Raw genomic sequence first — 230686 nt, forward strand, 5'->3', positions numbered from 1 at the left:
AAGCAGTTCCAAATCTTTATAGACCATTGTAATGGCTTCACGAAGGTATTGATACCCTTTAATGTGGGCCGGCACCCCGACTTCATGAATGATATGGGTGATGCTTGTATCGAGATCCGGTTTTTTCGATCTTGCTGAGGAATAACTGCTGCCGAGGGCACGATTGATGGGATCGCCGGCATGTTTGATCTGGCGGACCTGCTCTCCAAGGTGATCAAGGTCGAATGGCTTCATCATAAAATAAGCCGCTCCAAGTTCGACAGCTTTTTTCGTCACTTCTTCCTGGCCGAACGCGGTTAACATAATGACCTCAGGATGCTTGTCCATATCCCTCAGCTTGTTCAACACAGCAAGGCCGTCGAGGTGCGGCATAATGATATCCAAAATCAGCACGTCCGGTTTCTTCTCTTCGACCATTTGCAGACAGTCTTTTCCATTGTAGGAAGTACCGACCACTTCTATATCGTGAGTGTCTTCAAAATACTCTTCAAGAAGCTTTACCAGCTCTCTATTATCATCAGCCAAACACACTTGAATCTTTTCCATTCCTTTTTCCTCCTTAAGAGAATAATCCTCTTTATTTCCGTAATACACGTATTCGACAGGCATATAAGACTTTCCTTTTTTATTATAACAAAAAATATAAAGAATTAGAGAATATCTGGCAAATGCTTAAAAATACTCGGTTTTTCGTATGTATTCGACATATGCCCGGCCATCGGTGTCGAAATTTGTCGACGAAAAAGAAAAGGAGCCCTTTATGAGCTCCTAGCCTGCTTTCTTTTCCCCTTCTTCTTCATGAAGGTTAATACCTGCTTCCTGAAGCATCCATTCAATATGGACGCCATATCCGCTTGTCGGATCGTTGACAAACACATGAGTCACGGCACCGATGATTTTTCCATTCTGGATGATCGGGCTGCCACTCATCCCCTGAACAATCCCTCCCGTTTTATCCAGAAGCTCAGGGTCTGTGATTTTGACAATCATTCCTTTTGTTACCGCAGATTTCTTCGGCATATTGCTGACAATTTCCACATCAAAGGTCTGCATTTTCTCCCCGTCAAGGACCGTCATAATTTGAGCCGGGCCTTCTTCCACCTGTTCTGCGAAACCGATAGGAAGTCCCTCCGGATATTCCTCATTCGTCATATCATCATCTAATGTTCCAAAGATACCGAACGGCGTGTTTTTTGTAATGATTCCGAGGCGGTCGTTCCTCAAGGAAAACCTGGCTTTTTTCTCTCCCGGAACGCCCTGTGCTCCTTTTTCAATGGAGGTGACCTGCGATTTGACAATGGTGCCTTCATGAATTTCAATCGGCTTCTTCGTATCCATATCCGAGATGACATGACCGAGAGCGCCATACTTTTTCGTTTCAGGATCATAAAAAGTCATTGTCCCTATCCCAGCTGCCGAATCACGAATATACAGACCAATCTGATATTCCTTTTCCCGCGGGTTGTAGGCCGGTGTCAGGCTTGTCGTCGTTATTTCCTTTCCCCGTTTAATTTTCAGTTTCAGGGGTTCTTCCTTTTCCCCGGTTTTCTTTACGATGGAGGATAATTTCTCCATACTGTTAATTTCCTCTCCATTGCCTTCAAGCAGGATGTCGCCGATGAGAATTTCCGCCTTTTCTCCTGGCGAAGTCCGTTGTTCGCCTTTGCCGTTTACAAGGTGGTGCCCTACGACAAGCACACCTTTCGTATGAAGCTCTACACCTACCGACTGACCGCCGGGGATCAACCGGATATCCTTGAACGGCTCCAGGCTGGTTTTTTTAACCGGTACACCTGCAAATTCATAAAACACTTCGTGATCATTTGTGGACGAAAACGCCGTCCACGCTTCCTGGTCAACAGAAGGTTGATCAGGGCTGGCGCCGACTTTTACTTCTGTCGGGATGGATAGATAGTGCTGGACAGGGGCATAAAAGGGCAAAATAAGCATAAACAGCAGGAGAACAGAACCACATATATAGTTAAAGGCTTGATTTTTCACGGGTTCACTCTCCTTGTACTCCAGTACCAACTAAATGGCTTACTTATAATGTGGTCTTCCTTAATCCTTTTTAAACGAGCATAATCTGAGTAATTATAGTACCGTTTGCCTTGCTTTGAAACATTCTCCAACGTATAGGTAAACGTTGTATAAAGAGGTGTGTCGGTGGAAAAGATAAAACAAACAAAAGCGCATGGACTCGTCCATGCGCTTAGGTTCATCATAATGATTTACTTTTATGTTTATCTGCCATCGTAAGCAGTTCCCGCGCATGCTCAACGGTTGTAGCGGTTAATTCTGCTCCGGTAATCATGCGGGAGATTTCGTCAGCTTTTTCGTCCATTGAAAGTTCCTTGGCTGCTGTCGACGTCCGCTCATCCTCCACACGCTTTTCAATGCGGACATGTGTATCCGCCATAGCCGCTACCTGTGGCAGGTGGGAAATACAGAGCACCTGCGATCCCTCTGAGATCCCGTAAATCTTCTCAGCAATCGCCTGGGCCACCCTTCCGCTGACACCTGTATCCACTTCATCAAAAATCACGCTCGTAATGCCCTGATGCCGCGAGAAAATCCGCTTCAACGCAAGCATAATCCGGGACATCTCCCCTCCGGATGCTACTTTATGTAGTTCTTTCAGCGGCTCTCCGGGATTGGTCGTGATCAGGAATTTCACTAAATCAATACCGTTTGGCAGCAGCTGGACAGGAGTACCATCCAGTTCCGGATCTCCTTGTTTCCCCGGTTTCGTCTGCAGGTCCACAGCAAAGGCTGCTTTCTCCAGATAAAGGTCTCTCAATTCTACATGAATGAATTCAGCCAGCTGATCTGCAGCTTTCACGCGGATTTCACGCATCCCCTGCGCCTCAAGAAGAGCATCCTCGGACAAATCGGCGATTTCACTCTCCATCTTACTCAAATGGGAATCTTTATTGCGGATTTCATCAATTTCCTCTTCAATCCGTGAAGCATACTGAAGCATATCATCCACCGTAGCTCCGTACTTCTTCTTCAGACGGTTGAGTTCGTTAAGCCGGGATTCGATCTGGTTGAGTCTCTCAGGGTCGAATTCAAGCTCTGCCATATGGTTACTCAGCTTAAACGTCATTTCTTCCATCAGGTAATACGTGTTCGTCATTTCTTCCGACAGTTGTGCAAGGTTTTCATCTACATCGGATGTACTTTCCAAAGAAGTCATTGCATGACTAAGCCAGTCCATTCCGCGCTGTTCCCCGTACAAAGAATAATAGGCATCATGAATGCCTTGGTACACCTTCTCAAAATTCATGAGTTTCTTCCGCTCTTCGGAAAGCTCTTCATCTTCAAGCGGCTGCATTTCAGCTCCTTGAAGCTCGCGCAGCTGAAATTCAAGCAGATCCAGACGCTGAGCCATTTCCTGCTCATTCTCACTCAATTCTTTATAGCGCTTCTTCATCGTTCTGTACTTGTCATAAACGCTCTCATACTCGTCCAGGACCGAACGAAGCTCTTCACCGGCAAATACATCCAGAAGCTCGACGTGCCGGTCAGGATCCATAAGCGACTGCGTCTCATGCTGGCTGTGAATGTCGATCAAGGAATGTCCGAACTCCCTCATGATCCCGAGTGTCACCAGTTTTCCATTCACCCGGCAGATGCTTTTCCCCTGATGGGTAATGGTCCGTTCAAGAACAACCATGCCGTCCTCATCAATATCGACACCATAGTCCTGTCCGACCTTATGGATCGGATGCTCAGGCTGCACGGTAAACAACCCTTCAATTTCAGCTTTTTTTGTTCCATGACGAACAAATTCAACGGATCCCCGACCACCGGAAAGAAGCTGGATCGCATCAATAATGATGGATTTACCAGCACCTGTTTCACCGGTCAGTACAGTCAACCCTTCTTTGAACGTGATTGAGATCTCATCAATGATTGCAAAATCACGAATAGACAACTCTGTTAGCATGAAACCATCCACCTCAGTTATAGCATATTTAGCAACTGCTCACTAATTGACTCCGTATGATCTTCACTGCGGCAGATAATTAAGCAGGTATCATCTCCGCAGATGGTCCCCATAATTTCATCCCATTCCAGATTATCCACGAGAGCACCTACAGCATTGGCGTTTCCCGGCAGAGTTTTCAAAATAATAAAATGTCCGGCCCGATCTATACTGACAAAGGCATCCATCATGAGCCGTTTCAGCTTTTCAAACGGATTGAAGCGCTGATCTGCAGGGAGACTGTATTTGTACCGGCCATCCATCATCGGCACCTTTACAAGATGTAGTTCTTTGATATCGCGGGATACGGTTGCCTGGGTGACATTGTATCCCATACCCTTCAATCGATCGACCAGCTCATCCTGGGTTTCAATATCGTCGTTTGTAATCAGTTCCCTGATTTTGATGTGACGTTGTCCTTTGTTCATGACCATCCTCCGTTTCAAGTCCTTCCATAAGAAAAGGGCCTGTGCTAAGCCCTTTTACATTCATTATGCGTTTCTGCTGTGCGCCTCATGCGCTTCTTTGACTACAGCATCGATATCCACCTGTTCTCCACTGCTGCTGCCTTCATCAAGCCGCAGATGGACGAGGAATTCTATATTCCCATCCCCGCCGGTAATCGGAGAAAAAGTGAGTCCATAAACAGAATATCCGTGATCAGAAGCAAAATCAAGAATTGTTTTTACGACCTCTTTGTGAATCGAAGGGTCTCTCACAATTCCTTTTTTCCCTACCTGTTCTCTACCTGCTTCGAACTGTGGTTTTATTAGTGCTGCCACATCTCCCTGCTGCTCCAGAATCTCAGCAAGAACCGGCAGAATGATACGAAGGGATATGAAGGAGACATCGATGGAAGCAAACTGCGGCTGACCGTGTGTAAGGTCCTCTTTCGTCACATATCGGAAATTGGTCCGTTCCATAACAACCACCTGGTCATGATTGCGGAGACGCCAGTCAAGCTGATTATATCCAACATCCACGGCATAGCTGAGTCTGGCTCCGTTCTGAAGCGCACAGTCCGTAAAACCGCCTGTGGATGAACCGATATCAATCATAATCTTGTCCTTAACGGAAAGATCAAAGTGCTTCAATGCTTTTTCAAGCTTCAATCCGCCGCGGCTGACATACGGAATGGGACGGCCTTTAACAATCAACTCCAGATCCTCGTCCACCTTCAAGCCGGGTTTATCAAGGCGGACCTGTTCATGAAAAACAAGTCCGGCCATGATGGTTCGTTTCGCTTTTTCACGCGTTTCTATATAGCCTTTTTCTACAAGTAATACATCTAAACGTACTTTTCTGCCCATATCTTTTATGCCCTCTGTTGTTTTGTAGGTATCAATTCTTTTAGGTTTTTCACCATGTTTTCCGGGGTCAATCCGATTTCTTCCCAGAGCTTTGGTACACTGCCGTGTTCAATGAACCGGTCTGGAACGCCCATCCGGCGCACCCATTGGGAGGTGTAATTGTTTTCCTCAGCGAATTCAAGCACTGCTGAACCGAATCCTCCCTGAAGAACCGCTTCCTCTACTGTCAGAATCGGCAGCCCCTGCTTCATCATATCATGCAGCATGGACTCGTCCATCGGTTTGATGTAACGGGCATTCACCACCCGCACAGACCGTCCTTCTTTTTCCAGACGGCCCGCCGCATCAAGAGCTGCATCAATGGTCGTCCCAAACGTAAGGATGACAGCCTCTGTTCCCTCTTTCAGGATTTCCCAGCTGCCGACGGGGATGGACCTCATATGTTTATCCGTGTCGATTCCTTTAGCGTTCCCCCGCGGATAACGGATTGCAAAAGGCCCCTCTTCATATTCTGCAGCTGTATGAACGAGATGCTGGGCTTCATCCTCATCTTTCGGCATGCTGATAATCATATTCGGAACAGACCTCAGGAATGCAATATCAAACACACCCTGGTGGGTCTCTCCGTCAGCTCCGACGAGTCCTGCGCGGTCAATACCGAAAATCACATTCAATTTCTGACGGGCCACATCATGGACCACCTGATCATAACCGCGCTGCAGGAACGTGGAATAAATGGCCAGGAACGGCTTCATCCCCTGAGTCGCAAGACCGGCGGACATCGTGGTAGCATGCTGTTCGGCAATGCCTACATCAAATAAACGGTCCGGGAATTCCTCGCCGAATTTTTCCAGTTTGGACCCGAGAATCATGGCAGGAGTCACAGCCACTATGCGGTCATCTTCCCGTGCTTTTTTAATCAGCGCATCACTGATAACCGAGCTCCACGCAGGAGGAGCATCGACCGGTTTGATTTTCTCTCCTGATTCGATTTTATAAGGACCTACACCGTGCCACTTGTCCTTCACATCGGTTTCGGCGGGATGATACCCTTTCCCTTTCTTGGTCATTACATGAACGATGACCGGTCCGTCTGTTTTTCTCGCATAGTTCAGGTTTTCCATCAAGTCTTCAAAGTCATGACCATCCACCGGTCCGTAATACGTAAACCCGAGCTCTTCAAAGAACATGCCCGGAACAACAAAGTACTTCATGCTGTCCTTCAAGCGCTCTGCTGCCTGCGCGAGTTTTCCTCCAACGGCGGGAATCTTCTTCAGCAGCCATTCGAGATCATCCTTGGCACGATTGTACTTCCCTGCACTTCTCATCCGGCCGAGCGCCCCGTGCAGGGCTCCTACGTTTTTAGCGATCGACATTTCATTATCATTCAAGATAACGGTTACATTCTTTTTCTCATGCCCGATATGGTTCAGCGCCTCCAGCGCCATACCGCCTGTCAGGGCTCCATCACCAATGATGGGAAGGATGGAATGGTCCTGTTTTTTCAAGTCGCGTGCAATAGCCATCCCCATGGCCGCGGACAGCGAAGTTGAACTGTGGCCGGTTTCCCATACATCATGCTCACTTTCATCACGTTTCGGGAAGCCGCACAAGCCCTTATACTGCCGCAATGTGTCGAACTGCCCTCCACGGCCGGTCAGAATCTTATGGATATATGACTGGTGCCCGACATCCCATATAAGACGGTCGACGGGACTGTTATATACTTTATGAAGAGCCAGAGTCAGCTCCACTACTCCCAGGTTCGCCCCGAGGTGGCCGCCTGTTGTGGCCAGGTTTTCAATTAAAAACTGTCTCACTTCTGCTGCAAATTCTTCCAATTGCTTCGTATTCATATCCTTCAATAACGAAGGGTCGTTGATTCTGCTCAGATCCATTGAAGGACCCCCTTGTAATTATCTTGATTTTTTAGTGGACGACATGACATTTGATAATATTCTTACATTTAATTTGTTTTCTAACCATGCAATCACCCTGGCAGCAAAAAAGATAATCTGCGTGGATTTATTGATGGCGAAGAATTTACCAATGGCTTTTCCTCCCACCGTCAGTGCTGCCACGATACTGGTAAGGGCCACGTTAATACCGATTTGGACGGCAGACCCTTCTGTATACCCGAAACTCGAAGCAAGCTGAAGTACGACGACAGTGGAGGCCGTACCACTAACTATACCAGATATATCCCCTATAACGTCGTTACAGAAACTTGCGAATCGATCCGCATTTCTGACAATCGCAATAGCTTCCTTGGAGCCCGGGACTTTCTCGGAAGCCATCGCATGGAAGGGTTTCTCTTCAGCAGCTGTTGCTGCTATACCAAGCATATCAAAGACTACACCGGTAAACACGATGATAAATACAATGATCAGTCCAATGACCCACATGACTCCACTTAAAACGGAAGAAGAGATAACTGAAAAAATAGCCGCTAACACAAATGTGATAACGGCAATACTCAAACTGAAATTTACGGCTTTTTTTAATTTATTATCCATTCTTACCCTCTATATCTATATATAATCATAATTTAATTATGTAACAGAAAGGAATGGTCACAAAACGGGTAAAAATTGCGGCTTAGGTCTAGTAGGTTTTCCCAATCAAGTACCGAGTGTCACCACTCTGGCGGTTCCCCTTTAAACTCGACTCAGCCTCGTTTCCGATAACTGGACTAGATTGCCACTCAGTCCGCACTATAATTCCCGTTTTATGTCCATAGAACAGTCTAGGGGATTTCCCCGACAGCCTTTGACCGTTCCTTAGCCTCTTTTGCAGTTGTGATTTCATACAGCTTACGTCCCAGGACCACAGTGGCCATCTGTAGTCACCAGGGGCTCATGGACTGTAATCCCCTCAAAAACCACTCAAGGCAGGCTACGCTGCGCATATAGATGTTACTCCATATGCTGCAGGTTCATACCCCATTTCATAACGGTATCTGGCTCAGAGCCCGTTACAAGAATGGGCCTCCGCGGAAGCAGGGTCAACGCCCACATGCCTTTGTGGATCGCCCTGCGACCTTAACTCCCAGCATCGACCCAAGGCTGGGCGCCTCAAGCCAACACAAGGAACTTCATCGATGTGCCCTTTGGCGGATTTTTAGGCCCGCCTTCAGGAACGGAGGACCGACTAGAATACTGCACCATTCCTTTTGTAAAAATAATATATCATATTTCAGCACACACCTCAATCGAAATCCTTCCGATTAATGATCACGCGTACTTAAATAGTGAATAAGTTGTGACAGAACCGTACCTTCCACACCTGCTTCCGTCAAAGCGGACTCAGCTGTTTTGACGTAATGATCCTTCTGCTCTTTTGCACCGTCCAGACCGAGAAGACCCGGATAGGTACTTTTATCATTCACCACATCACTGCCTACAGGTTTACCGATCACCTCTGCATCGCCGGTCACATCCAGAATGTCGTCCTGGATCTGGAAAATAAGGCCGAGCGCTTCCGCCATTCCGCTCATCTGCTGCATGGATTGCTCTGAGGCCTTTCCAAGCTTTGCACCTGCACGGATCGCATATTTCAACAGCTCGCCGGTTTTGTTTTTATGAATGGCTTCCAGAGACTCGAGAGATATCTCTTTTCCTTCACTCAGCATATCCTGCATCTGACCTTCGACCATACCTCTTGGACCGGCAGCTTTAGTCAGCTCCTGAATAAGAAATAATTTTTCTTCCTGTGCAAGAGACGGGTCTTCTGCAATCAGCTGGGTACTCATGGTGAGCAGGGCATCTCCGGCAAGAATAGCTGTCGCTTCATCGAATTTTTTATGATTGGTAGGCAGCCCGCGCCTGGTATCATCATCATCCATAGCTGGAAGGTCGTCATGTATCAAGGAGTACGTATGCACCATTTCAAGAGCGGCGGCAGCGGTCAACCCTTTGCCCGCTGGAGCTCCAAAGGCTTCCGCCGTGGCCAGAAGAAGAATAGGACGCAGCCTTTTCCCACCAGCCTCAATAGAATAAAGAATCGAATCCTGAAGTCTGCCAGGGACGGTATAATCTCTTACATACATGGTCAACTGGTCGTTAATGAACGTTTGTTTATCTGTTAAATAAGCTTTCAAGTCCACAGGCTATTCTTCCTCCTGTACGGTGAAAGGTTCAAAATTCCCATGTTCATTCATTATCTGCTGCATCTGCTCTTCCACTGTTCCGAGCTTTTCACTGCATACCTTTGAAAGCTTCATCCCCTCTTGATAGTATTGAATAGCTTTCTCAAGGGGGACTTCGCCGGTTTCCAGCTTTTCGACAATTTCCTCAAGCTGATTCATGGCTTCTTCAAAACTGATTTCCTGTTTATTTTCCTCCATGTTCATCCTCCTTCACCGATGTAACCTGACATTGAATGAGACCGTCCTGGACTTGAAGGGAAAGACTGCTTCCCTCCGACACCTGACCAGCCTTTTTAATGACCTGATTTTCCTCATCAAAAGGAATGGCATAGCCGCGTTTCATAATTTCAAGCGGATTCAGCAGGGTCAGCTTATCCAGCGTGGAATGGAAACGGTCTTTTTTCCGGGAGACGATGGTATCCAAAGCTTTTTGGAGCTGTTTCGTATCCCTTTGAAGAGCCTCTGTTCCTTCTTTGATTTTTTTATCGGGCCCCTGCTGCTCCAGACGTTTGGTTAGATAACCCAGCTGTTCACGGCGGCTCGTCTGCTGCCGGTTCATCTGTTTGGTCAGACGTTCCAGCACCCGGTCCAGGTCCTGTTCTTTCTGACGCATCAGCTGTTCCGGATACTTAAACGCATAGGATTTTTTCAATCGGTTCAGCTTCTGCCTGGATTCAGTCCGCTGTCCGTCCATGGATCTTATGAGCCTCTGTCTGAACTGCTGCACCTGTTCCCTCAGTTCCGTAATGGAAGGGACGGCTACTTCTGCGGCCCCAGTAGGCGTCGGTGCTCTCCAATCAGCAGCAAAATCACTGATGGTTGTATCCGTTTCGTGACCGACGGCAGAAATAATGGGAATCGACGATGCTGCAATCGCCCGGGCGACTATTTCTTCATTGAATCCCCAAAGATCTTCAATAGATCCACCGCCGCGGCCGACGATTAAAACGTCGCAATCGAGATGCTCATTGGCGTACCGGATGGCGTTGGATACCGATTCTGCTGCGCGCTCCCCCTGGACAAGAACCGGAAGGATGGATACCGGTACAATCGGATAGCGTCGCTTAATCGTTGTCAAAATGTCCCTGACAGCCGCACCGGTAGGAGAAGTGATCACCCCGATATGCTTTGGATATGTAGGAAGCTTTTTCTTACGTTCTTCAGCAAACAGACCTTCCTTCTCCAATTTCTCCTTCAGCTGTTCAAAAGCAAAATACAAGGCACCGATTCCATCCGGCTGCATTTCCTTAATATAGAGCTGATACTGCCCCATCGGTTCGTATACGTTGATCTCACCTTTTACGAGGACATTCATCCCATTTTCAGGCATGAATTTCAGCGAGCGGTTGCTTCCGGCAAACATAACCGCCTGAATTCTTGCCTGATCATCTTTTAAGGACATATACATGTGTCCTCTGGAATGATGTTTGAAGTTGGAAATTTCTCCTCTGAGCCATACGGTCTTCAAATGAGGATCACCGGATAGTTTCCGTTTGATATATTTGGTTAAAGCCGTTACCGTCAAATACTGGTCCTGCACGACAACGCCTCCTTACACGCGGTGAATCTGCTTCGCCGCCTTAATGGTATTGTGGAGCAGCATGGTAATGGTCATCGGCCCCACCCCTTTGGGAACAGGAGTGATATGGGAGGCCAATTCCTTAGCTGATTCAAAGTCAACATCGCCGGTCAGTTTACCATCCACACGGTTGACTCCGACATCAATGACGACAGCACCTTCCTTCACATGCTCCCCGGTTACGAGTCCCGGTCTGCCTGCAGCTACAATCAGAATATCTGCCTGTTTCGTATGAGACTTTAAATCCTTTGTCCGGGAGTGGCAGTGGGTGACCGTTGCATTTTTATTGAGAAGAAGCTGCCCTACAGGCTTACCGACGAGGTTGCTGCGCCCTACAATGACAGCATGCTTCCCTTCCACATCAATAGCTGCACGTTCAAGCATCACCATAATCCCATATGGTGTGCAGGGGAAAAAGGTATCCTGACCTGTCAGCATTCTGCCAACGTTTTCAGGATGGAAACCATCCACATCCTTGCCAGGGTCGATCGCTTCAATTATTTTCTGATCAGAAATATGCTCCGGAACTGGAAGCTGTACCAGAATTCCATGAACCGTATCATCCTGGTTCAACCGATGGATCAAATCAAGAAGCTCCTGCTCAGAGGTTTCCTCAGAAAGTTCAATAAGATCAGAATCCATACCTACTTTTTCAGAAGCCCGCTGCTTCCCTTTTACATAAGATTTTGAAGCAGGATCTTCTCCGATAATGACGACAACCAGTTTAGGGTGTACACCTTTTTCATGGAGCACCGCCACCTCCTGCTTCATCTCTTCCCGTAAATCTTCCGCTAACTGCTTTCCATAAATAACTTCCGCTGCCATCTCCGATTCCCCCAGTTCAAAGTTAGATCATCTTGGATAAAACGCCATTGACGAACTTCCCGGAATCTTCTTCGCCGAAGATTTTAGCAAGTTCTACTGCTTCGTTGATTGCTACTTGTGTCGGGACATCTTCGTTATGTTTCATTTCATACGCGGCCATTCGAAGAACGGTCTTCTCTACTTTAGGAAGACGTGGGAACGTCCAGTTGTCCAAATGGTCGGCAATCCACTGATCCAGGTCATCCCTGTAGTCCATGACTCCGTGGACAAGATCGTGCAGGAATGGATCCACCTCTGGATCTTCTACCACGTGCTGGATGGCCTCATCCGTATCAATATCCTCTGTAATCGTTTGAAAAAGCGCCTGAAATGCTTTTTCTCGTGCTGTGCGTCGTTTCATGTTCATTCTCCTTTAAGGTAATATCCGTTAGAATCATAACATTTTAGTTGGATAAAAGCCATGATAACAGGGATATACAGCCTGGTGTTTCCTTAGTGCAAAAAGAAAAATCAGAAAGGGTCTCCCCTTTCTGATTCCTATGAATAGGCTTCCGTTTCGTTTTCTTCTTCTTTTGCTCCCTCCATTTGGATACCAACGATGTGCACATTGATTTCACTAATTTCAAGAGCTGTCATATTTTTCAATGCCTGGCGGGTATTGTCCTGGATTTTCTGGGCGGTATCAGGAATACTGATGCCATAATCCATAACGACGTAGGCGTCAATCAAAATGCCGCTTTCTGTCAACTCCACTTTGACACCCTTGCCGTGATTTTTCTTGCCCAGTCGTTCTGCAACACCGGAGGCAAAGTTCCCCCGCATTGAAGCAACTCCTGCCACTTCGGATACGGCGATGCCCGCGATGACTTCAATTACTTCAGGAGCAATCTCAATATTGCCTAATGTCGATCCATCTGTCACATTCAACAATTGCTTATCAGTCATTAATGACCACTCCTTTTAAGCTTCATCTTTCATAATCGGATATTTCTCAAGGAACTTGGTATTAAAGTCGCCATTCACAAAGACTTCATGCTCCATCATACGCTGGTGGAACGGAATCGTTGTATGGACACCCTCTACGACAAATTCATCGAGCGCACGTCTCATACGACGGACGGCTTCATCTCTGTCACGGCCGTACGTAATGAGCTTGGCCACCATAGAATCGTAATAGGGAGGGATGGTATACCCCGGGTATGCTGCAGAATCCACACGCACACCGAGACCTCCCGGCGGCAGGTACATATCAATTTTCCCTGCCGAAGGCATGAAGTTTTTATAAGGATTCTCCGCATTGATCCGGCATTCAATGGACCAGCCTTCAAACTCAATGTCTTCTTGTTTAAAGGAAAGCTTTTCATCGTTGGCAATCAGCAGCATCTCTTTAATAAGATCTACACCTGTTACCATCTCGGTCACCGGATGCTCTACTTGAATACGCGTATTCATTTCCATAAAGTAGAAGGATTCCGCCTCTTTATCGAAAATGAATTCTACGGTACCGGCCCCTGAGTAATTAACAGCAAGAGCCGCTTTGACGGCAGCATCGCCCATCTTCTTCCTCATCTTTTCGGAAATTGCCGGAGATGGTGTTTCTTCGATAAGCTTCTGAAGACGGCGCTGGATCGTACAGTCCCGCTCTCCCAGGTGCACAGCGTTCCCGTGGTTATCGGCAAGTACCTGGATTTCCACGTGGCGGAAGTCCTCAATGAACTTCTCAATATAGACGCCCGGGTTGCCGAACGCCGTTTCCGCTTCCTGCTGGGTCATGCGGATTCCTGTTTTCAGATCATCTTCATTACGGGCTACACGGATTCCTTTTCCTCCACCGCCGGCTGTCGCTTTGATGATGACCGGATATCCGATGTCGTCCGCTACCTTCAAGCCTTCTTCCTCGCTGCTGATGATTCCAGCGGAACCGGGTACAACCGGAACTCCCGCTTCTCTCATCGTTTCTCTGGCCACATCTTTCGTCCCCATTTTTTGAATGGCATAGGCGGATGGGCCAATGAAGGTGATGTTGCATTCTTCACACATCTCGGCGAACTCTGCGTTTTCAGAAAGGAAACCGTATCCTGGATGGATCGCATCCGTCTGTGTCAGGATTGCCAGACTTAAAATATTGGTATAGCTCAAATAGCTGTCTTTACTTAATGTAGGTCCAACACAATAGGCTTCATCCGCCAGCTGGACGTGCAAGGCTTCTTTATCTGCTTCAGAATAAATGGCGACCGTCTCAATGTCCATTTCTTTGCAGGCACGGATGATCCGGACAGCAATTTCACCTCTGTTGGCTATTAAAACTTTTTTAATCAACGTCTCATCCCCCGCTTACTTAGACTTCACTCGGAACAACGGCTGTCCATATTCGACCAGTTCGCCGTCTTTAGCCAGAATTTCTACAACCTCACCAGAAACTTCCGCTTCAATTTCATTGAAAAGCTTCATAGCTTCAACGATACATACGACAGAGTCTTCTTTGACATCGTCGCCGACTTTCACGTAGGCATCCTGGTCCGGGGACGGAGACACATAGAAGGTTCCGACCATCGGAGACTTGACTTCAGCATCGTAATCGCTGGAGGAAGCTTCTGCTTGAGGTGCTTCCTCTGCAGCCGGCTCTTGATTTACTTCCTTGCTCTGCGCAGGCTCCTGCGGCTGTGGTTTCGGCTGTGCCTGAACCGTCTGCTGCGGCTGTACAGCTTCTGTAACAACCTGCTCCTGTTGTTTTTTCATCGAAACTTTCGTCCCATTTGCTTCATAGCTGAATTCATCGATGGAAGATTGATCGATCAGCTTAATAATTTCTCTGATTTCCTGTACCTTTAACATAGCTGGCACCCCTTTTATGTATAGTTGCTTTATAACTGGTACTAATAACTCCTCTTAACATTCTATTATAAATTCCTGCTTTCCTGCAACTGAACCTCCTGAAAGAAGGTAGAAAGACAGACGTTATCCGTTAACAATTGGCAGTTCTATAGGTCTGTGGATTTCTTTCTCCACCACTATTTCCATACACACGGCTTTTTAACCATGCACAAAAAGGAGCTGCCGTTTTTAACGGCAGCTTCAGCTTGTAGAGAAACCCCGTGTTTTTCTGCAAGCTTTTTTTGTGCAGTTCGTGCAGGCGAATACCACTCGCTTTCCACGGACGAACGCCCGAGCCTCCTCGTGAAAACCCACACTGCGGGGTCTCGGTTCGCCCGTTTTTCCGCAGGAGTCTCCTGGTATTCGCCCGCCCTTCAACGAAAAAGACTCTCCTTCACCTATCTCACCCTGGATAGGTGAAGGGCAATCTTTTTCATGTTTTGGCAGGCCGCCGTCAGTAACGCTTGTTCGCGCACATTCTCTTTTCCGCGCAAGCGACAATAACGCAGACCATGCCGTTCTTTTGAATCTGCAAATCTGCATAGGGCACAGTCTCTCTCCTCTATATTCTAACGTCGGCACGAGGAGCGTTCGGTGGTGACGCCTGCGGGAACAGCACGGGCCGAAGACCCACTTGGGCAGGCGACCTTCCTGTCCAAGTCAGCGGAGGGCGTGCCCGCGGCATTCATCCACCGATAAGCGGAAAATGACCCTTCGCACGACAAATGGACAACTCTAACTGGTTAACACAGGCTTTTCTACAGCCAAAGAAGCTGCCGTTTTCAACGGCAGCTTCTTTTGTTCAGCCTGCAGGCTGGAATTGAACCTGTACCTGCTTATGTCCGAATTCATCGGAGACCATCTGGATTATCTGGTTCGTTTCTTCCTTGGATAACTCCTGGGCTTTTACGGTTACGTGGACGACGTCATCTTCGGCACGTACGAGGACATCATCATACTGGGCGCTTGCAAGGATGGTATTTTCGATGATGGATTCTTTTGATTGATTGGTTTTAATCGTTTCCATTTTTTCCAGTGCTTCATTTTTCTCGTCAGTCGTAAAATCACTGGACGCTACAATTTCGGAAAGCTGCTCCTGGACCTGATCCCGCTGGTTTTTCATATCGAGACGGATAGCTGAAAATAACTCATCAGTGGAAATTTGCGAAATCACTGTCCCGTCTCCTGCCGTTTCAACGTTTTCCCCTTCTGCTTCTTCACTGGTCATTTCAGCCCAGTCCTCTTCCTGAATAAAAGCCATCTCGCCGTTTTCCGGGGATGTCATGTAGTAAACACTCAACACAATCAAAAGACTCAACATTGTCAACAGCCACACCGTTTGTTTTTTTACCAAGGTAATCCCTCCTTATTGTTTAGGCAGAACTGATATTCTATGTGTCGGTACATCAAGCACCCGGGAAACAGCTTCAACCACCCATTCCTTCACCTGAATTTGATCGACTCCCTTGGCCGTTACGAAAACCCCGCTGACTTCAGGCTTGGATGTCTGGGTGAGCAGCGGAACTTCGCGGTCACCCTGTCGGACTAGAACCAGCTGCTGTTCTCTCGTATAATCTTCAATTTCTCTTTCTCCTCCATTCTTATCGGATTCTTTTGTGTTCTGTTTGCCTATGATCAAGTTTTTGTCATACTCCTTTTTGTGTGTGGATGATAGATTTATCATAATATCCACAGCACTGACACCCTGGATATTCTCAAGAAGCGGCTTGAGCTGTTTTTCATATTCCCCTTCCAGCTGTGTGATGGAATCGGTCTGTTCCGGAGATGGAGAAGTTTCCGATGCAGCCTGCTCCTGTGTACTCCCTGCCGCGGGAGGGGTACGCGGCTCTGCATCCGGCTGGAACCAGCTGCTGACAAGAATGATAAGAACCCCGATCATTCCAAGACCAATCAAATACTTGGTCTTGTTCACCTTCTTCCCTTCCTTATCGGACGATAGAGTGATCTTATTCCACCATTTATTCATCCTGATCCTCCCAGTGGATTTCTATTTGTTCAGGCTTCAAGTCCAGTTTCCCAGCCACCCAGTTCACCAGTTCTGCATCCTCTTCCGAAGAGACTGACGGGGAGGGCTCATCCATAAAGGAGATATCGACATTCTCCACGTCCCCCATCTCCTGGCTCCGTGATAACGTCAGTGTCACCTTTTCAAGAGTTTCCACGCTGTATGGCTGTCCGGTAAAAGTCATCGCCGTATCCTGAAGCGTGACATCCTTCTCTTCTTCCAACGAAGGCTGCAGTTCAGCAGATAGAGCTTGGGTAACCTGTTCTAATCTATATGCATCTTGTCCCTGCAGTATTTCATTTTTCTTCGATTCAATAGTGTCATCCAAACCGTCGGTATCCCACTGCTCTTCCATTTTCTGATCAGCCGACTGCAACAGACGCTCAGGATCGATCTGCAGAAGCTGAAGCAGGGGGCCGAGGAAAACAAGAAGCAGTAAAATGGACATCACAAGTCTTGCATAGTTCTTCATGACCCCCGACGGCAGAAGCGCATCCGCAACCATTGCCAAAAGAAGGAATAATACGATTCTTGTAATCCACTCAATAAATAAGTCCATTACCCGCCCCCCTATCTGATCATCATTGTAATATTGCTTGCTGCGACCATAATGACTATGACAAGGAAAAACATCATGGAGACCATAAGCAGTGCGGCAAAGATATAGAAAATGTGCCGGCTGATTACATCCATCGCCTGGATGACCGGTCCATCGCCGAGGGGCTGCAGCAGGGCAGCGGCCAATTTATAGATAATCGCGATAGCAAGGACTTTGATTGACGGAAAAACAGCGATGCCGAGGAGAATGACCACTCCTGCAATCCCGAGGGTGTTTTTTAATACAAGAGAAGCCCCAAGTATGGTGTCGGTGGCATCTGTAAACAAACGTCCGACAACAGGAACAAAATTTCCGGTCACAAACCGGGCTGTTTTCATCGTGATGCCGTCCTGAACAGCCGTGACGGTTCCCTGCACGGAAATAACACCAAGAAAAACGGTAAGGAAAATCCCCATGACAGCCATTCCCGTCTTCCGTAACAGTTCTGCTAAATGGTCGACCTTGAAGTCTTCATTCAAACTCCCGACAATCAATAAAAGAGCTGATGATGTAAATAACGGGATAAGCAGATATTTAACCAGCAGACCACTGGACTGAACGAGAGCGATGATGATGGGATGGAAAAAAGAAATGGACATGAGATGACTGAAGGAAGCCATGATACCAAGAAGAAGAGGGATCAGACCGATCATGAAACTGCTCATCCGCTCCACCGCATCCAATGTATAGACAATCACCTGCCGGAAACTTTCCAATGCAAGAGTCAGCAGGACGAGATAGACGACCATGTACGCTGCTTTACTTACGACTGAATTTTGAAAGGCGGACTGCACAGACTGCAGGAGCGTGCTGAATAAGGTTAGAAATAAAAGAGAAGAGAGCAGCCGGCCGTTTAAAAGAAGTTCGTGAAAGAAAAATTCCACCATTCCGGAGTACCAGTCGGAAGACTCGAGCGCCCCTTCCTTTTGAATAAACTCCATAAAGTTGTCATGCTGGAAATTCGGCATATAATCTCCATACTGCTGCTGCAGATCCTCCCAGTTCGCTTCCATATCTTCTGTTGAAATGTATTCCGACATGGAAGGTCCTGTCGTTTCCGGAGCTTCAGGGGATGCCGCAGAAGCCGAAGGAAAAAGAAAAACCCCGATGATTCCTGCACACAGCCACATCCATAGACGTTTCATCTGCTCCCCGCCTCCCTAACCTCCGGGTATGAATTGAAGAATGGTTTCAATGACAGCTGTAACAATTGGAATGGCAAGCATCAAAATGAATAATTTCCCAGCCAGTTCCACTTTCGATGCCAAAGCATTGAGGCCGGCATCCCGGATCAGCTGGGCACCGAATTCAGCGATATATGCAATACCGATGATTTTCAAAATCGTTTTGAAGTACATCGGTTCCACCTGGGCCTGATCAGCCATATAGGAAAGCAATGTAAATACATAAGTCAGTTGATCGAGGACGGTCAGGAAAATAACGATGACGGTGAAAAGGAGAAGCAGAAAAGCGACTGATGATTTCTGTTCCTGCAGCAGAATGATCAGTATAGTCGCAACAAGACCCAGCGAAACAACCTGGATAATATCCATAAAGCTATCCTTGGTAGAGAAAGACGGATTTGATCTGTTGGAACAAGTCAGCCAGACGGTGCAGGACGATAAACAGTACAATGATAAATCCCGTCAATGTGACAGCCTGGGCGATCTCTTCCTTTCCCATTTGTTTTAGAATACTGTGAATCATGGCGACGATAATTCCTACTCCCGCTATTTGAAAAAGGATTGTGGCATCTTGGAGCACAATGGTCCTTCCCCCTTCTATATAATTAAGATGATGACGAGAAGACCGCTTAAAACCCCCATCCCTCTGGCCATCTTCTGGTACTGATCGCCTACTTCCAATGCTTCCTGAAGCACTCTGTCTAAATGGTGGATGGTCAATTGGATCTGTTTCTGCTGCTGTTCCAGATCATGTTGTCCGAGGGTCCGGCCGAACTGAAGCAGAATTTCCATTTCTGTTTTGCCCATGGCATTCCAGGGCCAATGTTTTTTCAAAAGGGTTTCCCAGAGAACGGAAAAATCCCGGCAGCTGTCCTGCTCCTTTTGAAGCTGCTCAAAAAATCCGGCTATCGGCATAGGCAGATGTCTCGATAAGGTTTCACATACCTCCCAGAGAGAAGACTGACCATAAACCATCTCCGCTTCAATCAGTTGAAGAGCATTTTTCCACTGTCTGATATGGCCGGGCCTTTTTTTGAACCGGGATGCAATTTCAAACCCGCCCAGTGTTGTAACGGTTAAAATGATGACGGCGCCGATCCACTCCATCCATCCGACCTCCTTCCCCTTCACCAAGAACTTGTCCAAGGTGGTTATACACCTTCCATGTAAGGACCGATCCTGCACGCAGACGTTCCAGTGTAATATAACGTTCGAATACCTGGTCGTGCATCAGTTGGGAAACCGACGGTCGCCGGCTTACGGACTCCACCCCGTTACCATGCAGACTGCATATGACCTTCACACCGGTATAAACCGCTTCCTGAACAGCACGGGCATCCCTTTCCCCGCCGATTTCATCGACGATTAAAACATCCGGGGACATGGAACGGATCATCATCATCATCCCGTCCGCTTTTGGACAGGCATCCATCACATCTGTACGGGTGCCGACGTCCAGCTGCGGAACCCCCCGTAAACTGGCTGCTATTTCCGACCGCTCGTCCACAATGGCGACTTTAGACGGTGAATAGGGACCGGCTGCTGCCCCAATAACACAGGCCAGTTCACGGAGCAGTGTCGTTTTTCCGGAATGAGGGGGGCCTATGATCAGAACACTTCTCCATCCCATGTCGTCATAAAGATAAGGAAGCAGAGAGGATACCTGCCCCCTCGTGGATCGAGCGACGCGGATGTTCATAAAAGAGATATGCTTCAACGTCTCTACTTTATCTTCCTGTGTGTTTGCTTTGCCCGCCATCCCTACGCGGTGGCCGCCTTCAATAGTAATAAAACCCTCTTTCAGTTCATCCTTGAATCGATAGAGAGAAAACTGGCTGATTTGATTCAAGACGTAGGAGAGATGATCCGCGGTCATCGAGAGAGACTCTAAAACGGAATAGCCTGAACTGCTGATCATCTCTATGGGACGTTCCACCCTTAAACGGATCTCCTGGACTCTCCTCCAATCCACCTGCTCTAGTAAAACCTTCTGAAATGAAGGCGGAAACAGACGTAAAATCTCTTTCATCCTTCTCCTACTCCTTTATTTGGTTTACTTCATATGTATGTCCCACGTTTATACTTATGACAGGTCAAATCATATAAAAGTAGAAGAAATCAGCACGTACTAGAGTTCTGCTAGAGCAGGCCTCTAGTGCAATTTGGGAGGGCGGACATAAAAAAAGCGTGCTCCCGGATGGGAACACGCTTGATGATCGATTTCATTACGCACGGGAGACATATTTGCCGTCTGTTGTGCTGATGAGCAGTACTTCTCCTTCATTAATGAAGAAAGGTACCTGAACCGTTAATCCTGTTTCAAGCGTCGCAGGCTTCGTACCTCCGCTCGCCGTATCACCTTTGATTCCCGGTTCTGTTTCTGTCACTTTCAATTCCACGTTTTTCGGAAGCTCGACACCAATGGTCTCACCTTGATACGACTGAATCTGAACTTCCATGTTTTCTTTCAAATAATTCAGCTGTTCCTGAATAGTCGCAGAAGGAATTTCCACCTGCTCATACGTTTCCATATCCATGAATGCATGCATGTCACCATTAGCGTAAAGGTACTGCATTTTACGGTTTTCGATATGAGCACGTTCTACTTTCTCTCCACCGCGGAACGTTTTTTCCTGGATGTTTCCATTACGAAGGTTACGAAGCTTTGAACGAACAAATGCGGCTCCCTTTCCCGGCTTTACGTGTTGGAAATCCATAACCTGCCAGATTCCACCATCTACTTCAATTGTTAAACCTGTACGAAAATCGTTTACTGAAATCATACGTTGTTCCTCCTTCTTTCCTTACAAAGTAATTAGCTCTTTCGTTGATTGGCTCAGACGCTCGTTGCCGGTTTTCGTTACGATCGTGTCGTCTTCAATACGGCAGCCGCCGACATCCGGTACATAAATCCCCGGTTCCACAGTAACGACCATGCCTTCTTCTAGGATCGTCTGTTCAGAACGGAAGGAAAGTCCCGGACCTTCATGAACATCAAGACCGATGCCGTGGCCTGTGGAGTGTCCAAAATAGTCCCCATATCCTTTTTCTTTAATATAGTCACGGGTGAGAGCATCCGCTTCCTTACCGGTAATACCTGCTTTAATACCTTTCATACCTCTTAACTGCGCCTGTAAAACCGTATCATAGATATCTTTCAGCTGATCACTGATTTCCCCAACAGCGACGGTTCTCGTAATATCAGAACAATACCCCTTATAGAGAGCACCGAAATCCATCGTGACAAGCTCACCGGACTGAATTTCCTTTTCCGAGGCTGTGCCGTGCGGAAGGGCAGACCGATAACCGGACGCTACAATAATATCAAAGCTGGAGGAAACCGCTCCCTGCTTCCTCATGAAAAACTCCAGTTCATTGGAGATATCGATTTCCTTAACACCTGGTTTTATGTAGCTTAGAATGTGGTCAAAAGCGTCATCAGCAATCTTAACAGCATCCTTTAATATACTAATCTCCTCATCGGTCTTAATCAAGCGTAATTTTTCAACGAGCCCAGAGGTTGGGACAAGTTCAGCATCCATCACCTGTTTGTACTGCTCGTAGGACGAATATGTAACGTGATCTTTTTCAAAGCCGACCCGTTTCAAACCAAGTTCCCTGGCTTTGGCAGCTGCCTCTTCGTGCAGGGGACGTTTATGCTCGATAATGTCGAACCCTTCCGTCTGATCGGCGGCCTGCTTGGTATATCGGAAGTCTGTAATCAGAAAAGCATCACGGCCTGTAATGAGCAGAACTCCTGAAGAACCTGTAAAACCGGAAAGATACCGTCTGTTTTTCGAACTCGTGATCAATAGTCCATCCAGTTCTTTTGTCGCAGCTGCTGTACGCAGTCCTGTCAATTTCATCATATTAGTGATCTCCTCTCTCATTCAGCTTATGAACCAACCCTTCTACCGCCAGTCGATATCCATCGATTCCGAATCCTACGATCTGTCCTGCCGTGACAGGAGCAAGCATCGACGTATGCCGGAAAGCTTCTCTCGCGTGGATGTTGGAAATGTGGATTTCAATGACTGGTAAGGAAACGGAACTCACTGCATCCCGCAGAGCTACACTCGTATGAGTATAGGCAGCAGGGTTCATGACGATCCCGTCCGCAGATGCTTCAGCCTGGTGGATCCAGTCCACGAGATCCCCCTCATGATTGGATTGGTAAGCCTCCACCTCGAAGCCGGCTTTCTGCGCGGTCTCAGTAACGAGCCGGACCACATCCTCAAGTGTACCGGTGCCATATGTTCCGGGCTCGCGGACACCCAGACGGTTCAGGTTCGGCCCATTCAGTAAATAAATCTTCTTTTTCTCCATTCCATATCCCCACCGTTCCCCAAAGGATCATACAGTTAAATCTTATCATACTCCCTCCTTATTTGAATAAGAATCTGCCGTTTGATTAAATTCATGATACTCATAAGATATGGAATACCCTACAAACACACCGTATAAGATAAATAAACAGGCCGTTGTCACCCACGTATCACTGCTCAGTTCCATGAAACCAGGAATTGCTGGAAACACAGGGGTTAACACAAAATAGACCACACCCCACAGAAGCAGTCCAAAAATGGCGCCCGGCCAAATGCCTTTTCTTGATCTTAAAGTAAAGTAATAAACGAAAGCCGTTCCGATTGAGAGAAGCGCAACTATCAGCACCGAAAGAACTTCTGCGAGCCATGTTCCAGTCCAATCCGTCTGCCAGAAGGACCGGAATATAAAGGATGCTGCGGACACTTCCGTAAAATGAAAATAATAGGCGCCGGCACCCAGAGCACTCCATAAAAGCCCCCCGGCAAAACCTGTTGCTGCCGCTTTTGAGGCAACACTCTGCCGGGGCTCCTGCTTCCGTTGATCTTTTGTTTGTTCTGCCATCTCCATCACCTCTTTCCTCATTTTAACCAACCCGCATTTTTTCATGCCCGCTTTCATAATAGACCTAGTGATTCTTCTCCATTTGTTGTAAAATAAAGGTCCAGACATACTTACCATGTTTCTAGTTTAGAGGTGACAGTCTAAAGGAAAGAAAAGAATAACCCCGAATCTTTCACCTGAACTTTGAGTATAAATACTGCATAAATTCATCTACTACGGAAACAATTGAAAATAGCACATACCCGCCACAGGAAATGTTGAAAAGTGTACAATCCAGGGTATATATAACTAAAAGATGTCGTACAGGTGACCTAATACTAGAAGGGAGGACATTGACATGCGTAACTGGATGACACCAGTCATGTACATTTTAATCGGGCTTGCCATTTTCTTTGTAGGCGTTCAGCTGTTTACCAATACATCAGGTTTCTTAACAAACATAGTGGTTATGATCGGGATGGCGGCTATCCTCTATGGAGCCATCTACTTCTTCTTCCTCCGCGGACGCGGATTTGGCGGGGGTTCCGGCAACCGCACAGAAATGAAAAAATACAAACAGGCCGTTAAACAATCCAAACAGAAATACAAACAGCCTGCACCGGTCGTCAAGAAAAGTCCGGCTGCGAAAACAGCGGTTAAATCCGCTCCGTTCACACGCAAAAAAAGCCGAAGAACAAACGGGCCGCAGCTCCGGGTCATTGAGGGAAATAAAAACAAAGACAAAAATCGAGCCTCTTTTTAAAAGGCTCGATTTTATTTTGTCCATCTTTTTAAAAATTCCAATGCATGCTGGCGTCCGTAATTCATCAAATGTTCTTTTTCCTCATTCGTCATATGAAAATCAGTGGTTTCTATGCCGCTTACCGGTATGAAAAGAATATCCTTACTGATGGATTTTGAAATGTAGCGGGAGTCGTGAGCCCGCTGCATCGTTTTAAACAAGGCATGAAACATCTGGATGGCGTTTCTGATTTTCTGTTCAGGAAGCTTATCCGGCTCATCACTTAATTTTAAGCCGATTACCGGTCTCGTCCGGCATCCATCCTGCTTTTCCCATATCCACAATGGGAAATTACTAAGGACCCCTCCATCGACGATCACCGATTTCCCACGCTTTCCATGAATCTTCACAGGAATAAAGAAGTATGGAAGACTCGAGCTCATTCTTACAGCTTTTGCCACGGAAAATGTAGCGGGATCAATGCCATAAGTACTCTTCAAGTCATCGGGGAGGACGACGATTCTCCCTAAAGTAAGATCCGAACAGATGATCTTCAACGATCCGGGCCGGAGATCTGCGAACGTACGCACCCCTTTTTCCTCCAGCCACTGAGCCAGTACGGTTTCCATCTGCGCCCCGTTGTAAAGGCCGAGACGATAATAGAGGAACAGCCATTTCATAAAAGGGAAGACCCGGTCTGTCAGTGGAACATGGATCATCTCTCCAAAGGATATGGACATCAGACGGGATTTGATTTCCCCGGCTGTATACCCCGCTGCCGTTAATGCCGCCAGAATTGCTCCTGCAGAGGTACCGGCAACACGTCTGAACTCATAGCCCTGGCTCTGTAGTTCCTCGACGGCTCCTATAAAAGCGAGTGCCTTCACCCCGCCTCCGGAAAACACCCCATCTACTTTCACCACGCTTCACCCCGCTTTAATTCATTATAAACAGCGGGTCCACTAAATAGAACGCAGGTGGCAGAATTCCCCCTTCCTCATAACTTCCCGCCACGAGCCGGTTGGACATAAAAAAAAGACACGGACATCCGTGTCTCAGGCACTCTATTCGTTATTCTGGTCTTCGTTTTTCTTCTGCACTTCTCTCAAAGCTTCCACATACCCTTTATTCTCATCAAAGAACTGGACAAGGTCGCCGATACGGTCGATGGAATTCCAGCTCATATGGTGCTCAATACCTTCGACATCCTCATAGATGTTTTCCTTATCTACACCGATCAGTTCCAGGAACTGTTCCAGCAGCTCATGACGATACACCAGCCGCTTCCCGATTTTTTTCCCTTTCGGAGTCAAAATCAATCCCCTGTACTTTTCATAATTCAAATACTGGTCGCGATCGAGTTTCTGGACCATCTTCGTCACGGAAGACGGGTGAACATCCAGGTTCTCAGCAATATCCGAGACGCGGGCATAACCCTTTTCTTCAATGAGTATATAAATTTGCTCAATATAATCTTCCATGCTTGGTGTTGGCATGATGAACCTCCAATACCCTGTCTTTATGTAGATATAACGCTTGTGATCTGCTGATGACTACATAGAAAAATGATACACTAGTTTCTTATGTGATACAAGCAGCCGCTGTTTAACATAAAAAAACAGTCCTTCAGATTTGAAGGACTGTTTTTCTAGTTATTACAAACCGCACTTCAACTGAGCATTACAGTTGGTACATGTGTTACAGCCGCCGATGTCTTCCACGGTTCCTTGACGGCAGACCGGGCATGTGTCGCCGACTTCCGATCCAATCGTCACGTTCGTCTTATCCAGCTCATGAACGGTATCGACCAGGACAACACGTGGACGCTTGTCATCTTCAAACAGTTCCGTCTGCTCTCCATCAAAAGCGTTCTCCTCAGCTTTCAAAGTAAGCACCTGGCTGTCACGGCTCCCATCCACGTACACGGTACCACCTTTCGCACCGCCCCGGTACAGGCGCTGATAGACGCTTTCCACTTGTTCGACCGTATATCCTTTGGGTGCATTGACCGTCTTGGAAATACTGCTGTCGACCCAGCGCTGAATGACGCACTGTGTATCCGCATGAGCTTCCGGAGACATCGTCATCGCCGTCACAAACCATTCAGGAAGCTGCTCCGGATCCTGCTCTGGATGTGCATCCAGATACTCCTGAAGGATATCCGCCTTCACTTCAATAAACTTGCCTAAACGACCACTGCGGTAGTAGGAGAAGGAGAAGTATGGCTCAAGACCTGTACTTACTCCTACCATTGTTCCTGTACTTCCGGTTGGAGCTACAGTAAGCAGGTGGGAGTTACGGATTCCATAAGTCAGAACATCCTGCCGAATGTCTTCCGGCATCTGCTTCATATACCCTGTCTGAATGAAGTTCTCACGAAGTTGTTGTGTTTCTTCATCCGTGGCTCCGACAAGGAACGGGAAGCTGCCTTTCTCCTTCGCGAGTTCAATGGATGCGCGGTAGGCTGTGACAGCGATCGTTTCGAAAATTTCATCCACCAGTTTGTTGCCTTCTTCTGAACCATAGGTTGTTTCACAATAGATCAGGAGATCATGGAGACCCATGACACCAAGGCCTACACGACGCTCACCAAGGGCCTGTACTTTATTTTCCTCCAGGAAGTAAGGAGTAGCATCAATCACGTTATCCTGCATACGGACACCACGTGTAACAGTTTGTGTAAGTTTTTCAAAATCGACCGTTTTATTTTCCTTATCCGCTACAGACGCCAGGTTTACGGCCGCCAGGTTACAGACGGAATATGGCGCAAGTGGCTGTTCCCCGCATGGATTGGTCGCAACGACCTTCTGTCCATAAGCTGTCGCATTTGTCTTTTCGTTGGCATTATCAATAAAGAAGATTCCCGGTTCTGCTGAATACGTCGCGCAGACATTAATCAGATTCCACAGCTCTTTCGCTTTAATGGATTTGTAGGCCCGCACACCGAAGCCGCGTTTTTCCCACTCGCGTACATCGCCGCTCTCATGCCATTCTTCATTATAGGCGTTCATTTCCTCTCCCGTGTAATTCTCTACATCAGGGAAACGAAGCTGGTATTCGTCATCATTTTCCACAGCTTCCATGAACTCATTCGTGATACAGACGGAAATATTGGCTCCTGTCAGGAATTCTGAATTATGAACGGAATACGTCCCGCCGAGGGCCAGTTTTTCCTGTGCTTCCTGCACGCTTTGATCTGTAAAACCACCCTGACCCTGAATGTGCTTGTAATTGACGACACTTTGATAAAGGTCTTTTTCCACTTCGGTCAACGGCGTGAATTTCAGCTTGTCCTTCGCCAGTTGTTTAATGTTTTCATCTTCCGTATTTTCAATAAGAAAACGGAGGATACGCGGGTTCTGCATCTTGGAAATAATGAATTCAAGAATGTCTGGATGCCAGTCTGCCAGCATGATCATCTGGGCACCACGTCTGGATCCCCCCTGCTCCACCAGGTGGGTCAGCTTAGCAATATCATCCAGCCATGAAACGGAACCGGATGATTTCCCATTCACCCCGCGGGCGAGCGTGTTCCTCGGGCGCAGGGTCGATCCGTTCGTCCCGACACCACCGCCACGGGACATGATTTCCATGACTTGTTTACGGTGATCCGAAATGCCTTCCCGTGAATCCTGGATATAAGGCATCACGTAGCAGTTGAAGTAGGTCACATCCGTATTGGAACCTGCTCCGTACAGCACACGGCCGGCAGGTATGAAATTCAGGCTGGATAACTCCTCGTAAAATTCCTCAAAGCTCTGCGCCTGTCTTTCCGGATCTGTTTCCACCTCTGAGAGTCCTGTCGCATTTCGTAAAGCAATTTGTTCATAATAAACTTCCAGCGGTTTATCGATGGTATCAAGATTTCTTTTAATGACGCCGGTCTCTCTTTCTTCCTCACGGTCGAGAACGTTCACGAACTCGTCTTCCACTTTTACAAACGCTTCGTGGGTCTGCCAGTCAACGGACTGAATGAAACCGAATCCGCGAGCCGGAAACTTCGGATCGTCTTTTACTGTAAGTACGACAAAATCCCCTTCGGACAACGTCAGCTTTTCTGTATCTTTAAACGCATAACGGTCGAGCATGACAAGCCTGGATACCCCTTTGTGGGTAATGGACATGTTGTCCGTTACCGGGTGGACCTGTGGGAACTGTTTGATATCGGCATTCAGCCGGTCTATGTTGATTTTTGTATGCACATCTTTAGAAGTTGTCGTCTGCATGTTCGCATCTCTCCCTTATCTTGAAAAAGCCAATTCCATAATTGATATATGTAACATACCACATATACAGATTTTTAATCAATATATTGTGTTTGTTTATTATTCGATCACCATATATTGTGTTATTGAACGAATGTGTTGAATTTTGTCAATCAGAAAATCGTAAGATACAGTTAGAAAAAAGCAGGGAATAAGAGGAAAGCACCTCTCATGTCTTTTTTTTTCGATTTTTCCTGTCTTGCATCTGTTAAATCGATATAATCCCCTCCAAAACGGCATTTTTTTTCAGGCAGGAAGAAAAATTTTTTTGAAATACCCGCCCTTCCCTTCTATAATAGATAAAAGAATAGAGAAAACAGGGGGGAAATGAAAATGGAATTATGGATCTTACTCGGAGCACTTGTTCTACTTATTGCTTTCGGTTTGTATAGATTCTTCAAAACAAGAAAAATCTTGAACACGATATCTGAAGAAGAATTCCGTCAAGGTTACCGCAAAGCTCAGCTGATTGACGTCCGTGAACCGAAGGAATTTGACGGGGGTCACATCCTCGGAGCGAGAAATATTCCGCTCTCACAGCTGAACAACAGACTCGTGGAAATCCGCAAGGACAAACCCGTCTACTTGTACTGCCAGAGCGGCGCACGGTCTGCACGTGCGGCAATGACCCTTCATAAGAAGGGGTACAACGACCTGAACATGCTTGAAGGTGGCTTCAAGAAATGGACCGGCAAAATTAAGACGAAGAAATAACGAAAAATATCACAACACAGGAAAACCGGCTCCCCACGAAGGGGGCCGGTTTTTCTCTACTCCATCGGGTGGCGGAGAACAGGCTTCCTTGCTGCCTGGGTTTCATCCATCCGGCTGACAATCGTCGTATGAGGAGCTTCCTGAACCGTCTCCGGCTCATCTTCTGCTTCCTTGGCTATTTGAAGCATACGATCGATAAAGTCATCAAGAGTTTCCTTGGATTCCGTTTCCGTCGGCTCAATCATCAACGCTTCCTCCACATTGATCGGGAAATAGATCGTCGGCGGATGATAGCCGAAGTCAAGCAGGCGTTTAGCCATATCCAGTGTTCGTACGCCGAGTTTTTTCTGACGGCGGCCCGACAGAATGAATTCATGTTTACAGTGCCTGTCAAAAGGAAGATCGAATGCTTCCTGCAGTCTGCGCATCATATAGTTGGCATTCAAAACGGCGTATTCACTTACTTTTTTCAATCCCTCCGGTCCCATTGTGCGGATGTACGTATAGGCCCGCACATTGATTCCGAAATTCCCATAATAGGGCTTCACCCGGCCGATGGAACGTGGACGATCATCATCGAATCTGTACCAGCCGTCTTTTTTCGTAAGGATCGGCTTGGGAAGAAACGGCTCAAGCTCTGCCGTTACACCTACAGGACCTGATCCCGGACCACCGCCACCGTGAGGGCCTGTGAAAGTCTTATGCAGGTTCAAGTGGACAACATCAAAGCCCATGTCTCCCGGCCTTGCATACCCTAATACAGCATTCAGATTGGCGCCGTCGTAATACAGTCTGCCACCCGCTTCATGAACGATGGCCGCCATTTCCTCAATATCCTCTTCAAACAGACCGAGCGTGTTCGGGTTTGTCAGCATCAGTGCAGCTGTCTGATCGTCTACGACACGCTTCAGGTCTTCAAGGTCCACTAATCCCCGCTCGTCTGATTTTACCGTCACGGCTTCGAACCCAGCTACCGTAGCAGAGGCAGGGTTCGTACCGTGGGCCGAATCAGGCACAATGACTTTTGTCCGCTGATGATCACCATTCGCCTCATGGAAGGCACGAATCATCATAAGTCCTGTCCATTCGCCATGAGCACCTGCCGCAGGCTGAAGCGTGACGGTATCCATACCTGTAATTTCCGCGAGCGTTTCCTGAAGATCATACATGAGGTGGAGCGCCCCCTGAACCGTTTCCTCCGGCTGGTACGGATGGATATGGCTGAAGCCGGCCAGTCTGGCTACATCTTCATTCATTTTCGGATTGTATTTCATCGTACACGATCCAAGAGGATAAAACCCGGAGTCCACCCCGTGGTTACGTTTGGACAGACCTGTGTAATGCCGCATAATCTGCAGCTCGCTGACTTCCGGCAGATGAGGTGCGTCCTGTCTCACATACTTATCTTCAAACATCTCATCAATATCGGTATCCGGCACATCCAGTTCAGGAAGACTGAACCCAGTGCGGCTCTCCTGACTCAATTCAAAAATCAATGGAAAGTCTTGGTTAGCCATTCAAATCCCCCATTTCCCCTGCGAAGGTGTCGATTTCTTCTTTTGTACGGATTTCTGTAACCGCAATCAGCATACAGCCTGCCAGACGTTCATCTGTACGTCCAAGGTCATACCCACCAATAAATCCTTTCTCCAGAAGCTGCTGATTGATCTCTTTCACAGGCTTCTTCATGCGGATGACCAGTTCATTGAAAAAGGCTCCCTTATACAAAACTTCGATGCCCCGGGATTGAAGCTGTTGTTTCATGTATAACGTCTTCTTAATGTTCATCGCCGCCATCTTTTTCAATCCCTGCTTCCCTATGGACGACAAAGCGACCGAAGCAGCCAGTGCATTCAATGCCTGGTTGGAACATATGTTGGAAGTCGCCTTATCCCGGCGGATATGCTGTTCACGCGCTTGAAGGGTAAGGACGAAACCTCTGCGTCCACCCTCATCCACCGTCTGGCCCACTAGACGGCCGGGCACTTTTCTCATCAGTTTTTTCGTTGTTGCAAAATAACCGCAGTGCGGACCGCCATACTGGGCAGGGATTCCGAACACTTGAGCATCGCCGACGACAATATCAGAGCCAAACGCACCAGGCGGAGTTAAATACCCGAGCGCAAGCGGATTGCTTGAAGTAATCATCATCGCCTTTTTCTGCTTGTCTACGAGGTGGCGGATGGAATCAAGCGGCTCCGCCTGACCGAAGAAATTAGGATATTGAACGACCACTCCAGCTGTATCTTCATCGAGGTGATGTTCCAGCTGTTCAAGGTCTGTCAAACCTTCCTTGTGGTCGATTTCGATGATTTCAACCCCCGGTCCCTTGGCGTAGGAATGAATCACAGCGAGAGATTCTGGATGGACTGCTTTGGATACAAGCACTTTTTTCTTTTTCGTCTGTCCAGCAGCAAGGTTAACGGCTTCGGCCAATGCTGTCCCGCCATCATACATAGAAGAGTTGGCGACATCCATGCCTGTCAATTCACAAATCATCGTTTGAAATTCAAAGATCGCCTGCAGCTCCCCCTGGGATATTTCCGGCTGATAAGGGGTGTAAGCCGTATAAAATTCAGACCTTGATATGACGTGGTCAACAATGGAAGGAATGTAATGATCATAAACCCCTGCTCCAAGAAATGACGTATGGGATTTGAGGTTGACGTTCCGATCGGCTGTATCCGCCAGTTCTTTCATCAACTGGTATTCATTTTTCGGCGGCTTAATATTTAAATCACCTTGAAACCTTACGCGTTCAGGAATATCAGCGAACAATTCTTCAGATGACTGGACACCGATGGTCTCAAGCATTTCTTTTTTATCTTTTTCCGTCATAGGCAAATATCGAAATTCCATTGTTCCATCCCCCTCAGGTATTTATCTTTTGTAGAAAGGTGTCGGGACGACCCTGGCCTTCAGGCGTCTCTTCCGAACCTGAACCGTTACTTCTGTCCCTTCCTCTGTATACGCACGGTTAAGTAGAGCGAGTCCGACATTTTTACCCAATGTCGGCGACTGGGTCCCTGTTGTTACAAAACCAATCTTCTCATCGCTGTCATAGACCTCATAATGAGTACGCGGAATACCTTTATCGAGCATTTCAATACCGACCAGCTTCCGCTCGGGCCCCTCTTTTTTCTGTTTAACGAGAGTTTCCTTCCCAATGAAATCCTCTTCCTTTTTTATTTTGACGGCAAAATTCAGACCGGCTTCAATCGGCGTAATATCACTGCTCAACTCCTGTCCGTAAAGAGCGAGGTTCGCTTCAAACCTGAGCGTATCTCTTGCACCGAGACCGATCGGACGCAGCCCTTCCGGCTCACCTGCTTTTAATAGAACCTGCCAGAGATCCGGCCCTGAAGCTGAAGGAAGGTAGATTTCAAATCCATCTTCCCCTGTGTAACCTGTGCGGGAAACAATGGCGCTGTCCTGCACTCCATCAAGGGAAACGCCCTGTTCAAATCGGAAAAACTTAATGGCGGACACATCGGTATCCGTGAGCTTTTGAAGAATCTTTTCTGCTTTTGGCCCTTGAACAGCCAGTTGAACATACGTATCAGAAACATCCCTCACAGACACATCGCCCTCGGCGTGACGTTGAAGCCATTCCAAATCCTTTTCCCTGTTCGCCGCATTGACGACTAACAGATACGTGTTTTCAGAAAGGTGGTAAACGATCAAATCATCAACCGTCCCTCCATTTTCATAGCACATAATCGTGTACTGTGCTTTTCCAGGGACGAGCTTTGAAGCATCGTTCGTCAGCATTTTCTGTAGAAAAGCCAGGCTGTCGGATCCTTCGATCATGATTTCCCCCATGTGAGACACATCAAAAAGACCAGCCGCATTTCTTGTCGCTGCATGCTCCTCTTTAATGCCGGAAAAATGCACCGGCAGATCCCAGCCTCCAAAATCAATGGTTTTCGCTCCAAGCTTTTCATACTCGGGATATAAAGGTGTTCGTTTCAATTCTGTCAATTCAACCACTCCTTTACGTCGTTCCGCCCATAAAAAAAGAGACTCCTCCGCTATAAGCGGGAGTCTCTGTCCGTGAACCAGAAAGTTTCACACCTGTGGAGGGTGTTTGCTTCTTGGGTGGTCCGCCCGTAGAAGGCAGACGCTCTCCAGAGCTGCGTCCTGCAGAGGTCTTTTTGCCTGAGAGATTCACAATTCTGCTTGCTCCTTCGGCGCCCTTACAAGGGTCTCTCCCTCTGCAGTCATTCGCGTTTGTATTTTCCTAGATTTTACCGGGCATACTATCGTGTAATGTATGGATGACACTTCATTTCCCGTTCATTATATCATGCGTGTCCGGCAAAGAACACGAAAATTCTACAACAATTCACAATCTTAAAATATCGGAATCCGGAGGGTTGTTTCCATGTTTACCATTCATCCAGATCAAACGTTCATCCACTCTCTGTCCAGCCATCTTGACCAATCGGAACATCTGGCCTCCTGGGAAGGATTTAAACTGGCCTACCAGGCTGCCCAATTCAAAACCGTGCCGGAATTCGGAGGTCTGCTGGCACTTGATCACCTTCCTCATGTAGACTTTATGGATCATCAGATAGAAGCCGCGGAAACCGTCGTTCATCACATGAACGGCCGTGCGATTCTGGCTGATGAGGTCGGACTCGGAAAGACATTGGAAGCCGGGCTGATTTTAAAAGAATACATGATTCGAGGCCGAGCTGAAAAAGTGCTCATTCTTACTCCTGCATCCCTCGTTAATCAGTGGATTCAGGAATTGAATGAAAAATTCTACATCCAGGCTGCATCCCCGAGAAAAAAGCAGGCGTCCTGGAAAGAGTGGGATGTTGCGGTTACATCCATTGATATGGCTAAAAGGGACCATCACAGAGAAGAGATTCTTTCCCAGGAATACGATTTTATCATCATTGATGAAGCCCATAAGCTGAAGAACCATCAAACGAAGAATTATCAGTTTGTCCAGTCTTTAAAAAAGACCTACTGCCTTCTTCTCACAGCCACCCCCATCCAGAATAAGCTGAGTGATTTATTTAACCTTGTATCCATCCTGAAGCCCGGATATTTAGGAAACCTGACGGACTTTAAAAAGAAATATCAAAAGCATGCCCGGGAAGAAGAGCATATCCAGCATATTCACTCCCTTGTCGGTCAGCTGATGATCCGCAACCGCAGAAAAGATACAGGGCTTGATTCCTCTAAACGCAGGGTGAGGAATGAAAGACTGACATTTACAAATGAAGAAGCCGAACTATATCAATCCCTTGAACAGTTAAAAGCTGATCATCCTTCGTTCACATGGCTGACCCTGGCCAAAGAACTGTGTTCTTCAAGGGAAGCCTGTTACATGTCTCTAACCCAATTGAAGAAGAAAGCCCCACCTGAAAGACAAGCGGTTTATGATGATTTCATCGAGGCGCTCGGCCGGCTTCCCCACCATATTAAAGCTGAACGTATGGTGGATCTGATAAAGGAAAAAGATGAGAAATTCATCGTTTTCACCGAATACAGAGCCACCCAGTTTTACCTGCAGTGGTATTTACAGCAGCATGGAATCACATCTGTTCCATTCAGCGGGAAATTTAATAAGAGCAAGCGTGACTGGATGAAACAGCTTTTTCAAAACAAAGCACAGGTGATGGTCGCTACAGAAGCAGGCGGAGAGGGCATCAACCTCCAGTTCTGCCACCATATGATCAACTATGATCTCCCCTGGAATCCGATGCGTCTTGAACAGCGCATTGGAAGAATTCATCGTTTCGGACAAAAATATGATGTGAATATTTATAATTTTGCTGTAGAAAACACGATTGAGGACCACATTATGAAGATGTTGTATGAAAAAATTGAGGTCTTTAAGAATGCGGTCGGGGATCTGGATCACATTCTCGAGCAGATTCCCGGCGGGACGTTTGAGCAGCAGATACAGTCGATTGTCAAACAGTCCGAAAGTCAGGGGGAAATGGACATTAAGTTAAAAAATCTTGTCAGTTACGTTGAACATACGGTTAATGAAAGGAGAGAATCGAGTTGAGTGTTCCCCACCCCTACGCTGCATTTGTTGAACATTTTTTCGCTGCCTATAATTGTCCGGTTCTTGAAAAAGGCCCCACTCATTTCACCGTCCAGTTGACGAGTGAAATGGATGAAGAAATCATGAACCGCCCCTTTTACTGGCACTATATGAAAAAGATGAACCGCGAAGGCGAACCGATGCGCCTCACGTTCACCCAGACCGATGGCAGTCAGAAACAAGGCATCTACCTTCATGCCGGAACACCTAAACTGCATGCCCTCTATCAAACAGCCATCAATAAAGGAAAGACTGCCCGGCTGTATGAGCGCATCCCGCCGGAGAATGCAGGCCATACAGCTGTAAGTCCGTGGCTTGTCGTCAACTTCCTGCTGCATTACCGCGGGAAACAGGCACGGGATGAACCACTTTCCATCGGATTGAATCTCATTCATGGAACGATGATGTTAAAGATGATGGAAAAACTGGAAACGGTCCCGTTCGGAAACACTGTATCAGACTATACGTTCCCCATGACGCCTGTCATTTCTCTTTCCAACGCATACAGACGGATGGAAAAGCACGTGGAGACGTATATTTCATCACAAAATAATCAATGGGCGGTGGAATCACATCAGCATTTACAAAGAGAAACAGCGCTGCTTGAATCCTTTTATGCGTCGGAAGACATCGATCTCGAGTCGTTTACGAAAGAACGTGACCAGATGGATACCCGCTATAAGCCCTGCATTAAGCTTGAAGTGGTCAATGGTGGTTTGTTTTATATTTCTCAGGAAACAAGTGCTCCGTGGATCCATCAAAAAAGCCGCTGATGAACAGCGGCTTTTTTAATGATGGGAGATGTTCCGTTTCCTTTTGAACATGCGTATAGCAAGAGGAATTAATCCAAACCAGTAAACAGACGATTTCTTTGAAGGTTTTTCCCGCTTTCTCTGTTTCTTTTCTTCTTTGGACAGCTGCATGTATTTGACCATTTCCTCCGTCAAAAACTTCACATAGTCATTTTGGTTCATAAAATCCCCTCTTTTAAGCATCAATTACAAATAGTATGCCCGGGAATTCATCATTTTAGACGTGCGGCAATCTCCTCAGCAATGACTTCTGGAGCTTTATCGTCCACGACAACCACGTAATGAGCGGCTTCCTTATAAAGGGTAAGCCTGTCTTCAAAACGCTGCTTTTTCTCCGATTCATCCCCTGACCATAACGGCCGGGATGTATCATTTTTCAATCGATTCACAATGGTGTCCCATCCGGCATGAAGGTAGATCACGGTGCCCTCCCGCATCATCTCACGGTTCTCCTTGGACAATATGACACCGCCTCCGGTGGAAACAACGGCTTCATCCTCTAAGCCTCGCAGAAAATCCCGTTCTTTTTCCCTGAAATAGCCTTCGCCATGCTGAGCAAACATTTCCGGGATAGTCATTCCCTCCTGCTTTTCGATACTTTCATCCATTTCTATGCAGGAGCACTGTAGTTTCTCTGCAAGCCTTGAAGCGATGGTTGATTTTCCACTTCCCATAAAACCAATTAAATAAATCATTTTGTTCCCCTTTCCTATTTTCATGCAGGATATTTTCACTTTATGTCGAATACTTCTATTTAACCACGATATAAATGAGGTGATAACCCTTTGAAATCCATTGCGACTTATGCTTATGACCTGATCGTCTCCGCAGTTCAGCAGTCCGCCTCGGACATCCACTTTTCCCCCTACCGCGAATCATGCTCCATTTATTTCAGGATCCATGGCGAAAGAATTTTCCACTCCAGTCTTCCTATGCCTTTGTACCAAAAAACACTCTCCTACTTTAAGTTCACTTCCGGGATGGATATCGGTGAGCAGAAACGTCCGCAGAACGGGACCTTTCAACACCGCTCCGGCAGCAGCCTCTTTGACCTCCGTCTCTCTACGCTTCCTATCCAGGACTCCGAAAGCCTCGCTGTCCGAATCCTCAATCCTATGGATCATACCCCGCTGGAACAGTTATTTCTTTTCCCTCATCAAGGAAAACGATTGAAACGATGGCTTCATCACCGCAGCGGCATGATTTTATTCACAGGACCGACCGGCAGTGGAAAGACCACCACTTTATATGCCCTTCTTCAAGCCTTGATGACGCAGAGTTCGTATCAGGCCATCACACTCGAGGATCCTATTGAGAAAAATATTAACAACCTTATTCAGGTACAGGTGAATGAGCGTGCGGGCATCACCTATGATACCGGGTTGAAAGCAGCCCTCCGACATGATCCTGATCTTCTTATGGTTGGTGAAATACGCGATCAGGCAACCGCTCAATTCGCCTTCCGAGCGGCCTTAAGCGGGCATCTCGTCATTAGTACAATCCACGCTAAAAATGCCGAGGGAACCCTGCACAGGCTGAGGGAAATGAACATTCAACAAGTGGAAATGGAACAGACACTCCTGGCCATCGCCGCTCAGCAGCTGGTTTCCCTTACTGGAAAAGACCGCCTTCCTAAACGTGCGGCCATCCTTGAAACACTGGAGGGCAGTCAGCTGCTCCGGGCTCTGAACGGGAGTCCCTCCTCTATTTATACTTTCGAACAACTAAGGAGGAAAGCTTATGCGCTCGGCTTCATTTCTAGGGAAGAAATGGCCGATTAAACGAACACCGGGCCCTTCCATTCAACTGCAGATCGATTTTTTTCACAGGTTGAGTCATATCCTCGAAAAAGGATACCCCCTGCTCGAGTCCCTCTCTATGACAGGATGGGACGCGCGCCTCCAGCCAGTCAGTCATCAATTGATTGAAGTGCTGAAAGGAGGTGACACGTTAAGCCTTGCGCTGGAGAAAGCCCATTTTTCCAATACCGTCACCCAGTACCTCTCCTTCAGTCAGTACCAGGATGACCTGCCAAAAACGTTTAAACAGTGCCGTGAACTTCTGCTTATGAAGAAAGAATACAAGGAGAAATTTCTCGCGGCTGTCCGCTACCCCGTTTTCCTTCTTCTGTTCCTTTTCCTTACTTTTATCATTATGAAAAGGACGATCATCCCTAATTTCACTACCTTGTTTGCTGATCAGCAAAGTTCTTCTCTGACGCTTATGCACCTTATGAACCATGGCTTAAACACCGCTGCTATATTGTTTGCCGCTATCTTTATTCTAGGAGCAGGGCTCGCTGTTTTCATTCCAATGCTGCCGTTTGAGAAAAAAATGCAGGTAATCGAAAGATTTGCTCCACTGCGTATGTATCATTCCTACAGGCTTTCTTTTCTCTTTTCCTCCCATCTGGCCTCCCTTTTCCAAGCCGGACTCCCTCTGAAGGATGCCCTCATGCTCGTCAAGGAGCACAAGCAGCATGACATCCTGTCCTACTATTGTACGAATATTCTCGAAAACCTGTCTGAAGGGAGCACCATATCCGCTTCCCTTCACCAATGCCGTTTGTTACGAAAAGAACTGACGGATGTGTTCCATCATACCAATGATATGCAAGCTCTCATGCACGAACTGGATCTGTTCTCGGAGTTTCTCATGACCCTCATGCAGGAAAAAATCCAGAAATCCATCCAATGGATCCAGCCTGTCTTTTTTGTCGGCATTGCTTTTGTCATTGTAATGGTCTACGCCGCTATTATGCTGCCCCTCTACCAATGGATGAATCAATTATAAATAAAGGAGATCGACCTATGTGGAAAAATGAAAAAGGGTTTACGCTGATAGAAATGCTGATCGTTCTGCTCGTGATTTCTGTTCTGCTGATCATCACCATCCCCAACTTGTCGCAGAACACAGAAAATATCAGAACTAAAGGGTGTGACGCCTTAAAAGTGACGGTGGAAGCTCAGATGGAAGCTTATCAAGTCGAAAACAATGCTGTTCCGACCATCGAAGAGTTGAAAACAGCTGAATACATCAAGACAACCGAATGTCCAGATGGTACAGCCCTGACCATTACAAACGGTGAGGTAGTGGACGCTGCGGGGGAATAAAGGATTTACCCTGACAGAAACGCTTCTCGTCCTGCTCACATGGTCTGTGCTGATTCTCTGCCTGACTCCGATCCACCACTCCACTTATGAGCAAGTGAAGACTACGCAGGTCCTGGAACAATTCAAGGAAGATGTATACCTCATTCAACACTTATCCATGAACGATCATGGGTACCATTCACTCCGTTTTAATACAAGCCGGGGATACTATTACATTTACGACTCCCTTCACAGGGAAACCATCACAAAAACTACACTGCCTGAAGGGTGGACGATTGAAATGCTGACACTTCCCTATAACGTTTACTTCAACCAGCAGGGGACCATCCGGAAAGCCGGGACGATGAGGATTTCATCACTTGATGCTACGTATAAAATCACGTTCCCTTTTGGGACGAGCAGGATGAGAATTGAGGAACTCTAACGGGTTCACTCTTCTGGAAACCGTTACAGCGTTCAGTGTCCTGCTGGTGCTGCTTCTCACCCTCTTCCCGGCTCTTATCTCACTCGAAAACGGCCGGGCTGCTCTTTCATGGGAACGGGAAGCTGTTTCCCTTTTATACAATGAATATCACCTTCACCTCCAAGAGAACCGGCCCTATCCTTATACAAAAGTGTATCAAATTCAAATTCCAGTCACACTGATATTCACAGAGGAAGGCGGTGGCACGGGCTGTGCCTATTGGAAGGATATCAATGATCGCGAAAATGAATTCTGCCTGTATGATGTTCCGCCGGAATAAGGGCTATACCTTCACGGAAGTTGTTCTAAGTCTGACACTCCTGACAATCGTAACAGCCTTCATCAGTCCCGTCTTTCTTCTCATTAAAGGTATGAGCAGCTATACAGAGAAATTTGCTGCGGAACAATTCACCCATGTTCTTTATGAGGAGGTAAGTCAGTCCAAGACGTATACCTTCACCCGGGACGTCCTTGTCGTTACAGACAAGGATGACCGGACTATCGAAATCTCCCAAAATGGCTCCACGATTAAACGTACGGTAAATGGAAAGGGATACGAAATCCTTCTGGAAAACGTTAAAAACCTGTCGTATACCGAAAAGGACTTTACAGTATCTGTAGAGGTGGGTTTAACAAATGAGGAAACCTTTGAAGAGGTGGTTCACCTGCCTCACAAAAAGTGAATCCGGTATGATTTTCCCCTGGGTCCTGATGGTTACCCTTGTCTTTGTCCTTCTTGTATCATACACAGCTGCTTCCTTTGAAAACCACTACAGGCTTACACAAAGCCACCAATATGGCATTACAAAAAAGCATCTGCTGGAGAGAGCACGGCACTACATCAACACTGAGCTGGCACAGGTACCGGATAGCGAGGCGGTTTTTCCCTATTCCTACCGCACCGCGAACGGAACAGCCGCTGCGGAATGCAGGAAAGAAACCGAAGCCTTATGGAAGTGCAGCTGGGAATTATCCGTGAACCAATCGGGAAGTAAATATGTTGTCACTTACCAATATCCAGACAAATAAAAATGCACCTCCATTCAGGTGCACCATTAAGTAAGTTCATGAAATTTTTTCTGTGTATTCCACGCGTTTATCTGTAATTCCACGCAGTCCCTCAGGATCATAGCCAATGACAAGCTTTTCGCCATTTGTCAAAATCGGACGGCGCAGCAATTTCGGTTTTTCAATCACAAGGTTCAAAAATTCATTGAGGGAAAGGTCGTCTACATCAATATCCAAAGCTTTGAATTCCTTGCTTCTTTTAGCTAGTATTTCATCAATTCCATTTGTTGTAAGGGCGAGAATCTGTCTCAGTTCATCGGCTGTAGGAGTTTCACGGAACAAGTGCTGTTCGTTAAAAACGACCCCCTGACTGTTTAACCATGACTTCGTGCGTCGGCAGGACGTGCAACTCGGGTAGGTATAAAATTTCAACTCTTCCATGCTCAGCTCTCCTCGCTGTGTATTATTTATTGTTGTACAGTGATTGTATAACCTTTGTACAATATTTTAAACACATTTCTTCACTTGACATAAAATGTTCACAATTATAAGGCATTTTTCTGCATAATTACGCAGCACTCATCGAAAAATACAAGCAAGATCCATGAAAAGATCAGATGAGGTAAAGAGTTCACACTGAATCAGGACGATTACGAGTAAGTGTAAATGGATATACACATACTACACAAAGGAACATGTATCCGTTTTATTTACAATTATTTCAGGGTCGTATATAATATGGGTGATGGTTTAACGACAGAAAAGGAGGGGGAAAAAAGCATGGATCGTATGTTTCGAGTTCTGGCCTTTTGGACAGGTATTTTCGCTGTCATGTTTTATACCGGTGATATGGTGGAAGCATCTCTACTTTCACTAGTTCAAACGGCTTTTTTCCTTACTATTGGGTATCTTAAGCTGTCAGAGCGTATGTATGTGTACATATTTTTCTCATACCTGACAGTCTTTATGATTGGTTTTACTTACTACTGTTCGTTTATTCTGGTACCGGGGTTTGGTGGACACTAGAAAAAAAGCTGTTATCCAGTTCCATGGATAACAGCTTTTTTTTAGTTAAGGAAAGGATTTTCCTCTATCTCTTCGCCCACTGTAGTCGGTTGGCCATGTCCGGGGAAAATCCGCATATCCGCCCGCAGCGAAAACAACTGCGTCCGGATGCTGTCCTCCAGCACCTCCCGGCTTCCACCAGGAAGGTCCGTTCTCCCAATGCCGCGCTGGAAGAGTGTATCACCCGCGATGGTAAACCTTTGATTCCTAAACACAAAGGACACGCTGCCCGGTGAATGACCGGGAGTAAAACGCACTTCAAACGGAAAGCCTTCCAGTTCCATTGGCCCTTCCTTAAGGAACTCATCCGCGGGAGCCGCTGTTATCCGGCCAAGCCCAAACAGCTGGGAACCATTTTTCTCAGGATCTCCAAGCCACCCGGCTTCGTTTTCGTGTATGTACACAGGAGCATCATAGGCCTTCCTCACCTCATCGACGGCACCGATATGGTCGAAATGGGCATGTGTCAGAAGGACTGCTTTCACGTCCAGTTCTCTTTCCTGGAGATAACTTTCCAGCTTTTTGTAATCACCGCCGGGGTCGATAACCAGCGCTTTTTTATTCTCATGAATAATGTAAGCGTTTGTGGATACCGGTCCTAAGGGAAGACGGGAAATTTTCATCATAGGATCCACCTCTTTTTGATTTTCAGAAAATACGGAGAGATAACTCGACATTTTCCTTATAATACTATAAAATATGAGTATCAACGTTCGTTACATATAGTATAACATCCATGGTTTTGGGATGATAATAAAGAAAAGTGAGCCGGGAGGTGCTGAATTTGGTAACAGCTATTCTTCTATTACTTGTTACAATTCTTTGTGTCTTTGCAATTTTCCGCGAACTGAAAACAAAAAACTTTTTCGCTGTCCTTTTTGCAGGGGCCTCAGCTTTAGTTTTTGGCTGGTTCTCTGTCATGACAATCTGGTACAATCTCTTTGCTTAAATGAAAAAGCAGGCTCTTCTGATGAAGAGCCTGCTTTTTTTAGGATCTGGAACTGCGGATTTCCTCTTCCGACTGGAGCAGCTGCTTCTCCCTGTTAAAGAAATACCTATACATAGCGAGCGTAATAAACATAGAGCTTAAGGATACAGAAGAAAAGATACTCAGGGAAATCACAAGCTGATATTTAATCGCCATAACCGGCGATACACCTCCGAGTATCAAACCCGTCATCATTCCGGGAAGCTGTACAAGACCAATGGTCTTCAGCCGGTCTACGTTTGGGATCAATGAAGCATGCAGTGTTTTTTGTACAATTAAATGTGAGGCCTGCTTCGGCTCCGCTCCGAGTGATAAAGCCGCCAGCAGCCGACCATTATTTTCCTTGAACTCACTCTTCATCCTTTCGAGAGCCAGTCCCATGGCTGTCATACTGTTCCCAATGACCATCCCGCTCATCGGGATGACTTCTGAGGGCTTAAACTGGATCATGTCAAAGATCAGCCAGAGACCGAGCACTCCTGCCTCAATCGCAACCAGACCGGCGAATAAGACATAGCCGACATAAGGCAGCTCTTTTCCCCGTTGCCTGGCATGAAAAGTGGCGATGATGATCATAACCGAGAGCATAAGAGGAATACCATAAGAGGCCGGGAGTTCAAATAGAAAGGTTAATATGTAGCCGATGGCAAACAACTGCACCGTCCCTCTGAATGTTGACCACAACACACTTTTACTGACTCCAAGCTGATAAAAATAAGACAAAGCAAGCGGGACGATGACAAAGATCACTAAAAATAATAATGACTGATTTGATATTTCAGGAGCCAACCTTCACCACATCCTTACTGTTCCAAAAATTCACGGAGTCGTTCCGTTTTCGGGTTTTCCAACATTTCCGGGATGGTTCCATCCTCTTGAAGCTTTCCGTCAGCAACAAAAAGGCCGCGCGTTCCAAGCCGCCGGGCCTGATTCAAATTATGGGTAACCATCACCATCGTCAGTTCGTGTTCTTGTATGAGCTCTTCCAACACTTCCTCGATTTCTTCAGCCGTCCGGTAATCCAGTGCACTTGTCGGTTCATCCAGGAGCAGGACATCCGGTGAATTCGCAAGTGTCCTTGCCAGGGAAACCCGCTGCTTTTCTCCTCCGGACAGTTGATCGACATCCCTTTCCAAATAGCTGGATGGCAGCTGGACATAATCCAGGAGCCTCCTGCCGTCCTCTTCCTGCCATTCACCAAAAAGGCTGGGACCATATTTCAAATTGTCCAGAACGGTCCCCGGAAACAAATTCGGAGCCTGCAGGACCAGCCCCACCTTTTTTCTTAATTCCGTTACAGGGTGTTCAGAGATAGGCGCATCTTTAAAATAGATGGTCCCCTTCCCGGGATCATTCAGTCGGTTCAATAAAAATAACAGCGTGCTTTTTCCAGCTCCTGATGGACCGAATAAAATGACTTGATCTTTTTTTTCTATTGTAAAATTCAAATCCTCCAGCGGCTGCTGGCTGACATGTTCAAAACGAAACACAGCCCTTCCCCCTTTTTCATCTATCTGCCTATCTTTACCCTCCTGATAGGACATTTATGCAGCAGAAAAAAAGCCTGCACAGTTCAACTGTACAAGCTTTTCTCATTATTTAAAATCATAGAACCGGAATAAATCTCCGTAAATAATATTATCAGAGTAGTTCAACTCCTGGTCCACTTCCTGCTTCACAGGTTCACAAGCTTCCGCCTGCCCTTCTTCCAACGGTTCCCCTGTTTCCCTGTCATAGCATGTCTCACTGGTATAGACATACTCTTCCGTCACAAAACTGCCATCACGGAGGGCGATGAAATCTTTTTTCTTCTCAGAGAACATGTTGTCACCAAAGGTCATATCTCCTCCGGAATCAACCCCCAGCAAATGCAGCAGGGTCGGTTTCACATCAATCTGCCCGACGACCTTATTCTCCACGCCCCCATTTTCATACCCTGGGATATGAATCATGAACGGGACACGCTGCAGCTGTGTTTGAACGAATGGATCCACTTCTTCTCCAAGGAACTGACTCATCGCTTTATTATGAAAATCGCTGATGCCGTAGTGGTCACCCATCATAACAATAATGGAATCCTCATAAAGATCCGCATCCTTCAGCTGTTGGAAAAACTGTTCCAGCGCTTCATCTGTATACCTGGCTGTCTGGAAGTATGCATTCAACGTATTGGAATTGGAATCGTATTTGTCAATATGCGCTTTTTCTTCCGGCAGTTCGAATGGGAAATGGTGGGTCAGCGTAATAAACTTGCTGTAAAACGGCTGCTCCTGCTCTTTCAAATAATCAATCGACTGCTCGAAAAACGCCTTATCCTCAAGTCCCCATCCAAAGGAATTTTCCGGTGTCACGTCAAAGGACTGTTCATCGTGGAACTCATCGTATCCGATATTGTCATACATCACATCCCTGTTCCAGAAGCTTCCATTGTTAGCATGGAAAACAGATGTTTCATATCCTTCATTGTTGAGAATTTCAGGAAGCGCATGGTACTCATTCCCGGCATGGGTGAAGTACACCGCTCCCCTGCCAAGAGGGTACAACGAATTTTCCACGATAAATTCTGAGTCAGACGTTTTCCCCTGAGCAGTCTGATGATAGAAGTTTTCAAACGTAACCGTATCACTGCTTTCCTTCAATTCGTTCAGGAAAGGTGTGGTCTCTACTCCATTGATTTCTGAATCATATAAAAAGTGCTGGAAAGATTCCACACTCACGAAAATCACATTTTTATCTTCAGCGATTCCGTACAAATCAGCATCCTTATCAGCTTCATCCGGTGATTTCTCTTGAAGATAAGACTCGATTTCACTGATTTCACTACCATCAGCGAATACTCTCTGCGCTCTCGTTTTTGTCTGCATGGTCGCATCATACACGTGGTAGTTAAAGATGCCTATGTTTTTGACGAGATACTCGCGGTCAAAGGCACGCACAAACAGCATCGGACGCTCAATTTCAGCAAGGACGACATTGCCGGCCAGCAGCAGAAAAGTGACGGCTGTTGCAGCGATCTTCCCACGCTTAGGAAGCTTTACAGTCAAATCAAACCTCTGTCTGCTCAAGTACCAGACGATGGCTGCATCGGCAAAAATGAAAATATCCTCGATATGCAGAAGCGTAAGGAAACTCCCTGTTAAGTCCGCTGCATTATTCCCCTGGAACAATACAGGAATGGTAATGAAATCAGTGAAATTCCGATAGAAGATCAAGTTCACGAACAAAATAAAAGAACCGAGAAGCACGGTCCACCGTAAGTATTTCCTTTGATTCTTAGGTTTCATCCATACACTGATGGCGAAAATCAAATAGGCACTCGCAATCGGATTAAACAGCAGGATCAATTCCTGCATGGGGTTTTCAATCGATAAATCAAACATAAATCGGTAAACGATGTATGTCTTAATACCAAATAAAACCGTAGCAATCATAAATAAAGGCATGCGAATATTTCTCAATTGCATGGTGGTTCCTCCTCTAGTACATCTATGGCCATATCTTTACACTTTTTAACCATAGCCATTATTTAACTTTACATTTTCCACTTATTATCAATATTAAACCGTCACTTTATATATGACGTCTATTGTACCATAAAAGTTTCAAATTTTATTACCCTGATTTTACCAGTTTTGATAAGGTCTATCTACCTATTTCATTATAATGGCCTCCTTCAACATGAAGAATGTTTTCTATGAGCCGAATCCCCACAAAAAAACTGGAGCCGACAAGGCTCCAGTTTTTTATTTGTTCTTTTTCACTAAATACGCTCCACCGATAACCCCGGCATCATTTCCAAGTTCTGCAAATTCAAAAGTGGACGCTTCCGCTGTTCGGGAAAGGGCATATTTACGGTACGCCGTCTTCAAGGGGTTCAGCAGTTGATTACCAGCCTGTGAAACCCCACCACCGATGACAATTTTCTCAGGGTTGATAACGATTGCCATGTTGGCAATTGCCATTCCAAGCACGTCGGTTACCTGATGAAGAACAACCGATGCCGCTTCGTCTCCCTCCGCAGCAGCTTGGAAGACATCTTTGGCTGTAAGCTCATCGGATTGAATAAAGGAATGAAGAGCAGAGTCATCATAGTTTTCCGCTTCCACTTTCGCCTTTCTAACAATCCCTGTAGCTGACGCCTCTGTTTCCAGACATCCGGTCTTCCCACAATTACAAGGGGCCCCGCCTTCAGGGATGACCGTTACGTGGCCGAGTTCTGCTGCTGTTCCATTCGCCCCATTCAATACACTGCCGTTGGCGATCACACCTCCGCCTACTCCAGTTCCAAGCGTAACCGCGATGAGTTCTTTACATCCGCGCCCTGCCCCGAGCCAGTTCTCTCCGAGCGCTGCAAGGTTGGCATCATTATCGACCCAAACGTCATAGCCCGTCAGTCCACTTAAAATTCGACCGAAGTCAAAATCTTTCCAGCCTATGTTTACAGCTTCGTGGATATAACCAGTTGAAGTTTCCACAAATCCAGGAGCTCCTGCCCCGATCCCCATAATTTGTGACGGATTGATGCCCAGCTCCGCCCGGACCTGCTCTACGGCTTCGGAAATGTCTTCAGGAATGGCCGCCCCTTTGTCATCCGTATTCGTCGGAACTTCCCACTTTTTCATAATTTGTCCATCTTCGTTAATAAAAGCAAGCTTAATCGTTGTACCGCCAATATCAGCACCTATGTACACCTGTCCGCTCATCGTCGATTGTCCCCCTCCTGCCGGTCTCTCTCCCGGGCAATTTCACTGCGGAGCAGCAATAAAGCCATCTGAAAGTCTTCTGTTGTCATACACTGGGATTGATAGAGCTCCCGGATCTCATCTTCCATCATTTCTAAGTCTGCTGTCCGATCACCAATATATATGATCGTTCCAAATTTTTTTAAAAACTGCTGAACATCATAAATCGTTTTCATATTTTATCACCAGTTCCTATTATAGCAAGAGTCGGTCCAATTGAAAATGCAGAAAAACCCCGGCCGTCAGCGGTCAGGGTCTTTCGGGTGAAGAAAGGCGGGTCGTCTGTTTTTCAAAGGAATGGGCGAACGCAGCAGCACATCTCTTAAGGGCTTCCAGGAAAACGGCATAAACGGCCAGAGATACGGGGTTTTGAACGTCTGCATCCGCGTCAGGTAAATCAGCCAGAACGTAATCCCGATCACATACCCTTTAAGTCCGAAAAGTCCCACAGCCAAGAGAAGCGCGAGCCTGGAAAGGCGGTCCGCCAGACCGACCTCGTAACTTGGTGTAGCAAACGTCCCAACCGCAGCAAGGGCGAGGTACAGCACGACCTCACTTGAAAAGAGCCCGACTTCCACGGCGACCTGTCCGATTAATATGGCAGCCACGAGCCCCAGAGCTGTCCCCAGAGAAGACGGGGTGTGGATGGCGGCCATCCGCAGCATATCTATTCCAATTTCAGCAAAAAGGAACTGCACAAGTAATGGGATGGTTCCCGCTTCTGTTGGACCGATATAGGAAAGGGACTCCGGAAGCAGGTCTGGATTTTTTGAAAATAAGAAGTACAGGGGCAGAACAAAAATAGATGCAAAAAACGCAAAATAGCGGACCCACCGTAAATAAGCCCCCACCAATGGTTTCTGCCTGTATTCCTCCGCATGCTGCATATGATGCCAGAACGTTGCCGGAGTAATCATGACACTTGGAGATCCATCAATAATGACGAGTATATGTCCTTCATACAAGTGGGCGGCCGCTGTATCCGGCCGCTCTGTGTAACGAATGACCGGGTAGGGGTTCCAATGCTGCCCACTGATATATTCTTCGATCGTCTTTTCCGCCATAGGTAGAGCGTCCGTATCGATCTCCTGCAGCACCCTTTTCAGATGATCCACTCGATCTGTATCGGCAATATCCTTGATGTAACAGATACAGACATCTGTCAGCGATCTTCTTCCGACCTGCAGATACTCCATTCGTAAGGACCGGTCCCTCACACGCCTTCTTGTCAGGGCGGTGTTAAAAATAATCGTTTCTACAAAGCCGTCCCTGGAGCCACGGACAACCCTTTCCAGATCTGGTTCCTGCGGCCCGCGTACGGGGTAGGTCCGGGCATCAATGATAATGATCTCGTCGACCCCTTCTACAAGAAGGGCTGTCGGTCCTCCCAGAACGAGATTGGCCGCCTGATTCATATCTTTTTCCTGCCCCAGTTCTACATAGGGAAGATGGGTTTTCAATAATTTATCTAAAGGATCGGGATCGAGCTGCTCTGGCTCCAGACGAGACAACAGCTTCATTAAATAGTGAAGAATATCATCCTTCACAAAGCCATCGATGAAGAACAAGGACATCCCCCGGCCGGCATATACCAGGTCCAGATGAACCATATCAAAGCTTTCGTCCACGCCGAGTCGTTTTCTCATATACGCTACATTTTCTTCATAACTGTCAAACAATCGCTGATCTTTCTTTTCTTCCACGCGCCTGCCTCCTTACACTCTCCTGTGCTATCTTTTATTTTTCCTACAAACCCCCGATTTCATGCGCAGAGGTTCATGTAGAAGTTCCAGTCAGAGGCATGTCCTGCTTTTTCAATACATATCCTTTACTAATTCAAGATTGTGACAGGCCAAGGAGAGAGTCGAATGAAAAAAGTGTGGATCTACTGGGTGCTGGGCCCGCTGACTCTGGCAGTCGCCCTGGCATTATTCACCCAGACTGGAGAGCAGCCCGTCATCAAATATTTCCCAATCGATCAATCGGAAATATTCGAATCATTTGGAACCGCTCTTGATTATGACGCTGAGGAAGACGAGGATGAATACAAAGTATCCTGGAAGGTAGCTTCCAAAAGTGAAAGTCCTGTGTATTTGAGGCAGGACGTTTCCCTGCTTTACGTGAATGGAAGATTGAAAGGGGTTGTATCGAAGTGGAAGGAGAATGCAGACGTCATTGAAAAAGAAACGTCGCTCCATGGCGAAGACAGTCAAAAATATCAGGCGGTTTCCTTTCACCACGGAGAGGTTCATGAAGGGGAAAATGAAATAAAGAGCATGCAGGCCACCTCCAAGGATGAACTGTACGTCATCGATTCCCCCCACTCGCTCCGAACCGCTTTTAAGCAACCGGAGACTGAGGAGGAAAAGGAATGGAAACAAAGGCTCGATCATTCTATTGACCAACAGATTGAAGCCCAGTGGCAGGACCTTATCACCCATTATCAAATTCCACGGGACAAATATACAGCAGTCGCTCTTACAGAACTTGCGGATTATCATAACAAGCCCTTCCCCGGGACAAATGAAGCTGATTCTGAACGCATCAAAGGCCAACTATGGGAAGGGCTGTATAAAAATTATGTGCTGGGTATCAGCGATACGAAATCATCGCATCCGATTCAAAGTTACATTCCTCTGATTCTGTTCGACAAGGATGGGAAGCATTTAATTGTATTGTACGAAGATGATACAGGAAAAAAACATCAGCTCATTCAATATTATTGAGCCAATTCTTCATTCAACTGTTGAAAGTTTGTATTGTCCGGATTTAATTCAGCGGCTGTGGACGCCCGTTCAGCCGCTTTTTCCAATTCACCATCCTGCTGAAGCAGAAGGGCCAGGTTGTAGTGGGCTTCTGCCAGATCCGGCGCGATGGATATGACCTGCTCGAGATCGTCCTTGGCTTCTGACGACTCTCCGGACTGCAGGTAGGCATAGGACCTGTGGAAAAGAAGGTCTGCCTCATAGCCCTGCGGGTCTTCAAGAGCCTGGGTGGTGCGTTGGATTACTTCCCCGTAGGACTGCTGTTCGTTCAACTCGCTTACTTCCTCAACAACCACCCTGGACTGCTCCCCATTAAATACGCCTGTGATGCCAAGATATACCATAGCTGCCATGGCTCCAATATAAAGCAGAGCAGCAGCGGGCTGCCATTTTTTCATGGAATGCGCCGGCATATGAACCATTGCAGACGCAGTAAATCCTCCGATTAATCCGCCAATATGGGCGCCGTTATCCACTTGAGGAACCATCACACCAAAAGCAATATTGATCCCGATAATCACGATGAGGTTATACCCCATCGTCCGGAGGAACAGCTGCTTGTACTGAACACCGAAAAACAACAGGGCGCCAAACAACCCAAAGATAGCTCCCGAAGCTCCGGCAGCGACCGAAGGATTCATCATGAAACTTGCCATCCCTCCGAACAGGCCGGCAGCAAAATAGATGACCGCAAAACGCACCGTGCCATAAATCCTCTCTACTGCAGAACCTAAATAATACAAGGCCAGCATGTTCATAAAGAGGTGGATGAAGCCAATATGAAGGAAGGTCGACGTAAAGATCCGCCACCATTCTCCTTCCATAATTGCCGGGTTATATTTGGCACCATAGGAAATCAACGTTTCAATGGAGGTTGTGCTTCCGATGATCTCCAGATAAAGGAAGACCAAAATGTTGACGGCTAACAGAACATAGGTCAATCGGGGACGACCGTAATCAAAAATGGAAGCTGCAGCCTCTCTTTGATCTTTCTGTTTTTTCACGAGCTGATGCTTCATATAAGGAAGGGAAGCTTCCATTTCCTCTTCCCTTATACTCCGGTTGATTTCAGGCTTATCGATGTCTAGTGATTGAAAAAGGTCAGCCAGTGCCTGCTCCTTGTTTTCATCATTCATATAATACAAATGCAATGGGATTTTTTGATCCTTATACCCCTTTACAGTATCTTCCCACTCGTCAACAGGAGGATGTTCAGATACGAATACCATATGAAACTCAAGCTTCCCTCCGCGAAATAGAGACCGGTTTTGATTGAGCTGTCGATACCCGGTTTCCAGTTCCCTCGCCAGTTCATTTCTCCAATTCAGCTGTTTATGGGAAAGCCTGAACACATGGTTTTTTTTATTCACTTTTTTCTCCAGCCATATCTCCCCATGATTCGTATTCACATGGAGAACCTGGAAATGTTGAACCTGGACCATATAGTCAGCCATTTTCCAGAGGTAATATTCCTGTTCAATAAACAATGGCGGTCCCTCCCTGCACCTTTCATATTACCACGCTTCCCACCTGCACAGCCATTCACACTACCTGACTGTACAAATAAAAAACGGCCAGGATAACCTGACCGCTTCAAGAGTGCCCCCGAAACATCTGGGATAGAAATTTCTGCCGCACCCACGGGATATTCATAGAAAAACGTACAAGCATCCGGCGCAGGGCAGGAAATCTCGTGACTACATCCAGGGCTTGGTAACGATACTTGTATAACGCTGTAATCAAAGACCCGATAATGAAGATCCACCGAAAGAATAGACGCATGTAAGACACCTCATTTGTGATTGGATACGCCTAGTTTCTGTTCAGCTCTCTTCCCTTATACAAGCTTCTTTTGATTTTTAAACCAGTATTGTATTACAGAGTATAGGTGGAATGAATCCCTTTTTCTGTGAGAACATATTCCACCCGCTGATCATAGTCCTCAAACGGAAGGGTATCCTCGCGCTGTTTTTCTGAAGCCATCATCATCGTCTTCCCTCTAAAGCCTTCAATATAACGGTCATAGTATCCCCCACCATAACCAATTCTGTACCCTTTGGAATCGAACAGCAGTCCGGGAACGAGCAGCAGATCAATAGCATTCTTTTCAACGAACCAATCTTTATCCCGCACCGGCTCCCTTAATCCAAAATAAACGCGCTCCAACTGATTGTAGCTGTCCAGCTGATAAAATTCCAGCTGCTTTTCCTTAGGCAGACACCGGGGCGCCGCAATGGTCTTCCCTGCTTTCCAGCCTTCTTCTATGATCGGCTCTGTAGACCATTCATGGTCCTGCGAAAGAGTGACTCCTATAATCTTGGCCTTTCTCCATTCTTCACTGGAGAATAAGCTCTGATACATGGATGATTCAATGGACTGTTTCTCTCTTAATGATATGTTATGAAGGATGCTTTTTCCTTTAAAGCGGTACGCTGTTTTATCCATCCCGTCACCTCCGATATGTATAAAAAAAACAGTAGGAATAAATCCTACTGCTTACTTCGTTTCGCGGTGAAGTGTGTGCTTACCAACGCGCGGGCTGTATTTCATAAGCTCGATGCGCTCAGGGTTTTTACGTTTGTTTTTAGTACTAATATAGTTGCGGTCACCTGTTTCAGTGCAGGCAAGTGTAATGTTTACACGCATGTTCATTCCTCCTAGTATCTAATCACTGACTTAATCACATTATCAGACTTACTCATAATAACAAAAACCTGCCTGTCTTTCAAGTGAATATTCCAGTAAAAACGGCTGAATATCCCATAGCCATGCCGTGATTTGTATGATATAAATAAACAGGGATTCGTTTAGGAGTGATATTATGTTTTATGCAGTTGCAGCGCTGGCGGGCGCAGCTATTGTTTTTTTCATTCTTTCCTTCTTTGCTAAAGACCGCATCAAACAGTTGGAGAATCAAATGGAACAGATGAACTTGACAATGATGCAGAACGATTATCAAATGAAGAAAAAAATGAAAGTCCTTGAAGAGGAATTGCTTGCTGGAGATTTGACACAGGAAATTGTCGATCAGCACAATCAAAAACAAACAAGCAGGCCTTCCACACCACTGAATGCAGCAGATACGGTGCTTACCATGTATCAAAAGGGTTATAAAACCCATTACATAGCGAAGCAGACGAATTTGAGTGAAGATGAGGTTCTTGCCATGGTCCACCGACCGAAGCAGGGAGTTCAATCATGAAGCAGTGGATACAGGCCTTTTCCATAGGATTACTGACATCAACCGCTGTTCTAGGAATAACATACTGGAATACGGAATCCCCTGAAGCGGAAGTGATTACAGAATCTATGAGTGAACAAGATATGCTGGACGATCTGGAGCAGTCTGGATACCGGGTACTCTCCAATGAGGAATGGGCAGCGGTAAAAGCTGAAAATCCGTCAACCCGAAAAGCAGAACCATCCAGTTCCGGGGAGACAACGTATACCATTGATATTGCCGAAGGTACGACAACTCCCGAAATCGGTGAAAAATTAGTGGATGCCGGCATCATTGAGGATGCGGATGATTTTACTGCATTTATGGAAGACGGCGGTTACAGCCGGTATATCCAAATCGGCCAGGCCACAGTCAAGTCAACCATGTCGTTCGAAGAAATGGCCGGGGCCATGACTTCAAAATAAACGTATGTAAAAAGACCGCAAGAGCGTGTAGAGTGCTCTTACGGTCTTTTTATTTTCTTCTTACAGGTGGTATGACAAAAAGCGTCTGAATATCCATATCCAGACGCTTTTTATTAATTAATTTAAATCATACGTTCTTCCTTTAACTTGATAGAAGATACTTTCACCGATGTTCGTGATGTGATCGGCATATCGTTCTATATATCGGGCTATATAAGCCATCTGCATGACATGCTGCACCTGTTCAGGATTGATGGCCGTGAATTCAAGCATCTGCTTCACTACATCCCCGCACTTCCGGTCAACGACATCATCCATTTCTGCAAGCTTATTCGCCAGGGAAATGTCTTCGTGTTCAAAGGCTTTCACAGCCAAATCCACCATATCCATCGCTAAAATGGCCATCTCCCGAAGCTCAGGGTCAATCTGAATCCCATGATTTTTTCCGAGGTGAATCGTCGCCTTGGCAATGTTTGTAGAGTGATCCGCCATCCGCTCCAAATCAGAAGAAATCTTAATGGCTGTTACAATTCTTCGTAAATCCCGGGCAACGGGCTGCTGCTTGGCAAGCATTAAAATGGCGTCCTCGTTGATTTTTTCTTCCTTTGCATCGATCACCGCATCATCTTCAATTAATTTTTCAGCTGCCTCCACATCTCCCTGATACAACAGATGGATGGCTGTATCAAGGGAGTACTTGACATCGATAGCTAAATCCTTAATTTGTTCTTTTATACTTTCAAGTTCTTCCTCAAAGTGAACACGAATGGACATAGAATACCCCTTCCCGAATTAGCCGAACCGTCCTGTAATATAATCCTCTGTACGCTTATCCTGAGGGTTTTGGAACAGGTTATCTGTATCGGCATATTCAATAAGCTCCCCATTTAGGAAGAAGGCCGTTTTATCAGAAATACGCGCTGCCTGCTGCATATTGTGTGTGACAATGACAATGCTGTACTTCTCCTTCAGTTCCTGAACCAATTCCTCTACTTTTGCTGTAGAAATAGGGTCTAAGGCTGAAGTCGGCTCATCCATAAGGATAACGTCAGGTTCTACAGCGAGGGCACGGGCAATACACACACGCTGCTGCTGACCGCCGGACAATCCATACGCGTTCTCATGAAGACGGTCTTTCAACTCATCCCAGATGGCTGCCCCTTTCAGACTCTTTTCAACAATCTGATCGAGAATTTCTTTCTTTTTCACACCATGAATACGTGGACCGTAAGCAACGTTATCATAGATGGACTTAGGGAATGGGTTCGGCTTTTGGAAAACCATCCCCACTTTTGTACGAAGGTATTCTTCCTTGAATTTACTGCTGAAGATATCCTGTTCGCGATATTTAATAGAACCAGACGTTTTAACAATCGGCACCATTTCAACCATACGGTTCAATGTCTTTAGGAACGTAGATTTACCACAGCCTGAAGGCCCGATAATAGCCGTTACCCGTTCCTGTGGAATACCCATGCTTACTTCATAAAGAGCCTGATCGGATCCGTACCATAGGTTCAAATCATTCACTTCGATGATGCTGTTGGTTTTCTCTTTTTTTACCTCTGATTTCACTTCAGGTTTTTTTGTTTGTTCGTTTCTCACGTTTGTTTTCTCTTCCATTACTTTACTCATAATGAAACCCTCCTCATCCTAATTAAAAGCGTCTCTGATATTTGTTCCGGATCAAGACAGCGATTGAGTTCATCAAAAGCAGGACAGCCAGTAGAATAATGATCCCCGCACCGGCTACATACTGCCACTCTTCCTGTGGTCTGCCCGTCCAGTTATAAATTTGAATCGGCATCACTGTATACTTCGCAAGCAGTGAATCCGGCAGTGTATAAATAGCTGTAGCTGCTCCGACAATAATCAACGGAGCTGTTTCCCCAATGGCCCGTGACAACGCAATGATGGCACCTGTCAATATTCCTGGTATTGCCGCTGGAAGTATCACGCGGGCAATCGTCTGCCACTTGGAGGCTCCCATTCCATAGGAAGCTTCCTTGATTTCAGACGGTACAGACCGGACAGCTTCCTGCGCTGCCACAACGATAACAGGAAGAATAAGAAGTGCCATGGTTAAACCACCCGCAAGAAGGGTGTACCCAAAGCTGAACATATAGACAAAGAAAGTTAATCCCAGAAGTCCAAACACAATCGACGGAACGCCGGCAAGGTTTTGGATATTCACACGAATAAAGTCTGTAAAGCGATTTTGGGGTGCGTATTCTTCAAGATAAATGGCTGTTGCTACACCAATAATGATGGCAAACACGGCAACGATGACCATTAAGAAAATCGACCCGATCAAGCCGGCATATATCCCTGCCTCTTCCGGGTACGGAGCAGGAAAGTTTAAAAGATAATCCAAGCTGAGGTATCCAACCCCTTGAGTCAACACACGGTAAAATAGTAAAACTAGAACGATCAGGCCGACAGCTGTAGCAAGTCCAAATAAAACCATGGAGATTTTATTTGCGGTTACTCTGCCTTCCATGCGCTTCTTCATATTTTGTTCATTCTGTCCAAGCATTAATATTCCTCCCTGAACTTACGCGAAATGTACTGGGCAATCAGGTTCATGACCAAGGTGAATACAAACAAGGTCATACCTACTGCATAAAGGCTGTAATAAATCGTGGATCCGAATGTCGTATCCCCTGTTGCAGCCTGTACAATAAAGGCAGTCATCGTCTGGATGGACTCTGTCGGGTTGAAAGTAAGATTCGGTGTAGCGCCGGCCGCAATCGTTACAATCATCGTTTCCCCAATTGCACGGGAAATAGCAAGTACAATAGAGGCAACGATTCCGGAAAGAGCGGCTGGAAGAACAACCTTTACTACAACTTCCAATTTCGTAGCTCCCAGACCATACGCACCTTCACGTAGAGCATTCGGTACAGAGTTCATGGCATCTTCAGAAAGGGATGCAACCATAGGAATAATCATAATTCCTACGACAACCCCTGCGCTTAAGGCGTTGAAAATTCCAAGATCAGGAATAATAGATTGAAACATTGGAGTGATGAACGTCAAAGCAAAATATCCGTAGACGACTGTAGGAATACCAGCCAGTACTTCCAGGATAGGCTTGATGACCCTTCTAACTTTATCATTCGCATACTCACTCAAGAAAATGGCTGCCATTAGTCCAAGTGGAACTGCAACAAGTGTTGCAATCAGCGTAACAAGCAGTGTACCACCGATTAACGGAGCAACCCCATATTCGCCGGACCACGGAGACCAGTTTGATCCTGTATAGAAATTAACAATTGAAACATCGGAGAAAAATCCGATCGATTCTCTTAATAAAGTAAATAAAATACCCAGTGTCGTGAGAACACTTACTGCTGCACAAAGTAACAGGAAAAACGGGATGATTTTCTCTATTCTTTCACCGACCGTTTTCTTTTTCTTATTGTTCTCAATCATCTGCTGGACGTCAATCATATTCCCCTCTGATTGCAAACCTTTGTCCATCATTAAACTCCTCTCATCCATAAGGCAGGGTGAGACTGGAATCAGCCTCACCCTCCTTGTTAGGTTTTAAAGTAACTTACTCTGCCCAGCCTTGAACTGTATCAAGCTGTTCTTGATATTTCTCGTCTGGAAGAGCTACATAACCAACTTCTTCAGCTGCTTTACCAGCATTGTTCAACGTGTACTCTACAAAGTCACGAACCTGCGCTTTTTCTTTATAAGCATTCACGTTTACATATGTGAATAGCGGGCGGGAAAGTGGCGTGTATGAACCATCCTGGATCGTTTCCGGATTCGGTTCAACAGCTTCGCCTTCACCTTCAGAAATGGCAAGAGCTTTCAGGCTGTCCTGGTTTTCAGCGTAGTAGGCATATCCAAAGAATCCGATCGCGTTTGGATTGTCTTTAATTCCACGTACAAGAACGTTGTCATCCTCAGAAAGAGTTGTGTTTTCGCCTTCTTTCATCGGCTCTTCTTCAAGAACAACTTCGTTGAAGTAGTCGAATGTACCGGAATCATGACCAGGGCTGAAGATTTTAATTTGTTCCTCAGGCCAGTCAGGGTTAATGTCAGACCACATTTGAGCGTCAGAAGAGTCGAGGAAAATCTGCTTAAGCTGATCGATTGTAAGCTCTTCAGCGAAATCATTTTCAGCACTCACTACTACAGAAAGACCATCGTAAGCCAGCTCTAGAGGCTCAAGAGTAATATCATTTTCTTCAGCGATTGATTTTTCTTCTTCCTTGATCTCACGGGAAGCGTTACTTAGATCAATTTCACCAACTGTAGATTTTTTGAATCCACCGCCGGAACCAGAAGAGTTCAATGTTGCGTCAACTTCCGGTTGTTCCTGCTGATAGGAATAAGTTAAGTTTTCCATGATCGGGAACACAGTAGAAGAACCATCAATGTCGATTGGGCCGGATACTTCTTCGGAGCTTTCTTCTCCAGAACCTTCACCGCTTGTGCTGTCCTGTTCTTCTGTGTTGCCTTCCTCGGAACCACCACATGCTGCAAGCACTCCTACTACAAGGATGAATGCAAGCATTAATGCTAAACTCTTGAAGTTTTTCATTTCTTTCTCCCCCTATTATTTATAAATATTTAATGCTGCCGGCCGCTTGGCCAACTCACATTTTATATACTAACGACGGAGTTTTAATAACATATGAATGAAACGTAAAGGTTTTGTAAATTGAGGTTTTTTAGCGAAAAAGATTGGGAAATGACTTATTTTTACGCTATATTTCTCCGTCTTCGTATAAAAAAGGAGTGATACGTTGTGTATCACTCCTCAGTTTCTGCATCTTCTCCGTTGTTATTCTCTTGTTCATCCGGTCCTTCGTCAGCGGTACCATTTTCCCGTGCTTCTTTCAGCTCGAAGTACGCCTCACCAATCCGGGCACCAATGTTATTGCTGATGTTGAACGTACTTGTTGCCCCTTCTCCCAGGTAAGGAGAAATGATGGAAAAGGCAATTTCCGGATTATCCGATGGGGCATAGCCGACCAAAGTTTTGTTCAGAAGCTCATCGTAGGTGGTTCTCTCTCCGTCTTCACTGAAAACTGTTTTAGACGCCTGTGCCGTACCTGTCTTCACAGCCATATCATACTGGGCATAGGGCTGCTTCGAGAATATGGAACTCGCCGTTCCTTCGCTCGTCTGGGCCACCTGCCTGAAGCCTTCCTGTACACGCTCAATATAGGACGAATCCATATCAAGCTGGTTCAGCACCTCCGGCGTATAATCTTTATAAACCGGACCGAGTCCCTCGCTGCTGGATGGTTCGTGGACACTGTTGACGAGACTCGGACGTATACGGTCGCCGCCATTTGCAATTGTCGAGACGTATTGATTCAACTGCATCGCTGTATACGTATTGAACTGCCCGATGGAAAAGTCGAGGATTTCCCCAGGGTTTTGAAGTGTACCATTGACTCCAGTTGCCTCATACGGAAAGTCAATTCCAGTGGTGACGCCCAGCCCGAACTGGTTGAAATTGTAAACGAACTTGTCTAACGTTTCATCTTCCAGTTTCAAAGCATTCATATTATATTGATTGCTTGTTTCTCCACCAAGATACATAGCTAGGAAAAACATGTAGACGTTGGAGGATTGCTGCAGGGCAGCTATATCGTTAACAGATCCGATCCCCGACGTGTATGATGCTTTTTGGCTGCCGGCTATTGTAATAGGTTTGTCATTGATCCATGTATTCGGTGTAACGACACCTTCATGAAGACCTGTCAGAACTGTTGCCCCCTTAACCGTTGATCCCGGCATATAGGCATTGTATAACGCCTGATGGGAAGTGTCTGTGAAACGGTCCTCTCCTTCTTCCGGACTGCGGTTGTAGGTCTGTCCGCTGATCGCCAGAATTTCTCCTGTCTGCGGATTGGAAACGACAGCAATGGCATTCTCCAGATGACGGTTTAGAGAAGGCGCATTGACGATGGCTGATTGAAGCTCTTCCTGGACAATTTTATTCACTTCTTCCTGAAGCTCCATATCAATGGTCAATTGCAGGTCTTTTCCCGCCTGACCTTCACGGATGACTTTGGAATTGATGACGGTGTTGTTGCTGTCCGTTTCATACTGGACCTTTTCCTTCGTCCCCCGTAGAACATCCTCATATTCCTGTTCAAGTCCGCTTGTACCAACACGGTCATTGCGGCTGTAATCCAGAGACATGTAATAATCAAGATCATCCTTAGGGAGACCCTGCTCACTTGATGTGATACTTCCGAGGTAACTGCGAAACGTGGACTCATACGGATATGTACGTTCCCAGTCTGAAGTTACATTCACGCCTGGAAGCTTCGCCAGGTTTTCTGCCACCGCGGAATATTCCGCTTCTGTAATATCTGAATTCTTAATTACATGCGGCGCCAGGGAATACGCCTGATCAAGCTCCTTTTTCACAGCGATGACTTCTTTCGTCTGATTATCGTAGCCGGAGATCTCTTCTTCTGTAATGCTGTCCAGCTGCAGCTGATATACATCGCCGTTATCCTTATCTTCTGTCACTTGATCCTCTACACGATCACGGACCTCCTGCTCATTCTGCAGGTAGAAATATTCCTTCAGGTCACGATCTGTCAGACTTTCATAGTCCATGTCAATATAAGAGGACAATGTCTGAGCAAGTTCCAGCTTGTCTCCGGCCTGCACCCCTTTGGGTGGTGTATACGTAATCGAGTATAACGGTTCATTATCAACAATCACCTGACCATTACGATCATACATTTCACCCCGCGGCACAGAAATGGTTGTTGTTGTATTTTCAGTGCGGTCAATTTCATCCTGTGCTTCTTCGCCATTCAATATTTGAACAACTCCAAGCTGCAGAATGATTCCGGCAAATAAGACGAACACAATAAAAAACACCACGTTCAACCGAAAGGGAAGGTGTGTATTATCTTTATGTCGTTTGTTTTTCCCCATGAACTCCTCTCCTTCTTTCAAAATCCTTCTGCTATTATACCATTTCTTCAGGTCCTGAGAATAGAAGAAGCTCATGGGTGTTTGGTTTCAATTATGTGTCACTCGGGGAGGTTTCGAATCAATACCTCGAATGAAAAAGTAAATCAGGAAGTGTCCTCCGCCGACAAGAAGCAGAATGTAAGGAATCCCCGTTTCCGGAGGAATAAATGTAATGGCCCCTAAAAAAACGAGGATGGATAGAACTCTCCCCATATTCAAAAAAATTTCCCGAACTACGATATATTCGATCCGCATCTCAGCCGCATTCCACGATCTCCCGATGACATCATAGGTGAGAGACACGTAGGGCACGTACAACAAAGGAAAAAAGACTCCGGCAACAGCGGCGTACAATAAAAGCAGCGGCATCGTGCTGCTGAATAGAAGGATGATGACACTGACATATAAGCAGAGGCCTGAAATAAAGATCGATGTTTTCCTCCGCTTCGGTTTCACCCATCTGCTCACAAGAAAATAAAACATAAATGAAAAACCGGAGTAAACCAAATTAAAAACTCCGAGAGACAGTTCATTTTTTGTCAGCAGGAAAATCCAAATGGATACAGCAAACAAAAAAGTTCCCTCTCTGAATCCCTGGGCTACATGAGCATTTAAAATACGTTTCCAGTCCACATTATGCTTCCGCTCGGTTACAATCCGCCGGAAAGAAAAATTCCCCCGTGCTCTTCTTCTAGATAATCCAAAACTCACCAGCACGGCTACAATAAATAAGGCAAACGAAGCACTGAAAATCACTGTGTACCCGGTAAAGTTATTGAGGCGCGAAATAATAAAGCCGGCCAAAAGGGGTCCTGTCATACCGCCAAGCGACTGCAGGACACCGAGAAAGCCGTTAAAAAAATCTCGTGTATCCGGCTCTGTAATTTCAAAAGTCAGAACGTTATAAGCAAGCCAGTAAAAACCGTAACCGATTCCGAGCAGGGCACCGAGCATCAAGTTGAAGGAAGCCGCCCGTTCCCCCACCACCAGCACAGTCAGGAAAAATAACGAAAGGACTGTTACTCCTGTTCGCAGCACAATGACACGGTCCATCTTTTTCGCCCACCGTCCCGCAACGATAAAGGTAAGCGGCTGAAAAATGTATATGCTGAGGTTATAAAGAGCGATATCCGTGTAGCTGTTGGACTGCTTCCATAAGTATATGTTCACAAAGGTACTGGATAAGAATATTCCGAGGGAGTACAAGCCTCCAATGAGAAGTAACAATAATAAATCTCTAGAAACGTTTTCGCGGCTCAGCCATGTGCGCAGCTTACTCATCATATGCATGTCTCCTTTATGTTCTCCTTTAGTGTTTTCAGAACATATGGAGATATACAAAAAGAGAGGGACGGAAATATCCGTCCCTCTCTTACCTATTCTTCATACGATTATTTAGCTGCATCGAAGCGCTTCGCTACTTCATCCCAGTTTACAACATTCCAGAATGCAGAAACATAATCCGGACGGCGGTTCTGGTAGTTCAAGTAGTACGCATGCTCCCATACGTCCAGGCCAAGGATAGGTGTTTTACCTTCCATGATCGGAGAATCCTGGTTTAGTGTATCAATCACTTCCAGGCTGCCATTATTGACTACAAGCCATGCCCAGCCTGAACCGAAACGGCCGGTTGCTGTCGTTTCGAATTTTTCTTTGAATTGATCAAAGCTTCCGAATGTGTCGTTGATCTGAGTAGCTAGATCTCCCGCCGGCTCACCGCCGCCGTTTGGAGACATGATCGTCCAGAAAAGACTGTGGTTGGCATGACCACCGCCATTACGGCGCACAGCAGTGCGGATATCTTCCGGTACAGCTGAAAGGTTGTTGGAAAGAAGCTCTTCCAATGATTTGTCCTGAAGATCAGCATGTCCTTCAAGAGCGTTGTTCAGCTTGGTAACATATCCGTTGTGGTGCTTCGTATGGTGAATGTTCATTGTTTCCTTATCGATCGTTGGTTCCAATGCATCGTATGCGTAAGGTAGTTCTGGTAGTTCAAATTTAGCCATAATGTAACTCCTCCTTTAAAATAGTATGTAAAATAAGAAGCCTCTGCCTCTCGTTTTACATTATCAAACAGACCTGCCGGTTGCAACTGATTTGCAAGGCAGTGAAATGGAATATCTTCCGGTATTATAAATTCCCTTATGTATCGGTCTTAAACATAAAAAAAACAAGCATACCGCTTGTTCATTCAATCAATGGTGGCTCGGGACGGAATCGAACCGCCGACACACGGATTTTCAGTCCGTTGCTCTACCGACTGAGCTACCGAGCCATAAAACTATGCTGTTTTAGATATCCCTTTATAAAAAAAGAAAAGATGGCGGAGGAGGAGGGATTCGAACCCCCGCGGGGCGTAAACCCCCTGGCGGTTTTCAAGACCGCTCCCTTCAGCCAAACTTGGGTACTCCTCCGGAATCTATATGGTGGACCCTGCAGGACTCGAACCTGCGACCGATCGGTTATGAGCCGATAGCTCTAACCAGCTGAGCTAAGGGTCCACATGGGGCGGCTGATGGGAATCGAACCCACGAATGCCGGAACCACAATCCGGTGCGTTAACCACTTCGCCACAACCGCCATGTTTATAGATAAGATCATATGTATGGTGGCGGTGGAGGGAATCGAACCCACGACCTCACGGGTATGAACCGTACGCTCTAGCCAGCTGAGCTACACCGCCATATTCGCTCTGTAAGCGACTTAATTAATATACCATTTATGTATCACTGTGTCAACATATTTTTCCGTTCCGTTTTCAGCGACAAAAATAATATACCATGCAATGAACGGCTCGGCAAGGATTTTTATAAAAAAAGGTGAAAGCTTTGGTAAGCTTTCACCTCGTTCATTACAGACTCTCTTTTTCTCCCAGTACTTCTTCTGCGATATTCACAGCGTGATCTCCGATCCGTTCGAGATTACTGATCATATCTACAAAGACGATACCGGCCTGTCCTGTACATACTCCTTCATTCAGACGGATGATGTGTTTCTTGCGATAGCTTCGTTCCATCCGGTCCAGTTCATTTTCCTTCTGGACAACAGCGAGTGCTTCCTCACGGCTCATGTTTTCAAGGGATTTTGTTGCCTGTTTCACTGTCATCAATGTCAGATCGAACATTGTATTCAAGTCGTCGACAGCTTGAGCAGTAAGATTTACTTTGTTGGAATTCTTATAATCGATGAGCTCGATAATATTCTCAAAGTGATCCCCGATCCGTTCTAGATCACGGACAGAATCCATAAGAGCTGAGTGTTTCCGGCTTTCTTCGTCCGTAAGCGATGCTTGAGAAAGATCAACCAGGTAATCGGTGATTTTCCGATCGAGGTTGTTCAATGCATCTTCAATCTGCATCGCAATTTCTGAATGCTTCTGCTGTTTATTGTTTAAATACAGACTCGTTTCTTCCAATCCTTTATAGGCATATTCGCCCATGCGGATCACTTCTTCCTTCGCCTGATCAAGCGCAAGAGAAGGAGACTGCTCGATAAAGATCGGGTCCAGATGCTGAGGCTTGAATTCAATCAGGGAATCATTCCCTGGTACGAGTTTAACAACGATCCACGCCAGAACAGCGATGAACGGGAACTGGACCACCGTGTTGGCAATGTTGAACGACCCATGCGCGAAAGCGATGGTCATCTCCGGTCCAAGGTCCATATAGTTCTGGAGCCACTCGACGTATAAGGTAAAAGGCTTCAATAGAATGAGGAAAACGGTAGCACCGAGCACGTTGAAAATCACGTGTACAAAAGCCGCACGCTTCGCCCCTACACTTGCTCCAACCGCTGCAATGACAGCTGTGATGGTTGTTCCAATGTTATCTCCGAAAAGTACCGGCAGAGATGCCTGTATATCTACAAGGCCTTCTCCAAACAGTCCTTGCAGAATACCGATCGTGGCACTGGAACTCTGTACGATTACTGTGAACAGTGTACCGATCACGACACCAAGTACCGGGTTCTCACTCATACTGAGTGTCAGTTCCCTGAATGCTTCAAGGGAACGCAGCGGCTTCATTCCTCCGCTCATTAATTCAAGACCAAAGAATAAAGCACCGAGTCCAAAAACGGTCTGGCCGATATTGGATACTTTCTTATTCTTAAAGAAGAAAATCAACAGGGCACCTAGAGCCAGGATCGGCAGTCCATACTCTTTAATATCAATTCCAATAATGAATGCAGTAAATGTCGTCCCAATATTGGCACCCATTATAACACCGATGGCTTGTCTAAAGGTCATAAATCCAGCGTTAACCAATCCAACAGTCAAAACGGTTGTTGTAGAACTACTTTGAACGAGAATCGTCACTACGGCACCGGCAATGACACCCATTAACGGATTGCTGGTAAAACGGTCTAAAAGTTCCCTCAAACGGTCTCCGGCCACTTTTTGGAGGCCGTCCCCCATAAATTTAATTCCAAACAGGAAAATACCTAGCCCGCCGATGAATTCGAATATCATCTGCTGCACATCGATTTCCATGTTTTCCACCCTTTCCTCATCCAAAATTTCTGTATGTCTCTCTTTAAAACACCTCATCCATTATTAACGAACTATGATTCTTTTGTAAAGATGTAATAGAAAACTTAACATTAAATTTACATTGCCGTTTTTTCTCACACAAACTAACCTGGGATGGTGATTTCCTTAGCTCTCATGCATCTCTGTCTGTTCCATAACAAAAAGACCCCCTTTTACAAGGAAGCCTTCTTTATGTACAGGTATTTTCAAACGCTCGATATTTAAGAAGCATGAGGCTCAGAAACATTCTCCCCACCTTCATAAACCAACTGTTTAGTTGTAATCATGTCGGACAGTTCCTTGGTCAGTACGACCAATTCTCTTATGAATTCCTCCGTCATTCTCACATTTTCCTCCTGCCAGTCTGATGCCTGGGTTAAATGGTCAATGGACAAGGACTGGTCCCTTGTCAGGCGGTCCATCCCTTTTATGACCTTCTGCATCCGGGGCATCACTTCTTCTCCATCCACCAAATGAAGGTATGCGGATTCTAATTGTACGTTGAACGTTTCCATTCCAGAGGAAAGATCTCGAAAAGCTGCTTTTGAAATATCCATTTGCTTCTGCTGATCATTCATTTCAACAGAAAGACGTTGAAACTGTCTGGAAAAGTCAGATCCAAGCTCGATCAGATCCGCCATTCGCTGATCGATGTTCAAGGCCGTGTTCCGGGAAAGATCGGCCAGCTTACCCACTTCCCTGGCTACAACAGCAAATCCCCGGCCATGATCTCCGGCTCTCGCTGCCTCAATGGAAGCATTTAAAGCAAGCATCCTCGTCTGCTCAGCCAGCTCCTGGATTTTAGCTCCTGAATCCTGTACCGAATGCATATAGCTCTGAAAGGATTCTACTCTTGATGTTATTTCTTTCAATTCTCTTCTTATAGTCATATAGGAGCTTTCCACGCGCTCCGCCCCGTCATTACCGGAAGCAGCCGACTGGTTCATCTGCCCTTGTCTTTCCATCATGTTATCCATGGCTGATTTCAAATGGGAGAAAACTTGAGAAAGTTCACGAAAGACTTCCTGCTGATCCTCCATAAATCCTTCTGTTTCAGCAGCAGTTCTATCTACTTTAAGCAGCTCTTCCTTTAACGCCCGCTGGGATTGATCAAGGACCCGCGCCGATTCATCCATGCGGCTTCCCCCTTGATCAAGGTTTTGGACGGCTGCGTTTACCGTAGACAGAATATCCACAATATTGGTAATGGACTTTTCATAACTCCTTTTTAATGCTTTTACCGAAGAGGAAGTAGAGGAGGTTTTAAGTAAGGAAAATGGCACAGAACAGTGGACGACAAATGGAGAATCGTTTGTGTATTCGTTTGCTCCTGTCCAGGAGCTGCAGGGGATCTATCTTGTTCAGTGAACAGGAATGCATCCGCTGTCAGACCATCCTGCTGCATCTGAGCTTTCTGTGCATCTGCATAGCCTTGAAAACGCTGATCGAATTCCTTCTGATCCCCTACGAAGGCATACATCAATTGCTGCGCTACATCCTGAACCACGAGCAGCTCTCGTTCCAACCGGTCCTGCACAAGAGCCAGCTGGTTTTCCTCTGCTTTCGTATAGGAAAAAAAACCTGTTGCAAATACAGAGAGAAGGACAAGTAAAATAATCAGGAGCGTCAGCCTTACCTGAAGAGGCCATCCGCCCCGTGTAAATCTTAATAAGCCGGTCTTTCTTTTAACGTTCATTAGAAAACACTCCATTGTCATTTGAATAATCATCCAAATAAATTATGACAATGAAGTGTTAAGAAACGATGAAGAATATGTGAATAATTGTTAATTCTGAACCTTTTTGACCATGATTTTAGTCCCGTCGACAGAAGCGACCGTTACCGGCTCTCCTTTGTAAATCCACTGGCCGTTCGAGACAGCGCTGTAATCCTCTCCATCTACCTCTATCGTACCGGAAGGACGCATATCTGTCTGCGCAGACCCCGTTTTCCCTAAAAGCTTCTGATAGGATTCATTCATGGAATTATAGCCCATCTCCGAGGTCATCTGATCATTCAACGCCATTTTATTCCACATGTTTCTGCGCTTAAAAACCTTGAGGAAAATGAGGGCAGAAAAGCCTCCGGCAATAACACCAATGACACTGTATAATCCCGCCGTCCAGTTAGGCGCACTGAAACCAACAGCTGTAATCATCGCTGCTGCACCTATAGTGGCAAGTGTTCCATCATTAATCAGCTTTCCATCAATAATCATAAGTGTAAGACCTAGAAAGTACACAAACATCATAATAATGAACATATCGACAGCCAGGTAACTGGAAAAAAACACGGTAATAAATCCAAGCCCCAGCACAGCGAAAACCCCACGCATGTTAACAAGCAGCTCACCAATCAGGAACATTGTTCCTAAAAATGTAATCAGGAGTGCTATCCAGTCTGTTTGAAGCATAACCGCTCACCCTCTCTTCTATTACTATACATACGAACAACTGTGGTGCTATGTTTCAAATGATAACAATTTTCTTCCGTTTCCTCTCGTGATATACTTTTCACGTCGAGGAAATCCAATCTGTTTACACAAACTTTACGTGAAATCCAGGGCTTTTAAGAGTCCTTACTTCTCATTTCCGGCCATTAGCCTTATAATGAAGATTGGAAAAACATCCTGCAACCCTTTTTTTAATTTAAAGGAGCGATATTCATGCCAATTACGCACAGAAAAGATACACGTCCCGTGAAAGTCGGGGACCTTACTATAGGTGGTTCTGATGAAGTTGTCATTCAGTCCATGACCACGACGAAGACCCATGATGTGGAGGCTACTGTAGCTGAGATCAAACGTCTGGAGGAAGCCGGATGCCAGGTCGTCCGTGTGGCCTGCCCTGACGATCGTGCTGCTGACGCCATCCCTGAAATCAAAAAACGCATCAATATCCCGCTTGTTGTCGATATTCACTTCGATTATAAGAAAGCATTGAAAGCGATCGAAGGCGGGGCGGATAAAATCCGGATCAACCCGGGGAACATTGGGAAGCGCGAAAAAGTTGAAGCTGTCGTAAAAGCAGCAAAAGCAAAAGGCATCCCTATCCGTATTGGAGTCAACGCCGGTTCCCTTGAGCGTCACATCCTTGAAAAATACGGTTATCCAACGGCTGATGGAATGGTTGAGAGTGCCCTTCACCACATTAAAATTCTTGAAGATCTCGACTTCCACGACATCATCGTTTCCTTGAAAGCTTCTGATGTCAAACTGGCGATTGAAGCCTATGAAAAAGCAGCGGCCGCTTTCAATTACCCGATTCACCTTGGTATTACAGAATCCGGGACGCTTTTCGCAGGTACAGTAAAAAGTGCGGCCGGTCTTGGTGCCATTCTGAGTAAAGGAATCGGAAGCACCGTCCGAATCAGTTTAAGTGCTGATCCTGTAGAGGAAGTAAAAGTAGCGAAGGAACTTCTGAAGACTTTCGGACTTGCGTCCAACGCTGCTACGCTGATTTCCTGCCCGACATGCGGTCGTATTGAAATCGACTTGATTTCCATCGCCAACGAGGTCGAGGAATACATCCAGAGCATCAAGGCTCCTATTAAAGTAGCTGTTCTTGGGTGCGCAGTCAATGGACCAGGCGAGGCCCGTGAAGCTGATATCGGTATCGCCGGTGCCCGCGGGGAAGGCCTTCTCTTCCGTCACGGAGAAATCATCCGGAAAGTGCCTGAGGACATCATGGTCGAAGAGCTTAAAAAAGAAGTAGATAAACTTGCTGAAGAGCATTATGAGAAAGAGCGCCAGAAAAAGCTTGAACAGCAGCAATCCTAAGATAAAAAGGGTGGACCATAATGGTCCACCCTTTTTTTTACAGGAAATTGATAAACGGAGCGAAGAAAAGAGAAAAGGCGATGGAAACGACACTGATAATGATCGCCGTGTTTCCAAGAGTATCGGCTCCCCTTCTCTTCCCGACAATCCCAAGAATAATCCCGGCGGCACCGAGAATCAGTGGAGCAAAAAAGAAGGAAAGAATAGCGGCCGATAATCCTAGCCAGCCCATTCCTACTTTCACATCATCCTCCATCGTCGTTTCCTGCTCACCATTATTCATTGGTTCATCAATGGGACCGACAGCAGCCTCCTGAGCAAATTCCTCTTCATAACTGTCGCCATAAACAGGCTGATAAGGACCGCGGCCATGGTCATCCACGGATTCCACCTTGTCATACCCGGATTCTTTTCTTAAATCGCTGTCCTGGATTTCATCAAACGCTTCATCCAGCACCTGCTCCGTTGTCGGCTCATCTTCATGAACCTGTTCCCGTGCGTCCCCGTGATGGGGAGCATTTTCTGTTTGATTCTCAACAGTTTCTTTTGGATCGTACATGCGAATTCCCTCACTTTCTGTATGGAGAATCACCTATATTATGTGACGTTTCTCTTGTATTTAACGAAGGGATTTGATGGCAGAAAAAAAAACCGGATGAGTTCATCCGGTTTTACCATTATTCAGCTGAAGCCAGTGTCGTATGAGCTTCAGCGTTTTCCTGAATCTCTACGGCATACCAGCTCTCCGCATGTCCATGTTCACTTTTATACTGTTCAAGACCGGACATTCCCCTGTGATAAGCGGTTAATGCCTCGTCCCAGTTTTGATAACGGCTGTTTAAATAATCCAGATAAACCAGAGATAACTGCATGGAATAGTAAGGATCAAACAGCAGCTCCTCTTCATAGGGAAGACCAGCCATATCCGCAATCCACGGCGCTGTATTCTTCATGAACTGGGACATGCCGTAGGCGCGTCCATACTTTGTTTCAGGTCCTACAAGCTCAGGGTCAAATGTCCCGCCCGTTTCCACCTTCAACAACTCATAAACGAGGTATGGATCCAAATCATACCGTTTGGACTCCTTCACTAAATACATGGCCCAGGCCTTCTTGAAGGCTCCCTCACTTTCCTGTACCAGAATATCAGCCTGGTCTTCGATCCCGGGCCATGTCAGATATCCATTTTTTTGTTTATTCTCTGAAGACTGCTCCTTCAAATAGTCGTTGACAGAAGACAGCTTTTCCTTATCTCCCTCAAGCTTTTCCTTGTTCTGCTCCAACGTTTTATTTTCATCTGCCAATGCCTGCTGTTCGTTTTGATGCCATTGATGATAAGTTATAAAGACAAGACTCATTAACAGCATAGCAAAGACCGTTCGAATGATTGGTTTTTGATCCCTCATTCTGTTCACTCCTTCCCGTGACTCTTCCTTTACCATAAGAGCCCATGAAACCCATTGCGCCATCTTAACCGAATGGGTGTTTGATTTCAATTTATCTACTCACACGTGAATGATTTGTAAAACACACATCATTCCCACAATTCATAAGGTGTATGAAACAGTGGAAAAAGGTGATGACATGATGAAGAAGATGGCCCAACAGTTCATTACCCAGAAATTGAAGCAGTTAACCGTCAAAGAACTGCTTCAATACAGCACAAAGTATCGGATACCGATTACCGAGGGAGAGGCACAGGCTATTGTTCAAGCGTTGAAAAAAAATAAGGAAAACCCTTTTGAAAAGAATGGCCGGAAGAAAATGTTGAAGAAACTGGCCGGGCTGACCTCCGCAGACACAGCCCGCTCTGTAAATAAACTGCTTCATAAACTGGCAGAGGACTACGGGGTCGAGGACTGGCTGAAATAAAAAAAGGCGGAAGGTTCAGGACCCCCGCCTTTTTCTTATGACTGTTTTAGAATCTTTTCTTTAAGGTCCGGATCAAACGTCCCTTGCTTAACCATATCGATTTCAAATCGATACGGAGGCTTTTTGTTCTTCTTATCTTCCCCCACGTACGGGGTTTCCAAAATTTTTGGAAGATCCTTCAACTGCGGGTGATGAATCACCTGATGAAGGGCATCGAAGCCGATATGACCGAAGCCGATATTTTCATGGCGGTCCTTGGCTGCTCCCTGAATGTTCTTACTATCATTGACGTGAATGACTTTCAGGCGGTCCAGTCCGACAATTTTATCAAACTCGTTCAGCACACCATCAAAATCCTCCACTACATTGTAGCCTGCGTCATGAATGTGGCACGTATCCATACAGACGGAAAGCTTTTCGTTCAATGTGACACCATCAATAATCTGCGCAAGCTCATCAAAACTTCTTCCAATTTCGGAACCTTTGCCGGCCATCGTTTCCAGGGCAATCTGGACATTTTGATCTTTATGAAGGACTTCATTCAGCCCTTCAATAATTTTCGGAAGACCCTTTTCCACTCCCTGCCCCACGTGGGACCCCGGGTGAAGAACGATTTGTCCTGCTCCCAGCGCTTCTGTGCGCTCTATTTCGCTGCGCAGGAAATCAACACCCAGTTGAAAGGTTTCCGGCTTGGTCGTGTTACCTACATTTATGATATAGGGGGCATGCACGACAATATCCTGAATACCGTTGGCCTTCATATGCTCCTGACCTGCCTCGATATTCAATTCTTCAATTGGACGGCGGCGCGTATTTTGAGGGGCGCCTGTATATATCATAAATGTGCCGGATCCGTAGGAAGCTGCCTCTTCACTTGCGCCAAGAAGCATTTTCTTCCCTTTCATTGATACGTGTGAACCAATTTTAACCATGACGATCTCGACCCTTTCTTATTTCTTTTTAAAGCGGTTCTGCTTCAATCTGCGTTTATTTTGTTCCGCCTGCTTTTTCATCTTTTTCTTATAGCCCGGCTTCACCTTTTTCGGACGGCGGACGAGCTGTTTCGCCTGTTTATCCAGATCCGTTTCTTTCTTTTCACGGATCTGCCGCTCATTATAGGCATTCACTTCTTTCCATTCCCCTTGTTTCACTTCATAGAATTGGAAAGACAACCCCTTCTTCTCAAGCTTCTGGATCAATGGAAGATCGGTTTCCTGATAGAGGTTGATTGCTGTACCTTCCAGCCCGGCCCTTGCTGTACGTCCGACACGGTGTATATAGAATTCCTCTTCCTTCGGCATCTGGGCGTTGATGACGTGGCTCACACCCTGGATATCAATCCCACGCGCAGCAAGGTCGGTCGCTACGATGTATTGATAACGGAGGTTTTGGATTTCTTTCAGGACTCTTTTACGCTCTCGCGGGGACAAGCCTCCGTGAAGGATACCTGTTTCCAAACCACGACTCATCAAATCCTCCGCCAATTCGTCTGCAAGACCTTTGCCATTCGTGAAAATAATGGCCAGATAAGGTTGAATCGCCTTCGTGATATCCATGATCACTTCTCCAGGCTGTTTATGCCGGAGAGGAATCAGCCGGTGCTCCATCGTTTCCGGAGATGGCTTATCGTCCTCAATTTGAATATGGACCGGATTGGTCAAGTACTTCTTCAGGAATGGCTGCAGCCGTTCAGGAATGGTTGCAGAGAAAACAAGCATTTGTACGTCTTCGGCCATGCGAACAAGAATCTGATCCACTTCTTCGATAAATCCGAGGTCCAGCATTAAATCCGCTTCGTCCAGAACGAACGATTTGGCTTGATAAAGGTCTACCGCTTCCTCTTTGACCATATCGAGTATACGGCCCGGTGTTCCTACGACAATGTGCGGCGGATTGGAAGCCAGTTTCTCCACCATCTTCTGTTTATCCGTTCCACCGATCAACAGCTTGGACCGCCAAATCTCTTGTTTACCTGCGTGCTTCACGGCTTTTTTCACTTCTTCATGAATCTGGATGGCCAGTTCACGTGTTGGTGCTGTAATGACAAACTGTACGGCATCGGCATTCTCATCCATCCGGCTGAATAAAGCCAGCAGATAGGCATGTGTCTTACCGGATCCAGTGTGGGATTGTCCGATCAAACTTTCCCCTCTTAATGCCGGCGGCAGCACCTGCTGCTGGATCGGCGTCGGCTGTTTAAAGCCCAAACCTTCTACAATTCTGCTTACTGTAGAGGAAATTGCGTATTGTTCAAAAGTATGCTTACTCATGTCCGTTCTCCTTTAATGTAAAATGTTCCTTCCCTATTATAATAGAGTGCGCCCTAAATTGCACGATAACGTTGTCTGACCACCGCTTTCTTTGTCAACTTACGCTTTACCCTTTATAATGAAGATGGTATCTTAAAAGTTGTTCGATTGGATAAAGAGGAGGACGTTAATCAATGGAAGTTATTAAAATCGCCCCTCGCGGTTATTGTTACGGAGTCGTAGATGCCATGGTCATTGCGAGAAATGCCTCAAAAGACCAGAATCTGCCGCGCCCGATTTATATATTAGGTATGATTGTCCATAACTCCCATGTGACCGAAGCCTTCAAAGAAGAAGGCATCATCACTGTCGATGGTAAAAACCGCAGCGATATGCTGGAAGGTATTCATGAAGGTACGGTTATTTTCACGGCCCACGGCGTTTCCCCGCAGGTGAAGGAAAGGGCCCGCGATAAAGGACTGACTGTTCTTGATGCTACATGTCCGGATGTTACCAACACCCATAACCTGATCCGCAAAAAAGTTGCGGAAGGATTTGAAGTCATCTACGTCGGTAAAAAAGGACACCCTGAGCCGGAAGGGGCGATGGGCGTCGCTCCCGGGAAGGTCCACCTTGTACAGACAGAGGAGGATGTCGAGAATCTGGAGCTGGATCATGATAAGCTTATGATTACCAACCAGACGACGATGAGTCAATGGGACGTCTATGATGTCATGGAAAAAGCCAAGGAAAAGTTCCCTCAGCTTGAAAAACAGCAGGAAATCTGCATGGCTACACAGGTACGCCAGGAAGCTGTGTCAGAACAGGCGGGTGAAGCCGATTTGACGCTCGTTGTTGGTGACCCGATGAGTAATAACTCCAACAGGCTTGCCCAGGTATCCAAAGAAAAGGCCGGAACCACCGCCTACCGGATTGCTGATGTAACCGAAATACAGCTGGAATGGCTGGAAGGTGTTCATAAAGTAGCCGTTACCGCCGGTGCTTCCACGCCAACACCGATCACAAAAGAAGTGATCAAGTTCATTGAGCAGTTTGACCATGAGGACGATGCTACCTGGATTCGTGAATCCAAGGTCGAGCAGAAGAAAATCCTCCCTCCTGTAAGAGCACGCAAAAAAGTGAAACGATAATAAAAAGGATGAAAGCTTCCCGCTTTCATCCTTTTTTTACTGGATTATAAAGGGCTCTGTATCCACTTCGGACACCAGGATGTTCAAGGCTCCATCTTTATTGCAGCGTTCCTCCAGATACTGCTGTACTTTTACGCAGACCACTTTCTCCACATGGTGACCGGGATCAATCACATGTAAGCCCATCTCTACAGCGTCCTGGGTCATATGGAAGGTCATATCTCCGGTCACATATACGTCAGCTCCGCTTCTCTTAGCCTTTTGAATATATTTTTCTCCACTTCCACCCAGAACGGCGACCGTTTGAACGGTTTTTCCCATTTTCCCTGCCACACGCACATGAGGGACGTCGAAACGCTCCTTCACTTTGTCAGCAAAATCCTGGAGGGAAATGGGCTCGTCCAGCCGGCCCACTCTTCCAATTCCGAGGGTCCTGCCTTCATTGAGAAGAGGATAAAGATCATAAGCCACTTCCTCATACGGGTGGGCTTTTTCCATCGCTTCAAGAACTTTAGACAGCTTATCCTGTGGAACGATGGTTTCCAAACGTTTCTCCTGGACCTGCTCCAAGCGGCCCTGCTCCCCAAGATAAGGGTTTGTACCCTCTTGAGGTTTGAACGTCCCTTCACCGGAAACCTGATAGGTACAGTGGCTGTAATCACCAATAAAACCTGCCCCTGCTTCGCTCACCGCATCCCTTACAGCTTCCAGGTGGGAATCAGGGACAAAAACAGCCAGTTTCACAAGCTTTTCCGTTTCTGTCGGAATCAAAGGCCGGCGGTTTTTAACATCGAGGAGGTCTGCCATCACATCATTCACTCCGCCTTCTGCAACATCCAGGTTCGTGTGCGCCGCATACACCGTAATGTCGTGTTTAAGAAGCTTCTGGACTATCCGTCCTTTTGGCGTATCCACATTGATTTGATGAAGTTTCACAAATAACAAAGGATGATGGGCAATGATAAGATCTACCTTTTTTTCAACCGCCTCATCCACTACACTTTCAACAACATCAAGCGTTACCATGACATTCTGCACCGGCTTGTTCAGGCTGCCCACCTGCAGCCCTACGTTGTCCCAGTCATAAGCAAAGCTTTTCGGTGCCCATGTTTCCAATGTTTTTATAATTTCCCCGGCCGTTACTTTATTCATTTTGATAAAACCTCCTGCAGCCATTTCATTTCCTTTTGAAGCGTGTCCACTTTCACTTTATCCACAGTGGAAGCCTTCTGCATTTGATCCAGGATATATTCCTTCTTGATCATTTCCTCGTGCCATTTCTTCCTAAACGCTTCTGACCTTTCCTTCATAAGGTAAGGGCCGAGCCAAAGCTCTTTGTCCAAGTCGGCGGGGTCATAAGCACGGGCAGGGTCCCCTTTTTCTGCTGAAAGGATTTCATAGATGTGTCCGCCTTCTTCCATGATCTGTTCGTCGATCAGGCTGTATCCATGCGTGTAAAACCATTGACGGATCGAGCGTGCATCAATGTTCGGCTGGGCGATGATGCGGTTAACGGCGGTTAACTTATCCCTGCCTCTGTCCAGAATATCCCGGATTAACGGCCCTCCCATACCGGCGATGGTGACCTGCTTAACTTCTCCAGGCTGGATCACTTCGAGACCATCTCCCAATCTGACATCGATCCTGGATTGAAGATCATGGGCTTTCACTTCATTCAGGGCGCTGTCATAAGGGCCTTGATTAACCTCTCCGGCTATCGCTTGTGCCTGTGGATCCTTTAAACAGACATAACAAGGCAGATAGGCATGATCAGACCCTATATCAGCAAATACTGCTCCAGCAGGCAGGTATTCCGCTACCTTTGCCAGCCGTTCGGATAGTTGATGTACATTCATAAAAAATCGTTCCTCTCATAAAGAAAAGCTTTCTGACAGCAGCAGAAAGCTTCTCACGTACTTCTTATTTTTTCTCAGCGAGCCATTCTGCCAGCTGAGTGGCCTGCTCACCGGTATAAAGACCAGGTGGCATCTGTGATCCTTTACCATTGATGATAATGTCCTGGATCTCTTCTGCTGAATAACGGGAGCCGACTTCCTGAAGATTCGGACCTGCGCCTCCACTCAAGTCACCGCCATGGCAGCTTGAACACTTGTTCTGGTACATTTCTTCCGGATCAGCGGATGCAGTTTCTTCCGTCTGTTCTCCTCCGCCTTCTTCCTCGCTTTGAATCGCTTCACGTTGGTTGATACCGGCAGAAGAAACAATGATCATGGCTACGATCCCCAGTACAGCGATAATTGCAAATGGGATCACAGGGTTCTTTCTCATGAATGGCAACCTCCTTATGTATTCCCTATATGAATTTTTCGCGTCTATTCGACTATTTTTATTTTATATGAAAACCGTTACTTATTAAAGGCTTAACCACCGAAAACTTATAAAACAATGAAAATGATCCATAAAATGACAGCGGTTACGCCACTCCATAATAAAAACCTGATTTTCATAAACACTCCGACGCTGATCCAGATAAGAAAATGAAACAGCATCGTTATGTAGACAGCCTGGACGGATGTTGTCCAGTGATCCACTACGAAGATGGACATCATTAGAAGAATCAACAGACCGTTCACAAAAGGTATCAAATACCAGTCGGTCCGTTTATAGTGTAACCATCCACTTATAAACCATACCGATCCCACAAAAAACGACAAAAGCCCTGTTTGCATTATGAACCCCATTTGAGTAAAATAAATGACAAGTAATGTAAGGGGTATCATAAACAGGCTGAGCAGAACAAAGGCCGGGACCAGCAGCTGTACGGTCTGTACAGGAGCATGGCCGGGTTTTTCTTCCTCGCCTTTGGTGTACAACGCCAATAGAAAGTCACAGTATTCCGCGGGTAGAAGCCTGCTCTCTTTCCAGTACTGAATCTCATGAATGATGGTTTTCGTACGCTCATCCTGCATACTTTCCTCCAAAACACAGGTAAACTCAAGATCCTCCTACATAGGCGTTGTAAAAGAACCTTGAGTCTACGGCTGTTCTTATTCCATAAAGTCTTTCAGGCGTTTGCTGCGGCTCGGGTGTCTCAGCTTACGAAGAGCTTTCGCTTCGATCTGCCGGATTCTTTCCCGGGTTACTCCGAACACTTTTCCGACCTCTTCGAGTGTTCGCGTACGTCCGTCATCAAGTCCAAAACGGAGGCGCAGGACATTTTCTTCTCTATCTGTCAGTGTGTCCAGGACGTCTTCAAGCTGTTCCTTCAATAGTTCATAGGCGGCATGGTCAGATGGGGAGGTTGCTTCCTGGTCCTCAATGAAATCACCAAGATGGGAGTCGTCTTCTTCCCCGATCGGTGTTTCCAGTGATACGGGCTCCTGGGCAATCTTAAGGATTTCACGGACTTTATCCGGTGTAAGATCCATATCCTGTGCAATTTCCTCTGGTGTCGGTTCGCGGCCGAGATCCTGAAGAAGCTGCCGCTGCACACGGATCAGTTTGTTGATCGTTTCCACCATGTGAACCGGAATACGGATGGTACGTGCCTGGTCGGCAATCGCACGGGTAATCGCCTGTCTGATCCACCATGTAGCATAGGTACTGAATTTGTAACCTTTGCGGTAATCGAATTTTTCTACCGCTTTGATCAGACCCATGTTCCCTTCCTGGATTAGATCAAGGAAAAGCATGCCGCGGCCGACGTAACGCTTGGCAATACTTACAACGAGACGAAGGTTGGCTTCTGCCAGATCCCTTTTCGCTTCTTCATCCCCATTTTCTATACGCTGGGCAAGACTGATTTCATCTTTGGCTGATAATAGATTGACGCGGCCGATTTCTTTCAGATACATACGGACCGGGTCATTGATTTTCACACCTGGAGGTACACTCAGGTCATTGAGGTCGAATTCCTCTTCCTTATCGAGCTGCTTGATACTAGGGTCCGATTCAGAATCACCGATGACCTCTACGCCCTGTTCATTCAGGTGCTCGTAAAATTCATCCATTTGATCGGAGTCGAGTTCGAAGCTGGATAATTTCTCAGCCACCTCTTCATACGCGAGGATTCCGCGTTTTTTCCCTAACTCTACGACCTGCTCTTTGGCCTGCTCCAGTGTCAATTCCGTCTGATTTTCAGTTTCTTTAGAACGTGATGGCTGTTGTTTCTTCTCTGCCATAAGTCCCCCTCCTTCCAACAATCTATCCAAACTCTACCTGATTACGCTTTTAATTCTTTTTTCCGTTTTATAATCTCCATCGCAATTTCCGCGGCCTTGATCGGCTCGTTCTGCTGTTCAGCCCGCTTCAACTCGGATTCCAGGCTCTTAATATCCGTTCGATCCCAGTTTTCCAATCGAATCCGCTCTATATAATCATGGATTTCCTGATCGGATACTTCCTCACTGACGGGTGCCATTGCGAGCTCGATCACGAGGTTTTTGATGGACATATCCTCAATCATTTCAACGAACTGACTGATATCTGATTCATTGCCGTCTTCATAATATGCGTAAAGATGTGTGACAATGACCTGATGATCTTCTATATTGAAAGCCCCTCCTATTTCCTCCTGAACTTTATCAGCAATGTAGGGATCTTTCAACATATATGCAATCAGCTTTCTTTCCGCATTATGAAACGCAGGAAGAAGCTTGTTCTGAACCGATGTTTCCCTCTTAGGATTAGTATATCGGTTCTTTGGCTCATTATCCTTCACACCCTGCTGACTTCTTATCTGACTGATTTCCTCTTTCAAGGTTTCCAGAGATAACTGAAATTCAGAGGACATCTCATTCAGGTAATGCTCTCTTTCGACCGCACGATCCAGAGTGGCAATCTCCTGTAGTACTTTTTCGATATAGGCGATACGATCTCCTTCCACCTGCAGGTTATAATCCCTGCGGAGATAACTCATCATAAAGGAGATGTACGTGTCGCTGGTATCAAGCACTTCCTTCTTGAAACGGTCCCCGCCATGCCGCTGGATGAAATCATCCGGATCCAGACCGTCGGGCACGCGGGCCACAAACGTCTGACAACCGATGCTTTTTGTCAGTCTGGCAGCCTTGACAGCCGCCTCAATCCCGGCGCGGTCACCGTCATAACAGACGATGATCTGATCCGTATACTTTTTCAACAAGTTGGCCTGTGTACTGGAAAGCGATGTCCCCATCGTCCCTACTGCATAAGGGATACCCGACTGGGCAGCGGATATAACATCCCCGAACCCTTCGAATAGGACAACGGTTTTTTCCTTACGTATGGAGGACCGGGCAAGATCGAAGTTATAAAGCAGCCGGCCCTTATGAAAGAGTTCCGTTTCCGGACTATTCAAGTATTTGGGCTGCTGCTCTCCAAGAGCTCTTCCTGCAAAAGCCACGGTCTTTCCCAGGTGGTTGCGCAGCGGAAACATGACCCTTCCGCGAAAGCGGTCGGCATAATTCCCCTGATCATTCACACTCAGCAGGCCGGCTTTGACCATCGTCTGGGGGTGAAAGCCTTTTTTCTCAAGAAAAGTGACGACGAAATCCTTATCATCCGGTGAATACCCGAGCTGATACTTCTGGATGGTTTCTTCTGTAAAACCTCTGTCCAAAAGATATTCATAGGCTTTCCGGCCGTCCTTGGAATTCTTTAACAAATGATGGTATAATTTTGTCAGCCACTGGTGTGCTTCAAGCATCGCCTGTGATTCCTGATTATCCGCACCGGTGTAGTTCTCCTCAGCAAACTGCTCTGGAATTTCCACACCTGTGCGTTCAGAAAGCTGCTTGAGGGCCTGTATAAAACTGTATCCTTCCATTTCCATAAGGAAGGTGTAGACATTCCCTCCCTTTCCACAACCGAAGCAATGGAAAATCTGCTTATCCTGCGAAACGGAAAAAGAAGGCGTGTTTTCCCCATGGAATGGACAAAGGCCGAAATGGTTTCTCCCCTGCTTTTTGAGGTCAACATAATCGCCGATCACTTCCACAATGTCGGCTGATTTCCGAATCTCATCTACTTTTTCTTCTGGAATGTGTCCAGCCATATGATCACCATACTAATCAATTATTCTCTTCCAAAGGCTAAATTCCTTCATGATCAGACAACAAATATTGGAAAGTTTCCCGGAACTCTTCTCTGTGCTTGTCCGTAAAGGCGGAAGGCCCCTTCCATTTACGCTTCTGCTTCATCGTCTGCTGCCGGATAAACTTCTGGTTCATAATGTGATCCGCATCGGTTTCCTTTATCAGTTTTCCTCGCGGCGTCATCACATAAACCCCTTTAGAGGTCAGGAGAACAGCCAGCGACAAGTCCTGCGTAATGACCACATCTCCCTTGGCAGCTGCATTCAAAATGTAAAGGTCTACAGACTGGGAACCATCATCAACAAAGGTCCACGATGTCTGTGACTTTTCTGTACTGAAATGATTAACCGTAGCAATGAACCTGGCCGTCACGCCGCAGTCCGCACTCATTTCCTCGATTTCCTTCTGAACGGGACAGCTGTCTGCGTCCACCCAGACCGTTCGATGTATTTTTGGCATAGTATCAATATTTCTACAGCAAGCGGTAGAATCCTCCTAAAAAGCAAATGTTTTATTTTTCTGAAAAATAGACAATGTGCGTAAGGAGTAAAGATCCTGCAGATATGAAAACCGGACCTGTCAGGATTTTTCCACAAAAAAATATTATAATACATTTCTCCTGTGAATGCTATGTCTAATTTTACCTAATTTCATTCTTCCCAACAAAAGCCGCGCTTAATCAAAGCGCGACTTTTTGAGATACTGCATTATTCCTGAGCATCTTTCCTCAGCTTATTCATAATGATATTCGCCGTTTCCTCTACAGCTTTATTAGAGACATCAATAACCGGGCAGCCGATTTTATCGACGATTCTGTTGAAATGCTCCAGCTCCTGGCTGATCCGTTCAAGGTTGGCATATGTAGCCTGATCACCGAGTCCCAGGGATTTCAAACGTTCCTTCCGGATATCATTCAGCTTTTCTGCACTGATTTTCAAGCCGATGCATTTCTCCGGGTCCACCCGGAACAATTCAGACGGTGGCTGGACTTCCGGAACAATCGGGACGTTTGCCACTTTCAGCCTTTTATGAGCAAGATACTGGGACAATGGAGTTTTGGACGTTCGGGATACGCCGATCAAAACGATATCTGCCTTGGAAATGCCCCGCGGGTCACGGCCATCATCATACCGGACAGCGAATTCAATGGCTTCCACCCGCTTGAAATAATCCTCATCAAGCTTGTGGACGAGGCCGGGTTCCAGTCTCGGCTGTATTTGGAGGTGACTTTCCATCGCTTCCATCATCGGCCCCATGATATCAACACAGCGGACTCCGTGTTTTTCGGCTTCCTGTTTCAGGTGAATCCTGTACTCAGGAACGACAAGGGTAAAGCCGATCATGGCATCGTGCTCTTTCGCTTGAAGAACAGCTTCGTTAATTGTCCCTTTATCTTCTACATAAGGGATGCGCTGAAGATCAAAAGGTCCGTCATCAAACTGACTCAAACAAGCCTTGGTAACAAGCTCAGCGGTCTCCCCTACGGAATCGGATAGTACATAAATTAATGGTTTCTCCATACTGCCCCTCCTAATCCTGAATCAAATATGCTGATCGCGTGCAAGTTCTACAAGGGCTTTGGTTATATTCGTTTTCGTTAACCTTCCAACGACCTCAAGCCCATCCTCTGCAGGATTCACGACCGGCAGTCCGTCGATCTGTTTTTCTATTAACTGCTGGGCGGCGTCCAAAAGGAGATCCTCAGGTTCACATATCGTAATATTCGGCATCCGCGTCATAATGATATGGACCGGGATGGACGTTAAGTCCTTCGATCCTATGCTTGCCCTCAGCAGGTCCTTTCTGGAAAGGACGCCGACAAGATGGGATTTATGGTTCGTGACAAACAATGTTCCGACATCTTCAAGAAACATCGCACAGATCGCATCATACGCCGATACGTCTTCCTCTACAACAATCGGGAGGGACTGGTATTCCCTCACTTTGAACTTTTTCAGTTTTTCCGTGAAAAGTTCAGAACCTGTTTTCCCCGTGAAAAAATACCCCACCCGCGGCCGCGCATCCAGATAGCCTGCCATGGTTAATATAGCAAGATCCGGACGCAGAGTCGCCCGTGTTAATTCCAGTCTTTCTGCGATGTTCTCTCCGGTAATCGGTCCATTATCCTTCACAATTTGAATAATCTGCTCCTGCCGGTTTGATAATTCCAAGTTCTCACCACCCTGAACGCTGAATGTGACATACTATTCTTCATTATACCTCATTTTCCTGAATGGGTAAAAGAAGGGTGCTTAGAACTGTTGTTTCCACTCGATTCGTGTCAGATCGGCATACTGATAAATGTCTTCAGAAATCTGCTTCAACAGGCCGAGTCGGTTGGCTTTGACTCTTTCATCCTCTGCCATGACCATGACCGCATCAAAGAAGGCGTGAATGGAGTCTGCCAGTTCGGACAAGGTCTCCAGTGCCTCTTCGACAAGGCCTTCAGACATCTGACGGCTGTACGATTCATGGACCGTTTGGAAAACATCGTAAAGCTGCTGCTCTTCTTTGTTCTCAAATAGATCCGGATTCACCGCGTCTGCATCGGCTTTTTTCGCTAAATTTAATACGCGGCCGAGGGCCTCCTGGACAGGTTTGAAAGAAGGTTCATTCCGCTTTTCAACCAGGAGTTCTGCTTTTCTTCCTGCAACAGGGAAATGACCGATCCCCTGGGCGAGAACAGCTTCCACCACATCGGGATCCACTTGTTTTTCACGAAGCAGGTAGGCCGCACGGACACGGAAAAATTCATGAAGATCGTTGTGAACTTCTTCTTCCGATCTCGTAGGGAGTTCAAGCTCGATATAGAACTGATGAACAAGATCGATCAGTTTCTCGACGGACACGGACCAGCCACGGCTGTTCAGGGTTTGAAGAATACCGAGGGCCTGTCTTCTCAACCCGTATGGATCCTGGGATCCTGTTGGTACACGACCAATAGATACACTGCCGACGATCGTATCGAGCTTATCTGCGATGCTTACAATGGATCCGATTGTAGATGCCGGAACTTCACCATTGGCCTGCCGAGGCATATAGTGTTCATTGACAGCTACAGCCACTTCCTCATCTTCGCCAAACAGACGGGCATACTTCTCCCCCATCACTCCTTGAAGTTCAGTGAATTCATCGACCATCTGGGTGACAAGGTCAAATTTGCAGATTTCCGCAGCACGGGTAGCTTTTTGTTTTTCTTCTTTACTCAGGTGGAGCCATTCACTCAGTTTGCCAGTAATGGCTGTTATCCGCTGAACCTTATCCGCAAGCGTCCCAAGTTCCTCCTGATAAACCATACGGGAAAGCTTCTCCATCTTCTCATCGATGCTTCCCTTCTGATCTTCCTCATAAAAGAACTGCGCATCTTTCAAGCGTGCTTTCAACACCTTTTCGTTTCCTCGGGCTACGATATCAATGTTCTGGTCGTCGCCATTACGCACACCGACGAAATATGGCAGCAGCTTGTTATCATGGGAGCGGACAGGGAAATAACGCTGGTGCTCTTTCATGGATGTAATCAATGCTTCTTCAGGCACCTCCAGGAATTCCTCTGAGAATGCGCCGCTGAAAACAGCTGGATATTCCACCAGATGGGTCACTTCTTCGAGAAGCTCCTCATCTATCATAAGCTTCCAGCTCTGTTTCTCTTCCAGCTGTTTAAGCTGGGTTACAATTTGGTCCTGACGCTTTTCCACGGAGGCCATCACGTATTGATCAGAAAGCGTCTGTTCGTAGTGATCCGCACTCGTGATGGTTGTTTCTGATCCAAGGAAACGATGACCGAATGTCCGGCGGTCTGTATGAACGTTCTCAATCTGGAAAGGAATCACCTGCTCCCCGAATAAAGCCACCATCCAGCGGATCGGGCGGGCAAAACGGAGGTCACGGGCTCCCCAGCGCATATTCTTTGGAAAATTCAGAGAAAGAAAAACCTCTCCAAACTGCTCAAGCAGAGCGGCTGTTTCCTTTCCTTCAATGAACTTACGCACGTGCACATATTCTGTACCCTTGATTTCCTTGAAGTAAATATCATCAACGTCTCTGCCCTGCCCTTTCGTAAATCCAATGGCAGCCTTCGACCAGTTCCCTTCTTCATCCAAGGCAATCTTTTTAGCAGGGCCTTTCGCCTCTTCCTCGACGTCCGGCTGCTTATCAGCAACTTCTGTGATTTGGACAGCCAGTCTTCTCGGTGTGGCAAAGCCGTGAATATCACCAAAAGGAATCCGGTTATCTGTCAGCCACTTCTCTGTCTTATCTTTCAACTGGGCAAGAGCATCATTAATAAAACGGGCAGGAAGCTCCTCCAGGCCGAGCTCAAATAATACAGTCTTACTCATCTGCTCCACCTTCTTTCTTCAACATTGGGAATCCGAGGCGTTCCCTTTCTTCTACATAGGTTTTCGCAATTTTACGGGCAAGGTTCCGGACCCGTGAAATGTACCCCGTCCTCTCTGTGACACTGATGACGCCCTTAGCGTCCAGGAGATTGAACGTATGCGAACACTTCAGCACGTAATCATACGCCGGGAACACGAGTCCCTCTTCCATGATGCGTTCCGCTTCTTTCTCATAGGTCCCAAACAAATCAAAGAGCATCTTTTCATCAGACGCTTCGAACGTATAAACGGAATGTTCGTATTCCGGCTGTGTGAAGATATCTCCAACTGTCACGCCATTGGTCCACTCCAGTTCAAATACGTTTTCCTTATCCTGGATATAGGACGCCAGACGCTCAAGTCCGTACGTGATTTCCGCTGAAACCGGCTTCGCTTCCAATCCACCGATCTGCTGGAAGTACGTGAATTGAGTGATTTCCATACCGTCCAACCATACTTCCCATCCAAGGCCGGCGGCTCCAAGTGTCGGGTTTTCCCAGTTATCTTCAACGAAGCGGATATCATGCTTCAACGGATCGATGCCAAGGGCACGCAGGGATTCTAAATACAGCTCCTGGATGTTATCCGGGGATGGTTTCATGATGACCTGGAACTGATGGTGCTGGTACAAACGGTTTGGGTTCTGGCCATAGCGTCCATCAGCCGGACGACGGGACGGTTCTACATAAGCTACGTTCCAAGGTTCCGGACCAAGGCTTCGAAGCAGGGTCATCGGAGACATCGTTCCTGCCCCTTTTTCCGTATCATAAGCCTGCATGAGCAGACACCCCTGGCTGGACCAGTGATTCTGCAGGGTTAAAATCATATCTTGAATATTCAAGTCTTTTCCTCCTCCTAATAGTGAGCGGATAAAGAAAATCCCGCCCCTATGCCTGAATCAGACATAGGGACGGGATTTCCGCGGTTCCACCCTAATTGCTCTTCTATGTAGAAAAGCCACTTTAAAAAACTGCTCCAGAGCGCCTTCACTGAATGGTTCCCGCCTGACTTTCACCGGCTCAGGCTCGCTTGTGGAGAACGGGGTTCAGCTACTCCTCTCTTTCACTGCAGTACGTATATTTGATATTAGAATCATACTCTAGTTGCAAGGATGCTGTCAAACCTCACTCAGAAAATAAATCAAGCTGCTTCAAAAACTTTTTGGATTTGATAAAATATCCGCCGTAACGGTCATAGTATTCATCCATCAGCTGACGGAGCAGCTTTTTATTTTCTTCCTTCATGGTAATCTGTCCGAGTCGTTTTACATCAATATGTAAAAATACACGCAGCAGCTTTGGAAGCGGATCCGGCAGGCCGTAGGCTCCGGGATCGATATGCTTGCAGCGGTAGCAGAGAAGACCGCCTTCGGACATGGAAAAGGAATACGGACCTTCTGTACTGCCGCAGTTCAGGCAGTGATCAACCACCGGCGCAAATCCGGCCTTTTTAAAAAGCTTCAATTCATACATCATAGTGAGGATGTTCGGATCTTTATCTTCATTCATCCACACCATCGTCTGCAGAAGCTGTTCAAAAAGAAAAGGATCCGGTTGTTTTTCTTCTATGAGCTTGTCGGTCAGCTCTGCAATGTAGGAAGCATAGGCTGTTTTGACAATATCCTCGCGGATGGAACGGAGGGAGGATAACATTTCCCCCTGGCTCATAGATCCAAGTCCGGATCCTGACTGTATGAGATACATTCCGTGAATAAACGGCTGGGATACAGATGCCATCCGGCTCTTCGGCTTCTTAGCGCCTCTGGCCATGACACCTATTTTCCCTTTCTCCCTTGTCATCATCGTGACTATCTTATGTGTTTCCCCATAATTATTAGTACGGATCACAAGGCCTTCCACTTTGTCCATCAAGTGTATCACCTGCTCCGTTTACGAATTTTGGTCATTCGTTGTCAGGGGATCAGGGGAGGAAGCAAATGGTTCCTGAGACTGTTGTTGATCCTGCGACTCAAATTCTTTCATCATCAAGTAAGTTTCCACACTTCCCGTCTGCCTGAAAACGTTCCATGAAAGGTTGTCGAGCACAAGAAACACCGCCTTTCTTTTATTCGCTGATACCATTTACATTCTTATCTTGCTTTCCCCGGCCTGATCTATAAGGCTTAATTTTTTCCAACCTTTAGTATTCGTCGTCCCTGTAACCGAAATCGCTGAGTTGAATCTGCTTGTTCCGCCAGTCTTTCTGTACTTTCACCCACAGTTCAAGATACACTTTACTGCCGAGCAGGGATTCAATATCCTTACGGGCTCTCTTGCCGACTTCCTTCAGCATGCTGCCCTGCTTCCCAATAATGATCCCTTTTTGAGATTTACGTTCCACGATGATCGCCGCCTGGATATAAACGCCGGGAGCATCTTCCCTGGGCTTTATCCCTTCGATGACTACAGCAATCGAGTGCGGAATTTCCTCCCGCGTCAGGTGAAGCACCTTTTCACGGATAAATTCACTGATGACAAACCGCTCCGGGTGATCGGTAATCTGGTCTTCCGGATAAAACTGCGGACCTTCCGGCAGATGGCTTTTTAAAACCCCGAGCAGATGGTTGACGTTGTTACCTTCGAGAGCGGAGATCGGTATGATTTCTTCAAAATCATACATGTCCTTGTACTGCTCAATCAACGGCAGCAGCTTGTCCGGGTGCACCCGGTCGATTTTGTTAATGATCAGGAAGACAGGCTGGTTCACGCGTTGGAGACGATCGATAATGAACTGATCCCCGCGCCCGTATCCTTCTTCTGCATTGATCATAAACAGGACGGCATCCACTTCATTGAGCGTATTTTCAGCTGTGTTCACCATAAAATCGCCGAGTTTGTGCTTTGGTTTATGAATACCAGGGGTGTCGATAAAGACCATCTGGGATTCTTCATCGGTGTAGACACCCTGGATTTTGTTTCTCGTTGTCTGGGGCTTATCACTCATGATGGCAATTTTCTCACCAATTACGCGGTTCATGAACGTGGATTTACCAACGTTCGGACGGCCCACAATCGTAATGAAGCCTGATTTGAAATTCTCTGTCATACATGTTCCTCCAATAAAATCTAACCTTTAGGTTCTTCTATATTCTATTATAACATCCCGTAAGGTCTACCGTTACATGAATAAAGCAAGGAGCTTCGGCCCGAACAGGAAAACACCTACGACCACAGATCCACCGGCAGCCGTAAGTACCGCACCTGCCGCCACGTCCTTGACAGCTCCCACGGCCGGGTGACGGTCCGGATGCAGGTGGTCCAGCAGTTTTTCAATAGCGGAATTAACCATCTCTAATGTCAGGACCAGAGCGATTGTCACCGTAAGAACAGCCCATTCCACCAAGGATAACCGCAGGATTCCGCCTGCTGTTAAGGCCAGAATGGCAGCCGCGGTATGAATGCGGAAATTCCGCTCCGATGTCCAGACCAGTTTGATGCCTCTCCATGCATAGGCAAATCCTATTCCTTTTTTCTTAGGATCGCTGGAGCCCGAATTCACGGAGAATGTCCTCCTGGCGGGTGAACATCTTCTTTTCATCCTCTTCATTCAGATGATCATATCCCAGCAGATGGAGGAACCCGTGAAGAGCAAGGAAACCGAATTCCCTTTCCAGAGAGTGATGATAATCCTCCGCCTGCTCCTTGGCCTTGTCCACAGAGATGACGATATCACCGAGCATCATTGGAAGGTTCTCATCCAGGATGTCCACTTCGCCTTCCCCTGTCTCCTGCATGGCAAAGGAAATGACGTCTGTCGGCTCATCCTTCTGGCGGTAGTTGCGGTTGAGTTCCTGAATTTCTTTATTGTCAACAAAGCTTACCGATACTTCAGCATCTCCAGTAATGCCTTCCCGTCCACCTGCAAATTCAAGAATGCGCTGGATCATATCAACAAAAGCTTCGTCTACAGAGTTCGTTTCATCATGAAAATCAATCGTGATCACTTGTCTTCCTCCTTATTTAAGGGCTTATTCAGCCTCATCCATAGTAACTGCGTCTGCTGCAGGGTGTTGTTATTATGGGCCTTTTCTTTCCGGCCATAAGACCGCTTTTCCAAGTGAAAAGCTCCCCTCTCCCCCTATCATATAGGGTGTCATGCTCCAAGGCAAATGGTTCATGGTAAGCGGACACAAAAAGAAATAAGACCCGGGGAGGGTCTTATTGTTTGTCGCCTTCATATGCGTCAATGATTCTCTGTACAAGCGGGTGACGTACAACGTCCGACTGATCAAGCTTAATGAACGATGCACCTTTGACATACCCAAGCGTCTCTTCAGCTACACGCAGCCCTGACTTTACGCCTTTTGGCAGGTCGACCTGGGTAATATCCCCGGTGATGATCATCTTCGATCCAAAGCCAAGCCGGGTCAGGAACATTTTCATTTGTTCAGGGGTGGTGTTCTGCGCTTCATCCAGAATGGCAAACGCATCATCCAGGGTCCGGCCCCTCATATAGGCAAGCGGGGCGATCTCGATCGTCCCCCGGTCAATCAGTCTTGCTGTGTGTTCTGCTCCGAAAACGTCATGAAGAGAATCATACAGCGGCCGTAGATAAGGATCCACTTTTTCCTTCAAATCCCCGGGCAGGAAACCAAGGCTTTCCCCGGCTTCAACGGCAGGCCGTGTCAAAATGATCTTTTTTACGTCTCCATTTTTCAGGGCATTGACGGCCATAATGACAGCTAAGTATGTTTTTCCGGTTCCGGCCGGGCCGATTCCGAATACAAGATCATGATTTTTAATAGCAGCAATATAATTCCGCTGACCGAGAGTTTTTACCCGGATGGACTTACCTTTAGAGTTTTTCGTGATTTCGTCTTCAAACAACGCTTCAAACTGATTGATTTTCCCTTTTTTTGCCAGTTCCACGGCGTAGACAATGTCACGCTCTGTCACGGACAGTCCTTTACGGATCAGAGCAAGGACACTCAGAAGAATATCCTCAACTAATTGAACATGTTCCGCCTGTCCGGACACCCGGACCTGACCGCCGCGGGAGATGATCGTCACCTGCAGCTGTTCTTCAATTTGCTTTAAATTACGGTCCTCTGTCCCGAACAGGGCCAGAGTTTCTGTTGTATTATCCAATTGGATGTCCATTGTTTTCAACTCTTCCGGCATACTCAATCTCCTTGACTAATATACTTGGTCTCTGCAATGTTTTCATAAACTTTGTACAATAGGATTAATTTTACTTTACCATGCTCCTCACTAAGGTGCAAAACTTTTTCATCTTTGATTTCCGCTCCCGGTTCAAGCTCCTGCAGCAGGCTCTGTCCCGCAGCCTTCCGTCCTATTTTCTCGATTTCCTTGCGGGATAATTCCATCGCATCTGTATCAATGGAAAAATGGTCTACGCGCTTCATGTTCAAAGGGAGGGAATAAGAAAAAATTCTCCAGTCTGTGGTTACGTTTTCGTCTCTGTAGCTTCCATCCGTTCCGCGCCACCACCCCCATACCGGAACAGACCAGCCTCCAATTTTCAAGTGATACTCGGTTTCTACAGTGCCGTCAGTGAGTGTAACGATCTGCTGAAGGGGAAGCTCCTGCTCCACCCGATACCATGTCTCTGCTGTGACATCCCCCTCTGTGTGGACAAACGTATCCCCTTCTTCGACAAGTTCACCTGTGGCGAGGACCTGTCCTTTCTTTACGACATCATAGACAGACACAAGCGGCCGGCCTTTTTTTATAAAGGTCTGAACGATCATCCCTTTCTTGGATGCGACGAGATTGGAAGGCTGGTTATCCTGATTCGTATCATGCCTGGTCTTTTTCACACCGTACAACTGGTAGCTTGTCCCTTGTTTTTTCACCCCGATCCATAACAGATCCGGAATATCCTCCAACAGCATCTGCTGGATATCGTTTGGATCCTTCATGCCGATGGTCAACCGTCCCGGGGATACTCCATAACTGTTCAGCTTCTTTTCAACCGCTGCCTCTAATTCAGGCGTCAACCCCTCCACCTTGATCGACCACAATGTATTCGCCGCCAGAAAGATGAGAACGAGCGCAGCCAGAAAAGCGGCCGCCACGGAGAGCCGCCTCCGCATGAGCTTGTATAAAAAAGGAACGCCCTTCCCTTCCTTGATGGTCAGGCGGCACTTGTATTTTCTCCGGAGCGATCGGAGGATTTTCCAGTCCTTGAGCCGGATGGAGAAGCGGACCGTCGTTTCATCCAGGCGCCTCAGACTGGTCACCCTGCACCCGCGCCGCGTGCACGCCTGTAAAAAAGGTTCCAGCAGTGGACCGGAAGCCTCGATGGTTAACACACCCTCAACAAATCCCCGCTGGTTTCCCATAAGACTCATCCTCCTTTGGAATCAGGAAAAAACTCGACAGATTTCAACTCCCCTTCCAGGAGGAGTTCTTCTTTCAGCATCATTTTCACTCCGAGGTCTCTGCCAACAATCCGGACCTGGCCCTTTTTGTATTGAATCCTTACTTCTTCCTCTGAAAAATGCAGGAGGCCTGTATGATTTTCTATGTAGACATGTATGGAGCCGATCGTAGTAATTCGTGGTAAATCCAGCATCACATCAGCCGGAAGGTCAAAGTAACGGCCGATCCATGTTCTAATCTGCTGCTGCCATTTTGGCATACAACGCCCCCCCTTCTTTTCATTTATACGAAAAACGCCCGAATTGTATCACTACAATTCGGGCGTTCGTCTATCTTTTTCGGGGATGCGAGCGATGCGGCTTGTGCGCACGCGGGGGTCCAAGAATTTCAGCCATTACAATTCCTTCGGCCAGTTTTTTCTTATCCCACTTCCGCGCCTGCTCTACCAGAGGGCCGTCCGTCGTTAACGGAGGAGCCTTCGTCGAGGCTTTCCGGCCTGCCGGAGGGTTTTCCTCCATCGGGCTGGATTTCTCTGCGTTATAGACCGGAGAATCCGTTATGCTCCGGCCATTGTTGTATCCAGAAGCGTCAGACCTTGATTTTTCCGCTATTTCTTCCAGACGCTTCTGTTTTTCTTCATAATACTCGCGGAGACGGCCTCCTTTATCTTGCTGACCCTCTTTTTCCTGCTGCGGTTCCCCCTGGGACTTATTCGGATAAGGACGGGGCGCCGTTTGTTTCTTCGGAGCTCCCGGCTTTTGATCCTTTTCTTTTGACATCCCGCTGAACCAGCTGATAATACCACCGATAATCGCAGCGACGATGACAAAATTACTGAATATCAATTCAATAAGATCTGCCATATGCATGCTCCTTTAAGTCAGCGAGGATTTACTTATCTTCTTCGGCTTCTTCATCTGATGTGCGGCCGAGCGTATTTCTCATATCCGTATCAGCATTGATGTTCTGATAGTTCATGTAATCCATGACGCCCATTTTTCCGGTACGAAGAGCTTCTGCAAGGGCTTGAGGAACCTGTGCTTCTGCTTCCACAACCTTCGCCTGCATTTCCTGTACGCGGGCGCGCATTTCCTGCTCCTGGGCAATAGCCATCGCACGTCGTTCTTCTGCTTTCGCCTGGGCGATGTTTTTATCCGCTTCTGCCTGGTCGGTCTGAAGAATCGCACCGATGTTTTTGCCGATATCAATATCAGCAATATCGATGGAGAGAATTTCAAATGCCGTTCCTGCATCCAGCCCTTTGCTCAATACATTTTGAGAAATACGATCTGGATTTTCCAATACTTTATTATGATTTTCACTGGAACCGATGGTCGATACAATTCCTTCACCAACACGGGCAATGACGGTATCTTCACCAGCACCACCGACAAGACGGTCGATATTGGCACGAACGGTGATACGCGCTTTGGCTTTCACTTCAATCCCGTCCATCGCCACACCAGCGATAAATGGTGTTTCAATCACCTTCGGATTGACACTCATCTGTACGGCTTCCAGAACGTCACGGCCGGCCAGATCGATCGCAGCGCAGCGTTCAAAGCTCAATTCGATATTCGCTCGCTGAGCGGCAATCAGCGCATTGACCACACGGTCGACGTTACCACCGGCAAGGTAGTGGCTTTCCAGCTGGTTGGTATTGACGTTGACGCCGGCTTTATGGGCTTTAATCAACGGGTTGATGACCCGGGAGGGAATAACCCTTCTCAATCTCATTCCAACAAGCGTAAAGATATTGATCTTAACTCCGGCTGCCAGGGCACTGATCCAGAGCATGACCGGGATAAATGTGAAGAGCACAGCCAGTACGATAATAATGATACCAATAATGATAATCGGCATGAGTTCCTGCAATGTCACGTTGTTTCCTCCTCTTTTTTCAGTTCACGGACCACGATTCGTGATCCTTCGGTTTTCATGATTTTCACTTTCTGATTCACTCCGATAAAGACACCTTCGGTAACGACGTCCAGCCGTTCGCCGTCAAATTCAGCCGTTCCCGACGGCCGCAGCGGTGTCACGGCTGTCCCTTCAAGACCAATCAGATCCAGACGGTTGACCGATGAAACATATCCCTGCTCGGATGAGGTAGAATCATTCAGAATGATGTGCCGGAAAAAGCCACGTTCAAGCCCCATCGTCTTAAACAGGATGACAGATACTATTACAGTTACCAGAAGTGCAATACCAATGCTCATCGCCATATGTCCCATATCCGCTGAAGAAAGCATCAAGGAAAAGACGACGGCCGCAACCCCGGCAATACCGGCTATCCCACCCGGCAGAAAGAATTCGGCAACAATAAGACCGATCCCCAGCACGAGTAAGATGATGGCCTCATAGCCGGCAAGACCAGCAACAATATGACCATAGAAAAACAGCACAAGAGCTGTAACGCCCATCGTTCCCGGGATGCCGAACCCTGGTGAGTAAAGCTCCACCACAAGGCCGAGACTGGCCACTGATAATAATATCGGTATGACAACGGGATCTGTTAGAAAACGGGCTGCGTTTTCTGACAATGTCGGGTTCTGCTCCACCACTTCCGCTCCGGATAAAGAAAGCTCATTTAATAATTCGTTCCGGTCTTCGACAATTCCTTCTGCATAGCCGACTTCTTCCGCTTCCCCCGGCCCAAGGGTAAGGAACTCGCCCTCAGGAGCCCCGTAATCCGGAAGGTCGATGGCTGCATCGGCCATGGCACGGGCGTAAAGTGGATCTCTTCCATTCGTCTCTGCTGCAGCAGCCATGGAGGAAATCCAGGCGGACTGGGCCTTTTTATCAGCCGCTGTCCCATCTGAGTTGATCACTCCGGAAGCCCCCATAGTCGCCTGCGGCTTCATGTATATGTTATCGGCGTTCAAGGCGATGTAGGAACCCGCCGAGTAGGCACGGCTCGTTACAAACGCTGTGTTAGGTATATCAAGATCCTGAAAAATTTCTCCAATTTCTCCTGCCGCATCGACACGGCCTCCGGGTGTATCCACTTCAAAAATAATGTGATCGACACCATTTTCCTCAGCTTCACCTGTCGTCCTCTTCAAAAAAGCGGCCATTCCACGTTCGACGGTATCTTCAACCGGAATGACGTAAACCGTTTCCCCTTCTCCTTCTGCTGCAGCAAAATCAAAACTGAGCACCAAAGAAGCGGCGGTTCCAAGCATAAACAATGTCAGCCAGAGTCGTAAACGCCAAGTACGTGTCATCGAACAATCACCCCCTCTTTTATCTTCCCCTCCGTATACTTCCTATACGAATGACAAAACAAAAAGTTTCGTTTAAAAATAAAAAGGCCTCTCTTTCTACAGAGAGGCCTTTTATATTTACGATAATTGCTGAAGAACGAACTTATTGACCTGTGAACCATCGGCTCTGCCTTTTACTTTAGGCATGATGGCACTCATCACCTTGCCCATGTCGCTCTTGGAAGCAGCTCCTACTTCCTCGATTGTTTCATTGACAATCTGTTCAAGTTCTTCATCAGTGAGCTGTTTCGGCATATATACTTGTAAAATCTCAATTTCACGCTCGAGTCCTTCTACAAGATCGTCACGTCCAGCTTCTTTGAATTCATGGAGGGAATCATTTCTCTGTTTTACCTCACGAGATAAAACAGTCAATGCTTCTTCTTCAGATAATGAATCTTTACCCAATTTAATTGCTTCATTTTGCATAGAAGCCCGAACCATGCGGATTGTAGATAATTTTTCCTTATCCCGCGCCTTCATGGCTGTTTTCATGTCCTGGGTCAGACGGTCAGTGATCGTCATCTATTCAACACCCTCTTTGATTACTTACGCTTTCTAGCCGCCTCAGACTTTTTCTTACGGCGTACGCTAGGCTTATCGTAATATTCACGCTTACGATATTCCGCTAATGTACCACTCTTTGATACAGAACGCTTAAAGCGACGAAGAGCATCTTCAAGAGACTCGTTTTTACGAACGCGAGTTGTATTTGACATGCTAATTTCCCTCCCTCCGAAGCAAACAAAACTGTTTCTCTTGTATGGGACCTCCCATACCTTTGACAATTATAGTATATGGATTAAGGATGGTCAACTTTTTTTATAAGAAAAAGGGTCGATAAAGGATTGTTTTTTTATCTTTTCATCAAGCTTTATGTACTCGGAACGACCTAAATATAAAGGAATGTGAAGGTTTTTAAAATTGGGAAGACCTCTGTTATTAAAAATTTCAGGAATGTAGGAACAGGAGGTAATGGTCCCGGTCACCCAGTCATGATCTCCGGTTGGAATCATCTGATCAAGGCTGCATTCATAACTAAGGTAGGCCCTCTCCAGGACAGGACCTCCGTCCTTCCCTCTTTTCCATGCCTGACCGAAACTGGAAGCTTTATCCGTATCCACCCCGGATGTACTTCCGGCATATTGAATAAAAGCCGCCTCCTCATAAGGCAGAAAATTAATCGTGAATGCACCGGCCTCCTGGATCAGCTGGTAGGAATAACGTTCTCTTCCCACCGCCACTCCATACATCGGCGGTTCCATAGATAAAAAGGAATGCCACCCGGCTGACATGAAATTCACTTCTCCATTACACTCACTGCCTACAACGGCCACCATTCCTGGATAGCTGTGCATTTTCAATGATTGTTTTTCCATTCCATTCTTCCTTTTTTAAATAGTGTATCAAAAAAAGGAAATTAAAAAAAGCGGCCGTAAGAGGCCGCTTTCGACATTTTAATAATCAGATGTTCCTTGTCCACCACTGATAATTGCTTTACCAGAGCTTGCACCAATACGTGTAGCGCCGGCTTCAATCATCGCTTTAGCTCCTTCATAATCACGGACGCCTCCAGAGGCTTTAACCCCCATGTCCGGTCCTACGGTTTTGCGCATCAAGCTGATATCCTCCACCGTTGCTCCACCACCAGAGAATCCAGTGGATGTTTTCACGTAATCAGCTCCAGCTGCTTTCGCCAATTCAGAAGCTTTCACTTTTTCTTCTTCCGTTAGAAGAGAGGTTTCAATGATGACTTTCACAAGAGCTTTTCCTTCAGCTTCACGAACGACAGCTTCGATATCCTGCTGCACGTTGTCGTAATTTCCTGATTTCAACTCTCCAACGTTGATCACCATGTCCACTTCTGTGGCTCCTTTTTCAATCGCCTGCTTCGTTTCGAAAGCTTTTGTTTCTTTCGTAACGGCTCCAAGCGGGAAGCCGATGACTGTGCAGACTTTTACATCTGTATCCGCCAGCAGTTCTGCGCAATATTCCACCCAGTATGGGTTGACACAGACAGACATGAAGCTGCTCTCTTTAGCTTCCTCACAAATCTGTGTAATTTTTTCTTTCGGTGTATCTGGTTTCAACTGTGTATGATCAATCATTTTTGCAAGATTTTGTTCCATTTCCAAACGCTCCTTTATCATAGGTTGTACGTACCTCTCTACTATCTTAGCATGAAAGCGGTTTGATTGCGAGAGTTAACGAAGTGGTTCAGGCTTCCTCCAACACGTAGGACAAAGCGGATAAAAAGTAAAGCGGAGCTGTTTCCATCCGCAGAATGCGCGGTCCCAGCCGGATGGATAAGAACCCGGCGTTCTTGAAGGCTTCCACTTCTTTTTCAGAAAAGCCGCCTTCCGGACCAAAAATGACAGCGATGGAGTCGCCGGGTCGAATGCTGCGCAGAACTTCGGAAAACTCCTGCTCAGACTCAATCCTCGCTTCCTCTGCATGGGCGAACAAGCACCAGTCATGGGATGCTTTCAAGTCCGTAATGTCCTTCATGGAATATAGTCCGGAGATAGAAGGGATGACTGTGCGTTCTGACTGTTCACTTGCTTCTTTCGCAATCTTCTCCAGCCGCTGAATTTTCTTGGGCGCTTTTTTTCCATCCCATTTGGCCACAGAGCGGTCGGCCTGATAAGGAATAAAGGAGAATGCACCAAGCTCTGTCCCCTTTTGAACAACCTGTTCCAGCTTGTCCCCTTTACCTAAGCCTGCGGCGACAGTCACTTTGACAGGCAGTTCACGATCTTCTTCAATCCAATGGGTGATGGAGCAGACAATCTCCTCAGAGAGACTGTCAATCCTACATGCAGCAGGTCCATGGACAGGGTGGACCGCAATGAGCTGGCCGCCCTCTCCCATCCTCATTACCCGGCTGATATGATGGACATCTTCCCCGGCAATGGTTACCGACGTATCACTCCAGTACGGAGCGTCTATAAAATAGCGCTGCATAGGGGGTCACTCCGGCTTTTTAGCGATAATGCTGATCCAGTCTTCCATTTTATTTGTTTCCACAATGTCGAAGCCTGATTCAATTAAACGATCGCGTACCATTTCCTTGCGGGCAGAGATGATGCCGCACGTAATGAAATAGCCGCCTGGTTTTACGACGCGGAACGCATCATCTGTGAATTTCACAATAATCTCAGCAAGAATGTTGGAAACAATCAAGTCTGCTTCCCAATCCACCCCTTCAAGCAGGTCATTCACTTCGGAAGTCACCTGGTTTTCGACACCATTCAGCGCGGCATTGTTTTTCGTGCTCGAAACCGCCACATCGTCCAGGTCGTAGGCGTACGCATGCTCGGCTCCAAGGAGGACGGAAGCTACACTCAGAATTCCGGAGCCGGCACCGACATCAGCGACGACATCTCCCTTTTCCAAATACTGTTCAAGCGCCTGGATGCTCAGCACCGTTGTCGGGTGAGTCCCTGTACCAAAGGCCATTCCCGGATCCATTTCTATGATAATTTCATCACTGGATACAGGTGTGTAATCCTCCCATTCAGGAATGATGGTGATTTTCTCGGATATTTTAACGGGCTTGTAATACTTTTTCCAAGCTGTTGCCCAGTCCTCCTCATGGATTTCCTGGATCGTCACTTCATTACGGCCGATATCAATGCCGAATTCAGTTAGATTGCTGATGGTTTTCTTCACTCCATCAACGGTCTCCATAAGAAAGCTGTTCATAGGCATATAAGCCTTCACATAAACACCTTCCGCCGGATAGTCAGCGGGGTTCAGCTCATAAATTTCTCCAAGCTTCGTTTTCCTGCGCTGCATATCAGCGGGGTCCTCAATGACGACTCCACTGGCACCGGATTCATGCAGGATGTTTGATACAGGTTCAACCGCTTCTGTCGTCGTATGAACACAGACTTCAGACCATTTCATTACACTCCACCCTCTTCTCTTATATCTAAAAAAGCCCGCAGGCCTTTTCTTCCCTCTCAAAAAAAGTCTGCACGATGAAAACAGGACATTGAATCGGAAATCACCTGCAAATTCCATCGTACAGACTCTGATACATCCTTAGTCGCCTTTGAAGGCGCGCTTCATTCGCTCAAAGAAATTGCCGTGCTGTTCTTCAGCGGCTTCATTTCCACTAATATCATTGAATTCACGAAGCAGCTCTTTTTGGCGCTCGGTCAGATTCTTCGGTGTGATGACTTTCGTCTTCACATGCTGATCACCCTGGCCGCGGCCATGAACGTTCGGTGCTCCTTTTTCTTTCAGGCGGAACGTTTTTCCAGTCTGCGTACCGGCAGGAATTTTCAGCTTCACATTCCCGTGAACGGTAGGCACCTGGATTTCGTCACCCAGAGCTGCCTGTGCAAAGGTCAAAGGCACTTCACAGAAGATATGATCGCCTTCACGCTGGAAGAATTCATGTGGCTGCACACGGATGACAACAAACAAGTCGCCGGCCGGTCCGCCGTTGGCCCCGTCTTCTCCTTTGCCTTGTACACGGATCTGCTGGCCATCATCAATACCCGCAGGAATATCAAGGTGGATTTTGTTGCGTGTTTTCACGCGGCCATCGCCGCCGCACGTATTACATTTATCCTTAATGATTTTTCCGCTGCCCTGACAGTGGTGACAGACACGGCGGTTTACGACACGGCCGAATGGTGTGTTCTGCTCCTGATTAATCTGGCCGGAACCTTGACAATGGGAACACGTTTCCGGTGTAGTTCCCGGTTTCGCCCCGGAACCATCACACGTATCACAGTCTTCCTCTACAGGAATTTCAATATCCGTGGATTTTCCGAAGATGGCTTCTTCAAACTGAAGGGTCATCGTATATTGCAGATCGGCACCTTTACGAGGGGCGTTCGGATCACGGCGGCGGCCTCCACCGCCGAAGAACATATCAAAGATATCACCGAAGCCGCCGAAGTCTTCGGCGCCTCCGCCAAATCCGCCGAACCCTCCCTGGTTCGGACCGGCATGGCCGAACTGGTCATACTGGGCTCTCTTCTGCTGATCGCTCAGGGTTTCATAAGCTTCTTTTGCTTCCTTGAATTTTTCAGAAGCATTTTCCTCTTTGCTGACGTCTGGGTGATATTGACGAGCCAGCTTGCGGTAGGCTTTCTTAATTTCATCCTTCGAGGCATCCTTGGACACACCAAGCACCTCATAATAGTCACGTTTACTCACTTGTAGATCACTCTCCCGGACGCTATTGCATAACGTTAATATTAACACTGAAGGGTAGGGTGGGCAACCGTCGCCCCTTCCCCTTCTTATTCATTAAAAAAGTCAAAGTCAAGAAGATCCTGACTTTGACTTTTTTCTACGCTATCTTACTTCTTGTCGTCTTCATTGACTTCTTCATAGTCAGCATCTACGACATCTTCCTCGGCTCCGCCGGCCTGTTCACCCTGCTGGGCTTCTGCCTGCGCCTGAGCCTGCTCGTAAAGCTTAACGGAAAGTGCCTGAACCTGCTCTTGAAGGGCATCTTTCTTTTCCCTGATGGCATCAAGGTCTTCGCCTTCAAGGGCTGTTTGAAGTTCTTCCTTAGCTGTTTCTGCTTTTTGCTTTTCCTCTTCACTGACCTGCTCACCAAGATCCTTGATGGTCTTGTCTGTTGTGAAGATCAGCTGATCAGCTTCGTTTCGAAGTTCAACAGCTTCACGTTTCTTCTTGTCTTCTTCCGCATTTTCTTCTGCCTGACGAACCATGTCTTCGACTTCGTCATCAGAAAGACCGGAAGAAGATTTGATTGTAATGGACTGCTCTTTGTTTGTACCAAGATCTTTAGCACGAACATTCACAATACCGTTGGCATCAATATCGAAGGATACTTCGATTTGTGGAACACCGCGTGGTGCCGGTGGAATATCCGTCAATTGGAAGCGTCCAAGTGTTTTGTTGTCCTGAGCCATTTCGCGCTCCCCTTGAAGGACGTGAATGTCTACAGCTGTCTGGTTATCTGCTGCTGTAGAGAACGTCTGGGAGTGGCTGGTAGGAATCGTTGTGTTCCGTTCAATCAGCTTCGTTGTTACGCCGCCCATTGTTTCAATACCCAGGGAAAGTGGAGTAACGTCAAGAAGAACAACATCTTTTACATCTCCTTGAAGGACACCACCCTGAATGGAGGCACCAAGTGCTACAACTTCGTCAGGGTTTACACCTTTGGAAGGATCCTGGCCGATTTCACGCTTGATGGCTTCCTGTACGGCTGGAATACGTGTAGAACCACCAACAAGAATAACTTTGTGGATGTCCCCTGCACTCATGCCGGCATCTTTAAGAGCCTGACGAGTCGGCTTCATGGAACGCTCAACAAGATCAGAAGCAAGCTCTTCAAATTTCGCACGAGTCAAGTTCATTTCAAGGTGAAGCGGTCCTGCTTCTCCTGCTGTGATGAACGGAAGGGAAATTTGCGTCTGCGCTACGCCAGAAAGATCTTTCTTCGCTTTTTCAGCTGCGTCTTTCAAGCGCTGTTTCGCCATTTTGTCCTGGGACAAGTCAATGCCGTTTTCTTTCTTGAATTCAGCTACCATGTGGTCGATAATGACTTGGTCGAAGTCGTCTCCGCCAAGACGGTTGTCACCAGCTGTGGAAACTACTTCAAATGTACCGTCACCGATGTCAAGGATGGATACGTCAAACGTACCGCCGCCAAGGTCATAAACAAGAATTGTCTGATCCTGGTCTTCCTTGTCAATGCCGTAGGCCAGTGCTGCAGCTGTCGGCTCGTTGATGATACGCTCTACCTGAAGACCAGCGATCTTACCAGCATCTTTTGTTGCCTGACGCTCCGCATCGTTAAAGTAGGCTGGAACTGTGATCACCGCTTTATCAACGGTTTCTCCAAGATAGTCTTCAGCATAGTTCTTGATGTATTGAAGGATGATTGCAGAAACCTCTTGAGGTGTGTATTCTTTTCCTTCAACTTCCACCTTATAGTCTGTACCCATGTGACGCTTGATGGAAAGAAGTGTGTTCGGGTTTGTAATGGCCTGACGCTTCGCTACTTCCCCTACCTGACGTTCTCCATTTTTGAATGCCACTGCGGATGGCGTCGTGCGGTTACCTTCAGGGTTAGGGATAACTTTCGCTTCCCCACCTTCCATCACTGCTACACAAGAGTTCGTTGTACCTAAGTCAATACCTATGATTTTACCCATGGTTGAATGTCCTCCTTTACGTACTCATCTACCTGTTTTTTATTGGTTTACTTTTACCATTGACGGGCGGATAACCCGGTCATTCAATCGATAGCCCTTCTGGAGCTCTTCCACTACGATATTGGATCCGTAGTTTTCATCCTCTACCTGCATCACTGCCTGGTGAAGGTATGGATCAAACTCCTCGCCCTGTGCAGGGATGACATCAACGCCTTCTTTCTCAAGAGCGGATTTGAATTGGTCGTAGACCATCTTCATACCGTTGGCAAGATTTTTGGCGGCGTCACTGTCGACCTCCACCTGAAGGGCTCTATCGAAGTTATCTAAAGCTGGAATCAGCTCTTCAATAAGACTTTGAGATCGATATTTCCGATCCGCCTCTTTTTCTTTCTGTGTACGACGGCGGAAATTATCATAGTCTGCCTGCAGACGAATCAGCCGGTTGTTCAGCTCCTCTTTTTCCTGACGGAGCTGCTCTGTTTCCCCTTGAGACTCTTCGGTTTCTTCTACTACTTCACCTTGAACCTCTTCCGGTTCCTGCTGTTCATCTTTTTCATCAATGATTTCCTGTTTGTTCTCTTCCATGACTTCCACCTCCTACTATCCATTACACCGTTAATGAATATAACATGAATCTATATCCTAAAAAAGCATCACACAAAAAGATGCGATGGGAAATCCCGCCCATCCTCCTTCTGCCGTCCGCAGGGTCAATACCAGCCCCGGAACGTATTGGTCATATGCTTGGATAGTACATTCATCAATGAAAACATCCGGTTGTACTCCATGCGCGTCGGACCTAATAAAGCGATGGTCCCCATCTGATCGTTGCCAAGATGATAGGTGGCCGTTATCAGGCTGCAGTTCTGCATGGAATCGAATGGATTCTCCTGACCTATTCTGACTTGAATGCCTTCCTGACCGGAACGCAGCAGATCAGCCATTTCATTTTCCTGTTCAATCGTAGCATAAAGCGACCGGACCTTTTCCAGATCCCTGAATTCCGGCTGCATGAGAATGTTTGTCTTACCACCGATGTAAAGCTTCGTCGGGTGGTCTTCCACAAGAGCGGCTCTTAAATAAGCGAACGCTTCTTCATGGTGCTCTGTATGGTGTCTTAACAAGGCGTTAATTTCCGTATAGAGCTTCTCGTGCAGCTTGACAAGGGGAACCCCCTGCAGACGCTGGTTCAGGATGTTGACCATCTTCTCAAGGTCTGTGCCTTTCATTTCCACAGGTACATTAAAAGCCCTGTGCTCCACATGCCCGGTGTCTGTAACAAGGATGGCAATCGCAGAATAATCAGAGAGTGGAACGATTTGGAGCTGCTTCAGCTTCGTTTCAAAAACTTCCGGCCCAAGAATAATGGAGGTGTAGTTGGTCATTTCAGACAGGATCCCCGCCGATTTTTGAACCACTCTTTCAAACTCCATCATTTTTTCGTTAAAGGCATCTCTGATCGTAACGATTTCCTGCTGGGACAACCGCAATGGAGAAAGCAGATGGTCGACATAAAAGCGGTAGCCTTTTTCAGAAGGCACCCTTCCGGATGAGGAATGGGTCTTTTCAATAAACCCCTGATCCTCAAGGTCGGCCATTTCGTTACGTATCGTAGCGGAGCTGAACGTTACAGCTTCTTTCTTCGCTATGGTACGCGATCCTACCGGCTGAGCGGTCAGAATGAAATCATCAATAATCACTTGCAAAATCAGCAATTGTCTATCTGTTAACATCGATGATCACCTCTGTTAGCACTCGTTTAAAGTGAGTGCTAAATCTAATAATAAATTATCAAAAGGGTTCGGTGATGTCAACGGAAAACCATCAATTTTTCATTCGTCCAGAAGGAATTCCTGGAACACTTCATTCCCAAGGATTCTTCCCCGTGGTGTAAGCTGGATAAACCCGTTGTTTTCCTGAATCAGCTGCCTGTTTTTCAATGTCCCGAGTGCGTCACCGAAAATATAATCCATCGGCTTCTGGTATTTTTCGTAGAAACGCTCTATGGATACACCCTGCGTTTTTCTCAAACCAAGGAACATCTCTTCTTCCATTTCTTCCTTGGTTGTGATGGGTTCTTCGTGAAGAATCGGCTTTCCGTCTTCTCCCGCCTTTTTTACATAGGCTGGAAGCGGGCGGATATTAATTGTTCGTTTTCCAGGCATATAGCCATGGGCTCCGGCCCCGATTCCGTAGTAATACTCGTTATTCCAGTATGTCAGATTGTGTCTGCTTTCAAACCCAGGAAGGGCGAAGTTGCTGATCTCATACTGATGGGCTCCGGCGGCAGACAGTTTACGCTGCAGCAGCTCATACATCTCGGCCTCATCCTCTTCCTGTGCCTTTGTCAGTTTCCCTTTTTTATAACGTTGATAAAAAATCGTTTTCGGTTCAATCTGCAGTGAATAGGACGAATAGTGAGGCAGACCGAACTGGACCGCTTCATCGACCGTTTTTTCGAAGTCTTCCACCGTCTGGCCGGGAAGAGCATACATTAAATCAATGCTTATATTGGTAAGGCCCGCCTGTACGAGACGGTCAATATTCGTATAGACGTCCTTGACTTTGTGTACGCGTCCGATTTTTTCCAGCATTTCATCATCAAAAACCTGGACGCCGAGAGAGATCCGATCCACTCCATACGCTTTCAGCAGACGTACCTTCTCCACGTCGAGGTCCCCCGGGTTCGCTTCGAATGTATATTCTTCGCACGAGGCGGTATCAAAGTGATCATCAATCATCTTCAGCAGCTTTTCCAACTGCTTATGATTGACGGCTGTAGGCGTTCCTCCACCTACAAAGATCGTGCGCACGCGGGCTTTCTCCCCCGGGATGTACGTGTGAATTTCTTTCTCCAATGCTTCTAGATATTCATCTGCCAGCCGTTCATTGTAAAAGAACTTTGTAAAGTCGCAGTAATGGCAGATCTGTTGACAGAATGGAATGTGTATATAAGCGGATGGGATATTCATGGATGTTTCCACCTTTCATAAGGAAAACCGCAAGAGAATAGTCTCCTGCGGTCTTTATAGTAAGTCTGTTCGTTTAGTCTTCGTTCAAATCAAGCACAGACATGAAGGCTTCCTGTGGGACTTCCACAGAGCCTACCATCTTCATGCGCTTCTTCCCTTCCTTCTGCTTCTCAAGCAGTTTACGCTTACGGGAGATATCTCCTCCGTAACATTTGGAAAGGACGTTTTTACGCATCGCCTTGATCGTCGTACGGGCGATGATTTTGTTTCCGATTGCAGCCTGGACCGGAACCTCAAACTGCTGTCTCGGAATGAGTTCTTTTAACTTATCTGCAATCAGCTTTCCACGCTCGTAGGCAAAATCTCTGTGCACGATGAAGGAAAGCGCGTCAATGGTGTCTCCGTTCAGAAGGATATCCATTTTCACAAGGTTGGAAACACGGTAGCCGATGAGTTCATAATCAAAGGAGGCATATCCTTTCGTCTGGGACTTCAAGGAATCGAAGAAGTCGTAGACAATTTCAGACAATGGAATTTCATACACGATGTTGACACGGTTGTCGTCAAGATACTGCATATCCATGAAGTTTCCACGCTTGCGCTGACAGATCTCCATAACCGGACCGACATAATCATTCGGAACCATTATTGTAGCTCTGACAAAAGGCTCCTGCACCTCATCCAATGTCTGGTTATCAGGCATCATGGATGGGTTATCGACATTCATTTCAGAACCGTCTGTCGTCGTAACCTTATAAATCACGCTCGGAGCCGTTGTAATGAGGTCGATTTTATATTCGCGTTCGATCCGTTCCTGGATGATTTCCATGTGCAGCATTCCGAGGAATCCACAGCGGAAACCAAACCCAAGCGCCTGGGAGGTCTCTGCTTCGAACTGCAGGGAGGAATCGTTCAGTTCGAGACGCTCCAGGGCATCACGAAGATCGTTATATTTACTGGCGTCCACCGGATACATCCCACAGAATACCATCGGATTCATACGCTTGTAGCCCGGCAGCGGTTCAGCTGCGGGGTTGGAGGCCAGAGTAATCGTGTCACCCACACGGCTGTCTCCAATGTTTTTAATGGAGGCGGTCAAGTAACCGACATCACCGACTGTCAGTTCTTTTTTATGAGTCGGAGTCGGACGGAAGACACCGAGTTCATTCACTTCAAACTCTTTGCCTGTTGCCATCATTTTTATTTTGTCGCCCATTTTAATAGAGCCCTCGCGGACACAGACATAGGCAACGACACCGCGGTAGGAATCATAAAGGGAATCAAAGATCAACGCTTTCGTCGGATCTTTGACCCCGCCTTCCGGTGCAGGAATGTCGGTCACGATACGCTCCAGAATTTCATCAATGCCGACGCCCTCTTTAGCTGAAGCAAGGATCGCATCGGATGCATCAATACCGATCACGTCTTCGATTTCCTGTTTAATCCGATCAGGATCCGCACCAGGAAGGTCGATTTTGTTAATGACCGGGATGATCTCCAAATCGTTTTCCAACGCCAGATACACGTTCGCCAGTGTCTGGGCTTCGATTCCCTGTGCAGCGTCGACGACGAGGATCGCCCCTTCGCAGGCAGCAAGACTTCGGGAAACCTCATATGTAAAATCGACGTGGCCCGGTGTATCAATCAGGTGAAACGTATAATCCAAACCGTCATTCGCTTCATAATTCAATTGAACGGCGTTCAGTTTAATCGTAATCCCGCGCTCACGTTCCAGATCCATAGCATCAAGGAACTGCTCTTTCATTTCACGCTGGGTTAAGGCTTTTGTTTTTTCTAGGATACGGTCCGCCAATGTCGATTTCCCGTGGTCGATATGGGCAATAATCGAAAAGTTCCGGACCCTCTCCTGTTTGTTTTGTGCTGTCAACTTAAATCACTCCTACTGAATTCGACACAAATATCTAGGTTGATTATAGCAGTAACCCCCGGATTATTCAATGGCATAGAAAAGCAGGACGTGTCATCCTGCCTGTATGATTTCCGAAGCCACGACGATCATAACGTTGAACGTGACCGCCACTCCTTCCCCGATCCCTGCAGCGAGACGGGTAATCCAAGGGACGTCTTCTTCTTGAAAAGATGGGTGGCAGTCTTTTTCATCCGAGGGAATTTGTTTTGTTGTTTGGGAGGAAGTCTGCTCGCTTGCTGCTTTTTCCTCCTCCACACGTTCCTGATGGACAGGCACGGCCTCATCAAACGTTTCATTGTTCTTCTCAATGCCATACAAAGCGCCGGCAATAAAGACGCCGAACAGGATGATCAGACCGGCCAGTCCCTTCATGATCGTCCCTCCTTATGGTTCTGTCGTTACTTTTTGTTCGTCAAAGTAATAATCACTGAACACTTCAGCCATGATATCCGCTGAACGGTACAATTCATCCAGATTATTATAAACACCACCGAACTCAATAAGTATGGCATTGGGATTGATATCCTGATTGTAGACGCCATCGACGCCTGATCCTTTTTTCGTAATGACTCCGCGGCTGATGCCCGGATACGTTTCCTCCAGCTTGTTATGAAGGGTGGTTGCAAAGGCCAGGTTCTTCTCATAACCAGGATGCTCCGCACCGATGACAAAAGCGAAACGGGCGTAATCCTTTCCATCGATCGTTGTCGTTGTGTGCTCCCTTCCAAGACTGTCCCTGTGAAGATCGAAGAAGTAGGTCAACGAACCGTTGGAGCTTACTGCCTCCTCCACAACCGGACGGACAGCATCATAGGACTGGTAGTACTCCATACCATTCTCACTACGGAGAGCGGCTACATCTGTTTTATCCACCACCGTCCCAACCCCTCTTCTTTCCAGACTCTGTCCTAAGCGGTCGCCCACAAGGGTTATATTCACTTTCCCATCGTACACGGTCGTTTCGTCTGGAAGATGAGGATAAAAGGATTCCGTGTTGTGCGTATGGTAAATATAGACAGAGTCTTCGCCAGCCGGTTCAGCTTCCTGATCTGTACCAGAATCCTGCTGTTCCTCGATGTCCCCTTCTTCTCCACGATCCTCTACTTCAAGCGGTGGCTCTGATTCAATCGGCAGTGTAGAAAAGTCCGTCCCCTGCCCGGCAATAATAATCTGACTGTTGTAGGAAGATAACCCGGGAATCTCTCTGCCAAGCAGGCTTCGCGGGTCATTGGGAGTCAGACTTGTCAGCAATTGAAAAGAGAGGGAGGTGAGACCAGGGATCCGGTTTCCCTCTGGATGTGCATCCTTAAACACACGGTTTTCCATTTCAAACAGATAGATGAAGGATCCGCCTTTCAACTTCGCCGTCCACTCCTGTATCGTATCGGAATACAGCCGGTAGGTCGTTTTCGCACCGGTAAGTACACCGATACCAATGAATAATAGAATCAGGATCGTGACACTCAGAACCACCCACCGGGTCCCGCGCTTTACTATATTTTTGTCCGCCTTTTTCCACTTGTCCGGGTAACGGGACATAAAAAATCCTCCTCTCATACACATCTAGTAAATGGTATGAGAAAGAGGAATTTCATAGAACCGGTCTCTATCATTTTTTCTATTTCAGTATGACTCCAGCCGGCCGTCTTCTACTCCGGAGTGAAGCGCGCCGTTGATACCGGCAGCAATGACACAGGCCATATCCTTGATAAAACTGTCGACTTCTTTCGGAGTGACCATCAAATTGTGACCAAGAGGAGTCAGGACTTCCTTGATCAACTGCTTTTTCTCGTTTGCCTCAAGCTGACCGAACATGCCCATCACCGCCTGGCTTTGTTCGTCGTCAGGATGATCTTCTTCTGTCAGTGTTTTTCTCTCAAATGGATTGAGGGCCGGTGACAATGCGTTGGAGGGACGGTCTTTTTCCCTCCATTCACGTCCAAAGTGCTTGAGAACATAGTCAATCGTATCACTCGTAATGGTAACGGCATCCACAACTGTGGGGACACCTATAGAGATGACAGGAATGCCGTACGTTTCCCGGCTGATTTCCTTTCGTTTGTTTCCGACACCGGATCCTGGATGAATGCCTGTATCCGACAATTGAATGGTCGCATTAATCCGGTTGATGGACCTCGAGGCCAGGGCGTCAATAACGAGGACAAAATCAGGCTTGATCTCCTCGATAATCCCATGGACCATATCACTCGTCTCTATCCCTGTGACCCCCATGACCCCCGGTGTAACGGCAGAAACCGGGCGCCACCCCTCCGCAACGGTTTCTGGGTGCAGTTCAAACAGATGACTGGTCACATAGACATCTTCGGTCACAAGCGGACCAAGGGCATCCGGGGTTACATTATGATTTCCGAGCCCGACAATCAGACCTCTGTCCATATCTTTGATGCCGCACGCTCCCATTAATTTTCTCAATTGAACCGACATCGTTTCTGCCAGGTTTTCCTGGAGTTCCTTATCCTGTTTGCGGATGGCCAGGGATTCCAACGTCACATAGTGCCCTGGTTTTTTACCAATTCTTTCTGCCCCCGCTTCATCTACGGTCACATACGTAATGGTAATATCATTTTTCTTATTTTCATGAACTTCCACCCCGTCGCTGTCTGAGGATGACGGATCATCCTTAACATTCATTTCCTGCGCTTCAAGCGCCAGATCCGTGCGGATGGAGTAGTGTAATCGTTCTTCCATATCGTCAGCCTCCTTATTCAAATGTTCTCCCAAGCAGAAGAAATCTATGCAGATGATCGGATAAGGAATGAGATAAGTATTGAAAACACCTCGCTGCTCTGGTAGAATGTCTCTTGTTCGATATGAATGAGTCTTTTGTTTTTACCTAGGAGGTGAAACCATGCCTAACATTAAATCAGCGAAAAAACGTGTACGTGTAAACGATGATGCCCGCGCTCTTAACGCAGCATTCAAATCTGACATGCGTACGGCGGTTAAACGTGTAGAAAAGCTTGTTGAAGCTAAAGATGTAGAAAACGCGAAAGAAGTGCTTCCTACAGCTGTTAAGAAAATTGACAAAGCTGTTCAACGCGGCGCCCTGCCTCAAAACACAGGAAACCGTAAAAAATCCCGCCTAACTAAATTAGTTAACGCACTATAATTAAATCGTAATTTATGACCAACAGACGATCCTTCTATTGAATGGGTCGTTTTTACATGAAGGAAGCCCCCCGGCCTGCTGCCGGAGGGCTTCTTTGTTTTATATCGTCGCTTTTTCATCAGCCGCCTGCTGTTTAATGTGGATCAACCGGTACAGGAGCATTTCAAAAGCGAGCGCTTTTTCCATTTTCCCCTGCTTCAGATTATAATCCGTCTCCGCAAGTTCATTCATGATTTGGTTCAGTTCCTGGTTCGTGAAAAACCGCTCTCTTTTCAATGCCATTTTTATGACGTAGGGATGTGCTTTAATATACGTTTTCATCTGGTTCTGGGCATAACCCTTTTGTTTAAGCACTTTCGCTTGATTGATGATGCGGAACTGGGAGGAAAGAAGGGCTGTCAGCGCAATCGGCTCTTCGTTGACTTTCTCAAGATCCTTATAAATCCGGATCGCTCTTCCAAGGTCCCTTTCCATCACAGCATCGACGAGTTTGAGTCCGGATGCTTCCGCACTGTGCGAAAGGAGCTGCTCTGCCACTTCTTTCGTAACAACGCCGCCTTCCCCTACATAAAGGGCAAGCTTTTCCATTTCATTCCTCAAAGCCATCAGGTTCGCGCCAATTTCCTGTGTGAACAATTCATAAATATCCTCCGGCACGGTAATATGTAAATCCCGCGCGAGACTTGAAATCCACTTATCCATATTCCATTCTTTCACAGGCTCACAGTGGATGACCTCGCCATGTTTTTTCAATTCCTTGAAAAGCTTTTTCCGTTCGTCCAGTTTTTCATACGGAGCGATGAGGATCAGTGTCGTGTATTCTGCTGGATTTTGTATATACTTCAGCAGCCTATCCACATCATGCTCAAAGGAGAGCTTGTCCGGTTTCGCCTTTAAGAAGACAGGACTGGCAGCGATCACCACTTTCCCATCCCCAAGAAACGGAAAGGTTTCCGCATCTGTGATAACATCCTCGACAGGGATTTCCTCCAGGTCGTACTGGGATACATTAAATTCGCGGTCTTCTTTCTTTAACGCCTGCTTAATGATTTTATCTTTATTCTCTTGTATCAGATACGGCTCTACTCCATATAGTAAGTACACCTGTGATTGATTCAGCTTGGCCATACAGTGGTTGTCCTTTCTTATAAAAAAAGAATACGGCACCCTCCTGAGAGGGAGCTCAGTGTCACTATTTTATTGTCCTTTTCAAGATCTGTCAAAAAGTGACGTGAGCATGCCGTATGAACCATCTATATAAACGCCATTTCAAAAGCCCCGGGTGCTTTTGAAGAGGACGATGTTGTTCGTCTCTTGCGTTTAGTTTGACCGCCTGGGGAAGAATTATCTGTGACAAGTCTTGCTAGCTGTGGCAAACGTATGAATCCAGGATAATTTTAGAAATCCTTTTCACACCATGTAGATTTTTGGCTGTAAATGGACTATACTTAGTAATTGATATAGGAGGGGTAATATGAACGAGTTCAAGAATGATATTCAATCCAAAACGAATGATGTCATTGATTCCGGATTGGGATTTGTCTTCTCATTTGTCTTCTTCTTCATTATTTTCGCAATCGGGGTTGTATTTTCTGTGGTCGGTCAATAATGGTGCAATTCCGGAAGGCTGCTTATGAAGCAGTCTTTTTTTATTTTCTGCTTGCATTATACGGAAGAAAAGTAGAAAACGTTCCATCATCTCCATAAAAATTATAGGTGACAGCCCCGGATTGATCTGTCCGGAGAATGACCGCCTCCTGATCCATCAGTCTTTTCAGTACTTCTTCGTGCGGGTGACCGTAACGATTATCGACGCCTGCAGATATCCATACCACGTCAGCATCCACCCGCTCCAGCCATTCCTCACTTGAAGATGTGGTACTGCCGTGGTGAGCTGCCTTCAAGACATCGGCACGAACAGCCATAGACCCTTGAAGCAGCTGTTTCTCAACGGGGGCTGAGATATCTCCAGCGAACATCCACTTCTTCCCACCAAGATCGAAATCCACCACGAGGGAATTGTCATTCGCATCTCCCTTGTTTTCTGCCGGATGCCGGACACGCATTTCAAGACCTCCGCCCTTCAACAGGTCTCCTGCCTCCACCCTTAGCTGCTCCACCCCTTTATACTGGACAGGATTAAAAGGTGACGTCACCAGACGATTCACATTATGGTGTTGGAGCAGGTATGGAACACTTCCATCATGATCACTATCCTCATGAGTAATGAGAAGGGTATCAACCGTATGGATGCCTCTGGATTTCAAGAAAGGGACAATAATGGTTTCCGCCGTCTCGGCCTTATCTTCCATGAAAACAGGTGGCCCCGCAGCATCAATCATCCATACACCTTTCCTGTAAGGCAGTTCAATGATAAAGCTGTCCCCCTGACCAACATCGAGCATTGTCACAGTCCCTTTCGATGACAAGTAAGGAAGGGAAGCATAAACCATAAGCACACCCACACACGCAGCGCCGAACAAAAGAGTCTTCCCACGTTGTTCTCTGCACCAATGAAGCATCATCCTGACAAACAAGACCATAAACACAAGGATTGCTGAAACAGCCAGTTCCCCAATGACCCAGGGAAAGTCCAGCAAACCTCCCACTTCCATAACTGCTGAGAGGACACGCTGGTGAAGATCAGAAAATATCGAGGAAAACCTATAAGTGACAGAACCGGGAAAAATAAGCGCAGCAAGAAACAAAAGGAAGGACACCGGAATGACGAAGAAGGAAAAATAGGGGACCACCGCCACATTTACGAAAAGGGACAGGGGTTGAAATTCGTAAAAATAGTGGATTTGAAGAGGGAGGATGGCCAGCAGACAGATGAGACTGATGATCATCGTCTGCTGCCAAAGACCAGATGCCTTCTTCAACACAGGTGCAGAAAGGATAAGGCTGAAGGTGACAAGGAAGGAAAATTGAAAGCCCACCTGATGCAGGTAATCAGGATTCCAAACGAGCAGGAAACCTGCTGTCCAGGCAATGACATCCGACAATGGAATCCGGCGGTTAAACATCGAAGTGACAAGGACGATGAGGGCCATAGCACAAGCCCGGATGACCGATGGCGCGGCGCCGGCGAGGATTGTATATGATGGGAGAAAGAAGAACAGAAAGATGCGGGCCTGCCTTTTTGTTGCCAGGCCGGACCGGTAAAGAGAGACATAGACTCCTCCGGCCAGCAGTCCGGCGTGCAGTCCTGAAATAGCGAGGATATGAGAAAGGTTATACGCTTGAAACCACTTGATGATATCTTCGGGGACAGCATCTTTCTCTCCAAAGACCAGCGCTTTGACCCAACTGTACGATTCAGGATCCAACTGACGCTGGACCTTTTTCAGAAGATGCGTCCGCCATTCATACAGATAACTGAACCGGGACCGCCCCTCGCACGCTGTATCTGAGTGATCCTGCACCACCATCTCCGCAAGGACACCCTGCGTGTACATATACGCCGCATAATCAAATGCACCCGGGTTCCGGGCAGAATCAAACGGGCCTGTCACACCGGAAACCATACAGACAGATCCATGGTGAAACACAGGTACCTGCTCATCAGGATCACTTTTCAAAATACGGACCTGCCTTTTGATGCCGTCTTCATCTTTCATAAGGAACTGCACAGCATAGGAGGTTTCCTTCACTTCTGAATCAATAATACCGGTCCATGATTCACTGCTTTCCTTTTGTGTCAGAGGAGACTGAGGGGCAAGGTAGATAAAACCAGCAGCGAGGAGCATACAAAGGAGAAGAAATTGATGGAGATGGGTGCGGTAACCAAAAAGGACAACGGATATCAAAACCGCAAACACATAAACGGCATCCTCTTCCAGGGAGGCCAGAACCCCGCCCGATGCAAAAGCAAGGACGGGGAGGTGCCACCGGCCGGTACAGGCGTTCATTTTTCGTGAAGGGAGAAGTAATGGCCGGCTAATTCCCTTAACTGTTCCACTTCAGGATCCCGGGACTCTTCCAGTTTCTCAATAAGCCGGCCGACAAGGTCCCGCTGCTCCGTCTGCATGGGAGGAATTTCCATTGGCACCTTTTTCATCCGGACACCGGCCTGTTGGAAAAGCTCGACAGCATATGGATCATTTTTATAATCCTCCCCATAATAAACCGCTCTAATTCCCGCCTGTATTAATGCCTTCGTACAGTGAACGCAGGGAAAGTGAGTAACATAGACCTCCGCCCCGTCTGCAGCTACGCCAAATTTTGAACACTGAAGCAGTGCATTCATTTCAGCATGAATCGTCCGGACACAATGGCCGCCTACGACATAGCATCCTTCATCAATACAGTGCACTCCGCCGCTCACACTCCCGTTATAACCGCCGGCTATCATACGCTTATCCCGGACAATGACAGCTCCTACGGCAAGCCTCTGACAGGTGCTTCTGGATTTCAACAGGTAACTCTGTGCCATAAAATATTGGTTCCACGTGATTCGTTCCATCTATGTATCCCCCTGTTTTTTCATTAAGTTTACTTGCTGTATGTCCTGCCGTCAACGTTATGGAACAGCGATATATTCCTTCAGCTGGTCTAATGTTTTCTCTCCGATTCCGGGTACATCGAGCAGTTCCTCGACAGATCCAAACGGACCATGCTCTTCCCTGTATTTGATGATACTTTCGGCTTTTGACGGCCCGATGCCGTTCAATGTCTGGATTTCCTCCATAGAAGCCTGATTCACCCTTATTCTGGCCGTATCCATACTTGATGACTGGGAAGTGTCTTCCCCCTCTGCAGCCGCCTCTGTCACGAGCACAACCATTTCATCCTGCAGGACCTGGGCGAGGTTGACGCTCCGAGGGTCAGCCTCCTTCGTCATTCCCCCTGCCTTCGCGATGACATCATCCACCCTTGCCCCACCCTTCATGGAGTAAACGCCCGGACGTAAGACCTCTCCTTTTACGTCGACCACAATTTCATCACTGGAAACCTCCCCTTCAGCCATGACCTGGACCTGCTCTTCTTCAGTAACAACCGTGTTTTCGACATCTGCATCCGGCTGTACCTGCCTGTAAACGAGTACAAGCAGAAGAACAACCATTCCTATCCAGCCGTATCGTTTGATCATGAATCGTCCGCCCTTCTTTCATAAAACTTTACTCTCGGAATACTATTGTATAGGTAACCATTAAGGGAGGGATTCCAATGAGATGGGGAATCATCGGAACCGGAAATATGGGGAGCATGCTTACAACATCACTGATCAAAAGCGGAGCCGTGCGCAGCGATCAATTAACGATTTACAATAGAACAAAAACAAAGGCGGAAGCGTTAAAAGAAGAATTGGGGTCAATTACTGTCGCCGATACGATTCTGGAAACGCAGCAGAACAGCGATATCCTTTTCATTTGTGTGAAACCGCATCACTATAAGGAGATACTCGACCAACTGAAAGGAAAGTGGAAAAAAGATCAATGTCTTGTTTCCATCACCTCTCCGATCGCTGTGGACCAGCTTGAGAAAGCTGTGCCCTGTGAAGTCGCCCGGGTGGTGCCGTCCATAACGAACCACGCTCTTGCCGGCGTCAGCTTAATGACTTTCGGAGAAAAAACGAGTGAAACCTACCAATCGGCCCTTCATAAGGCCTTCTCTCACATATCGACTCCGGTGGAAATTGAAGAAGAATATATCCGGGCAGCCTCTGACATCGTATCCTGCGGCCCGGCATTCATCAGTTTTCTGCTGAGTCAATGGATCAAAGCGGCCGGAGATGTCGCCGGCATGCCAAAGGAAAAGGCTGCGGTCTTAACAGAAAATATGATGACAGGACTTGGAGAACTGCTTTCAAGGCGGGTTATGACATTGGAAGAACTCATGGAGAAAGTGACTGTCAAAGGCGGGGTGACCGGCGAGGGCCTTCAGGCTCTGGAGGATCATATCGGGCCATTATTCCAGAAGATGTTCGAAGCCACACAGAGGAAACATCAGGAGGATAAAAAACACATTCACTTGTAATTTTATTATTCGACATTACTTGACGAATTCCTGCCGGATAGGATAAAAAAAGAGTCCGATTTTCCAATCGGACTCTTCCCTATTTTGTACAAGCAATCAACCAGCGGTCTCCTTCAGCACCGGGTTCTGTACTAAAGTCTGCATAGACTCCCCGGAAGCTGAAGCCGGCGGCCTCCAGCCACGCTTTAAGATCGTGAAGCTCAAACCCCTGTTGGTAATGAACCTCATCAAATCGGTGATAACTGGAACCTTCCTCGATAAAGAAGGTCAAGTCGTGAACGATGCTGTAGTCCTTTTCACCGGGATCACAAAACCATACATAGGACAAATCATCATACACCTCTGCGAAGGTGGAACCACTCAGGTCCCTCTGAATATGCTCTATAGAGTGAACGTCAAATAAAAACAGCCCGCCCTTTTCCAGAGAAGTATAAATACTGGTGAACGCTGCTTTTACCTGCCCTGGTTCCTGCAGATAGTTAAAAACATCACAATAACTGATGACCGCATCAAAAGCCATAGGAAGTTCAAGCTCGGTCATATCCTGTTTCAACCATTGGATGGAGGAACGGGGATTTTTCTGCTGGGCGACAGCAAGCATCTCCTCCGACAAGTCCACACCTGTCATTTGAAATCCTTCCTGATCCAGTCTATGAGTGATCTCACCTGTCCCGCAGCCGACATCAAGAATCCTGCTCCCAGTCACATTGTGGTGCTGCATTTGATTTCTGGTGAATGTCACCCAGCTGCTGTATGGAGCGTCTTCCATCAGACGATCGTACACCCGTGCCATGTCCTTGTAACTCATATTAGTTTTCCAAGCCCTCAACGAACACCGTGTCTGCGTCTCCCCAGAGTCTTTCCAGGTTGTAATAATGACGTTCATCTTTATGGAAGATGTGACACACGACACCGTTCAGATCAATCAACACCCAGCGGGCCTGCTCAAAACCTTCCATACGTTTCACTTCCATACCATTCTCTTCAGCCTGAGCCTTTACTTCTCTGGCAATAGCCTGTACCTGTCTTTCATTGGATCCTTCACAAATCACGAAGTAATCCGCGATTAACGATACATCCGCCATATCCAATACGACGATATCCTGAGCTCTTTTTTCATCACAGGCCTGTGCGGCCAGTGTTACTAATTCTCTGCTTTCCATGAGTTTCCTCCCTTATTCATCCTATATCTCTTTGGGTCTCTTTCTGATTATAATAAATCATTATAGGCATGAAACGTGTCCGGATAAACGGTCCTTCCCTTGCCGACCAAAAATACAATGGTGTTTTTTAATGCAAGGAGACAGGCTTGATCCAAATCCGTTTCCGCCGTTTTACGGACTTCATCAACTCCGGGGAAGTTCCGACCGGGTTCAATGTAATCCGCTAAAAATACAACTTTATCCAAAAGACTCATCTGTTTCTTTCCTGTCGTATGACAGGATACTGCACTGGAAACCTCGGGATCTGTCAAATGAATTTCCTGTTCCAGCATCAGGGCTCCAACAGGGCCGTGCCAAAGCTCATGATGATAATCAAGAAGATCTTTAGGCAGACGTCTGTCGCTTTCAATCCAGCGCCTCATCAAGCCCCTGTCCTTGTACTTGGCATAATCATGGAAGGCACCGGCAAGGGCTGCCTTTTTTACATCAGCGCCAAAGCGCTCAGCGAGGATGACCGCCTCATCAGCGACTCTGACAGTGTGGTCAAAACGCTCTTGTTTAAGAAAAGGTTTGACGTACTCCAACGCTTGTTCACGAGTCATTTCCATAGAGGTGATGCTCCTTTATATAAGAATTCACCGCTTCCGGTACGAGGTAACGGACACCTTTTCCATCTTTAAGTTTTTCCCTGATCATGGTGGAGGAAACATCGACACCGGGGATCTCTACATAATGAACACCGGCTTCCGGATTCCACTCATACCCCGGCCGCTTCACTCCGACAAAATCCACAATGGTTTTCAGTTCATTTATTTTATACCATTGCGGCAGATTTTGTACCATATCTCCACCTATGATAAAGAAAAAATGGTGATCCGGGTATTCGTTATTCAAAAGTGTCAGCGTGTCATAGGTATAAGACGTTCCCTTTCGAACAAGTTCGATATCACACAAACGAAAATCCGGATGACCGGCAATCGCCTGTTCCACCATCTCCAGACGAAGGTCAGCATCTGTCTGTGATTCTTTTTTATGAGGGGGGATATAGGACGGCATAAACCAGACTTCATCCAGCCCCATATCCTCCCGGCAGTATTCAGCCATTAACAAATGTCCATAATGGGGTGGATCAAACGTTCCGCCGAGGATGCCGATTTTTTTCATAAGGGCATCCTGCTTTACGGCAGCTCAATCTGCTTATTTTCTTTAGACTCTTTATACAAGATGATCGTGCTTCCGATCACTTGTACGATATGGGCATCTGTAGCATCTACAATTTCTTCTGCTACAGATGTGGGTTCTTCCAGACAGTTCTGCAGAATGCTGACCTTGATCAATTCACGCTTTTCAAGGGCCTCATTGATCTGTGTCGTCATATTTTCATTGACCCCTGCTTTACCAACCTGAAAAATTGGCTGCACCTGGTGGGAAGCCGCACGCAAATGCTTTTTCTGTTTACTTGTTAACATGTTATTCCCCTTTCAACTTTCGTTCGAACTTTTCAAGGAGCGGATGCGCTTCAGGATGAAGATCCGTCCAGATTTGGAAGGCATAAACCGCCTGCTGCAGCAGCATTTCATGGCCAAAATGCAGACGGGCTCCTTTTTCTTCCGCTTCTTTTAAGAAGCTCGTCATCACCGGCCGGTAGACAATATCACTGACCACCGTACCTTCCTTGATATTTTGAAGCGGCATAATGGATGTATCATCATTCGGGCTCATGCCTACCGTGGTGGTTTGGATAATTAAATCATATCCCCCGGCTGCTTGTTCAGCTTCCTCAATGGTAACTGCTCTGGCAGCGTGGTCACCACCGGTTTCAGTAATCATAGCCTCCGCTCTGCTGATCGTCCGGTTCGCTACATCGACCTTAACCTCTGCCTGGTCCATCAGCGCGGCAAAGATCCCTCTGGCCGCTCCTCCGCTTCCAAGAAGCAGAACGTTGATTTTCTGATGAAAAAGATCTGGAAAACGTGCCTGAAGCGAATGCAGAAACCCTGTTCCATCTGTATTATAGCCGATCCAGCCATCAGATGTCCGCTTGACTGTATTCACAGCACCCAGCTGCTCGGCACTCGCGTCGATTCCGTCAAGATATGGAAGGATCTTCTCCTTATAAGGAACCGTCACGTTGAAACCATCCAGCTGCTGTTTTTTGATCTGATCGATCTCCTCATCGAAATCTTCCGGTGTGATTTCGAACAGGTGATATTTTCCTTCAACCCCCGTCTGTTCCATCAATTGTTCATGAATCCATGGAGACAGCGAGTGTCCGACCGGAAATCCTGCCAAGCCGAATGTAAACAAAAAATCTCCCCCTAAATGAGTGATGAACGAAGGGATACTTTCACACCTTCCGGCACGTGAGCCGTTACTGTGACATCTCCTTCTGGCACAGTGATCCATCCCAGTCCCGAAAATACGATATCTGTCTTAGGCTCCGTAATTTTCAACGTCTGGGCTTTCAAAGGAGGCAGCTTCTCTTTTGTATCCTGATCCGGTGGTGTTAGAAGCTCCCCTAAATGATTTTTATACAAGTCATCGGCTTTTTCCATTTTCGTCCGGTGAATGTGGAGTTCATTGGAGAAATAACCGATAAAGGACGAACGCTCCCCTTTTTCAAAATCAAGCCTGGCCAGTCCACCGATAAACAGAGTCTGTTGTTCATTCAGCTGATAGACCTTCGGCTTCACTTCTTTGCGGGGTGTAATCAATTTCAAGTCTTTATCCGACACGTAGTGGGCCATCTGATGACGGTGGATCACCCCGGGTGTATCGAACATAGAACTCTGCTCATCCAGCGGGATATCGATGAATCCAAGAGTCGTTCCCGGGAAGTAAGAAGTCGTAATCGCATCCTTCACTCCTGATGTGTTGGAAATGAGGGTGTTGATGAACGTTGATTTTCCTACGTTCGTCGTCCCTACTACATAAACATCTTTTCCGTTACGGTAATCCTCTACGGCTCTTGATAATTCTTCGACACCCTGGTTTTTTTCAGCGGAAATCAGGAACACATCCTCGACTTCCAAACCATTTTCCCTGGCGGATCGCTTCAGCCAGTGCTTCACCTTGTTATGGTTCACTGACTTTGGCAGCACGTCCATCTTATTCCCTACAAGAAGAACAGGATTATTCCCGGTCAGTCGTTTCAAACCTGGAATAAAACTTCCATTGAAATCAAAAATATCAATCAGCTGGATGACGAGGCTTTTCGTCCCATTGATCTGATTGAGCATCTCCAGGAAATCATCATCCTGATACGGCACATCCTGCACCTCGTTATAGTGTTTCAGCCGGAAGCACCGCTTGCAAATGATGTCCTCCCGATTTAAAGCGGAAGCGGGGGCGTAACCCGGTTGTTCAGGGTTTGTTGTCTGTATGTCCGCTCCGCATCCCTGGCATTGAATCTCTGCCATTATCCATCTCTCCTCTGCCATGTAATTTTCCCTTTTCTTCTCATCCAGTTTAAAATCCGCCGCTCAATCTTCCGGTTAAAACGGGTAACAAATCCGTCTGTTTCGACGATCGGTACGACGAGAATGGTATGGTAACCTGCAGAGTTGCCTCCAAGAACATCTGTGAGAAGCTGGTCACCGATAACAGCAACCTCGTTCTTATTTAAATTCATCTGCTTGCGTGCTTTCTTGAACGCTTTGGACAGGGGCTTCCGGGCGCTGTGAATAAAAGTGGCATCCAAAGGCTCCGAAAACAATTTCACACGCGCTTCATTATTGTTTGAAGCGATGGTCACCTGAATTCCATGACTGTTCATCTTTTTAAACCATGCCTGAATTTCTTCGGTAGCATCAGGAACATCCCAGGCTACCAGCGTATTATCCAGATCTGTGATAACACCTTTGATTCCTTTGTCCTTGAGTTCCTGTGGATCTATATCAAATACACTTGGAACGTGTTCATCAGGCAGAAAATTATTTAACATCAACTCACTCCATCTCTTATACAACGGCAAAATCTCCTTCACCATCATATACAAAATTTCATTATGTTTCAAAAGGTCTTCCATTAAGAACAAAATTCGTTCGACATTTACCGACAAAACCGGGCTGTGGATAAGTTTATACACATTTTCCACACAGTAACTTCTTTGTTATCACTAAACCTAGATGGTTTTTTCAATTAGTTATCTACATTTTCTTGTAGATAACTTCTATATTGTGGCAAATTTCGGGTCATGGTAAGGTAAACATACATTCAAAGACGGACGTTGAGAGATTAAGAAAACGGGAGGTGACTGTCACATGAGTGACAGCGGTATGAAGCAATTATCGGATTCCCTGCTTATACAATCTTACCACAAAGCTATTGAACTCAATCTTTCCGAAGAATTTGTCGAACAGATCAGTAATGAAATCAAAAAAAGAGCCATTCAGAACCAATTGGAAAAAACGATTCCCCGCGTCGGGTAGATAAAATAAACAAGCTTCATCGTAAACATTCGTTTCTCTCTGGAGAATGAATGTTTTTTTGTGTTTTTTTATTTTTATTATTGATGTGTCTCTTCTTATTTATAAGGAAAGACTAAAATAAGTCTACAACATGCTGCTGCTGGTATGCTACAGTTGAATAATGACCGTTTTTTTGATTACAATTGAATGGATACAAGGCTGTCATCATCCCTATACGAACCAAATAGATGAAACATAGCCAAAGGAGGAATTATCCGCATGCTGGTGGCCGTATTACTGCCTTTTATTCTTGCTGTTTTCATTCCATTCTTAAGCAGATGGAAAGAAAAGCTGCACCCGGGCTTTTTTGTAACACTTGTGCCTGTGGTCATTTTTATTTACTTTGTCCGTCATATCGGAACAGGTTTTGAACCTGTCGTCCAGGAATACTCATGGATTCCCTCGCTTGGGATCAACATGGTTTTCCACCTGGATGGCCTGAGTCTGCTGTTTGTTCTTCTTATCAGTGGAATCGGTGCCTTAGTGGCTTTCTACTCGATTTACTATCTACATAAATCTGAGCAGCTGGGCCATTTCTACGTGTATTTTCTTATTTTCATGGGATCGATGCTCGGTGTCGTTCTCTCCGACAACGTATTTGCCCTGTACAGCTTCTGGGAATTTACGTCATTGTCTTCTTTCCTGTTAATCGGTTTTTGGAATTATAAACAGGAATCTCGGTATGGTGCACTTAAATCCATGCTGATCACCGTGTTCGGGGGCTTGAGCCTGCTGGGTGCGTTGATTTACATGAGTGTGTTAACGAATACAACAAGTATCCGAGCAATGATTGATCAGCAGCAGCTGGTTTTAAACAGTGAATACTTCCCGCTGATTTTAAGTCTGCTTCTCTTAGGGGCTTTCACGAAATCCGCACAGTTTCCTTTCCACATCTGGCTCCCTGATGCCATGGAGGCACCGACGCCTGTCAGTGCTTATCTTCACTCAGCAACCATGGTTAAAGCAGGGATTTATTTAGTTGCCAGGTACTCTCCGATGTTATCTTCCAGTGAATGGTTCTTCATTATTGTGTCCACAGCTGGGATTGTTACATTATGCTGGGGATCTTATATGGCTGTCCGTCAGACAGACTTGAAAGGAATTCTCGCCTTTTCCACCATCAGTCAATTGGGAATGATTATGGCGATGCTCGGTTTCGGAACGAAAGCCGCCGTGTTTGGCGCAGTATTCCATATTTTGAACCACGCTACCTTTAAAGGGAGCCTCTTCATGGTTGCCGGAATCATTGACCATGAAACAGGGACAAGGGATATCCGCCGTCTTGGCGGCTTGATGACTTATCTGCCGATCACAGCGACGCTGGCTGTTTTTGCCTCATTCTCTATGGCCGGTGTCCCGCTGCCGTTCCTAAACGGCTTCTATAGTAAAGAAATGTTCTTTGAATCTTCCCTTCACCTGGAAGCATCAGCCGCTGGTTTCTCTGGTTTTATGATGAGTGTGATTCCTTACCTGGCTGTTCTGGGGAGCATTTTCACATTCGTCTATTCCATGTATTTCTTCTTCGGCACCTTCCGAGGACGTGCGAAGATTGATCAGCTTCCGAAAAAACCACACGAGGCTCCAATCGGAATGCTTGTATCTCCGATGATTCTGGTCGCTGGTGTGATCATTATCGGTTTATTCCCGTTCCTTGTGAACGGATCGTTCATCGCCCATGCGGCGGAGGCCGTTAAAGGCACAACCCTTGATGAAAAACATATTACATTCTGGCACGGTATTATCCCGCCGTTTGTCATGTCCTTAACCGTTGTGGTTTTCGGTGCAATTCTGGCCATATCAAGGAAGGTTTGGTCACCGGTGTACAACTTCCTGCCTGGACGTCTGAATCTGAACAAGTTTTATGATGGGCTTGTCGATCGGACGGAGAGGTATTCCGGAGTCATCACCAAAGGCTATATGAACGGATCGCTCGGGCGCTATGTCCGCTTGATTCTTGCAGCCATCTTAATCGTCAGCTTTGCCTTTATGGCTCTGACCGGCGGATTTACCGTGGATACGTCCAACTTATCCAGAATTACCGCACCTGAAATTGCTGTAGCTGTCACTATGGTCTTGGCAGCCATCGGTACAGCCCTGACCAACAACCGGATCGCGGCCATTTTAATTCTGGGAGTCGTTGGATACGGACTTTCCATGCTGTTCGTCCTTTACAGGGCTCCTGACCTGGCCTTGACTCAGCTCATCGTGGAAACCGTAACAGTAGCTCTATTCCTGCTTGTGTTCTATCACCTTCCTAAGCTGAAGAAGAAAGATCAGCCGATGAGCACGCAGGTTCTTAACGTGATTATCTCTGTCGGCTTCGGGGCACTCATGACAATGGTTGCCATCTCCGCCCACAGCAGTAAATGGTTTGATTCCATCGCCGAATACTTCGTTAAGAACTCCTATAAGCTTGGAGGCGGAGATAACATCGTCAACGTCATTCTTGTTGACTTCCGTGGTCTCGATACGTTGTTTGAAATCGTCGTTCTCGGAATCGCCGCCATGGCCATTTACGGATTAATCCGATTAAAGAAACCGAAGGAGGATGAATAACAATGGAATTCATTATGGCTGTATTAGCCGGTATTTTATTCACCACCGGCGTGTATAACCTCCTTCAAAAACAATTGCTGAGAATCATTATTGGAACGGGGCTCATTTCCCATGGAGCCCACTTGTTCATTCTTACAATGGGAGAGCTGAAACGGGGGGCACCCCCGGTTCTGACAGAAGGAATCGAGAAGTACACAGATCCGCTCCCACAGGCTTTGATTTTGACGTCCATTGTTATCAGCTTTGGGGTCACCAGCCTTCTGCTGGTCCTTGCCTATCGTGCCGCTAAAATCAATGGTACGGATAATATGGAGCAACTGAGGGGTAACGACTATGAGTAATTTAGCTATACTGCCGATTCTGCTGCCGCTTTTGGCAGGAATCATAACTGCCTTTATACACAAGAAAACAAAACTGGTCCGCTCCTTTTCCCAGATTACAGCGGTGATCAACCTGATTGTGGTTGGGTACGTCTTTATGACCATCCGCAGTCAGGGGACCATCGTCCTTGAGGTCGGAAGCTGGGAAGCACCGTTCGGAATTGTTCTTGTCGGTGATTTATTAGCAGCCGTCCTCGTTCTGACCACCAATATCATTGGTGTGGCGGCCGTATTTTTCGCTCCTAAGTCTTTAACAGAAAAAGAAGAGTCCTTCTATTTTTACAGCTTTTTCTTCCTGCTGATTGCAGGGGTCAGTGGAGCCTTCCTTACCGGAGACTTATTCAACCTCTTCGTTTTCTTTGAAGTTCTATTGATGGCTTCGTACGGATTGATCGTTCTCGGGAATGGAAAAGCCCAGCTTCGGGAATCGATTAAGTACGTCTTAATCAACCTGTTTTCTTCCATGCTGTTTGTTACAACGATCAGCTTTCTCTACTCTGTTGTGGGAACCGTCAACATGGCGCAGATTGCCCAGCGTGTGCAGGAAGTCGAACAGCAGGGGATCTTAACAACCATTGGCATTCTGCTGTTTTTCGTTTTTGCTACAAAAGCAGCCGTGTTCCCGCTGTACTACTGGCTTCCAAGACCTTATTCAGCACCGAATGCCGTCGTTTCTGCACTCTTTGGAGCGCTGCTGACGAAGGTCGGAATCTACTCTATCCTGCGGACCTTCACACTTATGTTCAATCAGCAGGTGGATATGACGCATACCTTGTTCATCTACCTCGCCGCACTGACAATGATCTTCGGTGTGATCGGCGCTTTATCCACGCACAACGTGAAGCTGATTGTTGCGTATAACATCATTCCAGCTGTCGGGTTCATGCTGATGGGGATCGGGATCTTCTCTGAAGTTTCTCTAAGTGGTACGGTGTATTACCTTATTCATGACATGATTATTAAAGCCGCCCTCTTCATCCTGGCCGGTGCCACGGTATATGTGGCCGGCACATCGGATTTAAGAAAAATGGGAGGCTTGATCCACCACTATCCTTTACTCGGGTGGATGATGTTCCTTGCTTCTCTTGTTCTGGCCGGAATACCTCCGTTCAGCGGATTTATCGGCAAGCTGCAGTTGATCCGGGGAGCTGTTGGGCAGGAAGAAGTTATGATAGTCATTGTGGCGTTGATGTCGAGTCTGTTGATTCTATTCTCGATGATTCGTATTTTCATCAGAGGATTCTGGGGAGACAAGACCGATATCCCTCGGCCGGATCGGAAAGAAAAAGGCAGCCGTATGGTTTACCCGGCTGTATTTCTATTAACGCTTTCCGTGCTGTTAGGCGTTGGCGCTGAATGGTTCTTCCCCGTAGTGGAGTCCATCGCCCAATACTTAATGGATCCGGAAATCTACATTGATTCTGTATTAAAGGAGTAGAAGCCGATGCCATTACAAATTGTACTGAACATCATTATCGCCATCATGTGGATGTTCCTGAGTGAAAGTTACACATTCACCTCTTTTCTTGTCGGCTATATTCTCGGGATTATTCTTCTGTTTCTCTTACGTCGTTTCGTCCCTGATTCCTTTTACATGAAACGGACGTGGAAGTTTGTCCAGCTGATTCTCCTGTTTGTACGGGAGCTGATCCTGTCCAACCTGGATATACTGAAATATGTGTACAAACCGAAGCAGGATATGCAGCCGGGGATTTTCGCCCTTCCCATTGATGTAAAAACGAATTTTGAAATTACGCTGCTTGCCAACCTGATTACATTGACCCCTGGAACGCTGTCTGTTGTAGTCAGTGAGGACCATACAAAGATTTATATTCATGCGATGGATATTCCCGACGTACAGGAAAGCATTAATGATATTAAGAATTCATTTGAAAAACAAATCATGGAGGTGACACGTTAAATGGAGGCTGTTTTAGATACAACACAGACACTGATTGAAACTTCAGCCATCATCGCCATTGTAGCGGTTGCTGCATCTGTCATCCTTCTTCTTTACAGAGCGATTCTCGGTCCGACAAACCCGGACCGGGCCGTTGCTCTGGATACCATCGGAATTAATTTAATGGCCCTCGCAGGGCTGATTGCCGTCCTGCTTGTGACAACCAAATTCAATGACGTCGTGCTGCTGATCGGAATTCTCCTGTTTATCGGAACAGTAGCTCTGGCGAAATTCTTAGAAAAGGGTGTTATTATTGAGCGGGACGTGGATTAACCTCATCTTTGATATTGTCATTTGTCTATTCCTGCTGAGCGGTGCCTTTTTCCTTGTTTCAGGGTCCATTGGGATTCTTCGGTTCCCCGATGTCTATACCCGTCTCCATGCGGCTACAAAGAGTTCTACACTCGGAGTGGCCGGCATAATGATCGGTGCATTCCTCTTTCTCTATGTAGAGAATGGAATCGTCAGCGGGAAACTGCTGCTTGGAATCTTCTTTGTCCTTCTGACCGCCCCTGTATCCGGTCATATGATTTCGAGAGCCGCCTACCGGGCCGGCGTGCCCCTATGGGATAAAAGTGTGCAGGATGATTATGCAGAAGATCTGGAAAAGGAACGAAAAAACCAGGCTCAGGATTCATAAAGAATTAAGAAGCGTAGACAAACGTTTTTATACGTCAAAACCCGTGCGAGTTTCAAACACCGCACGGGTTTTTCTTTATCATGAAGATCTTCCTCATCTCCTTCGTTATGCCTTTTATTTTTAATTGCAGACAAGCACGGAGCCCCTTTTCTCTACATACACATGAGATAGGCAGTTGCCTAATTCATGAGGAGGTGCATCCATGAGCAGTCTGATTGCTTCGATCCTTTATTTTTTCAAAGAGTCCCTCTTTTTCATGTCCTATGTAAAAAACCAGGCCTTCCCCAACCCCCTCTCACCGGAAGAAGAAGCCAAGCAGCTCCAGTTGATGGCCGAGGGCAGTCATGAGGCACGGAACAAACTGATCGAACATAACCTCCGTCTTGTGGCACACATCGTCAAGAAGTTCGAGAATACGAAGGAAGATTTCGAGGACTTGATCTCGATTGGAACGATAGGACTGATCAAGGGGATTGAAAGCTACTCGACTGGAAAAGGAACAAAACTGGCCACTTATGCCGCCCGGTGTATCGAAAATGAAATTTTAATGCACCTCAGATCCACGAAGAAAATGAGCAAGGATGTTTCCCTTCAGGATCCGATCGGACACGACAAGGAAGGGAATGAACTCAACCTCCTCGATATTCTGCAGGCAGATGTCACCGACATCGTTGAGGAAATCCAGCTTCACATGGAGCTTGAAAAGATCAAGGATTTTATTAATGTGCTTGATGATCGGGAAAAAGAGGTGATTATCTTCAGATATGGGCTGAATCAAACAGAGGAGAAGACACAGAGGGAGATTGCCAAGGAACTTGGGATATCAAGAAGCTATGTCTCCCGTATTGAAAAAAGGGCATTAATGAAGATTTTTCATGAATTTTATAAGCAGAGTAAGCAGGGAGGCCTTTCATAAAAAAAGCTTCATTGACAATAGTCAATGAAGCTTTTTCGGTATTTATTCCCCGACCGACTGCTGTTTCCACTTTTTCATTTTAAGAATCATGAAAAAGGCAGCCGCTGATGAAGCGGATATAACAGGGTACATATATAAATGAGCCCGGGATTCATACACATACAGACTGATTAACGCTCCTGCATAAAGATAAGCGCTTAAAATGATGAGTGTCAAAACAAATCTTTGATAGTCTTTTAATTTCACGGATGAAGCTTCTCTTGATGCCAACTCCTCCACCTCCCGATTTCCATCATCGTATCATAATGGAGGTATCAAAAAAGGTGGAAAAGGCTGTCAATCGGCTTCGATCATCGTCATGATCATCTGTGCTGCATTTTCGGCAGCAACAGGTAGAAACTGATCAAAGGAAATGGAAGACTCTTTTCCCGCTATGTCGGATAACGCACGCAGCACGACAAAGGGTGTGCCGTATTTGTAGCAAACCTGGGCGATGGCTGCCGCTTCCATTTCGGCAGCGATCATTTCAGGAAAGCGGCCTCTGACGAAAGCCACCTTCTCCGGATCCTGCATGAAGGAATCACCGGTCGCAATAATCCCTTTGGCCGCACGGGCATTTGTGCTCCCGACCGCCTTCATCGCTTTTTCCACCAGGACAGTGTCCGCCTCATACATCGCCGGCATACCAGGCACCTGGCCGTAGGCGTACTTGAAAGCTGTTACGTCAACATCGTGATGCGTAACAAAGTCGGATACGACAATATCTCCGACTTCCAGGTCTTCAGCGAAACCACCCGCGGATCCGGTATTGATGACACTTTCAATCTCATACTGCTCATGCAGAATGGTTGTCGAAACAGCTGCGTTTACTTTGCCTATTCCTGATTTAAGGAGAACGACTTTTTTCCCTCGCAGCATGCCTTCGATAAACAAGCTCCCAGCCGTTTCTTTTTCTACCTTATCCGTCATTTCCGCCTGCAGGCGTTCGACTTCCTCATCCATTGCTCCAATAATTCCAATCGCCATCATCCATACGTCCTTTCTATCTTTCCACGACTTTTTCTTTTAGTACTTCCAGTTTCACCGGTTTGTATCCTTCGTTGTCCACCCATTGGACATGCACACGAAGATAGCCGGTTTCACTCTTATCAGAAACGGTGGCTACAGCTTTTTGCGGGCCGCCATCGTTTCCAATCCACCAATAAATAATATTGTCCTCAGAAAGGTTCACAGCGCTTCTGACAGCTTCCTGAAGCTCTTTGTAGTCCTGTGTACCCTCAATGTACGAAATGCCGTGACTGCCGTTCGTATCCATTTCTGTCGGAATAACCGGCCAGTCCTTAGTTACGACACTTTCTACGTTAGGGTCGTCGCTTTCTTCTATCTGCAGGCCTTCCTCTTCCTTAATCGGCTCCAGTTCTTCAAATCCTTCCAGGGATACGCTTGTTTTGTCAGGATCGGCTTCTTCCTCAGGTTCTTTTTCAGTTTCTTTCTCTTGTTCCTCCTGGGTGTCATCCTTTGTAGTGTCCACCTGCTGTTCTTCCTCCGGATTCTGAGCTTGTCCGGTCTGATCATCTCCGTTAAATAACATCAAAGAAATCAACAGCACTGCAAATATCCCGGCCGCTCCTGCAAGCCACGGAAGTCGTTTGGTCCATTGACGCTTTTTTTCAAAACGCCCGGTACGGGACTCGGATGTATGCTTATCTGCCATGTTCATTTCCTCCTTTGAATACGCCGTACATTATACAATATCCGGCTGTTATGACCAATCCATCCAAGGTCCTCTCTATTTCCCGGGGAATAACAGCTCCCCTTTGGTCTATAAATATAGATGAAGAAAAAGACAGGGGCATCCCCTGTCTTTCGTTCTATTCCACCGTAATAATTTGAACGTCAATCTCTCCACCTGGTGTGGCTACTTTCACTTTATCACCGACAACGTGCCCGATCAGGCTCTGGGCCATCGGAGAATCGTTGGAGATTTTCCCTTCGAAAGGATCAGCTTCTGCACTGCCGACAATGGTATACGTTTCCTCATCTCCATCAGGAAGTTCCTTGAAGGTTACGGATTTACCCATTGTTACCGTGTCAGGATTCTGATTGTCATTCTCAATAATAACGGCATTGCGGATCATATTTTCCACCTGTGTGATACGCGCTTCAACAAAGGCCTGCTCGTCCTTCGCTGCATCATACTCCGAGTTCTCGGAAAGGTCGCCGAAGCCGCGGGCAATCTTAATCCGTTCCACCACTTCTTTACGGCGCTCTGTTTTCAGGTGATGAAGCTCATCTTCGAGCTTCTGTTTTCCTTCTTCTGTCATATAATAACTTTTTTCTTCTGCCATGGTCCGTCTACACTCCTTTAGTACAAGAAAAAATGAGATGTCCTTAATATAGGAAATGAGCAGTACATCTGTACGCTCATTGTAGAGATTCACTATACTTTACCCGAGGACATAAAGTTTTAGAACTACTATTGAAAACTATGCCAGATTTTTGCCAGTATTTCAACTATTTTCTTCGTCTATCAGTAAACCCTTTTCATAGAGAACCGTCTGGATTTTCGAAGCCATCAGATCAATAGCCACGTGGTTCTGTCCACCTTCTGGAATGATGATGTCCGCATACCTTTTCGTAGGTTCTACAAATTGAAGATGCATCGGGCGGACGACATTAATATACTGCTCAATCACCGAATCCAGGGTGCGTCCCCGCTCATTAATGTCTCTCATCATGCGGCGGATAATCCGAACATCAGCATCTGTGTCGACAAACACTTTAATATCCATCATATCACGGAGGCGCTCATCCTCCAAAACAAGGATCCCTTCAACAATGATGACTTCCTTCGGCTCCACGTGGATCGTCTCATCCGAACGGGTATGCATTTTATAATCATACACCGGCTTTTCAACGGATTTCTGGTCGATCAGCTGTTGGAGATGTTCCATCAACAGGTCATTATCAAAAGCAAGAGGATGATCATAGTTCGTTTCAAGTCTCTCCTCAAAAGGGACATCGCTTTGATCCTTATAATAATAATCCTGTTCGATCATCAATAAAGTTTTATCCGTGAAGCGCTGGATAATGGATCTGGTAACACTCGTTTTCCCAGAACCTGTACCACCTGCTACACCAATGACTACCGGTTTATCGTTCATAGTTACGTGGTTCTCCTTTCATCCCATCCGTGAGTCAGCTGTGACTGCTTTTCTTCTTTGTAATGGCAACGCCGTCCCCGATGGGCACAATCGTTGTATCATAATCCGGGTGTTTGACAAGCCATTCGTTGAACTTACGGATTTTACCCGCTATTTTCGCCATCCGTGGACTGGCTTCCCGGTCATCAGCAACATAGCCTTTAAATAGAACGTTATCCGTAATGATGACGCCGTCATCCTTCAGCATCGGGGCATATAAGTGGAAAAATTCCTCATACTTCCCTTTGGCTGCATCAATGAACAGCACATCATACGGGCCTTCTTCACGTGCTTGGTCCCCTGTTTCCAGCGCATCCCCAAAGATGACAGAAACACGGTCCCCGGCCTCTATGTTTTCTATATTTTTCAAGGCTTCCTTATAGCGCCATTCATCTCTTTCAACGGTCGTAATACGGGCTGCAGGATAGGCCTCCAGCATACACAGGGCTGAATAGCCGATGGCTGTCCCGATTTCCAGAATCCGCTCCGGCTTCTGCATACGGATCAGCTGCATAAGGAAGTTCATTCCCAACGGCTCCATAATCGGTATCTTATGTTCTTCAGCGAACGACTCCATATCTTGAAATGATTTAGAAGGCTTCGAGAGCAACGATTGTAGGTAATTCTCCTGCTCCATCCTGCTTCATCCCTTCACATCAAATTTACATCATTTTTACAACCCCATTATTTTAACACAAATCTCTCTGGTAACGCCATTGTTCTTTAGAGCTGCGTTCGTTTACAGAAACTTCAGAACCCTCTCGTTAAAGGGGGGATTACGGATAGCAAGGAAGGATTCTTCTATGTTTTCCTATAAAAGGAACGGGACACTCATGAAAGAATGTCCCGTTCTAAACTGCATTTGCACAGGTAATGCGCAGTCATTTAATTGATGTATTTTTCTTTCAGCTCATTATGCTCTTTCAGCGTATCAGCATAATGAATTTCCCCCTCACTGTCTGCAAGGAAGTACAAATGATTATGCTCTACAGGTTCCACAGCTGCCTGAAGGGAGTTTTGATTGAAGTTGGAAATCGGTCCGACAGGCAGGCCCTTCACATGATACGTGTTGTAAGGTGACTCAATCTCCAGATCCTTGTAGTAGACCTTTTCCTGATGCTCGCCTTTCGCATATAGGACCGTAGGATCGGTCTGCAGCATCATATCTTCTTCCAGCCTGTTATAAAAAACACCGGATATTTTCCGGCGGCTCTCTGCGGTCCGTGCTTCATTTTCCAACAGGGAGGCCATGGTCACTAAATCGTGGACATTTTCTATATCATCCAGTTCTTCGATTTGACTATAGTAGGGAGCGACTACTTTCGTTGTCTGGTCCAGCATTTTCCTCACGATTTGATCAATGCTTGGATCCTCGACATACATCGGATAGGTGGCTGCAAATAAGTATCCTTCCAGTGGATAACGGATATCCTCATCAAGGATATCCTCAGTCAGCAGCTGAGGGTAGTCTTCCATCAGCATTTCCACATAAGAGACATCATTGATTTTGTCCATGAATTCTTCAGCAGTAAAGGAGAATTCTTCTGCGTAAATAGCTGCAATCTGCTCTATATTCTGTCCTTCCGGCACAGTGACAGTAAGAGCGGGATCCTTCACCAGTTTCCCGGATTTCAGAGATTCAATCACCTCATCCAATGTCATGGAGGATGTGAACTGATAGTCTCCAGCTTGAAAACCGGATTCATTTTTGAATTTTGTATAGAAGCGGAAAATCATATCATTTTTGATGATATCGTTCTCTTCAAGGATGGAAGCGATATTGGAAGTAGAGGAACCGAGCGGGATTTCCACATCCACCTGCTTATCATTTCCTGGATCGACAGGTTCGAGTGCGGATTTCACATAAAGGTACCCGGATATTCCTACGATGAGAATCACAAGTGTGAAAACCGTAAGAATGATGGCGACAATTTTTCTCACTTTGCCGGCTTCTTCTATTCTATTTTTCAATTTCTTTTGGTATTGGGATTTAAAGTCAGAATTAGACAACGGACTTCCTCCTTTCATCCGGTACATTATACTATAAGTAGAGAGAATCTTTCTACATATTCCCGGAATTTTCAACAATATTCGAAGAACGCCAGTGACATAGTTCTTCTTCTCAAGGGTATACAAAAACAATCGTCCCCATACAAAAAAGCTGCCGGGAGCTCCCGGCAGCTTTATCGTTTCATGCATTATGTCAGATTTTCATCTGTCAGCGTGTTGAGCATTTCCTCAACCATTTCCCACTCATCATCTGATTCGATCTGATAAAGAGCAAGATCGTCTTCCTCGTTGCCTTTTTCTTCAAAACGGAAAGCAAAGACTTCCACTTCCTCGCCATCCTTTTGTTCAGCTGGAATAACGGCGATATAGGAATGGCCGGTCTTTTCCACATCAAAAGTGAACAAGACTTCAAATAAATGCTCTTCCCCATTTTCATCAGGGATAATAATGCGCTCTTCTTTTTCTAATGCCATACAGACATCCTCCTCATTGTTTTGAATCTAAATAGCTCTGCAAAATCATGACCGCTGCCATTTTATCAATGACTTTCTTTCTTTTTTTCCGGCTCATATCAGCATCAAGCAGCACGCGTTCTGCTGCCATCGTCGTTAACCGCTCATCCCATAGATGGGAAGTGAGCTGAAATTCCTGTTCCAACCAGGAGGCGAAAACCTGGCTGGCTTCTCCGCGCGGGCCGACCGTGCCGTTCATATTTTTTGGAAAGCCGACAACAGCTTCCGTAATCTGATGATCGTCAATGATCTGTTTCAGCTCTTCCCGCGCTGTAGAATAGTCCTGTTCATCCCAGTGAAGTGTTTTAAGGCCCTGGGCTGTCCAGCCTAAGGCATCCGAGATGGCAATGCCTATCGTTTTTTCGCCTACATCCAAACCTATTTTTTTCATTTACTGCCCTCTTTATTCTCATTAATGTAAAATTTGACCAGTTCCTCGATCAGTTCATCACGTTCAATCTTACGGATTAAATTTCTCGCATCCTGATGACGGGGAATGTAGGCAGGATCACCGGAAAGCAGATAGCCGACAATCTGGTTGATCGGATTGTACCCCTTCTCCTGCAGCGCCCCGTAAACAGAAAGCAGTACAGACTGGACATCCTGATCGAAGGGTTCTTCTGAAAAATTAAAACGCATTGTTTTATCCATTGAACTCATTTCGGTCACCTCGCACATAAATGTATTTACTCCATTATATACCTAAATCTCGTTCAGGAAAAACTAAGAGTTTTGACCGGCATACTCTTTGGCGTACTGCAGCGCGTCCGGAATCTTGGAAGCGTCTTTTCCTCCGGCCTGAGCCATATCCGGACGACCGCCTCCTCCGCCGCCGCACAGAGTGGCGGCTTCTTTGATCAATTTGCCGGCATGATAGCCTTCTTCGACCAAATCCTTGGAAACCCCGGCAATCAACTGAACTTTTTCTCCATTTGGAGCAGCCAGTAGAATAATGCCTGAATCGATTTTCTGTTTCAAATCATCCACCATGGTTCTCAATGCGTTCATATCTTTTACATCCACCTGTTTCGCAAGCACATTTACGCCATTCACCTGCTCTACTTCATCGAGAATGCTGGCTGCCTCCATATTGGACAGCTTCGCGCCCAGGGAGTCATTCTCCTTCTGAAGATCCTTCATTTCTTTATGAAGGGTTTCAATGCGTTCCGGCACCTGTTCAGGAGATGTTTTCAATAGAGCTCCGGCCTGCTTCAGGACAGAAGCTTTCTGATTCATATAAAGATACGCATCTTTAGCCGTGACCGCTTCAATCCTGCGTGTCCCTGCCCCGATTCCTGATTCAGATACAATCTTGAACAAGCCGATTTCCGCTGTATTCAGCACGTGACAGCCTCCGCAGAGCTCCAGGCTGTAGTCGCCTACTTGAACGACTCGGACCGTGTCGCCATACTTTTCACCAAAGAGCGCCATCGCTCCTTTGGCTTTAGCTTCCTCAATGGAGTTGATTTCAATGGAAACCGGGATGGACTGCCACACTTTTTCGTTGACGATCGCTTCGATTTTTTCCATTTCCTCATTGGTTACCGCTCCAAAGTGAGAGAAATCAAAACGCAGACGATCTGGAGCGACAAGAGAGCCTGCCTGGTTCACATGCTCACCAAGAACATCTTTCAGGGCCTGATGCAGCAGGTGGGTGGCCGTATGGTTTTTCACAATGAACGAACGGCTTCCCTGGTCGACTTCTGCTGTGACCTGTGCCCCTTTTTCAATCGTTCCTTCCTTCACGAACGCTTCATGCATGTGCTGTCCGTTCGGAGCTTTTTGGACATTCGTCACTTCAAGCACACCGTGATCTGTTTTAATCCAGCCTTTATCGGCCATCTGTCCGCCGCTTTCAGCGTAGAATGGTGTTTCAGACAAGAAAAGATAAACGGTGTCGCCTTCCTCCGCTTTCTCGGCGAAACCTTTGTCTTTAATTAATTCCACCAACGTGGAAGGAACCGTAAGCTGATCATATCCGACAAAAGTACTGTCTACATGGACCTCACCAAGCACACCGTCCTGGACCTGCATGGAATCGGTTTTCTGGCGGGCACTGCGGGCACGTTGCCGCTGTTTCTCCATCTCTTCCTTAAAGCCGGCTTCATCAATGGTAAAGCCTGCTTCAGCTACATACTCTTCTGTCAGTTCTTTCGGGAATCCGTACGTATCATACAGACGGAACACTTCCGTTCCAGGGAAGACAGTGCTTCCTTTTTCCGTTTCCTCTTTCATGATGGTGGAAAGAATTTGAAGACCATCATTCAGTGTTTCGTGGAAACGTTCTTCCTCTGTCTGGATCACGTTCTGAATGAAGGCTTCTTTCTTCTTCACTTCTGGATAGAAATCGACCATGATATTGGAAACTTCAGGTACAAGCTTATACATGAACGGCTTATCAATACCGATCTGTTTAGCAAATCGCACCGCACGACGCAGCAGCCGGCGGAGAACATAGCCGCGCCCTTCGTTTGAAGGCAGAGCCCCATCGCTGACAGCAAACGTGACGGTTCTCATATGGTCCGCGATGACCTTGAAGGAAGAATCTCCTTCGACGCTGCCGCCGTATTTGTGTGAGGTCATTGTCTCTGTCGCTTCGATAATCGGTTTGAACAAGTCTGTTTCAAAGTTCGTCTCTGTTTCCTGGATCACACAGACGATCCGCTCAAGCCCCATCCCTGTATCAATGTTTTTCTTCGGAAGCGGCGTGTAGGTATCATCCGGATTGTGGTTAAACTGGGAGAATACAAGGTTCCAGATTTCCAGGTAACGCTCATTCTCACCGCCTGGATACAATTCAGGATCACCGGCGTCACTGCCGAACGCTTCCCCGCGGTCATAGAAAATTTCCGTGTTGGGTCCGCTCGGGCCTTCGCCGATATCCCAGAAGTTTTCTTCAATGCGGATGATACGCTCTTCCGGAAGTCCGATGCTGTCTCTCCAGATTTGGAACGCCTCGTCATCTTCAGGGTGAACAGTTACCGAGAGCTTCTCAGGATCAAAGCCGATCCACTTGTCACTCGTTAAGAATTCCCAGGCCCATGCCATCGCTTCTTTCTTGAAATAATCGCCGATGGAAAAATTACCAAGCATTTCGAAAAACGTATGGTGACGGGCGGTAAAGCCGACATTTTCAATATCGTTGGTACGGATGGATTTCTGGGCATTGACAATTCTCGGGTTATCCGGAATCACGCGGCCATCGAAGTATTTTTTCAATGTCGCTACACCACTGTTGATCCATAACAGCGTCGGATCTTCGTGGGGAACGAGTGATGCGCTGGGTTCTACGCTGTGACCTTTTTCTTTGAAAAAGTCCAGAAACATTTGACGCACGTCAGCAGATGTCAAATTTCTCATAATAAAGCTGCCTCCTTAAGTATATATAGAGAGACCGTAACGAACGAAGAAACATAAAAACTCCCGCCTCTGCCTTCATCGGCAGGGACGGGAGTTTTTCCGCGGTACCACCCTGGTTACAGGTTCTGCACCTGTCAGCTTGGAATGCCTGTAACGCGGCATGACTACGGCGGGGGTTAACCGCACTCGGGAATAGCGTTCAGCACGATCATGCAGCGTGTTTTACAGCCGGGAACACGCCTCTCTGTCCATGAATAAAGCACCTACTCGTTTCCTTCATCGTTTTCTTCGTTCAAAAAGTCTACGCTAAGCGTAATTATAGGGAAGTGTACTTCATCTGTCAATATGGAGCCTTCCAGCCCGTACTTCATCGATAATCACCTTCAGACACGTCAAAACCGGCACAGCCAGAATCAATCCTGGAATCCCTGCGATCTCCCCTCCCAGTAGAAGGGCGAAGATGATGAACAAAGGGTGGGTGTGGATACTCCGGCCCATAATGTAGGGTGATAATAGGTTCCCTTCAATCACTTGAATCAGGATGACAACGAGAAGGGTAAGGAGCAGGCTGTTCACCGACACGGTTACAGCGACCACAACAGCAGGAACAGCCCCAAGGATCGGACCGAAATACGGGATGATATTGGTGAGGCCCGCAATCAATCCGAGAACGAGCGGATAGGGAAGATCGATCAGCCAAAAACCAATAGCTGCCAGCACACCGACAACAAGACTGATGAGCAGCTGCCCCCGGATGTAGCCGCCAAGCGAGTGATTCAGCTGTACAGCCAGACGCCCGCCTTCCCTGTGCCACGTTCGCGGAAGCAAGGTGAGTAAATACCGTCCGATCATTTTGTAATCCTTCAAAAAATAGAAGGTCATCACAGGAATAACAGCAAGCAGCAGAATCATATTGAAAAGACCGCTGATTCCGGTAAAAACCGTCATCACTTTTTGACTGATCCATCCTTCAAAAGCTTCAAAACGCTGATCCAGTTTTTTATGAATCCCGTCCGGCAGCCGCTCGGTCTGGGCATACCACTCCTTCGTCCAGCCTTGATACGATTCCACAAGAGCTGGAAGATGCTCATTCAAAAGCTTCAATTGATCCAGCAGCCTCGGGATCCCTTTATAAAGTCCATAGCTCGCCAACGTAAAAAAAGCCAGAAAGATGACCAGAATGGCTATAGGCCGGGGGACACCGGTTTCCTCAAGTCCATGGACCAGTGGATGAAGCAGGAGCGAAAGCACGAGGGCCGCAGCAAAAGGGAGAAGAACCTTCCCGATCACTGCCAGCCCCTGCTCATAATAAGGAAAAAGCCAGGCCAGAAGCAGCAGGGACAACAAGGTAATAAAGAAGATGGTTAATCGTTTGAGCCACTTGGAAGAACGCTCACCCATGAAACATCAGGATCCCTGTTGGTAAAAGATATCATTCAGAGAACTGAGACTGCCATCCTCTTCGATCTGGTTGATATTGATTTTCCCATCCTCGACTGAAAGCTCCAGACAGCAGTTCCAACAGTAATACTGTTCACTACCGATTTTTCCCAGGTTTTTATTGTTACAATTCGGGCACCGCATAGGACATACTCCTTTTTTTACCCTTCAGTATGTCCTCATCACGGAAATTCATACCCCGCCGAGCACGTCCTTCACCCAGCGGATTCCTTCGTCCACTTCTTCGGGTGTTGGATTCACGTGCGGCGTATGTTCGAATATGAAGTATTTCCCCCTGCCTTCACCAAGCATCTGCAGCATTGGCTCCATGTCATACGCCCCATTCCATTTCCCTTTGTCCGGATGAAGCGGAATCCAGAAATACTTGTCTTCGATATAACAGACATTGTGAAGGTGTACGACAGACGTAAAAGGCAGGAGAGGCTCCACATACGCGCGCCAATTCTCCCCTGCCGCCATCCGGTAGTCTCCAAGATCGACACAGATATCCAGATCATAACGCTTCCACAGTTCAACAGGAAACCGCCACAGGTATTCCATCCCTTTACCTGAACGGTTCCGGCCGAGCTTGGGCTCACAGACAATTGGCAGAGCATAGGTTTCTTTCAATCTATGTAAAAATTTCAACCCTTCTTCGATTTTTTGAGAAGGGCTGGTTGAGGTTCCCGCAAAATAGGGAAAATGAACAAGCACATAGGCCGCCCCGTGCGCAGCAAGGCGGGCGACTTCCTGCTCAAATGCCTCCCTGGCCTGCTCCGGGTCCACAGCGACATGTTCAATCAAGTCGTACTTGCTCCTTCCCCTGATTAAAGGGGAGTGGATGCCGAAGCTTTCGAGGTGATGATCGTCGGTCATCTGCCTGAACGTCTGATAGGAGGCTTCATCCGGGAATTCACCAATTTCGACATGGTCCAGGCCTCGTTCAAATAAAAAAGAAAGCTGATCCGGATCGGATAATATCGTACTTCCTGACAGTCCTAATCTATGATTCAATGCAATCCCCTTCCTACATAAAGTCATAAGGAGACAGCTGCTCTTCTTCCTCTTCGGGCTGGATCTCAGGTGTGCTCTGTTCCTGCAGCTTGTCTTTAAGTCTTGTATACCGCGTATTCGTATCGGTCGTCCGGACTCCATCTAAAAAGGCGTCTTTGTCCCCGCAGATGATCAGGGACTGTTTGGATCTTGTAATCGCCGTATAGAGCAGATTTTTACGCAGCATCCGCCGGTAGCTCCTCACGACGGGAAGAATAACGATGGAAAACTCACTGCCCTGCGACTTATGAATCGACGTACAGTAGGCATGCATAATGCTGTTCAATTCCTTCTTAGGATACACAACTTCCTTCCCGTCAAAATCTACGACAACCTGTTCGACACCATCTACGTTTTCCTCCTCGCGGAAAATGGCCGCTACTTCCCCGATATCGCCGTTGTAGACACCATCATCCGGCTGGTTGACAAGTTGGATCACCTTATCCCCTTTACGGTAAGTCACTTCAAAATGCTTTAAATCACGCTTCTGCTTCTTTTGCGGGTTCACTGTCTGCTGGATCGTTTCATTGAGCTTATGGATCCCGACATCGGTCCGGTACATCGGGGCGAGCACCTGGAGCTCCTTCGCATCGATGCCTTTATCCATGGCTTTTTTTACAATGTTCGTTACAAGGTCGGCCAGCTGGTGTTCTTTGGCCGGGATAAAGTTGAAATCATGTTCTTTTTGAAGCGACGCCTGGGTGCACGCATCATTTTTAATCTCATGGGCCAGCTGGATGATTTTGGACCCTTCCTTCTGTCTGTACACTTCGGTCAGTTTGGAAGAAGGCACCTGCTCAGAAGCCAGTAAATCTGCGAGCACCTGTCCGGGACCGACAGAAGGCAGCTGATCTTCATCTCCTACGAGAAGGACCTGCATGTCGTTGGGAATGGCACGGAAAAGCTGGTTGGCCAGCCAGATGTCCACCATTGAAAATTCATCCACGATCAACAGCTTTCCTTCCAATGGATTGTTTCTGTTCCGTTCAAAGGAGTCGTGACCATCCCATCCAAGGAGGCGGTGAATCGTACTCGCCGGCAGTCCCGTCGATTCGGTCATCCGTTTAGCCGCCCGTCCTGTCGGGGCAGCAAGAATGAACGGAAAAGTCTTATCCCCGTTGTAATCCTCCGGGTCCACCGTTTCCTCGTTCAAGGAAGCATACGTATGGATAATTCCTTTAATTACAGTGGTTTTTCCCGTTCCCGGCCCGCCGGTAAGAATCATCAACTTGGAGGTAAGAGCTTTTTCGATGGCATTGAACTGATCTTCCCCGTAGCTCATCGCCTCTTCCTCTTCCAGATCACCGATGATCTTCATCAAGTCCGCCTGCGTGTGTGTGACTTCAACCTCTTCCTCCATGATCCGCTCGATGTGACCGCGGAAGCCGTTCTCTGCAAAATAAAGAGAAGGAAGATAGAGACGGTCATCTTCGATGTAGATGAACTTATCTCCGCCAAGGTGGATGATCTGCTCAGACAGCTGATCGAAAGTGATGGCTGTGTCAGACCCATGGTTCAACAGGCTCTCCACCTGGACAAGACATTCCTCCGTTGGAAGATAGACGTGGCCGGCACTCATGCTTTTCTGCATCACATACAGACACCCGGCCCTTATTCTCGTGGGGTGGTCGTAGGAGAGGTTCTGCATCCGTGCCATCTCGTCCGCCCGGTGGAAACCGAATCCTTCTACGTGAAAGACGAGCTGATAGGGATCCTCTTCAATAATGGAAAGCGTCCGATCCTTGAACGCTTCATAGATTTTCTGAGAAAGCTTCAAACCGAAACCGTACTGGGACAAATGAATCATGACGTGCTCAAATCCCTGATGCTCTTTCAAAGCCTCATAAAGCTGATCCGCCCGTTCCTTCGGCAGTTTCGGAACTTGATCCAGCACTCCCCTGTCCTCGAGAATACGGCTGACCGCTGTTTCACCAAGGGTCTCTACCACCCGTTCGGCGGTTTTTTTACCAATCCCGTGAAACAGGTCACTGGAAAGATATAAGATGAGGCCGTCCTTTGTTTCAGGAAGCACCCGGTTATACATTTCCACTACATACTGCTTCCCGAATTTCTTATGATCTGTGAATGATCCGTGGAAGATATAGGTCTCCCCTTCTTCCAACGGTGAGAAATGCCCTTTGATGACGAGCGTTTTTTCTTCAAAGGCCTCATTCGTCTCCTTCACGTTGATAGAGGCGATGGAAAAATGCTCCGACTCGTTGTGAAAAATCATCCGATTGAGCTCCCCTTTGACATAGGGACGTTCTTCTTCATTCATTTCGCTAAAAAAGGATTGTTGAGTCATATCCATCGTTCTCCTTCGTTCTTACTCGTTTAACGCCTGTTCCACCTGGCTTTTCGCATGAGCGGCGAGCATGTGCTCGGGATTGATCTCCAGTGCCTGTCGGAAATGATCCAGGGCTTTATGGGCATCTTCCTTATGAAGCGCCGCTACGCCCAGGTTATAATGGGCATCACTATGCTGTTCCTCCAATTGTAGCACATGATTCATCACCTTTTCAGACGCATCGATCTGTCCGTTCTGTGCGAGACACAGCCCATACTGGAACTGAACATCCACGTCTTCCGGAGCCAGTTCAGCTGCCCGTAAAAGGTAAGGCAGAGCCAGTTTGACATACTCCTGATGAATGAAGGTCATGCCGAGCATAAAGTGAACATCGGCTTCCTCCAGACCGTTTTTCACAGCAAGAAGGAACTGCTCCTGCGCTTTCGTATATTTTTCCTGCTCATAGTAAGCATTGCCAAGACCATAATAAGCGGTGGCTGCCGTTTCATCGATTTCAATGGCTCGGTTGAAGAAGCGCACGGCCCTTTCATTATCGTTCATATGCATCAAGAGGTTTCCGAAGTTGATATACCCGACCGGCTCTTTCGGATTTTCATCGATGGCTTCTGTGAAAAGCCTCGCTGCCTCTTCATAATTGTGGTTCTGCATTTCCTGGATCCCCTGTTTCAATTTATCCATGTTATCCACTCCTTTTCCAACGTTCATTTTAATACGAATTCCATAAAAAAGTCATGCCCCTCCCAAGATGGACATGACTTTTTTTATTATCCTACATAATTGAGGGCTGTATCCTCTTTCAATACTGTGTCAATGGTGGCACCACCAAGGCAGACATCCCCATCATAGAAAACGACGGCCTGACCAGGAGTGATTGCACGCTCTGGTTCGTGGAATTCCACTTTCCAGTTACCATTTCCGGCCGGATGCACGGTCACACGGCTGTCATCCTGGCGGTAACGGAATTTTGCTGTACACTCGAACGGAGCTTCCGGTGCTTTTCCACTCGTCCAGTTCGCTTCTGAAGCCATCAGACCATCAGAGTAGAGCGCATCATGGTGGAAGCCTTGTCCGACGTAAAGAATGTTAGCTTCTACATTCTTCCCAACGACGAACCATGGATCACCGGCGCCGCCGATTCCAAGCCCTTGGCGCTGTCCAAGCGTATAGTACATCAGACCGTCATGCTGGCCTTTCACTTCTCCATCCAAGGTTTCCATACGTCCCGGCTGTGCAGGGAGAAATTCACTTAAGAACTCTTTGAAGTTCCGCTCCCCGATGAAGCAGATGCCGGTGGAATCTTTCTTCTTGGCTGTTGCCAGATCATTTTCCTCGGCGATGGCACGCACTTCTTTCTTATCGAGGTGCCCGAGCGGGAACATGACTTTAGACAATACATCCTGGGACAGCTGATTCAGGAAGTAGGTTTGGTCTTTGTTGTTATCTTTCCCGCGCAGCATTTCATACTGTCCATCATTTTCACGGACCTGCGCGTAATGGCCGGTAGCCAGGTAATCGGCCCCAAGCGACATGGCGTGATCCATAAACGCTTTGAACTTGATTTCTTTATTACACATGACGTCCGGGTTCGGAGTCCGGCCTTTTTTATATTCATCAAGGAAGTAAGTAAATACTTTATCCCAGTATTGTTTCTCAAAATTCACGGCATAATACGGGATGTCCAGCTGGTTACAGACACGGATCACATCCTCGTAATCCTCTGTTGCTGTACAGACGCCGTTCTCATCTGTATCATCCCAGTTTTTCATAAAAATACCCACAACGTCATACCCCTGCTCTTTGAGCATCAAGGCCGCCACGGAAGAGTCCACTCCTCCACTCATACCGACGACGACGCGCGTGTCTTTCGGTTCTTTCATTATCTTTCACCTTCCTTAAATCAAGCGAGACGCTTGATGATCTGGCTGATCTTCTCAGCCGCTTCTATCACGTCATCCTCATTATTAGCCAAACCAAAACTGAAGCGAATCGAATTTGTCGTTTTCGGATGACCGGTTCCGAACATAGCTGTCAGCACGTGGGAAGGCTCTACAGAACCTGCTGTGCAGGCACTTCCACTCGATGCAGCAATCCCGGACAGGTCGAAATTCGTAAGCAGCGTTTCCACGTTCATTCCTGTAAAACTGATGTTCACAATGGAAGCCGCTGTTGTTTCTTCCTTTCCGTTCACTTCAAACGCTACTTCTTGATCCTTCAATGTCTGGATAAAGCTTCTTTTATAATGAAGATACTTTTCCTGATACGTCGAACGCTCAGCTTCCATTACTTCAATCGCCGCCTGAAGCCCGCGGACCGCCGGCACATTTTCTGTACCCGCCCGGCGTTTCCGCTCCTGCTCTCCTCCGTACTGCTGGGAGGAAAGAACGGTACCCTCCTTCACATAAAGGAAGCCGACGCCTTTAGGTCCGTTGATTTTATGACCGGACACAGCAAGAAGATCTACACCGAGTTCCTTCACATCCATCTCCATCAACCCGTAGGCCTGTACGATATCGGAGTGAAAGTAAGCCTGATGGTCTTTTAACAATTCTGCTGTCTCTGCAATCGGCTGGACAGCCCCTGTTTCATTGTTGACCATCATGATTGAAACGAGGATGGTATCCTCCCTTAATGCCTGTTTGATGTCCTCAAGTTGTACGAGGCCGTTTTCATCAACAGGGAGGTAGGTCACATCAAAACCTTCGGTTTCTAAAAATTCGACTGCATGTAATGTAGCATGATGTTCAATCGAAGTGGTAATGATATGACTTCCCTTAGCTTTATTGGCGCGGGCCGTTCCGATGACAGCCAGATTATCCGCCTCCGTACCGCCGCTTGTAAACACAATTTCCTTTTCATCCGCATTCAGACTGGATGCCGCTTTACGACGCGCCTTGTCCAGGATGCTTCTTGCTTTCCTTCCAAACTGATGAACACTGGAAGGATTCCCGAACGTCTCCTGATAGACAGGCACCATCGCCTCCACCACGTCTGGATGGACAGGTGTCGTCGCTGCATGATCCAAATAAATGGATTTCATAGAGTTCCCTCCCATGAATCAAATGTAAAACATGTAGGCGTCCTGCGTCTGGTCGTCTACATGATCTTTTAAGTCTTCCAGGGTTGTCGTATCCAGCACATCTTTGACGGCATCCCGGACTCTTTTCCATAAGGCCTGTTTGGCAGGCTCCTCATTTTCTATGCCTTCCACAGGAGTGATCGGTCCCTCAAGGACACGGATGACATCCCCGGCAGTAATTTCGTGCGGGGCTTTGGTCAGCATGTAGCCACCGTAAGCTCCGCGGACACTTTTCACCAAGCTGGCATTCCTTAGTGGAGCAATCAGCTGCTCCAGATAGTGCTCGGACAAATCATTATCCCTGGCAATCTGTTTCAGGGAAATCGGACCGTCCCCGAACTTTCTTGCCAGTTCAATCATAATGGTCAGCCCGTAACGGCCTTTCGTAGATATCTTCATATAGTTCACCCTTCATTATTAAAAACTGCAGCCATCTTTTTGCATGAGGCAGTGTGTATCCTACAAATGTACCCAGAAATAAAGCAATGAATACAGTCCCTGCTCCAACAGGGCCACCCAGAAGAAAACCAAATACAGCAATGATGATTTCTATTCCATTCCGGACATTCGATACCTTCCATCCGGTTTTCTCAGTAATCAACAGCATCAGACTGTCTCTCGGACCTGCTCCAATTTCAGGAGCCACATAGATTCCGATACCAAGAGCAGTGACAAAGATTCCTGACACAAATACAAGAAGCTGCATCCATAACATGTGAGGTTCGGGCAGCAGCCAATTAAAGAAATCAATAAATACACCTATAAAAACCATATTTAAGATGGTCCCGATCTGCGGCCATCTTTTCTGAAGTACAGAACTTACAACGACAATGAAAAGACCGGCGATAATGGACCATGTCCCAACTGTCAGACCCAGCTGCAGGAAAAGGCCGTAGTGAAACACGTCCCATGGACCGATCCCGAAGTCCTTGACCTGCATAGTCATTGAAATGCCCATTCCGAGGATGATCAATCCCATACAAAAAAAGCTCCAGCGAAGCCACAGGGCACGCTTTTTATTCGTGGTCGATTGCACGGCCATCCTCCTCTCTCTATTATACCAAACGCTATTATAGCATGGATGGCAAGTCCCTTGCATTTTATGTGCAATCATTCTACGCTTACATTTATCACCCCTTAAAGGAGAATGAACCATGAGTCAGCAACCTCTTGCCTACCGGATGCGTCCGGAAGATATTCATGAAATCATCGGGCAGTCCCACCTCGTTGATGAGGGAAAAACGATCAACCGAATGGTCAAGGCCGGCCGCCTGGCTTCGATGATCCTGTTCGGACCGCCCGGGACAGGTAAAACATCGATGGCAACGGCCTTAGCCAAGAGTCTACGTATTCCTTTTAAAATGTTGAACGCTGTTACAGATAAGAAAAAAGATATGGAGGCTGCTGTCGAAGAGGCAAAAATGCACGGCCGGCTCGTCCTTATCCTTGATGAAGTGCACCGCCTGGATAAGGCGAAGCAGGATTTTCTGCTTCCCCATCTGGAAAATAACCGGATTACCTTGATCGGTTGTACAACAAGCAACCCTTATCATTCCATCAACCCGGCCATACGCAGCCGCTGTCACCTCTTCGAACTCCAGAAATTGACGATGGATGAAATTAAACAGGCCCTTACCCGTGCGGTAGAAGACGACGGGAAAGGGCTCGGGCATTTATCGATTGAAATCAGCGACGACGCACTCGATCATCTGGCAGGGGCTTCAAACGGAGACCTACGCTCAGCTATGAACGGCTTGGAACTCGCCGCCTTCTCCACACCGGAGAACAACGGAACCATTTCCATTGATCTTGAAGCCGCCGAGGAATGTATGCAGAAAAAAAGCTTTTCCCACGATAAGAATGGAGATGCTCATTACGATGTTTTGTCAGCCTTTCAAAAATCAATCCGGGGCAGCGATGTCAACGCATCCCTGCATTATCTCGGCCGTTTAATCGAAGCAGGTGACCTGGACAGCATCGCCAGAAGACTCGTTGTTATCGCTTATGAGGACATCGGTCTGGCCAATCCACAGGCAGGCCCAAGAGCACTCGCAGCCGTCGAAGCAGCGGAACGGATCGGTTTTCCGGAGGCGCGGATCCCTTTATCGGTAACCGTCACAGAACTCGCCCTGTCACCAAAGTCCAACAGCGCTTATAAAGCACTGGATGCCGCGTTATCTGATATCCGTAAAGGAAAAAGCGGCGATGTTCCCGCTCATTTAAAGGATGCGCATTATAAAGGAGCAGAGGCACTGGGACGTGGAATCGGATATCAATATCCACATAACTATGACAATGCCTGGGTCGATCAGCAGTATCTGCCGGACACATTGAAAAATAAGCGGTATTATGAACCGAAAAAAACCGGAAAATTTGAACAGGCTCTGGAGCAGGTATACAGCAGGATTAATAAACAGCGGACCACCTGAGTATATTCCTGCCTTATGTTGGCTACACTACTACTAAATCTGACAAACTATTACCTTTTCAATTAGATTTAGGAGTGATGAAGATGCCTAAAGTAAGGCAGGATGCCTGGTCTCATGAAGATGATTTACTTTTAGCGGAAACAGTGCTGAGGCACATCAGAGAAGGCAGTACACAACTGAAAGCTTTCGATGAGGTCGGTGATCTGTTGAACCGGACGTCTGCAGCCTGCGGGTTCCGCTGGAATGCTGAAGTCCGCCAGAAGTACGAACAGGCGGTTGAACTGGCAAAAAAACAGCGCAAGGAAAAGAAAAGGAAAGAGGCCAAAGAACAGCAGGCGTATCAGAAACCTCAGCCGGCCGCATATTACCCGCCTTCTCCTGATCCGGAAGATTTCAGACTTCCAGATCAGGAGAAGGCAGAACCCGCTCCCCCTTCGATGGCTCTCCAGGAAGAGATCGGCTTGAACGAAGTCATTCAATTCCTTAAGGAGCTTCAGCAGGAATCTTCCGGCCAGACGGATGTTCAGGCCCGCCTCGATGAATTGGAGAAGGAAAATCAATCCCTTTCCGAGCAGAACACGCAGCTTCATAGAAAGCTGGAATCCGTGACAGAAGATTATCAGGCCTTGATTCAAATTATGGACAGAGCCAGAAAAATGGTTATGTTCGATGAATCTGAACAGGAGTACAAGCCGCAGTTCCGCATGGAAAAGAACGGGAATCTCGAAAATATCGCCAGATAAATACAAAAGAGGAGCTCTCTATTCAGAGAGCTCCTCTTTGTGCATAAAAAAACCAATCCCAATCGTGCCGTTGCATCATGAGTTTTGAACCCGCTCCAGGCAGGTGGGTGCCCTGTTCCACATTTCTTGCGTCCTCCCATCAGTGATGGTTATGAGGCGTGCATTCCATGTGGAAACACCAGGCTCCCGTATCAAAAATGTTCGGTCAAAACGTACATTCGAACAACGTACACATCAGGATTGGTTTCTTTAATTTTGTAAATTCATCTTAGCATATTTACATGAGCTTATCAAGAATGAAGATGAAAATTTACTGGTCAGACTTTAATGTTTCCGACGGCTTCAGTTGAAGATGAAGTTCATCCAGCTGAGCTTCACTGACCGCGCCGGGAGCTTCCGTCAATAGATCGGACGCAGAGGCCGTTTTAGGGAACAGAATGGTATCCCTCAAGTTTGTCCGTCCGGCAAGAAGCATGACAAGACGGTCAAGACCAAAGGCAATTCCCCCATGTGGAGGCGTCCCATATTCCAAAGCTTCAAGCAGGAAGCCGAATTGCTCTTCCGCTTCTTCCCTGCTGAATCCAAGCACATCAAACATTTCATTCTGCATTTCTTTTTCATAAATACGAAGGGAGCCTCCACCAAGCTCATATCCGTTAAGCACGATGTCATATGCTTCTGCCATCACATCACGAGGGTTCTTTTTCAATTCCTCCAGATCCCCGCCGGCAGGCATCGTAAACGGGTGGTGAGCTGCGAAATAGCGGCCGGCTTCTTCGTCATATTCAAATAGCGGCCAGTCCGTCACCCATAGGAAATTGAATTTTGTTTCATCAATCAGATCAAGACGGCGGGCTAGCTTTTGACGCAGCGCACCGAGGCTGTCCCAGACAACATCTGTTTTATCTGCAACGAACAGAAGCAGATCCCCGTCTTCAGCCTGAAGCTTCTCACGGATGGCCCCGGCTTCTTCTTCGGCGAAGAATTTAGCAATTGGACCGTTGAATTCCCCGTCCTTCACTTTCAGCCATGCCAGTCCTTTCGCTCCGTACACTTTGACGTCTTCGGTCAGCTTATCAATATCTTTTCTGGAAAAGGCATCCGCCTGTGCCTTCACATTGATGGCGCTGACCTGTCCTCCGGATGCTACTGCACTATGGAAGACTTTGAATCCGGAATCCTTCACAACGTCTGAAAGATTGACCAGTTCAAGTCCGAACCGGGTGTCCGGTTTGTCTGAACCAAATCTTTCCATCGCTTCTGTGTAGGGCATACGTACGAACGGCGTCTCAATATCAAGTCCTTTGACTTCTTTCATGACGCGCTTCATCATACGCTCTGTCATGGCCATGATATCCTCTTTAGTCATAAAGGATGTTTCAATATCCACTTGAGTGAATTCGGGCTGACGGTCGGCACGAAGGTCTTCATCACGGAAACAGCGTGCAATTTGATAATATTTTTCAAAACCTGAAATCATCAGCAGCTGTTTAAATAACTGAGGGGACTGCGGCAGCGCATAAAACTCACCCTCATGTACACGGCTCGGAACAAGGTAGTCACGGGCCCCTTCCGGCGTGCTCTTCGTAAGCATCGGCGTTTCCATATCCAGAAACTCCTCTTCGTTAAGGAAGCTGCGGATGGACTGGGTCGTCTGGTGACGCATTTTGAACGTTTCCTGCATTTCTTTTCTTCTAAGATCAAGATAACGGTATTTCAAGCGGAGGTCCTCAGAAACCTCGGACTGCTCTTCGATCATGAATGGGGGAGTTTTAGCCTTGTTAAGGATCGTCACTTCCTGAGCAGCGACTTCAATTTCCCCAGTTCCAAGATTCGCATTGACCGTCTTAGGATCACGTGCAACCACATGCCCCTTGACTTCCAGGACATACTCACTTCTTACGTCTTCCGCTGTCTTGAGAGCTTCTGCGGATGTTTCAGGGTTGAACACCACCTGTACCAGTCCGGAACGATCGCGCAGATCAATGAAAATTAAACCGCCCAGATCCCGACGCTTCTGCACCCAGCCTTTTAAAGTAACTTCCTGTTCTAGATGTTCTTTGCGGATTGTTCCGCTTTGAGTTCGTGTCATCTTACTTTCCTCCTGCCATCTGTTCTTTCATATATTCAATCACCGAACCAAGTTCGATTTCCTTCTGTTCACCTGTGGCCATTTCCTTCACATTGATGACCCCGTTTTCGAGTTCCTGTTCTCCCAGCACGAGTACGTATTTCGCATTCAACCGATCCGCCGACTTGAACTGGGCTTTCATTTTCTTACCCAGATAATCCTTGTCGACTTGAAGGCCGGCCAGACGCATGGCATCGGCAAGACGGACCGCTTCGACCTGTGCTTCGTCGCCAAGAGCTACGACATAACAGTCCAGGTCCTCATCGACAGGCAGCTCAACACCTTCAGCCTCCAGAGCCATCAGAAGGCGTTCAATGCTCATTGCAAAACCGATGCCGGACGTTTCCGGGCCTCCGACTTCCTGGACAAGCCCTGTGTAACGGCCGCCTCCGCTTAATGTCGTAATCGCACCGAACCCTTCTGCTTCACTCATGATTTCAAAAGCGGTGTGATTGTAATAATCAAGACCGCGTACAAGATTCGGGTCAATGACATATTCAATACCCATCGCATCCAGGTAACTTTTCACTTTCTCAAAATAATCTTTAGAATAAACATTTAAGTATTCCAGGATGGAAGGAGCCGTTTCCATGGCCGGGTGATCCTTGTCTTTTTTACAATCCAGCACACGCAGCGGATTTTGATCAAGGCGTACCTGACAATCGGAACAAAGCTCTTCACGATGCGGGTCGAAGTGACGGACAAGCGCCGCCCGGTGAGCTTCACGGCTTTCTGCATCCCCAAGACTGTTCAATACCAGCTTCAAGGAGGAGAGGCCGAGTTCCCTGTAGGAATTCAAAGCAAGGGACAGTACTTCTGCATCGATCGCCGGATCGTCGCTTCCGAGTGCTTCAATGCCAAACTGAACGAACTGGCGCATTCTTCCCTGCTGCGGACGCTCATACCGGAACATCGGCCCCATGTAGAAGTATTTGGACGGCTGGTTCGGCAGGCCGTATATTTTGTTCTGGACGTAAGCACGGACTACAGAGGCGGTGCCTTCCGGACGAAGGGTAATACTGCGCCCCCCACGGTCTTCAAAGGTGTACATTTCCTTTTGTACGATATCTGTGCTGTCGCCTACTCCCCGCTGAAACAATTCTGTGTGTTCAAAAATCGGGGTTCTGATTTCTTTATAATTAAAGCGGCGGCACAAATCCACCAGCTTCTGCTCTACGTACTGCCATTTTTCTGATGTACCCGGCAGGATGTCCTGCGTACCTCTCGGTGCATTGATCGTCATTAAAATTCCTCCTGTCATTTCAACCATTTTTTCCCACAAAAAAATCCGTCCCTTTTCCTGTTACAGAAAAGGGACGGATTTAACCGCGTTGCCACCCTGATTGGAGCTTCCTGCAGCTCCCGCTCAAAACAGTTAACGCCTGTGTACGTCTATGCCTACTCTAAGGATTTCGACATAGAACCTAAGGAATGTCTTTCGCCTGCACGTGACGGGGGGATACTTTCAGCCTATGGTATTCCCTCTCTGTCCGCATGGGTGCTGATTACTTTTTCCCTCAACGGTTTTTTCGTTTCATGTTAGAATTGATTTCTATCATATATTCTCCTTTCCACTTATGTCAAGTTGATGCTTCGATAAAAGTATGAAAAAAATTCACAAACTTTGAAGGATAGAAGAGCCTTTTGTCGAATAGTGAAAGGAGCTTATAGAAACAGGAGGTGGGAAAATATTGAAAAAAGGACTTTTTCTTATTGTCTTTTTATTAGCAGCTTTCAGCATGCTGGAAGCTGAAAGCAGGACGGTGCATGCGGATCAAGCCGTCATTCAGGTGGATTACCTGAACGTAAGAACAGGTCCTGACACAAGCTACAACCGGATCGGCCAGGTGCATGCCAACGAAACGTACACCATCGTCAAGCAGCAGAACAACTGGCTGAAAATCAACTGGAATGGAAAAACCGGGTGGGTGGCTGAATGGCTCACCACTGTAAAGAAGGAAACCTCACAGGCTTCCGGTACGTACTATTCCAAGTATGATTACTTAAGGATCCGCTCTTCGGCGGGACTGGACGGAAAAATCAAAGGGTACTTGATGAAGAATGATGTCGTAACTCCGCAGAAATCCAGCGGAAAATGGGTGTATATCCAGCACGGCAGCATCAAAGGCTGGGTGCATGGGGATTATCTTGCCCAGAAGAAATCATCCACGTCTTCATCCGGGAACTCATCATCCAATGAAAGTTCCGGCAGTCAATCAGTTATTGGAAAAATTAAAGTGGACACACCGGTCCTGAATGTCCGCAGTCAAAATTCAACAAAAGGGACCATCCTGACGCAGATTAAAAAAGGCGAGGTTTATGAATACATAAACGAAAAGGATCGCTGGTACCAGATCAAGTGGGGGAACGGCCGGACAGGCTGGGTGGCCGGCTGGCTCGTCGATCCTGTGAGCGGAAACAGCTCCTCAGGGACGACAGCCGCGGATGCAGCCGTCACTCTGGACTACAACTACACCAATATCCGCAGTGGTCCATCGACAGGATATAAAGTTGTAGGACAGGCTCATAAGGGCGATCAATTTGATGTCATAGCAGAAGAAGGACGCTGGTATAAGATCAAATTCAACGGCAGTACAGCCTATGTCGCCGGATGGATTGTTACAGAAACAACAAAAGGTGCCCAGCACACCAATTATTCTTCAGGATCTTTGAAAGGAAAAACGATCATGCTTGACCCCGGTCACGGCGGGCGTGATTCCGGCGCCGTAGGAAGAGCCGGGAGTTACGAAAGTGATCTGACATTGAGTACCGCTCTTATTTTGAAGAAGCAACTGGAGCAGGCCGGCGCGGACGTCCTGATGACAAGAAGCAGTAATGAATATGTCGCTCTATCAGCGAGAACTTACTATTCCAACGCTTCCAGTGCCGACGCATTCATCAGTCTTCACTACAATAGTGCTCCTTTGTATATTTCAGCAACCGGATTGAATACGTACTATTATCATTCCAAAGACAAAAAACTTGCCTCAGCACTTCAGGCAGGCATGGTCCAAAAAACGGGATTGAGAGACCGCGGAATTAAATACGGCAACTTCCATGTGATCCGCGAGAACCAGAAACCATCTGCACTATTGGAGCTTGGCTTCATTTCAGATGCCCGTGAAGAGCAGACCGTACGTACATCCTCCTACCAGCAGAAAGTCAGCCAGGGGGTTGTCCAGGGACTTATTCAATATTTTAAATAAGCCGGACTTATAACAAAACAAAAACAGCTGCGGGAACGATTCCCGCAGCTGTTTTTTTATCGTTCTTTACTATCCAGAATAAGAGTGACAGGTCCTTCATTCGTTAACTGCACATTCATCATCGCTCCGAAAGAACCGGTTTCCACCTGCACACCCTGATCCATCACCATCTTATTAAAGGACTCATAGAGCTGAGCGGCTGCATCGGGCCGGGCAGCCCCCATAAAGTTCGGCCGGCGGCCTTTACGCGTATCCCCATACAACGTGAACTGGGAGATGGACAGCATCTGCCCCTCGACGTCCTTAAGAGAATGATTCATTTTCCCGTTCTCATCTTCAAAGATCCTCAAATGAGGAATCTTATCTGCTAAATACCGGGCGTCTTCCTCTGTATCTTCATGTGTAACCCCAAGCAGGATTACGAGACCACGCTCGATCCTTCCAACCGTTTCATTTTCAACAGTAACAGAAGCATCAACCGCACGCTGGACAACGGCTTTCATCTTCTATTCCCCTTTTTACTGCATAACACGGCGTACCGTGTATACTTCCTGTATTTGTTTGATCCGTTCTACGATCTTCCTTAGATGATTCGTGTTCTGAATTAAAATCGTAATGTGGATGGTCGCCATTTTATTCCGGTCTGATTTACCCGAAACAGCAGTAATATTGGTTTTCGTTTCATTGACCGCCTGGAGCACTTCGTTCAACAGGCCTCTCCGGTCGTAGCCCCAGATTTCCAAATCGACATGATACTGTTTGGAATCGGTGACCGATGTCTCCCATTTCACCGGTAGAAGACGTGTCTGTGCTTCCTCTGCATGCACGTTCGGACAGTCGGTACGGTGAACCGACACTCCACGCCCTTTGGTAATATAGCCGATGATATCGTCACCAGGTACCGGGTTGCAGCACTTGGAAAGCCGCACTAACAGGTTGTCGACACCTTCCACTCGGACACCGGAATCCTTCTTCCCTTTTCTGGAAGGCTTCTTGATTTCCGTTGTGCTTACATCAGCCAGGGTCTGTTCAAGATCCTGCTCCTTCTGCTTCTGCTTCCTTATCTTCTCCGTAAGTCTGGTCGCAATCTGAGCGGCAGTTATGCCCTGGTACCCGACAGCAGCAAACATATCTTCTTCATTGGCAAAATTGAACTTCTCAGACACTCGGTTCAAGTTGTCCTGCGTATACACATCTTTCGGTTGAAGACCGAAGTTCCGGATTTCGCGCTCCACAAGCTCTTTCCCTTTGGACGTGTTTTCGTCCTTCTGCTGCTTTTTGAAGAACTGCTTGATTTTGTTTTTGGCCTGAGATGTCTGGGCCAGCTTAATCCAGTCTTTCGAAGGGCCGTACGCATGCTTGGACGTCATAATTTCCACAATGTCGCCGGTTTTCAGTTCATAGTCCAGCGGCTCCATTTTTCCGTTGACCTTGGCGCCGATCGTCTGATTCCCCACTTCTGTGTGAATACGGAAAGCAAAGTCTACGGGTACAGAGCCGGAAGGAAGTTCTATGACGTCGCCCTTCGGCGTGAAGACATAGACCATGTCGGAAAAGAGGTCGACTTTCAACGATTCCATAAACTCTTCGGCATCATGGGTTTCACTCTGCCACTCCAGAATTTCACGGAACCATGTCAATTTCTCTTCAAACGATTGTCCGGATACCGTCTGCCTGCCTTCCTTATAAGCCCAGTGAGCGGCAATTCCGTACTCGGCAATTTCATGCATTTCATGGGTGCGGATCTGAACTTCCAGCGGGTCACCTTTCGGGCCGATCACCGTTGTATGAAGGGACTGGTAGAGGTTTGGCTTCGGCATAGCAATGTAATCCTTGAAACGGCCGGGCATCGGTTTCCAACAGGTATGGATGATTCCAAGAACTGCGTAACAGTCCTTTATGCTGTTCACGGTAATTCTAACGGCTAACAAGTCATAGATTTCATTGAACTGCTTGTTCTGAAGCACCATCTTCCGGTAGATGCTGTACAGATGTTTCGGCCTTCCGTTTAAATCAGCACCAATGTTCACATCGTCGAGCTGTCCACGGATTTCATCGATCACTTCTTCGATGTAATGCTCCCTTTCGTTCCGCTTCTGCTTCATCAAGTGAACAATCCGGTAATACTGCTGCGGATTTAAATACCGGAGCGCTGTATCTTCCAGCTCCCACTTAATCGTCGAAATCCCAAGGCGGTGGGCAAGCGGAGCGAAAATCTCCAGCGTTTCATTGGATATTCTCCGCTGTTTTTCAGCTGGAAGGTGCTTCAGTGTTCTCATATTATGCAGGCGGTCAGCCAGCTTAATAAGGATGACACGCATATCCTTCGCCATAGCTACAAACATTTTCCTATGGTTTTCCGCCTGCTGAGCTTCCTTGGACTTGTATTTGATTTTACCTAATTTGGTAACGCCATCGACAAGCATGGAAACCTCTTCATTGAAAGCTTCTTCAATCTGCTCCAGTGTAATATCCGTATCCTCCACGACATCGTGAAGGAATCCCCCTGCAACCGTTTCGGGATCCATTTCCAGATTGACCAGTATCCCTGCAACCTGAATGGGGTGGATAATATAAGGTTCACCGGATTTGCGGAATTGACTGCTGTGCGCTTCTTCTGCGAACGCATAGGCACGGCGGATAAAAGCCAGGTCCGACTCGTTTAAATACTGACTCGCCTGTTCTATGACCTCTTCAGCAGTTAGAACTGTATCTTTCGCCATTCAATCACCCTGATTCCTTTAAGACTTTCTAAAGTTATTTGTCATCATTATCAAAAAAAGCACCCTCTTTGTAAAGTCATACACTTCAAGCGCTTGTAAAACAAAGAGCGCCCTAAAGAAAGGGCACTCTTTTCTATTAATATTGCATCAATGTCAATACGTCATTGTTTTTCAATTTTTCACGGCCATTCAAATACGTAAGTTCAATTAAGAACGCGCATCCGGCTACTTCTCCACCCAGCTGCTCAACAAGGTCGATGGTCGCTTCAATCGTTCCACCGGTAGCCAGCAGGTCATCAACAATCAAAACACGCTGACCAGGCTTGATGGCATCCTTGTGAATAGTCAGGACATCTTTGCCATATTCCAGACCGTAATCCACTTTGATGGTTTCACGAGGGAGTTTCCCTTCCTTACGTACCGGTGCAAAGCCGATTTCAAGAGCATAGGAAACCGGGCATCCTACGATGAAGCCACGCGCTTCCGGACCTACGACAATATCAATTTCCAGCTGTTTCGCGTACTCTACAATCTCATCAACAGCGGACTTGAAGGCAGGACCGTTATCCATCAATGGGGTGATGTCCTTAAACTGGACACCTTCTTTCGGCCAGTCCTGTACGATTGCAATATGTTCTTTATAATCCATTAACTACTTCCTCCTTGACTTGCTTCGAACGTTGGTTCAGATAGCGGTCGAACCATTCCTTCAATTCTTTATATGTGGAATAATATAGCGTTTGTTCCATTTTCAACTGTTCTTCGCGTTCGATATAAAGCGAAGATTCACGTAAATCTTTTTGAGATGGTTCGGATTCAACCGTTAAAATCCCATCTTTTATTTTAACAAACTGAAGTTCAAAAAACACCTCTGAAATAAATTCCACCATGGATCGGTCCCAGCCTTTTCTTCCGGCCAGAAGATCCGCTTCTTTTTTCATGTCAAAACGGCCGCGCTTCAACAGCATACCATAAAACCATTTGAAGTGGTCCCGTGACGGCCATGTTTTTAGGAAGGTACTCTCTTCCAGGTGATAACAGGCATACACCTTTTTCACTTGCACGGCCTCCAGCATGGATGTCAGTTCTTTCATTTCCCGCGGCAGATCAAGAATCAGAAGGCCGTCCCACGAAGATTCATCGATGACCTGTTCCGGTTTCAGAACGGGGAGGTCGAACGGAGCTGCCTCTTTATCTTGAAAACTAACAGCCCCATACTTTTCCCTGGGTGGGACAGCTATATTTTTTTCAAGATGCCTGGACCCGCGGTGATCAAAAAGCTGCCACTCTGACACGCTGATATCCCTGATCATGACCTGAAGGTTTTTCCGTCCATTCCACTCATTGACACCCAGCTCCCCGACAAAATCAATAACAGCATGCGGTGACAGCTGTGTATACAAATCTCCAAGGCCAAAAGCAATGCCGTCCACTTTTACCTGCTCACCTTGGAATTGAAATTTCAGATGGTTTTTCTTACTTCCTATCAACCGTACTTCTTTAGGGGTATGCTTGAGATGAAACAAAGGCTTAGGGTTACCCATACCGAACGGCCGGAGCTGATCAATTTCTTCAATCTGCTTCAAAGAGACATCGTCCACGGCTACTGTGGTTTCTATGTCAAGCACCTGATGGTAATCGTCTGCAGACAGCTTTTCCCTTGCAATACCGATCAAGTCGTCTCTCAAGGCATCCAGCTGATCCAGTTCTACGGTCATTCCCGCTGCCTGGGCATGTCCACCGAAATGAAGGAACCGGTGACGGACTTCCATACAATTGGTAAACATATCAAAAGCATCGATACTACGGGCCGAACCTTTGGCTACCCCTTTTTCGGAATCAATGCCAAGAACGATGGCGGGCCTGTCAAACTGACGGACAAGCTTGGAAGCTACAATACCGAGCACACCCGGGTTCCAGCCTTCCTTGGCTACAACGATGACTTCATCAACCACGCCTTGTTCATTCACAACCATCTCTTCTGCCTCTTTGGCAATGGCTGCGACGATTTTTTGACGCTCCTGATTCAACTGGTTGATAAAACCGGCTGTTTCCTGAGCCTCTTCCAAACTTTCGGACAACAGAAGGTCAACCGCCGGAGCAGCGTCCTGGAGACGGCCGACAGCGTTGATTCTCGGGCCGATGGTGAAACCGATCGTTTCCTCATCCATCTCCCCTTCAATCGAGCAGACATTACGGAGAGCCTGAATTCCCGGCCTTTTGGACTGGGAGATCGCTTTTAGACCAAAGTAGGAAAGGACACGGTTCTCATCAACAAGAGGGACAAGGTCCGCAATGGTGCCGATGACCACAAGATCAAGAAAATGCTTCGGACATTCTCCTAAAAGAGCGTGAGCGAATTTAAAAGCAACGCCGACGCCTGCCAATTCCTGAAACGGGTAATCCGCCGAGGTTTTCGGATGGACGATGGCAAACGCATCCGGCAGGGTTTCCTGCACTTCGTGGTGATCGGTAATAATTAAATCCAGACCCAGTTCTTTAGCAAACGCCGCCTCTTCGACAGCAGCAATTCCTGTATCGACAGTTATAATGACGCCGTACCCGGAATCGAAGGCAAATTGGAAGGCGTCCTTGTTCGGACCATAACCTTCTGTGAAGCGGTTGGGAATATAAAAGTCGCATTCCACGCCAGCCTCTCTCAGCGCCTCAATCATAAGCGTAGTGGAACTGACCCCGTCTGCATCATAATCGCCGAACACAAGAACAGGCTCCCCGGCTGAGGCAGCCTCTTTCACGCGTGCAACAGCCTTTTCCATCCCTTCCATCAGAAATGGATCATGGAGTTGTTCAAAAGACGGGTGCAGGAAACGCTGTTCCGCTTCCGGCTCAAAAATCCCCCGCTTTTCCAGCAGTTGTTTCGTAAGCGGCGTCAGCCCGCCCGGGCGGCTGCTTCTATCTCCCTGGACCGGATCGTTATATGTAATTTTCCATTTCATCTTACTTTCTATCATAAGTTCACCCCTGACCCATCTATTATACAAGAGCGGGTCAGGGGTAGCAAATGCAATTATGTGAAGTTTTCCCTGGAGTTATTCTCTTCACCGGCTTCAGAGGCGGGCTCTGTTTTCTCTCCGCTTTCCTTCTCGAATGCCTGCAGTTTTTCCAGTAAGGAACGTTTCTCTTTTCTTAATCTGAAGTAGCGGACCGCCCCTACAGAGGCTGTAGCAAGACCTCCAAGGAGCACGGAAACGAGAATCACAAGAATTAAGGGAGCCTCCCCGGTTCCGAATAGATAATTGACCTGCACAGACTCGACGTTGATAACCGCGAACACAGCAATCACAACAGCAAAAATAAGAGCTGAAATAATATACGTTTGACCTTTCATAGAGCATCTCTCCTTTTTCATATCCGATTACTAAAATATACCCGTTCTCCAAACAAACAAAAAGCGGTCTTTCCAACAGGAAAGACCGCTTGATCCGGACCACATTCCATTACCCGAAGGAACGGTTACACCTGAGGTCCGTCATTACGCTTTTTCTTCACATAGTTGATCGGCTTATCTTTGATATTTCTGCCGCGCCAGACGAGCCATAGCTGGGACGCAATAAACAGGGACGAATAGGTTCCTGCCAGCAGTCCGATGACAAGGGCGAAAGAGAAATTCGTAATCGATGAGGCACCGAAGACGAGCAGCATAACCGCTGCAAAGATGACCGTAATCACCGTATTGAAACTTCTAGCCAAGGTCTGCATTAAGCTGTCATTCACAATCTTAGCCAGCTCCGTAAAGGACTTGACTTTCTTCTTCAGTTTCAAGTTCTCCCGGATCCGGTCAAACGTAACGATGGTATCGTTGACAGAATAACCGACAATGGTGAGAATGGCTGCGATGATCGTGATATCGAATTCCAGCCTTGTAATGCTGAAGAAGGCGAGAATGAAGAACGCATCATGCAGCAGGGCGATAATGGCGGTAATCGCAAAGAATATTTCAAAACGAATCGTTACATAGATGATGATTCCAATCGAAGCATAAAGAACAGCAAGCGCTGCGTTTTTCGCCAGTTCCTTGGCCACAATCGGAGACACTGTACTGATATTCGGTGTACTGCCGAACTCCTCTTCATAGTACGACTGGATGTCAGCTACTTTATCCTTGCTCAGTTCAGAATCAAACCTCGCAACAGCAATTTCATTGTTATCCCCTGAAATGACCACCTGTTCAGGAGAAACATCAAATTCACTTTCCATTGTCTCCTCCACTTGAGAAGCGGTTATATCCCCGTCCGATAAAATGGAGACACGGGAACCATTGGAGAAATCAATTCCGAGATTGAGTCGGAATACAGACAGCGCAAGAACACCGGCTGCGATCAGGAAAATGGAAATCGTGAAGAACAACTTCCGTTTGCCGACAAAGTTAAAGGAACGCTTCATGAAAGTGGCATCCACTTCTCCACCATCTTCGATATTTTGAATCTGCTCCGGTTTGACCCCGAACCAGCGCGGACGTTTATTAAGGAAACGGCTCTTCACCCATAGACTCATAAACAGGCGCGTTCCATACACCGCCGTTACAAAACTCACCAAAATACTGACAATGAGCATCGTAGCGAAGCCTTTCACCGAACTTGTACCGAAAATGAACAGCACGGAGGCCGCAATCAACGTGGTTATGTTCGCATCCATGATGGTGGACAACGAGCGCTTATTCCCTGCTTTGTAGGCAGACATGAGCGACTTGCCTGATTTCAGTTCTTCTTTGATCCGTTCATAAGTAATGATGTTGGCATCGACGGCCATCCCCACACCCAGAATCAAGGCAGCAATTCCCGGCAGGGTCAGCACCCCATTCATCAATTCAAAGACAACTAAGATCAAATAAATATAGACGGACAGCGTCAGCGATGCAATGACACCTGGGAATCGGTAGTAGGCAATCATAAACAGGAAAATAGCGGCTACGCCGATCACTCCTGCGATGATCGTTTTGTTCATCGCCTGTTCCCCGAATTGAGCCCCGACGGAATTGGAATACGTTTCTTCCAGATTCACAGGCAGAGAACCTGCATTCAATACGTCTGCCAGCTGCTGGGCGGACTCAACGGTGAAGTCGCCGCTGATTTGAATGGAATTGCTGCGGATCGGTCCATTCTCGCGGAAGGACGGAGCTGAAATATACTCAGGATCCGCTGATCCGTACTGTTCTGCAAAGGATGTTTCTTCATCGTAATCCAGCCAGATGACAAGCAGGTCGTCCGGATAGGGGGTCGATGGATCATCCGTTGTATTATAAACTTCCTCTGAAACATCGTAAAAATCAGAGGCGCTTTTCACCTTCAAAGTTACGACCGGTTCATTTGTATTTGGATCGAAGGACTGCTGGGCACTTCCTTCCACTAAATCGGATCCATCAAGAAACAGCTTTCCATCTGTACTTCTGAATGTTAATTCCGCTGTCGTGGAAAGCAGTTCCCTTGCCGTCTGCTGGTCCTCCACACCGGCCAGCTGCACACGGATCCGTCCGTTATCTTCAATGGATATGTTGGTTTCACTGATTCCCAGCGTGTTGACACGCTGACTCAGCGATTCCGCCGTGGCTTCCAATACCTGTTCATTCACTTCCTGGTCTTCGTTGAGAGGCTCCACATCATAAAGAATTTCAAAGCCACCCTGCAGATCCAGTCCTAGTTTGATATCTTTTGTAACTCCAGTAATCGTCGTCCCAATCGTAGCTGCCAACAACAGCACCACGATGAAAAAGGCGACAATCCGCCCTCGTTTCACCATTCGCTTCTGCTCCTCCTTTATGTATCCCGGCACGGGGAATGCCCCCGTATGGTTGTACAAAACAGGGTCCGGTCTTTCCCGTCCCTATTCTACTACTTTTTACTTTTTTCGCAACAGCATCCGTGTAAAGCTGTGTTTTTATCCCGATTCTGTCTGGTTGAGTGCTTCAATAGACGCGAGCAGATCATCATTTTGATAAGCTTCAACCGTCAGATAACTTGTGTAGGTATGACTGGATAAATGAAAAATATCCTGAACCACCTGGTGAAGCCTCATTTCCGGCTCCCCTTTCCACACCTTGGACATGAGACAGTTCCAGATTTCCGTTTCTGTCGCCCGGGGGTAGCCAAGCAGTTTGAACTCCTCCGCTTTACTCTTTGTTACCGGAGCTACTTCCTTTTTCCACAATCCGACACGCTTATAAGGTTCCATATCAATACTCCTCACTTCATCATTTCGTAGAATCCGTAGTCATGCCTTGTCCACGATTGAGCATATACTTCATTGTATCGGAATTTCATTTCTTTGAGAAGGCGGATCGAAATATGTCTAAACAAACTTTTCTCCACGGGGCTCTGATTCTCGTTGCCGCCGGATTAATCACCCGGTTCCTCGGCTTTGTGAACCGCATCGTCGTGGCGCGGGTCATGGGTCCGGAAGGCGTCGGGCTTTACATGATGGCCCTTCCAACCTTAATCATGGCGATTACCATCACCCAGTTCGGACTTCCTGTAGCGATTTCCAAACGTGTATCAGAAGCGGAGGCTACAGGGAACGAAGGGAAAATCAAGCGGATTTTGATCGTATCCCTCGCTGTAACTACGACATTAAGCATCGTTTTTACAATCGGTATTTTCATGCTGGCCCCTGTCATAGCTGAGCATTTCTTAACGGATGCACGGGCCCTTTCCCCGCTGCTTGCGGTTACACCGATCATACCGATCATTGCTGTTTCCTCTGTCATCCGGGGCTATTTCCAGGGAAGGCAGAACATGAAGCCGCAGGCTGTTTCCCAAGTCATTGAGCAGGTCGTCCGTATCGGATCGGTCATTCTTTTTACGAAGATGCTCTATCCATATGGTGTGCAGTATGCAGCTGCTGGTGCGATGGGAAGCGCGGTCCTTGGAGAATTGGTGTCCCTGTTGTATATGCTCAGGCAGTTCAATATTCATAAAAGCTTCCGGCTGCGAAAATCGTGGAAAAAGAACCTTGGCGAAGGGCGGAAGACATTGAATGAACTGATGACCATTGCCCTGCCTACGACCGGCAGTCGTTTTATCGGTTCGCTGACTTACTTTTTCGAACCAATCCTTGTCGCTCAGAGTCTGGCCCTTGCCGGTTTTGCAGCTGTAGAATCCACAAAACTTTATGGAGAATTAACCGGTTATGTGCTTCCGCTTCTCTTTCTGCCGACATTTCTTACGCATGCCCTTTCTACAGCACTCGTCCCCTCCATCAGCGAAGCCGCAGCCAAAGGAAATAAGGAAACCATCCGCTACAGAATTATGCAGTCCATCCGTCTATCGATCGCTTCCGGCGGTTTGATCACGATTGTGTTCATGATTTTCCCTGTTGTGATTTTAACCGCAGTATATGGGACAAGCCATGCTTCTTTCATGCTCCAGTTCATGGCCCCCTTCTTCCTGCTCCATTATATCCAGACGCCTCTCCAGGCCACCCTGCAGGCCCTTGACCTGGCACGTCCAGCTATGTGGAACACCCTTATTGGAGCAGTTGTGAAATTCATCGTCCTTGTCGCCCTTACCTCCCGTCCTGAATTTGGTATACACGGAGCGGCTGCGGCCATCTGTGTCGGGGTGGTCATTGTCACCCTGCTTCATCTTCAAGTCCTTGTGAAATACAACGTCCTACGCTTTCCTTTTCTATTGTTCTTTAAATTTTTCATCGTCATCGGAACGACCGGTATCGTCGGTTTTATTTGGAAAAACAACTGGCTCCATGAAACCCGGCCGCTTTCGCAGCTGCTCATTATGGGCGGCGGGCTTGCCATCCTCTACCTGTTTCTGACGTATGTGTTCCAGCTGATTCGAAATGAAGAATGGAAAATGATCCCCTGGAAGAAAATCCTGCCAAAAAAATAAGAACCTGCGTCTCCTGGAGCGGTATGGACTCTTGCCCCCGTTCCATGTTCACTTAATAGTAATCAGGTAACCCTGCCGGCTATAGAGGAGCATTAAACCATTTTGAAAAGAAAAGAGGAGGATCTTCTGTTCAACAGAAGATCCTCCTCTTTTCTTTTCAGCTTACGTTTGTTTCCAATCGTGCCCATGGCATCCTTTCGATGACAGACGGTCCATAAGCAACCAACCTAGAGGCAGCTGGTTTTAATGGAATTCATTCTTTCGATCAAACTGAAGCTCTCCCTGATCATTGATTGTGCAGAGAGAGACCTCCTTCACCTCGGTGAGGCCTTGATGGTGGAGCCGTTCCAACAGCCAGCGTCTGCTTTTTCCGATGATCTTCAGCCCGCTTTTTTGAATCTCTCCGTCTGCAATTAAAACGACTGCATAATCAGAGGTTCCATCTTCCTTTTTCTCAAAGACAGACAATTTTCCTGATGGCTCTAAAACGGCATATGCCACGTCCTGCACTTCATGAACGCCATGCTCACGGAGCTGAAGAAGCAGATCATTGAAGTTATAACGCTGACGCCTCATTTCATATTCATCCACTCTCCCGTGCTTGATGATCACAGAGGGCTTTCCGTCGAACCAGTTTCTGAACGCCTGATTTTTAAGTGACATCCAGGCGCTGCCGATTTGAATCGCCAGGAGGACCGCCATAGGGACAATCGCCTTCCAGATTTCTTCATCCGGCTCTTCGATAAGAAAAACAGCAATTTCAGCCAGCATGATAAATACGACAAGGTCCATGACACTCAGCTCTCCGATTTCCCTTTTGCCCATAAACCGGAAGACGAGCAGAATAATCAGATAGGTGATGAGGGTTCGAAAAATTACAGAGATGACAAGCACGTCCATCCACGACCTTTCCTCTTCCGTGCCTTTGTTGTTAATATCACCTATTTTTCAAAATTTATGACAGGAACGGCAGAAGATAGCGGAACCAGATGTACACACTGCAGATCAGCAGGGATACGAGCAGAACAGGGATTCCGTACAAAGAAAACTTCAGAAAAGGAATCGGCTTGTTGTGACTTGCTGCGAGTCCGGCTACAACCACGTTTGCAGAAGCTCCCACCAACGTCCCGTTCCCGCCAAGGCACGCGCCAAGCGCCAGCGCCCACCAAACAGGATCCACGTTCATCATTCCGTAGCCCTGAAGTTCCTGGACGACTGGGATCATAGCTGCCACGAATGGGATGTTATCCACGACCCCTGACAAGATTCCCGCACTCCACAGCATAACCATGGCGGTTACAGGCAGGTCCCCTCCGGAAAGCCAGACCATTCCACGGGCCAGTTCATCAATGACGCCGACCGTCTCCAGTCCTCCGACAAGCATGAACAGTCCCATGAAGAAGAATAACGTTACCCACTCCACTTCTTGAAACACATGCTCCACGTCAAGCTCTTTTTCAGAGAGGAACAACAGCAGGAGCGCACCGCTGACAGCGATCGTCGTAATATCCATATGGATGAACGGGTGCATCATAAATCCAGTAATGGTCAGAAGCAGGACACCCACCGATTGGAATAGAAGCGGGGTGACCTTCAAATCGGCTTTGGCGTTTCTCTCCATCAGCCGCCGGGCCAGTGCTTCATCATAAACGAGTCGTTTGCGGTATAAAAGAATCATGCCGGCCATCATGACGACAAAAATGACAATAACAATGGGACCAAGATGGTACATAAAGGAGACAAAACTGAAATGCTCCACGGCTTGTCCGATCATAATGTTCGGCGGATCCCCGATCAGTGTTGCTGTCCCGCCGATATTGGAACTGAAAATGGTCGTAATCAAATAAGGAAAAGCGGGGAGCTTCAACTCATCGATGAGGGACAGGAGTACAGGAACAAATAAAAGCACCGTTGTCACGTTGTCCAAAAAGGCAGAGCCTACTGCGGTAAAAATGCCGGTGACGATCAACAATGGAACAGGCCGTCCCTGGACGATCTGGACGAGTCGGACAGCCATGAACGAAAAAATACCGGTTTTCTTTGTAATGGAGACAAGGACCATCATCGAGAACAAGAGGGCGACCGTTTCCCAGTCAATAAAACCGAAAGCATCCTCCCACGCATAAACCTTCGTCATTAATAAAAGGACGCCGCCGGCAACAGCCACGAGTGCCCGGTTCAGTTTCTCTGTCATGATGAGGATGTAACTTGCAGTAAATATGAGAATTGCCAGTACGGTTGACATAGATCTTCCCCTTTTATACGGACTTTTTATATACGTATTCACGGGAAGGCAGAAATATCTGCTTCTATCTCTATGGATTTTGCGCATATAGTGAAAGTGACAAGCTGAATCCAGGAGGGTCGATATGAAGAAAATGATGCAGGGTGTGCTGGGCTACGGGATTGGATCCATCTTTATCCTGATGATTGTTTTTTCCGGGGTACTGGCCGGGTTACTGAAGCTGACAGAAATGGAATACGGCACATTGAACCAGCTCGCATTAATCGTCGGAATCAGTATTCTGGCATTCGGAGGTGGGGCGGCCGCCTATAAGGGAGAACAGAAAGGATGGCTGGCCGGCGTCTTAACCGGTGCTGTATTTGTAGGGGCGATGGCCTTATTCCAAATCATTTTTGAAAATACAATGGTAACACTGCCGCAGCTCAGCTATTTCGGAGGGCTGATCCTTGCGGCATGGCTGGGGGGAATGATCGGGGTGAACCTGCCTAAAAAAACAGCAAAGCGGTAAAAAATAGAAAACCCCGCTCCATGAGCGGGGTTCTGTATTATTCGCTGGCTTTTTCACGGATGGAGGAACGGTCGAACTTCATCTGCGTTCCATCTTGTACACTGATAACAAGGGTACCTTCGTCAATCGCATGTATTGTACCGTGCATTCCTCCGATAGTAATGATCTTGTCACCTTTCTGTAAATCCGACTGCATCTGCTGCACTTGTTTCTGTTTCTTCTGCTGCGGGCGGATCAATAGGAAATAGAAAATGACAAACATTAGAATAATCGGTAACAGGCCTACTAATGTGTCCATCTATTATTCCCCCTTTCTAAAAGTTCTTTGCATTTGGTTTATTGAAACCATATTGTTCAAAGAATTCTTCTCTAAAATCACCGAGTCGATCTTCTCTAATGGCTTCACGCACTTGCCTCATTAAGTTTAACAGAAAATAAAGATTATGATAAGTCGTAAGTCTAAAACCAAAAGTTTCGTTGGCTTTGACTAAATGACGGATGTACGCCCGGCTGTAATTCCGGCACGTATGGCAGTCACAACTTTCATCAATCGGGCGGAAATCGCGGGCATATTTCGCATTGCGGACAACGAGACGGCCCTGGGAGGTCATCAATGTACCATTTCTGGCAATACGTGTCGGCAGGACACAGTCAAACATGTCAATGCCGCGGATGCTTCCGTCGATCAGGGAATCCGGTGAACCGACGCCCATCAGGTAACGGGGCTTTTCATCCGGAAGAAGCGGTGTCGTAAAGTCGAGCACACGGTTCATGACATCTTTCGGCTCCCCTACAGACAAGCCTCCGATAGCATAGCCGGGGAAGTCCATGGACGTCAGGTCACGGGCGCTCTGCTGACGAAGATCTTCGTATTCCCCGCCCTGGATGATTCCGAACAAGCCTTGATCATGAGGACGCTTGTGAGCTTCCAGACATCTTTCTGCCCAGCGGCTCGTCCGTTCTACAGAGTCTTTCATATATTTGTGTTCAGCTGGATACGGCGGGCATTCATCAAAGGCCATCATAATATCCGCGCCAAGAGAGTTTTGAATGTGCATCGCTTTTTCCGGAGAAAGGAACAGCTTCTCTCCACTGATGTGGTTGCGGAAGTGCACCCCCTCCTCTTCGATCTGACGCAGGTCGCTCAAGCTGAACACCTGGAAACCGCCGGAATCCGTTAAAATGGAGCCGTTCCAATTCATAAATTTATGAAGGCCGCCGGCTTCCTCCACGATATCCTCCCCGGGCCTGAGCCACAGGTGGTACGTGTTGGAAAGGATGATCTGAGCCCCCATCCGTTCCAGTTCCTCGGGACTCATCGTCTTCACTGTAGCAAGAGTACCGACAGGCATAAACATTGGGGTTTCGAAAGAGCCATGTGGTGTATGGACTTTTCCGAGGCGCGCGCCTGTCTGCTTACAAGTTTTGATTAATTCATATGTGATTGCCATTTTTCCTATCCTTTCTTCCATAGATCATCCTGATCATTTAATAAACATAGCATCCCCGAAGCTGAAGAAACGATAGCGCTCCTCGACAGCACGGTGATAGGCTTCCATTACGAAGTCACGGCCGGCAAATGCACTCACCAGCATGATGAGCGTGGATTTCGGAAGGTGGAAGTTCGTAATCAGCCCGTCAATGGCCTGAAGCTTCTGCGGGGGATAAATAAAGATATCCGTCCATCCGCTTGCTTCTGTGAACGTTCTGTAGTCCCTCATGATCGTCTCCAGTGTTCTGGTAGATGTTGTACCCACGGAAATGATTCTTCCGCCGTTTTCGCGGACCCTGTTCAGCTGATCGGCGGTTTCACGGCTGAGCTGATAAAATTCCGCATGCATATCATGCTCTTCGATATGATCGACGCTCACCGGGCGGAATGTTCCAAGACCGACGTGCAGTGTCAGGTAGGCAAGCTCCACCCCTTTTTCCTGCAGCTCTTCTAAAAGAGCGTTCGTAAAATGAAGCCCCGCTGTTGGAGCGGCTGCTGAGCCTTCTTCTTTCGCATAGACCGTCTGGTACCGTTCTCTGTCCGACAGCTGCTCTTTAATGTAAGGAGGCAGCGGCATTTCACCAAGAGATTCAAGGACTTCCAGAAAGATGCCTTCGTAGCTGAACTTCACTTTCCGTCCGCCATGCTCCTGGATTTCCGTACATTCAGCCGTAAGCTTTCCGTCCCCGAAGACGATTTTCGTTCCTTCCTTCACCTTTTTCGCTGGTTTCACAAGGACTTCCCATTCATCTTCCTTTGTCTGATGCAGCAGAAGAACTTCGACTTTCCCTCCGCTGTCTTCCTTCACCCCGAACAACCGGGCTGGAAGGACACGTGTGTCGTTCAATACAAGACAGTCCCCGGAATTCAAGTCTTCCGTAATATCAGCAAAGTGCTTATGCTCGATGTTCTCTGTGCTGCGGTCGCAGACCATCAATCGGGAAGAGGAGCGGTCCTCAAGCGGAACCTGCGCAATCAACTCTTCCGGCAGATCGAAATCATACTGCTTAATATCCATACAAATCCCCTATTCTTCCTGAGATAATTCTTCTTTCCTCGTGCCCGATTCCTGCAGGTGCTGCTAAAATCTCCGAATCAAATAAAAAATCAAAGATAAAACAATACTCGCAATAATCGAGGTCATAATCGGAAAATAAAATGTGACATTTCCTTTTTTGAAAGAAAGGTCACCAGGGAGCCTGCCGAACAGACTCCATACGATTCCTATGACAATAAACACAATCCCTATAACAATAAAGATTCTGCCAAACCCCGTCAAGAGCCAGGCACCTCCCTGTTGAAATGGGCATAGGCTTTCGGGGTCACAACCCGGCCGCGCGGTGTGCGCTGGATATAACCGATCTGCAGCAGATACGGCTCGTACACATCTTCGATCGTCTGCGATTCCTCGCCGATTGTCGCTGCAATCGTATCCAGTCCTACAGGGCCGCCCTGAAAGCTGTCCATGATCCCCATCAATAGTTTGTGATCAATAAAATCAAGTCCTTCAGCATCGACCTGAAGCATCCTCAGCGCTTCCTGTGTCGTCGCTTTGGAGATGACGGTTTCGCCTTTGACCTGGGCAATATCCCGGACCCGTTTCAGGAGCCGGTTGGCAATCCGGGGGGTCCCGCGTGAACGGCGGGCCACTTCGACAGCTGCATCTTTCTCAATCGATACAGAAAAAATTTCCGCCGTCCGCTCTACAATGGAACAGAGCGCTTTCGTATCATAATATTCCAGGCGGCTGTGTACACCGAAACGGTCCCGGAGAGGTGCGGACAAGAGCCCCGCCCTCGTCGTTGCTCCTACAAGCGTAAAGGGAGGGAGATCAAGGCGTACCGACCTTGCACTCGGCCCGGTCCCGACGACAATATCAAGACAGAAATCCTCCATCGCTGGATAAAGCACTTCCTCAACAGAACGGGGAAGCCGGTGAATTTCATCAATGAAAAGAACGTCCCCCGGCTCAAGAGAGGATAAAATAGCAGCCAAATCCCCGGCCCGTTCGATGGCAGGCCCCGCTGTGGTCCTGAACTGCACACCCATCTCGTTGGCGATGATCGAAGCGAGCGTCGTTTTCCCAAGTCCCGGAGGGCCGTACAAAAGGGCATGATCAAGCGGTTCTTCCCGCATTTTAGCGGCTTCAATAAAGATGCTCAAGTTGTTCTTCACCTGATCCTGTCCGATGTACTGACTTAACCTTTCCGGCCTCAGGCTCAGTTCAAGATCCTGATCGGCCTGCTGCTGCTCACCGGATATCATCCGTTCATCCATGGATATGCCTCCTTTTCTTTATGATTTCATCAACATCTGAAGTCCTTGTCTTACGTAATCATCCACGGTACCCTGCTTGGATTTCTCAAGCTGGGTGCGGACCATCTTCACTTCCTTCTCTGTATATCCAAGCGCCTTCAAGGCTTCAATGGCGTCATCGATCAGCTCACGTTTTTCACGCGACGTCAAATCCTCCTGATAGAACAAGGTTTCTTCGTTCTGCTCATCCGGCAGCCATACAATCAGTTTGCCTTTCAAATCAAGGATCATCTGACGGGCGGTCTTCTTACCGACGCCGGGGAATTTAGTCAGGTACTTTTCGTCTTCCTGCTCAATGGCAGAAACAAACTCCGGTACACTGACCGTCCCGAGAATAGCCAGTGCTCCTTTCGGTCCGATCCCGGATACGTTGAGCAATTGGCCGAACAACTGTTTATCTTCCTTTTTCCTAAATCCATACAAGGATTGATTGTCTTCCCGGATATAGTGGTACGTATGTACTTTCACTTCTTGATTCATCTGTGTTTCAAAATGAAAAGGATTGGCACATAAAATCTCGTAACCGATCCCGCTTACTTCTATCGTGATCGACCCTTCTTCAAGCGTCGTCAGCTGACCTTTGATATAACTTATCATCTGCTGCAACCTCTCCTGCTCTCTAGTCTTAACCCTCTTATTGTAACATAGAACCATATGTTCGCCTATGTACACGCACGGAAAATGAAGGGGGTTAAACCGATGGAAATGGGAGGGTATCCATACCGAAAACAGCCGCAGACAGGCTGCGGCTGTTTGTCCTTACATCTGCTTTTCTTCTGAATACTGGTGGACCACCTGCTCAAAGTGGACGGAGTCCTTAATCTTTATGCCATTCTTCAATACATCGATACGCTTCGACTCCAACGGCTTTACAGGAATCGGCTTGAACGACTCGATGACCTTCCCTTCGTTGGGAATCCCTTGAAAAACGGCCAGTTCGCCGTCCTCATTCAATCCAAAATATCCGTGCTGTTTCGTGAGTGGTGATATATCCTCCACCTGCCGTTGAAAAACAATACGATCCAGCTCCTGATTTTCCACTCTCCAGCCTTCATATGAAGCCCAGAAATCCACCATCGACCAGATTGTTTCCTTTTTGGTTGTTGTTTCCACCACTCCATCGAGGTAGTGCTCCTTCAGGACAATCGTCAACTCCAAAGGTTCAGCCTGAACCAGTGTTTCGACGCTCGGTTCTGATGCTTCTTTTTTCGTCTCTTCCACACTTCTCATCAGGGTGTGGTCCTTCCCTTCCAGAACAGCGGGAGAACAGGAAGCAAGAATCAGACATACGAGAAGCCAGCTGATGATTCCATAGGCGACAGCTTTCACAGCACTCACCCTCCCAAATAAAAATAACTTCTATTTCCAGTGTGTCCAGAAATAGAAGTTATTATCATAGAAAGGCAGAATCAGGACAATTTTTCGAGAACCGCTTCATCAGCATCGAGGTTATGATACACTTCCTGGACGTCATCGTTGTCCTCAAGCATATCAATCAGCTTCAGCATTTTTTCTACGCCCTCTTCATCGAGTTCTGTATAGGTTTCAGGAATCATCGTCACTTCACTTGTAGAAAACGTGTAGCCGCTGTCTTCCAGCGAAGCTTTCACATCAGAAAAGGCTTCCGGCTCTGTATAAATTTCAAAGCTCTCTTCTGTCGTGTCCATTTCCTCAGCACCTGCTTCAATCACTTCCAGCATGACGGCTTCTTCACCTGCATCCGTTGTGGACCGGTCGATGACAAGATAGCCGGAGCGGTTGAACATAAAGGCGACACAGCCGTTTTCACCAAGATTGCCGTCATTTTTACTGAAGGCATGGCGCACTTCCCCGGCGGTACGGTTTTTATTATCCGTCAGCACTTTGACCATTACAGCTACGCCCCCGGGACCGTATCCTTCATAGGTGAACTCTTCATAGTTGACGCCTTCCAGATCCCCGGTGGCCTTTTTAACGGCCCTTTCGATGTTATCCTTCGGCATATTGTTAGACCTTGCTTTATCTACTGCTATCCGGAGGGCAGGATTGGTTTCCTCATCCCCTCCGCCCTGTTTAGCAGCCATGAAAATTTCACGGGCCAGCTTCATAAAGAGTTTTCCTCTTTTGGCATCCTGAGCCCCTTTACGATGCTTGATATTGCTCCATTTTGAATGGCCTGCCATTGGACATTCTCCTCTCCCCAAAACATTTCTATCTTTCACTATACCATAATCAATTTATGGCATAAAAGCAGGAGGTTTACTCCCGATTGAAGAACTCACGAATCCGTTTTTTCACGGAGTCCGGTGCTTCCGCCGCGTTCAAACGGGCATTCAGATCCTTCATGTGATCCCAGTTGTTATTATTGGTATAGATGGTGAGCTTCTTCTCTGTCAGTTCCCCGGCTTTCTGCTTGATTTTCTCCGTTACGTCGGTATCTCTCCGATCTGTCGGATTGATCATGACGGCAATATACATCGCATCGTCCGTAGAATAGGCCTGAGCCATCGTGACTTCTTTGATTTCATGAATTTTCTCCACGACGGCCATAGCATCTTCATTGTTGAAATCATTATCATGAGATCGGTTCGTCTCCCCGTAACGGGCGTTGCGAAAATCCTTTTCGGCGGTCCGTTTAAAATAGCTGTCCTTACCGGTCGGAATCCGGCCGCTTCTTTCCGTGTCCTCTACTCCCCCGTAGCTGATCGGCTCATAGATTTCATCAGAGGTTCCCTCCGGCTCACGGGCTTCCTCCGATTGACACGCGCTAAAGAGACAGGCAGCAAGCAGCACTCCAATAATTTTCCACATAAAAACATTCTCCTTTTCCCCTTACTATGGGTAAAGAAGAATGTTTTAGTCTGGCAAATCTCACCAAAGTTACTGCGATGGTGCAGGAGGAAGCTGACGCTTATGGGCGGACCGCTTATGCATCGCTTCGATGATTTTACGGTCTTCTTCAGGAATTTCCTCTCCTTTAAGGTGACGGTCGATCATGGCGTAACTGGTACCCATTTCATTTTCGTCCGTCTGACCTTCCCAAAGTCCTGCACTCGGCTGTTTATGAACGACTTCATTCGGTACTCCTAAGTATTCGGCCATCTCTCTTACTTCACCTTTGGTCAGGTTCGCAAGCGGCACAAGGTCGACACCGCCGTCTCCATATTTCGTAAAGTATCCTGTATACCATTCAGCAGCATTATCTGTTCCCACGACAAGATACTTATGGTTGGTGGCAATCGTATAAAGGGTGCTCATCCTCAGCCTTGCTCTCAGGTTGGCATCCTCAAGTTTCAATTGATCCTCATTCAACTGCCCCGCAGCTTCCAGCTGGGTTTGAATGTTTTTGAACATCACGTTATGCGTTTCCGTCAAATCCACCGTCAAAGCTGGAAGATCACAGGCTTCCACTACAAGGCGGGCATGCTCCTGATCTTCTGACTGGCTCTTGCAGGGCATAATCACACCCAGCGAGCGCTCAGGAAATGCTTTTTTAATCAAGTTGGCTACGACTGCGGAATCAATACCGCCGCTCACTCCGACAAGGAGACCGTCTACATGGGCTTCTTTCACTTTATCCTGAAGCCAGGCTGTTATTTGCTGTACTTTTTCTTCCACCGGATTGTTCATCCTTTCACACATATGATAACTAATCATAGCATATGTTCTGCGTATCGGACAAACTTCTTCCGGCTCTCCCAGGCTTTTTCCAGCTTCCTTATCTGTCGGACGAAGGAGCTTTCCTCCCTTAAGCAGCTTCTGTAGCCGTACAGCCATTCGCGCAGGAGATCAGAAGGCACGAGGACACCTTTCCACCAGATTTCACGTTCTTTCACATGAGGAAAATATTGAACCAGCGTGGATCGTTCAGATTCCACGTGAGGGAGGAAACGCTGGGCAAGCTGGATATGATCATAGACGCGCGGTCCCGTATGCAGGAGATCAAAATCAATCATACGGATGGATTGGTCACGAGTGACGATGAAATTATGATGCGCGACATCCCCGTGGAGCCATTCATGATTATCCCAGGCTCGTTCTTCTATCTCCCCCCACGGACAATCAGAGAAGGCCTCCAGCCTCCGCTCCACGAGGGAAGATATATCCTGAAACATCTGGCGTCTGCCAAAATCCGTAAAAACATCTTTCGTTTCCAAAAACTGCTCCAGCCTCCGCTCCCATTTCACATACAATGGATCTTTCGGGATCGACAGGACCGCGATGCCTTTCGTTGTACGGTGGAATTGATGCAGGATACGGACCGCTTTCTTCCGATCCTGATGCCGGTCAAAGTCTGCATGCCTACCTTCCATCCGTTCAAACAAAGCCCAGTCACAGCCTAATTTCCCCAGCGTGAAGGTTTCCGGACGGAACGGAACCGGGCGGGCGGCTGTCCGGGAAGCATAATTCCAGTGTTCAAAGAAGTCGATCTGCTGCTGTATCACATGAAGCCTCCGATAGCCCTTCAAAATCATCGGTCTTCCTGCAAACGATACTTTGTAAACTTTAGGCTTGATGGTACGTTCAAACACGACAGGAAGATTTTCTTCTTTTTGTATCCAATGAAAAAGGCGATCCGTGTATGAATCGCCCTTTTTGTATTCAGCTTTCATCTACATCATCGTCTCTCCAGGGCTGCGGCATCCCCTGACCGGCCTGTTGAGGGTTCCATGGTCCCATCTGAGGGTAAGGACCCCACCCTTGGTATGGCTGCTGTCCCCAGCCTTGCTGAGGATATTGATGGTGCTGAGGGTGCTGCGGGTGCTGCGGATATGGCTGCCCCCAGCCGCCCGGCTGCTGCATACCGCCATAAGGCATCTGCTGCCATGGATGTTGAGGGTGATATGGGTGATGTCCAGGATGATGGCCGCCGTACGCAGGACCATAGCCTTTTACAGAATCCCCATCACAGCCGCAGTCCTCATCCGACTGGGCGCCCTGCACCATATCATCATCCGACTCGAAGTCGTCTCCATACATCGGCTGCCCCATTGGATGCTGCATCGGCTGCTGCATGGGATGCGGCATCCCACCATATGGCATCGGCATCATAACCGGATAAGGAGGACAGCAGTAGTAATCCGTATGAACCAGTTGAGGCTGCATCGGAGGGCAGTAGGGCTGCTGCATCGGCTGATACTGCTCTCCTTTTACTTCCTCTTTTGGCGACTCTGGTGATTCCGGGGATTCTTCAGGTTTCGGCCCCGGCATTTGAGGAAGGTGGAAGGTTGTATAATAATTCTGCATCTGCTGATCGATACTCGGCATGGTGATCGGCATATTCATATGGATCGGCTGCATCGGCTGCATGGGCTGCATCGGTTTTTCCTTTACCCCTTTAGGCGCAGGCTTTTTCTCATCTTCTTTAATGGAGGGAATAGGCTTTGCCTTTTCCTTATAAGGGGCTGAAGGCAATTCCTTTGCAGGCGCCTGAGCCTTTGGTGCTTCTTTCTTAACAGGCTTTGTACCTTGAGGGACTTTGATTTTCATACCCGGCATAATCATATCAGGATTGGAAAGCTGGGTATTTACGGATTTTAACTCCTCAAAGTCAACCCCATATTTCTTGGCTATGTTCCAGAGTGTATCTCCTTTTTGTACAATGTGAATTCTCACAATTGCAACTCCCTTCCTGTCATTGCTGAGGAACAATAAAACAAAAATAACTTCATAACACTCTATGCAGCACAAGCCGAAAGTTTGATGAAAAAGCCTATAATAATTTCTATAAAATATAAACAAACCCCGGATGTCCCTGCCACAGCAGGGATTCCGGGGTTTTCAGGTTCAAGCTTTATGGACAGGCGCAGGGATGTCGATTTGATAGCTTGGATACGTCCCAATCACCTTCAAGCGGCAGCCAAGGGCTTCCAGCTCCGCCTGTACACCTGGGAACAGCACTTGATCATAGGGCTGATCCACATCTATTAGGAAAAAGTAGTTGCCAAGACCGGTTTTCATTGGTCTCGACTCGATTTTTGATAAGTTCATCTTTCTCCAGGCAAAAGCTGCAAGCACTTGATGCAGGGCACCGACATAATCTTTAGGCAGTGTCACCATGACTGTCGTCTTATGTTTGCTGACAGGATGGTCCTTCACCTTCAACGTCTGCGGGTTCTTCTGGACGACAGCAAATCGTGTGTGGTTGTTATCATAATCATGGATATCCGTATCCAGGAAGGTCAGTCCATTCCCTTCTGCAGCCAGGTGGTTCGCAATAGCCGCCACTCCGTCACGCTCGGCTGCCACAAGCTCGGCTGCTTTAGCTGTTGAGGCTGTATATTCAATCTCAGCGTTCGGATAGTGTTTGTGAAGGTATTCGTGACACTGGGCAATGGCGTGGCTGTGGGAATACACCTTACGGATCTCTTCCCCGTTCCTTGCCGGATGTACTAGTAGATGCTGCTTAATAGGTACGGTCAGTTCTGCAATAATAGACTGATCCACCTGATGGGCTAAATAATCGATCGTCAAATGGACGGAGCCTTCAATCGCATTTTCAAGCGGAACAACGGCTGTTCCTATTTCGCCACGCTCCACCGCATCCAGGCAGGATGGAATGCTCTCATAAGCCATGAATGACCCGCCGTCAAATAAAGCATCCACCGCCATTTTTGTAAACGTCCCCTGGGGTCCCAAGTACCCAATCTGCTGTTCCGACATGATTTCCCCTCCAATTAAGCTCCTGAACTTAAAATTTCAACACGATCGACGAAATCGAGTTTATGGAGCTGTTGTAACAATTTCTCGATGCTTTCCTTCATTCCTGACGTATTTAAGGAGAGAGTCACATTGGCCTTGCCCTGAAGTGGGATTGTCTGGTGGATGGTCAGGACGTTACAGCCTGATTCCGCCACCGTCATCAATAAATTCGACAATGTCCCGCTCCGGTCTTCTAAATGGAAGAAAAGAGTGATCATCTGTTCTTTTACCATGGCCTGGAAAGGAAAAACCGCATCCCGGTATTTATAAAACGCACTCCGGGATAATCCCACATGCTTGACCGCTTCATAAATCGAGCCGACTTTGCCTCTTTCCAGCAGCTCCTTAGCCTCAATCGTCTTCATCATCGCTTCCGGGAGAATATCACTACGGACTAAATAAAACGTTTCGTTATAATCCGCCATGACCTCTTCCTCCCTTCTTAATCCACAAATTCGAATTCATAATCCATGAGTCTTACCGTATCGCCATCTTTTGCTCCCCGTTTTCTGAGGGCTTCGTCCACGCCCATGCTGCGCATCTGACGGGCAAAACGATTGATGGACTGGTCCCTGGAGAAGTCTGTCCGTCTGAACAAGGATTCGATTTTCTCTCCATATAACACGTAGGCCCCATCATCGGCCCGCGTCACTTTGAATGGAGCTTCTTCTTTTTCAAACTTATAAAGGACACGTTCATCGACTTCTTCCAGTTCTTCTTCCTGCTTCGGCATTTGATCGAGCTTATCAGCCACTGCATAAAGCAGTTCATCAAGACCGTCACGCGTCACGGTGGAAATCGGATAGATGCCGATTTCCTGATCCCCGAGCTGCTCTTTGAAGAGCTCAAGGTTATCCTCTGCTCCAGGCATATCCATTTTGTTAGCGACAATAAGCTGCGGACGGTTCTTCAACCGCTCATCGTAGGAGGATAGTTCCTGATTGATCGTTACATAATCCTCGTAGGGGTCACGGCCTTCCATAGCCGACATATCAATGACGTGAAGAAGAAGCCGGGTACGTTCTACGTGGCGCAGGAATTGGTGGCCGAGTCCGACCCCTTCGTGAGCTCCTTCAATCAGTCCGGGAAGGTCAGCCATCACAAAACTCCTGTGATCCTGGCTTTCTACGACGCCTAAATTCGGTGCCAGTGTCGTAAAATGGTAATCCGCGATTTTCGGACGTGCTGCGGTGACGACCGAAAGGAATGTAGACTTTCCGACACTTGGAAAACCGACAAGCCCTACATCAGCAAGCAGTTTCAATTCCACCACGACATCCAGTTCTTCCCCTGGTTCGCCATTTTCAGCAATTTCAGGAGCCGGGTTTCTCGGACTTGCGAAACGGGCGTTTCCACGTCCCCCGCGTCCACCTTTGGCGATGACCGCTCTCTGCTTATGTTCCGTCAAATCGGCGATGACTTTATCAGAGTCCGCGCTTTTTACTGTTGTTCCCGGCGGCACACTGATGACAAGCGGCTCGGCGTTTTTTCCGTGCTGCTTCTGATTCATTCCATTTTGTCCGCGCACCGCTTTAAAATGGTGCTGGTACCGGAAGTCCATGAGCGTGTTCAAGCCCTCGTCCACTTCGAAGACCACGTCGCCTCCGTTACCGCCGTCGCCTCCGGCAGGACCTCCTTTTGGTACATATTTTTCACGGCGGTAGGCGACAAGACCATTTCCGCCGTCTCCACCTTTTACAAATACTTTAACCTGATCGACAAACATTTGTATTCACCTCTTCATTCTATTGTCATTTCAATAGAAAGTTCTTTCCTGTCATAAATGGAAGCGACAAACCCTTCATCCTGAAGGGATCCCAGCACGGAATCGGGTTCGGGAAAGCGTCCATCCCATTCCCAGCTTACACCGAGAGCCCCTTGTCCTCCACGATAAAGGGTCACAGTCCCTTCATAAAGTTCATCTTGATCCTTATACTTTTCCATTATTTCCATCATACGCCTGCCATAAGCAGCCAGTGTCTGATCATGACTGGATAAATCAAGCCCCTGCTCCAGCGAATAGGTGAGGCGGAACGACTGGTACGACCAGTTGAACGTGAGAAGCCATAACGAAAATTCAACCGCTTCTGCATTCAACAGCCTGCGTTCTTCCTCCGATTCTGCCTTCACAGTATCCAGCAGATCCATCAGACGATCGTGCTTCCCAAGCGAAGCATACCCTTGAATCAATTGAATTTGATTCATCCAGTCATGACGCTTATGTCTAAGCAGTCCGATGATCTCTTTCTCCTCCATCGTGTCAACTCCCTCGAACACCCATAATAATAAAAAGTATAGCAGAGATTACAGCCGGCAAAAACAGTTCCGGGAAAATTCTGCCGGGGGTTTCCTGACGGTTGCGGAGCCTGGAAAAGCAGATATAAAAAAGCCGCGCTTTGCTTTCTGCAATAAGCGCGGCTTTTGCTGCACGAAATTATTCGTTTACGCTTCCTGTGCTACAGGATAAACGCTGACTTTTTTACGGTTGCGTCCGTAACGTTCGAACTTAACAACACCGTCTACTTTCGCAAACAATGTGTCATCTCCACCACGGCCAACGTTGGCTCCTGGATAGATTTTCGTACCGCGCTGGCGGTAAAGGATAGAACCAGCGGATGCGTGCTGTCCGTCTGCGCGTTTAGCTCCAAGACGCTTGGACTCAGAGTCACGACCGTTCTTTGTACTACCTACACCCTTCTTCTGGGCGAAAAACTGCAAATCAAGACGTAGCATGAGTCTTCACCTCCTTATCGTTGGGATATATGAATATATTGATCGTAATCTTGTTCAATCGTTTGTAAGGAAACCTGCATGCCTTCCAAAAGCGTCTGGGCTTTCGTTTTTACCGGCTCCTGCAGATTGTCGGGGAGTGTGATTTTCAAATAACCACCCTCGCCTCCCTGTACAACATGAGGTTCGAATTCACAAAGGCTTACAATAGCATTGACGGCTCCGAATGAGACAGCTGACACAGCAGCACAGACTAAGTCATGGCCGTAGGGTCCGCTTTCTGCATGACCGGATATTTCAAAACCTGTAATATCCCCTTGTGAGCGAAACATGGATACTTTAATCATCCGGAACGATCCTTACGCGTTGATTTCATCAACGATAAGTTTCGTGTACGGCTGACGGTGACCCTGCTTGCGCTTGTAGTTCTTCTTAGGCTTGTATTTGAAGACAGTCAACTTCTTCTGTAGGCCTTGTTTTTCAACTTTAGCTGTTACAGAAGCACCGTCTACGAATGGAGCACCAACTTTTGTATCGTCTCCACCTACGAATAGAACTTTGTCAAAAGTGACCGTTTCGCCAGCTTCCACGTCCATTTTCTCAACGTAGATTTCCTGACCCTGTTCAACTTTTACCTGCTTACCACCAGTTTCAATAATTGCGTACATACCTGCACCTCCTCAATATACTCAGACTCGCCATTCAGGTACCGTTTCCGGTTTAAAACCTGTTCTGCGCGGTTGTAGCAGCGGGTGCTACTAGAATAACAAAATAATGTTACCACAGATCAAAACAAGTTGTCAACACGTGCATCACGGCTTTCCGCCACTTCTTTAACCATGTCGGAAGACCCTTCAAGCTCTATCTGCCAGCCGTGGATTTGGTCGTCCACCCTGACAAACAGCTCCTGTGGAATTTTACTAGATACAGCCTCAGAAAACAAGCGTTTTTTTATTTTCAGACATGCAGGATGAACGGCCAAAAGGACAGCTTCTGTATCGCCAAGCTCCATCAATGCGCGCTCCAGCTGAAAAACCATCGTCTCATAGGTAAACGTATTTTCTTTCCGGGCCGCAAGAAGAGAGAACGGCGGCGCTTCTTCCTTTTTCCTCGTCATCTCCATAAGTCCGAGTTTTGTAAGTCCGTGGACGACGGTGGAGACAGGATCCTTTCTCATCTGCTGCCGCCATATGCGCTCCAGCTTTTTGTTATGATCCGGATGGTTCATGGAAATGAAATCAATCATAATGATTCCGGAAAGATTCCTCAAACGGATCTGTCTTTGAATTTCCTCAACGGCTTTCAGATTCACATCCAGAGCCTGGGCATTGGAAAAAGACCGGCCTTTGAACTGGCTGCTGTTGACGTCGATCACCACCATAGCCTCGGTTTGTTCGATAACGAGGGTTATCCCCTCTTTCGTTTGAACTTCCGGCTGAAGGAGAGCCTTTTGGAGCGTGTGGATCGGTACAGGCAGATGCTTTTCCAAGTCTTTGACCCATTGAACACTGCCGGCCAGGGCAGGCAGACGCTTCTTTACATGGTTCGCTGTCTCGATGTCGTCGATGAGGACCTGATCAATGGAGGAAACCGGGAACCTCCTCAACCACTGGTCCGGCAGAAAATCCTCCTGCCAGATGCACCCCGGTTTCTCCGCCGCGCCATCCACTGTACGCTTCCACTCCTCTTTTAAACGCTGCCATTCTTCCATTAAGGATTCTCTGGATGCATCTTTGGCTCCAGTTCGAACAATCATGCCTTCCGGTTCTTCAAGAATAGGGTGAAATAAAGCCTGTAGGTCCGACTGTTCAGATGGGGACAGCTTTTTGGAGAGCGCCGTTGTTCCGCCATAAGGTCTGTAGACCATATGGGTTCCTGCAAGAGTCACATCCGCGGTTACTTTCGCTCCTTTATCACCGGCAGGGTCCTTCTCGACCTGGACGTACAGACGCTCTCCGACCTTCACCCTGCTTTCGATTTTCCCTTCTCCCCATGGAATCGAATTCCCCCGGAGAAATGCTTTTTTCTCTAAACCGATATCCACAAAGGCCGCCTGCAGGCCTTGATCGATCTGGGCGATCACACCGCAGTAAATAGAACCCGTGAGCGTACGCGCTCCGGGCCTGTCCATTTTATATTCCTGAACCTTTCCACCCTCTACAAGCAGCCCGGTTCGTTCTGTCGTTTTCGTCTGTATGATCAACGTTCGCATGCCATCCCTCTTTTTAAGCAAATTGGCGGATGTCCTTAAACTTTAAGTACGGCTGCTTATTTTCGAAATAAGCGCGCAGACATTCCTGTTCATCTACTATATAAAAGTGGGGCGCCTGTTTCAATATATACTTCACCCTCCGATTGGGACGGACGTGTTTCACAGCATCCATGATCCGCATATCCGGAGACACGTGTTGGTATTCCGTCTTCATCCCTTCCCTGTCTTGATAGGCGCAGAAGAGCAGGTAGCGCATATGGCTGAACGCTCGCTTCCTCCATTCCAGAACGTGTTCTGTAATGAGAAAGGCTGTGAGAAGGACGGCTGCAAGCGTCCACCGCTGTTCAAGGAACAACCACCCGGCCGCCGCTGTCAAAATGAGCGCAGAAAAAAGAAGCGTCCTTTTCAAGCTCTTTTGGAAGGAGTACATCCGGCAGAAGAAATAGAAGATGAGTTTGCCGCCATCCAGCGGCCATATGGGCAACAGGTTAAAACACAGGATCAAGGTGTTGTAAAACAAGGCCGTCGTTATGAAAGGGTGCGGTCCCGCCCCCATTGCAATGCCGTAAAGAAGAAGATAGATCCAAAGATGCTGAAGGGGCCCTGCAAGGACGACGGCTGCCTGCTCCTTAAACGGGCGGGTGTGGTGCTCCTCACTGACAACCGCTCCGCCGAACAGCCAGATTTCAAGCTTTTCCACCCGCCAGTTGAAATGACGGGCCGTCCAAAAATGACCCATTTCATGAATGAAGACGATGGAGAATAAAAGAATAAAATCAAGAATGGCTCCTGTAAGAATAGCTGAGAAAGCCAGCAGAAAGAAAAGAGGATGGATATGAAGCCAGCCGGCCACCCTAAGATCCTTCATTTACTTTAATCACCTGAACCGGATCCAGGTACGTGTTGTCTTTTTCTATGGCAAAGAAAAATTCAGCCGTTTCTCCCTCTTCTGCTTTCACAGAACCGAGTCCACCCTGAGACTGAACATTTTCATACAAATACACATCGATCTCGGACAAATAGCCGTAGGTCGTTTCCGTGCCATCCTGGTGCTGCAGGACAACCGTCTTCCCTGAGTCGGGGTCATTTCCGGCAAACACGACCGTTCCTTCTCTGACAGCGCGCACTTTGGAATCACTGGCTGTCGTCAAAATGATGCCCTTCCCATCGTTTTGGAAAGGGGTGGTCACTGTTCCGTTCACAGGCATGGCAAGGGGCTCTTCTACCTGCTCTTCTTTCGGTTTCATAACTTGCAGAGGATCCCCAAACCGGTCATTGTACCAGGCGGTAACTTTAGCAAATGGAAACTCATCCGTCATCTGTCCAGCCGCCCAGTCCGCTGGTGCTTTCAAAAGGGCGGCACTGGAATGTGTACCAGCGGCCATGACGGCAAATAACAGTACAGAAAAGAACACCTGCAGGCCGAACCGGCTGCTCCGGCTGTTTTCTGCTGGTTCCCTTGGAGGGCCCCCATCAACACCATTGGTTATCAACGGCGGAAACCCATGGACCTCCTCATCCCGGGGAGGCTGATAAACCGGACCTGTCCGCGGTGCCTGCCGGTCCAGCCTCTTTTTCTTCCGGCCTGCTATATTCCTCCGTACATCTCTTATGTTCTTATTCACACTCAAACCCCTCTCTATGGCCCTTTTTTCTATTATTCTATGGGACAAGGGGTTGGTTTATTAATCCTTTCTCGCTTCAGAAGAGCCGGTGTCGTTCCAGCTTCCTTCTCGGTGGGACATGCCTGCATATAAAAAAGCTGTCGAGAGTATTCTCGACAGCTTCCAGGCGCCGTTTGATGACGCCGGTTCGTATTTAGGAGCGCATTCCAAAGAACCGTTTCACTTTAGCAAGCACGCCTTTATCCTCTTCCAGACTCAACAGGGGTACAGTTTCACCCAGAATCCGGCGGGCAATATTTCGATAGGCTAACGACGCTTTAGAGTTCGGCTTCATCGCAACAGGCTCTCCACTGTTGGATGCCTTGATGACGGCTTCATCATCAATGACGATACCGAGAAGATCAATGGACAACACGTTGGCGATTTCATCCACATCCATCATATCCCCATTTTTCATCATATGGTTCCGAATCCGGTTGATGACCAGTTTCGGCGCTTCCAAATCCTCCTGCTCAAGCAGTCCGATAATCCGATCAGCGTCACGAACACTTGATTTTTCCGGCGTTGTAACGACGATGGCTTTATCTGCTCCGGCTACGGCATTTTTATAGCCTTGTTCAATACCAGCGGGGCAGTCAATCACCACATAATCATAGTCCTGCTTCAGTTCCTCTACGATGGCTTTAATGCCTTCCGGCGTGACCTCCGATTTATCAGAGGTCTGCGCTGCCGGCAGCACGTGAAGGCATTCGAAGCGTTTATCTGTAATCAGTGCCTGTTTCGTTTTACAGCGCCCTTTTACGACATCCACAATGTCATAGATAATCCGGTTCTCGAGCCCCATCACAACATCTAAATTCCTGAGACCGATATCAGTATCAACTAAGCAGACTTTTTTGTCCTGCAAGGCCAAAGCGGTCCCCAGATTGGCAGTTGTAGTCGTTTTTCCGACGCCTCCCTTTCCAGAGGTAATGACAATCGCTTCACCCATTGATCATTCTCCTTTCAAAACTTACGAGATTCGGTCTCTTCTTTACAACTTCCTGTAACCGATCAATACGAATCTTCTGAAAGTCCTTATCAATAAACCCGCATTCCATATACACGCCCTCAGACTCATAGTCCGGAGATCGGCTGAGCTGATCGGCAATTCTCAGCTGACTGGGCTGCATATAAGCAGCCGCAATCACAGCAGCCGTATCCCCTTCACAACCGGCGTGGGCAATCCCTTTCAGACGCCCCATGACGAAGATGTTTCCCGTGGCATTCACCTGTCCGCCCGGATTGACATCTCCGACAAGAAGCAGATCACCCTTCACGTCCACGACCTGTCCTGAACGGACGGTTCTGGCTACGGGGGTAATTTCAGTGTTTTCTTTCCAATCCAACGCTTCCTTTTTTGTCAAAACGTCCGATTCGATTTTATCTACAACGAGCTTCTGTTTTTCACGGACAACGGCAGACAGTTCTTCTTTCTGCTCTTCTGTCAAGTAGCGGTTTCCGACTTGAATAATGACCCGGATCATCGGCTCATCTTCCGTGACTCCATTCATGGACAGCTTATCCTGCAGATCCCGGAGGAGCCGATCGAATGAACACTGGTCATCCAATTTCAAGATCAATCCATCTCTCGTTCCTTTAATCATGATTCTCTGACCATTCGCCGACATTGGCAATCACCTCAAGACCTTAGACATTCACTACACTAAACGTTACTGATTTCTTCCGACCAATCATATGCCCTCTCCTTCACGAGCGGATAAAGCAGGGTGAAAAAGATCATATTCGCCGCCAGTGTAGGCAGCAGACGAAGCAGACCATAGTCCACCCAGCTGATTGACGTAATCTGAACGAACGAATACACGATATAAAGAAGGACATCCGCCAGTATGAGGCCGATGACTGCAAGTAAAAAAGCGGCCGGGAAATTGGCATGAACCAATTTTTTCAACCCGTGAACCACATAAATAATCAGGGTGTAGGTGATCATGTACACCCCGAGCACCCCTGTGTATACGACATCAATCAACAAGCCGAAGAGAAGACCGTACCAGACCGCGTGGTACGTATGATCCTTATCGTAAAAAATCGCGATGATAAACAAAAAGATCAATATCCAGTGAGGGGTGATCAGGAGATCCGAATAGACAAGCTTCGCAGGAAGCAGGCTCATTGCCATTCCCTGCATCACAAGAAGAAAAAGGCAGAAAAGCGGGATGACATACCGGCTCATGATTCATCCCCCTCCGCTTCACTGCTTGTATCGATCGTTTCCACTGAACGATCCACCACCATCACGTGGTTGATGTCGAATAAATCAGCAAACGGTTCCACGTACGCGGTTTTTGTCAGACCATACTGATCATTCACCACTTCCTCGACCGTACCAATTCTCAGGTTACTTGGAAAGACACCTCCAAGCCCTGAGGATATAACCGTGTCCCCGGCTTCCAGCTCCTCATCAAGCTTGATGCCTTCAAGGAGAAGACGACCCGATTCATCATCATAACCTTCGATCAACCCGAAGGCTTCTTCCTTATCTTCCCGGACCACCCAGGAGGAAATCTTATTGGAGCGGTCAAATCCGCTCAGCAGCAGTACAGTGGAATGGAAGGCTCCCGCCGATTTAACTTTTCCGACGAGACCGTCACTCGTCATGACCGCCATGTCCTTTTCCACACCATCTTCCCCGCCTTTGTTGATGGTCATCTGCTCAAACCATCGATCCGAGCTTCGGGCGATGACCGTCGCCTGAATCGAGGAATAATCGCTGAGCCCCTCCGACTTCCCGAGGGTATCCTGAAGTTCGTCCACTTCTTTGGTAAGACGCTGATTCTCCTGAATCACACCTTTATATTCAGACAGGCGTGTTTTCAGCACCTGGTTCTGCTCGTATACGTTGAACATGTCCTGTACGTTCTCAACCGTCGTATCTACGAAGCTGACCGGCTTATGAAAAATCGTCTGCATCCATCCGACCGAATCCTGAAGGAATTTTTCAGGTGTGCTGAGAGAATCCCGATCACGGATGGAAAATCCAATTAACGTGACAAGTACTATGAAACCAAGCAATACAATCATCAGTCTTTTTCTGCGGAATAAAGAAGGCATAACCTATTCGTTTACTCCATGTTCGCCCGGCTGGCCACATTGGGCTGTGAGCGGAAGTGATGGATGTATTCCAGGGATTTCCCTGTTCCGATGGCTACGCAGTCAAGCGGTTCATCCGCTATAAAGACCGGCATATTGGTTTCGTCACTGATGACTGTATCGATGTTTTTAAGCAGAGCGCCGCCTCCTGTCAGGACAATGCCGCGTTCCATAATGTCCGCAGCAAGTTCAGGCGGGGTTTTCTCCAATGTGTTTTTCACCGTTTCTATAATCGAATCGACCGTATCTTTCATGGCTTCATAAATTTCATCGTTCTTAATCGTAATCGTCTTTGGAAGACCGCTCAAAAGGTCGCGGCCGCGGATATCCATTTCCTCGATATCCTTGACTTCACCGGCGCCGCCAAGCTCCATTTTTACGTCTTCGGCTGTACGCTCACCGATCATCAAGTTATATTTTTTACGCACATGCTGGATGATGTTGTCATCCATTTCGTCCCCGGCTACACGGATGGACTGGCTCGTCACAATCCCGCCTAGGGAAATGATGGCTACTTCCGTCGTACCGCCGCCGATGTCGACAACCATGCTTCCTGTCGGCTCCCAAACCGGCAGGCCTGCCCCGATAGCCGCAGCAAACGGCTCCGCAATCGGATAGGCTTCCTTGGCACCGGCCTGTTTCGTTGCATCTACAACAGCTCTTTCCTCCACCATGGTAATCCCGGACGGTACACAGACCATAACGTTCGGTTTGCTTGCGAACGAAGAACGGTTTTTCAACGCCTTTTTAATGTAATACTTCATCATCTGCGCCGTCGTATCATAATCAGCAATGACCCCGTCCTTCATCGGGCGGATCACGTTTATGTATCCGGGTGTCCTTCCAATCATATTCCGCGCATCATTTCCTACAGCTTCAATCTCTCCAGTTTGAGAGTTTTTGGCTACGACAGAAGGCTCCCTGACGATAACCCCTTTATTTTTCAAAAATACAAGTGTATTCGCTGTACCCAGGTCAATCCCGAGGTCTTGAGAGAATCCAAAAATCCCCAATACTATCTTCCTTTCTAAGAGCCCGCTTTCCTCAGGCGGGGGTGAGACATCCCCAAAATTGTCTGATTAGAAGAAGCGCCGATTTATAAGAAGATCCTATAAATGGCGCTCATCTTTTTCATCTATTCAATTATACGAAAAAACTACAAAAATAGATAGTGGTACAACAATCCCTATTAAACTTTTTCCAGAAACATACGAAAGCCTCTGGTAAGACCACGAAAAGAAAGCGCGACCATTCATAGATAGCCTTTTTCTTTCAGGCTGATGAATGTACGGTCACCAATAACAATGTGGTCAAGCAGTTCGATGCCGATCATTTTCCCGCATTCTTTCAGTCGCTGGGTGACCTGGATATCTTCCTGGGACGGTGTAGGGTCTCCGGAGGGATGGTTGTGGGCACAGATAATCGAGGCTGCGGAACGTTTCACCGCTTCTTTGTATACTTCTCTAGGGTGGACGATGGATGCATTTAGACTCCCGATGAAGATGGTCTGCCTGTGAAGCACCTGGTTCTTTGTATTTAAGAACAAGCAGATGAAATGCTCCTGCTTTAAATCACGCATTTCCTCCATGATAAAATCCGCTCCGTCTTCAGGACTCCGGATCATATAGCGTTCCGCCGGCTTCATTTTGTGCATCCGTTTCCCAAGTTCAACCGCCGCCAGAAGCTGCACCGCTTTGGCGGCTCCAATGCCCTTGATGGCCGTAAGCTCCTCAATGGCCGCATCCTTAAGCAGGGTCATCCCTTCAAAATGAACGAGGAGACGATTGGAAAGCTCCATCACGGACTCTTGTTTCGTTCCGCTCCCCAGAAGGATGGCGAGGAGCTCCTGGTTGGACAAGTGGGACGGTCCCAGTTCAATCAACCTCTCGCGCGGGCGGTCCTGCTTTGGAACATCTTTAATCATTACGTTTGGCGTTGTCAAAAATTCACACCCTTTCTCAATCCTCCCCAGGGAATAAGCTGTTAATGGATGAAGATGCCAAACGCTCTCAACTCCCGGATGACCCGGGCGATGGGGAGGCCGACAACGTTGTAATAATCCCCTTTGATTTCCTCGACGAACAGGCCGCCCTTTCCCTGAATCCCATACCCGCCCGCTTTATCCCAGGGATCTTCCGTGCTCAGGTAGTGATCAATCTCCTCGTCCGTCAACGTATAAAAACTTACATCCGTCCCCGTTGTAAAGGTCCGTTTCTCCTTCAGGGTCCGCAGGCATACAGCTGTGTACACTTGATGCGTCCGTCCACTCATCCTTTCCAGCATACGACGGGCTTCACTGGCATCAGCAGGCTTACCTAAAAGGACTCCGTCTATGGATACGACGGTATCTGAAGTCAGCAGCACCTCTTCCTCATTCAATTGGACAGCCGCGCTTTTTTGTTCCGCCAGAAAAGCGGCTGCTTCCTCGGCAGACATGACATGCTCCAGCGTTTCATCAGTATAGGAGGGGCGGATAAGCGGGGAAGCCCCCGCCATTTCCAGCAAGGCTTTCCGCCGGGGGGACTGAGAGCCGAGCACAAGCGTCTTCATCACAACAAACATCCTTTCTATCCATGGGGTTACATGTATCATACTAAAAATAACCGGAAATGCAGATGACCGAAACATCCGCCTTTTCGAATTCCCGGATATGAAAAAAGGAAGGGCTGCGTGAGCAAACTTCCTTTTTCCGCTCTTCTTTTACAATGAACCGCTTATTCCAGGGATTTTGCGACTTTCAGCCAGTTCAGGTTGTTCTCATCCTGTGACTCCCAGTTTATAAGGGCCTGGCCAAGGGCGGATTCTTCGCCGGCCGCTTTGGCGATTTCCTTCCGCTGAGACTCATTGATTGAACCGAGGGTGTGGGTTTTCATTCCTTCCTGCAGCGCCGGAGGAAGCTCTTTTTCAATGGTCACGACCCACGGTTTCACATAGGTTTCGATACTTTTAGACTTCATCTCTTCTGCCATGTAAGCGGCCTCCTGCTTGGAAGAAGCACTTCCGACAAACAGAAAATACTGCCCATCCCGCTTCCAAATGACTGACGAGATGGACTGGGCGTTCAAACGGCTCTGCCACTCGCCGGCTTTTCCCTCTGTAGAAAAAGCACCGGCCTGGACAATGTATGTATCCAGTGTGGCTGCCGCACTGGCCGGCAGTTGGTTTTCAGACCCGCCTTCTGCCCCCTGCACCTCTCCGGCCGGTGCTTCAGGAGAAGGAAGAGTTTCTGTCCCTGCCGTGGTGACATCCGTCAAGGAAACAAACATCCGCAGCAGCACGAAACCAATCCCCAGACTGAGCAGGAGGGCAATCACTGCCGTAGCAAGGACCGGCCGGTAGGATCCAGGGATCCGCCACTTCTTTTTCACAGGAAGTGGATAAACAGGAGTGGCCCGCTTATCTTTTTTCTTATCTTGATCCACAGCCGCCGCCTGTTCATTTTGAGTACGGACCACTTCGTTTTTTGAACCGTTCTCAGGCCGGAATGAAATTGAAATTTTCTTTTTTGAATCCATGGTTATCACTCCTGCAACGTTTGTCCCAACCCTATCACAGAAGAAATAAAAACCATGCTTAATTTTGTCGGGGCCGCTTCGACAATTTCAGCTCATTCATAAGCTCCTCTTCTCTCCTTTACCCCTGCAGTTCCTTGTTATTGAAAGCTTTGCATGTAAAATGCCAGTACAGCGTCACCATAATAAAAACTGATGACGGCCCCGGCCATGATAAACGGGCCGAAAGGGAAAGGCTGACCGCGGCTGATCACCTTGGCAGCCAGCAGAAATGTACTGATCAAAGTTCCTGCTGTCACAGCCAGGAAGAACGTCAAGAGGGTCAACGGGCCCCCGAAAAACAAACCGAGCACGGCCAGCAGTTTCATATCACCTCCCCCCATCCCTCCGCGGCTCAGAACAATGATTATAAGTACAATTGTAAAGCCGGTACAGGCGCCAAGCAGCGAGGCATACCACGGACTCAGAGGAAAAAACAACCGCAGAACGACAAACGCAAAGGCAAAAAACATTAGAAGCCGGTTGGGAATGATCATATACTTCACGTCGCTGACGGTCACGATGACCGCCAATGAAAGCAGGAGGAGAGCCTCCAATACGTTTACCGACCACCCGAATTGACCATAGGCAGACAGAAACAGGACGCCCGTGATCAGCTCTACGGCCGGGTAAACCAGAGAAATGCGTGTTTGACAATGGCGGCACTTCCCTTTGGCGAGCGTGTAGGAAGCGAGAGGAATTAAGTCTCTCGCATGCAGCGTCGTCGAACAAACCGGGCAGGCAGATCTTGATAGGATAAACGGAGTGTTTTGAGGCAGCCGCACCCCAACCACATGAAAGAAAGAGCCTAAGATGGTTCCAGCGAGGAAAAAGTAGAAAGAGAAAAGGATATACATACGCGGATCTCCTTTTTTAAGAAATGAAAAGCTGTTGAAAAAGGAGAGAAGGGAGTTTGATCAGGCGGTGGGTTCAAAAGCAGGGGATCATAAAAATTATAGCCCACATCCCCCGGTTTGTCTCAAAAAAATAAAAAGCCAGTCCAATAAAAATTTATTGGACTGGCTGCATCAAATCTTTATATCCCGCAACTCTGTTTCTCCCTCTTTGTTTCGCTCCGACGTACATCGCCCTGTCCGCCTGACGAATCAAGTCGAGGGGTTCCTCACACGGGTCAGGATAGGAGGCCGCACCGATGCTTGCAGTGACTTGCACGGAAACAGGCCCCTCTTGTTTGAGAATATGTTCAACTACGGTAAACGGATCCTCCGTAATGACGCCCTGGATATGAAGGGCGAAAGCAAGAGCCGCTTTTTCGTCGAATCCCGGCAGAAGAAAAACAAATTCTTCTCCTCCGTAACGGGCCAGTGTCATGTCCTCCCCGGCTGCTTCCTTTAAACGACCGGCGAGTTCAATCAAAATTTCGTTTCCGCTTTCGTGCCCATACGTGTCGTTGACCTTTTTGAAGTGATCAATATCCAGGAGGATCAGTGAAACCGGTTCCCGTTCATCTTCCTCATGCTTTAGGAACGACTGCTTCATAAAATCATCGAAATACCGGTAATTGTAAACGCCTGTCAGCGCACAGCGCTCACTTTCCGCTTTCGTTTTCTCATAGTGACGTGCATTCTCAATGGCTACACCGAGATAGTTGGACAAAATGGACAATATGAGAAGCTGAAACTGCAAAAACGCCCGTTTTTGGTTTGAATATACCGTAATCACACCAACCGTCTCGTTATTCCGGACGACCGGAACGGATAAGACACTTTCCGAAGCGTCGGGTATATAAGGACTTTCCAGCGTTCTCCATTCAGTCCGCTTTTTGTAGTAGGCCCCTTTTCCAGCCTGGAGCGTATGCCCACTCACACTCTCCCCTTTTTGCAAGGTAACCGGAGGAAATTCCAACGTGCCCGACCGGTCGAAAAAACGGATCAGTTTCAAACGGCCCCTTTCCTTCACATCAAACACATACAAATGATCCAGCGGAAGAAGGTCCGACATGTGATCGACAAATATGTTCAGCACCTCTGTCACGCTTAGCTCGCCTGTCAATTCATGGCCGATCCGGCTCGCCCGTTTCAAATACTCATTCACCTGACTGCTGTTATGATACATCATCAGCATGCCTGATATGAACACAAAAGGAATACCAACAAAGAAAATCCCACTGATTCCAAATGGGAGGAAAACAACGAAGAGGACAAAACCGATCGGCAGCACAAGCCCCGCTGTCATTACATCCCATAACAACCCTTGATCCAGCCATTTGAACGGCCGTTTATACAGCCATTTGGAGATGGCCGATAGAAAAAGCTGGTTCAACACAATCTGGGAGACGGCATAGGAAACGATAGGAAAAAGGTCATGAAATTCATCCACAGCCTCAGGACCATGTCCGCCTCCGAGCCCTTCATAAAGGAGTGCGGAAAAAACAGAGATCATCAGAAACATAAGCTGGTTGATGGGAATTCTGTACATCGTATGCCTGCTCAGCCTCACTTTGATGAGCAGCGCCCCTAAAGCAATTTGAGAAATGACGATTTCTGCAAACAGCCCGTAATGGAGAAATACGGCGAAAGCTACTCCCTGTGTAAAAAACACCGGGTGGTCTCCGATCCGCAATGGAAACAAAGCCACAATGACCGTAAGCAGCGCAAATATCACCAGGTTGATCCGGCTTCCGGAGACCGCCGGCGTTTCCAAGTTGTAGATCAGTACAAGGCCCAGGGGCCAGATGACCGCCCAGACCAGCCAGACACCAATAATTTTTTCTTTGGACATCGTATCACCTCTGCCTGTAAACGCCGTTCATTATAGTATATTTTACCATATAATATAGCAAAATTTTCTATAAATTCCCACTTTTACAAGCATTACTTAAGAAATGCCCGTACGATAGAGATGAAATAAAGCGAACCGGAGATGACAATAACGTCCTCCTCCCCCGCTTCTGCCATTGCTTCCCGGACTGCCTGCTTATAATCCGCAAAAGCTTCGGTACGGGCCACAGGAGAAAATTCCTGCAAAGCCTCTGAAGATAATGCTCTTGGAAAATCAAAGGTGGTGACATAAAGGTGATCTGTCACTTCCTTCAGCTTCCCTAACATTTTCTCCACCGGTTTATCTTCCAAAGCTGCATAAACCAACAGAATGCGACGGTCTGAATAGTGGCGCATCACTGTTTCCACAAGAGCATCGGTGCCTTCTTCATTATGCGCCCCGTCCACGATCGTCAACGGACAGCAACGGAGCGTTTCAAATCTTGCCGGCCAGAACGTTTTCTCAATGGCTATTCCATACTGTTCCGCTTCCAAAGGCACGCCCCGCTCTCTTAACACCTCCGCTGCCTGGATCGCAAGCGAAGCATTGGTCACCTGATGGGGCCCGAGCAGCGAGCTTTTCCAAACAGGAGAGGTGAAAGGTGGACTCATAAAACGGAAAGTTTCCCTGCCATCACCACTTGCCAGATGATCTGCGTGAAAGTCCTCCCCGTATCTGTACATACGGGCTCCGCACTCTTCCGCTTTTGCGGCAATGACATCAACCGCATCCTGCTGGGAAGCACCAGTGACGAGCGGGACTCCCTGCTTGATGATCCCGGCTTTTTCGCCGGCAATCTCACGGATCGTAGAGCCGAGGATGTTCATATGATCATGACCGACGTTCGTAATAACACTCAACACAGGATGAATGATATTCGTAGAGTCATACGTCCCGCCAAGCCCTGTTTCCATCAGGACAAAGTCCAGGTCCATCCGTGAAAAATGCAGAAGAGCTGCAGCCGTAATCACTTCAAATTCCGTCGGTTCTCCGAGCGGGGTCTGCTTCAGCTGCTCCGACAATGGACGAATCTGCTCGACAACCTCTGCGAGCTCACGGTCCGCAATCGGACGGCCATCCACACTGATCCGCTCATTGAACGTTTCAATATACGGAGAGGTAAAAGTCCCCACCGCTAAACCCTGTCCCTGCAGAATATGCCTTAAGAAAGAAACTGTCGATCCCTTGCCGTTCGTGCCTGCTATATGAACGGCGGATATCTTCTGTTCTGGATGATCCAGACGCTTCATCATCCATTCCATCCGTCTCAAGCCCGGTTTGATTTTGAATTTTTCCCTGGCGTGTATCCATTGCACCGCTTCTTCGTAGTTCATAAATCTTCCCTCTCTTTAAAAAGAGGAGAGTATTCCGTAGAATACCCTCCTTCTCCTCTTAGGCTTTCAGTTCTTTAATACGCGCTTCGACTTTCGTACGTTTATCAAGATAGTCGGTTTCTTTCTTCCGCTCTTCCTCAACCACGTGCTCAGGGGCTTTACTTACGAAACCTTCATTGGAAAGTTTCTTCTGCACGCGGGTCACTTCCTGATCCCATTTCTTCCACTCGTTTTCAAGACGCTTGATCTCATCCTCGATATTGATGAGGCCTGCGAGCGGCAGGTAAAGTTCCGCACCCGTAACGACGGCAGACATCGCTTTTTCCGGAGCCTGCAGATCGGTGGCAATCGTCAGTTCACTCGGGTTGCAGAATCTCTCTAAATAAGAGCGGTTCTTCTCGAGCTCCTGAACAACATCCTCATCCTTCGCCTGGATCAGAAGCTGAATCTGCTTGGACATCGGTGTGTCTACTTCGGCACGGATGTTACGAACGGAACGAATAATGGAGACAAGGCGTTCCATTTCAGCAACCGCCTGTTCATTGTGGAAATCTTCTCTTACGACAGGCCAGGATGCCTGGGTAATGGATTCCCCTTCATGAGGAAGGTGCTGCCAGATTTCCTCTGTAATGAACGGCATGAATGGATGAAGCATTCTCATCGTCTGATCCAGCGTATAAGCCAGAATCGAACGGGTGGTATGAATACGCTGCTCATCTTCCCCGTACAATGGAAGTTTCGCCATTTCAATATACCAGTCACAGAAATCATCCCAGATGAAGTTATACAAGTGACGTCCGGCTTCCCCGAATTCGTATTTATCAATGTTGGTCGTTACCTGGTCGATCGTCTGGTTGAGTCGTGTGAGAATCCATTGATCCGCAACGGATTTTTCTCCGGATAGATCGATATCCTCAAATTTCAACCCGCCCATGTTCATCAGAGCAAAACGGGAGGCATTCCAGATTTTGTTTGCGAAGTTCCATGTAGACTCCACCTTTTCCCAGTGGAATCGCAGGTCCTGACCTGGAGATGATCCGGTGGACAAGAAGTAACGAAGCGAATCCGCCCCGTATTTCTCTATGACATCCATTGGATCGACGCCGTTTCCTAAGGATTTACTCATTTTACGGCCGTCTGCATCGCGGACAAGACCGTGAATAAGAACATCTTTGAACGGACGCTCGCCGGTGAATTCAAGAGACTGGAAGATCATCCGGCTTACCCAGAACCCGATGATGTCATAGCCGGTTACGAGAACGTTGGTCGGGAAGTAGCGCTTATAGTCACTGCTTCCTTCATCCGGCCAGCCCATCGTTGAAAACGGCCAGAGGGCGGAAGAGAACCACGTATCCAGGACATCATCATCCTGCTTCCAGTTTTCAGGGTCTTTCGGCGCTTCTTTGCCTACGTGAATTTCGCCGGTCTCTTTATGGTACCAGGCCGGAATACGATGGCCCCACCACAATTGTCTGGAAATACACCAGTCACGGGTGTTCTCCATCCAATGCAGATATGGTTTTTCAAAACGGTCCGGAACAAACTGAACGGCTTCGTCTCCGTTTTGAAGGTCGACGGAGGCATCCGCCAGCGGCTTCATATCAACAAACCACTGTGTGGAAAGATAAGGCTCGACTACAGCCCCGCTTCTTTCGGAGTGACCGACGGAATGCATATGATCTTCTATTTCAAACAGGACGCCCTGCTCCTGAAGATCTTTGACAATCTGCTTGCGGCATTCAAAACGGTCCATCCCTTTATACGCCCCGGCATTTTCATTCATCGTACCGTCTTCATTCATGACGAGCACACGCTCAAGATCGTGGCGGTTCCCGATTTCAAAGTCATTCGGATCGTGAGCCGGCGTAATCTTCACAGCACCTGAACCAAATTCCATGTCGACGTAGTCATCAGCGACAATTTCAATTTCTCTTCCCACAATAGGAAGAACCGCTTTTTTACCAATCAGATGCTTGTAGCGCTCATCTTCCGGGTGAACCGCAATGGCGGTATCCCCAAGCATCGTCTCCGGACGGGTCGTAGCAATTTCGATGGACCCTTCTTCATCCTTCAGCGGGTAGCGCATATGATAAAACGCTCCCTGGACATCCTTATACTCGACTTCGATGTCCGATAAAGCCGTCTGTGTAGCCGGATCCCAGTTGATGATGTATTCCCCTCGGTAAATCAAGCCTTTTTCATATAAAGTAACGAATACTTCCTTAACAGCGTCGGAAAGACCTTCATCAAGCGTGAACCGTTCGCGGGAATAATCTAGGCCGAGGCCGAGCTTTTCCCACTGCGCGCGGATGAACTTCGCATATTCATGCTTCCATTCCCATGCTTTATCAAGGAACTTCTCACGGCCGAGGTCGTGACGGGAAACCCCCTGTTCACGAAGTTTGGCATCCACCTTCGCCTGTGTAGCGATTCCGGCATGGTCCATCCCGGGCAGCCACAGGACATCATAGCCCTGCATCCGCTTCACACGGGATAAAATATCCTGCAGGGTCGTATCCCATGCGTGGCCGAGGTGAAGCTTTCCTGTAACGTTCGGCGGGGGAATAACGATGGTATACGGTTCTTTGTCCGTATCACCTTCGGCTTCAAAAAATTTCCCATCCACCCAGTACTGGTACCGGTCCATTTCGACAGCGGCCGGATCATATTTGGTTGGCATTGAAAGATCCTGTTCACTCATTTCTGATCTTCCTCCTTTAATTGTTATCAGTCATTACACTCTGCAAGGGGTTTACCAGCCGGGAAAATAAAAAAACCCTTTCATCCAGTAAAAGGACGAAAGGGTTTGATTTCCGTGGTACCACCTTATTTCACAGGAGAGACTCCTGCACACTCACAATCATAACGGCTTCGAACCGGCTTCTCCTACTCATGTTCAAAGAAGCTGCATCAAGGGCGACTTTCATAATCAGGGTTCATGGAAAACTTCCACCATTCGTTTTCCTCTCTGGAAGAAATGATTACGTACTACTCCCTATCTAAGCATTTCACGTATAAAGACTATATTACATATTGTATATAGAACATACGTCTTTAGTCAACTGTCTGACAAAAAATATGCAGAAGCCCGCAGACAGGGCCTGCGGGCTTCTATATTTAAGAAACGAGGTGTACAGATGAGCCGAATGTACCGCTACCGGCTGCCACCATGGTGTAAGACGTGGTTGATTGTCATTGAAACCTCTCTGCTTCCGATTGTGATTTTCCAGGCTTTACGTACCATTTTCTGGCCGACGACCTTCGATATTTTCCTTCTCGGACTCGTCATCGGTCTGTGGCTGGCTTTTAAATACAAATGGATTTAATCAGGAATATACACAATCTGTCCAGGGGCTACATCCTCATCACAGCTGTTCACACGCTCCAGCTGTCTGACTGGAACATCATACTTCTCAGCGATGGAAGTCAAAGTCTCCTCCCCCTGGGCAATATACATTTTCATCCGGGTATACGTATCCTCACGGTTCGGGAACAAGTGCTTGAAAATTTGTTTGATGCCATCCATCCCACCAGGGGGCGCCTCCGATTCACTGGACTCTGAGGACTCCTCCACACTGACCTCTCCCCAGTCTGACGTACTGTCGGGAGAAGCCTGGATGTCATGGACAGCTTCCTGCTCTGTTCCAAAAAATTCAGGAAAGCTCTGTGATTTCTTGTAAAACCAACGTCCGTCATCGTCCTGTTCCTGTTCCTCTTGTTCCTGTCCGTTCATCCGGAATACAGGGGCTTCTTTTTCGGGAACCGCCCGCTCGGCTTCCGGCGTTTCCTCCTTGAAGTTGACAGGTCCCGCCTGGACAGGCTCATCGAACGCATCGTCATTGGCCGCTTCATTCCGGGCTTCCTCGACTCCGTTAATCGTGATTTGTGCGTGAAGGCGGAGCTGACGGTCAGCCGGCAGTTCATAATCAAACGTCTCAATGTCAATCAGCACATCATCCAAATTGGAAACACGCTCCAATGGGACCCGAATCTCTACTGGAAAAGCGTGGGAAAAGACGTAGACACCGTCATCCTGCGCTTCGACAGTATCCATCACCCTTGCTCCCGAAGCTCCCGCAGGCTCCGCTTCGGATTGAGGGCCCGTTGGAATATATTCACCGCCGAGATCAACGGTCCCCTTCAGGCAGACTTCATCTCCGCGGTCTTCAATCGTAATATCTGGCTCTAAAGAAATACCAATCAGCTCTCTTACACCCTGTCCTTCCTGAAACCATATCGATTCATCCAGATAAAAGGAAAATACATTTTGTTTATTCGGCAATCCAGAGTCCCTCCCTAAGGTATTCCTGTTCTCTACTAACACCTTATGCGGAAGATATCGTTATATACATGAATGGGAGGAATCGCCGTAAAACATCCCGCTATCCACCGGTATTCTCCCCCAAAAAAACAGGCAGCCGATGATAACGGCTGCCTGTTTTCTAAAAGGGGCGTTCAGTTAAGTGTTGAAAATACTTTGTTGACTGCCTCAATCGTTTGTTCAATGTCTGCTTCCGTGTGCTTCACGGAAAGGAACATTCCTTCAAATTGGGAAGGTGGAAGATAGACACCTTCCTGAATCATGCCCTGATAGTATCTCTTGAACATATCCAGGTCTGATTGATTAGCCGTTTCAAAGTTATAGACAGGTTCGTCGGTAAAGAAGAAACCAACCATGGAACCTGCGCGGTTGACGGTAAGCGGAATGTCATAGGTTTCGGCCGCCTTTTTATAACCCTCAATCAGCTGATCCACACGTTCACTGATGGAAGCATAGGCTTCCTCTGTCATCGCAGATATCGTCTGATACCCGGCCGTCATGGCTAGCGGGTTCCCTGATAACGTCCCTGCCTGGTAGATATCACCAACCGGCGCGACACGTTCCATGATTTCGCGCTTCCCACCATAGGCACCGACAGGAAGTCCGCCGCCGATCACCTTACCGAGACAAGTCATATCCGGAGTGACACCGAAATGGCCCTGAGCGCTGTGGTAGCCGACACGGAAGCCCGTCATAACTTCATCAAAGATCAGAACCGTCCCATTGTCTTCGGTCAGCTGGCGAAGCTCCTGGAGGAAGCTTTCCTTCGGAGGGACCACACCCATGTTTCCGGATACCGGCTCAATAATGACCGCCGCCAGGTCATCCCCGTACTCTTCAAAGACATATTGGACACTTTTCAGATCGTTGTATGGGACCGTAATCGTGTTCTGGGCTATGGAAGCTGGGACACCCGGTGAATCTGGAAGGCCGAGTGTCGCCACTCCGGATCCAGCCTTAATCAGCAGAGAGTCTCCATGACCATGATAGTTCCCTTCAAATTTAAGGATTTTATCCCGGCCGGTATAACCGCGCGCCACTCTCAGGGCACTCATCGTTGCTTCTGTCCCGGAGTTGACCATACGCAGCATTTCAATAGAAGGGACGCGCTCGCGGACGAGATCAGCCAGTTGGTTTTCAATCTCTGTCGGCGCTCCGAAGCTTGTCCCGTGGGCCGTCACTTTTGTTAAAGCGTCGGTCACCCTTTCATCGGCATGGCCGAGGATCAACGGGCCGTAACTAAGAACATAGTCGATATACTCGTTGCCGTCGACATCAAACAGCCTGGAGCCTTCTCCTTTTTCCATGAAAATCGGATCCATGCCTACGGATTTGAATGCACGAACCGGAGAGTTGACTCCCCCGGGCATCAATTCTACAGCTTCCTGATACGCTTGTTTGGAACGATCAAAGTTTTTCATCGTCAGCACCTTCCTTCTTATGATTGGTCTTCCTTCAGCCAGTCTGCCGCATCTTTAGCGAAGTACGTAATGATCAAATCCGCACCGGCCCGCTTCATAGCGGTCAGCTTTTCAAGGACGATTTCTTTTTCATTGACCCAGCCGTTCTGGGCAGCAGCCTTGATCATGGAATATTCGCCGCTGACGTTATAGGCGACGACAGGCAGGTTGTAACGGTCTTTCACTTCCCGCATGATATCAAGATAAGCCAGTGCCGGTTTGACGATAAGGAAGTCAGCGCCTTCCTCGACGTCAGACTCTGCTTCTCTAAGAGCTTCCAGTCGGTTGGATGGATCCATTTGATAAGCACGGCGGTCTCCAAACTGAGGAGAGCTGTGAGCAGCATCGCGGAATGGACCGTAAAAGGCGGACGCAAACTTCACGGCATAGGACATCACTGGAATATGACTGAAGCCGGCTTCATCAAGTCCCCGGCGGATGGCTGCGACAAAGCCGTCCATCATATTGGACGGAGCAATAATATCCGCACCGGCCTGTGCCTGGGTGACAGCTGTCTGGGTAATGTAGGTTAAGGATTCATCGTTATCGATGTCCCCGTCACGAACGATGCCGCAGTGACCGTGATCGGTATACTGGCACAGGCATGTATCAGCAATGACGGTCAGGGAAGGTACCTCTTCTTTAATCTGGCGGATCGCACGCTGGACGATGCCTTCTTCATTATAAGCTTCACTCCCGACGTCATCCTTATGTCCAGGAACTCCGAAAACGATCACTGAACGGATGCCTCGCGTCACAAGCTCCTCCATTTCGGACGTCAAGTGGTCAAGAGACACTTGATGAACTCCCGGCATGGAAGCTACTGGATTCTTAATATCCCGGCCTTCGACGACAAAAATCGGATAGATCAAATCATCTGTGCGCAGATGTGTTTCTCTTACGAGCGCCCTCATGGATTCCGTGCGGCGCAGTCGACGGTGCCGTTTAAATTGCAGATCTTTCATTCCTATCGATTCCTTTCGTTCTTAAAATAGAAAACCATCTGTTCCACCATGTGTTCTATGGTATACTGCGGCGGAGTGAACACGCAGGTAAACCCTTCCGCCTCCGCTTTCCGGGCCGTCGTCGGTCCGATACAGAAGCAGGGCAGGGACAACCCGTTTTCCCGGCTGCCCTTCGTCACCGCTTTAAAAGCCTGTATGGTGGACGGGCTTGTAAACGTCAAGGCATCCAGGTCCCCGTTCTCCAGCCAGCTGGTAATATTTTTTTGATTACTCGTCAATAACAGCGTATCATAAACGGTCAGCGATTTGAAAAACACGCCACGTTTACGAAAAGCTTCCGGAAGAACGTCCCGGGAACGGTTTCCCCGTATGTATAAAAGCTTTCCCGGATCCGGGTACATTTGAAAAAATTCCTCTTCCATTTTAGCCGCTTGAAAGGATGCAGGCAAAAAATCCGCTTTTCTTCCATACCTCTGCAGCGCACGTTCTGTTTTTGTGCCGATGACAGCTATACGGACCTGATCAGGAAGAACCCGGCCATGCCTATCCAGCCATTTGAAAAAAAACTTCACGGCATTGGAACTGGTTAAAAAAATCCAGGAAAATTCGTGAAGTTCTTCTACTATGTGTTCGTTTTTCTGTTGATCGTTCAATTGAAAAGCGAGAAGCGGGGTATGTTTTGGAACACCGCCCGCTTCCTCAATCCGCTCTTTCAACGGCGCCGCCTGGGATCTGCCTCTAGTAATGAGGATGTTCTTCCCCTGCAGTGGCGCGTCCATTACTGACCATACTCCTCTTTGGCACGATCAACGATCTCCTGTGCCCCCTGGTCTCTTAAAAGATCAGCCGCATGACGCCCGACTTCAATCGGATCCTGTCCAGTGACCGTCTCATGAAGAATCGTTTCGCCGTCCGGCGTTCCCACTAAAGCGGTAAGAACGATATCATCGCCTTTCCGGTAAGCGTACCCGCCAATCGGAACCTGGCATCCGCCATTCAGGTCGTGAAGGAATTTCCGTTCGGCCGCCACTGTCGTCTGCGTATATTCATGATTCAGTTTCATAAGAAAATCACGCAGTTCTTTATCCTCTTCACGGCACTGGATAGCGAGCGCTCCTTGACCGACAGCAGGTACACAAACCTCCGGCTCTAAATACTCTGTGACAAGGTTGTCATCCCAGCCCATCCGCTTCAAACCGGCAGCGGCCAGAACGATCGCGTCGTAATCTTCCTCTTTCAACTTTCTAAGGCGCGTGTCAATATTCCCGCGGATCCATTTAATTTCAAGATCCGGACGGACCGCTTTGATCTGAGACCCGCGGCGCAGGCTGCTGGTCCCAACGATGGCACCTTCCGGAAGATCCTTCAAGGCAACGTGACCGTTGGAAACGAACGCATCGCGGTGATCTTCACGGATGGGTACGGAAGCGACCGTCAACCCTTCAGCCACCACAGCCGGCATATCCTTCATACTATGGACAGCCATATCAATGGTACCGTCATACATCGCCTGTTCGATCTCTTTGATGAACAAGCCTTTGCCTCCTACTTTAGATAACGTCACATCAAGTATCTGGTCCCCTTTTGTCGTGATCCGCTTAATTTCGAAATCGTAGGATGGATCAATCTGTTTCAGTTGATCGATCACCCATTCCGTCTGAGTGATGGCCAGATTACTCTTTCTAGAGCCGATAATGATTTTCCTCATGCTTGTTCCTCCTCTTTAAAAGTGAAAATTGGATAGGGAGCTGAATAAAAAGAAATTGATAAGTAGAAATAAAAAGGCGGCGGCGTTAAATATGGAAATGGTCCGTCCCTGATACCCTTTAACCACCCGCAGAATGAGATAAATCATATAACCGATCAACACGAGGAAAGAGCCGAGCGTCTTAAAATCATACCAGTAGAACACATCTGTTGAAACATAACCCCAGACAACCCCGAGAATGATGGCAATGAGGAGGAGGGGCACGCCTAAAATGACCGCAATATAAGAAAAATGATCCAGCTTTGTTAAATCACCGAGCCGGAACAATTTGGCATTCCATTTTTTCTTTTTTAACAGCCGGTACTGCAGTAAATACATGATGGAGAAAATAAAGGAAAGCGTGAAAAAGCCATAGGAGATAATCGCCAGGCTGATGTGGATGACGAGAAGCTCATTGACCAGCGCCACCCCTTCCTTCTCCATTACATTCTGAGCCCTTGTGAAAATATGAATAATCATAATCAAAAAACCGACGACATTCGTAAAGAATACGAGAAAATCCATTTTGAACAGCCGGTTGATTAATAGAGAAAACGTGACGAGAATCCACGTATAAAAATATAAGCCGTCATAAACCGTCATGATTGGAAAGTTGTCGTTCATGAAAAACTGGGACAACAGAAAGACGCTTTGCAGAACCCAGACCATACTAAGCAACCAGAAGGCCGCACGGTTGGCCTTCCGGTTTGTCTGGACAAAATCAATAAAATACCCGATCAGGCTGAGTCCATAAAGGAAAAGGATCAGCTCGTACACCCATTTCAACTCAAACATGGAGCCGCCCCCCTCAGGAATGAATCATAGGGCTGATGATGGAAACAGAATGATCGGCCTCTATATGACGCTCATTCGCTGAGCTGTTCTTTTTTTCCTGCTCCTGGACCTCTTTTTCCACCTGCTCTTCAATACCGAAGATCTGGGTGAACAGCTTCAGGGTTTCTTCAGAATCCGGCTGGGCCGCCAGTTCCTTGGCCTGTGAGATCGGTTCTTTTAACATTTGGTTGACGATACTCTTCGTATGCTTGTTCAACACTTTCCGTTCACGGTCGGATAAGTCAGGCATTTTCCGTTCAATGCTTTTCATCGTTTCCGACTGGATATCAAGGGCTTTGGAACGAAGCGCAGAAATCACTGGAACTACACCGATCGTCTGGAGCCACTGCTTGAACTCCACGATTTCCGCTTCCATCATAATCTCGATTTCCTCCGCAGCCTGTCTGCGCATTTCCAGATTGGCATCTACGATTCCCTGAAGGTCATCAATATCATAGAGAAAGACACTTTCCAATGATTCCATCGCTGGATCCAGGTCTCTAGGCACAGCAATATCGACGAAGAAAAGCGGCTTGCCCTTCCGTTTCTTATGAGCGGGCTCCATCATTTCCTTCGTAATCACATATTCGGACGCACCTGTAGAACTGATGACGATGTCCGCATCCGCGAGTACCGCTTCCAGTTCATCCATCGTCCGGGCATACCCGTTAAATTGACCGGCAACAGTCCGCGCTTTTTCCAGCGTGCGGTTGATCACAGTCACTTTACGAACACCGGATCCGTGAAGGTTTTTGGCGGCCAGTTCGCCCATTTTTCCAGCACCCAGAATCACAATGTGCTTATGAGCGAGGTCACCGAAGATTTTCCGCGCCAGCTCCACAGCTGCATAACTGACCGAGACAGCGTTTTCACCGATTTCCGTGTCACTATGTGCTTTCTTCGCCATGGTGACGGCCTGTCGGAACAGCTGGTTGAAAATAGTTCCCGTCGTGCCTGCATTCTGCGCACGCAGAAACGCCTGCTTCATCTGTCCAAGGATCTGCGTCTCTCCGAGAACCATGGAATCAAGGCCGGAAGTGACGCGCAGCAGATGCTCGACAGCTCCATCTGTTTCATATATCGCAAGGTAAGAGGTGAACGCCTCTTTATCCACTTGAAACCAGTCAGCTAAAAACTGTTTAATATAATACCGTCCTGTATGGATCTGGTCCACGACGGCGAAAATTTCCGTACGGTTGCATGTAGAAATAATCACATTCTCCAGGACACTTTTACGCCCGTTCAACTGGGCCATAGCTTCCTCAAGCTTCTCTTCAGAAAATGTGAGCCTCTCTCGAATTTCCACAGGGGCTGTTTTGTAATTAAGACCGACGGCTATAATGTGCATTTCGTATACCCCCATTACACGTGCAGATTTTCTCCTGTAGTGTAGATTATAACATAAATAACGGAAGATTTTTTGTCCCAATTATGAACAGATCTTGAATCTGTTATGATAGGATGAAATAGAGTTATTCAATCAAATACTTATAATTATTAGATTAGAACGAATCTAATTTATAATTCGTTTGTAATATACCAAATCTACAGGAGAATATCAAGGAACAAACATTATCATTACATAATGACTGGATGTGAGCACATTGAATAAAAACCATACCCTGCTTGGGTTTCTCTTCATTGGACTGGGTGCGTATTTTTTTCTTCGTCATCTCAATATTCCCCACTTGCAGCCGTTTTACTCGTGGCCGTTCCTGCTCGTGCTGGTCGGCGCAGCCTTTTTGTTTCACAGCTATGTGAGTAAAGATACTTCCAGTCTGTTTACAGGAACGATCGTTACTGGTTTCGGGATTCATTTTCTAGCTGTTGATCAGCTGGTTTTCTGGCGCGATCACTGGGGCGTGTACCTCTGTATTGTCGGCGCCGCTTTTCTGCTTCAGTATAGAAAAACAAAAAAAGGACTCATTCCAGCCCTAGTCCTCCTCGGGACAGGAGCTTTTGTCCTTTTTTCCCCCACCATGCCTGCCTGGATGCAGTGGATCAACCAATTCTTCCTATTAGTCGAAAGGTTCTGGCCTCTGGCCTTGATTGCCTTCGGTCTGTACCTTCTTAAAAAGAAAACGTAAGAGAAGCAGAAAAACAAGGCTGTCGATGACATTCATCGACAGCCTTGTTTTTCTTTTACAGGATGGAACTTAAGAAGGCTTGTGTCCGCTCTTCTTTCGGATTTTCGAAAATCTCCTGTGGGGTCCCGCTCTCGACGATCTTTCCATCGTGCATATACACGACTCTGTCGGCCACTTCACGGGCAAATCCCATTTCGTGCGTAACGACGACCATCGTCATCCCTTCCTGAGCAAGGGTCTTCATCGTTTGAAGCACTTCTCCGACAAGCTCCGGATCAAGCGCTGAAGTAGGCTCATCAAACAGCATGATTTCAGGCTTCATCGCCAGGGCGCGGGCGATGGCTACACGCTGCTTCTGTCCACCGGACAAGCGGGACGGGAATACATCCGCCTTATCGCCGAGCCCGACTTTTTCAAGCAGCTGCTTCCCTTCCTCTTCCGCCTGCGCCTTGGAGAGCTTTTTTACCTGCAGCGGAGCTTCCATTACATTCCCGAGCACCGTTTTATGCGGAAACAGATTAAAGTGCTGGAATACCATTCCGACCCGCTGGCGCACTTCGTTCAGGTTATCCTTCTTCGGATTGATTTCTTTCCCCTGAATGTACAGCTCTCCGCCATTTTTCATTTCCAGGAAATTGAGGCAGCGAAGCATCGTACTTTTCCCGGAACCACTGGCCCCGATCAAGACGACGACTTCACTTTCCTTTACTTGAAAGTCAATATCCTTCAAGACGTGCAGGTCTCCAAAATATTTATTTAATTGATTCGCTTCAATCATATAATCAGACAATCGATTTCCTCCTCCATTAATCGCTGGCCGCCAGTTTCTTCTCAACAGCCCCGACAACAAGGGTCAGCAGGAAGACCAGAATCAAATACCATACCGCACTGACAAGAAGCCAGGTCATGTAATCAAAGGTATTCGCCCCCTGAGTGGTGGCGACAGCGAAAATCTCCGATACCCCGATAAATGCAGCCAGGGATGAATCTTTCAACCCAATAATAAACTGATTTCCCAGCGGTGGCAATGCACGCCTGAACGCCTGGGGCAGAATGATCCGGCGCATCGTAAGCGCCTGACTCATTCCGAGAGAGCGCCCTGCTTCCGTCTGTCCTTTTCCAATCGACTGTATCGAACCTCTGAATATTTCAGCAATGTAGGCTCCATTATGGAAGGCAAGACCGAGCGCTACCGACCAGAACCCACTGATCATCCATATTTCGGTCAGCCCGTAGTAGAAAACAAAAATCTGGACGATCAACGGTGTTCCTCTGACTACATAAATGTAGATATTCGCTATCCATTCCAACACTTTAATATCGGAAATCTTCATAAAAGCAAACATAAGACCGATGAAAATTGCAATAAAAATGGAGACAGCCGTTAAGGCGAGCGTCAGCTGAGCCGCTTCAAAGAACATCCCCCGGCTGCTGATCAATGAATCCCAGAAATGAACAACATTCAAATACATCTGCACCAACTCCTCTGTCATATGAAAAAGAGTACGCGGCTGCGCACTCTTCACCTTCGTTCCTGTCTAACATCACGGTTTATTCAGGAGGCGTTGTGATGTCATCCCCAAAATATTCCTCACTGATTTCAGAAAGGGTACCATTTTCTCGAAGTGTTTCCAGTGCTGCATTGATCTCATCTAGTAATTCTGTATTTTCCTTCGATACAGCGACGGCCTGCTCGCTGCGTTCAATCATTTCCTTCGCCTCAATATCCAGCCCTTCACCGGAAGCTTCCTTTCCGGTCAAAAAATCGGTAATGACAGCATCGTGACGACCCTTGGACAAAGATTGCAGGGCTACGACATCACTGTCATAGGTCTTGATATTCTCCGTCACTTCTTCTGCATACTGACTGTATGTGGATCCTTTAGAAAGAGCGATTTCTTTTCCTTCCAGATCCTCAAGGGTTTCAATGTCACTGTCTGCACGGGTGAAAATCTGTGCACCTGAGTAATAATAAGGTGTCGAGAAGTCCACCTCCTGCTTACGCTCGTCTGTAATCGTATGGCTGGCGACCGCTGCGTCAAAACGACCGGTTTTCACCCCTTCTACAATACTTGCGAACTTCTGCTTCTGAGGACTTGGTTCAAGTCCCAGTTCCTCTGCAATGGCATTGGCCACGTCAATATCGAAGCCTTCCATCTCTCCATCGGCCCCTGTCATGCTGAAAGGACGGAACTCTCCGGAAGCCGCAAAGGTAAATGTCCCTTCCTCCACCAGCTCGTAATCCGTATTATTTTCTGATGTATCCTCTGAACCACTGTCTCCTTCATCTCCGGAAGCACCATCGTCACTGCTTCCACAAGCAGCAAGGAAAAGCACCAGCACCAGAGTCATGAATAACAGCAGCATCCCATTCATTTTCTTCATCAGCCCTGTATCATCCCTTCTCTGTTTGTCATCGTTCTGTAATATTAAAAGTATATCGATTTATCAAATATTTCCCAAAATTAGTGAGATTCTAAAAATGGGTATATAGAAAGGTACAGCGGATATAATGCATAAATACTAGATATACCTTATAAATACTCGACATTCCTCTTCTTTAATGGAAAAATACATAAAAAAACCGCTCTCCCATAGGGAGAACGGTCTTCTTTTATACCTGCAGATGAGAGAGCATCGCTTTCCAGGCTTTATCTTTTCCTTCACCTGTTTCGGATGAAAATGGAATAAGGGTATCCTCTTCTTCCATTTCCAGCACCTCCTGAATCATTTTCAGCTGCTTATGGCGCTGCCCTTTTTTAATTTTATCCAGCTTTGTTGCAATGACCATCACCGGCACGTCAAAATGCTTCAAATAGTCATACATCGCCTGGTCATCCTCGGAAGGCTTATGGCGGACGTCGATGATGAGCGCGGTCGCTTTCAGCTGTTCACGCTCAGCAAAATATTCCTCCATCATCGCTCCCCATTTGGCCCGTTCCTTTTTGGAAACTTTCGCATAGCCATAACCGGGCACATCAACGAAATGAAATTTATCATTGATGATATAAAAGTTAAGCGTCTGCGTTTTTCCCGGCTTGGAAGATGTCCGGGCCAGGTTCTTTCGTTGAATCATCTTGTTAATAAACGATGACTTACCGACGTTGGACCGCCCGGCAAGGGCGATCTCCGGAATCGGTTGGTTGGGATACTGTTTCCTGCTCGCCGCACTAATGACAATATCTGCGGTATTAACCTTCATGTGCACCCTCCGCCAATGCCTGATCCAATACTTCATCCAAGTGTTTCACAGGGACGAAGGTCAAGCCTTCTTTAATACTGTCTGGAATATCTTCCAGGTCTTTCTTATTTTCATCAGGAATGATGATTTTCGTCAAGCCCGCCCGGTGCGCACTCAAAGATTTCTCCTTCAAGCCGCCGATTGGAAGCACACGGCCGCGGAGTGTGATTTCACCAGTCATCCCGACTTCCTTGCGGACAGGACGTCCGGTAAGAGCGGAGACAAGAGCGGTGGCCATCGTGATCCCCGCTGAAGGGCCGTCTTTCGGTGTCGCTCCTTCAGGTACGTGAATGTGGATATCGTTCTTCTCCACGAACTCCGGATCAATATCAAGTTCAGCCGCCCGTGAACGGATATAACTGAAGGCTGCCTGAGCGGATTCTTTCATGACATCTCCCAGTTTACCCGTCAACGTCAAGTTGCCTTTCCCTGGATAGATGGACACTTCAATAGAAAGTGTATCTCCGCCTGCTGTTGTATAGGCAAGACCGGTGGCTGTACCAATCTGATCTTCAAGCTCTGCCCGTCCATAACGGAATTTAGGACGGCCGAGAAGTTCCTCAAGCATTTTTTCGGTGACGACGACGCGCTGCTTGTCACCGGCTACGATAATCTTAGCCGCTTTTCGGCACAATCCGGCCAATTCTCTTTCCAATCCCCGGACACCCGCTTCACGGGTATAGCGCCTGATCAGTTTGAGAAGGGCTTCTTCTCTCACCTGCAGCTGGCTTTTCTTCAGGCCATTTTCCTTAATCTGCTTGGGAAGCAGGTGCTCTTTGGCAATCTGCTGTTTCTCCACTTCTGTATAACCGGCAATCGTAATCATTTCCATCCGGTCGCGCAATGGTCCGGGGATGTTGGCTACGTTGTTCGCCGTAGCTATGAACATAACTTTCGATAAGTCATAGTTTTCTTCAATGAAATGATCACTGAATGTCCCGTTCTGCTCTGGATCGAGCACTTCAAGCATCGCAGAAGAAGGATCTCCCCGAAAATCGCTTGCCATTTTGTCGATTTCATCCAGAAGGAAAACCGGGTTGACGGTTTCCGCCCGCTTCATTCCCTGAATGATCCGACCCGGCATCGCTCCGATATAGGTCCGGCGGTGGCCACGGATTTCAGCTTCGTCTCTCACCCCACCAAGAGATACACGGACGAATTTACGGTTGATGGACCGTGCGATGGACTTGGCCAGAGATGTCTTCCCTACCCCTGGAGGTCCCGCAAGGCATAAAATCGGCCCTTTAATCGTCTGGGTGAGCTTCTGGACAGCCAGATACTCCAGCACCCGTTCCTTCACTTTCTCAAGTCCGTAGTGGTCTTCATCCAAAATACCTTCCGCGCGGTTCACATCCAGGTTGTCTTCCGTTTCCTCCGACCAAGGCAGAGAAACGAGCCATTCGATGTAGTTACGGATGACAGAGCTTTCTGCAGAACTCTGAGGTATCTTCTCATAACGGCCAAGCTCTTTAAGAGCCACCTGTTCCACCCGTTCCGGCATGGAAGCCTTGTCGATTTTTTCTTTCAGCTGAGCGACTTCTCCAGTTTTCCCGTCCTTGTCACCAAGTTCATTCTGGATCGCTTTCATCTGTTCGCGGAGATAGTATTCCTTCTGTGTTTTCTCCATCGATTTTTTCACCTGACGGCCGATCTTCTGTTCGATCTGAAGTACTTCTCGTTCATTGCCGATCAGCTCAATCAGCTTATTCAAGCGTTCTTTCACATTGCGGGTTTCCAGCACATCCTGCTTGTCCTTCAATTTAATCGGCAGGTGGGACGAGACGATATCAGCCAGGTGGCTTGGATCATCCGTGTCCGCTACAGTGTTGTACGTTTCCTGTGTCACTTTTTTCGATACTTTTACAAACTTCTCGAATTGTTCGAGCAGCATGCGCATCAATGCTTCTTCTTCGTTTTTATCTTCATGTTCATCTTCAATGATCTCAATAGACGCCCGGTAAAAGTCGCCCTCCTCACTGAATTCATCCATGCCTGCCCGGTGCAGTCCCTCGACGAGCACACGGTTGGTTCCATTCGGAAGCTTCACCATCTGTTTGACGCGGGCTACGGTCCCTACGGAATAAAGGTCTTCATACGCTGGTTCATCAATGTTCACTTCTTTTTGAGAAACAAGGAAAATTTCATTATCATCCATCATGGACTGCTCCAGGGCCTGGACAGATTTCTCCCGGCCGACATCCAGGTGTAACACCATGGACGGGTAGACAAGCAGCCCTCTGAGAGGAAGTAGAGGTATATTGTTTCTTTGTTTGTCTGTCATCTATTTGCACCTCCGATAAATGCGGATACGTAATTTAATCATATAGAAATGTAAGTGGAAAGTAAACGAAACGATACCAGATGGTGCCAACACACATAGCCCCGGCCTCGAGTCAGGCAGGGGACCTTTCCTTATGGTATCCCTATTATAAGCAGAAACTACGGTTTCATGCTTGGATCGTGCCTGTAAAGCCCCTATAAAAAAGCCGTGCTACAGTTATTCGTAGCACGGCTTTTTCAAGGGATAACCCCCTCAGGCGTTACGCACTTTCTTTCGGTGACTGTTTGTTGTCATCCTCTACGGTTCCATCTGTAAGCACAAGCTTCGGACGGCCGTTTTCCGCTTTGACTGTATCTTTCGTGATAATACACTTCTCAATATCATCGCGGGAAGGAAGTTCATACATCACATCAAGCATGATGCCTTCAATAATGGAGCGGAGGCCGCGTGCCCCTGTCTTCCGTTCAATGGCCAGACGGGAAATTTCACGAAGCGCTTCCTCTTCCATTTCCAGCTCAACATGGTCAATTTGAAGCAGCTTCTGATACTGTTTGACAAGAGCGTTTTTCGGTTTTGTAAGAATTTCAACCAATGCTTCCTCATCCAGCTGCTCGAGACTGCCGATTACCGGCAGGCGTCCGATGAATTCCGGAATTAGACCGTAGCTTAGAAGGTCTTCAGGCAGCACTTTCGTCAGAAGATCCTTCTTCTCTGCTTCGTCCGTCACCTGCTCGGAGCCGAATCCGATCACTTTTCTGCCCAGGCGGCGTTTGATAATCTGGTCGATCCCATCGAAGGCCCCACCCACGATAAACAGGACATTCGTCGTGTCAATCTGGATGAATTCTTGATGAGGATGCTTCCGCCCACCTTGTGGAGGAACACTCGCCTGCGTTCCTTCAAGGATTTTAAGAAGCGCCTGCTGGACACCTTCACCGGACACGTCACGTGTAATGGAAGGGTTTTCTGATTTACGTGCTACTTTATCAATTTCATCAATATAGATGATTCCTTTTTCTGCTTTCTCTACATCATAATCAGCAGCCTGGATCAGTTTAAGAAGAATGTTCTCCACATCTTCCCCGACATAACCGGCTTCTGTAAGAGACGTAGCATCTGCAATAGCGAACGGAACATTCAAGATACGTGCAAGGGTCTGGGCAAGCAGTGTCTTACCGCTTCCGGTAGGTCCAAGCATCAGAATGTTACTCTTCGCAAGCTCCACCTCATCATTTTTCACTCCGGCGTTAATACGCTTGTAGTGGTTGTAAACAGCAACGGAAAGATTCTTTTTCGCCTGATCCTGTCCGATGACATAATCATTCAGAATGTCACGGATTTCCTGAGGCTTCGGAACTTCCTTGAACTCCACCTCTTCTTCGTTGCCAAGCTCCTCTTCCACAATTTCTGTGCACAATTCAATGCATTCATCACATATATATACGCCAGGTCCTGCAACGAGTTTTCGGACTTGTTCCTGACTCTTTCCGCAGAAAGAACATTTCAATTGTCCTTTTTCATCGTTAAATTTAAACATACGTTTCACCCCTTAATAAAATGACGCAATCGTTGCGACTGAAGTTACTGATACGACGCCAACGTTTCGCTTCTTTTGCCCATCATACCAAATAAACTCCAAACACAAAAGCAATACCTTTTAGAGGTGTGCCGTCAATTCCTGCGACACCCTCATTATGTAGATATAAAACGCATAAGTCAAACCTCTGAGCATCTTAAATAGTATATGTAAAAACGCTTGGAAGTATCATTATTTTCCCCACAAACCACCCCGCCTAAACGGTGTTTCCGAAGAAAATATATGAGAAGACAAGGTACCCGGGCACCTTGTCTTCCATCAGTATTATTCAGCTTTGCTGTTTTCGACAAGAACGTCGATGGCTTTGCGGACTTTCAGGTCTTCTTTGATCATGTCCGTGTTCCCGCCAAGCATCTGCGTCAGCTGAGCTACATCTGTCTGGTACATGCCAGCCATGTTTTCCAGTTCAGCATTGACGTCCTCATCGGTTACGCCGACATTTTCCGCCTCGGAAATAGCTTCAAGAGTCAAGTTCGTTTTCACACGCTTCGAAGCATCTTCTTTCATCTGCTCGCGAAGGGCGTCTTCGTCCTGACCAGTGAACTGGAAGTACATGTCTTTCGTCATGCCCTGCATCTGAAGGCGCTGTTCGAATTCCTGAACCATACGGTCAAGCTCAGTGTCGACCATGGCATCCGGAATTTCAACCTCAGCATTGTCAGAAGCTTTATTTACAAGAGTTTCACGCTTCTGGTTGTCTGCATCAGTTTTCTTCTGATCTTCCAGACGCGTGCGTGTTTTCGTTTTAAGTTCTTCCAGGGATTCGACTTCTTCGTCGACATCTTTCGCGAATTCATCATCAAGTTCTGGAAGTTCTTTGCCTTTGATTTCGTGAACTTTCACTTTGAAAGTAGCCGCTTTACCAGCAAGCTCTTCTGCGTGATATTCTTCAGGGAATGTGACTTCCACTTCTGTTTCTTCGCCGGCCTGCTTACCAACAAGCTGCTCTTCGAAACCAGGGATGAAAGAACCGGAACCTACTTCAAGAGAGTAGTTATCCGCCTGGCCGCCTTCGAATGCTTCCCCATCAACGAATCCTTCGAAGTCCATAACGACTGTATCGCCGTTCTCAATGGATCCTTCTTCTTTAACAACAAGCTCAGCCTGACGCTCCTGCATCTGCTTCAGTTCGCTGTCTACGTCTTCGTCTGTAACTTCTGTGCTTTCTTCTTCAAAAGTAAGACCTTTGTATTCGCCAAGTTTCACTTCAGGCTTCACCGTTACTTCAGCAGTGAAAATCAGGTCCTGGCCTTTTTCGATCTGCTTCACGTCAACTTCAGGACGGTCAACCGGCTCGATGCCTGCTTCGTCCACGGCGTTAGAGTAAGCTTCCGGAAGGATGATATCAAGAGCATCCTGATACAGAGATTCTACTCCGAAGCGCTGTTCGAACAATTTACGAGGTACTTTCCCTTTACGGAATCCAGGTACCTGTACCTGTTTAACTACTTTTTTAAAGGCAGAATCAAGGGCTTTGTCGAACTCGCCTGCAGGTACTTCAACTGTTAATGTACCTACATTGCCTTCTTGCTTTTCCCATTTTGCTGACATAAAAAATTCCCTCCAACATCTATTCACATTTTCGTCCGGAGACGATGGTTTACTGATTCTATGACTCTGATTACATACGAATCTCTTTTGCAACCATTACATTATAACATAATCCCCGCTGCTTTCAAGGCGTGACTCTCATTGGTTTTTCTAGGAACCGGTCACGAAAACATAATGCTGCTCACACAGTTCAATTTCTGATTTATACCGGTCCACTTCCTCTAAATGGGAATCCGGTTTATAGGGAAGCTGCAGGTATTCATGGCCGAGCTGCTTCAGCGCTTCGACGAGCAGCGGCACTTCCTCTTCATCAGGGAACAGGGGATAGCGGACGTAGCAGTAGTGGAACAACAAGTTGTTGACCATCTCATACATCGTTGGATTTTTCTGTTCCACCTGGCCGAGCCTCATCTGGATCTGCTTCATAATATAATCATGCTGAAGCATCGATAAATGGCCGGGCACAATGGTCATTTCCATGCCGAATTTTGTCAAAGCCACTTCTCTATCCACACGTCCATCTCTAAACCATTCCAAAATCGAGGATTTTATCATGGGGTGTACGGCTGGTTCCTGAAGGTACACGATAAACTCCTCCAGATAATCATGGGGGTCCTGTTTCTTTAAGTGATCGAGGGTCTGCCACTGCTTATGTATGTGATCAGTTTCCAAGGCTTCCTTGAAAGCGAGGGATAATTCCTTCCCCTGCTCCTTCCGGCTGTCTTCCAGCAGCTTTCTGCTCACTTCATACATCTGCCACAGCTGTGTACGGCTCTGGTGGGGGATGTCCTCGGATTCAAAAACTTCATCGAGCAGGTCGATGATATCGCTGTAACGGCTGCTTTGGAAAAGGATCGTAATGTAGATATGTAAGTAATGGTAATACTGGTCGATCGTTTCCTTCATCTGCTCTTGACACAATTCCTCAGCTTGATCGAACTGACCGAGCTCAATCCAGCTCATCAACAGCCCTGTGATAACATCATGGCCGGCCTGATCATACTCGACAAGTGGTTCAAAGGCTTCCGCCGCTTCCTTGTAGCGCTTTTCCTTCAGAGCCTCCAGTCCCGACTGCTCCAGTCTCGATTTCCATCCAGGAAACATCACAAGGTTTCCTCTTTTATTCTCCATAAGACACCCTTCCCTAAAAAAACGTCCTTGTTTCCTTATTCTTTCCTATCGCTGCTCCGTTCAAACCATCGTTCCTCAGCTTATTACGCTATATTAAAGCAAATACAATAGAAATACAATGGAAACCCCGTGCCCCACCGCCGCTTTCCGCTATTCCTGTTGTTTAGACACGAACAAACAGAAACGTACACACCTGCATCAATCGTATAGGAGAATAATTTATATATCGTCCATCAATTCCACAAAACAGGTCTTTCTACTCATGAATAAACAGATTTTTTTGCTAGAATAAGTAAATGTCAATAAAATAATAACGAATCATACGCTAAGGAGTTGTATCGTTTTGTCACTGCTTGATGATCAAACCTTGCTGGAAACCTATCTGGAGTCTGTAAAGCTTCAGCTGGACGACGAATTTGTTCACTTAGTCACGCAAGAAATTGATAAACGATCCATCCAACTACCAACTGAGAATTCCACACATCTTATATAAATGGACGTAGAAAAAGGCATGCAGTCATCTGCATGCCTTTTTCATTTACTGATTAGAGGCTGTACCTTGTTTCCCGGACATCTTCGCTAAACTCGGAATGACATTCTGCAGTTGTCCGGCCTGACCAGTCATCATGCTGTATGTGGCCGCACCGATACCGATCGAAGCGATAACCGGCAGCCACTGCACATTATTCTTTTCCATCCTGATCACTCCTCAAATCGGTTGGCTTAAAGCCTCTCTTATTGTCTGCCCTCTGCCTCCGACTATGACCGGCAATCTTTTGCGGTTCTGCCTTTAAATCCCTCGCATGAGTCTTCGTATAAGAAACACCGGCCACAGGACAATCCATCCAAGCAGGTAAAACATATATACCGCCTGCTCCTGTTTGTCCTTCAGCACCGGTTCTTTTTTAAAAAAGCAGAAAAACACGCCGATGAACAGATACGTGAAAAGCAGCACATCCACCACTCCTTCCCTCCATAGCGTATGAGAGAAAGAGGGACTCTGACGCTTTTCCAAAGCAGACGTTTTCTTGAAATTCCTTAGAGGATCCCTGCATAAAATGGTATAATCATACATGAGGTGATACCTATGAGTGCCATCATATTATTCGACGGGGACTGCCATTTCTGCGACAAAAGTGTCCAGTTCATCATTCAACGAGATCCCCGCAGCCGGTTTCAATTTGCATCGCTTCAAAGTGACAAGGGCCGGGAACTGCTTTTGCAGTATAACATTCCCCATGACACCGACAGCCTTGTATTAATCCAGAACGGAAAAGCCCGCCTGGAATCCACCGCCGCTTTGACGATCAGCCGGCAGTTGAAAGGATTCTGGCAGCTTGCGTACTTGTTGATTCTGATCCCAAGACCGCTGCGCAACGCTTTTTACCGGTGGTTTGCATCCAATCGTTACAAATGGTTCGGAAAAAAAGACGACTCCTGCCCGATACCGACGCCGGATGTCCGGAAACGTTTTTTATAAAAATTCATTTAAATGGAGGGACCTGCCATCAGCGGTCAACAAGTCCAGCATCTGAAAATTACGTCCAAAGAGTTTACGAAACGCGCGGTTTTCATCACGCTCGGTGCCATCATTATGGCGGTAGGACTGGAAATTTTCCTCGTTCCGAATCAGGTCATCGATGGTGGAATCGTCGGAATCTCCATTATCCTGTCGCATTTGACGGAATGGAAACTCGGGCTGTTCATCTTCCTATTGAATATCCCCTTTTTCTTTCTTGGATATAACTTGATTGGAAAAACATTTGCCTGGTCAACGGTGTACGGCATTGCCATCCTTTCAACGGCCACAACCGTGCTTCATCCGGTGCCTGCCTTTACCGATGATATTCTGCTTGCGACATTATTCGGGGGATTTATCCTCGGCATCGGTGTAGGAATGGTCATCCGCTACGGAGGATGTCTCGACGGGACAGAAATCTCTGCGATTCTGATCAGCAGCAAAATCCCCTTTTCTGTCGGGGAAATCATTATGTTCATCAACCTGTTCATCCTTGGAAGCGCGGGCTTCGTCTTCGGGTGGGACCGGGCGATGTATTCCCTGCTTGCCTATTTTGTCGCTTATAAAATGATCGACATTACGATTAAAGGACTGGATGAATCGAAGGCTGTACATATCATCAGCGATGAATACGAGAGCATCAGTGAAGCCATCATCCAGCGCCTCGGCCGCGGCGTCACCTTTTTAAAAGGAGAAGGAGCCTTTTCCAATGATGAGAAAAAAGTGATCTTCTGCGTCATCAACCGATTGGAGGAAGCGAAGCTGAAAGCGCTCGTCCAGGAGCACGATGAACAAGCCTTCATGGCCATCGGGGATATTGCCGAAGTGCGGGGCGGACGCTTTAAGAAAAAAGAAATTCATTAAAAAGAGGCGCATTCAGCTGCGCCTCTTATTTTTATGGATGTCTCTTTCGTATGGATGGTCACGTGCTGCTTATCAGGGGATGACTGCCGTGGGATCACCCGTATTATTTATAAGTGGAGAGGCTCACCTTGTTGTGCCTCTTTTTCCGTCTCAGGATTCTTCTTTCAGCACGCGCCTTAGGATTTTACCTGCTCCTGTCTGAGGAAGAGACGTGCGGAATTCGACAAAACCCGGAACTTTATAGCGGGCCATATGGGCTTTTGCCCATTGAATCAATGCTTCTTTCTCCAGTGCTGCTTCTTCTTTCAGAACAATGAACGCTTTGACGACCTCCCCTTTTGATTCATCCGGCACACCGATGACAGCCGCCTGGGAGATGGCGGGATGTTCCTTCAGTAATGCTTCGACATCTTCAGGGAAAATGCTGAATCCTGACGATTTGATCATTTCCTTCAGACGCCCCTGAAAATATAAATAGCCGTCTTCGTCGAAATAGCCGATATCACCCGTATGCATCCATCCGTCCACCAACACTTCCGCTGTCGCCTCAGGCCGACCCCAGTAGCCTTTGAAAACACCGGGACTTTTCACTGCGATTTCCCCGGACTCACCGACGGGCAGCTGTTCTTTTGTTAATGGATCGCGGACAGCCAGTGATGACCCAGGAACGGGGAGGCCGACAGATCCGAATTTCACACCGTCACCGGGCATATAGGTGTCCACGGTATGCGTCTCGCTCAGTCCGTAAGCCGCTTCATACAACGAACAGTCCGGCGCAAAAGAGCGCCAGCGTTCTGCCAGATCTTCTGTCACAGGCATACCGAAGCTCGTACACAAATTGAGTCGCAGAGCATCCGCTTTTTCCCCGTCCGCCACGGATAACACAGCCTCATTCATCGGGGCGATGCTGTACCACACCGACACATCGTAAGCAGTCAGTGCTTTAACCACCTGCCGGGGATCAAACCTCGCAAACAACACACAGGGGGAACCGGTAAATGCTGGAATGTTCACGCCCATCACCATTCCCGCGATATGACAGAGCGGCATCACCGCAAGCCACGTCTCTTCCTCTTCCACCCCATTCGCTTCCACAGCCGCTGCCGTTTTGTAAAGCGCATTCTCATATGTGAGCATCGCCGCTTTCGGTCTTCCGGTCGTTCCTGATGTGAAAGCAAGCAGAGCCGTATCATCCAAATCGATATTTTCAGACGCTTTTTGCGGTTCTGCTTCGTTTACAGCATCACTCCAGTGGGTTTCCTTTTCCTTTAATGTCAAAGCCGGAACCCTCAAGTCACCCGGCACTTCCCATTCGGTATGCTCAGGAATATAATCTTCGTAGGAAACGACAAGAACCGCATGAAGGTCGCTGTCTGTTTTTCTCACCTCACTTAACAGTTCCCCGCCGGTAAACAGTCCTTTCAAGCCGACTTCCTTCATTAAATAGGTTAACTCGCTCGACTTGTACATCGGGTTCAACGGACAGACGATTCCGCCGATCGACTGGATGGCATAGTGGGCAATGATATACTGCGGGCTGTTCTGCATGTAGAGTCCGATCCGGTCCCCTTTTTCAAAGCCCTTCTGTGACAAAAATCCAGCCATCTTTTCAATATCATTCAAAAGCTCCGCCCACGTCAGGGTGGATCCATAATAAAAGTAAGCAGCCTCATGCGGGCGCTCCTCTGCGTGGTGCTGGACGTATACGAGAAGCGGGTGTTTTCCAAGAGGGTACATGTTCTCTATTTGATGCCGTTTCATTTCGCTTTTCATTCGATTCCTCCTTATGTGGACATCGGCCAGTCGGCCAGCCGTCTTTCACTTTTATCCGACGCCGTTCGTAAAAACCGAAGCAGAAAATCCCGGGTCTGTTCCGGCTCGATGATTTCCTGAACCAAGAACTTACCCGCGGCTTTCGCTGGTGAGCTGTCGAAGCTCCACTGTTCCAAATAAGCCGCACGGGCTTCAGAAGGATTGTCCGCCTGTTTGATCTGCCTTCCGTACACAACATTCACACCGACGTCGGGGCCGGTAAAGTTAATTTCAGCCTCCGGCCAGGCAGCCACCACGTCCGCCCCCATGCCTGGACCACTCATGTTTCCATACGCCGCTCCAATGCTTTTGCGAATGACGATGGAGTACTTGGGAACAGTGGATTTAGCAAGCGCAGTATTCCAATTCATAATCTTTGAAGGCATTTTCCGCTTTTCTGCCTGACTGCTGATCCTGAACCCGGGAGTATCGTGAAGAAAAATCAATGGAATATGATAGGAATCACAGAGGCAGATGAAATCCACCGCCTTATCACACTCCTCCGGACCTGGAGCCCCCGCCATATGAAGCGGCTGACTCGCCACCACTCCTGTGACCCGCCCGTCCATACGCGCAAAACCTGTCAGGAGTGCTTTTCCATAAAAAGGTCGGAAAGCCATAAAAGATTCCGGATCGACAATCTCACGAATGAGTTTATTCATGTCATACGGACGTCTCATGTTCGAAGGAACAACCCTCGCTGCGTTTTCCCCTGAAGATGAGGGCGAAGGCACAGATACTTTAAAAGGAGGCGTGTCTTCATATGAAGAAGGCAGATAGCTGAAAAACCGCTTCATAGCCGTTATCGCTTCTTCCTCTGTGTCAGCGACGTGATCAATCTGTCCTGTATATGCCGCATGCATATCAGGCCCCCCAAGTTCTTCGGCTTTAATCTCTTCTCCACTCGCCATCTCCAACATCCTCGGCCCGGCAACGGCCATTCCCGTTCCGCGCACCTGTGTGACAAAATCCGATGTCACGGCCATCCACGTCGGACCGCCGAAGCTGTCCCCAAGAATGGCGGTAAAGATTGGGGTTTCTCTGGAGTGATCCAGCAGACAGTTCGGAAAAAGCTTGTCACTGATTCCGTCTGAACCCATCCCGTCCGGCATCCGCAGCCCTCCGCCTTCACATAAATTAAATAGCGGCAGCTTCCTCTTTTTTGCGTATTGATGAAAATACTCACTCTTCCTGAGGTGGACCTCCCCTTCCGTTCCAGATAACACACTCACATCCATGGCCTGAACGACCGCTTCCCGGCCATCGACACGGATCAAACCGCCGATCAGCCCATCGGCAGGCGTCCGTTCTTCCATTCCCGGGACAGATGAATGGGCAGATTTTCCGAGTTCAAGAAAGGATCCGTCATCAGCAAGCAGGTGAATTCTTTCATGAGCGGTAAGCTTAATAGGCTTTTGTTCTGTAGAGGAATCGGTTTGTTTTTCGTTTGTTTTCATAAGAACCTCCTTTAGATACTGACTGGTTGGTATGTAGCGGTCAAAAAAATAGGGTTTATTTGTTAGTATAGGTTAATTAGTCTGAAAATTCAATTCTTTTAGAGGGCTGTAAATAAAAGAAGGAGCAGCTATTTACTGCTCCTTCTGCCATTACAAACCAACTTGGTTCACCGCATAGACTGCATCTTCTGTACTGAATCCTTCATAAGTCAATTGGTCAATTAAACCTGATCTTGAAAAAGAAGAATAATCAAGATAATCCTGAGCCATATTCAAAATGGACTATAATCCAAATAATCCTGGGCCATATTCAAAATGGACTATAATCCAAATAATCCTGGGCCATGTAAACGGCCTGTTCTTGCGAAGCAGAGACATTCACAGCTTCCGATCCTTTCAAGCTACTTTTCTTTACACCACCGTAAAATAAACTCAGCAATCGTATGCGTCACTTCTTTTAAACTTGAAAGCTCAATATACTCATTCGGCGCATGCATATCGCCCCCACTCGGACCATAACACGTGGCAGGAATATCGAACTCACCAAACGCCCGCAAATCCGTGGTAGCAGTAAACGACAGGTCTTTTACCTCTTTTCCAGTTACCGCATAATGCGAGGCAGCCACTTCCTCCATAATCTCTTCTTCTTTCGAAATCGTATAGCCTGGGGCAGAAAAGCCATAAAACGTAAATTGCGGCTTTGCTTCTTTAAGCCAATCATCCTCTTCAGCAGCATCCAACAACCATTGCTCGACCTCTTTTTTTACATCTTCCGGATCGGTTCCTGGATAGAAGCCGACTCGCGCTTCAAACGTACATTCTGTCGGAACACTGGATGCCCAGTTCCCTCCCTCAATCAGACCAACACTGACGTTGAGTGGATGGGGGTGATGCTCAAAATCGGGATGTTTTGGACGGTTATTAATATGCTCACGGTACTCCATCAGCGATTCCATCAATTTATTCGCTTTCATAATGGCATTTTGAGCACTCTCCGCACGTTCTACGTGGGCACCGGCTCCATTTACTTTCACCCGAACCCATATAACGCCTACTTGTGCCTTAATCAAACGAGATTGGGTGGGCTCAGGGATAAGGGCTCCATCTGCCGTGTACCCCTGATCTAGTAAGGCAAGTGCCCCGTTCCCGGTACATTCTTCTTCGATGACACTCTGAATTTGCAGATTTGCACCGAGTTCAATGCCAGATTCACGGAGTGCTTTAACAGCCATCACAATAGCCGCAAACCCGCCTTTCATATCCAGAATCCCTCTACCGTACATTTTTCCGTCTTTTATTACCGGCGAATATGGCGAAGTTTCCCATTGATCTTCAGGTTCGGCACTTACCACGTCCATATGGCTTTGCAGAATGAGGCTTTTTCCTTTTTTTGGTCCGTTATTTTTCCATTCTCCTACCACTACTGGGCGGTCTTCATAAGACCATTCAGGTTCACCAAAGTTTTCATACTTTCTTAATCGGTCCGGATCGATCATGACCACCTCTGTGTCCAGCCCAATATCCTGTAAGTAGTTGTAAACAAACTGTTGAACACCTTTTTCATTTCCTAATGTACTGGGAAAACTTCCGAGCGTCTTCAAGAACAACTTTTCTTCTTCCCATAGCTCTTCTATTTTATTACGCACAAGCTCGTTACTGGTTTCCATAAATAAGTTCACACCTTACTTTTGTTTTTATTCCTTAGATAATGTAAGGACCGTATGATAGAGCGTATTGGCTCCGCTCACAATATCTCGATCCAGTGTTAATTCGCTGGGCACATGACTCTTGCCGTTTACGCTCGGCACAAAGATCATGGCTGTGGGACCGAGATTGTTGACGTACTTGGCATCATGCCCGGCACCGCTAAGTATTCTTTTTGAAGAATACCCGAGTTCAGTTGCACTGTTCTCTATAACTTCCGTAATATTACTATCAAAATCAATTTTTTCAGTTTCCCACAATTCTGTCATCTCCACGCCCACCTCTCTATCCTCAGAGACACGGCGAATCGTTTTCTTCGTTTCTTCAAAGGCTTCCTTTCGAAGTTTATCATTGGCGCTTCGGATATCTACGGTAAAATGAGCTTCGCCAGGAACACAATTAACCGAATTTGGAGAAACGGAGATCTTACCAACGGTTACGGTAATATCGGTAGTCGCAATATTTTTTTCCAATTGATTCATAATTTCTGCAGCAGCCATCAGCGCATCTTTTCGTAAGTGCATCGGGGTCGGACCGGCATGATCCGCTTCCCCCTTAAGAGTCACTTCCAGCCAATTGATGCCCTGAACCCCTTCCACAACTCCAATCTGTTTGTCTTCATCTTCAAGAATGGGGCCCTGTTCAATATGTAGCTCGAGAAAAAAATGGAAATCACCGAGTCGGTTTCCTGCTTCTCCTTTATATCCGATTCTTTCCAATTCTTCTAAGAAACTAAAGCCATCAGCATCTTTTCTACTATATACATACGCTTGATCAAATACCCCGGCGATCCCACCAGATCCGAGCATAGGAGGTTCAAATCGAGCACCTTCTTCATTTGTGAAATTAACGATTTCCAGAGGTCGTTCGGTTTCTATGCCATTATCATTTAAAGTCTGCACCACTTCCAGAGCCAACAAAACTCCGAGGATGCCATCGAATCGCCCTCCTGCTGGCTGTGTGTCAAGGTGGGATCCCACCACCACAGGAGGGAGGTTATTCTTTCCTGCCCTTCTGGCATACATATTTCCTAAGTCGTCTATCCGTAACATTAATCCTGCTTCTTCACACCATTCTTTATATATATTTCTCATCTCTTGATCTTGATCAGATAGTGCTAGTCGACTTAGACCATTTCCCGGAATCGCCCCTGTTTCTGAACTTTTGGAAAGCATACGGAAGAGTCGTTCTTCATTAATCGTGTTCACGTTTACCATCTCCCTGTCTCAATAGATTATTAGAGTCCGAGTTTTATAAAAAAGTATCCCCATACCACGACGGATATGAATGTAAATAGTACAGAAACAGTAATTAACTGTTTATACTGTTTTTTGATCTTTTGAAGACCGTTCGGCTGCTTCAAAAATTCCTTGATAGTTATCGATGCCATACTTGAACGCTTCATCTCTGTGTAATAATTCAGTTCATGGGCATTCGGCTTCGTTACGAGCCCAGCGCCTATGAGAGATAGTACAGAGACAAGCAGCGCCAGCATCAGTTCGTCCACACCGGTCGGCAGCGTCATAACCCCTGCTCTGATCAGCTCCCCAAAGAGAAGAAACGAAGCAACCCCGGATAACATGCTGATCATAGCGGCTTTACTGTTCATTTTCTTCCATTCAAAAGATGCTACGATAGTCGGCAGCCAGCCAACCGCAAAAATGGATCCTGCATAAATAGAAATCCAGTAAATCGCGGATGGGCGAGCAAGGGCAATCGCGCAGATGACGACCGCTACTATGATTTGACCAATTCTTGCTGCAGTAAGACTTTGTTTTTCATTAAGTTCTTTTTCAAACAGTCTTTCATACAAATCTCTGGATAACGCGAAACCTACCAGGACAAATAATGTAGAAGCTGTGGACATGATTGAAGCCATGAGTGCAGCGAGTCCTACACCTGCCACGGCTGAAGGTGTAAACTCCATAAACCCAACAATCATCGCGTTGTCCGTAGGCGTAATACCTGGTTGCAATACTTGCATACCACCTGCTGCGATAAAGACGGTCAACTGCATGAAAGGTGCGAAAAAGACACCGATGATAGCTGCTTTTAGAATGACGAAATCATTTTTAGCCGGAAATACACGCGATACGAGCGCCGGCATACAGGCAAAGAACATAATCCAAACGAGAAACTGAGAAATTGACCAACCAATCGAGCGATTCTCCGTACCGCCGATCGTCCAGTAATTAGGCATGGTTTCTGATAAACCTTTCATTTGTTCAAACCCAGCCTGTCCAATAATTATCGGAGCAATCACAATGGAGATCGTAAGCATCGTGAAGAACATGAGCGTATCCGTTACGACCACTCCATACATACCGCCAAAGGCTGTAAAGGCAATCAACGCAATTGTAAATAAGACAATGAGTAATTGGAAATTGATACCCGTTATTTCACTTAGTACCAGTCCTGCTCCAATAAACTGAATAACACCGTACCCAACCAAACCTACAATCATTATGATAATAGCAATAATGCTGACCCACTTACTGTTGAATCGCTTATCAAAGAAGTCCGGCATCGTCTTACAACCTAACGCTTTCATTTTTCTTCCCATATAGACGACAGCGACCAGAGTTCCGAGCCAAGCACCAAATGATCCGAGTGTCGCAATAACAAGTGGACCTTCTTTATAAGATTGACCCGCTATCCCGAGCAGCGTTGCAGCACTAAGATACGTGGCTGCAAGCGTACCGACGATGAGAATGGTCGATCCTCTTCCTCCCATGGTATAAAAGTCATCACTATTTTTAACATAACGGCTAATGAAAGCTCCTACAACTACATAAAGCAGTAAGACGAGCGCAAATATCGTAATGGCCATATTGATTCCCCTCTATTATAAATTACTGTTGATTCGTTTTTCTTCCGATTCCGTATACTCTTCCTGATTCTCTTCCTTTTCCATCTCTTTGATAATAGGCAGATATTGCTTTCTGAGAATAGCAATTACAACAACGGATGAAATGACGGTTACCAGCGTTGCGTTAATAAATAAAATTAAAATTTCAACATTCATGGTCTTCCCCCCCCCCTTTTCCATCTTCTATAAAGCCCGCTTTTGTGAAGAATTCATTTTCTTCTGATACGTTCCACGCAACATCTGAATAAAGAAATAAGCGCCAAGTAAAGTCCACCCAGCTACCATGATCCACTCATACGGCCAGATAAGACTTGCTGGCATCCCAGGGAAATATAGAATTATGAACCCTAAACTTAATACGAGAGCTAAGTAGCCAAAGATTGGTGATTTTGCTGCGCGGAATGGTCGCTCCATCTCGGGTTTCTTTTTCCTTAAAACAATAAAAGACAGGGCTACAAAGAAATAGGCAACGACTATTCCTAAGCCGCCAGCATCTACAATCCATACGAGTGCGGACCTACCTAATAGTGGTGCTAGCATAGAAAGAACGCCGATAAATAATATCGAATTTGAAGGTGTATGGTACTTCGGATGCAGATAACCAAACCAGGCGGGCAGCATTCCGGATTTCGCCATCGCATAGAGGACGCGGCTACCTCCAATAATGAAAGAGTTCCAGCTTGTGATAATCCCGGCCACACCGCCAAGGATCAGAATTTGGGCAAAAGTATTTGAATTAAAAAGCGCTCCCATCGCATCTGCAGAAGCGAGTTGTGCATTCGTCAGCTGAGCAGGATTTAATCCTAATCCCACGCCTAAGGCAATCGCAAGATAAAATATGACAGCACTGCTTACAGATACAATTAATAGTGTACCGATTTTCCTGCGAGGGAGATTGGCTTCTTCCGCCACCTGTGGAATCACATCGAATCCAACAAACAAGAAGGGGACCATGACTAACACGGTCATGATACCGCTTGCACCTCCAACGAAGAATGGAGACAGATTCCCTGGGTCTCCAAGGAAGGCAGAGCCAAAAATTAATATGAGTCCTACGGCAATAATCATCAAAGTAAAAACCGTCTGCAGAACTGCTGCCTGCTTTAAACCGATATAATTAATGAACGTAATTATTAAGGCTCCTACTGAACCAATTAACACCCAATTTAAGTGAACATCCCAGCCAGCTATGGTCCACAGATAACCAGCCTGATAATTTGGTAGTAAGTAGTCAATAACAGTCGGTAGAGCAACGGCTTCAAATGTTGCTACGGATACATATCCAAGGGTGATTGCCCAAGAGGCTACAAAAGAGTACTTGGCTCCTAATGCCTTATGTACGTATTCATGCTCTCCACCCACCTTGGGCATTGCTGAAGCTAGTTCTGCATAGTTTAACCCCACACAGATGACAAGAAAACCGCCAATTACAAAGGCTATAACCGCTCCCAGTGAGCCTGCTTCCGTTATCCAAGTACCAGAGAGTACCACCCATCCCCAACCAAGCATGGCTCCGAGGGCCAGAAATAATAAATCAAAGTTTGATAGGACTTTCTTTAATTTTTGTTCTTCCATGGAAAAGGTCCTCCTAGGTTTGTGTTACAAATTTCTCTTTTCTTAATAAAAGAAACTTTCTGATCGTTACATTCAATCACATATTGTATAACTCACAAATTACAACGATTACGTGGAAGCTATGTATTGTCTTGTTTGCTAAATATTCAGTAAATTAAAGCAGAAATTATAGATGGTTCATTGCTAATAGCCTCGTAAATCCCTTGTACCTTTGGGAAGTGGACAAGCACTAGTAGAATCGCACTTGCCGCACCACCCATGAATACTAAAGTTTTCAAACTACTTGGTTTTGAACAAGAAATAACTTTTTCAACAACTAAAAAAACTATTCAATGCCTCCGATAGAAAGATACTTCGTTTCAATGTAAGGTTCGATCCCCTCAGGACCGCCCTCACGTCCAATGCCACTCTCTTTCATACCACCGAACGGTGCATGCGCTGCAGATGGTGCTCCATCGTTCCAGCCGAGGATTCCGAACTTCAGATGCTCCTGGTAGTAAATACCGGTTCGGTAATCATTGGTGAAGAAGTAAGCGGCGAGCCCGAACGGTGTATTGTTGGCAATGTTGACCGCTTCTTCATTCTCACGGAAAGTTGTCAGTGGAATTACGGGACCAAACGTTTCCTCCTGCATGATGTCCATGCCTTCCCCGACGTTTTCGAGTACAGTAGGATGAACAAAATAATAGCCTTTTTCATCATCTTTATCGTATTGATGACCATAAAGAACCTTCGCACCCTTATCCACTGCATCTTCAATCTGCGTATGGATCTTTTCATAACCATCCGCATTAATAACCGGCCCAACATCCGTTTCTTCATGAAGACCATTTCCGACCTTAAGCTCTTTGATGCGAGCGGTAAGTTTCTCTGAAAACTCATCCGCTATGGATTCATGGACGAGCACTCGATTCGCGCAGATGCATGTCTGCCCGGCGTTCCGAAATTTCGAAGCAAGCGTCTGCTCGACAGCGAAATCGATATCGGCATCTTTTGCCAAGATAAGCGGCGCATGACCTCCTAGTTCCATGGATACGTGCTTCATGGTTGCCGCACTGTTTTCCATTAGTAACTTGCCTACTGGCGTAGAACCGGTAAAGGTTATCTTACGTACGAGTGGACTATCTGTGAAAATCGGCCCAACATCTGCTCCGTATCCATTCACGTATTGAACCACATTTTTTGGAATCCCAACCTCATGGGCTAATTGCACCAATCTGATCGTCGTAAGCGGCGTTTCTTCGGCGGGTTTAACCACGAACGTGCAGCCCGCGGCTAAGGCAGGTGCAGCTTTTCTCGTCATCATAGCGGCAGGGAAGTTCCATGGGGTGATGGCAGCCACAAGACCGACAGGCTCTTTAGTTACAACAATGCGTTTGGATTCAGTGTTAGAAGGAATCGTTCGGCCGTAGATTCGTTTCGCTTCTTCCGCATACCAATCGATATAACTTGCCGCATAGGCGACTTCTCCACGTGATTCTTTAAGCGGCTTTCCACTTTCAAGCGTCATTACTTCCGCCAGCTGTTCCGTTTCTTCTTTAATTTTCTCAGACCATTCTTTCAAAAGACGTGAACGCTCATGAGCATTCACCTTTGACCATGATTTGAATGCCTCATCTCCCTCTCTTAAGGCCGTTTCAATTTCGGAAGCTGAGGTCACATCTACCTCTTTCAAGATATCCCCGGTTGCCGGGTTTTTTACTTGGATCGTATTCCCCATAAAGCCTCCTCCTCTCTTCGATTAGTCTGCCGCTTCGTCAAAAGCCTGTCCTAAAATCGTCATTCCTTCATTCAATTCCTCATCCGTGATTACAAGCGGTGTCAGAAAACGAACGACATTTCCTTTTACCCCAGCAGAAAGAAGCAGCAGTCCATTATTGTTGGCATAGGATGTGATTGCACCCGTTTTTGCTTTGTCCGGGTTCCCTTCCGCATCAACAATTTCTACCGCAACCATCGCGCCAAGTCTGCGGATATCGCCAAGATAATCGTGGCGGGCTTTCAACTCTTCTAATTTATCTTCCAGTGTAGCACCAATGTGTTCAGCTTTATCGCTTAGGTTTTCCTCTTCCATAACCTCAATGACAGCAAGAGCCGCTTCACAGGCGACCGGATTCCCGGCATAGGTCCCACCAAGTTCCCCTGGAGAGGAAGCGTCCATGATTTCTGCTTTTCCGACTACCGCACTTAACGGCATACCTGCTGCAAGGGATTTCGACAGCGTCATAACATCCGGCTCAATATCGAAATGTTCACTTGCAAATAACCGTCCTGTTCGTGCAAAACCCGTCTGGATTTCATCAGCCACAAAAACAATGCCGTGCTCGCTACAGAAGTCTCTTACTTCCTGCACAAAGCGTTTTGGAGGAATAATGAAACCGCCTTCACCTTGGACCGGCTCCATTACGACACATGCTACCGTTTCCGGTGCGACCGCGGTGACGAAATACTCCTTAAAGCGCATGATACTGTAGTCAATATATTCCTCATCGGTCATCTGTTCGGGTTTATTGGCCATATAAGGATATGGAGCCTGGTAAATCTCCGGCGTATAAGGTCCGAAGTTATATTTATAAGGCTTCACCTTGCTGGTCATACCCATCGTTAGATTCGTACGTCCGTGGAATGCGCGTTCAAAGGAAACAACAGCCTGTCGTTTCGTATATTTCCTGGCTACTTTGACCGCATTTTCTACAGCCTCGGCCCCGGAATTAAATAGCATAGCCATTTTATCGAATGAACCAGGCGTAATCGTGCACAACTTTTCAGCCAGATTGATGTAGCTGTCATACATAATCACATTAAAGCCTGGATGAAGGTAGCGGTCCGCCTGATTCTTGACGGCTTCCGTCACTTTTGGATGCGTATGCCCTACATTAAGCGTACCGATGGCTCCAGCAAAGTCAATCCATTCACGGCCTTCATTATCGAATACTCTTGCTCCTCTAGCATAGTCGGCTATATTGGTATTCCCATTCCCTATTCCTTTTGGTATGTATTTCTTTCTTTTCCTCTGCAAATCATCTTTATTCAATGTTTTATTGGTCACTGCTGATCCCTCCCCTAAATTTTATAGATAATTATGACAATTTTCTGGTACAATTAAAAGTACCAGATTTTAAATAATAATGGGACCAGATACATAGTAGGAGGAGCTATTTGTGTTTTTCCATATTGAAAAAGGAGCCGAACAACCTGCCATTTACAAACAGATTTATACGCACTTAAGAGACCTGATCCTCGACGACCGTCTCAGCAAAAAGAAGCTTCCATCGAAACGGAGACTGGCCCAGGATCTGGAGGTCAGTCTTAATTCCGTAGCCCACGCCTACGAGCAATTACTAGCGGAAGGTTATATATACAGTGCAGAACGCAAAGGGTATTTTGTAGAAG

At 47.2% G+C, this 230686-nt stretch carries 244 protein-coding genes, 5 tRNA genes, 1 other RNA gene, 1 pseudogene, 2 riboswitches and 4 other annotated features (1 of these 257 cut by a window edge); of the genes and pseudogenes, 41 read left to right on the forward strand and 210 right to left on the reverse strand.

Annotation, left to right across the window (positions count from 1 at the left end; genetic code table 11):
* The 28 genes and pseudogenes from spo0A to ACXAGL_RS00140 form a co-directional block, all read right to left on the reverse strand.
* The coding region (gene spo0A / locus ACXAGL_RS00005; protein ID WP_474989331.1) for a sporulation transcription factor Spo0A at positions 1-546 on the reverse strand (546 nt) is incomplete at its 3' end.
* Positions 547-768: 222 nt separating this feature from the next.
* Positions 769-2001 carry a SpoIVB peptidase gene (gene spoIVB / locus ACXAGL_RS00010; RefSeq protein WP_474989333.1) on the reverse strand — a complete coding sequence of 411 codons (1233 nt, stop codon included), beginning with the start codon at positions 1999-2001 and terminating at the stop codon, positions 769-771.
* 220 nt (positions 2002-2221) lie between these two features.
* Positions 2222-3952 (reverse strand): DNA repair protein RecN, encoded by a 1731-nt coding sequence (gene recN, locus ACXAGL_RS00015; protein WP_474989335.1) that lies wholly within the window; start codon positions 3950-3952, stop codon positions 2222-2224.
* Positions 3953-3969: 17 nt separating this feature from the next.
* A complete protein-coding gene (gene ahrC / locus ACXAGL_RS00020; protein WP_027955448.1) occupies positions 3970-4419 on the reverse strand; it encodes a transcriptional regulator AhrC/ArgR in 450 nt (149 codons plus the stop codon).
* A gap of 63 nt (positions 4420-4482) precedes the next feature.
* The gene (locus tag ACXAGL_RS00025; RefSeq protein WP_474968954.1) at positions 4483-5301 is read right to left on the reverse strand and encodes a TlyA family RNA methyltransferase; all 819 of its coding nucleotides are present in this window, start codon (positions 5299-5301) and stop codon (positions 4483-4485) included.
* Between the two features lie 5 nt (positions 5302-5306).
* A complete protein-coding gene (gene dxs / locus ACXAGL_RS00030; RefSeq protein ID WP_474968955.1) occupies positions 5307-7199 on the reverse strand; it encodes a 1-deoxy-D-xylulose-5-phosphate synthase in 1893 nt (630 codons plus the stop codon).
* Positions 7200-7217: 18 nt separating this feature from the next.
* Positions 7218-7817: a hypothetical protein gene (locus tag ACXAGL_RS00035; RefSeq protein WP_474968956.1), complete on the reverse strand. Its 600-nt coding sequence runs from the start codon at positions 7815-7817 to the stop codon at positions 7218-7220.
* A gap of 710 nt (positions 7818-8527) precedes the next feature.
* On the reverse strand, positions 8528-9400 hold the full coding sequence (locus tag ACXAGL_RS00040; protein ID WP_474970415.1) for a polyprenyl synthetase family protein: 873 nt from the start codon (positions 9398-9400) through the stop codon (positions 8528-8530).
* A 9-nt stretch (positions 9401-9409) separates the two neighbouring features.
* Positions 9410-9646 (reverse strand): exodeoxyribonuclease VII small subunit, encoded by a 237-nt coding sequence (locus ACXAGL_RS00045; protein WP_027955442.1) that lies wholly within the window; start codon positions 9644-9646, stop codon positions 9410-9412.
* The gene (gene xseA, locus ACXAGL_RS00050; protein WP_474989337.1) at positions 9633-10988 is read right to left on the reverse strand and encodes an exodeoxyribonuclease VII large subunit; all 1356 of its coding nucleotides are present in this window, start codon (positions 10986-10988) and stop codon (positions 9633-9635) included. Before xseA ends, ACXAGL_RS00045 begins: the two co-directional genes overlap by 14 nt.
* A gap of 12 nt (positions 10989-11000) precedes the next feature.
* Positions 11001-11852 (reverse strand): bifunctional methylenetetrahydrofolate dehydrogenase/methenyltetrahydrofolate cyclohydrolase FolD, encoded by an 852-nt coding sequence (folD, locus tag ACXAGL_RS00055; RefSeq protein WP_474989339.1) that lies wholly within the window; start codon positions 11850-11852, stop codon positions 11001-11003.
* A 22-nt stretch (positions 11853-11874) separates the two neighbouring features.
* Positions 11875-12252: a transcription antitermination factor NusB gene (gene nusB / locus ACXAGL_RS00060; RefSeq protein ID WP_027955439.1), complete on the reverse strand. Its 378-nt coding sequence runs from the start codon at positions 12250-12252 to the stop codon at positions 11875-11877.
* Positions 12253-12389: 137 nt separating this feature from the next.
* Positions 12390-12797: an Asp23/Gls24 family envelope stress response protein gene (locus ACXAGL_RS00065; RefSeq protein WP_474968959.1), complete on the reverse strand. Its 408-nt coding sequence runs from the start codon at positions 12795-12797 to the stop codon at positions 12390-12392.
* A 15-nt stretch (positions 12798-12812) separates the two neighbouring features.
* On the reverse strand, positions 12813-14171 hold the full coding sequence (gene accC / locus ACXAGL_RS00070) for an acetyl-CoA carboxylase biotin carboxylase subunit (protein ID WP_474971240.1): 1359 nt from the start codon (positions 14169-14171) through the stop codon (positions 12813-12815).
* 15 nt (positions 14172-14186) lie between these two features.
* On the reverse strand, positions 14187-14687 hold the full coding sequence (gene accB, locus ACXAGL_RS00075) for an acetyl-CoA carboxylase biotin carboxyl carrier protein (protein ID WP_474989341.1): 501 nt from the start codon (positions 14685-14687) through the stop codon (positions 14187-14189).
* A 437-nt stretch (positions 14688-15124) separates the two neighbouring features.
* Positions 15125-15262 (reverse strand): annotated as a pseudogene (locus ACXAGL_RS00080) (transposase); the annotation flags it as partial.
* A gap of 266 nt (positions 15263-15528) precedes the next feature.
* A complete protein-coding gene (locus tag ACXAGL_RS00085; protein ID WP_474968962.1) occupies positions 15529-16080 on the reverse strand; it encodes a SpoIIIAH-like family protein in 552 nt (183 codons plus the stop codon).
* Between the two features lie 12 nt (positions 16081-16092).
* The gene (gene spoIIIAG / locus ACXAGL_RS00090) at positions 16093-16713 is read right to left on the reverse strand and encodes a stage III sporulation protein AG (RefSeq protein ID WP_206935132.1); all 621 of its coding nucleotides are present in this window, start codon (positions 16711-16713) and stop codon (positions 16093-16095) included.
* On the reverse strand, positions 16706-17311 hold the full coding sequence (gene spoIIIAF, locus ACXAGL_RS00095; RefSeq protein ID WP_474989343.1) for a stage III sporulation protein AF: 606 nt from the start codon (positions 17309-17311) through the stop codon (positions 16706-16708). The genes spoIIIAG and spoIIIAF overlap by 8 nt, the downstream gene beginning before the upstream one ends.
* A gap of 11 nt (positions 17312-17322) precedes the next feature.
* Positions 17323-18495, reverse strand: coding sequence for a stage III sporulation protein AE (gene spoIIIAE, locus ACXAGL_RS00100; RefSeq protein WP_474989345.1), 1173 nt, complete (start codon positions 18493-18495; stop codon positions 17323-17325).
* A gap of 15 nt (positions 18496-18510) precedes the next feature.
* Complete coding sequence (spoIIIAD, locus tag ACXAGL_RS00105; RefSeq protein ID WP_474989347.1) at positions 18511-18903, reverse strand: stage III sporulation protein AD; 393 nt, start codon at positions 18901-18903, stop codon at positions 18511-18513.
* 4 nt (positions 18904-18907) lie between these two features.
* The gene (spoIIIAC, locus tag ACXAGL_RS00110; RefSeq protein WP_008637060.1) at positions 18908-19114 is read right to left on the reverse strand and encodes a stage III sporulation protein AC; all 207 of its coding nucleotides are present in this window, start codon (positions 19112-19114) and stop codon (positions 18908-18910) included.
* Between the two features lie 17 nt (positions 19115-19131).
* Complete coding sequence (spoIIIAB, locus tag ACXAGL_RS00115; RefSeq protein WP_474971238.1) at positions 19132-19641, reverse strand: stage III sporulation protein SpoIIIAB; 510 nt, start codon at positions 19639-19641, stop codon at positions 19132-19134.
* The gene (gene spoIIIAA / locus ACXAGL_RS00120; protein ID WP_474989349.1) at positions 19586-20563 is read right to left on the reverse strand and encodes a stage III sporulation protein AA; all 978 of its coding nucleotides are present in this window, start codon (positions 20561-20563) and stop codon (positions 19586-19588) included. Before spoIIIAA ends, spoIIIAB begins: the two co-directional genes overlap by 56 nt.
* A gap of 196 nt (positions 20564-20759) precedes the next feature.
* On the reverse strand, positions 20760-21317 hold the full coding sequence (gene efp, locus ACXAGL_RS00125) for an elongation factor P (protein ID WP_160836097.1): 558 nt from the start codon (positions 21315-21317) through the stop codon (positions 20760-20762).
* A gap of 21 nt (positions 21318-21338) precedes the next feature.
* Positions 21339-22403: a M24 family metallopeptidase gene (locus tag ACXAGL_RS00130; protein ID WP_474989351.1), complete on the reverse strand. Its 1065-nt coding sequence runs from the start codon at positions 22401-22403 to the stop codon at positions 21339-21341.
* Position 22404: 1 nt separating this feature from the next.
* Positions 22405-22860 (reverse strand): type II 3-dehydroquinate dehydratase, encoded by a 456-nt coding sequence (gene aroQ / locus ACXAGL_RS00135; protein ID WP_474968969.1) that lies wholly within the window; start codon positions 22858-22860, stop codon positions 22405-22407.
* Between the two features lie 45 nt (positions 22861-22905).
* Complete coding sequence (locus ACXAGL_RS00140) at positions 22906-23421, reverse strand: YqhR family membrane protein (RefSeq protein ID WP_051254697.1); 516 nt, start codon at positions 23419-23421, stop codon at positions 22906-22908.
* A 337-nt stretch (positions 23422-23758) separates the two neighbouring features.
* Here ACXAGL_RS00140 and ACXAGL_RS00145 point away from each other — a divergent pair, with 337 nt between their 5' ends.
* Positions 23759-24163 carry an SA1362 family protein gene (locus ACXAGL_RS00145; RefSeq protein WP_474968970.1) on the forward strand — a complete coding sequence of 135 codons (405 nt, stop codon included), beginning with the start codon at positions 23759-23761 and terminating at the stop codon, positions 24161-24163.
* 11 nt (positions 24164-24174) lie between these two features.
* Here the strand turns inward: ACXAGL_RS00145 and ACXAGL_RS00150 are convergent, their stop codons facing one another.
* From ACXAGL_RS00150 to ACXAGL_RS00160, 3 genes are all read right to left on the reverse strand, one after another.
* The gene (locus tag ACXAGL_RS00150) at positions 24175-25065 is read right to left on the reverse strand and encodes a patatin-like phospholipase family protein (RefSeq protein ID WP_474968971.1); all 891 of its coding nucleotides are present in this window, start codon (positions 25063-25065) and stop codon (positions 24175-24177) included.
* 141 nt (positions 25066-25206) lie between these two features.
* Positions 25207-25638: a transcriptional regulator MntR gene (gene mntR / locus ACXAGL_RS00155; RefSeq protein WP_027955423.1), complete on the reverse strand. Its 432-nt coding sequence runs from the start codon at positions 25636-25638 to the stop codon at positions 25207-25209.
* Between the two features lie 159 nt (positions 25639-25797).
* A complete protein-coding gene (locus ACXAGL_RS00160) occupies positions 25798-28368 on the reverse strand; it encodes a vitamin B12-dependent ribonucleotide reductase (protein WP_474968972.1) in 2571 nt (856 codons plus the stop codon).
* Between the two features lie 372 nt (positions 28369-28740).
* Between ACXAGL_RS00160 and ACXAGL_RS00165 the strand changes: the two genes are divergently transcribed.
* Positions 28741-29121, forward strand: coding sequence for a rhodanese-like domain-containing protein (locus tag ACXAGL_RS00165; protein ID WP_027955421.1), 381 nt, complete (start codon positions 28741-28743; stop codon positions 29119-29121).
* Between the two features lie 56 nt (positions 29122-29177).
* Here the strand turns inward: ACXAGL_RS00165 and gcvPB are convergent, their stop codons facing one another.
* From gcvPB to gcvT, 3 genes are read right to left on the reverse strand one after another with little or no spacing between them, the layout of a single operon-like run.
* Entirely contained in the window at positions 29178-30638 is a 1461-nt protein-coding gene (gene gcvPB / locus ACXAGL_RS00170; protein WP_474968973.1) for an aminomethyl-transferring glycine dehydrogenase subunit GcvPB, read from the reverse strand.
* A complete protein-coding gene (gcvPA, locus tag ACXAGL_RS00175) occupies positions 30631-31980 on the reverse strand; it encodes an aminomethyl-transferring glycine dehydrogenase subunit GcvPA (protein ID WP_474989353.1) in 1350 nt (449 codons plus the stop codon). The genes gcvPB and gcvPA overlap by 8 nt, the downstream gene beginning before the upstream one ends.
* A gap of 21 nt (positions 31981-32001) precedes the next feature.
* Entirely contained in the window at positions 32002-33102 is a 1101-nt protein-coding gene (gene gcvT / locus ACXAGL_RS00180) for a glycine cleavage system aminomethyltransferase GcvT (RefSeq protein WP_474970416.1), read from the reverse strand.
* Positions 33103-33166: 64 nt separating this feature from the next.
* Positions 33167-33254, reverse strand: a riboswitch (glycine riboswitch).
* 3 nt (positions 33255-33257) lie between these two features.
* Positions 33258-33345, reverse strand: a riboswitch (glycine riboswitch).
* Between the two features lie 160 nt (positions 33346-33505).
* Between gcvT and ACXAGL_RS00185 the strand changes: the two genes are divergently transcribed.
* Positions 33506-35149, forward strand: a complete 1644-nt coding sequence (locus ACXAGL_RS00185) for a DEAD/DEAH box helicase (RefSeq protein ID WP_474968975.1) — start codon at positions 33506-33508, stop codon at positions 35147-35149.
* Positions 35146-35961 carry a YqhG family protein gene (locus tag ACXAGL_RS00190; RefSeq protein ID WP_474989355.1) on the forward strand — a complete coding sequence of 272 codons (816 nt, stop codon included), beginning with the start codon at positions 35146-35148 and terminating at the stop codon, positions 35959-35961. The genes ACXAGL_RS00185 and ACXAGL_RS00190 overlap by 4 nt, the downstream gene beginning before the upstream one ends.
* A gap of 15 nt (positions 35962-35976) precedes the next feature.
* Here ACXAGL_RS00190 and ACXAGL_RS00195 read toward each other — a convergent pair whose 3' ends face one another.
* A complete protein-coding gene (locus ACXAGL_RS00195; protein ID WP_474968977.1) occupies positions 35977-36162 on the reverse strand; it encodes a YqzE family protein in 186 nt (61 codons plus the stop codon).
* A gap of 50 nt (positions 36163-36212) precedes the next feature.
* Positions 36213-36695 (reverse strand): shikimate kinase, encoded by a 483-nt coding sequence (locus ACXAGL_RS00200; protein ID WP_474989357.1) that lies wholly within the window; start codon positions 36693-36695, stop codon positions 36213-36215.
* Positions 36696-36785: 90 nt separating this feature from the next.
* On the opposite strand from ACXAGL_RS00200, the gene comGA reads away from it, so the two are divergent.
* Genes comGA through ACXAGL_RS00235 form a run of 7 tightly spaced genes read left to right on the forward strand, consistent with a single transcriptional unit; the run spans position 36786 to position 40605 of the window.
* Entirely contained in the window at positions 36786-37781 is a 996-nt protein-coding gene (gene comGA, locus ACXAGL_RS00205; protein ID WP_474989359.1) for a competence type IV pilus ATPase ComGA, read from the forward strand.
* Positions 37741-38793 carry a type II secretion system F family protein gene (locus ACXAGL_RS00210; protein WP_474989361.1) on the forward strand — a complete coding sequence of 351 codons (1053 nt, stop codon included), beginning with the start codon at positions 37741-37743 and terminating at the stop codon, positions 38791-38793. Before comGA ends, ACXAGL_RS00210 begins: the two co-directional genes overlap by 41 nt.
* 17 nt (positions 38794-38810) lie before the next feature.
* Positions 38811-39113, forward strand: coding sequence for a competence type IV pilus major pilin ComGC (gene comGC / locus ACXAGL_RS00215; RefSeq protein ID WP_474968981.1), 303 nt, complete (start codon positions 38811-38813; stop codon positions 39111-39113).
* A gap of 46 nt (positions 39114-39159) precedes the next feature.
* Complete coding sequence (locus ACXAGL_RS00220; protein WP_474968982.1) at positions 39160-39537, forward strand: competence type IV pilus minor pilin ComGD; 378 nt, start codon at positions 39160-39162, stop codon at positions 39535-39537.
* Positions 39524-39856, forward strand: coding sequence for a prepilin-type N-terminal cleavage/methylation domain-containing protein (locus tag ACXAGL_RS00225; RefSeq protein ID WP_474989363.1), 333 nt, complete (start codon positions 39524-39526; stop codon positions 39854-39856). The genes ACXAGL_RS00220 and ACXAGL_RS00225 overlap by 14 nt, the downstream gene beginning before the upstream one ends.
* Positions 39810-40259, forward strand: coding sequence for a competence type IV pilus minor pilin ComGF (locus tag ACXAGL_RS00230; RefSeq protein WP_474989365.1), 450 nt, complete (start codon positions 39810-39812; stop codon positions 40257-40259). Before ACXAGL_RS00225 ends, ACXAGL_RS00230 begins: the two co-directional genes overlap by 47 nt.
* A gap of 7 nt (positions 40260-40266) precedes the next feature.
* Complete coding sequence (locus tag ACXAGL_RS00235; RefSeq protein ID WP_474989367.1) at positions 40267-40605, forward strand: hypothetical protein; 339 nt, start codon at positions 40267-40269, stop codon at positions 40603-40605.
* Between the two features lie 36 nt (positions 40606-40641).
* Here the strand turns inward: ACXAGL_RS00235 and ACXAGL_RS00240 are convergent, their stop codons facing one another.
* Positions 40642-41025, reverse strand: coding sequence for a Spx/MgsR family RNA polymerase-binding regulatory protein (locus ACXAGL_RS00240; RefSeq protein WP_474968986.1), 384 nt, complete (start codon positions 41023-41025; stop codon positions 40642-40644).
* Positions 41026-41364: 339 nt separating this feature from the next.
* Between ACXAGL_RS00240 and ACXAGL_RS00245 the strand changes: the two genes are divergently transcribed.
* Entirely contained in the window at positions 41365-41610 is a 246-nt protein-coding gene (locus ACXAGL_RS00245; RefSeq protein WP_027955405.1) for a DUF2626 domain-containing protein, read from the forward strand.
* Between the two features lie 41 nt (positions 41611-41651).
* Here the strand turns inward: ACXAGL_RS00245 and ACXAGL_RS00250 are convergent, their stop codons facing one another.
* Entirely contained in the window at positions 41652-42275 is a 624-nt protein-coding gene (locus ACXAGL_RS00250; RefSeq protein ID WP_474989369.1) for an MBL fold metallo-hydrolase, read from the reverse strand.
* 158 nt (positions 42276-42433) lie between these two features.
* Here ACXAGL_RS00250 and ACXAGL_RS00255 point away from each other — a divergent pair, with 158 nt between their 5' ends.
* Complete coding sequence (locus tag ACXAGL_RS00255) at positions 42434-42598, forward strand: DUF2759 domain-containing protein (RefSeq protein ID WP_084163120.1); 165 nt, start codon at positions 42434-42436, stop codon at positions 42596-42598.
* Positions 42599-42637: 39 nt separating this feature from the next.
* On the opposite strand, the gene ACXAGL_RS00260 is transcribed toward ACXAGL_RS00255, so the two are convergent.
* The 6 genes from ACXAGL_RS00260 to ACXAGL_RS00285 form a co-directional block, all read right to left on the reverse strand.
* Positions 42638-43426, reverse strand: coding sequence for an ABC transporter permease (locus ACXAGL_RS00260; protein WP_474971233.1), 789 nt, complete (start codon positions 43424-43426; stop codon positions 42638-42640).
* Positions 43427-43440: 14 nt separating this feature from the next.
* Positions 43441-44127, reverse strand: coding sequence for an ABC transporter ATP-binding protein (locus tag ACXAGL_RS00265; protein WP_474968989.1), 687 nt, complete (start codon positions 44125-44127; stop codon positions 43441-43443).
* Between the two features lie 105 nt (positions 44128-44232).
* Entirely contained in the window at positions 44233-46101 is a 1869-nt protein-coding gene (locus tag ACXAGL_RS00270) for an LTA synthase family protein (protein ID WP_474989371.1), read from the reverse strand.
* Positions 46102-46380: 279 nt separating this feature from the next.
* Positions 46381-47340 carry an ROK family glucokinase gene (locus ACXAGL_RS00275; protein WP_474989373.1) on the reverse strand — a complete coding sequence of 320 codons (960 nt, stop codon included), beginning with the start codon at positions 47338-47340 and terminating at the stop codon, positions 46381-46383.
* On the reverse strand, positions 47337-47555 hold the full coding sequence (locus tag ACXAGL_RS00280) for a YqgQ family protein (protein WP_027955399.1): 219 nt from the start codon (positions 47553-47555) through the stop codon (positions 47337-47339). Before ACXAGL_RS00280 ends, ACXAGL_RS00275 begins: the two co-directional genes overlap by 4 nt.
* A 66-nt stretch (positions 47556-47621) precedes the next feature.
* Entirely contained in the window at positions 47622-49025 is a 1404-nt protein-coding gene (locus ACXAGL_RS00285) for a spore germination protein (protein ID WP_281658387.1), read from the reverse strand.
* Positions 49026-49247: 222 nt separating this feature from the next.
* Between ACXAGL_RS00285 and ACXAGL_RS00290 the strand changes: the two genes are divergently transcribed.
* On the forward strand, positions 49248-50105 hold the full coding sequence (locus tag ACXAGL_RS00290; RefSeq protein ID WP_474989375.1) for a hypothetical protein: 858 nt from the start codon (positions 49248-49250) through the stop codon (positions 50103-50105).
* On the opposite strand, the gene ACXAGL_RS00295 is transcribed toward ACXAGL_RS00290, so the two are convergent.
* The 3 genes from ACXAGL_RS00295 to rpmG form a co-directional block, all read right to left on the reverse strand.
* Complete coding sequence (locus ACXAGL_RS00295) at positions 50099-51631, reverse strand: rhomboid family intramembrane serine protease (protein ID WP_474989377.1); 1533 nt, start codon at positions 51629-51631, stop codon at positions 50099-50101. The genes ACXAGL_RS00290 and ACXAGL_RS00295 overlap by 7 nt on opposite strands.
* 388 nt (positions 51632-52019) lie before the next feature.
* A complete protein-coding gene (locus ACXAGL_RS00300; protein ID WP_474989379.1) occupies positions 52020-52589 on the reverse strand; it encodes a 5-formyltetrahydrofolate cyclo-ligase in 570 nt (189 codons plus the stop codon).
* 51 nt (positions 52590-52640) lie between these two features.
* Complete coding sequence (gene rpmG, locus ACXAGL_RS00305) at positions 52641-52790, reverse strand: 50S ribosomal protein L33 (RefSeq protein WP_027955394.1); 150 nt, start codon at positions 52788-52790, stop codon at positions 52641-52643.
* 175 nt (positions 52791-52965) lie between these two features.
* Here rpmG and ACXAGL_RS00310 point away from each other — a divergent pair, with 175 nt between their 5' ends.
* Both ACXAGL_RS00310 and ACXAGL_RS00315 read left to right on the forward strand, forming a co-directional pair.
* Entirely contained in the window at positions 52966-53346 is a 381-nt protein-coding gene (locus tag ACXAGL_RS00310; protein ID WP_474971232.1) for a DUF6115 domain-containing protein, read from the forward strand.
* Entirely contained in the window at positions 53343-53789 is a 447-nt protein-coding gene (locus ACXAGL_RS00315; RefSeq protein ID WP_474989381.1) for a hypothetical protein, read from the forward strand. Before ACXAGL_RS00310 ends, ACXAGL_RS00315 begins: the two co-directional genes overlap by 4 nt.
* Before the next feature lie 117 nt (positions 53790-53906).
* On the opposite strand, the gene phoU is transcribed toward ACXAGL_RS00315, so the two are convergent.
* The 17 genes from phoU to ACXAGL_RS00400 all read right to left on the reverse strand — a co-directional run bounded on the left by phoU (position 53907) and on the right by ACXAGL_RS00400 (position 67696).
* A complete protein-coding gene (gene phoU / locus ACXAGL_RS00320; protein ID WP_474968997.1) occupies positions 53907-54563 on the reverse strand; it encodes a phosphate signaling complex protein PhoU in 657 nt (218 codons plus the stop codon).
* Positions 54564-54581: 18 nt separating this feature from the next.
* On the reverse strand, positions 54582-55424 hold the full coding sequence (gene pstB, locus ACXAGL_RS00325; RefSeq protein ID WP_474968998.1) for a phosphate ABC transporter ATP-binding protein PstB: 843 nt from the start codon (positions 55422-55424) through the stop codon (positions 54582-54584).
* 22 nt (positions 55425-55446) lie between these two features.
* Positions 55447-56325 carry a phosphate ABC transporter permease PstA gene (pstA, locus tag ACXAGL_RS00330; RefSeq protein ID WP_474989383.1) on the reverse strand — a complete coding sequence of 293 codons (879 nt, stop codon included), beginning with the start codon at positions 56323-56325 and terminating at the stop codon, positions 55447-55449.
* Positions 56325-57272 (reverse strand): phosphate ABC transporter permease subunit PstC, encoded by a 948-nt coding sequence (pstC, locus tag ACXAGL_RS00335; protein WP_474969000.1) that lies wholly within the window; start codon positions 57270-57272, stop codon positions 56325-56327. The genes pstA and pstC overlap by 1 nt, the downstream gene beginning before the upstream one ends.
* Before the next feature lie 76 nt (positions 57273-57348).
* Positions 57349-58347 (reverse strand): PstS family phosphate ABC transporter substrate-binding protein, encoded by a 999-nt coding sequence (locus ACXAGL_RS00340; RefSeq protein ID WP_474969001.1) that lies wholly within the window; start codon positions 58345-58347, stop codon positions 57349-57351.
* Positions 58348-58559: 212 nt separating this feature from the next.
* A complete protein-coding gene (locus ACXAGL_RS00345) occupies positions 58560-60716 on the reverse strand; it encodes a peptidoglycan D,D-transpeptidase FtsI family protein (protein WP_474989385.1) in 2157 nt (718 codons plus the stop codon).
* Positions 60717-60803: 87 nt separating this feature from the next.
* The gene (locus ACXAGL_RS00350; RefSeq protein WP_474969003.1) at positions 60804-62039 is read right to left on the reverse strand and encodes an MFS transporter; all 1236 of its coding nucleotides are present in this window, start codon (positions 62037-62039) and stop codon (positions 60804-60806) included.
* A gap of 107 nt (positions 62040-62146) precedes the next feature.
* Positions 62147-62761, reverse strand: coding sequence for a superoxide dismutase (locus tag ACXAGL_RS00355; protein ID WP_027955386.1), 615 nt, complete (start codon positions 62759-62761; stop codon positions 62147-62149).
* A 193-nt stretch (positions 62762-62954) separates the two neighbouring features.
* Positions 62955-63030 (reverse strand) — tRNA-Phe (locus ACXAGL_RS00360).
* A 46-nt stretch (positions 63031-63076) separates the two neighbouring features.
* Positions 63077-63169: transfer RNA gene (locus ACXAGL_RS00365), tRNA-Ser, on the reverse strand.
* A 10-nt stretch (positions 63170-63179) separates the two neighbouring features.
* Positions 63180-63256, reverse strand: a tRNA-Ile gene (locus ACXAGL_RS00370).
* Between the two features lie 3 nt (positions 63257-63259).
* Positions 63260-63335: transfer RNA gene (locus ACXAGL_RS00375), tRNA-His, on the reverse strand.
* A 26-nt stretch (positions 63336-63361) separates the two neighbouring features.
* A tRNA-Met gene (locus tag ACXAGL_RS00380) sits at positions 63362-63438 on the reverse strand.
* A gap of 168 nt (positions 63439-63606) precedes the next feature.
* Complete coding sequence (locus ACXAGL_RS00385) at positions 63607-65244, reverse strand: Na/Pi cotransporter family protein (protein WP_474989387.1); 1638 nt, start codon at positions 65242-65244, stop codon at positions 63607-63609.
* A gap of 260 nt (positions 65245-65504) precedes the next feature.
* Positions 65505-66419: a methyl-accepting chemotaxis protein gene (locus ACXAGL_RS00390; RefSeq protein WP_474989389.1), complete on the reverse strand. Its 915-nt coding sequence runs from the start codon at positions 66417-66419 to the stop codon at positions 65505-65507.
* Between the two features lie 101 nt (positions 66420-66520).
* Positions 66521-66979, reverse strand: coding sequence for a hypothetical protein (locus ACXAGL_RS00395; RefSeq protein WP_474989391.1), 459 nt, complete (start codon positions 66977-66979; stop codon positions 66521-66523).
* A 90-nt stretch (positions 66980-67069) separates the two neighbouring features.
* Positions 67070-67696 carry an NfeD family protein gene (locus tag ACXAGL_RS00400; protein ID WP_027955383.1) on the reverse strand — a complete coding sequence of 209 codons (627 nt, stop codon included), beginning with the start codon at positions 67694-67696 and terminating at the stop codon, positions 67070-67072.
* Positions 67697-67954: 258 nt separating this feature from the next.
* On the opposite strand from ACXAGL_RS00400, the gene ispG reads away from it, so the two are divergent.
* Complete coding sequence (ispG, locus tag ACXAGL_RS00405) at positions 67955-69061, forward strand: flavodoxin-dependent (E)-4-hydroxy-3-methylbut-2-enyl-diphosphate synthase (RefSeq protein WP_474970417.1); 1107 nt, start codon at positions 67955-67957, stop codon at positions 69059-69061.
* A gap of 37 nt (positions 69062-69098) precedes the next feature.
* Here ispG and ACXAGL_RS00410 read toward each other — a convergent pair whose 3' ends face one another.
* A complete protein-coding gene (locus ACXAGL_RS00410) occupies positions 69099-69620 on the reverse strand; it encodes a hypothetical protein (protein WP_474969006.1) in 522 nt (173 codons plus the stop codon).
* 118 nt (positions 69621-69738) lie between these two features.
* Positions 69739-70467: a lytic transglycosylase domain-containing protein gene (locus tag ACXAGL_RS00415; RefSeq protein WP_474969007.1), complete on the reverse strand. Its 729-nt coding sequence runs from the start codon at positions 70465-70467 to the stop codon at positions 69739-69741.
* Positions 70468-70627: 160 nt separating this feature from the next.
* Here ACXAGL_RS00415 and ACXAGL_RS00420 point away from each other — a divergent pair, with 160 nt between their 5' ends.
* Positions 70628-70933 carry a DUF2624 family protein gene (locus tag ACXAGL_RS00420; protein ID WP_474989393.1) on the forward strand — a complete coding sequence of 102 codons (306 nt, stop codon included), beginning with the start codon at positions 70628-70630 and terminating at the stop codon, positions 70931-70933.
* Between the two features lie 35 nt (positions 70934-70968).
* Here ACXAGL_RS00420 and ACXAGL_RS00425 read toward each other — a convergent pair whose 3' ends face one another.
* Together ACXAGL_RS00425 and ACXAGL_RS00430 are read right to left on the reverse strand one after the other, a co-directional pair.
* A complete protein-coding gene (locus ACXAGL_RS00425; protein WP_474969009.1) occupies positions 70969-71865 on the reverse strand; it encodes a deoxyribonuclease IV in 897 nt (298 codons plus the stop codon).
* Positions 71866-71883: 18 nt separating this feature from the next.
* Complete coding sequence (locus tag ACXAGL_RS00430; protein WP_474969010.1) at positions 71884-73203, reverse strand: DEAD/DEAH box helicase; 1320 nt, start codon at positions 73201-73203, stop codon at positions 71884-71886.
* A gap of 173 nt (positions 73204-73376) precedes the next feature.
* Between ACXAGL_RS00430 and ACXAGL_RS00435 the strand changes: the two genes are divergently transcribed.
* Positions 73377-74333 (forward strand): 4-hydroxy-3-methylbut-2-enyl diphosphate reductase, encoded by a 957-nt coding sequence (locus ACXAGL_RS00435; RefSeq protein ID WP_027955376.1) that lies wholly within the window; start codon positions 73377-73379, stop codon positions 74331-74333.
* A 36-nt stretch (positions 74334-74369) separates the two neighbouring features.
* Here the strand turns inward: ACXAGL_RS00435 and ACXAGL_RS00440 are convergent, their stop codons facing one another.
* From ACXAGL_RS00440 to gpr, 37 genes are all read right to left on the reverse strand, one after another.
* Positions 74370-75485 (reverse strand): Nif3-like dinuclear metal center hexameric protein, encoded by a 1116-nt coding sequence (locus tag ACXAGL_RS00440; RefSeq protein WP_474989395.1) that lies wholly within the window; start codon positions 75483-75485, stop codon positions 74370-74372.
* The gene (locus ACXAGL_RS00445; protein ID WP_474989397.1) at positions 75482-76189 is read right to left on the reverse strand and encodes a tRNA (adenine(22)-N(1))-methyltransferase; all 708 of its coding nucleotides are present in this window, start codon (positions 76187-76189) and stop codon (positions 75482-75484) included. The genes ACXAGL_RS00440 and ACXAGL_RS00445 overlap by 4 nt, the downstream gene beginning before the upstream one ends.
* A gap of 64 nt (positions 76190-76253) precedes the next feature.
* On the reverse strand, positions 76254-76622 hold the full coding sequence (cccA, locus tag ACXAGL_RS00450; RefSeq protein WP_474989399.1) for a cytochrome c550: 369 nt from the start codon (positions 76620-76622) through the stop codon (positions 76254-76256).
* Positions 76623-76729: 107 nt separating this feature from the next.
* Positions 76730-77263, reverse strand: a complete 534-nt coding sequence (locus ACXAGL_RS00455; RefSeq protein WP_474989401.1) for a hypothetical protein — start codon at positions 77261-77263, stop codon at positions 76730-76732.
* 78 nt (positions 77264-77341) lie between these two features.
* Positions 77342-78475, reverse strand: coding sequence for an RNA polymerase sigma factor RpoD (gene rpoD / locus ACXAGL_RS00460; protein WP_027955371.1), 1134 nt, complete (start codon positions 78473-78475; stop codon positions 77342-77344).
* A gap of 41 nt (positions 78476-78516) precedes the next feature.
* Positions 78517-80328, reverse strand: a complete 1812-nt coding sequence (gene dnaG, locus ACXAGL_RS00465; RefSeq protein WP_474969014.1) for a DNA primase — start codon at positions 80326-80328, stop codon at positions 78517-78519.
* Between the two features lie 37 nt (positions 80329-80365).
* The gene (locus ACXAGL_RS00470) at positions 80366-80827 is read right to left on the reverse strand and encodes a DUF188 domain-containing protein (protein ID WP_474969015.1); all 462 of its coding nucleotides are present in this window, start codon (positions 80825-80827) and stop codon (positions 80366-80368) included.
* Positions 80828-81075: 248 nt separating this feature from the next.
* Positions 81076-81888, reverse strand: coding sequence for a pyruvate, water dikinase regulatory protein (locus ACXAGL_RS00475; RefSeq protein ID WP_474969016.1), 813 nt, complete (start codon positions 81886-81888; stop codon positions 81076-81078).
* A 21-nt stretch (positions 81889-81909) separates the two neighbouring features.
* Positions 81910-82539, reverse strand: coding sequence for a transcriptional regulator CcpN (ccpN, locus tag ACXAGL_RS00480; protein WP_474969017.1), 630 nt, complete (start codon positions 82537-82539; stop codon positions 81910-81912).
* 81 nt (positions 82540-82620) lie between these two features.
* Entirely contained in the window at positions 82621-84705 is a 2085-nt protein-coding gene (gene glyS, locus ACXAGL_RS00485; RefSeq protein WP_474969018.1) for a glycine--tRNA ligase subunit beta, read from the reverse strand.
* Positions 84698-85585 (reverse strand): glycine--tRNA ligase subunit alpha, encoded by an 888-nt coding sequence (glyQ, locus tag ACXAGL_RS00490; RefSeq protein ID WP_474969019.1) that lies wholly within the window; start codon positions 85583-85585, stop codon positions 84698-84700. Before glyQ ends, glyS begins: the two co-directional genes overlap by 8 nt.
* Before the next feature lie 62 nt (positions 85586-85647).
* Positions 85648-85819: a binding site (T-box leader), on the reverse strand.
* Between the two features lie 49 nt (positions 85820-85868).
* Complete coding sequence (recO, locus tag ACXAGL_RS00495; RefSeq protein WP_027955364.1) at positions 85869-86615, reverse strand: DNA repair protein RecO; 747 nt, start codon at positions 86613-86615, stop codon at positions 85869-85871.
* Positions 86616-86633: 18 nt separating this feature from the next.
* On the reverse strand, positions 86634-86825 hold the full coding sequence (locus tag ACXAGL_RS00500) for a YqzL family protein (RefSeq protein WP_035532030.1): 192 nt from the start codon (positions 86823-86825) through the stop codon (positions 86634-86636).
* 58 nt (positions 86826-86883) lie between these two features.
* The gene (era, locus tag ACXAGL_RS00505; protein WP_027955363.1) at positions 86884-87789 is read right to left on the reverse strand and encodes a GTPase Era; all 906 of its coding nucleotides are present in this window, start codon (positions 87787-87789) and stop codon (positions 86884-86886) included.
* 72 nt (positions 87790-87861) lie between these two features.
* Positions 87862-88242 carry a diacylglycerol kinase gene (locus ACXAGL_RS00510; RefSeq protein ID WP_474969021.1) on the reverse strand — a complete coding sequence of 127 codons (381 nt, stop codon included), beginning with the start codon at positions 88240-88242 and terminating at the stop codon, positions 87862-87864.
* Positions 88217-88684 carry an rRNA maturation RNase YbeY gene (ybeY, locus tag ACXAGL_RS00515; RefSeq protein ID WP_027955361.1) on the reverse strand — a complete coding sequence of 156 codons (468 nt, stop codon included), beginning with the start codon at positions 88682-88684 and terminating at the stop codon, positions 88217-88219. Before ybeY ends, ACXAGL_RS00510 begins: the two co-directional genes overlap by 26 nt.
* A gap of 217 nt (positions 88685-88901) precedes the next feature.
* A complete protein-coding gene (locus tag ACXAGL_RS00520) occupies positions 88902-89864 on the reverse strand; it encodes a PhoH family protein (protein ID WP_474969022.1) in 963 nt (320 codons plus the stop codon).
* Positions 89865-89866: 2 nt separating this feature from the next.
* Positions 89867-91048, reverse strand: a complete 1182-nt coding sequence (gene yqfD / locus ACXAGL_RS00525) for a sporulation protein YqfD (protein WP_474989403.1) — start codon at positions 91046-91048, stop codon at positions 89867-89869.
* Between the two features lie 5 nt (positions 91049-91053).
* Entirely contained in the window at positions 91054-91347 is a 294-nt protein-coding gene (gene yqfC, locus ACXAGL_RS00530) for a sporulation protein YqfC (protein ID WP_027955358.1), read from the reverse strand.
* 70 nt (positions 91348-91417) lie between these two features.
* Complete coding sequence (locus ACXAGL_RS00535; protein WP_474969024.1) at positions 91418-91951, reverse strand: hypothetical protein; 534 nt, start codon at positions 91949-91951, stop codon at positions 91418-91420.
* 28 nt (positions 91952-91979) lie between these two features.
* On the reverse strand, positions 91980-92951 hold the full coding sequence (gene floA, locus ACXAGL_RS00540) for a flotillin-like protein FloA (protein WP_474970418.1): 972 nt from the start codon (positions 92949-92951) through the stop codon (positions 91980-91982).
* 14 nt (positions 92952-92965) lie between these two features.
* Entirely contained in the window at positions 92966-94273 is a 1308-nt protein-coding gene (locus ACXAGL_RS00545) for an NfeD family protein (RefSeq protein WP_474972296.1), read from the reverse strand.
* 159 nt (positions 94274-94432) lie between these two features.
* Positions 94433-94879: a GatB/YqeY domain-containing protein gene (locus ACXAGL_RS00550; RefSeq protein ID WP_027955354.1), complete on the reverse strand. Its 447-nt coding sequence runs from the start codon at positions 94877-94879 to the stop codon at positions 94433-94435.
* Between the two features lie 20 nt (positions 94880-94899).
* A complete protein-coding gene (gene rpsU, locus ACXAGL_RS00555; RefSeq protein ID WP_027955353.1) occupies positions 94900-95073 on the reverse strand; it encodes a 30S ribosomal protein S21 in 174 nt (57 codons plus the stop codon).
* A gap of 93 nt (positions 95074-95166) precedes the next feature.
* Positions 95167-95733 carry a flavin reductase family protein gene (locus ACXAGL_RS00560; protein WP_474969025.1) on the reverse strand — a complete coding sequence of 189 codons (567 nt, stop codon included), beginning with the start codon at positions 95731-95733 and terminating at the stop codon, positions 95167-95169.
* 78 nt (positions 95734-95811) lie between these two features.
* On the reverse strand, positions 95812-96483 hold the full coding sequence (gene deoC / locus ACXAGL_RS00565; protein WP_474969026.1) for a deoxyribose-phosphate aldolase: 672 nt from the start codon (positions 96481-96483) through the stop codon (positions 95812-95814).
* 88 nt (positions 96484-96571) lie between these two features.
* Positions 96572-97318: a 16S rRNA (uracil(1498)-N(3))-methyltransferase gene (locus ACXAGL_RS00570; protein ID WP_474989405.1), complete on the reverse strand. Its 747-nt coding sequence runs from the start codon at positions 97316-97318 to the stop codon at positions 96572-96574.
* Between the two features lie 6 nt (positions 97319-97324).
* A complete protein-coding gene (gene prmA, locus ACXAGL_RS00575; protein ID WP_474969029.1) occupies positions 97325-98263 on the reverse strand; it encodes a 50S ribosomal protein L11 methyltransferase in 939 nt (312 codons plus the stop codon).
* 138 nt (positions 98264-98401) lie between these two features.
* Positions 98402-99529, reverse strand: coding sequence for a molecular chaperone DnaJ (dnaJ, locus tag ACXAGL_RS00580; RefSeq protein ID WP_474969030.1), 1128 nt, complete (start codon positions 99527-99529; stop codon positions 98402-98404).
* 146 nt (positions 99530-99675) lie between these two features.
* Complete coding sequence (dnaK, locus tag ACXAGL_RS00585) at positions 99676-101505, reverse strand: molecular chaperone DnaK (protein WP_474969031.1); 1830 nt, start codon at positions 101503-101505, stop codon at positions 99676-99678.
* A 39-nt stretch (positions 101506-101544) separates the two neighbouring features.
* Positions 101545-102090, reverse strand: coding sequence for a nucleotide exchange factor GrpE (gene grpE, locus ACXAGL_RS00590; RefSeq protein ID WP_474989407.1), 546 nt, complete (start codon positions 102088-102090; stop codon positions 101545-101547).
* Between the two features lie 125 nt (positions 102091-102215).
* A complete protein-coding gene (hrcA, locus tag ACXAGL_RS00595) occupies positions 102216-103238 on the reverse strand; it encodes a heat-inducible transcriptional repressor HrcA (RefSeq protein WP_474969033.1) in 1023 nt (340 codons plus the stop codon).
* A gap of 99 nt (positions 103239-103337) precedes the next feature.
* The gene (gene hemW, locus ACXAGL_RS00600) at positions 103338-104477 is read right to left on the reverse strand and encodes a radical SAM family heme chaperone HemW (protein ID WP_474989409.1); all 1140 of its coding nucleotides are present in this window, start codon (positions 104475-104477) and stop codon (positions 103338-103340) included.
* 73 nt (positions 104478-104550) lie between these two features.
* Complete coding sequence (gene lepA / locus ACXAGL_RS00605; protein ID WP_474969035.1) at positions 104551-106365, reverse strand: translation elongation factor 4; 1815 nt, start codon at positions 106363-106365, stop codon at positions 104551-104553.
* A gap of 93 nt (positions 106366-106458) precedes the next feature.
* Entirely contained in the window at positions 106459-106779 is a 321-nt protein-coding gene (locus ACXAGL_RS00610) for a hypothetical protein (protein WP_474969036.1), read from the reverse strand.
* Positions 106780-106791: 12 nt separating this feature from the next.
* Positions 106792-107946: a stage II sporulation protein P gene (gene spoIIP / locus ACXAGL_RS00615; protein WP_474969037.1), complete on the reverse strand. Its 1155-nt coding sequence runs from the start codon at positions 107944-107946 to the stop codon at positions 106792-106794.
* An 84-nt stretch (positions 107947-108030) separates the two neighbouring features.
* Positions 108031-109116, reverse strand: a complete 1086-nt coding sequence (gpr, locus tag ACXAGL_RS00620; RefSeq protein ID WP_474969038.1) for a GPR endopeptidase — start codon at positions 109114-109116, stop codon at positions 108031-108033.
* Positions 109117-109276: 160 nt separating this feature from the next.
* On the opposite strand from gpr, the gene rpsT reads away from it, so the two are divergent.
* Positions 109277-109537 carry a 30S ribosomal protein S20 gene (gene rpsT, locus ACXAGL_RS00625; RefSeq protein ID WP_027955339.1) on the forward strand — a complete coding sequence of 87 codons (261 nt, stop codon included), beginning with the start codon at positions 109277-109279 and terminating at the stop codon, positions 109535-109537.
* Positions 109538-109636: 99 nt separating this feature from the next.
* Here rpsT and holA read toward each other — a convergent pair whose 3' ends face one another.
* On the reverse strand, positions 109637-110665 hold the full coding sequence (gene holA, locus ACXAGL_RS00630; protein ID WP_474989411.1) for a DNA polymerase III subunit delta: 1029 nt from the start codon (positions 110663-110665) through the stop codon (positions 109637-109639).
* A 346-nt stretch (positions 110666-111011) separates the two neighbouring features.
* On the opposite strand from holA, the gene ACXAGL_RS00635 reads away from it, so the two are divergent.
* Positions 111012-111146, forward strand: a complete 135-nt coding sequence (locus ACXAGL_RS00635; RefSeq protein ID WP_027955338.1) for a YqzM family protein — start codon at positions 111012-111014, stop codon at positions 111144-111146.
* 40 nt (positions 111147-111186) lie between these two features.
* Here the strand turns inward: ACXAGL_RS00635 and ACXAGL_RS00640 are convergent, their stop codons facing one another.
* From ACXAGL_RS00640 to ACXAGL_RS00650, 3 genes are all read right to left on the reverse strand, one after another.
* Positions 111187-113358: a DNA internalization-related competence protein ComEC/Rec2 gene (locus ACXAGL_RS00640; RefSeq protein ID WP_474989413.1), complete on the reverse strand. Its 2172-nt coding sequence runs from the start codon at positions 113356-113358 to the stop codon at positions 111187-111189.
* Positions 113359-113444: 86 nt separating this feature from the next.
* Entirely contained in the window at positions 113445-114002 is a 558-nt protein-coding gene (locus ACXAGL_RS00645; RefSeq protein WP_474989415.1) for a ComE operon protein 2, read from the reverse strand.
* Positions 114003-114059: 57 nt separating this feature from the next.
* A complete protein-coding gene (locus ACXAGL_RS00650; protein ID WP_474969042.1) occupies positions 114060-114629 on the reverse strand; it encodes a helix-hairpin-helix domain-containing protein in 570 nt (189 codons plus the stop codon).
* A 77-nt stretch (positions 114630-114706) separates the two neighbouring features.
* Here ACXAGL_RS00650 and comER point away from each other — a divergent pair, with 77 nt between their 5' ends.
* Positions 114707-115516 (forward strand): late competence protein ComER, encoded by an 810-nt coding sequence (comER, locus tag ACXAGL_RS00655; protein WP_474969043.1) that lies wholly within the window; start codon positions 114707-114709, stop codon positions 115514-115516.
* 79 nt (positions 115517-115595) lie between these two features.
* Here the strand turns inward: comER and ACXAGL_RS00660 are convergent, their stop codons facing one another.
* From ACXAGL_RS00660 to ACXAGL_RS00695, 8 genes are read right to left on the reverse strand one after another with little or no spacing between them, the layout of a single operon-like run.
* Positions 115596-116324 (reverse strand): class I SAM-dependent DNA methyltransferase, encoded by a 729-nt coding sequence (locus ACXAGL_RS00660; protein WP_474969044.1) that lies wholly within the window; start codon positions 116322-116324, stop codon positions 115596-115598.
* A gap of 1 nt (position 116325) precedes the next feature.
* The gene (gene rsfS / locus ACXAGL_RS00665; protein ID WP_027955332.1) at positions 116326-116679 is read right to left on the reverse strand and encodes a ribosome silencing factor; all 354 of its coding nucleotides are present in this window, start codon (positions 116677-116679) and stop codon (positions 116326-116328) included.
* Positions 116680-116726: 47 nt separating this feature from the next.
* Positions 116727-117287, reverse strand: a complete 561-nt coding sequence (gene yqeK / locus ACXAGL_RS00670; protein ID WP_474989417.1) for a bis(5'-nucleosyl)-tetraphosphatase (symmetrical) YqeK — start codon at positions 117285-117287, stop codon at positions 116727-116729.
* Positions 117271-117843, reverse strand: coding sequence for a nicotinate-nucleotide adenylyltransferase (locus tag ACXAGL_RS00675; RefSeq protein ID WP_474989419.1), 573 nt, complete (start codon positions 117841-117843; stop codon positions 117271-117273). Before ACXAGL_RS00675 ends, yqeK begins: the two co-directional genes overlap by 17 nt.
* A 14-nt stretch (positions 117844-117857) precedes the next feature.
* Positions 117858-118148, reverse strand: a complete 291-nt coding sequence (gene yhbY / locus ACXAGL_RS00680) for a ribosome assembly RNA-binding protein YhbY (protein WP_474989421.1) — start codon at positions 118146-118148, stop codon at positions 117858-117860.
* Between the two features lies 1 nt (position 118149).
* Positions 118150-118986, reverse strand: a complete 837-nt coding sequence (gene aroE / locus ACXAGL_RS00685) for a shikimate dehydrogenase (protein WP_474989423.1) — start codon at positions 118984-118986, stop codon at positions 118150-118152.
* A gap of 11 nt (positions 118987-118997) precedes the next feature.
* Positions 118998-120098: a ribosome biogenesis GTPase YqeH gene (yqeH, locus tag ACXAGL_RS00690; RefSeq protein WP_474969049.1), complete on the reverse strand. Its 1101-nt coding sequence runs from the start codon at positions 120096-120098 to the stop codon at positions 118998-119000.
* A complete protein-coding gene (locus ACXAGL_RS00695; RefSeq protein ID WP_474970420.1) occupies positions 120098-120706 on the reverse strand; it encodes a YqeG family HAD IIIA-type phosphatase in 609 nt (202 codons plus the stop codon). Before ACXAGL_RS00695 ends, yqeH begins: the two co-directional genes overlap by 1 nt.
* 235 nt (positions 120707-120941) lie before the next feature.
* On the opposite strand from ACXAGL_RS00695, the gene sda (ACXAGL_RS00700) reads away from it, so the two are divergent.
* The 8 genes from sda (ACXAGL_RS00700) to sigK all read left to right on the forward strand — a co-directional run bounded on the left by sda (ACXAGL_RS00700) (position 120942) and on the right by sigK (position 127600).
* Entirely contained in the window at positions 120942-121109 is a 168-nt protein-coding gene (gene sda / locus ACXAGL_RS00700) for a sporulation histidine kinase inhibitor Sda (RefSeq protein WP_474969050.1), read from the forward strand.
* Between the two features lie 258 nt (positions 121110-121367).
* Entirely contained in the window at positions 121368-123704 is a 2337-nt protein-coding gene (locus ACXAGL_RS00705; RefSeq protein ID WP_474969051.1) for a Na+/H+ antiporter subunit A, read from the forward strand.
* 2 nt (positions 123705-123706) lie between these two features.
* Positions 123707-124045 (forward strand): Na(+)/H(+) antiporter subunit C, encoded by a 339-nt coding sequence (locus ACXAGL_RS00710; RefSeq protein WP_027955324.1) that lies wholly within the window; start codon positions 123707-123709, stop codon positions 124043-124045.
* Positions 124038-125522, forward strand: a complete 1485-nt coding sequence (locus tag ACXAGL_RS00715; protein ID WP_474969052.1) for a Na+/H+ antiporter subunit D — start codon at positions 124038-124040, stop codon at positions 125520-125522. The genes ACXAGL_RS00710 and ACXAGL_RS00715 overlap by 8 nt, the downstream gene beginning before the upstream one ends.
* 6 nt (positions 125523-125528) lie before the next feature.
* Entirely contained in the window at positions 125529-126005 is a 477-nt protein-coding gene (locus ACXAGL_RS00720) for a Na+/H+ antiporter subunit E (RefSeq protein WP_474969053.1), read from the forward strand.
* On the forward strand, positions 126006-126317 hold the full coding sequence (locus ACXAGL_RS00725) for a Na(+)/H(+) antiporter subunit F1 (RefSeq protein WP_474969054.1): 312 nt from the start codon (positions 126006-126008) through the stop codon (positions 126315-126317). It abuts the gene before it with no gap.
* Positions 126298-126684, forward strand: coding sequence for a monovalent cation/H(+) antiporter subunit G (gene mnhG, locus ACXAGL_RS00730; RefSeq protein ID WP_474969055.1), 387 nt, complete (start codon positions 126298-126300; stop codon positions 126682-126684). Before ACXAGL_RS00725 ends, mnhG begins: the two co-directional genes overlap by 20 nt.
* A gap of 202 nt (positions 126685-126886) precedes the next feature.
* Entirely contained in the window at positions 126887-127600 is a 714-nt protein-coding gene (sigK, locus tag ACXAGL_RS00735) for an RNA polymerase sporulation sigma factor SigK (RefSeq protein WP_027955319.1), read from the forward strand.
* Between the two features lie 42 nt (positions 127601-127642).
* Here sigK and ACXAGL_RS00740 read toward each other — a convergent pair whose 3' ends face one another.
* The 20 genes from ACXAGL_RS00740 to ACXAGL_RS00835 form a co-directional block, all read right to left on the reverse strand.
* Entirely contained in the window at positions 127643-127870 is a 228-nt protein-coding gene (locus tag ACXAGL_RS00740; RefSeq protein ID WP_474969056.1) for a YrhC family protein, read from the reverse strand.
* Between the two features lie 66 nt (positions 127871-127936).
* The gene (mtnN, locus tag ACXAGL_RS00745; protein ID WP_474989425.1) at positions 127937-128626 is read right to left on the reverse strand and encodes a 5'-methylthioadenosine/S-adenosylhomocysteine nucleosidase; all 690 of its coding nucleotides are present in this window, start codon (positions 128624-128626) and stop codon (positions 127937-127939) included.
* Between the two features lie 16 nt (positions 128627-128642).
* Positions 128643-129314 (reverse strand): YrrS family protein, encoded by a 672-nt coding sequence (locus tag ACXAGL_RS00750; protein ID WP_474989427.1) that lies wholly within the window; start codon positions 129312-129314, stop codon positions 128643-128645.
* 157 nt (positions 129315-129471) lie between these two features.
* Positions 129472-129948, reverse strand: coding sequence for a transcription elongation factor GreA (gene greA / locus ACXAGL_RS00755; protein WP_027955316.1), 477 nt, complete (start codon positions 129946-129948; stop codon positions 129472-129474).
* Positions 129949-130110: 162 nt separating this feature from the next.
* A complete protein-coding gene (udk, locus tag ACXAGL_RS00760) occupies positions 130111-130764 on the reverse strand; it encodes a uridine kinase (RefSeq protein WP_474969059.1) in 654 nt (217 codons plus the stop codon).
* Between the two features lie 34 nt (positions 130765-130798).
* On the reverse strand, positions 130799-131440 hold the full coding sequence (locus ACXAGL_RS00765; RefSeq protein WP_474969060.1) for an O-methyltransferase: 642 nt from the start codon (positions 131438-131440) through the stop codon (positions 130799-130801).
* A 248-nt stretch (positions 131441-131688) separates the two neighbouring features.
* Complete coding sequence (mltG, locus tag ACXAGL_RS00770) at positions 131689-132813, reverse strand: endolytic transglycosylase MltG (protein WP_474989429.1); 1125 nt, start codon at positions 132811-132813, stop codon at positions 131689-131691.
* A 188-nt stretch (positions 132814-133001) separates the two neighbouring features.
* Entirely contained in the window at positions 133002-133286 is a 285-nt protein-coding gene (locus ACXAGL_RS00775; RefSeq protein WP_474969062.1) for a DUF1292 domain-containing protein, read from the reverse strand.
* Between the two features lie 13 nt (positions 133287-133299).
* On the reverse strand, positions 133300-133716 hold the full coding sequence (gene ruvX, locus ACXAGL_RS00780; protein WP_474969063.1) for a Holliday junction resolvase RuvX: 417 nt from the start codon (positions 133714-133716) through the stop codon (positions 133300-133302).
* Complete coding sequence (locus ACXAGL_RS00785) at positions 133713-133985, reverse strand: IreB family regulatory phosphoprotein (RefSeq protein ID WP_027955310.1); 273 nt, start codon at positions 133983-133985, stop codon at positions 133713-133715. Before ACXAGL_RS00785 ends, ruvX begins: the two co-directional genes overlap by 4 nt.
* Positions 133986-134048: 63 nt before the next feature.
* The gene (alaS, locus tag ACXAGL_RS00790) at positions 134049-136685 is read right to left on the reverse strand and encodes an alanine--tRNA ligase (protein ID WP_474989431.1); all 2637 of its coding nucleotides are present in this window, start codon (positions 136683-136685) and stop codon (positions 134049-134051) included.
* Between the two features lie 333 nt (positions 136686-137018).
* Entirely contained in the window at positions 137019-138086 is a 1068-nt protein-coding gene (locus ACXAGL_RS00795) for an AI-2E family transporter (RefSeq protein WP_474989433.1), read from the reverse strand.
* A 6-nt stretch (positions 138087-138092) separates the two neighbouring features.
* Complete coding sequence (locus ACXAGL_RS00800) at positions 138093-138269, reverse strand: hypothetical protein (protein ID WP_169516199.1); 177 nt, start codon at positions 138267-138269, stop codon at positions 138093-138095.
* A 48-nt stretch (positions 138270-138317) separates the two neighbouring features.
* On the reverse strand, positions 138318-139139 hold the full coding sequence (locus ACXAGL_RS00805; protein ID WP_474971209.1) for a sugar phosphate isomerase/epimerase family protein: 822 nt from the start codon (positions 139137-139139) through the stop codon (positions 138318-138320).
* A gap of 13 nt (positions 139140-139152) precedes the next feature.
* Positions 139153-141483, reverse strand: coding sequence for an SF1B family DNA helicase RecD2 (gene recD2, locus ACXAGL_RS00810; RefSeq protein ID WP_474969068.1), 2331 nt, complete (start codon positions 141481-141483; stop codon positions 139153-139155).
* A gap of 21 nt (positions 141484-141504) precedes the next feature.
* Positions 141505-142164 (reverse strand): tetratricopeptide repeat protein, encoded by a 660-nt coding sequence (locus tag ACXAGL_RS00815; RefSeq protein ID WP_474969069.1) that lies wholly within the window; start codon positions 142162-142164, stop codon positions 141505-141507.
* Between the two features lie 86 nt (positions 142165-142250).
* Entirely contained in the window at positions 142251-143363 is a 1113-nt protein-coding gene (mnmA, locus tag ACXAGL_RS00820) for a tRNA 2-thiouridine(34) synthase MnmA (protein ID WP_474971207.1), read from the reverse strand.
* 20 nt (positions 143364-143383) lie between these two features.
* The gene (locus ACXAGL_RS00825) at positions 143384-144523 is read right to left on the reverse strand and encodes a cysteine desulfurase family protein (RefSeq protein WP_474989435.1); all 1140 of its coding nucleotides are present in this window, start codon (positions 144521-144523) and stop codon (positions 143384-143386) included.
* An 18-nt stretch (positions 144524-144541) separates the two neighbouring features.
* Positions 144542-144961 carry a cysteine metabolism transcriptional regulator CymR gene (gene cymR, locus ACXAGL_RS00830; protein ID WP_027955302.1) on the reverse strand — a complete coding sequence of 140 codons (420 nt, stop codon included), beginning with the start codon at positions 144959-144961 and terminating at the stop codon, positions 144542-144544.
* Entirely contained in the window at positions 144915-145598 is a 684-nt protein-coding gene (locus ACXAGL_RS00835) for a YczE/YyaS/YitT family protein (protein ID WP_474969072.1), read from the reverse strand. The genes cymR and ACXAGL_RS00835 overlap by 47 nt, the downstream gene beginning before the upstream one ends.
* A 118-nt stretch (positions 145599-145716) precedes the next feature.
* On the opposite strand from ACXAGL_RS00835, the gene ACXAGL_RS00840 reads away from it, so the two are divergent.
* Together ACXAGL_RS00840 and ACXAGL_RS00845 are read left to right on the forward strand one after the other, a co-directional pair.
* On the forward strand, positions 145717-146991 hold the full coding sequence (locus ACXAGL_RS00840) for a replication-associated recombination protein A (protein WP_027955300.1): 1275 nt from the start codon (positions 145717-145719) through the stop codon (positions 146989-146991).
* 83 nt (positions 146992-147074) lie between these two features.
* Positions 147075-147734 (forward strand): RsfA family transcriptional regulator, encoded by a 660-nt coding sequence (locus tag ACXAGL_RS00845; protein WP_474969073.1) that lies wholly within the window; start codon positions 147075-147077, stop codon positions 147732-147734.
* Positions 147735-147785: 51 nt separating this feature from the next.
* Here the strand turns inward: ACXAGL_RS00845 and ssrS are convergent.
* From ssrS to hisS, 3 genes are all read right to left on the reverse strand, one after another.
* A non-coding RNA gene (ssrS, locus tag ACXAGL_RS00850) (6S RNA) lies at positions 147786-147978 on the reverse strand.
* Between the two features lie 66 nt (positions 147979-148044).
* Positions 148045-149826 carry an aspartate--tRNA ligase gene (aspS, locus tag ACXAGL_RS00855; protein WP_474971203.1) on the reverse strand — a complete coding sequence of 594 codons (1782 nt, stop codon included), beginning with the start codon at positions 149824-149826 and terminating at the stop codon, positions 148045-148047.
* 1 nt (position 149827) lies between these two features.
* Positions 149828-151108 (reverse strand): histidine--tRNA ligase, encoded by a 1281-nt coding sequence (gene hisS / locus ACXAGL_RS00860; RefSeq protein ID WP_474989437.1) that lies wholly within the window; start codon positions 151106-151108, stop codon positions 149828-149830.
* Between the two features lie 66 nt (positions 151109-151174).
* Positions 151175-151395: a binding site (T-box leader), on the reverse strand.
* A gap of 161 nt (positions 151396-151556) precedes the next feature.
* On the opposite strand from hisS, the gene ACXAGL_RS00865 reads away from it, so the two are divergent.
* Complete coding sequence (locus ACXAGL_RS00865) at positions 151557-153071, forward strand: SH3 domain-containing protein (protein WP_474989439.1); 1515 nt, start codon at positions 151557-151559, stop codon at positions 153069-153071.
* Positions 153072-153127: 56 nt separating this feature from the next.
* On the opposite strand, the gene dtd is transcribed toward ACXAGL_RS00865, so the two are convergent.
* The 7 genes from dtd to ACXAGL_RS00900 all read right to left on the reverse strand — a co-directional run bounded on the left by dtd (position 153128) and on the right by ACXAGL_RS00900 (position 161983).
* Positions 153128-153574 (reverse strand): D-aminoacyl-tRNA deacylase, encoded by a 447-nt coding sequence (dtd, locus tag ACXAGL_RS00870; protein WP_474969077.1) that lies wholly within the window; start codon positions 153572-153574, stop codon positions 153128-153130.
* 15 nt (positions 153575-153589) lie between these two features.
* Positions 153590-155794 (reverse strand): RelA/SpoT family protein, encoded by a 2205-nt coding sequence (locus tag ACXAGL_RS00875; protein WP_474969078.1) that lies wholly within the window; start codon positions 155792-155794, stop codon positions 153590-153592.
* A gap of 136 nt (positions 155795-155930) precedes the next feature.
* Positions 155931-156443, reverse strand: coding sequence for an adenine phosphoribosyltransferase (locus tag ACXAGL_RS00880; protein ID WP_027955293.1), 513 nt, complete (start codon positions 156441-156443; stop codon positions 155931-155933).
* A complete protein-coding gene (gene recJ / locus ACXAGL_RS00885) occupies positions 156433-158766 on the reverse strand; it encodes a single-stranded-DNA-specific exonuclease RecJ (protein ID WP_474989441.1) in 2334 nt (777 codons plus the stop codon). Before recJ ends, ACXAGL_RS00880 begins: the two co-directional genes overlap by 11 nt.
* 56 nt (positions 158767-158822) lie before the next feature.
* Positions 158823-159143, reverse strand: a complete 321-nt coding sequence (locus ACXAGL_RS00890; protein WP_474989443.1) for a LapA family protein — start codon at positions 159141-159143, stop codon at positions 158823-158825.
* A gap of 125 nt (positions 159144-159268) precedes the next feature.
* Complete coding sequence (gene secDF, locus ACXAGL_RS00895; protein ID WP_474989445.1) at positions 159269-161551, reverse strand: protein translocase subunit SecDF; 2283 nt, start codon at positions 161549-161551, stop codon at positions 159269-159271.
* Between the two features lie 138 nt (positions 161552-161689).
* Complete coding sequence (locus tag ACXAGL_RS00900) at positions 161690-161983, reverse strand: post-transcriptional regulator (RefSeq protein ID WP_474989447.1); 294 nt, start codon at positions 161981-161983, stop codon at positions 161690-161692.
* A gap of 113 nt (positions 161984-162096) precedes the next feature.
* On the opposite strand from ACXAGL_RS00900, the gene spoVB reads away from it, so the two are divergent.
* Complete coding sequence (spoVB, locus tag ACXAGL_RS00905; RefSeq protein ID WP_474989449.1) at positions 162097-163653, forward strand: stage V sporulation protein B; 1557 nt, start codon at positions 162097-162099, stop codon at positions 163651-163653.
* Positions 163654-163896: 243 nt separating this feature from the next.
* On the opposite strand, the gene ACXAGL_RS00910 is transcribed toward spoVB, so the two are convergent.
* On the reverse strand, positions 163897-164553 hold the full coding sequence (locus tag ACXAGL_RS00910; RefSeq protein WP_474969084.1) for a DUF421 domain-containing protein: 657 nt from the start codon (positions 164551-164553) through the stop codon (positions 163897-163899).
* A gap of 55 nt (positions 164554-164608) precedes the next feature.
* On the reverse strand, positions 164609-165898 hold the full coding sequence (locus ACXAGL_RS00915) for an ArsB/NhaD family transporter (RefSeq protein WP_474969085.1): 1290 nt from the start codon (positions 165896-165898) through the stop codon (positions 164609-164611).
* A 124-nt stretch (positions 165899-166022) separates the two neighbouring features.
* Here ACXAGL_RS00915 and ACXAGL_RS00920 point away from each other — a divergent pair, with 124 nt between their 5' ends.
* Entirely contained in the window at positions 166023-166406 is a 384-nt protein-coding gene (locus ACXAGL_RS00920; RefSeq protein ID WP_027955285.1) for a TIGR04086 family membrane protein, read from the forward strand.
* A 37-nt stretch (positions 166407-166443) separates the two neighbouring features.
* Here the strand turns inward: ACXAGL_RS00920 and yajC are convergent, their stop codons facing one another.
* The 34 genes from yajC to ACXAGL_RS01090 all read right to left on the reverse strand — a co-directional run bounded on the left by yajC (position 166444) and on the right by ACXAGL_RS01090 (position 196979).
* Positions 166444-166704: a preprotein translocase subunit YajC gene (gene yajC / locus ACXAGL_RS00925; RefSeq protein ID WP_027955284.1), complete on the reverse strand. Its 261-nt coding sequence runs from the start codon at positions 166702-166704 to the stop codon at positions 166444-166446.
* Between the two features lie 16 nt (positions 166705-166720).
* Positions 166721-167857 (reverse strand): tRNA guanosine(34) transglycosylase Tgt, encoded by a 1137-nt coding sequence (gene tgt / locus ACXAGL_RS00930; protein WP_474989451.1) that lies wholly within the window; start codon positions 167855-167857, stop codon positions 166721-166723.
* Positions 167858-167890: 33 nt separating this feature from the next.
* The gene (gene queA, locus ACXAGL_RS00935) at positions 167891-168916 is read right to left on the reverse strand and encodes a tRNA preQ1(34) S-adenosylmethionine ribosyltransferase-isomerase QueA (RefSeq protein ID WP_474989453.1); all 1026 of its coding nucleotides are present in this window, start codon (positions 168914-168916) and stop codon (positions 167891-167893) included.
* A 63-nt stretch (positions 168917-168979) separates the two neighbouring features.
* Positions 168980-169177, reverse strand: a complete 198-nt coding sequence (locus ACXAGL_RS00940; RefSeq protein WP_027955281.1) for a DUF2905 domain-containing protein — start codon at positions 169175-169177, stop codon at positions 168980-168982.
* Positions 169174-170175, reverse strand: a complete 1002-nt coding sequence (ruvB, locus tag ACXAGL_RS00945) for a Holliday junction branch migration DNA helicase RuvB (protein WP_474969088.1) — start codon at positions 170173-170175, stop codon at positions 169174-169176. The genes ACXAGL_RS00940 and ruvB overlap by 4 nt, the downstream gene beginning before the upstream one ends.
* A gap of 18 nt (positions 170176-170193) precedes the next feature.
* The gene (gene ruvA, locus ACXAGL_RS00950; protein ID WP_474971194.1) at positions 170194-170811 is read right to left on the reverse strand and encodes a Holliday junction branch migration protein RuvA; all 618 of its coding nucleotides are present in this window, start codon (positions 170809-170811) and stop codon (positions 170194-170196) included.
* A 162-nt stretch (positions 170812-170973) separates the two neighbouring features.
* Positions 170974-171552 carry a BofC C-terminal domain-containing protein gene (locus tag ACXAGL_RS00955; protein WP_474989455.1) on the reverse strand — a complete coding sequence of 193 codons (579 nt, stop codon included), beginning with the start codon at positions 171550-171552 and terminating at the stop codon, positions 170974-170976.
* 71 nt (positions 171553-171623) lie between these two features.
* Positions 171624-172376 carry a YebC/PmpR family DNA-binding transcriptional regulator gene (locus ACXAGL_RS00960; protein WP_474989457.1) on the reverse strand — a complete coding sequence of 251 codons (753 nt, stop codon included), beginning with the start codon at positions 172374-172376 and terminating at the stop codon, positions 171624-171626.
* A gap of 76 nt (positions 172377-172452) precedes the next feature.
* Entirely contained in the window at positions 172453-173004 is a 552-nt protein-coding gene (locus tag ACXAGL_RS00965) for a YhcN/YlaJ family sporulation lipoprotein (RefSeq protein WP_474969092.1), read from the reverse strand.
* 69 nt (positions 173005-173073) lie between these two features.
* A complete protein-coding gene (gene nadE, locus ACXAGL_RS00970) occupies positions 173074-173811 on the reverse strand; it encodes an NAD(+) synthase (protein ID WP_474989459.1) in 738 nt (245 codons plus the stop codon).
* A gap of 35 nt (positions 173812-173846) precedes the next feature.
* Positions 173847-174806: a phosphotransferase gene (locus ACXAGL_RS00975; RefSeq protein WP_474989461.1), complete on the reverse strand. Its 960-nt coding sequence runs from the start codon at positions 174804-174806 to the stop codon at positions 173847-173849.
* Positions 174796-175809 (reverse strand): SafA/ExsA family spore coat assembly protein, encoded by a 1014-nt coding sequence (safA, locus tag ACXAGL_RS00980; protein ID WP_474989463.1) that lies wholly within the window; start codon positions 175807-175809, stop codon positions 174796-174798. The genes ACXAGL_RS00975 and safA overlap by 11 nt, the downstream gene beginning before the upstream one ends.
* A gap of 171 nt (positions 175810-175980) precedes the next feature.
* Positions 175981-176856 (reverse strand): prephenate dehydratase, encoded by an 876-nt coding sequence (gene pheA / locus ACXAGL_RS00985; protein WP_474989465.1) that lies wholly within the window; start codon positions 176854-176856, stop codon positions 175981-175983.
* A 14-nt stretch (positions 176857-176870) separates the two neighbouring features.
* Positions 176871-177320 carry an ACT domain-containing protein gene (locus tag ACXAGL_RS00990; protein WP_027955271.1) on the reverse strand — a complete coding sequence of 150 codons (450 nt, stop codon included), beginning with the start codon at positions 177318-177320 and terminating at the stop codon, positions 176871-176873.
* A 17-nt stretch (positions 177321-177337) separates the two neighbouring features.
* Positions 177338-178621 (reverse strand): GTPase ObgE, encoded by a 1284-nt coding sequence (gene obgE / locus ACXAGL_RS00995; RefSeq protein WP_474989467.1) that lies wholly within the window; start codon positions 178619-178621, stop codon positions 177338-177340.
* 14 nt (positions 178622-178635) lie between these two features.
* Positions 178636-179151 carry a Spo0B domain-containing protein gene (locus ACXAGL_RS01000; RefSeq protein WP_474969097.1) on the reverse strand — a complete coding sequence of 172 codons (516 nt, stop codon included), beginning with the start codon at positions 179149-179151 and terminating at the stop codon, positions 178636-178638.
* Between the two features lie 186 nt (positions 179152-179337).
* Positions 179338-179628, reverse strand: a complete 291-nt coding sequence (gene rpmA / locus ACXAGL_RS01005; protein ID WP_027955268.1) for a 50S ribosomal protein L27 — start codon at positions 179626-179628, stop codon at positions 179338-179340.
* Positions 179629-179642: 14 nt separating this feature from the next.
* Positions 179643-179972 (reverse strand): ribosomal-processing cysteine protease Prp, encoded by a 330-nt coding sequence (locus ACXAGL_RS01010; RefSeq protein WP_474969098.1) that lies wholly within the window; start codon positions 179970-179972, stop codon positions 179643-179645.
* A gap of 12 nt (positions 179973-179984) precedes the next feature.
* Positions 179985-180293, reverse strand: a complete 309-nt coding sequence (rplU, locus tag ACXAGL_RS01015; protein WP_474969099.1) for a 50S ribosomal protein L21 — start codon at positions 180291-180293, stop codon at positions 179985-179987.
* Between the two features lie 13 nt (positions 180294-180306).
* Positions 180307-180377 (reverse strand) — a sequence feature (ribosomal protein L21 leader region).
* Positions 180378-180412: 35 nt separating this feature from the next.
* The gene (locus ACXAGL_RS01020) at positions 180413-181837 is read right to left on the reverse strand and encodes a ribonuclease E/G (protein ID WP_474989469.1); all 1425 of its coding nucleotides are present in this window, start codon (positions 181835-181837) and stop codon (positions 180413-180415) included.
* Between the two features lie 13 nt (positions 181838-181850).
* Positions 181851-182705: a site-2 protease family protein gene (locus tag ACXAGL_RS01025; RefSeq protein WP_474989471.1), complete on the reverse strand. Its 855-nt coding sequence runs from the start codon at positions 182703-182705 to the stop codon at positions 181851-181853.
* Positions 182692-183462, reverse strand: a complete 771-nt coding sequence (locus ACXAGL_RS01030; RefSeq protein ID WP_474989473.1) for a peptidoglycan DD-metalloendopeptidase family protein — start codon at positions 183460-183462, stop codon at positions 182692-182694. The genes ACXAGL_RS01025 and ACXAGL_RS01030 overlap by 14 nt, the downstream gene beginning before the upstream one ends.
* A 193-nt stretch (positions 183463-183655) precedes the next feature.
* Positions 183656-184453 (reverse strand): septum site-determining protein MinD, encoded by a 798-nt coding sequence (minD, locus tag ACXAGL_RS01035; RefSeq protein ID WP_474969103.1) that lies wholly within the window; start codon positions 184451-184453, stop codon positions 183656-183658.
* Complete coding sequence (gene minC, locus ACXAGL_RS01040; RefSeq protein ID WP_474969104.1) at positions 184446-185132, reverse strand: septum site-determining protein MinC; 687 nt, start codon at positions 185130-185132, stop codon at positions 184446-184448. The genes minD and minC overlap by 8 nt, the downstream gene beginning before the upstream one ends.
* A gap of 35 nt (positions 185133-185167) precedes the next feature.
* A complete protein-coding gene (gene mreD, locus ACXAGL_RS01045; protein WP_474969105.1) occupies positions 185168-185695 on the reverse strand; it encodes a rod shape-determining protein MreD in 528 nt (175 codons plus the stop codon).
* Positions 185692-186573 carry a rod shape-determining protein MreC gene (mreC, locus tag ACXAGL_RS01050; protein ID WP_474969106.1) on the reverse strand — a complete coding sequence of 294 codons (882 nt, stop codon included), beginning with the start codon at positions 186571-186573 and terminating at the stop codon, positions 185692-185694. The genes mreD and mreC overlap by 4 nt, the downstream gene beginning before the upstream one ends.
* 11 nt (positions 186574-186584) lie before the next feature.
* Positions 186585-187625 carry a rod shape-determining protein gene (locus ACXAGL_RS01055; protein ID WP_474969107.1) on the reverse strand — a complete coding sequence of 347 codons (1041 nt, stop codon included), beginning with the start codon at positions 187623-187625 and terminating at the stop codon, positions 186585-186587.
* Positions 187626-187864: 239 nt separating this feature from the next.
* The gene (gene radC, locus ACXAGL_RS01060; protein ID WP_474970422.1) at positions 187865-188536 is read right to left on the reverse strand and encodes a RadC family protein; all 672 of its coding nucleotides are present in this window, start codon (positions 188534-188536) and stop codon (positions 187865-187867) included.
* A gap of 59 nt (positions 188537-188595) precedes the next feature.
* The gene (locus ACXAGL_RS01065; RefSeq protein WP_474992319.1) at positions 188596-189162 is read right to left on the reverse strand and encodes a Maf family protein; all 567 of its coding nucleotides are present in this window, start codon (positions 189160-189162) and stop codon (positions 188596-188598) included.
* A 164-nt stretch (positions 189163-189326) separates the two neighbouring features.
* The gene (locus ACXAGL_RS01070; protein WP_474989475.1) at positions 189327-190127 is read right to left on the reverse strand and encodes an SPOR domain-containing protein; all 801 of its coding nucleotides are present in this window, start codon (positions 190125-190127) and stop codon (positions 189327-189329) included.
* A 137-nt stretch (positions 190128-190264) separates the two neighbouring features.
* Positions 190265-191020 (reverse strand): prepilin peptidase, encoded by a 756-nt coding sequence (locus ACXAGL_RS01075; RefSeq protein WP_474989477.1) that lies wholly within the window; start codon positions 191018-191020, stop codon positions 190265-190267.
* Between the two features lie 154 nt (positions 191021-191174).
* Positions 191175-192905 carry a sensor domain-containing diguanylate cyclase gene (locus ACXAGL_RS01080; RefSeq protein ID WP_474989479.1) on the reverse strand — a complete coding sequence of 577 codons (1731 nt, stop codon included), beginning with the start codon at positions 192903-192905 and terminating at the stop codon, positions 191175-191177.
* A gap of 92 nt (positions 192906-192997) precedes the next feature.
* Positions 192998-194278, reverse strand: coding sequence for a bifunctional folylpolyglutamate synthase/dihydrofolate synthase (locus ACXAGL_RS01085; protein ID WP_474989481.1), 1281 nt, complete (start codon positions 194276-194278; stop codon positions 192998-193000).
* Between the two features lie 58 nt (positions 194279-194336).
* A complete protein-coding gene (locus ACXAGL_RS01090) occupies positions 194337-196979 on the reverse strand; it encodes a valine--tRNA ligase (protein ID WP_474989483.1) in 2643 nt (880 codons plus the stop codon).
* 88 nt (positions 196980-197067) lie between these two features.
* Positions 197068-197289, reverse strand: a binding site (T-box leader).
* A gap of 126 nt (positions 197290-197415) precedes the next feature.
* Between ACXAGL_RS01090 and ACXAGL_RS01095 the strand changes: the two genes are divergently transcribed.
* Positions 197416-197604 carry a hypothetical protein gene (locus ACXAGL_RS01095; protein ID WP_027955250.1) on the forward strand — a complete coding sequence of 63 codons (189 nt, stop codon included), beginning with the start codon at positions 197416-197418 and terminating at the stop codon, positions 197602-197604.
* Here ACXAGL_RS01095 and ACXAGL_RS01100 read toward each other — a convergent pair.
* From ACXAGL_RS01100 to hemA, 7 genes are all read right to left on the reverse strand, one after another.
* Positions 197601-198560 (reverse strand): LysM peptidoglycan-binding domain-containing protein, encoded by a 960-nt coding sequence (locus ACXAGL_RS01100; protein ID WP_474989485.1) that lies wholly within the window; start codon positions 198558-198560, stop codon positions 197601-197603. The two genes, ACXAGL_RS01095 and ACXAGL_RS01100, sit on opposite strands and share 4 nt — an antisense overlap.
* Positions 198561-198733: 173 nt before the next feature.
* A complete protein-coding gene (gene hemL / locus ACXAGL_RS01105; protein ID WP_474989487.1) occupies positions 198734-200020 on the reverse strand; it encodes a glutamate-1-semialdehyde 2,1-aminomutase in 1287 nt (428 codons plus the stop codon).
* Positions 200021-200037: 17 nt separating this feature from the next.
* Positions 200038-201024, reverse strand: coding sequence for a porphobilinogen synthase (hemB, locus tag ACXAGL_RS01110; RefSeq protein WP_027955247.1), 987 nt, complete (start codon positions 201022-201024; stop codon positions 200038-200040).
* Positions 201025-201026: 2 nt separating this feature from the next.
* Positions 201027-201803, reverse strand: coding sequence for a uroporphyrinogen-III synthase (locus ACXAGL_RS01115; protein WP_474969116.1), 777 nt, complete (start codon positions 201801-201803; stop codon positions 201027-201029).
* Entirely contained in the window at positions 201803-202732 is a 930-nt protein-coding gene (gene hemC / locus ACXAGL_RS01120; RefSeq protein ID WP_474969117.1) for a hydroxymethylbilane synthase, read from the reverse strand. Before hemC ends, ACXAGL_RS01115 begins: the two co-directional genes overlap by 1 nt.
* A 15-nt stretch (positions 202733-202747) precedes the next feature.
* Positions 202748-203566, reverse strand: coding sequence for a cytochrome c biogenesis protein (locus tag ACXAGL_RS01125; protein WP_474969118.1), 819 nt, complete (start codon positions 203564-203566; stop codon positions 202748-202750).
* Positions 203567-203579: 13 nt separating this feature from the next.
* A complete protein-coding gene (hemA, locus tag ACXAGL_RS01130) occupies positions 203580-204953 on the reverse strand; it encodes a glutamyl-tRNA reductase (RefSeq protein ID WP_474989489.1) in 1374 nt (457 codons plus the stop codon).
* A gap of 256 nt (positions 204954-205209) precedes the next feature.
* Here hemA and ACXAGL_RS01135 point away from each other — a divergent pair, with 256 nt between their 5' ends.
* Complete coding sequence (locus ACXAGL_RS01135; protein ID WP_474971181.1) at positions 205210-205692, forward strand: LiaI-LiaF-like domain-containing protein; 483 nt, start codon at positions 205210-205212, stop codon at positions 205690-205692.
* A 55-nt stretch (positions 205693-205747) separates the two neighbouring features.
* On the opposite strand, the gene ACXAGL_RS01140 is transcribed toward ACXAGL_RS01135, so the two are convergent.
* The 8 genes from ACXAGL_RS01140 to ACXAGL_RS01175 form a co-directional block, all read right to left on the reverse strand.
* A complete protein-coding gene (locus ACXAGL_RS01140; protein ID WP_474970424.1) occupies positions 205748-206470 on the reverse strand; it encodes an amino acid ABC transporter ATP-binding protein in 723 nt (240 codons plus the stop codon).
* 28 nt (positions 206471-206498) lie between these two features.
* Complete coding sequence (locus ACXAGL_RS01145; RefSeq protein ID WP_051254688.1) at positions 206499-207164, reverse strand: amino acid ABC transporter permease; 666 nt, start codon at positions 207162-207164, stop codon at positions 206499-206501.
* Positions 207165-207243: 79 nt separating this feature from the next.
* Positions 207244-208077 (reverse strand): transporter substrate-binding domain-containing protein, encoded by an 834-nt coding sequence (locus ACXAGL_RS01150; RefSeq protein WP_474971180.1) that lies wholly within the window; start codon positions 208075-208077, stop codon positions 207244-207246.
* 229 nt (positions 208078-208306) lie between these two features.
* A complete protein-coding gene (yihA, locus tag ACXAGL_RS01155; protein ID WP_474969122.1) occupies positions 208307-208894 on the reverse strand; it encodes a ribosome biogenesis GTP-binding protein YihA/YsxC in 588 nt (195 codons plus the stop codon).
* Positions 208884-211214, reverse strand: a complete 2331-nt coding sequence (lon, locus tag ACXAGL_RS01160; RefSeq protein ID WP_474969123.1) for an endopeptidase La — start codon at positions 211212-211214, stop codon at positions 208884-208886. Before lon ends, yihA begins: the two co-directional genes overlap by 11 nt.
* Positions 211215-211473: 259 nt before the next feature.
* Complete coding sequence (gene clpX / locus ACXAGL_RS01165; RefSeq protein ID WP_027955236.1) at positions 211474-212751, reverse strand: ATP-dependent protease ATP-binding subunit ClpX; 1278 nt, start codon at positions 212749-212751, stop codon at positions 211474-211476.
* Between the two features lie 324 nt (positions 212752-213075).
* On the reverse strand, positions 213076-214362 hold the full coding sequence (gene tig, locus ACXAGL_RS01170) for a trigger factor (protein WP_206935372.1): 1287 nt from the start codon (positions 214360-214362) through the stop codon (positions 213076-213078).
* Between the two features lie 150 nt (positions 214363-214512).
* Positions 214513-215493, reverse strand: a complete 981-nt coding sequence (locus tag ACXAGL_RS01175; protein ID WP_474969124.1) for a tetratricopeptide repeat protein — start codon at positions 215491-215493, stop codon at positions 214513-214515.
* Positions 215494-215836: 343 nt separating this feature from the next.
* Here ACXAGL_RS01175 and sda (ACXAGL_RS01180) point away from each other — a divergent pair, with 343 nt between their 5' ends.
* Entirely contained in the window at positions 215837-215986 is a 150-nt protein-coding gene (gene sda, locus ACXAGL_RS01180) for a sporulation histidine kinase inhibitor Sda (protein ID WP_277988129.1), read from the forward strand.
* Between the two features lie 45 nt (positions 215987-216031).
* Here sda (ACXAGL_RS01180) and ACXAGL_RS01185 read toward each other — a convergent pair whose 3' ends face one another.
* Together ACXAGL_RS01185 and ACXAGL_RS01190 are read right to left on the reverse strand one after the other, a co-directional pair.
* The gene (locus ACXAGL_RS01185) at positions 216032-216190 is read right to left on the reverse strand and encodes a hypothetical protein (protein ID WP_474969125.1); all 159 of its coding nucleotides are present in this window, start codon (positions 216188-216190) and stop codon (positions 216032-216034) included.
* Between the two features lie 93 nt (positions 216191-216283).
* Positions 216284-216457 (reverse strand): hypothetical protein, encoded by a 174-nt coding sequence (locus tag ACXAGL_RS01190; protein ID WP_281658300.1) that lies wholly within the window; start codon positions 216455-216457, stop codon positions 216284-216286.
* A 123-nt stretch (positions 216458-216580) separates the two neighbouring features.
* Here ACXAGL_RS01190 and ACXAGL_RS01195 point away from each other — a divergent pair, with 123 nt between their 5' ends.
* Both ACXAGL_RS01195 and ACXAGL_RS01200 read left to right on the forward strand, forming a co-directional pair.
* Positions 216581-216973, forward strand: a complete 393-nt coding sequence (locus ACXAGL_RS01195) for a thiol-disulfide oxidoreductase DCC family protein (RefSeq protein ID WP_474989491.1) — start codon at positions 216581-216583, stop codon at positions 216971-216973.
* A gap of 12 nt (positions 216974-216985) precedes the next feature.
* Positions 216986-217876, forward strand: coding sequence for a YitT family protein (locus tag ACXAGL_RS01200; protein ID WP_027955232.1), 891 nt, complete (start codon positions 216986-216988; stop codon positions 217874-217876).
* A 150-nt stretch (positions 217877-218026) separates the two neighbouring features.
* Here the strand turns inward: ACXAGL_RS01200 and ACXAGL_RS01205 are convergent, their stop codons facing one another.
* The 10 genes from ACXAGL_RS01205 to gabT all read right to left on the reverse strand — a co-directional run bounded on the left by ACXAGL_RS01205 (position 218027) and on the right by gabT (position 230342).
* Positions 218027-219649, reverse strand: a complete 1623-nt coding sequence (locus tag ACXAGL_RS01205) for a class I adenylate-forming enzyme family protein (RefSeq protein WP_474989493.1) — start codon at positions 219647-219649, stop codon at positions 218027-218029.
* A gap of 11 nt (positions 219650-219660) precedes the next feature.
* The gene (locus ACXAGL_RS01210; protein ID WP_474989495.1) at positions 219661-221145 is read right to left on the reverse strand and encodes an acyl-CoA carboxylase subunit beta; all 1485 of its coding nucleotides are present in this window, start codon (positions 221143-221145) and stop codon (positions 219661-219663) included.
* 150 nt (positions 221146-221295) lie between these two features.
* Positions 221296-221415: an Ltp family lipoprotein gene (locus tag ACXAGL_RS01215; protein WP_474992321.1), complete on the reverse strand. Its 120-nt coding sequence runs from the start codon at positions 221413-221415 to the stop codon at positions 221296-221298.
* Positions 221416-221546: 131 nt separating this feature from the next.
* Positions 221547-222812, reverse strand: a complete 1266-nt coding sequence (locus ACXAGL_RS01220) for an ArgE/DapE family deacylase (protein WP_474989497.1) — start codon at positions 222810-222812, stop codon at positions 221547-221549.
* A 27-nt stretch (positions 222813-222839) separates the two neighbouring features.
* Positions 222840-224066: an allantoate amidohydrolase gene (locus ACXAGL_RS01225; RefSeq protein WP_474989499.1), complete on the reverse strand. Its 1227-nt coding sequence runs from the start codon at positions 224064-224066 to the stop codon at positions 222840-222842.
* A gap of 20 nt (positions 224067-224086) precedes the next feature.
* Positions 224087-225679, reverse strand: coding sequence for a sodium:solute symporter family protein (locus ACXAGL_RS01230; protein WP_474989501.1), 1593 nt, complete (start codon positions 225677-225679; stop codon positions 224087-224089).
* A gap of 15 nt (positions 225680-225694) precedes the next feature.
* Complete coding sequence (locus ACXAGL_RS01235) at positions 225695-225874, reverse strand: hypothetical protein (protein ID WP_160889224.1); 180 nt, start codon at positions 225872-225874, stop codon at positions 225695-225697.
* A gap of 27 nt (positions 225875-225901) precedes the next feature.
* Complete coding sequence (locus tag ACXAGL_RS01240; protein ID WP_160889225.1) at positions 225902-227293, reverse strand: APC family permease; 1392 nt, start codon at positions 227291-227293, stop codon at positions 225902-225904.
* Between the two features lie 325 nt (positions 227294-227618).
* Positions 227619-229013, reverse strand: a complete 1395-nt coding sequence (locus ACXAGL_RS01245) for an NAD-dependent succinate-semialdehyde dehydrogenase (protein WP_474989503.1) — start codon at positions 229011-229013, stop codon at positions 227619-227621.
* Positions 229014-229034: 21 nt separating this feature from the next.
* The gene (gabT, locus tag ACXAGL_RS01250; RefSeq protein WP_474989505.1) at positions 229035-230342 is read right to left on the reverse strand and encodes a 4-aminobutyrate--2-oxoglutarate transaminase; all 1308 of its coding nucleotides are present in this window, start codon (positions 230340-230342) and stop codon (positions 229035-229037) included.
* A 112-nt stretch (positions 230343-230454) separates the two neighbouring features.
* On the opposite strand from gabT, the gene gabR reads away from it, so the two are divergent.
* Positions 230455-230686: the 5' portion of a MocR-like transcriptional regulator GabR gene (gene gabR, locus ACXAGL_RS01255; protein WP_474989507.1), read on the forward strand. 1181 nt of this gene lie beyond the right edge of the window; the window shows 232 of its 1413 coding nt (coding positions 1-232); the start codon lies at positions 230455-230457; its stop codon lies beyond the right edge, outside the window.

It is taken from the genome of Halobacillus sp. ABA4_118 (assembly GCF_056160205.1).

Excerpts from the sequence above, each read along its gene's own strand:
- recN (WP_474989335.1), bottom strand. The coding sequence starts at position 3,952 with ATGCTAACAGAGTTGTCTATTCGTGATTTTGCAATCATTGATGAGATC.
- ahrC (WP_027955448.1), bottom strand. The coding sequence starts at position 4,419 with ATGAACAAAGGACAACGTCACATCAAAATCAGGGAACTGATTACAAAC.
- ACXAGL_RS00025 (WP_474968954.1), bottom strand. The coding sequence starts at position 5,301 with ATGGGCAGAAAAGTACGTTTAGATGTATTACTTGTAGAAAAAGGCTAT.
- dxs (WP_474968955.1), bottom strand. The coding sequence starts at position 7,199 with ATGGATCTGAGCAGAATCAACGACCCTTCGTTATTGAAGGATATGAAT.
- ACXAGL_RS00035 (WP_474968956.1), bottom strand. The coding sequence starts at position 7,817 with ATGGATAATAAATTAAAAAAAGCCGTAAATTTCAGTTTGAGTATTGCC.
- ACXAGL_RS00045 (WP_027955442.1), bottom strand. The coding sequence starts at position 9,646 with ATGGAGGAAAATAAACAGGAAATCAGTTTTGAAGAAGCCATGAATCAG.
- folD (WP_474989339.1), bottom strand. The coding sequence starts at position 11,852 with ATGGCAGCGGAAGTTATTTATGGAAAGCAGTTAGCGGAAGATTTACGG.
- nusB (WP_027955439.1), bottom strand. The coding sequence starts at position 12,252 with ATGAAACGACGCACAGCACGAGAAAAAGCATTTCAGGCGCTTTTTCAA.
- ACXAGL_RS00065 (WP_474968959.1), bottom strand. The coding sequence starts at position 12,797 with ATGACTGATAAGCAATTGTTGAATGTGACAGATGGATCGACATTAGGC.
- accB (WP_474989341.1), bottom strand. The coding sequence starts at position 14,687 with ATGTTAAAGGTACAGGAAATCAGAGAAATTATTAAGCTGATCGATCAA.
- spoIIIAG (WP_206935132.1), bottom strand. The coding sequence starts at position 16,713 with ATGAATAAATGGTGGAATAAGATCACTCTATCGTCCGATAAGGAAGGG.
- spoIIIAF (WP_474989343.1), bottom strand. The coding sequence starts at position 17,311 with ATGGACTTATTTATTGAGTGGATTACAAGAATCGTATTATTCCTTCTT.
- spoIIIAE (WP_474989345.1), bottom strand. The coding sequence starts at position 18,495 with ATGAAACGTCTATGGATGTGGCTGTGTGCAGGAATCATCGGGGTTTTT.
- spoIIIAD (WP_474989347.1), bottom strand. The coding sequence starts at position 18,903 with ATGGATATTATCCAGGTTGTTTCGCTGGGTCTTGTTGCGACTATACTG.
- spoIIIAB (WP_474971238.1), bottom strand. The coding sequence starts at position 19,641 with ATGGAGTGGATCGGCGCCGTCATCATTTTAACCGTTACAACACTGGGC.
- spoIIIAA (WP_474989349.1), bottom strand. The coding sequence starts at position 20,563 with ATGAAAGAGATTTTACGTCTGTTTCCGCCTTCATTTCAGAAGGTTTTA.
- efp (WP_160836097.1), bottom strand. The coding sequence starts at position 21,317 with ATGATTTCAGTAAACGATTTTCGTACAGGTTTAACAATTGAAGTAGAT.
- ACXAGL_RS00130 (WP_474989351.1), bottom strand. The coding sequence starts at position 22,403 with ATGATGAAATTGACAGGACTGCGTACAGCAGCTGCGACAAAAGAACTG.
- aroQ (WP_474968969.1), bottom strand. The coding sequence starts at position 22,860 with ATGGAGAAAAAGAAGATTTATTTACTGAATGGGCCGAACCTGAACCGT.
- ACXAGL_RS00140 (WP_051254697.1), bottom strand. The coding sequence starts at position 23,421 with ATGGCAGAACAAACAAAAGATCAACGGAAGCAGGAGCCCCGGCAGAGT.
- ACXAGL_RS00145 (WP_474968970.1), top strand. The coding sequence starts at position 23,759 with ATGCGTAACTGGATGACACCAGTCATGTACATTTTAATCGGGCTTGCC.
- mntR (WP_027955423.1), bottom strand. The coding sequence starts at position 25,638 with ATGCCAACACCAAGCATGGAAGATTATATTGAGCAAATTTATATACTC.
- ACXAGL_RS00160 (WP_474968972.1), bottom strand. The coding sequence starts at position 28,368 with ATGCAGACGACAACTTCTAAAGATGTGCATACAAAAATCAACATAGAC.
- ACXAGL_RS00165 (WP_027955421.1), top strand. The coding sequence starts at position 28,741 with ATGGAATTATGGATCTTACTCGGAGCACTTGTTCTACTTATTGCTTTC.
- gcvPB (WP_474968973.1), bottom strand. The coding sequence starts at position 30,638 with ATGGCTAACCAAGACTTTCCATTGATTTTTGAATTGAGTCAGGAGAGC.
- gcvPA (WP_474989353.1), bottom strand. The coding sequence starts at position 31,980 with ATGGAATTTCGATATTTGCCTATGACGGAAAAAGATAAAAAAGAAATG.
- ACXAGL_RS00185 (WP_474968975.1), top strand. The coding sequence starts at position 33,506 with ATGTTTACCATTCATCCAGATCAAACGTTCATCCACTCTCTGTCCAGC.
- ACXAGL_RS00195 (WP_474968977.1), bottom strand. The coding sequence starts at position 36,162 with ATGAACCAAAATGACTATGTGAAGTTTTTGACGGAGGAAATGGTCAAA.
- ACXAGL_RS00200 (WP_474989357.1), bottom strand. The coding sequence starts at position 36,695 with ATGATTTATTTAATTGGTTTTATGGGAAGTGGAAAATCAACCATCGCT.
- ACXAGL_RS00210 (WP_474989361.1), top strand. The coding sequence starts at position 37,741 with ATGCGCTCGGCTTCATTTCTAGGGAAGAAATGGCCGATTAAACGAACA.
- comGC (WP_474968981.1), top strand. The coding sequence starts at position 38,811 with ATGTGGAAAAATGAAAAAGGGTTTACGCTGATAGAAATGCTGATCGTT.
- ACXAGL_RS00230 (WP_474989365.1), top strand. The coding sequence starts at position 39,810 with ATGATCGCGAAAATGAATTCTGCCTGTATGATGTTCCGCCGGAATAAG.
- ACXAGL_RS00235 (WP_474989367.1), top strand. The coding sequence starts at position 40,267 with ATGATTTTCCCCTGGGTCCTGATGGTTACCCTTGTCTTTGTCCTTCTT.
- ACXAGL_RS00240 (WP_474968986.1), bottom strand. The coding sequence starts at position 41,025 with ATGGAAGAGTTGAAATTTTATACCTACCCGAGTTGCACGTCCTGCCGA.
- ACXAGL_RS00245 (WP_027955405.1), top strand. The coding sequence starts at position 41,365 with ATGGATCGTATGTTTCGAGTTCTGGCCTTTTGGACAGGTATTTTCGCT.
- ACXAGL_RS00250 (WP_474989369.1), bottom strand. The coding sequence starts at position 42,275 with ATGATGAAAATTTCCCGTCTTCCCTTAGGACCGGTATCCACAAACGCT.
- ACXAGL_RS00270 (WP_474989371.1), bottom strand. The coding sequence starts at position 46,101 with ATGCAATTGAGAAATATTCGCATGCCTTTATTTATGATTGCTACGGTT.
- ACXAGL_RS00275 (WP_474989373.1), bottom strand. The coding sequence starts at position 47,340 with ATGAGCGGACAGGTGTACATAGGTGCTGATATTGGCGGTACAACGATT.
- ACXAGL_RS00280 (WP_027955399.1), bottom strand. The coding sequence starts at position 47,555 with ATGAAAACGATTTATGATGTTCAGCAGTTTTTAAAAAAATTTGGAACG.
- ACXAGL_RS00285 (WP_281658387.1), bottom strand. The coding sequence starts at position 49,025 with ATGAGAAAACGACTCGGCGTGGACGAAAGCTTTGATATGGTTCATCTG.
- ACXAGL_RS00290 (WP_474989375.1), top strand. The coding sequence starts at position 49,248 with ATGAAAAAAGTGTGGATCTACTGGGTGCTGGGCCCGCTGACTCTGGCA.
- ACXAGL_RS00300 (WP_474989379.1), bottom strand. The coding sequence starts at position 52,589 with ATGGATAAAACAGCGTACCGCTTTAAAGGAAAAAGCATCCTTCATAAC.
- rpmG (WP_027955394.1), bottom strand. The coding sequence starts at position 52,790 with ATGCGTGTAAACATTACACTTGCCTGCACTGAAACAGGTGACCGCAAC.
- ACXAGL_RS00310 (WP_474971232.1), top strand. The coding sequence starts at position 52,966 with ATGTTTTATGCAGTTGCAGCGCTGGCGGGCGCAGCTATTGTTTTTTTC.
- ACXAGL_RS00315 (WP_474989381.1), top strand. The coding sequence starts at position 53,343 with ATGAAGCAGTGGATACAGGCCTTTTCCATAGGATTACTGACATCAACC.
- phoU (WP_474968997.1), bottom strand. The coding sequence starts at position 54,563 with ATGTCCATTCGTGTTCACTTTGAGGAAGAACTTGAAAGTATAAAAGAA.
- pstB (WP_474968998.1), bottom strand. The coding sequence starts at position 55,424 with ATGAGTAAAGTAATGGAAGAGAAAACAAACGTGAGAAACGAACAAACA.
- pstA (WP_474989383.1), bottom strand. The coding sequence starts at position 56,325 with ATGCTTGGACAGAATGAACAAAATATGAAGAAGCGCATGGAAGGCAGA.
- pstC (WP_474969000.1), bottom strand. The coding sequence starts at position 57,272 with ATGGACAAAGGTTTGCAATCAGAGGGGAATATGATTGACGTCCAGCAG.
- ACXAGL_RS00340 (WP_474969001.1), bottom strand. The coding sequence starts at position 58,347 with ATGAAAAACTTCAAGAGTTTAGCATTAATGCTTGCATTCATCCTTGTA.
- ACXAGL_RS00345 (WP_474989385.1), bottom strand. The coding sequence starts at position 60,716 with ATGGGGAAAAACAAACGACATAAAGATAATACACACCTTCCCTTTCGG.
- ACXAGL_RS00350 (WP_474969003.1), bottom strand. The coding sequence starts at position 62,039 with ATGATGAGTAAGCTGCGCACATGGCTGAGCCGCGAAAACGTTTCTAGA.
- ACXAGL_RS00355 (WP_027955386.1), bottom strand. The coding sequence starts at position 62,761 with ATGGCTAAATTTGAACTACCAGAACTACCTTACGCATACGATGCATTG.
- ACXAGL_RS00385 (WP_474989387.1), bottom strand. The coding sequence starts at position 65,244 with ATGGAAATCGATGTGCAGCAGATGATATTCGAATTCATCGGCGGGCTA.
- ACXAGL_RS00390 (WP_474989389.1), bottom strand. The coding sequence starts at position 66,419 with ATGGATGAATCGGCGCGGGTCCTTGATCAATCCCAGCGGGCGTTAAAG.
- ACXAGL_RS00395 (WP_474989391.1), bottom strand. The coding sequence starts at position 66,979 with ATGAACGTTAAAAGAAAGACCGGCTTATTAAGATTTACACGGGGCGGA.
- ACXAGL_RS00400 (WP_027955383.1), bottom strand. The coding sequence starts at position 67,696 with ATGCTTCAAACAGACTGGATAGCACTCCTGATTACATTTTTAGGAACA.
- ACXAGL_RS00410 (WP_474969006.1), bottom strand. The coding sequence starts at position 69,620 with ATGTACGATCCAAAAGAAACTGTTGAGAATCAAACAGAAAATGCTCCC.
- ACXAGL_RS00415 (WP_474969007.1), bottom strand. The coding sequence starts at position 70,467 with ATGAGGGATCAAAAACCAATCATTCGAACGGTCTTTGCTATGCTGTTA.
- ACXAGL_RS00425 (WP_474969009.1), bottom strand. The coding sequence starts at position 71,865 with ATGGTTAAAATTGGTTCACACGTATCAATGAAAGGGAAGAAAATGCTT.
- ACXAGL_RS00430 (WP_474969010.1), bottom strand. The coding sequence starts at position 73,203 with ATGAGTAAGCATACTTTTGAACAATACGCAATTTCCTCTACAGTAAGC.
- ACXAGL_RS00435 (WP_027955376.1), top strand. The coding sequence starts at position 73,377 with ATGGAAGTTATTAAAATCGCCCCTCGCGGTTATTGTTACGGAGTCGTA.
- ACXAGL_RS00440 (WP_474989395.1), bottom strand. The coding sequence starts at position 75,485 with ATGAATAAAGTAACGGCCGGGGAAATTATAAAAACATTGGAAACATGG.
- ACXAGL_RS00445 (WP_474989397.1), bottom strand. The coding sequence starts at position 76,189 with ATGAATGTACATCAACTATCCGAACGGCTGGCAAAGGTAGCGGAATAC.
- cccA (WP_474989399.1), bottom strand. The coding sequence starts at position 76,622 with ATGAGAAAGAACCCTGTGATCCCATTTGCAATTATCGCTGTACTGGGG.
- ACXAGL_RS00455 (WP_474989401.1), bottom strand. The coding sequence starts at position 77,263 with ATGCAGGATGAGCGTACGAAAACCATCATTCATGAGATTCAGTACTGG.
- rpoD (WP_027955371.1), bottom strand. The coding sequence starts at position 78,475 with ATGGCAGAGAAGAAACAACAGCCATCACGTTCTAAAGAAACTGAAAAT.
- dnaG (WP_474969014.1), bottom strand. The coding sequence starts at position 80,328 with ATGGCTGGACACATTCCAGAAGAAAAAGTAGATGAGATTCGGAAATCA.
- ACXAGL_RS00470 (WP_474969015.1), bottom strand. The coding sequence starts at position 80,827 with ATGCCAAAAATACATCGAACGGTCTGGGTGGACGCAGACAGCTGTCCC.
- ACXAGL_RS00475 (WP_474969016.1), bottom strand. The coding sequence starts at position 81,888 with ATGGAGAAACCATTAATTTATGTACTATCCGATTCCGTAGGGGAGACC.
- glyS (WP_474969018.1), bottom strand. The coding sequence starts at position 84,705 with ATGAGTAAGACTGTATTATTTGAGCTCGGCCTGGAGGAGCTTCCTGCC.
- ACXAGL_RS00500 (WP_035532030.1), bottom strand. The coding sequence starts at position 86,825 with ATGGTATCAGCGAATAAAAGAAAGGCGGTGTTTCTTGTGCTCGACAAC.
- era (WP_027955363.1), bottom strand. The coding sequence starts at position 87,789 with ATGACAGAGAATTTCAAATCAGGCTTCATTACGATTGTGGGCCGTCCG.
- ACXAGL_RS00520 (WP_474969022.1), bottom strand. The coding sequence starts at position 89,864 with ATGCCGGAAGAGTTGAAAACAATGGACATCCAATTGGATAATACAACA.
- yqfD (WP_474989403.1), bottom strand. The coding sequence starts at position 91,048 with ATGGGAAACCAGCGGGGATTTGTTGAGGGTGTGTTAACCATCGAGGCT.
- yqfC (WP_027955358.1), bottom strand. The coding sequence starts at position 91,347 with ATGCCAAAATGGCAGCAGCAGATTAGAACATGGATCGGCCGTTACTTT.
- ACXAGL_RS00535 (WP_474969024.1), bottom strand. The coding sequence starts at position 91,951 with ATGGCAGATCTTATTGAATTGATATTCAGTAATTTTGTCATCGTCGCT.
- floA (WP_474970418.1), bottom strand. The coding sequence starts at position 92,951 with ATGCCGATTATCATTATTGGTATCATTATTATCGTACTGGCTGTGCTC.
- ACXAGL_RS00545 (WP_474972296.1), bottom strand. The coding sequence starts at position 94,273 with ATGCTTGGAACCGCCGCTTCTTTGGTGCTCAGTTTTGATTTTGCTGCA.
- ACXAGL_RS00550 (WP_027955354.1), bottom strand. The coding sequence starts at position 94,879 with ATGACGATCACTGACCGTCTGACCCAGGACATGAAAACAGCCATGAAG.
- rpsU (WP_027955353.1), bottom strand. The coding sequence starts at position 95,073 with ATGTCAAATACAACTCGCGTTCGTAAAAACGAGTCTCTTGAAGATGCT.
- ACXAGL_RS00560 (WP_474969025.1), bottom strand. The coding sequence starts at position 95,733 with ATGGAAAAACAATCATTGAAAATGCACAGCTATCCAGGAATGGTGGCC.
- deoC (WP_474969026.1), bottom strand. The coding sequence starts at position 96,483 with ATGGAACAAAATCTTGCAAAAATGATTGATCATACACAGTTGAAACCA.
- ACXAGL_RS00570 (WP_474989405.1), bottom strand. The coding sequence starts at position 97,318 with ATGCAGCGCTATTTTATAGACGCTCCGTACTGGAGTGATACGTCGGTA.
- prmA (WP_474969029.1), bottom strand. The coding sequence starts at position 98,263 with ATGAAATGGTCTGAAGTCTGTGTTCATACGACGACAGAAGCGGTTGAA.
- dnaK (WP_474969031.1), bottom strand. The coding sequence starts at position 101,505 with ATGGGTAAAATCATAGGTATTGACTTAGGTACAACGAACTCTTGTGTA.
- grpE (WP_474989407.1), bottom strand. The coding sequence starts at position 102,090 with ATGGAAGAGAACAAACAGGAAATCATTGATGAAAAAGATGAACAGCAG.
- hrcA (WP_474969033.1), bottom strand. The coding sequence starts at position 103,238 with ATGTTAACAGATAGACAATTGCTGATTTTGCAAGTGATTATTGATGAT.
- hemW (WP_474989409.1), bottom strand. The coding sequence starts at position 104,477 with ATGAATATCCCATCCGCTTATATACACATTCCATTCTGTCAACAGATC.
- ACXAGL_RS00610 (WP_474969036.1), bottom strand. The coding sequence starts at position 106,779 with ATGAAGGGACTGGCCGGTCTGATCATCCTGTTCGGCGTCTTTATTGCC.
- spoIIP (WP_474969037.1), bottom strand. The coding sequence starts at position 107,946 with ATGTCCCGTTACCCGGACAAGTGGAAAAAGGCGGACAAAAATATAGTA.
- gpr (WP_474969038.1), bottom strand. The coding sequence starts at position 109,116 with ATGGAAGAACGATTACACTACTCCATCCGCACGGATCTGGCGCTTGAA.
- rpsT (WP_027955339.1), top strand. The coding sequence starts at position 109,277 with ATGCCTAACATTAAATCAGCGAAAAAACGTGTACGTGTAAACGATGAT.
- holA (WP_474989411.1), bottom strand. The coding sequence starts at position 110,665 with ATGGCCAAGCTGAATCAATCACAGGTGTACTTACTATATGGAGTAGAG.
- ACXAGL_RS00635 (WP_027955338.1), top strand. The coding sequence starts at position 111,012 with ATGAACGAGTTCAAGAATGATATTCAATCCAAAACGAATGATGTCATT.
- ACXAGL_RS00645 (WP_474989415.1), bottom strand. The coding sequence starts at position 114,002 with ATGGAACGAATCACGTGGAACCAATATTTTATGGCACAGAGTTACCTG.
- ACXAGL_RS00650 (WP_474969042.1), bottom strand. The coding sequence starts at position 114,629 with ATGATCAAACGATACGGCTGGATAGGAATGGTTGTTCTTCTGCTTGTA.
- comER (WP_474969043.1), top strand. The coding sequence starts at position 114,707 with ATGAGATGGGGAATCATCGGAACCGGAAATATGGGGAGCATGCTTACA.
- ACXAGL_RS00660 (WP_474969044.1), bottom strand. The coding sequence starts at position 116,324 with ATGAGTTACAAGGACATGGCACGGGTGTACGATCGTCTGATGGAAGAC.
- rsfS (WP_027955332.1), bottom strand. The coding sequence starts at position 116,679 with ATGGAAAGCAGAGAATTAGTAACACTGGCCGCACAGGCCTGTGATGAA.
- yqeK (WP_474989417.1), bottom strand. The coding sequence starts at position 117,287 with ATGGAAATGACTCGTGAACAAGCGTTGGAGTACGTCAAACCTTTTCTT.
- ACXAGL_RS00675 (WP_474989419.1), bottom strand. The coding sequence starts at position 117,843 with ATGAAAAAAATCGGCATCCTCGGCGGAACGTTTGATCCACCCCATTAT.
- yhbY (WP_474989421.1), bottom strand. The coding sequence starts at position 118,148 with ATGTTAACAAGTAAACAGAAAAAGCATTTGCGTGCGGCTTCCCACCAG.
- yqeH (WP_474969049.1), bottom strand. The coding sequence starts at position 120,098 with ATGGCAGAGATTCAATGCCAGGGATGCGGAGCGGACATACAGACAACA.
- ACXAGL_RS00695 (WP_474970420.1), bottom strand. The coding sequence starts at position 120,706 with ATGGAAGACCTTTTGAAACATAATGAAATTTTGTATATGATGGTGAAG.
- sda (WP_474969050.1), top strand. The coding sequence starts at position 120,942 with ATGAGTGACAGCGGTATGAAGCAATTATCGGATTCCCTGCTTATACAA.
- ACXAGL_RS00705 (WP_474969051.1), top strand. The coding sequence starts at position 121,368 with ATGCTGGTGGCCGTATTACTGCCTTTTATTCTTGCTGTTTTCATTCCA.
- ACXAGL_RS00710 (WP_027955324.1), top strand. The coding sequence starts at position 123,707 with ATGGAATTCATTATGGCTGTATTAGCCGGTATTTTATTCACCACCGGC.
- ACXAGL_RS00715 (WP_474969052.1), top strand. The coding sequence starts at position 124,038 with ATGAGTAATTTAGCTATACTGCCGATTCTGCTGCCGCTTTTGGCAGGA.
- ACXAGL_RS00720 (WP_474969053.1), top strand. The coding sequence starts at position 125,529 with ATGCCATTACAAATTGTACTGAACATCATTATCGCCATCATGTGGATG.
- ACXAGL_RS00725 (WP_474969054.1), top strand. The coding sequence starts at position 126,006 with ATGGAGGCTGTTTTAGATACAACACAGACACTGATTGAAACTTCAGCC.
- sigK (WP_027955319.1), top strand. The coding sequence starts at position 126,887 with ATGAGCAGTCTGATTGCTTCGATCCTTTATTTTTTCAAAGAGTCCCTC.
- mtnN (WP_474989425.1), bottom strand. The coding sequence starts at position 128,626 with ATGGCGATTGGAATTATTGGAGCAATGGATGAGGAAGTCGAACGCCTG.
- ACXAGL_RS00750 (WP_474989427.1), bottom strand. The coding sequence starts at position 129,314 with ATGGCAGATAAGCATACATCCGAGTCCCGTACCGGGCGTTTTGAAAAA.
- greA (WP_027955316.1), bottom strand. The coding sequence starts at position 129,948 with ATGGCAGAAGAAAAAAGTTATTATATGACAGAAGAAGGAAAACAGAAG.
- udk (WP_474969059.1), bottom strand. The coding sequence starts at position 130,764 with ATGAACGATAAACCGGTAGTCATTGGTGTAGCAGGTGGTACAGGTTCT.
- ACXAGL_RS00765 (WP_474969060.1), bottom strand. The coding sequence starts at position 131,440 with ATGGAGCAGGAGAATTACCTACAATCGTTGCTCTCGAAGCCTTCTAAA.
- ACXAGL_RS00775 (WP_474969062.1), bottom strand. The coding sequence starts at position 133,286 with ATGGCATTAGAAAAAGAAGAGCGCATTATTATCCCTGATGAAAATGGG.
- ruvX (WP_474969063.1), bottom strand. The coding sequence starts at position 133,716 with ATGAAAAAAATAGGTTTGGATGTAGGCGAAAAAACGATAGGCATTGCC.
- ACXAGL_RS00785 (WP_027955310.1), bottom strand. The coding sequence starts at position 133,985 with ATGAGTTCAATGGATAAAACAATGCGTTTTAATTTTTCAGAAGAACCC.
- alaS (WP_474989431.1), bottom strand. The coding sequence starts at position 136,685 with ATGAGAAATTTGACATCTGCTGACGTGCGTCAAATGTTTCTGGACTTT.
- ACXAGL_RS00795 (WP_474989433.1), bottom strand. The coding sequence starts at position 138,086 with ATGGGTGAGCGTTCTTCCAAGTGGCTCAAACGATTAACCATCTTCTTT.
- ACXAGL_RS00800 (WP_169516199.1), bottom strand. The coding sequence starts at position 138,269 with ATGCGGTGCCCGAATTGTAACAATAAAAACCTGGGAAAAATCGGTAGT.
- recD2 (WP_474969068.1), bottom strand. The coding sequence starts at position 141,483 with ATGACTCAACAATCCTTTTTTAGCGAAATGAATGAAGAAGAACGTCCC.
- ACXAGL_RS00815 (WP_474969069.1), bottom strand. The coding sequence starts at position 142,164 with ATGGATAAATTGAAACAGGGGATCCAGGAAATGCAGAACCACAATTAT.
- mnmA (WP_474971207.1), bottom strand. The coding sequence starts at position 143,363 with ATGAAAGAACCGAAAGACACGCGCGTCGTCGTCGGTATGAGTGGAGGA.
- ACXAGL_RS00825 (WP_474989435.1), bottom strand. The coding sequence starts at position 144,523 with ATGAAATCCATTTATTTGGATCATGCAGCGACGACACCTGTCCATCCA.
- cymR (WP_027955302.1), bottom strand. The coding sequence starts at position 144,961 with ATGAAGATATCTACGAAAGGCCGTTACGGGCTGACCATTATGATTGAA.
- ACXAGL_RS00840 (WP_027955300.1), top strand. The coding sequence starts at position 145,717 with ATGAGTCAGCAACCTCTTGCCTACCGGATGCGTCCGGAAGATATTCAT.
- ACXAGL_RS00845 (WP_474969073.1), top strand. The coding sequence starts at position 147,075 with ATGCCTAAAGTAAGGCAGGATGCCTGGTCTCATGAAGATGATTTACTT.
- aspS (WP_474971203.1), bottom strand. The coding sequence starts at position 149,826 with ATGACACGAACTCAAAGCGGAACAATCCGCAAAGAACATCTAGAACAG.
- hisS (WP_474989437.1), bottom strand. The coding sequence starts at position 151,108 with ATGACGATCAATGCACCGAGAGGTACGCAGGACATCCTGCCGGGTACA.
- dtd (WP_474969077.1), bottom strand. The coding sequence starts at position 153,574 with ATGAAAGCCGTTGTCCAGCGTGCGGTTGATGCTTCTGTTACTGTTGAA.
- ACXAGL_RS00875 (WP_474969078.1), bottom strand. The coding sequence starts at position 155,794 with ATGGCGAAAGATACAGTTCTAACTGCTGAAGAGGTCATAGAACAGGCG.
- ACXAGL_RS00880 (WP_027955293.1), bottom strand. The coding sequence starts at position 156,443 with ATGGATTATAAAGAACATATTGCAATCGTACAGGACTGGCCGAAAGAA.
- recJ (WP_474989441.1), bottom strand. The coding sequence starts at position 158,766 with ATGATAGAAAGTAAGATGAAATGGAAAATTACATATAACGATCCGGTC.
- ACXAGL_RS00890 (WP_474989443.1), bottom strand. The coding sequence starts at position 159,143 with ATGAAAGGTCAAACGTATATTATTTCAGCTCTTATTTTTGCTGTTGTG.
- secDF (WP_474989445.1), bottom strand. The coding sequence starts at position 161,551 with ATGGTGAAACGAGGGCGGATTGTCGCCTTTTTCATCGTGGTGCTGTTG.
- ACXAGL_RS00900 (WP_474989447.1), bottom strand. The coding sequence starts at position 161,983 with ATGGAACCTTATAAGCGTGTCGGATTGTGGAAAAAGGAAGTAGCTCCG.
- spoVB (WP_474989449.1), top strand. The coding sequence starts at position 162,097 with ATGTCTAAACAAACTTTTCTCCACGGGGCTCTGATTCTCGTTGCCGCC.
- ACXAGL_RS00910 (WP_474969084.1), bottom strand. The coding sequence starts at position 164,553 with ATGGACGTGCTTGTCATCTCTGTAATTTTTCGAACCCTCATCACCTAT.
- ACXAGL_RS00915 (WP_474969085.1), bottom strand. The coding sequence starts at position 165,898 with ATGTCAACCGTACTGGCAATTCTCATATTTACTGCAAGTTACATCCTC.
- ACXAGL_RS00920 (WP_027955285.1), top strand. The coding sequence starts at position 166,023 with ATGAAGAAAATGATGCAGGGTGTGCTGGGCTACGGGATTGGATCCATC.
- yajC (WP_027955284.1), bottom strand. The coding sequence starts at position 166,704 with ATGGACACATTAGTAGGCCTGTTACCGATTATTCTAATGTTTGTCATT.
- tgt (WP_474989451.1), bottom strand. The coding sequence starts at position 167,857 with ATGGCAATCACATATGAATTAATCAAAACTTGTAAGCAGACAGGCGCG.
- queA (WP_474989453.1), bottom strand. The coding sequence starts at position 168,916 with ATGGATATTAAGCAGTATGATTTCGATCTGCCGGAAGAGTTGATTGCG.
- ruvB (WP_474969088.1), bottom strand. The coding sequence starts at position 170,175 with ATGGATGAACGGATGATATCCGGTGAGCAGCAGCAGGCCGATCAGGAT.
- ruvA (WP_474971194.1), bottom strand. The coding sequence starts at position 170,811 with ATGATAAGTTATATCAAAGGTCAGCTGACGACGCTTGAAGAAGGGTCG.
- ACXAGL_RS00960 (WP_474989457.1), bottom strand. The coding sequence starts at position 172,376 with ATGGCAGGCCATTCAAAATGGAGCAATATCAAGCATCGTAAAGGGGCT.
- ACXAGL_RS00965 (WP_474969092.1), bottom strand. The coding sequence starts at position 173,004 with ATGTGGAAAATTATTGGAGTGCTGCTTGCTGCCTGTCTCTTTAGCGCG.
- ACXAGL_RS00975 (WP_474989461.1), bottom strand. The coding sequence starts at position 174,806 with ATGAAAGCTGAATACAAAAAGGGCGATTCATACACGGATCGCCTTTTT.
- pheA (WP_474989465.1), bottom strand. The coding sequence starts at position 176,856 with ATGTCGGAACAGCAGATTGGGTACTTGGGACCCCAGGGGACGTTTACA.
- ACXAGL_RS00990 (WP_027955271.1), bottom strand. The coding sequence starts at position 177,320 with ATGGCGGATTATAACGAAACGTTTTATTTAGTCCGTAGTGATATTCTC.
- obgE (WP_474989467.1), bottom strand. The coding sequence starts at position 178,621 with ATGTTTGTCGATCAGGTTAAAGTATTTGTAAAAGGTGGAGACGGCGGA.
- ACXAGL_RS01000 (WP_474969097.1), bottom strand. The coding sequence starts at position 179,151 with ATGGAGGAGAAAGAGATCATCGGACTGCTTAGACATAAGCGTCATGAC.
- rpmA (WP_027955268.1), bottom strand. The coding sequence starts at position 179,628 with ATGCTACGTCTTGATTTGCAGTTTTTCGCCCAGAAGAAGGGTGTAGGT.
- ACXAGL_RS01010 (WP_474969098.1), bottom strand. The coding sequence starts at position 179,972 with ATGATTAAAGTATCCATGTTTCGCTCACAAGGGGATATTACAGGTTTT.
- rplU (WP_474969099.1), bottom strand. The coding sequence starts at position 180,293 with ATGTACGCAATTATTGAAACTGGTGGTAAGCAGGTAAAAGTTGAACAG.
- ACXAGL_RS01020 (WP_474989469.1), bottom strand. The coding sequence starts at position 181,837 with ATGCGAACGTTGATCATACAGACGAAAACGACAGAACGAACCGGGCTG.
- ACXAGL_RS01025 (WP_474989471.1), bottom strand. The coding sequence starts at position 182,705 with ATGAAGGATCTTAGGGTGGCCGGCTGGCTTCATATCCATCCTCTTTTC.
- minD (WP_474969103.1), bottom strand. The coding sequence starts at position 184,453 with ATGGGTGAAGCGATTGTCATTACCTCTGGAAAGGGAGGCGTCGGAAAA.
- minC (WP_474969104.1), bottom strand. The coding sequence starts at position 185,132 with ATGTCGGCGAATGGTCAGAGAATCATGATTAAAGGAACGAGAGATGGA.
- mreD (WP_474969105.1), bottom strand. The coding sequence starts at position 185,695 with ATGAGCCGGTATGTCATCCCGCTTTTCTGCCTTTTTCTTCTTGTGATG.
- mreC (WP_474969106.1), bottom strand. The coding sequence starts at position 186,573 with ATGCCTTCTTTATTCCGCAGAAAAAGACTGATGATTGTATTGCTTGGT.
- radC (WP_474970422.1), bottom strand. The coding sequence starts at position 188,536 with ATGATTAAAGATGTTCCAAAGCAGGACCGCCCGCGCGAGAGGTTGATT.
- ACXAGL_RS01065 (WP_474992319.1), bottom strand. The coding sequence starts at position 189,162 with ATGAAGACGCTTGTGCTCGGCTCTCAGTCCCCCCGGCGGAAAGCCTTG.
- ACXAGL_RS01070 (WP_474989475.1), bottom strand. The coding sequence starts at position 190,127 with ATGGATTCAAAAAAGAAAATTTCAATTTCATTCCGGCCTGAGAACGGT.
- ACXAGL_RS01075 (WP_474989477.1), bottom strand. The coding sequence starts at position 191,020 with ATGTATATCCTTTTCTCTTTCTACTTTTTCCTCGCTGGAACCATCTTA.
- ACXAGL_RS01080 (WP_474989479.1), bottom strand. The coding sequence starts at position 192,905 with ATGTCCAAAGAAAAAATTATTGGTGTCTGGCTGGTCTGGGCGGTCATC.
- ACXAGL_RS01085 (WP_474989481.1), bottom strand. The coding sequence starts at position 194,278 with ATGAACTACGAAGAAGCGGTGCAATGGATACACGCCAGGGAAAAATTC.
- ACXAGL_RS01090 (WP_474989483.1), bottom strand. The coding sequence starts at position 196,979 with ATGAGTGAACAGGATCTTTCAATGCCAACCAAATATGATCCGGCCGCT.
- ACXAGL_RS01095 (WP_027955250.1), top strand. The coding sequence starts at position 197,416 with ATGAGCCGAATGTACCGCTACCGGCTGCCACCATGGTGTAAGACGTGG.
- hemL (WP_474989487.1), bottom strand. The coding sequence starts at position 200,020 with ATGAAAAACTTTGATCGTTCCAAACAAGCGTATCAGGAAGCTGTAGAA.
- hemB (WP_027955247.1), bottom strand. The coding sequence starts at position 201,024 with ATGAAAGATCTGCAATTTAAACGGCACCGTCGACTGCGCCGCACGGAA.
- ACXAGL_RS01115 (WP_474969116.1), bottom strand. The coding sequence starts at position 201,803 with ATGGACGCGCCACTGCAGGGGAAGAACATCCTCATTACTAGAGGCAGA.
- hemC (WP_474969117.1), bottom strand. The coding sequence starts at position 202,732 with ATGAGGAAAATCATTATCGGCTCTAGAAAGAGTAATCTGGCCATCACT.
- ACXAGL_RS01125 (WP_474969118.1), bottom strand. The coding sequence starts at position 203,566 with ATGTTTGAGTTGAAATGGGTGTACGAGCTGATCCTTTTCCTTTATGGA.
- hemA (WP_474989489.1), bottom strand. The coding sequence starts at position 204,953 with ATGCACATTATAGCCGTCGGTCTTAATTACAAAACAGCCCCTGTGGAA.
- ACXAGL_RS01140 (WP_474970424.1), bottom strand. The coding sequence starts at position 206,470 with ATGATTGAAGCGAATCAATTAAATAAATATTTTGGAGACCTGCACGTC.
- ACXAGL_RS01145 (WP_051254688.1), bottom strand. The coding sequence starts at position 207,164 with ATGTATTTGAATGTTGTTCATTTCTGGGATTCATTGATCAGCAGCCGG.
- ACXAGL_RS01150 (WP_474971180.1), bottom strand. The coding sequence starts at position 208,077 with ATGAAGAAAATGAATGGGATGCTGCTGTTATTCATGACTCTGGTGCTG.
- yihA (WP_474969122.1), bottom strand. The coding sequence starts at position 208,894 with ATGAAGGTTAATACCGCAGATATTGTCATTAGTGCGGCGAGCAGGAAA.
- lon (WP_474969123.1), bottom strand. The coding sequence starts at position 211,214 with ATGACAGACAAACAAAGAAACAATATACCTCTACTTCCTCTCAGAGGG.
- clpX (WP_027955236.1), bottom strand. The coding sequence starts at position 212,751 with ATGTTTAAATTTAACGATGAAAAAGGACAATTGAAATGTTCTTTCTGC.
- tig (WP_206935372.1), bottom strand. The coding sequence starts at position 214,362 with ATGTCAGCAAAATGGGAAAAGCAAGAAGGCAATGTAGGTACATTAACA.
- ACXAGL_RS01175 (WP_474969124.1), bottom strand. The coding sequence starts at position 215,493 with ATGGAGAATAAAAGAGGAAACCTTGTGATGTTTCCTGGATGGAAATCG.
- ACXAGL_RS01185 (WP_474969125.1), bottom strand. The coding sequence starts at position 216,190 with ATGGAAAAGAATAATGTGCAGTGGCTGCCGGTTATCGCTTCGATCGGT.
- ACXAGL_RS01195 (WP_474989491.1), top strand. The coding sequence starts at position 216,581 with ATGAGTGCCATCATATTATTCGACGGGGACTGCCATTTCTGCGACAAA.
- ACXAGL_RS01200 (WP_027955232.1), top strand. The coding sequence starts at position 216,986 with ATGGAGGGACCTGCCATCAGCGGTCAACAAGTCCAGCATCTGAAAATT.
- ACXAGL_RS01205 (WP_474989493.1), bottom strand. The coding sequence starts at position 219,649 with ATGAAAAGCGAAATGAAACGGCATCAAATAGAGAACATGTACCCTCTT.
- ACXAGL_RS01210 (WP_474989495.1), bottom strand. The coding sequence starts at position 221,145 with ATGAAAACAAACGAAAAACAAACCGATTCCTCTACAGAACAAAAGCCT.
- ACXAGL_RS01215 (WP_474992321.1), bottom strand. The coding sequence starts at position 221,415 with ATGGCTCAGGATTATCTTGATTATTCTTCTTTTTCAAGATCAGGTTTA.
- ACXAGL_RS01220 (WP_474989497.1), bottom strand. The coding sequence starts at position 222,812 with ATGGAAACCAGTAACGAGCTTGTGCGTAATAAAATAGAAGAGCTATGG.
- ACXAGL_RS01225 (WP_474989499.1), bottom strand. The coding sequence starts at position 224,066 with ATGGTAAACGTGAACACGATTAATGAAGAACGACTCTTCCGTATGCTT.
- ACXAGL_RS01230 (WP_474989501.1), bottom strand. The coding sequence starts at position 225,679 with ATGGCCATTACGATATTTGCGCTCGTCTTACTGCTTTATGTAGTTGTA.
- ACXAGL_RS01235 (WP_160889224.1), bottom strand. The coding sequence starts at position 225,874 with ATGAATGTTGAAATTTTAATTTTATTTATTAACGCAACGCTGGTAACC.
- ACXAGL_RS01240 (WP_160889225.1), bottom strand. The coding sequence starts at position 227,293 with ATGGAAGAACAAAAATTAAAGAAAGTCCTATCAAACTTTGATTTATTA.
- ACXAGL_RS01245 (WP_474989503.1), bottom strand. The coding sequence starts at position 229,013 with ATGGGGAATACGATCCAAGTAAAAAACCCGGCAACCGGGGATATCTTG.